Source organism: Phenylobacterium sp. (assembly GCF_037189685.1).
Classification (GTDB): Bacteria; Pseudomonadota; Alphaproteobacteria; order Caulobacterales; family Caulobacteraceae; genus Phenylobacterium.
Genome location: NZ_JBBCIT010000010.1, coordinates 1 through 230686, shown reverse-complemented (window position 1 = coordinate 230686; position 230686 = coordinate 1). Strand labels below are relative to the sequence as shown.

The following is a 230686-nucleotide window of genomic DNA, read 5'->3' as shown; positions in this document are numbered from 1 at the left end:
CCAGCGCGCTTTTGAGGGTCTGATTTCCCTCAAATATTTGGTCTTAAACAGCTTCTCGGAGCGGCCTGTGACACCTTACTGTGCCACAATGGACGACGAAGAGTTGGCGAAACTCCCGATTTTTCCACGCGGGAACGTATGGTGGGTGCGGAAGAAGGTCCCTGTTGATCTGGCCCGCTACCCCGGCGAACAGGTACGAAAGACGCTCGACACCGAGGATCGGCGGGTGGCCGTGAGCCTCTACCCAGCGGTGTTGGCGGAAATCGAGCGTGGGTTCGCACGGACGCGTGCCGAACTTCACGAGCGAGGAAATGTCGCTGGCGCGCTCGCTCTCGGGAAACTCGAACTTCTGAGCCGCGCCGAGATCGAAGGGCTTGTTCGCGATTGGTGGGATGATCGAAAGGCGGCGTCGCTAAGTCGGCTGCCCGATCCGACTGACCGCGTTGCCGTCGAGGATGCATTGCAGTTGCTCGACGAGGACGCTGGCGATCTCGACGCCTTCAACCCCGGTCGCGGCGACGCTGCGCTACACGCCGCCGATCAGCTTCTAGTGAAAGCTGGCATGGCATCGCGGCCACGCCGGTTTGGCAGTCAGAAAACCGAGTTGCTGTTCCCGCGAGTCAACCGCGAGAGCGCGCAGTACGCCTATCTCTGCGAACTCGTCGCGCGCGCGCTGCAAAGTGAAAATGCGCAGGTTCGGGATCGCCTCGCCGGCAGGCAAAGCGCGCAGTTTGACCCGCTCTTTCATCCGGCCGGGGTGCCGCTGCCGGGCGGGGTGGAACAGGCGGATGTGGGGCATCGGGTCAGCGATCTCATTGCACTCTATCGCGCGGAGCGGACGGCCCTTCACGGCGAGGAGAGCACAGAGCGAAAGTATCGCCTTCTCTTCGCGGTGATGGAGGAGGTCATCGGTGCTGACCTCCCGGTGCGCTCGATCAAGCGGCAGCATTGTATAGAGGTCCTGACCTTCCTGAAGGCGTTTCCGCCGAACAAGGTGAAGCGGAAGAAGTTGAGAGACCTCTCGTTGAGAGGGGCCGTGGAATACGCCCAGGCTCATAATCTCCCTGGTCTCGCCCCCAACACTGTTGGCGGCTACATGCAGAACTTCGCCGCCATTTTGAGGTGGGCTGAGCGAGCGGACTTCGGCGTGAAGGCCGTTGTGGTGCAGGGGTTGGTTGAGCGCGGCGACCCGCAGGTTAAACGCAGGGGGTTCGAGGCGGACGAACTGAAGAAGCTGTTCGGTGCGCTCCGTGTGTTCAGAGAGAACGTGCCTTCAAGGTTCTGGGTGCCTGCTCTTTCCGCCTATACGGGGGCGAGGGCCGGAGAAATCTGCCAGTTGCATGCGAGCGATGTCATTGAAGTCAACGGCGTGCCATGTCTCAACCTCAGCGTCTTCGACGCCAAAGGCGTGCGGGCAGCCGACAAGCGTCTCAAGACCTCATCCAGCGAACGCATCGTTCCCCTGCACAAGACGCTGGTGGACGCTGGCTTTCTGCGATTTGCCCAGAAGCAGAAGGACGGGGAGCGGTTGTTTCCCGAGCTAGAGCCAGGGACTAAGGGCAGCTATTCTCATGGGTTCTCCAAGTGGTTTGGGCGCTTCAAGAGGGGTGTGGGCTTCCACGAACGCTCGCTGGTGTTCCATAGCTTCCGGCACGGATTTCGTGACGCATGTCGGCGAGCGGAGATACCGGAAGAAACTGCCCTGGCGCTCGGCGGCTGGGCCGCCATCAATCAGGCCACGCGCTACGGCGACCGTGCGGCAGTGCCGGTGCTTGAGAGGGCTGTTCAGAAGATCGAATACGGCGACTTCGACCTGACTGCCTTCCAATCGGGGGATGACCCTCCAGCAGCACGATGAACCCCGGTTCAACGCGGAGGGGAACAAGCCCAGCCTTTCCCCTAAGTCTTCAAAGCCTTCGCGATCTGCTCCAACGCTTCAGGTAGATGCCGCCGGACGCGAAGCTCGTCCACGACCTCGGCCGAAGGGGACTTGGTTCCGAAAATCCGCACCGAGGGGGCGATCGGCGAATGGATGTCGATCAGGATTTTCTGACCGCCGGTCTCGCGCCGCAAGATCAACGGAGCCTCAGACATGGCTCCTGAGGCGTATGCGCGCTCGATGTCCCATTCGCCTGCAAACACCATCTCAAGCTCGTCGGCGAGGAGGTCGAGCGACCGGGCCGCACGCGCCATCGAGAAATCGGGCAGGCCTCCATCGAGCACGTGCCGTAGGAGTTGAGCACCAACGAAACGGTCGAGCAGGCCGTGATCGAGCTTGTTGCGGAAGGATCGAAGGCAGCGATAGCAGGAGACGTCGCACGCGCCCGGGCACTCCTCCAAAATCTCCAGCGCCTTCTCGAACAGCTCCTTCGCCCGCGGCACCATCTGGGGGGAAAAGCCAGCGCCTCCTGCCAGTGTGTCGTAGAGGAAGACTTCGACGAGCGCCCCCTGTGCGCCCTTTTCGTTTAGGGCTGGCCGATACTCGGCGAGGATTTCACTCCCTTCGATCTGGAGCAGCCGGCATGCCGCTGCTGCCAGCGCCTCGCAGATAGTTCGCATGGCTGTCTGGGTTTCCGAGTTCGCCGGTAGCAGGCGGAACACCGGGTCGAGCTTCAGTGAGAACAGCGCAATGTCTGTTGGGAAGTCGGCTCCGAGAACGATCCCACTGGTGGCGTACTGGCCTGTGCATGGCGGGTCGCCATCGTTGGGGTGCGGAAGTTCGTGCGAAAGCTTGAGCTGCATATCCGGCGCGGTGACAGACTCAATCCGGCCGCACGATGTGCAATAGGTGTAGCCTTCGCTATCTGGGCCCGAGTTGGAGACCAGCAGGTGATCTCGCACCGCCAAGGCCCGGATACGGGGATTCACCTCGTCGCCGGTGTCCTCCGCGCCGGACGGCATGATCAGCTTTGCGCGCGTGGCATACGCAGTCTCATTGGGTTCATCTGGCACTGACGGAGCGGGATCGCGCCACGCGTGGGCGAAGCCCGGTGGACGAAACCAGGGTCGAGCCGGGCCAAACTGGCTCGGCGTATGGCAGGCCTCGCAAGTGAGGATTTCGCCGCGCTTGCTGTCGTCGTATGCCTCGACGGTTTTGGCGTGGCCGCACTTGCTGCATTCATAGTAGAGCCGACGCCGCTTCCAGGCCTTTTGGCGCTCGCCCTTGAACGGCGAATAGACCGCCTTCGAGGTGTACTGCTTGCTCTTGATCCAAATCTGCTTGTTCGGCGCGTACTGCGATAGGGCGACGTTCAAGCCCTGGCTCGGCGAGAACTCGGGGATGTGGCGGTAGCCTGTCGAACGCGGGCTGAACACCGTAAAGGTCGCCACGTCCGTCGGGAACGCGTATCGCGGCAGGACCCCCCAATAGAGCAAGCGATCCAGGAGATTGTCGGTCGAGGGATCAGCGACGCCATCATTCTCCGGCTCGGGATCGGCGTCGGCCTCTTCCTCGCCGTCGGCTGTAGCCTCAGGCGGACTAACCTCGGATGCCGGTTCAGCCTCGACCTCGGGCTCTTCGTCCGCGACTGCCACCTCCTTACCGAGGATTGCGGTGTCGAAGGCCTTGAGCACGTCGGCGACGAAGCTATCCAGCAAGGCTGTGCGGACGCTCCCGCTGAGCTGCTCGGGCAGCCAACTATCGATGGCGACGCGGAGCTCCGCGTCGTTGGTCTTCAGCCAGACCTCGAAGTCGGCGCGACTGAGATCACCACCGCCTTCCTTGAAATCGTGCACGGTGCCCAGAACCGAGAACAGGTTTGAGACGGCATCGTCATCGGGATCGAGGTCCGGAAGCTTATCCTCGTGATAGCGCTGGAGCAGGTAGGCCCGGATGTGGCGCTGAGCGATGTCCGGGTTCTCCAGCGTCAGGCGCGGATCGACCACGGGCCCACGGATCATCGCCTGGGGATCGCTGAAGTAATGTTCGTCGTGACTGTCGGCGCTGCCGAAGGCGACGACGGTCGCGACCGCATTCCCGCGACGGCCGGCGCGACCGGCGCGTTGCTGATAGTTGGCGCGCCCAGGCGGCATGTTGCGAAGGGCGACGCCCGACAACTCGCCGATGTCGATGCCGACTTCCATCGTCGTGGTGCTGCTCAGCACATCGATGCTGGTCGTGCCGTAGCGGTCGATCTCCTTCCAGGCGAGGTCGATGTCTTGGAACTGCATCTCGTGCTGTTCCGCCTGCGAGAAAGCTTGGTCTGGCCCCGCCGATCCAAGTTGGGCTGTGTGCTCTGCGGCAATCAGGGACATGAGGTTCGGCTTGTCCGAGTGGAGCGCCTCGACCACGGGATCCCTGTAGAAGCCCTTTCGCGCCTGGAAGACCGGGTCGGCCTCTGGATCGAAGGCGTGGATGTCGGACGAACCGCACTCGACGCATGCAGACAAGGTGCTGAGCCTGCGATGCACGGAGGTGCACGTGCTGCAGCGTCGCCATTCCCCACCGATCTCAAGGCTGAGCTTGGTGGCATCGAGACGGTGACCTGCAGCCGTGTTCTCCGTGAGGAGCGGCACGAGCCGTGGAATCCAATCCTTCTTAAAGGCCGTCCGTTGCGCGCTCGTCGAGAGGACATGAGCGAGTGCCTTTTTAAACTCGCCTTTGTGGGCGCGGACCTTGCCGCCGGTGCCCCACCAGTGGTTCGGCATGTTGCTGAGCCACACGCCGTTCTTTTTCACCCAGGCGCGAATCCAGAGGCGGGAGAGTGCCACCTTGTCGGCCTCTGTTTCCGCCAAGCCGGCGATGGGCGGAAACTGCTTCACTTTCGCGGTGATGTCGGGGGCCTCAACGACAGAGGCGATGGCAAGCGGCTCCAGGCCGAGGATATTGTGGCGGATCACCTCGTGCAGCGCGCCGAGCAGATTGACGGGCGGCTTCTTAGAGACCAGCGCGAAGAGCTGCGGAAAGTTCGGGAGGTCGCCCGGGGCGACACCGTCCAACCGTGGCATGGTCTCCGACGCGCCCTCAAGTTCTGGGCGCAGGCGAACCCCGAAACGATGGGCCGCCACGACAGCGGCGACCCAGGCGTGATCGAGCCGCAGGTTCTCACCGAGGCGCGACGGATCACTGAGGAGGCTGAACCCTGAGGGCAGGAGCGCGCGCAGGGTGTCTTGCAGCGAGAAGCTTTGAAGTGCGGGGGCGAGGCGCGCTGCGACCTGACGCGAGTCCGAGAAGACCAGCACCTTGCGTCCGCGCAGCGGCGCAAACTCAGTGGCGACCTTCGGGCTCGGCGGCTGCACCCTGATTTGTGAGGCGACCAGCGCCTCGAAGGGTTGATCCCCCTTCGTCACATGGTCTTGGACGCTGCTCTTGCCGCCGCGAACCTTGTTGCCACAGCAGCCGCACGGCACGAAAAGCCCCGGCCCTACGGACGCCGTCGCGTCGTCCTCATCATCCTCATCATCGTCGCCGTCATCGGTGGCCTTTCCCGAACCGCCGCTTGCACCGATCTGCTGGGTCGAGGGCGACAGGTAGACAGATCGCGTGCCCGCGCCGGCGTTCTTACCGATCTGGCCGGTGGCGAGGTCATAGATCGCTTCGAGCCCCTTTTCCTCGACGACCGGAGCTTCGAGCATCACGTCGAGGGGAGCGAACTCTTCGACCATCCCCTGCGAGGTCAGCAGACGATGGCCTGCGTCGGGGAACAGGTAGTCGGGCTTCGAGACATCGCGGGTGTAGGCCCGAGCGTAGGACGTGCCGCAGTAGCGGCAGGTGAAATAGGGCAGCACCGGCGAACCACAGTCGCAACGCTCCTGTGGTTGTCCGAAAAGCTTGCCGATGGGGCCGCCCCGATCTTCCTCGGCAATGGCGGAGCAGTGCGGGTCCATACAAGCCCAGAGACCTGGCAAGCCCCGATAGAAGGCATGGACACGACAGGGCAACAGGCTTGCATCCTCGGCCTTCAGCCGCGCCCGGCTCCCCATCGCGATCAGCGCGTTCACTGCCCGATCGGCCTGAGCCTCATCGGCGCCAGGAAACAGCAAATGGCGCAGTTCATCGAAAGAGCGAGCCGCCTTCATGGTCTCGTTCACGAGCAGCGCGAACGGCCCATAGTCGGAGAGTGCATGGAAGAGATCGGCACTCGGAACAGGGCTGGGCGTAACGCCACGATAGGCCAGGAACTCGCCGGCCGCATCGGCCTGGGTGGCTAGCTCCTCTGCGAAGAACTTGTCCAAATCGAACGCTGACAGGACGTCGAGGTCTGCCGCCGCTCCTACCGCCGCGCCGGGGCGAAACTCGTTCTGACCGGTGACGGGCTCGAAGGTGTCGGCGGGTACACCGCTCAGCTGACTGCCGAACTCGCCGGCCGTCTCCTTGCCCTTCTCGCTGAAGCTCGCGGTGGCGCAGATGACCTGGAAGCGTTCGGGCGGGATGTCGAGGCGATCGCGAAGCCGGCGCAGCAGCAGACCTACTTCAGCGCCCTGCGCGCCCCGATAAAGATGGGCCTCATCGAGGACGATGAGGAACTTCTCGTTGGGACACTCCGCCAGCCATTCCTTGGTTTGCCGGAAGATGGTCCGCTCGATGGGGCGGAGCATCATGTATTCCAGCATGGAGTAGTTGGTGATGAGGAGGTCGGGCGCGGTGCGTTGGACCTCGTCGCGCGTCAGCAGTTCAGCGTCGTCCTCACGGGTGATGGCGCGACGGAAGTTCCCGGCCTTGTCCTTCCATTCGCCTTGGCCGAACCATTCCGCGACGCTTTCCTTTGCTGGCCATTTCCCCCTGTCGTTCAGGACGCCCACGATCTCGTCGGCCCGCTCATCTTCCGCCGGCACAATGGGGCTGCCGCTCTGATGCCGTTCAGCGGCCTTTTCCAGGTCCACGAAGAAGTCGCCGATGGATTTGAGGCGACGGCCGTCCTTCTGCTTGGTGCGCACGCCGGCATAGGGCGTGCGGCTGGTGTAGCGCGCGAACTTGGCGGTGCGCCCCGACCACTCCTGGAACATCGCGCGGACCCGCTCATCACCGAACAGCAGCCGCAGCCTCCCGAGCTGGTCGTTGACCAGTGCGTTCATGGGATACAGGACCATTGCGCGCACGGCGGAGCGGTTCGCGAACTGGTCGGGCTTGTCGCGGGCTTCGATGGCCAGCTTGCCGAGGATCGGTAGGAGGAAGGACTCGGTCTTGCCGGAGCCCGTCCCGGTCATGATCATCAGGTTGCGTTGATCGGTGAGGATGGTCCTGATTGCGTCCGCCTGGTGGCTGTAGGGCGGATCGAACAGGAGCGGCCTGCCGTGCGTGGGCTTGGCCAGCCGTTGGTAGGCTTCCAGCGCCGCAGCCGGGACGTCCGACATTTCCGCGTAGGTCTTGCCGGTCTCGTAGCGCGGCGTGGATTCCAGATAGGGCGACTGGAAGATGCCGCCCGCGGTCTCCAGCAGGCGGCGGCGTTGGTTGACCACCTTGGGGTCGGCGATGTGATAGGTCGCCTCGATGTATCCGAGCAGCGCCGCATGGAGTGAGCGGATCGTCTCTTGGATCGTGAGCGTCATCGCTTCCCCCCGTCGCGAATGGGCTGCATCCACAGGATCGATTGCAGGAAGGCGATCTCCTCCTGAAGCGAGCCCGTTGAACTCGAAAATCGGAACAGGCACTGCGGCGCGCGCGACTTGGTCGCGACGAGCGCGAGTTTGCGCTCGGCGAATGATGGAAGCGGACCGCCGAAGGACAGGTGGGTGCTCGCTGCATCTTCGGTGATCACGACTTGCTGGGGTGTCTCCTGCACGGCGTCGAGAGCCGCTTGCAGCCGCCAGGCCTGATCACACGGGCGAATAAAGACATCACTGGGGTGTAGATCGAGAAGCCGCGTGGGCTGGCCGGCATCTAACTCGACAACGCACCAAAGCTTGCCGCCAAAGACCTGAGGACGTCGGGCGACGAAGAGGCCCGCTTCCGCTTGGCGGGGCGCGCGCCAGCGCCCGGCGTAGAAGGAAGGCGGACACGTCGGGTCGATGACTTCGAGATCGGGCACGGCGCTCGTGTTGGATGGAGCAGCGTTCAGGCGCTTGCGCCAATCAGCGACATGATCGGCGGCGGACGTCACGGGAGGAATACGCAGCCAGGCTTGTTCGCCAAGTTGCGTGAGACCGAACTCGCGGAGGTGCCCGGCGAAGTCTTCGTCATCGGGACAATCGAGGATGCGGACGGGTCCCGCGTAATCGAGGCTAGCCGAAAGTTCGGCGGGCAGCGGGCTCGGGTAGTCGCCACCGACGCCGAGTATGAAGGCCTGGGTTTTCGAGCGCATCACGAACGCCGGGGGCGCGGGCCGCAGCACGACGTTCGGCGTGTCCCAGGGATCTCCATCGATGCGACGCATCTCGAAGATGTCGCCATAGGCAATCAGGTCCTGAAGCTCTGCCTCCGTCTCCTCGCGAAGGTCACCCAAGGGCGAGAGCGGCTCGGCGACAAACCGGATCAGGTCCGATGCTGAGCAGGGCGCGAGCAGATAGGACGCCCGCCGCAGCGCGGGTTTCAAAAGGTCTCGGACATTGCCCCCACGCACACCGAGTGACGCGGCGGTGATGGTCGCGATGTCTGCGGGCTGGATCACACGCATCACGCCGTCTCCTTGAGCGCGATGCTGGGCTGACGTGAGACAGCATGGGCGAGGAACGCGCCGCGCAGCAGGTGACGTCTTCCCATCAGGTCGGCGAGGAACGCCTTCTTGTCGGCGGTCTCATCAAACCGCAGTTGCAAGGGCCGGTAAGCGAGGATAAGGGCGGCCCTGGCGCGCTGCCGGTCGGTCTCGATGCCATAGCGTTCCGCGTAGCCGATGAAGTCGTTGATGGCGTCTTCAAAGTCGGGCGGCCAGGCCGTCGTGCGCATGCGTGAGCCGAAACCCTGCGACCCACCGACTTTCTGCTGCGCTTGCTCAAATCGGGTCGGTCGGGACGACGCCAAGATTTTCAGGAAGTCGGCACCGCAGCAGAGGCCGCACAGCGCGTCGCGCATCCGCTTGATGGTGAGGTCCCTACGCACGAGCGCAAGGTGGCCGACGGGCTTGGCCATACCCCACCGACGCATCCCGTCGATCAGGCGAATAGCGGCAAGGCCCTTGTGGTCTGGCAGGGACAGGGCTTGCTGGACGCCAAGGTCGGCCAGGTCGCGGAGCTTCTTCCCCGCGGGCGCACTGGCAAAGATCGATTGGATCGTGTCCCCGCATCGCACCGAAAATAGACCGCCTTCGCCGTCCGGCTTCACTCCCGTCAGCGCCTGCTCCAACGGGATCGTTTTGCGGTCGAGGGGCGAGGCCAGCGAGTACAGCCGCACGACCGGCGTCTCCGCATGGTCGGTTTCATCGACAAGGCGGACAGTCCCCGCGCCCGCCTCATACCGCCAGCGTAGTGGCTCGACGGCGCGGGGATAGCGATCCGCCTGGCGGCCGAGCTCATCGAGCTTCGCTACGATGTCGAGCTGGAAGGCCTCGTCGATCTCGTCTGAGTAGTTGTCGCACGCGCGCCTGAGCATCGTGGGCATGTTGCCGCCCGTCTCGCCGACGCGGCTGGTCCCGAGGGGATGGTCCCAGGCCGGATGGCCGGCGGCGTCATAGCCGACCAAGCTCCAGTGCACCTGTCGTCCGGAGGGGCCGAACGCCACAAGAGAGGCTTCGCCGCTCACAACCGATTCGAAGTCCGCTGTCGGCGGGGTGCGGATCAGACGGAAGCCTGACTTCCCCTGCATGCTCTCCGCCCACGGCGTTGGGGCGAGGATGTCGAACTCGAACTGCTCCGAAGGCGTGGTCCATCCGCTGCCGGTGGCGGATATTGGGGCAAGCGCGAGGCTGTGGCGACCAACGGAGAGGTGCTCCAACGCGATCAGCGCTTGGGAGTCCTGGCAGGTGATGAAGGACGCATCCGCGCCATCGAGCGATACGACGATGGTCTTGATGTCCGCGTCCGCGGAAGTGGCAAGGATGACAGTTTCGGTGGCGAGCCAGGACGGCAGGTTTCCAGGGCGCGGACCGATGCCAAGGGGCCGGACCGAGACGTCCGTCTTTGTCCCGATCCGAAGTTCCTTCAGCGCGGCTTTGGTCTGATCGCTGATGCGCGCTGGCGTTCTCAGGACGAAAGCCTCTGCGCCGGACGCGTTAAGGTTGGCGCGCTTCAGGCCCACGCGATCGAGCGACGATGCGGGCGGGCTCGCGCGGGTCAGGACGAGATACTCCTGGTCCGAGCGCACAAAGCCACCGACGACCTCGCGATAGCTGCCGTCGAGGTGTCGTCTCAGCACCCAGGCGGGGCGCTCTTCGATCTTCGCTACCTCGGCCAGCAGGCGCGCCAGGTCCACGTTGTCTCCTTCGGCCGCCACGAGCGCCGCGTTCGGTGCGGGGAAGGCATCGATACCTCGGTCCTTGCCGCTGAAGGTCAGGAGGAAGGACGCCGGCTGCCAGCGATCTCCATCGCCGACAACTTGAACCCGCTGGCCCGCGACCACATCCCGACCGACGCCCAGCCGCCGAAAATCTGGAAAGGCGAGACCCAGCCCGAACGTCCCGTCCTGAAGTCGTTTGGCAACCACGCGGAAGCGTTGGCTTTGCGCGGCAACTGCGCCGGTCGGGTCTGCGGGCGCAGATTTGGAGCGAAGGCTCGCCGCGATCTTGACCTTCGTCGTCTCCAAGATGTGGCGAGCATCACGAAGGTAAGTTCGTGCTTCTCGGGTGCGTTCGAGGTCATCGACGATCCGCCGCAGCACGGAGGGCTCGATGCGGGCGACAAGCGGCCTAGTCGCCTCGTCGCGCAGCGCAAGGACGATCTGGGTGGTGAGTCCCGTCTGCTGCAAGAAATCGCGGAAGCGGGAGGTCGTCCCACTGTAGCGCCGCAGGAGGAGCTCGCCGAGACCGTCGCCTTCTTCGAGCACTGCGTGTGGGAGGGCATGGCGGAGGTCGAACAGATGACGCGCGAAGTGAACCTGTAGGTAGCGCGGAAGGATCGCTCCGCTGATGGGCCAGGCGATAATGTTGAAGTGGCCAGCCCAACGCCCCCTGGGCTGCGGCCCGCTGAAGTCAGCAGCGAATCGGCGATAGAAGCTGCGCAACTGCTGCCGGTAGTCGTTGCTCCGCCACTCTCCACGGCGTCGCTCCAATTCGGGCCAGTACTCGTCACCCGAATACCGATAGCCTGCTTCCGCGCCTAGCGCCGTCCACACAAGCCAGTGGGATAGCGAGGGAGCGCTGTAGCGAATGGAGGCGCTGGCGGCCTCCGCGATCTCACCCAGCTCGGCAGCGCTGAGGCCATGCTCCAGCGCGTAGACGGGATAACCCAGCTCGCGGCGCTGTGCCGCGAGCATTTCGTAAGTCGTCTGAAGCCGCTGCTGAATGCCCCCCAGCATACCCGTCAGCCTGTTCGACGCTTCGCCGCCGTTGGAAGCTCGACCTTGCGCTTGATTAGATTGGGGATCTGGTCGCGTGTCCAGGACTGGTAGTCGATCTCTCCGCGTTCGGCCCGCGGCATAATCCAGCGCTCGCGCGCTAGGTCAGAAATCTGCGAGACGCTCAGTAGGTCCGAGAAGTCGGGCTTCGCCTTGCCGTCCTTCAGGACCTCGTAGGCGTTCTCGGCTAGCGTCGAGATGAAGACCTCGCGTTGGATGCCGTGCTTCAGGATGTTCTCATTGACGTTCAGGCCGATGAGTGCGGCTCGGATGGCGCGCAGCCTCCAGTTCGGCCCTTCGCCGAAGACGTGCTTATCGGCGTAGTCGTGATCCCGCTCTCGAAGGAATGCCCGCATCTTCTCGAAGAGGCTGTCGGTGATGTGAAAGTGCCCGAAGCCCTTCGTGAAGCCGAGAGGCTTCAGGTAAGTGACGTCGCCGAGCCTGAGCCGGTTGTAGACCGACGAACGCCCCATGGAAGAGGTGGTCGTGACAGCAAGAAGCTTGGCGTGCTTGGCGGACTTTGAGATCACGCCGACCGACTTCCCGTAGGCGCGATTGAAATCCCTTAGGACATCCTTCGAGCGGATGAGGCACGCCACTGCCTTCCCCCCCAAGAGGAAGCTGTACGGGGGAACCGCGCCTAGAACGTAGGCATCGAGAATGCCGACAAGGCGCTTGGCGCGGTCGTGAACGTCCCAGCCGATCTCGTTGTCCCGGACGGAGAGATTGTAGACGGGATCGCCGAGCGCAATCACGCCCGCTAAGCGGTCGTGGCCGTCATCCCACACAAGGTAGCGCATGCGTCGGCCGAAGCCTGGCGACACGGGGACCGACCAAGTCAGGGTGGCGATGCGGAACAAGTCCGCTTCAGCGGTCCCGCTCTTAACGAGGATCAAGCGGAACTTGACCTTCGCCGGGTCGATCTCAGCACCATTCGCAAAGTGCGGCAGCGCCTTCGGCAGGGCGCGCGTGAGGAGGGACTGAGCGGCGGCCATCTTCTCGCGCCACTGGCTGCGGTGCAGGTTTCGGATAACATCCTTCCCGCCGTCAGGAAGAACCAGGTCGCCCGCCTCGTCCTTCGTGAAGCCGAGGGTCCGCAAGTGATCTCTTAGCGCGCGCTTGAGCGTAGCTTCAGCGCTGAATGGCTGCGCCACTCGCGCATTCTTTGAACTCATTACACCCTCCCGCCCAGGTAGATTCTTGAACCGGCGGCGAAGGTGCCACAAGCCACAATCGCGAAGTTGTCGCCGATCCAGAAAGGAACGGTGGACATCCGCTGCCTCCAACGACACCCGAGTTCCGCGACTGGCGCAAGCTCGCCGATCCCAAGCGAGGCCACCTCGCGGCGCTGGGCAGGATGCGAGACCTCACGCCAGCTCTTGGAAGCGTCATTCTGAGGGGACGCCCACATGCCGGGCGCAGCCCGAGCCCCCCTTCCGAAGGTTCGCTTGACGGAACTGGAGGCGCCCGGCGCTCAGTTGTCGATTTTTAAGATTATCCCAAGTTTTCAGGGTTACAATTACAACAACCTTCCTCTCCACAAATGTAACGTCCGAATGATCGCAGGTTTTGTTGCCTACTATAGGGTGAGCACTGATCGGCAGAGCCGGTCTGGGTTAGGTCTCGAAGCGCAGCGCGAAGCGGTCAGGGCGTACCTCAGTCATCGCAACGCCGGGCTCATTGAGGAGGTGACGGAGGTCGAGAGCGGCAAGCGCGCTGATCGGCCGAAGTTGGCGGAGGCGCTCAGGCTCTGCCGCCTCCACGGTGCAACCCTGATCATCGCCAAGCTGGACCGGCTGGCGCGCAACGTCGCATTCGTCAGCGGGTTGATGGAGAGTGGCGTCGAGTTCGTGGCGGTGGACTTCCCGCAGGCGAACCGGCTCACCGTCCACATCCTCGCAGCCGTGGCCGAGCACGAGGCCGCCATGATCAGCCAGCGGACCCGTGACGCCCTAGCGGCGGCGAGGGCGCGCGGCGTGAAGCTGGGCGGGGATCGCGAGCGGTTCGCGACCGTGCGCCACCTGGGCAATCCGGCGAGCGCGGCCAGCCGTGCGACGCGGGCGAACCGGCGCGCCATCGACATCGCTCCGCTGGCGCGAGACCTGCGCGATACCGGGATGTCGCTCCGTCAGGTCGCCGCCGAACTGGATCGTCGCGCCGTGGGTACTCCGCGCGGGACTGGGGCGTGGTCGGCGACCCAGGTTCAGCGGGTCTTGCAGCGCGCGGAGGTTGCCTGAACGCCGCACTGCTAATGGCCCAGCGATGGAAAGCCGTCGTAGCATTCGGAATGGTCGCCTGTGTGGTTTTCCATCCCCGGCTTGGTCAGGCAGCCTCTCGGAGCGACGTAGCTGTCAATCCTGCGCTCGGGCTCTTCCCGCCAACTCAGATTGAAGGCGGCGCGCGTCGGATAGAACTCCATGCGTGAGTAGGGCAGATGGTCGTGAACCCACCACGCCATGGGCCGCCAGTCGCGGTCACGCTCGTAGCGATCTGCGAACCACGGAATGACGATGCAGGCGGTGGCGCCCATCCGCCCAGCCTCGTCACGCCGGTCCCAAATGTGACTCGCGTAGTTGGCCTCGTTGCTCGCGCAGGCGTAGCCGCGCTCATTTCCAAAGGCGTTCACCGTGGGTGAGCGGTAGGCGGAGCGGATGGCGATCCGCCCAAAGGTCGCGCTCAGCGGTTCGAGGAGTTCCTCGCAGAGCCGGGTTCCCGCAGCAATGGCGAGGTCGGGATCATCTGGGATGTTGGAAAGCCCGTGGAGATTGGCGATCTCACTATAGAGGAAGTCTCGCATGAAGAAGCTGGGCGACAGCCGCACGCGGCCGAGTTCCTCTAGCTTGGCGACCGACTTCGGTGATTTCACGTTGGCACAGCCCCGCTTATCAAGGGCGTCACAGGTAGGACGCTACGTGGCGCGCGACTGGGCGTTCCATGGCGCGCAGGTCGATGCCATTGCCAGAATGAGACCAGATCGCCAACGCGCAAGCCCGATCCTAAACGCAATGAGGGCGATGGATGAGATGCGCGGCCAGCTTCAAGTCGCGGAAGGAATGGCTGGTGCCAGGACGTAATCATAGGTGCTCCGGTGTCCAGCCGACTTGCATCCCACCACAGACGAGCCGCCGATGAACCCCGGTTCATTGCGGATCGGCACATGGAACCTGGACCACGCGCGCCCGCAGCGTCATGACGCTGAGCGTCTGCGGCTCATGCTCCAGGCCGACGCCGACATCTGGGTGCTGACCGAGACGAACGACCGGCTGGCGCTGCCGGGATATGCCGCCACTCACTCTGCGCCTCGGCGCGGCGGGTAGGCCGGTGGGCGATGGGTGACCATCTGGACCCGATTGCCCGTTCGTCATCATGTCGCCGTCGAGGATGATCACCGCACGGTCGCCGCGCTGGTCGAAAGCAGCTTGGGCGACATGCTCGTCTTTGGAACCGTCCTGCCTTGGCAGATGGACTTCGGGGACGCGCCCACGGCGGAGAAGCCGAGAGCCTGGGAGGAGCAGTATCGCGTCACGCCGCTGCAAGGCCGCGAATGGGCGCGGCTCCAGGCCCAGCACCCCGGCGCGGCGCTCTGTGTCGCGGGCGATCTCAATATGAACCTGGGCGGGCCGCACTACTACGGGACGAGCCATGGCCGTGCCCTGCTCACGGGTGCGATGGACGCCGCCGGTCTGGTCTGCGCGACGGCCTATGAATGCGTGCCACCAGGCCTCCTGAGGTATCCCGCCATCGACCACATCCTGTTGCCGGTGGCGTTGGCAGGGCGCGCGAGGCTCATCACCGCATGGGAAGGAACCACGCCGGAAGGGCATCGCCTGACCGATCACAGTGCGCTCGTGGTGCAGGTGGATTGAGCCCCGCTAGAGAGGTTCGGCAGCCATTTTGACCGTAAGATGCGCGATCAGAAGTTGGCGCCGCTTCAATCGTTTGACGCGCAAGGTCACTGGTCAGAGACCCTAGCGTATGGCGAGCGGCTAGGGGCCGATAAATCGTGACCGCAGGCCGCTAACAAACTAAAAATACGGATGAAAACAGCATCCGAAGCCGCCCAATGCTGACGGCATCCTTCTTTACCCACACAGGCGTCGGCCGCATCTCCATTGCCCGCTGGACACCGAAGAACACGCCGCCGGGCTTCAAGGTTTACCGAGCTTTGGCCCCAGGTGACTGGTTCAAGTCTGTCGATTGGGATCGCTACTGCGAACTCTACGCCGAGCAGCTTTCCCGGCTGGACCTGGCGAGGGTCTGGGAAGACCTACACGATCTCGTAGCGCCGCATGAGCCCGTGTTGCTGTGTTGGGAGCGCCTGGACCGGGATGACCAGTGCCACCGGCGTCTCGTGGCGGACTGGTTCGAGCGCGGCCTGGGCGTGGTTGTGCCGGAGATCGGCCATCAACCGTCGCTGTTCACTTCGAGCGGGCCAGGGCTGCGATCTGCGCGGCGGCCACCTCCAAGTCACGGTCGCTGAGGTCGTAGGCGTTGGCGACGATGGTGGCGATGATCGCATCTCGCCCTTCGAGTTTGTACTGCGCGCCGACGAGGAACGCTGTCACCGGCACGTCAAAAGCCTCAGCGAACCGTTCCAGCGTCTCAATGCTAGGGGCCATGACGCCGCGTTCGACAGCCGAGATCGCATCGACGGAGCGATCCGTCATGCCTGCCAACTGCTCCTGCGTGACCTTCCGCGCAGTGCGGATGGCCCGAAGGTGCAACCCGATGCGCGCCTTGAGTGACATGCGCCGAAAGTCCCCTGGCTTGGGCTTGCGGCACACCGACCCATAATCAAAACGCAACGCTTGAAGCCGTATTAAAAATACGGCCACAGGTGTAGCGGCCGGATAGGGAGCGTAGATTTCGATGGGGGAGATAGATTGGTGAAAGGAAAATCGCTCGGAGCCGCGCTCTGCGCCCTTGCGATGGCTGGGTGTCAGCAGCCGTCATTCTCGGACGACGACATCGCAAACCTGAAGTCCGAGATCACCGCGAACGCCTCAGCGCAGGGCTTCACTGTCCAGGAGGTCGGCCTGATCAGGACGGATGACCGGGAACTCAGCGGCTTCGCCAAGCTGGCCAAGGACATCGATGGCTACGGCATAATCAACGTCACTTGGTCGTGCTCGGCGACGATGAGCCGCGACGACGGCCAATACGTGTGGAAATGTGCGCCGTGAGGTCCGCCGCGCTCGTGGTGCTGGCGACGACGCTGGTTGCGGGGTGCGACAGCCCAAATACCGCTCCGCCCGCCAAACAAGCCGCGCCGCCGCCGCCCGTGGTTGAACCGCGTTGGCGGGAGTTGAGGTCCAACGACGAGCGGGCGGTCTATTTCACCCCTGCCGTCGAAACGGTCGGCCCGTACAAGCGCATGTGGATGGCTGAAGTGCTCGCGAAGGCCAAGCCGATGACGGTGGGCGGTGAGCGCATCCTGGTCGAACGACGCTCCGACCTGATCGAGGTCGATTGCGCGCAGAAACGGGTTCGATCTCTACAGGTGAATGTCGCGGGCGAGGGCGGTCGGACGGCGAGCGACACGTTCAAGGAACCGCAGTGGTACTTCGTCAATCCTGACGCGGCGAACTACGCCACCCTGGAGCACGCCTGCGGCGGCCGTCAGATCAGTGAGGGTGCGGGCTTTTCGACGCTGAAAGCCGCTATGGAAGCCTATCGCCGACATCTCGCTTCGAGGGCGGGCGGAACGCCTGGTTAGGTGGGCATTAGAAGCTGGTCGGCTACACCATATCCGGTGGGTGTCGCACAGCTTGGTGAGCGCCGTTGAACCGGGGTTCATTCGTCGTGCGGGCGTCCTCTTACATGGATGACCTATACGAATTCCCATGACCCTACTGCTCCCCCGGTACTCTCCCGCCCTGAGGGTTCAGGCAGTAGATGGAAAGCATGATCGTTTGGTGCTGCGTCTTGGCAGATGGTACGCGCAAGCGGTCAGCCTCGCGGATTTTGTCGATGCGCTGGCAGACGTGCCCTTCGCCGATGGGGCCGGGACCCTGTTCACTCATCCAAGAGGGGGCCCAAGCCAGGGCCGACGGCGGGTGCTGCACTTTCGGAGCGGTGGACGCGGCAGGGGAAGGCCCGCAGGCGCACCCCTCGTCGATGGCCAAGTCCAAGTCCAGCCGTCTCGGGGTGGCGAACACCTGCCCGGTACACATTTGGTGGTCGAGGCTTCGATTTCGGTGAACCCGACGCGCTTTGTCGCGCACCAGCTTTCACGTAGGTTCGTGGGCCGTCGTTTCGAGGAATGGCCACTACTCCAGCCGTTGCTGGCAACGCGGAACGTCTCTCTCGGGACGCCTTCTGAGTTTGTCCTCGACGGGACAGACAACGTACTCCTGACCCCCGCGTCCCAGGCCTTTGGTCGCTCAGAGGCATGGCCTATCCAGGTGGAAAGCTACCTGTCCGCCGTCAGAAACATGCTGTCGAGCACCGTTGCCGAGGCCGCCGTGGGTGCAGGCGGTGTCCTGGGTAGACCTTCCGAATACGTGAACCTGTATGAGGCGGAGACCTACTGGGAGTTCGCAGCGGACGACCCCACGGGTTTAGTCCGAAATCTGGAAGCGCCTCTTTTCGAGTGGGCCCAAAAGCCGCAATCGCGCCGGTTTGCCCAATCCGCCGGAAGTCTGACGACGGACTTCGAGAACAACTCGCGCCAGCTAAGCGTCCAAGTGCAGTCCGGTGTCCGGCTGCGCGTATACGCGAAAACCTCACGGCGAGTACGTTTCGAGATCATCCACGACCTTCGCCAGAACGCCCGTCCCATAGGCCGCCACACGAGCGAAGACTTCGGCGCGCTTTCCCGCTGGCTGGATGCGCTCCGCCAGGATGCTGCCGCCGCGCTCAACTTAGTCTTCGACCACATCGAACAAAGATCGGTCCTGCCCCCTGACGGCTGGAGCACGGCCGCGTTGGTACGGCACGTCTGCGAGGTCTGTGGCCGCGACGCCGAAGCGATCCTCGCGCTGTTGATCGGCAATGGCTGGCTGAGGGTAGGGGTCCATGATCCGGTGCGAGGACATGTGATCGGCTTAGTAGGTGCAGGCGTCTTGGAGCGGACGGGAGCGACCTATACCGTGCGTCCGCCATATCAGCGCGCCTTCGCCGAACTCCGAGGCGTCCGACGCTCGCGCACCGCGACTAGCCGAACACCTACATAGGTCTATCCAAGCCTCCACCAGGGTGGGAAGGCGTCGCGCCCACAGCGGGCTCTCTTGAAGGTCCAACGGCACCACACGGGCTTCCCAGCGCGTTGCAGGCGACGCTTCGCAGGATTGCCCCTCGTGCGCCGTTGGGGTGGGCTCCCAAATGAGTTCGTGTTCGTGTGCGGAAACCACATCACGGGCTTTCCAACTGTGACACCGCGTTGTACCACTTGGCGGCTGTCGAGGCCCCTTAAGTGGCTGTTTTTATTGACCCTGGTGACGGCTTGGACAATCTCCTGCCGGGCCCACCAGCGCGTCCTCAAGGGACTGACTTGCCTTAAGTCTCTGTCTTAAAACAGCTTCTCAGATCGGACTGTGACTCATTGTTGTGCCGGTATGAGTGAGCGTGAGTTGCTGAAGTACCGTGGCTTGGTGCGCTGCGATGGCGGTGTTTGGTACGTGAGGAAGCGAGTTCCGGACGATGTTCGGCACGCACTGGGATCGTCGGACATCCGGCGAAGCCCGAAAACCGCGGACCGCGATCGGCTCCATCGTCACGGTCTCGGAGGGGGCTTGGCGACGCCGGCCCTCAAGACATACGGCTCGATCAGCTTATCGAGTCTCATCGCGTGCGCCATCACCTCCGCCTGAGTTGGCGTCTAGGGCGCGCATGAAGTCAGCCTCGGCCCGACTTGCGATGACATGCGCCTCCCGCATGAGGAACTAGGTTGGCGAGGCGGTCGGGTCAGCCCGGAAGAGGTGCGTAAAGCGAAGGGCCACACGGTGATGCGCCTCACCAGCGCGTTCACTGGCTGACACCCGCATAGCCTGAGCCGCTCGTTTTCTGCCGGTCGCGCGAAGAGCATTCCTTGCGGCCTACGCGAGAGCCGCTTGGGCAAGACTTGGTTCTCGACCCCACAGGTCGAGGGGGTGTCTCAACGTGATCCTCTGTCCGGTGGCTCTTGCCAGATAGCCCGGCTTGGGCGTATTCATATTACGAATAAAAGTTCGTAATCCGAACAAACAAAAGCAGAGGGAAGGATACGCAGATGGGTCGTTCCGGGATCGCAAGGGCGTTGTGGGGGAGCGTCAGCCTGCTTGCGCTGGCGGCGGTGGCGCCGCAGGCCTGGGCCCAAGCGGCGGGCGGGGGCGACGAAGCGGTCGCCGAGGTCGTGGTGACCGGCAGCCGTATCCAGAATCCGGGCATGACATCGCCCACGCCCCTGACCGTGCTGAACGCCGACCAGTTCAAGCAGACGGCGCCGTCGTCCGTGGACGACATCATCGCGCAACTACCTGCCATGCGGATGAACTCGGGCCCGAACCAGGTGCAGCGGAACGCCGGCTCGATCTCCACGGGCCAGAGCGTGACGAACCTGCGCGGCCTGGGCGGGCAGCGCACGCTGATGCTGATCGACGGCCAGCGCCCCGTGCCGACCAACGCGCAGGGCACGACCAGCACCAGCATCATCCCGGTCGAACTGGTCCGCCGCCTGGAAGTGGTGACCGGCGGGGCCTCGGCCGCCTATGGCTCGGACGCCGTGGCGGGCGTCGTGAACTTCATCCTGAAGGACCGGATCGAAGGCCTGCAGGGCTCGGTCTACGCCGGCCGTTCGATGCGGGGCGACAACAACGAGATCGGCTTCAGCCTGGCCACGGGCCTGTCGCTCATGGACGACCGCCTGCGGATCATCGCCGGCGGCGACTACAACGACAACGACGGCGTCGGGAACATCTACAGCCGCGGCTGGTCCGCGGTCGAACCGGGCAACTCGGGAAATCCGCTGTCCTTCGGCGCGAGCCGGCCCGCCGGCACGCCGGCGTTCGGCTGGGCCAACGGCGTCGAATACGCCACCCAGACGCCGGGCGGCGTGATCAACACCGCGCGCACCGCCACGGGCGCCACGGTGACGCTGCTGAACCAGATGGCGTTCGCCGCCGACGGCAGCCTCTATCGCCTGGTCCGGGGGCCGGTGTTCGGCAACCTGATGATCAATTCGTCGAGCAACCCGATCGCCACGCCGATCGCGCAGTGGAACCTGAAGCAGCCGCTCGAGCAACTCTCCACGATGGCGCGCGCCACCTACGACGTGAACGACACCACCACCGCCTGGGCGCAGGCCGGCTACGCCTGGGCCAACGTCTTCACGCTCTCGCAGTACCACCAGACGCCCACCGTCACGATCCTGCAGAGCAACCCCTACCTGCCGAACCAGATCCGCACCCTGATGGCGGACAACAACATCGCCTCGTTCGACATGGGCCGGGTCGACACCGAGTGGCTGGGGACGTCGGGCGACAACACCTACTGGACCTTCCAGGCCTCGGCCGGGCTCAAGGGCAAGGTGTTCGAGAAGTTCAACTGGGACCTCTCGTACAACTACGGCAAGTCGGTCATCGACTCGAAGATCTACGGCACCCGCGAGGCCAATCTGGCGGCCGCCGAGTATGCGGTGCTGGACGCCGCGGGCAACATCGTCTGCGGCCCCATCGCCACCAATCCGAACTTCGCCGCGGCGCGGCTGACCAACACCATCCAGCCGGGGCTCGTGCAGCCGGGCTGTGTCCCGCTGAACCCGTTCGGCGCCGGCAACGTGTCGCCTGCCGCGCGCGACTACGTCTCGGGGATCGAGTACACCCGCAACGACATCATCCGCCACGACGTGGCCCTGAACGTGGGCGGCGCGGTCTTCGAGCTGCCGGCGGGCGCGGTGTCGTTCGCGGCCGGCCTGGAGTACCGGCGTGACAGCCTGAAGCAGGTGGCCGATCCGTTGCAGATCCTGGGGCTCTACTCCTCGGGCAACAACAAGACCTACTCGGGCAAGAACGACGTCAAGGAAGCCTACCTCGAGGTCGAGGTCCCGCTGCTCAAGGACATGCCGGGCTTCGAGGCCCTCGGCGTGAGCGGCGCGGTCCGCCGGACGGACTACAAGACCAGCGGCGCGGTCACGACCTGGAAGGCCGGCGGCACGTGGGAGCCCATCGACGGCGTGCTGTTGCGCATCACCCGGTCGCGCGACATCCGCGCGCCGTCACTGTCGGAGCTGTTCTCCCTGGGCGGCATCTCGGCGACGGGCTCGTTCGTGAACCCCTTCAACGGCCAGTCGGCGCGCCTCCCGGTCCAGACCACCGGCAACCCCGACCTCGTGCCGGAAGTGGCCGACACGCTCTCGTTCGGCGCCACCTGGCGCGCCAGCGGCGGCCCGCTCTCCGGGCTTCGACTGTCGGCCGACTACTACAACATCAAGATCAAGGACGTGATCGCCTCGGTGGGCGCGACCGATATCCTGCAGCGCTGCTTCCAGAACGTGCAGACCTATTGCTCGGCCATCACCTTCGACAACTCGGTCTTCGGGATCGCGAAGGTTTTCACCCAGCCGTTCAACCAATCGATCCTCGAGGCCGAGGGCGTGGACTTCGAGGTGGGCTACCGCACCGACCTGGAGGCCCTGAACCTGCCGGGCTCGGTGGACGTGAATCTCTACGTCACCCACCTGGCCCACCTGAAGACGACCGACCGGCCGGGGCCCCTGGGCATCACCGTCGACAACGCCGGCGTCCAGGCGGGCCAGTCGAAGTGGGTGGGCGCGGCCTACATCAACTATCACCTGGCGCCGTTCACGGTGGGGCTGCAGGCCCGCGCGTTCTCGCCGATCCGCTACTCGGCGCTGTTCTTCGGCCCCGGCGAGGAGGGCTACAACCCGGCGCTGGCGACCAGCATCAACAAGAACGTCTTCCCGTCCCACGTCTATTTCAACCTGAACGGGGCCTACGACTTCGAGCAGTTCGGCAAGACGTTCCAGCTCTACGCCAACGTCGCGAACCTGTTCGACAAGGACCCGCCCGCCTTCGCCATCGCCGCGATCAACCTGGGCGGCAACCCGTACGACTACGTCGGCCGCACCTTCAAGGTCGGCCTGCGCTTCGGCTTCTGATGATGGCGCGCGCCACCTTCCTCCCAGCGCGGGCCGCCATGGCCCTGGGCGCCGCGATCGCCATGATCGCCGGCGTCCAGGCGAAGGCGCAGCTCGTCGACTACGAACCGGCCGCGAAGGCGACGCCGGTGCAGCAGGACGCCGCCTGGCGCCTGGCGTTCCGCCCTGGGATGCAGGTGCTTACCCAGACGGTGGGCCAGCTCCGGTCGGGCGCGCCGCCGGCGGTCCAGGCCCAGGTCGACGCCTTGGTCGCCGAGGCCGCGAAGCAGTCCGAGCCCGAAGCGCGGCGCACCCTGTGGCGCGCCGTCGGCCTGATGGGCGACCAGGCCTGGACGCCCGACAGGGAACTGTTGGGCGCCGTGGCGCTGCGGACGCCCAGCCAGATCTGGACGGGCGCCGGCGACGTCCTCACCGCCGAGACGCTGTACCCCGCCAGGGGCCGCGTCAGCTACGCGCTCGACCTCTACGTCAGCCAGCCCACGACCTCGGCGACGCCGAAGAAGGGCGAGCTGATCCGCCGCATCTCGCAGGGAAGTGTCGAGACCTATCCCGCGCCGATCGCAGCCTCGCTCGCGGGCCTGCCGGACGGCGCCTACCTGCTGCTGGCGAAGGTCTCGGCGGGCGCGGCCACGACCGAAATCGTGCAACCGGTCTATCTGGTCCGCGACCTCGACGCCCGCTACGCGGCGCTGAAGCGCGAACTCGCGACGATCGAAGGCCATGAGGAGGCCAAGGCGCTCGCCGAGTACCCCTACGCCCTGGCCCACGCGATGAGGGCCGGTCAGCGCGAGGTCGTCTCGTACGACTTCCCGGCGGCGACGAAGCGCTCGGCCGACATCGTGGCGGCGCTGAAGGCCGGCCGCGATCCGGTGCGCCAGGCCCGGGGCCTGCAGAACCGCGCCTACCGCTTCGCCGAGACCGGCGAGCTGATCCCGTTCCAGGTCTACGTTCCCAGCACATGGACGCCTGCGAAGCGCTGGCCGCTGATGGTGGCCCTGCACGGCGCGAACCTGGACGAGACCAACATGCTGGGCCGCGATGGCGGCCGCATGCAGAAGCTGGCCGAGCAGCACGGCGTGGTGGTGGTGACCCCGCTCGGCTACCGCCTCAACAGCGCCTACGGCTCCGAGCGCGGGCTGGCCGGCCTGGCGGGCCGGGACATGACCCGCGTGAAGCGCAGCGAGCAGGATGTCCTCCAGGTCACCGCCCTGGTGGAGAAGGAGTACAACATCGATCCCGCCCGCCGGTATCTGACCGGCAACTCCATGGGCGGCGGCGGCACGTGGTGGATCGGCGGCCGGCATGCCCAGATGTGGGCCGCCATCGCCCCCGGCGCCTACGGCGGCGTGATCGCCGAGGACGTGCCCGCGCTCTCGAAACTGCCCATCCGCGTCATCGTGGGGGAGCGCGATGACCTGATGCTGGAGCGCGTGCGCGAGACGATCGCCACGCTCAAGGCCGGCGGCGTCACGCCGGAATATGTGGAGGTTCCCGGCGGCACGCACGCCAGCGCGTTCGAGACCGAGCTGCCGGAAATTTTCAAGTTCTTCGAAAAGCACGCCAAATAGCCCCGACGATGAGCAGCGAGGGGCCCATGAGCGACGAGAAGAACATCGTGAAGTCGGTGGCGAAGGCGTTCGCCGTCCTTCAGGCCTTCGGTCCGGATGCGACCGAGATGGTCCTGGCGGACGTGGCGCGCGCCGCGGGCCTCGACAATGCCGGCGCGTTCCGGCTGCTCAACACCCTGGTGATGCTGGGCTACGTCGAGCGCGTCCCCGACACCCGCCGCTTCCGGCTCACCTTCAAGTGCCTGGAGCTCGGCTTCAACGCCATCGCTCGCTCCGACATCCGCAGTCTGGCCCGGCCGCTCCTGCGGGCCATCGTGGGCGAGCGGATCGAGGCGGCCTCCATCGGCGTGCTCGACGGCCATGAGGTGGTCTACATCGAGCGCATCCAGGCAGGCCTCGAACGCCTGGCGGTCGACATCCGGGTCGGCAACCGGGTGCCCGCGTACTCCTCGGCGATCGGGCGGGCGATCCTGTCGCGCATGCCGCTGGAGGCCCAGCGTTCGATCCTCGAGGCGGCCCCGCCCCGCCGCCTCACCGACCGCACGATCATCGACGTCGACACCATCCTGGCGCAGATCGCCGAGACCGGCCGCCTGGGCTACGCCTTCTCCGACCAGGAGACCGTCACCGGACTGCGCGTGATCGCCGCGCCGATCACCGATGTGGACGGCGTCCCGGTCGCCGCGGTCAGCGCCGCGGCCCCGGCCTTCGGCCGGACCGAGCAGGAGTTCCTGGCCGACGCCCGCGACCTGACCGTCACCGCGGCCACCCGCCTTTCCGAAGCCGTGCGCGCCGCTGGCGGCATGGCGGCCCACCGACACTCACCCTGACTCTGGAGTACCGATCCCGTGCCGCATTCGCTCGACCTCAAGGGACTGATCCCCGCGATCGCCGTCCCGTTCAATGAAGATTTCAGCATCGATGCGGCAGGGCTCACCCGTTTCGCGCGCTGGCTGGCCGGCCAGCGCGGCATCAAGGCGCTGATGACCAACGGCCATACCGGCGAGGTCTTCTCGCTGACCCCGGCCGAGCGCACGGAAGTCACCCGCATCACCGCCCAGGCCGTGGATGGCCGTGTGCCCGTGATCTCCTCGATCGTCTGTGAAGGCATCCTCGACGCCGCCGAGCAGGCCAGGGCCGCCAAGGCGGCCGGCGCCTCGGCGCTCGACATCATGCCGCCGCACCACTGGCTGCGCTTCGGCTTCCGCCCGCAGCACGTGCTCGACTACTTCAACGCCATCGGCGACGCCTGCGGCCTGCCCCTGGTGGTTCACGTCTACCCGGCCTGGACGAAGGCCTCGTTCTCGTCCGAGCTGCTGGCCGACCTGGCCCGCCTCGACCACGTGCACGCCTTCAAGATCGGCACGCGCGAGATGAACAAGTACGCCCGCGACCTGAAGGCCATCCGCGCCGCCGCGCCCGACAAGGCGCTGCTGACCTGCCACGACGAATACCTGCTGGCCTCGATGGTCCAGGGCGTGGACGGGGCGCTGGTGGGCTTCGCCTCGCTGATCCCCGGCCTGATCATGGACCTGCTGGACGCGGTGGCGGCCGGCGACCTGAAGCGCGCGATGCAGATCCAGGGCGTCATCGATCCGCTGAAGCAGTCGGTCTATGGCGACGGGGAGCCGACCGGCGAGGCCCACGCCTGCATGAAGGCCGCCATGGCCGCCGCCGGCATCTTCGACCGCGGCACGGTGCGTCCGCCCACCATCGCCCCGTCGCCCGAGGAACTGGCGCGCATCAAGGCCGCCGTCGAGGGCGCCGGCCTGTCGCAGCGCCCCGCCGCCTGACCATGGCGCCCGCGTCCACCCCACCGACCGTCCTGGTGACGGGCAGCCGCTCGGGCATTGGCGCGGCCATCGCGCGGCGGCTGGCCGCCGCCGGCTGGTCGGTGATCGGCGTGGACCTGGGCGTCGACGATGCCGCGACCCACTTCGCCGGACAGAAGACTGCCGACCTCACCGATCCGGCCGTCGTCGCGGCGCTGCTGGCCGACCTGCCGCCCGTGCAAGGCCTGGTCCATGCGGCGGGGTTCATGCGTACGGGTCGGCTGGACGAGCTGGACCCGGCGGACGGCGAGGCGATGTGGGCCGTCCACGTCCAGGCGTTGACGCGCCTGGGCCAGGCGCTGCTGCCGGCCATGCCGGCGGGCGGCCGCCTTGTCGCCATCGGCAGCCGGACCAGCGGGGGCGCGGCGGGCAAGAGCCAGTACGCCGCCTGCAAGGCCGCCGTCGTCGCGCTGGTCCGCTCGTGGGCCATCGAGCTCGCGCCGCGCGGGATCACCTGCAACGTTGTGGCTCCCGCCGCGACCGCCACGCCCATGCTCACCCGGGGCGACCGCACCGTCGCCCCCGTCACCCCGCCCATCGGGCGGTTCATCGAACCCGACGAGATCGCGGCCTATGTCGCCTTCCTGCTCTCGCCCGACGCCGCGGCGATCACCGGGCAGGAGCTTCTCGTCTGCGGAGGAGCTTCCCTGTGACCGTGATCCTGAAGGCCGGCGTGTCGGTCGACGCGCCGCGCATCGTCGACATCGTCGAGGTGACCAAGCCGATCGCCTCCCCGATCCGCAACGCCTACATCGACTTCTCGAAGATGACCGCCAGCCTGGTGGCGGTGGTGACCAACGTGGTCCGCGATGGCCGCCGCGTCGTCGGCTATGGCTTCAACTCCAACGGCCGCTACGGGCAGGGCGGCCTGATCCGCGAGCGGTTCGCCGACCGGCTGCGTGAGGCCGATCCCGCCTCGTTGCTGGACGAGACGGGCGAGAACCTCGATCCACACCGCGTCTGGCGCGCCCTGATGACCAACGAGAAGCCGGGCGGTCACGGCGAGCGCTCGGTCGCGGTCGGAACGATCGACATGGCCGTCTGGGACGCGGTGGCGAAGATCGCCGGCAAGCCGCTGTTCCGCCTGCTGGCCGAGCGCAGCGGGCGCGAGGCGAACCCACGGGTCTTCGTCTATGCCGCCGGCGGCTACTACTATCCGGGCAAGGACGACGACGCGCTGCGCGCCGAGATGCGCAGCTACATCGACCGCGGCTACAACGTCGTGAAGATGAAGATCGGCGGCGAGAGCCTGGCTGTCGACCGCCGCCGCATCGAGTCGGTGCTGGCCGAGATCGGAGCCGACGCCCGGCTCGCCGTCGACGCCAACGGCCGTTTCGACACGCTCACCGCCATCGCGTACGCCAAGGCGCTGCGGGAGTATCCCCTGTTCTGGTACGAGGAGGCGGGCGACCCGCTGGACTATCAGCTCCAGGCGGCGCTGGCGGAGTTCTACCCGGGCCCGATGGCCACCGGCGAGAACCTGTTCAGCCACCAGGACGCCCGCAACCTGATCCGCTACGGCGGCATGCGCCCCGACCGCGACTTCCTGCAGTTCGACTGCGCGCTGTCGTACGGCCTGGTCGAGTACATGCGGACGCTGGAGGTGCTGGACGCCGCCGGCTGGTCGCCCTCGCGCTGCATCCCGCACGGCGGTCACCAGATGTCGCTGAACATCGCCGCCGGCCTCGGGCTGGGCGGCAACGAGAGCTACCCCGACCTCTTCCAGCCGTACGGCGGGTTCCCCGACGGGGTGAAGGTCGAGGCCAGCCACATCGTCATGCCCGACCTTCCCGGCATCGGGTTCGAGGGCAAGTCCGACCTCATCCGCGTCATGCGCGAGCTGGCGGAATAATCGCAACACGACCCCGGCGCACGGCCGGGGCGAGGAGGAAACATGGGCGGAGAGCTTCTTCGCGAGACAGTGATCGTGGGGGCGGTCGTCGTCTACATCGTGGCGACGAGCATCCTGGCGTTCGTCCTGCGCAGCCGCACCACCGACCAGTTCATGGTTGGCTCGAAGGCCCTGCCGGCGGTGGTCATCGGCGTCCTGCTGATGAGCGAGTTCATTGGCGCCAAGTCGACCGTCGGCACCGCCCAGGAAGCCTTCGAGAAGGGCATGGCGGCCGGATGGTCCGTGCACGCCGCCGCCATCGGCTTCCTGCTCCTGGCCCTGCTGTTCGCGCGCAAGGTCTACACGTCGCAGCAGCACACCATCTCGGGGCTCGTCGAGCAGCGCTACGGGAACGGCGCGCGCATCGTGGTGTCGATCATCATGATCTACGCGCTCCTGCTGGTGAACGTCGGCAACTACATGAGCGGCGCCGCGGCGCTCACCACCGCGATCCACATCCCGATCACGGTCTCGATGTTTGTCATCGCCGCCTTCAGCGCCATCTACTACGTGTTCGGCGGGCTCAAGAGCATCGCCTACGTCACCATCCTCCACAGCGTCGTGAAGCTGGCCGGGATCGCCATCCTGGTCGCCGTGGCCGCCATGCTGACGGGGGGGCTCGAACCGATGCAGGCGAGCCTGCCGCAGTCCTACTTCACGGTCGACGGGGAGGTGGGCGCGAACAGGATCTTCGCCTGGATCGTAGGCACAGTCGGCGCGATCTTCTCGACCCAGTACATCATCCAGGCCATCGCCTCGAACAGGAACGAGGGCGCGGCCCGCACCTCCGTCCTCATCGCCGCGGCGCTCTGCCTGCCGCTGGGCTTCGCGCTGGGCTTCGTGGGCGTCGCGGCCCGCTACCTCTATCCCGACATGGAGAGCCTCTACGCCCTGCCGATCTTCATCGAGAAGATGTCGCCGAGCCTGGCGGCCGTGGTGACGGTGTCGCTGGTGGCCTCGGTGCTGGTGAGCGTGAGCACCGTGGCGCTGGCCACCACGGCGCTGGTCATGCGCGACTTCTACGTCCCCTGGCGCAAGCCGGACGGGGACCAGGAGCTCAAGGCCACGCGCTGGGTGGCGCTGGGCGTGGGGCTCGTGCCGCTGCTCTGCGTGTTCTTCATGCCGCATATCCTGGAACTGTCGTTCTTCACCCGGGCGCTGCGGCTCTCGATCGCCATCGTGGCCTGCCTCGGCGTCTACCTTCCGTGGCTCGGGTCGCCGCGCACAGCTGTCGCCTCACTGATCGCCAGCGGCGTGGCGACCACCGGCTGGTACCTGGCCGGCAACCCCTACGGCATCGACAACATGTACGTGGCCGCCGTCGTCCCGGCGCTGGTGCTGTTCGTCGACCGGCTGATCCCCGGCTCGCGCGGCACCGGCAAGATGCAGGAGGCCGGTCGATGAGCCGCCATCTCGTCCTGACCCTGGGGCTGAGCCTGGCCGTCGCGCCGACCGCCTACGGCGCTCCGGTCCCGGTCACGCCCGACGGGACCACAAGCATCCCGGCGCTGGACATCCCCAGTACGCCGCTGATGAGCCGTGAGGGCAACGAGTCCCGCGTCGAGCACATCCTGACCGAGCGCGGCCTGTCCGGCCGTCCGATCGGCGACTTCAACGCCGCCCTGTTCGGCCCGCGCCTGGAGCGCACCAAGGCGGCCTATCCGGTGAAGATCCGCGACGCGACGATAGGCGGCGTGCCGGTGCGCATCTACGAGCCTCCGGGCGGCGCGCCCAAGGCGCCGGTGCTGATCAATGTGCATGGCGGCGGTTTCGTGGGCTGCTTCACCGAGTGCGGTGGTCTGGAGTCGATCCCGGTCGCCGCGCTCACCGGCCTGCGGGTCATCAGCATCGATTATCGGCTCGCGCCCAAGGCCCAGTTCCCCGAGGCCAGCCAGGATGTCGAGGCGGTCTACCGCGAGGTGCTGAAGACGACGCCGGCGCGGCGCATCGGTCTCTACGGCTGCTCGGCCGGCGGCCTCCTGACGGCGCAGTCGCTGGCCTGGTTCCAGAAGCAGGGGCTGCCCGCGCCGGCGGCGGCCGGCGTGTTCTGCGCCGGCGGTGACGCCTCGATGGGCGGGGACTCGCGCATCCTCGGCATGCTGCTGGGCGACGGCGAGGTTCCCGCCGGCGGTCCGGGCGGCGGCGGGCCACGCCTCGGCTATATGCGCTCTGCGGCGGCTAGCGAGCCGACCGCCTATCCAGCGTCGGACGCCACGACACTCAAAACCTTCCCGCCCACGCTGGTGATCGTAGGGACCCGGGACTTCGCGCTCAGCAGCGCCGTGAACCTGCACAGCAAGCTGGTCGCCCAGGGCGTCGACGCCCGCCTGCACGTCTGGGAGGGCGGCCGCCATGCCTTCTTCTATGACGCGCGCGTGCCGGAGGCGCGCGAGGCCTACGCGGTGATGGCGCAGTTCTTCAACGAGCGCTTGAAATAGGGTCTGCTGAACCCCCGCGGCGCCGGGCGAGGGTGCGTTCGGTGAGTTCGATGTTCTCGACGTGGGCGTCCAGCATCGCCTTCAGCTCGGCGTGGAGCGTGTCGTCGCGGACCTTGGGCAGGAGCGCCTCCAGCTTGCGGACCACCCAGCCCTGGCCGCGGTTGAGGAGGGCGAGCCGGGCCTCCAGCCCATCGATCGCCATGACCTTGCCGTAGAAGTCGCCGACCTTGAGGGACGGCTTCGCGCCCAGGCGGCGCAGGGCCTGGGCCAGCATCCGGCACCAGCGGGCCTCGTCGTCGCGAACCGTGCGCGCCAGGGCCAGGGCGTCCGGGTCGGGCGCCGCCTCCACGAGGCCGACGCCCACCTTCGCGCCGGCGCGCTCGGCCTCCAGCAGCTCGGAGAGCGCCTGCACGAGCTCGTCCCGGTCATGGTAGCCCATGTAGCTGTCGCTCGCCTCGGCCGCGAAGCAGACCGGGGAGCTGGGGGGATTGGGCCTGGTCATGACGCTGACGCCAGCGTCGGCGCCGGATAGCGCCAGCCCGCGGCGCCGGTGGCCGCAGCCTCGAACTGGGCCGCGACGAACGCCCAGTCGATGCAGTGGTCCCACCAGGCCGAGAGGAAGGCGGCCCGGTCGTTGCTGTGGTCCAGGTAGTAGGCGTGCTCCCAGACGTCGCAGACCAGGAGCGGAGTCGCGCCCGCCGCGGTGAGGGGCGTCGCGGCGTCGTGGGTCGAGACGACCGAGAGCGCGCCGCCCTTCGCCAGCAGCCAGACCCACCCCGAGCCGAAGCGCCCGGCGCCCTCGGCGATGAAGGCGTCGCGCAGGCCGGCCAGGCTCCCGAAGGCCTGGTCGATCGCCTCGGCGAGGCCGCCTTCGGGTCGGGAGCCGCCGGGACGCATGCACATCCAGAAGAAGCCGTGGTTCCAGGCCTGGGCGGCGTTGTTGAAGAGTTTCCGATCGTTCGCGCGATCGGCCTCGACCACGATCTCCTCGAGGGTTTCGGGGCGGTCCCCTCGCGCCGCCAGCAGTTCGTTGGCCACCTGGACGTAGCGCGCATGGTGCTTGCCGTGGTGGGTCCTGAGCGTCGCCTCGGAGATGACCGGGCTCAGGGCGGCGTATCCGTAGGGCAGGGGAGGAAGGGTGAGCATGCGGGCCCCTTGCTAGTGGACGTGAAGCTCTGCGCCCGGCCGCGGAACGCCGGCGAGCGCCTGGCCCAGGCCGGCGTCGAGGTCGGCCAGGAGGTCGTCCTCGGCCTCCAGCCCGACGGAGAGGCGCAGGAGGCCGCCGGTGATGCCCGCGGCGGCGCGGGCCGCGGGGCTCATGCCGGCGTGGGTCATGGTCTCGGGATGGGCGATCAGGCTCTCCACCCCGCCCAGCGACTCGGCGAGGGTGAAGACGCGAAGCGCGCCCGCGAAGGCGCGGACCGCCTCCAGGCCGCCGGCGAGCTCGAAGCTCAGCATGGCGCCGAAGCCCCGCTGCTGGCGGGCGGCGAGCTGGTGCTGCGGATGGCCCGGCAGGCCCGGGTAGTGGACCGCCCTGACCGCGGGATGGCCGAGGAGGAACGCCGCCAGGGCGCCGGCGGTCCGCTGCTGGCGCTCGATGCGCGGGAACAGCGTCCGGAGGCCGCGGAGGGTCATATAGGCGTCGAAGGGCGCGCCGCCGACGCCGGTCGTGTTGGCCCAGGCCGCCAGCGCCTCGGCCTCGGCGCGATCGGCCGCGACCACCGCGCCGCCGACCACGTCGGAATGGCCGTTGATGTACTTGGTCGTGGAGTGGACGACGAAATCGGCGCCCAGCGCGATCGGCTGCTGCAGCGCCGGCGAGAGGAAGGTGTTGTCGACCGCCACCTGGACCCCGGCGGCCCTGGCCTGGCCGGCGAGGCTGGCGATGTCGACCACGCGCATCAGGGGATTGCTGGGGGTCTCGATGAACAGGAGGCTGGGCGCATCCTCCAGGGCCAACGCCACCGCGACCTCGTCGGTCTGGTCGATGAAGACCACGCTGAACTGGCGGCGCGCCGCCCGGGCCGCCAGGAGCCGGTAGGTTCCCCAGTAGCAGTCGTGAGGCGCCACGACGAGATCGTCGGGGCCGAGGCGCGCGAGCACGAGGTCGATGGCCGCCATGCCGCTGGACGTCACGACGGCGCCGGCGCCGCCCTCCAGCCTGGCCAGGGTCTCGGCGAGCATGTCGCGGCTGGGATTGGAGCTGCGGGTGTAGGCGTGGGGACCCTCGCGCTCCACGCCTTCGAAGGCGAAGGTGCTGGACAGGTAGAGCGGCGGGGCGACCGCGCCGAACGCCGCATCGGCGGCGACGCCGTTCGCCGCGGCGACGGTTTCGGGGCGCTGGGCGGGCGGCCTGGCCGCGGAGCGGGTCATGACGGCAGCCGCACGACCCGCAGGTAGGGCTTCTGGGTCTCCCAACCTTGCGGGAAGCGGGCCCGCGCGTCCTCGTCCGACAGGCTCGGGACGATGATCACCGGATCGCCCTGGCGCCAGTTGACCGGGGTGGCGACCTTCTCGTTGTCGGTGAGCTGCAGGCTGTCGATGGTCCGCAGGATCTCCGCGAAGTTGCGCCCGGCGCTGGGCGGATAGGTGAGGACCAGGCGGATCTTCCTGTTCGGATCGACGACGTAGACGGCGCGGACCGTCAGGGTCGGATCGCTCTCGGGGTGGATCATGCCGTACAGGGTGGCGACCTTCCGGTCGGCGTCGGCGAGGATCGGATAGTTGACCCTGTGGCCCTGGGTCTCGGCGATGTCGCCGGCCCAGGCGGCGTGGGAGTCGAGCGGGTCGACCGACAGCGCGATCGGCTTGACGCCCCGCCTGTCCCACTCGGGCTTCAGCCGCGCGACCTCACCCAGTTCGGTCGTGCACACGGGCGTGAAGTCCTTCGGATGGCTGAAGAGGACGCCCCAGGACGCGCCCAGCCACTCGTGGAAGCGGATGCGGCCTTCGGTGCTGTCCTGTTCGAAGTCGGGGGCGGTCTGGCCCAGTTGCAGCGACATGTTCGGTCTCCTGTGTCCTTCGGCCCTCAAGCGTCGAGGTCGCGCCCGGCGCGGACGACGAAATCGCCGAAGCGTTCGCCCTCCAGGCGTTCGCGGGCGTAGCGGGCGATGACGGTGTCGAGGCGGGCCAGGATCGCGGCCTCGCCGACGTTCTCCAGGTCCATCCTGTTGAGGCGCTGGCCGTGGAAGCCGCCGCCCAGGTAGAGGTTGTACTTCCCGGGCGCGCGGCCGGTCAGGGCGATCTCGGCGACATAGGGGCGCGAGCAGCCGTTGGGGCAGCCGCTGACGCGCAGGGTGATCGGCTCCTCGATCAGGCCGTGTCTTTCGAGGATGGCTTCGATCTTCGGCGCCAGGCTCGGCAGGTAGCGCTCGGCCTCGGCCATGGCGAGGCCGCAGGTCGGCAGGGCGACGCAGGCGATGGCGTTGCGCCGCAGCCCGCTTCCCGCGTTCAGCTCGCTGAGCCCGAACCCCTCCAGCAGGCCCTCGATCAGCTGGCGGTCGCGCGCGGCGACGTTGGCGATGACGAGGTTCTGGTTGGGCGTCAGGCGGAAGCCGCCCGGGTGGGCGCGGGCGATCTCGCGCAGCCCGTCGAGGAGGGGGCGGCCGGGCCGGTTGTCGATGCGGCCGGCTTCGAGGAAGAGGGTGTGGTGATGGCGGCCGTCCTCGCCCCGGCGCCAGCCGAGGACGTCGCCGTTGGTGGTGAACTCGAACGGCCGGGCGGGCTCGAAGGCGAAGCCCTGCACGGCCTCGATCTCGCGGACGATCCAGTCCAGGCCCTTGTCGTCGATGGTGTACTTGAAGCGCGCGCGGGCGCGGTCGCGCCGGTCGCCGTATTCCCGCTGGACGGCCATCACCGCGTCGCTGGCCGCCAGGACCCTGTCCTTGGGCACGAAGCCGATGACGTCGGCCAGGCGCGGATAGGTGGCCGGGGCCTGGTCGGTGCGGCCCATGCCGCCGCCGATCGCGACGTTGAACCCCTCCAGCCCGTCGGGGCCGGCGACGGCGATGAAGCCGAGGTCCTGGGTGTAGACGTCGATGTCGTTGACCGGCGGGATGACGAAACCGATCTTGAACTTCCGCGGCATGTAGGTGCGGCCGTAGAAGGGCTCCTCCGGGCCGGACGCCGCCACCCGCGTCTCGCCGTACCAGATCTCGTGATAAGCCCGCATGCGGGGGATGGCGTGGTCGCTGGCCTGGCGGGCGATGGCATAGACCTCGGCGTGCAGGGCCGAGAGGTGGGGATCGACCGAGCACATCACCCCGCGCGCGTCGTCGCCGCAGGCCGAGATGGTGTCCAGGAGCACGGTGTGCAGCTTCTGGATCAGCGGGCGGAGGCTGTCCTTCAGCACCCAGTGGAACTGGAAGGTCTGGCGGGTCGTGATCCGCAGGGTCCCGCGGCCGTGCTCCCGGGCCAGGGCGTCGAGGGTGAGCCACTGCTCCGAGGTGCAGACGCCGCCCGGCAGGCGCACCCGCGCCATGAACTGGTAGGCGGGCTCCAGCTTCTGGCGGCGACGCTCGTCGCGCAGGTCGCGGTCGTCCTGCTGATAGACGCCCTGGAACTTCATCAGCTTGGTGTCGCGGTCGCTGACCGCGCCGGTGATGCGGTCGAGCAGGCTGAGCGCGATGGTCCCGCGAAGCTGGTCGCTGTCGGCCTTGAGCGTCTCGTCGGGGCCGAGGGCGTCGAGCGGCTGGGAGAGGTCGCGGCTGCGGTCGGTCGGCGCGTGGGGGGTGAGGGTCGAGCTCATCAGTAGACGTCCCGCTGATAGCGATGCTCGCGGGCGAGGCCGCGAAGCCGCTCCTCGGCGTCCTCGCGGCTCAGGCGGCCCTGCTCGACGAGGATCGTGGCCAGGGCCTCGTGGACGTCGGGCGCCAGGCGCGCCGCATCCCCGCAGACGTAGACGCAGGCGCCGTCCTCGATCCAGGCGTACACCTCGGCGGCGTGCTCCAGGAGCCGGTGCTGGACGTAGAGCTTCCGGTCCCCGTCGCGGGAGAAGGCGACGTCCATGCGCGTCAGCGCCTGGTCCCGCAGCAGCGCCTGCCATTCGGTCTGGTAGAGGAAGTCGGTGCGGAAGTTGCGTTCGCCGAGCACCAGCCACGACCGGCCGGGGGTGCCCTGCGCCTCGCGGTGCTGCATGAAGGCGCGGAAGGGCGCGACGCCCGTTCCGGCGCCGATCATGAGGATCGGCCGCTCGGGCTCGGGAAGCCGGAAGTGGGGGTTCGGCTGGATGTAGGCCGGCAGGGTCGCGTCCTCGCCCAGCCGGTCGGCGATGTGCCCGGACGCCACCCCGGATCGCGGGGTCCCGTGCAGGGCGAAGCGGACCGTGGACACCGTCAGGTGGGCTTCGTCCTCCGCGACGAGAGGGCTGGAGGCGATCGAGTACAGCCGCGGCTGCAAGGGGCGAAGGCCCGCCAGCAGGGTGACGGGCGCGACGCCGGGCGCGGGGAAGGCGCGGACGATGTCGATGACCTGGTGGCCGCGCAGGAAAGCGCTGCGCGCCTCCCGCCCGTCGTCGCCCAGGAGCGCCTTCAGCCCGGCCGCGCCCGTGACCTGGGCCCATTGCTCCAGGAAGCGCGGGGTGGCGGCGGTGACCTCGTAGGCGCTTTCCAGGGCCTCCCCGAGGGGCAGGTCGCCGCCCTTGAGGGACACCGGGGCCTCCGGCGACAGGGCGACGGCGTCGAGCAGCGCGGCGACGACGGCGGGGTCGTTGCGGGCGTGCAGCCCCAGGGCGTCGCCCGGCTCGAACGTCAGGCCCGAGCCTTCCAGCGACAGTTCGAGATGGCGCGTCTCCTTGCTGGATCCGCGCCCCGTCAGCACCAGGTTGTCGATGACCGCCGCCGGGAAGGGCCGCTTCCTGTCGAAGGCCGTGGGCTCGGGGCGGGCGGCGAGGGCGGCCGGCGCCGTGGGCGCGGGCGTCGCCGGGCCGGCGGCGAAATGGGAGAGCACGCGGCCCATCCAGGCCGCGGCGGGCTCCTCGTAGTCGACGTCGCAGTCCGCCCGGGGCTCGAAGCGCCGGGCGCCCAGCTCTTCGAGGCGGCGGTCCAGGCGCCGCCCGGCCTCGCAGAAGCGCTCGTAGGTGGAATCGCCCAGCGCCAGGACGGAGAAGCGCGCCTGTTCGAGGCGAGGCGCCTTCCGGCTCTCCAGGAACTCGAAGAAGTCGGCGGCCGCCTGCGGCGGATCCCCCTCGCCGTGGGTGCTGGAGATCAGCAGGAGGTCCTGCTCGTCCTTCAACTGGCGAACCTTGTAGGCGCCCATGTCGAAGAGGCGGACCGGCAGGCCCTGGTCCTCGGCCCGGCGCGCGAGGGTCGCCGCGAGATCCTGGCTGGCCCCGGTCTCGCTTCCGAACAGGATGGTGAGGGTGCGCGCCGCCGCCTGTGGAGGCGCTGCCGGTTCGGGCGCCTGGGGCGTGGCCGCCGCGACGCGGCCGCGGGTGCCTTCGTCGAAGCCTGCGAAGTACCCGCTCACCCACGAGAGCTGGGAGGACGAGAGGCTGACCGCCAGGCTGCGGATGAGCCGCCACTGCTCCTCGCTCAGGCCGGGGCCGGGGAATTCCGCCAAGGTCATCGTTACGCGTCATGTCCTCGCGCTCGACCCCGTGGCTTCGCGGGCGAGCTTTAAGGCATGCAATCTGCGGCCGGATGACACAGCAAACAAACGAATGGTATTGTCCGTTAAAAGCAAAAGAGTTGCGCTATCTGGCCATGGACATCAGCCTCGCCCGGACGTTCCTGGAGGTCGTCGCCACCGGCAGCTTCGTCGGCGCGGCGGATCGCCTCCACCTGACCCAGACGGCGATCAGCGCACGGATCCGGCTGCTCGAGGAGCAGGTCGGGCGCCGCCTGTTCGTCCGCAACCGCGCCGGCGCGCGCCTCACGCCCGCGGGCGAGCGGTTCCAGCACTACGCCACGACCCTGGTGCAGGTGTGGGAGCGTGCGCGCCAGCAGATCGCGCTGCCGCCCGGCCGGGCCCATCTGGTCGGGCTGGGGGGAGAGTTCAGCCTTTGGAGCCCGCTGCTGGTCGACTGGATGCTGTGGATGCGCGAGCACCAGCCGGACGTCGCGCTCCGGACCGAGGTGGACACCGCGGAGAACCTGCTGCGTCGGGTGCAGGAAGGCTCGCTCGACGTGGCGGTGCTCTACAGCCCGCCGCAGCGGCCCGAGCTGGTGCTGGAACTGCTGGTCGAAGAGAAGCTCGTGCTGGTCACGACGGCCGACGACGGGGAGGTCCGGCCGGAGGACTACATCTTCGTGGACTGGGGCGAGCCGTTCACGACCAGCCACGCGACGGCCTTTCCGCACCTCGTCAACGCCGGGGTGTCGATCTCGCTCGGGCCGCTGGCGCTGAGCTATATGCTGGCGGTCGGCGGCGCCGGCTACTTCCGGTCGTCCGTCGTCCAGCCCTACATCGACGGCGGGCAGCTTCGCCGCGTCGGGCGCGCGCCGGAGTTCGCCTATTCGATCTACGCCGTCTATTCGACCCGCAGCGCCGCCGAGGACATCCAGGCCGTGCGCGAGAGCCTGCGGCTGTGCGCGAAGCGAAGCCATTCCGGCGGTCCGCCCGCGGCACCGGGCGCTCCGACGGGCCTTCGCGCGTAGGCCCGACGCCTGACTCTCTCAGTCGGCGTGGAACGGCTCGCCGATCAGGGCATATCCGTCCTCGCGCAGGGCGCGGGCGACCTCATCGGGATCGAACCCCGACCGCAGCTCGCCGACGAGAAGGTCCAGGACGCGGACGAAGGTCCATTCGTCCTCGGCGCCCAGGGAGTGGCGCGGGATGTTGCCGCCGGTCGGATCGACGGAGAGGGCGCAGAGGCGCCGGCTCGAGGCCCGGAACATGAAGACCCGGGCCGGCCCGGCCTGCGCCGCGCCTGGCTCCTGCGGCACGACCGGCTCCTGCGGCACGTCATGGCGACGGCGGCTTGGGACAGGGGAGGCGTGGCCCATGGCGTTGATCCTCTGCTGGCCGGGGAATATTGAGGGCCTCGATAATCGCACTCCAACGAATGCTATTGCCTTTTGAGATCAAAAATTTGTTTCAAGGGAGGCTCGCGCATGATCCAGGCCACGTTCCACATCAAGCGCGCCTACGACCCGCCGGACCCGGCGGACGGCGTGCGCGTGCTGGTCGATCGACTCTGGCCCCGCGGCCTGCGCAAGGCGGACTCCGCGATCGACCTCTGGCTGCGCGACGTCGCCCCGACCGCCGCGCTGCGGCGCTGGTTCGGGCATCGTCCCGACCGCTGGGCGGAGTTCCGGAAACGCTACGCCGCCGAGCTGGCGGAAAATCCCGCCGTCGGGACGCTGCGCAGCCTCGAGGCGCACGACGTGACCTTGCTCTACGCGGCCAGGGACGAGGTCCACAACCACGCCCGCGTCCTGCTCGAGCATCTGGAGGCCGGAGGTTAGGGCGCGCCTCAGGCCCGCTGCGGAGCCCGGCCGACGGAAAGGGGCGCGCGCCCGCCCTCGCCGAGCAGGGTGTTCAGGATGTCGCGGTTCTCGGTCAGGTCGGCGAGCGTGAACCCGTCCAGCACGTCGAAGAAGGCGTTCGAAGCCTGCTGGAGCGCGCGCTTCAGCTTGCAGGCGGGCGAGATGGCGCAATAGCCGGCGGCCGCGTCGATGCAGGGGGCCACCGCGGTGGTCCGCTCGGTGCGTCGCACGACCTCGCCCAGGACGATGTCCTGCGCCGGGCGCGCCAGCCGGATCCCGCCCTGCTGGCCCCGCACGGTCTCGATGTAGCCGGCCACGCCCAGCTCGTAGACCACCTTCATCACGTGGTTGCGCGAGATGCCGTAGGCGCCGGCGATCTCCCCGATCGTGGAGAGCCGGCCCTGGCGCAGCGCCGCATACATCATCACGCGCAGGGCGTAGTCGGTGTAGACGGTCAGCCGCATTCGTGTCCTGCCCTCGCGAGGCCGGCTCGCCCAGGCCGTCTCCCGGGCAGCCTATCACGGCCGCCGCTCAAGGGCCGCGCCGGTCGTCCGTCACCACCGGCAGCTCGTTGAACTGGTGGAACGGCGGCGGCGAGGGGAGGGTCCATTCCAGCGTCGTCGCGCCCTCGCCCCAGGGGTTGGCCACGCCGCGCCGGCGGCGAACGAAGGCCTCGACCAGCAGCAGCAGGAAGACCCCCATGCTCACCGCCATGACCACGTAGCCGAGGGACGAGACCTTGTTCCAGGTGGCGAAGGCCTCCGGATAGTCGGCGATGCGCCGCGGCATGCCCTGCAGGCCCAGGAAATGCTGCGGGAAGAAGATGATGTTCGTGCCGATGAAGAAGAGCCAGAAATGGGTCGCACCCAGCGCCTCGTTGTACTTCAGGCCCGTGATCTTCTCGAACCAGTAGTAGAAGCCGGCGAAGATGCTGAAGACGGCGCCCAGGGACAGCACGTAGTGGAAGTGGGCCACCACGTAGTAGGTGTCGTGGAAGCTCAGGTCGAGGGCCGCGCTGGCCAGGACCACCCCGGTCACGCCACCCACCACGAAGACGAAGATGAAGCCGATGGCCCACAGCATCGGCGTCCTGAAATCGATCGAGCCACCCCACATGGTGGCGATCCAGGAGAACACCTTGATGCCGGTCGGCACGGCGATGACCATCGAGGCGGCGGAGAAATAGGCGGCGAGGGCCAGCGTCATGCCGACGGTGAACATGTGGTGCGCCCAGACCACCGAGCCCAGGAAGCCGATCGCCGCCATGGCCGCGACCATGCCCAGGTAGCCGAACACCGGCTTGCGCGAGAAGGTCGCCACGACGTGGCTGATGATGCCGAACCCCGGCAGGATCATGATGTAGACCTCGGGGTGGCCGAAGAACCAGAACAGGTGCTGGTACATGACCGGGTCGCCGCCGCCGGCCGCATCGAAGAAGTGCGTGTTGAAGTTGCGGTCGGTGAGCATCATCGTGATCGCCCCCGCCAGCACCGGCAGCGTGAGCAGCAGCAGGAAGGCGGTGATCAGCACCGACCAGGCGAACAGCGGCATGCGGCCCAGCGTCATGCCGGGCGCGCGCATGTTGAAGATGGTGGTGATGAAGTTGATGGCGCCCAGGATCGAGCTGGCCCCCGCAAGGTGGATCGAGAGGATCACCAGGTCCACCGAGGGGCCGGTGTGGCCGCTGGTCGAGAGCGGCGGATAGAGGGTCCAGCCCGTGCCGGCGCCGCGCCCCGGTCCGCCGTCGACGAACATCGACAGGATCAACAGGCTGAAGGCGGCCACCAGCAGCCAGAACGAGATGTTGTTCATCCGCGGGAAGGCCATGTCGGGCGCGCCGATCATCAGCGGCGTGAAGTAGTTGCCGAACGCGCCCATCTGGGCCGGCATCACGGTGAAGAAGACCATGACCAGCGCATGCGCGGTGACGGCCACGTTGAAGCCGTGCTTGCCCTCGAAGAGGCCGAGCTGGGCCAGCCACGAGCCCTCGCCGAACACCTGCAGCCCGGGCTCGTAGAGCTCCCACCGCATCAGGCCGGAAAGCGCGCCGCCGACCAGCCCCGCGACGATGGCGAAGATGAGGTAGAGGACCCCGATGTCCTTGTGGTTGGTCGAGAAGAACCATCGGACGGCGAAGGGCGGGGCTGCGCCGTGATGCGGATCCTGTCCGGCCTGTGTCGTCTGCGTCGTCGTGTCCATCGCTTCAGCCCCTCGGCGTCGGCGGCGGAGCCTATCGGATCGCGAAGACAAACCAGTATGAAAGATATTGTTTTGAAAGCGCAGGAGATTTGCACCTTCTCAATTGCTGGCGGCGTGGCTTGGACGAAACAAGTATGCTAAATACTTCTTCAATCTCCTTCCCAGCGAGGGCTCCGTGGACAGAGTGCAGGCATCCGACTCCCGCATCGGCCCGGGCGTGGCGGCGGGCGTCACCGAAGACATGATCCATGAGGTGGTGCACGGCTTCTACGCCCAGGTGCGAAAGGACCCGGCGCTGGCGCCGGTCTTCAACCGGGTCATCCCCGAGGCGGCGTGGCCGGCCCACCTGGCCAAGATGTGCGACTTCTGGTCGTCGGTGCTGCTGATGACCGGGCGGTTCAAGGGCGCGCCGATGGCGGCCCACGCGCGCATCGCCGACATCCGCCCGACCCACTTCGCGCGCTGGCTGCACCTCTTCCGGCAGACCGTCGAGGCGCTGTGCCCGCCGCCCGCGGCGGCGCTGTTCGTCGCCCGGTCCGAGATGATCGCGCAGAGCCTGCAACTGGGCATCGCGGCCAGCCGGGGCGGGCTTCCGCCGGCCGGCGAGCGCCGTCGCGCCTAGGCGGGGCGGAGATGGAGCTTCCGACGACGGCGCGGCCCTACCGCCGGACGGACGTGTTCACCGAGAGCACGGTCCCGGCGGGCCTGCTCAAGGCCCACACGACCAAGGCGGGGGCCTGGGCGCTCATCCACGTCCTCGAAGGGCGCCTCGCCTACCGGATCGTCGATCCCCGACGGCCGGCGTCGGAAACGACCCTGACGCCCGGGACCCCGCCCGGGGTCGTGGAGCCGACGATCCTGCACGAGGTGGAGCCGCTCGGCCCGGTGCGGTTCTACGTCGAGTTCCACCGGCTGGAGGAACCTGGCTGACCAACGCCTCCGCGCGCTTCGGCGCCATGACGTATGAGCGCCGGCTCAGGCGTTGGACCTGGCCGCGTGGCTTGCGAGCGACGATGCCCGGGCGCGGCGTAGCGGCTGTCTCCCGCCAGCCCCTCGATGATGGCTCTGTCCTGAGCCGTCATCGGCGGTCCATGGGACGGTTCCGTCACGAATTGCGATGGATCACAATCCTGGTCTGACCTGTGTTCCGATCGCGGGCCTCGTCCAAGTCCCCTGTATCGAGCGCAACGCGATGCGCGCCCGAGCGGCGAACGCCCCCCGGGGCCGCCTCGCAGCTCCTACAGAGCTGGATGCTGATCCTCGCGGTTCCCGCAGCGGGCGCCGGATGGGCGCCGGCGTGCTGACGCCAGCTCTCCACCCAGTCGGGCTCGCGGCGGGTCCGCCCGTGGCTCCGAAGCGGCGTCCTTTTCGATGAGTTGCGCTCGACACGCCGTCACGATGCGTAGCGGGTCCGGCCGCCCGCCGAGAGGCCGGCGTCCACGACCAGGTCGTGGCAGTTGACGAAGCGGCCTTCGTCCGAGGCCAGGTAGAGGGCCGCCGAGGCGATGACGTCCGGGAAGCCCGCCCGGAGCAGGGGCGTGCCGGTCTCGATCGAGGCGGCGACGTCCTGCAGCCGTTGCGCCCGCTCGTCCGGCGCCATCGCCTCGGCGCGATCGGCCCCGCCCAGGAAGATCGGGGTGACGATCCCGCCCGGCGAGATGCTGTTGACCGTCACGCCGTAGCGGCCGAGCGCCATCCCGGCGAGGCGGGTGACGTGGGTCACGGCCGCCTTGGTGGCGCTGTAGAGGTAGCCGCCCATGTGGCATCGCAGCGCCGCGATGCTCGAGTTGTTGATGATGGCCCCCGCGCCCTTGGCCTTCAGGATCGGCGCCGCGTGCTTCATGCCGAAGACCACGCTGCCGAACAGCAGGTCCACCGCGTCCCGGTACTGCGCTTCGGTGACCGTCTCGACGTCGCCGCCCGTCGGGCCGCCGGCATTGTTGAACAGCACGTCCAGGGTTCCGAAGGTCGCGACGGTCTCGGCGATGGCCCCGGCGATCGCGGCCTCGTGGCGGACGTCGGCCTGGATGAAGCGGCCCCGATCACCGAAGGACGCGACGATGGCCTCGCCGCGGGCCTGGCTGCGGCCCACCACGGCGACGTTCGCGCCTTCCGCGTGAAAGAGGCGCGCCGTGGCCTCCCCGATGCCGCTCGTCGCGCCGGTGATCAGCGCGGTCCTGCCCTGCAAGCGTCCTGGCATTTCGATCCTCTCGCCCCCGCCTCGCGGCTGCGCCGCGATGGCTGGCGTCCACATGCCCAGGGCGCGGGCGCGGCGCCATGATCCGGGAGGTTAAGCCGCAGGACCCGGCCACTTGACCTCCCGTTTCATGGTCAACCCCGGACCGCTGCCTCAGGAGTGCTCGGTTCGTCCGACGCGAGGCCCCGGCCGGCGCCGGCGACGGACGATCCGGTGTGGAAAGGTTGGGGGTTTCGCGATGCGGTTGTTTGGGCCGGGCCTGCGCACGCGATGGGCGTTCGCCGCCGTGGGACTGGCGGTCGCCGCGGTCCTGGGCTGGGGCGCGCTCGGGCTGTCCGCGCGCCTCGTCCGACCGTCGCCTTCGCCGGCGGCGCCGGCCGGCTGGCCCGCCTATGGCGGAGACCTGGGCGGGATGCGCCATTCGTCGGCCGCCCAGATCGACGCGGACAACGTCCGCTTCCTGCGCAAGGCCTGGAGCTACAGCACCGGGGACATGGCGCGCTTCCCGGAGTCCGTTCGGCAGAGCGGCTTCGAGGCCACGCCGATCCTCGTGGAGTCGAGCCTCGTGTTCTGCACGCCGTTCAACGAGATCGTGGCGCTGGATCCCGCCACCGGCCGGCAGAAATGGCGCTACGATCCCGGCGTGTCGCGCGAGATGCAGCCGGCGACGGCGTTCGTCTGCCGCGGGGTGTCGCATTGGCGGGAGACGGACGCCGCGGCGGCGGCCGGCCCATGCGGATCGCGGATCCTGATGGGGACCCTGGATGGGCGGCTCATCGCGGTCGACGCCCGCGACGGCCGGCCTTGCGCCGCGTTCGGGACCGCCGGCGCCGTGACGCTGGACCCGGGCCAGCCGCTGGAATGGGCGGGGGAGTTCGGAATCACCTCGGCGCCTGCCGTGGCCGGCGACGTCGTCGTGGTCGGCTCGGCCATCAGCGACAACCGGCGCGTCGCAGCGCCGAAGGGAACGGTGCGCGCCTACGACGTCCGCTCGGGACGGCTGCTGTGGACCTATGATCCCGTGCCTCGGGATCCGGACGATCCCGCCGCCGCGAGCTGGCCCGCCGGATCGCCGGGCGCCGGACACGGGAACGTCTGGTCGACCATGTCGGTCGACCCGGCGCGCAACCTGGTGTTCCTGCCCACCTCCTCGCCGGCCGTCGATTTCTATGGCGGCGACCGGGCGGGGGACAACCTCGATACCTCGGCGGTCGTGGCGCTGGACGCGCGGACAGGACGCAAGGTGTGGAGCTTCCAGACCGTGCATCACAACCTCTGGGACTATGACGTGCCCGGGCAGCCGGGGCTCTATGCCATTCGCCAGGGCGGGGCCCGTCGGGACGTGGTCGTCTCGGCGACCAAGATGGGGATGGTCTTCGTCCTCGATCGCGAGACCGGCCAGCCGGTCTTCCCCGTGGTCGAGCGGCCGGCGCCCCAGGACGGGGTCCCGGGGGAGCAGCTGTCGCCGACGCAGCCCTTCACGCCGCGGCCGGGCCTGCTCGCTCGCACGCACCTGCGGCCGCAGGACGCCTTCGGCGTCACCCCCTGGGACCGGGGTGTTTGCCGCAGGAAGATCGCTGCGCTCCGCAACGACGGGCTCTACACGCCGCCGTCGCTGCAGGGCTCGCTGCAGTTCCCCTTCGCGGGCGGCGGGGCGAACTGGGGTTCGACGGCCTACCACCCTGGGGAGAACCTGGTGGTCGTGAACATGAACAACATCGCGGCCAGCCTGACCCTGAGGCGGCGCGAGGACGTGGAGGAACTGCGGGCCGAGATCCCGGAGGGCCAGGAGATCTACGAGATGGCGGGCACCCCCTATGTGGCGACCCGCGCGCTGCTGCTCTCGCCGCTCGGCGTTCCCTGCAACCCGCCGCCCTGGGGGGAGCTGATCGCGATCGACATGGCGAGCGGCGAGGTCCGGTGGCGGACGCGGCTGGGGACCACACGCGACCAGGCGCCGCTGGGCCTGGCCTTCAAGTGGGGCACCGCCACGGTGGGCGGGCCGATCACCACAGCGGGCGGCCTAGTGTTCATCGCGGCCGCCATGGACAACTACCTGCGCGCCTTCGACGTCCGGTCCGGCAAGGAGCTCTGGAAGGGCCGCCTGCCGGCCGGCGGCCAGGCGACGCCCATGACCTATGCCTGGGGCGGCCGGCAGTACGTGGTGGTCGCCGCCGGCGGCAATGCGCGCTCGGGCACCACGCTCGGCGACCAGGTGGTGGCCTTCGCCTTGCCGTGACGGCGAGGGGCGTCCATTCTCCCGACGGCTGCGCGTAAGGTCATGATGAGGACGCTCGAAGCGATCCAGGCGCCCGATCCGGCGGCGGCGGCGAACCCCTTCGGGAAGCTCCTGCGCTTCTGGCGCGGCTGTTTCGGCTTGAGCCAGGAGGATCTGGCCTACGGCGTCGGCGTGTCGGTCCGCCACCTCAGCTATCTGGAGACGGGCAAGGCCCAGCCCAGCCGCATGCTCGTGGAGCGCCTCGTGTCGGAGCTGGGGCTGGGCCGCCGCTACGCGGGCAACCTGCTGCAGGCCGCGGGTTTCCTGCCGCTGCGCGAGGCGGCGGATCTGGACGATCCGGGCAACGAGGAACTGCGGCGCGGCGTCGTGGCGACCCTGCGCTGCTTCGATCCGTTTCCCGCCGCCGCGATCGACCCCTTCGCCAATGTGAAGATGGTCAACCGGGCCTGGGTCCATTCCCATCGCCGCCTGCTGGGCGATGCGGTCATGCGGCCCGACATCAACACGATCCGGCTGCTGGTGGATGAGAGCGGATGGCGCCGCTACATGCCCGATTGGGCGGAGATGGCCTGCCTCTACCTCGTGATCCTGCAGCAGGAGGCGATCCTGCGGGACAGCCCTGAAGCCCAGGCCCTGCTCGACGAGATGCTGGCGAAGGACGGCATCCCGCACGACTGGGCGCGCCGCGGCGCACGCGCGCCCTCGGATGCGCATAGCCATCGCACCGCGCGCGCCCACCAGCCGGCGCGCAGCTTCATCAACGTCCACCACACCGTGGGCTCGACGGCGTTCGTGTCCGAGCCGCGCCTGATCCTGCACGCCATACTGCCGGAGGACGGCGTTCCGGACGTCTCGCTCGAGGACCTCAACGCCCGCACCGACCTGGCCCACCCGCTGCTGCCCTACTAGAAGCGGGCGGCGCCCGTCCCATGCGCGGGACGGGCGCCTTGAGCATCCGCCGAGGGGAGGCGCGGCGGATCAGAAGCTGACGCGCGCCTCCAGCTCGAACGTGCGCGGCAGGCGCGGCGTCACCGAGCGCGCCGCGCCGGAAGCGAAGCCGCCGGAGGTGACATAGCTGTAGGAGGTCGAGTCGAAGACGTTGCTGACGCTCCCGATCAGGCGCAGGCCGCCGTCCGGGCGGGTCCAGATCGCGCGGATCGAGACGTTCTCGTACGCCGGCGCGCGATAACGGTCCGTATTGAAGACCGTGAAGTATTGCGCGCTCACGTAGCTGTACGAGGCGCTGAACGAGAAGTCCCCGCGTGTGAGGACGCCGTTGAGCGTGAGCTTGTGCTTCGGGGACTGGGGAAGGCGGTCGCCTTCGAGATCCTGCGGCGCGGGGTTCGCAGCGGCAGGGTCCACCACGCCGGAGAATTCGTCGAACGCGCCGTCGAGGTAGCCGTAGATCGCCCGCAGCGTCAGGCCCTCGGCGGGCCGCACGCTGAGCTCGGCCTCGGCCCCGAAGACGTGGGACTTCGGCGCATTGTAGAACACCGACTGGATGATCCCCGGCGCCACCTGGAACGACACCGGCACCTGCAGGTCCCGGTAGTCGTAGTAGAAGACCGCCGCGTTGAACTGGGCCGGGCCATAGGTCTGCTTGAGGCCCACCTCGTAGGCCGTGATGGTCTCGCGATCGACCTCGGGATCGGGGATGAGGCCGCCGAGCTTGAACCCGCCCGACTTGTAGCCTCTGCTGATCGAGCCGTAGGCCAGGGTGTCCTCGCCGGGCTCGAAGGTCACGCCGAGATTGCCCGTCACGCCCTGCCAGTCGCCCCGCGCCTCGCGCTGGCGGTTCAGGATGCCGTAGGTGTTCCCCGGGTCGACCGTCACATCGTAGTAGACCTGGAACTGGTGTTCCCGGCCGCGCTTCTCGTCGGAGGTGTAGCGCAGCCCGCCGGTCAGCGACCACCGGGCCGACGGCCGCCAGGTGACCTGGCCGAAGGCGGCCAGCGCCTCGCTGCGCACCCGGCCGCGCTGGAAGTAGTAGGCGCGCAGGGGATTGTCGATCGAAGGCACGCCGGCCAGTTCCACCGGGTCGTCGAACAGGGCCACGTCCGGAACGGTGATCGCATATGGCTGGTCGATGCGCTCGCGGTAGTAGTAGAGCCCGCCGATCCAGTCGATGGCGCCGCCGGGCGGGGATAGGAGGTTCAGCTCGTGGCTGGTCCACCGCTTGTCCTCGCGCACGACCTCCACATAGTTGGTCGAGACGGGAAAGGAAGTGCCGAACGCCGCCCGATTGAAGCTGGTGCGCGCGGTCCTGTCGAAGTCGCGGTCCTGGTAGTAGTCGTACTGGGAGTAGCCGCCGACGTAGCGCGCGATGACCGCGTCGGTCTCCAGGGTGAGATGGCCCACGACCGAGTACTGGTTCGTGAGCCTCTGCCGCCCTCCAAAGTCGTAGCGGACCTCGTAGGGGTCCTCGAGCGCGGGATTCTGCGAAGAGGGATGGCCGAACGTCGGATTAGCGACGAGGCCGCCGTGGTAGGTCGTCGTGTTCCACGGGTCGATCACCGCGTCGGGCCGCGGGCGCTGGTCGTAGCCGGCGTGGCTCGCCTTCAGCCAGAGGGTCAGCGCGGGCGTGACGTCGACCTCGAGCTGTCCTTCGACCAGATAGCGCTCGTCCGTCCACTGGTCGGGCCCGGCGAGGTTGCGCACATAACCCTCGCCCTGCTGCGTGCCGAACGCGGCGATGCGGTAGCGGACGGTCTCCGAGATCGGGCCGCTGACGGACGCGCCCAGGCCGTAGCGCTCGTAGCTGTTGAGCACGGCGCGGCCGTCGAAGCGGAGCTCCGCCCTGGGCCGCTTGGAGATGACGTTGACGGCGCCGCCGATCGAGTTGCGGCCGTAGAGGGTGCCTTGCGGCCCGCGCAGCACCTCGACCCGATCCACGAAGAAGTCGGAGCCGCCGATCACGTCGCCCTCGGACGTGTAGAAGCCGTCCACGTAGTTGGCGACCCCGGGGTCGCTCCCCAGCTCGTTGGTCACCCGGCCGACGCCGCGGATGTTGACCCGCGTCGGGGAGTCGGAGATCGCGAGGCCCGGCGTGAAGTTCGCGATATCCTGCGTCGTCGTGATCCCGCTGACGGTCCGGTCCTCGGCCGTGAACGCCGAGACGGCGGCCGGCACGTCGTTGAGCCTCAGCTCCCGCTTGCTCGCGGTGACGATCACCTCGCCCACGACGGCCGCGGTGGCGTCCGCCTGAGCGAGGGCACTCGAAGGCCACGGGGCCAGGAGGGCGGTCGCGCCCATGGCATAGTGAAGTCGACGGAAACCCCGCATCTCGATCCTCCCCGAGCCGCTTCTGGAGCGGCGTTCGGCGAACCGTAGGGCGGCGCTGTCCCGCCACCATAACCTCCGACGTCAAGGCCGCGGGATCCATCCTCGATGGTCGGGCGCCATGGCGGCTCGCGCCACGCAGGACCGTCCAGCCAGGTTGGGGTCAGCCCGAAGCGGGCCTTCAGAGCGGATTGAGGACGCGGTCGAGAAAGGCGCGTGTGCGGGCCTCGCGCGGGGCGGTGAGCAGTTCGCGCGCCTTCCCGGACTCGACGATCCGGCCGCCGTCCATGAACAGGACACGATCGGCCACGTCGCGGGCGAAACCCATCTCGTGGGTCACGACGACCATGGTCATGCCCTCTTCGGCCAGGTCGCGCATGATCCTCAGGACATAGCCGACGCGCTCCGGGTCGAGCGCCGAGGTGGGCTCGTCGAAGAGGATCGCCTTCGGCCTCATCGCCAGGGCGCGGGCGATGCCGACGCGCTGCTGCTGGCCGCCGGAGAGCGAAGCCGGCATGGCTCCGGCCTTGTCGCTGAGGCCCACCTTCTCGAGCAGCGCGCGCGCCTCGGCGGCGGCCTCGGCCGCCGGCCGTCCCTGTGCGTGCACCGGCCCTTCGACGATGTTCTCGAGCACCGTGCGGTGCGGGAAGAGGTTGAAGCGCTGGAACACCATCGCCAGGCGGCCGCGCACCGCCCGCCGCGTTTCGCGGCTGAGCTCCAGGCCGTCGACGGTCACCGTCCCTGCGTCATGGGCCTCCAGGCCGTTTATGCAGCGCAGGACCGTCGACTTGCCCGACCCGGACGGCCCGATGAGGCAGACCACCTCGCCGGCGGCCACGTCGAAGCTGACGTCGCGCAACACGGGGTTGGCGCCGAAGGCCTTGCGGACGTTGCGGACGCTGATCATCGCTTCATCCGCCGTTCGAGCTGATGGACGGCCAGCGTGAGCGGCAGGCTCATGGCGAGGTAGAGCAGGGCGATGAGCGTGTAGACCGTCATGTTCTGGAAGGTGGACACGGCGAGAAGCTGACCCGCGCGGGTGAGTTCCGCCACCGTGATCGTCGAGGCGATCGAGGAGTCCTTGAGCAGCATGATCGAGGTGTTGCCGAAGGGCGGCAGGGCGGTGCGCACGGCCAGGGGCAGAAGCAGCCGCTGCAGGATCTTCCGCTCGCTGAGGCCCAGGGATTCGGCGGCCTCGACCAGCGCGGGATCCACGGACTCGAAGCCCGCCCGGAAGTTCTCCGCCTGGTAGACCGAATAGGCCACGCCCAGGCCGACGACGCCCGCCGCCAGCGCGTCCAGGCTGAGCCCGAACTCGGGCAGGACGAAGTAGACGTAGAACAGCTGGACGATGATCGGAATCCCGCGGATCACATTGATGACCGTGCGGCTGATCATCCGCACGGGCCCGAGGCGCGAGCGCCCCATCAGCGCCCAGACGAACCCGAGGACGATGCTCAGCAGGAGGGCTCCGACCGTCACCTGGATCGTGACGAGGACGCCTTTCCAGAGCAGGGGCAGGAACTCGATCGATCGCCCGAGGAAGTCTTCCATGTTCAAAGACCCCAGGTTCGCAGGATGGCGGCGATCTCGGTGGCGCGGATCTCGCCGATGGCGGCGTTCACGGCCTGGAGGCGGGGATCGGCCTTGCGCAGCACGAGGCACACCTCCTCGAGTTCGCGGGCCCGGTATCCGTCCACGAGCTTGAGCTTCGCGGATCGCGTCACGCGCAGGTAGTAGCGGATGATCGGCTCGTCGCCATAGGCGGCGTCCAGGCGCCCCAGCCTCAGGTCGCGAAGGACGTCGGCCAGGCTGTCGTAGGTCTTGATCCCGGAAACGCCGGCCTTCTGCAACTGCTCCACGAACCGCGTGCCGACCTGAGCGCCGACCCGCAGGCCCTGAAGGTCGGCGAGCGCCGCGTAGGATCGCGCATCCTCAACCCGGGCGACGATGGCGCCGCCATAGGCGTAGACGGGATCGGTGAAGGCCACGACCTGTTCCCGTTCGGGGGTCCTCAGCATGGCCGCCGCGATCACGTCGATCCGGCGTGCGGTGATCGATGGAATCAGGGCGGAGAAGGGAACCACGGACAGCGTCACGGGAAACCCGGCCTGACGCGCCACGGCCTGCGCGATGTCGATCATCGCGCCGGTCAGGCTGTTGGTCTTCACGTCCAGGAAGCTGAACGGTACGCCGGTGGCGGTGGAGCCGACGACGTAGCCACCGCGGGCGCGCACGTCGTCCCGCGGCGCGCACCCCGCGGCGATCGCGGAGAGGCCCGCGAGCAAGCTGCGCCTCTTCATGACCTCTCTCCGGCGCGGCGCCGGTTCGCGACACGACCGTTCGCAGAGCCCGACATCACCTACTTCTGGAGAGCGTAGATCTGCACGAGGTCATGCAGGAAGTCGCGCCCCTCCATGAGCGAGCGGACGGAGATATGCTCGTTCAGGCCGTGGGCGTTGGGGCCGCCGGGGCTGTGGAAGAACCCCGTCACGCCATAGGTCGGAATGCCAGCGGCGGTGAGGAACCGCCCGTCCGTGGCGCCCGGCGACAGCACGGGGATCACGGGAACGCCCGGCCAGGCCTTGGCGGCGGCCTGCCGCACCGGCCCCATGATCCGCTCCGTGAGCCTCGGCGCGGGCGGGGTGGGGCTCTCGGGCGGCACGACGCTCACCTTGATCCCGGGGTCGGCGATCACCCGTTCCAGTTCGGCGCGGATCTCCTCGACAGGGCGTCCGGGGAACATGCGGCAATTCACGTTGACCGCCGCTCTCTGCGGCAGGGCGTTCGGCGCGTGCCCGCCCTGCACGGTGGTCGCCACGCAGGTGGTCCGCAGCATGCTGTTCCAGGATGGGTTCCTCGCCAGCGTCGCGATCGCGGCCGCGTCGCCGGGATCGTTGACCACCGCGCGCATCGCCGCGCCCGCTTCGCCCCCGACGATGGGCGCCATGCCGGTGAAGTAGCCGCGGTTGGCGTCGTTCAGTTCGACCTTGAAGCCGTGGTCGCGGACGTGGAGCGCCGCGGCGCTCAGGCGATAGATGACGTTGTCGGCGACGGGCAGGGAACTGTGGCCTCCAGGGCCGGAGAGCTCCAGTCGGAAATCCTGGTAGACCTTCTGCCCGGCCTGGACGTTGAGCGCGATGCGGGCGCCTGCCGCATCGGCGAGCCCTCCGGCGCCTTCGTTGAGCGCGAACTCGGCGTCGACCAGTTCCCGGGCGTTCTCCAGCAGCCACTCCACGCCGTTGAAGGTCTCGGGAGTCTCTTCTCCGCAGGTGAGCGCCATCTTGATGTCCCGACGGGGCTTGAAACCCGCCTGGCGGAACCGGATGAAGCTGTCGACCCAGACGGCGGCCTGCGCCTTGTCGTCGCTCGAGCCGCGGCCGTAGAAGACGCCGTTCTCTTCCACGAGGGTGAAGGGATCACGCTCCCAGTCCGCGCGGTTCGCCTCCACCACGTCGATGTGCGCGAGCAGGAGGATGGGCTTCGCCCTGGCGTCGGAGCCGCGGAACACCGCTGTCAGCGATCCCCAGCGCGGATCGACCGGCGAGGGTACGACGCGCACGTCGCCGCGCGGGAGCCCTGCGGCCAGCAGGCGCGTCTCGACCTTTTCCGCCAGTTCGGTGCAGCTTCCCACCGAACGTGTGGTGTTGGTCTCCACCATCTCGCGATAGATCTCGCGGAAGGCGGCCTGGTCGGGACGCAGGCTTTGGGCCTGGGCGCTTCCGCCGCAGGCGAGCACGAGGGCGGCGCCGCCCAGCCAGATGGACTTCCGCATCAGCATCTCTCGTTTCAGAATTTGAGCCGGGTCACCGAGACCGCGTCGCGCTTGATGGTGTCCAGCGACATGTCGATGCGCTTGAATTCGTTGTTCACATGCATCTGCAACTGGTCGCTGAGGTTCGGGTTGCCCTTGCCGGTCGGGTCGATGAACAGGTTCTGGCCGCCGGCCTCGACCACCGAGAAGATCGCGCGGTCCTTGGGGTGCAGCTCCATCATGCCCGCCCAGCCCTCGCCGCCGTGGTGCCTGACCATCGCGGGCGCGAGGCCGAGGACGGAGGCGGTGCGGCGGAACAGGGTCTCGCCGGGCAGGGAGGGCCTGGCCGGGTCCAGCCTGTCGGCGTCGAAGTACTTCCAGTAGACCGGCGCGCGCCACTCGGTCATGGGCTTGCCCGCGTAGGTCGGCCTGAGCTTGTCGATGGTCGCGCGGATCGTCTGGGCGATCACCGCGTCCCGGTCGCGTCCCTGGAAATAGTCGTGCTGGAGCGGCAGGCCGGCGTCCTGGCCCTGCACGGCGCGCAGCAGGAGGCTGGTCCTGTACTGGTGGTAGCGACCCTCGTCGACCTTGCGCCACCAGTCGCCGATCTGCGGGCTGAAGATGACCTCGGGCGCGGTCAGCAGCCACTGACGCCACAGCGTGCCGCCCGGATCGTCGTACGTCCCGTCGGCGTCGAGATCCTCGTACATGCCGTTGAACGCGAGCATCAGCTCGAGGGCCTGCTTCACTTCGGCGTCGGCGGATTTCGCCACCGCGGCCCGGAGATGAGGCGCGAAGAAGTCCGGCGAGGTCTGGCCCCGGTCGCGGGCGCCCTCGGCGTTCCAGATCTTGCGGTTGATCTCGCGCAGGTCGAGCAGGGTCAGGCCCCGGCCGGCGGTCGCCAGCCTGTCGCCCAGCCAGGTGCGGTAGGTCTTGCCGATGCGGGCGTCGTCGCCTTCGGGCAACCACGCGGCGGCCTTGCCGTTCCACGTGTGGATATACCCCTGCCTGGGGTTGATCATCCGGGGCGTTTCCCGGGCGCTGTGGAAGCCCTCCCACTCGTATTCGCCCGTGCCCGGCATGGGCAGCCGGCTGTCGGCGGTCGCGGGACGCTTCGGCAGCTTGCCGGCCTCCCAGAAGGCGATGTTTCCGGCCTCGTCGGCGTAGCAGACCCCCAGGTTCCACGCGACGCGGGCGACGCCCTTGGACTGGAATTCCCGGAGGTTCTTGGCCCGCGCCATCTCGACCGTGCCGACCCAGTTGTCGAGCTCGTAGCCGCGCTCGTTGTTGCGCTGGGTGTAGGCGACGCCGTTCTCGACATCCCACTTGATGACCGGCCCGTGGACGGTCCAGGCGACCTCGTAGGCGACCGGGTCGGCGTCTTTCACCTTGATGATGTCGGTCCGCACCTCCATGCGCCGCCACTCGCCCTTGAACCAGTACTGATGCTTGTCGGCGGGGTTCAGCTTCTCGGCGTAGGTGTCGGTGGTCTCGGCGTGGCCCGACGTCATCAGCCAGCCGTGCTTCAACGACCGGCCCATGATCGGGGGTCCCCAGCCGGTGTGACTGAAGCCCACGGTGTCGAAGCCGCCGCCGTACAGGTGCGACTCCGGGCCGTCGGACGTGGCTTCCATCAGGAGCGGCCGGCCGCTGGCGGACTTCTGCGGCCCGATCACCAGGCAGCGGCTGGCGCCCATTACCGGTTCGGCCCGCTTCGGCGCCTCGCGCAGCGCCGACATCGCCGTCGCCAGGGGGCCGGGAGGATGAGGGGCGGGAGGATAGGGGGCGCCCTGCGGCGCGGGCCGGGCCGGGGCCAGGTCTTCGCCCGGCGGGATGATCAGGGGGGTGTCGGGATCGCTGATCGGCACCACGTCATCGAAGATTTGCCGCCCCACCGTCGGACCGTACCGCTCGACCATGGCGTTCAGGAAGGCCAGGTTCTGAAGTTCGTAGGTGTTGCCGTGCGGCGCGGCGATGTGGCTGAGGTAGTCGGCGAGCGTCCAGCGGGCCGGCATCACGCCCCAGGCCTTGAATTCGTAGGGCAGCTTGTGCTCCGGATCGGCCAGCACCTCGTCGATGGCCCGGTTGAGGCCGTCCACGTAGCCTTGCAGCATCCCCTGGTGCTCGGCTGACAGCGCGGCGTACATCCGCATCAACTCGGCGTCGGAGAGAACCTCGTTGCGCGCTTCCTTGTCGGCCTGCAGGAAGCGGGGGCCGAGGATCTCGGCCCGCATCCCCTTCTTGTTTCGCCGGTTGAGCTCGAGCTGCGCCAGCCGGTCCTGCGCCTGGCTGTAGCCCAGGCCGTACATCACCGCCGCCGAGGTCGCCCCTTCGATGTGGGGCACGCCCCAGGCGTCGCGGTAGATCGTGACCTCGCCGCGAACCGCCGGCTGCGCGGCCCCGGCCTGGGGAAGGAGCGTCGCCAGCATGCTCAGGGCCGCGGCTCCGGCGATGATCCCGTGACGTCGGTCAGCCATGCGTTCCGGAGCCTCCCCTAGAGCTTCGCTTTGACGCCGGCGAAGAACACCGTGCCCATCTGATCGTAGCCCGAGGTCAGGTTGCGTTGGGACGCCGTGTGTTTGGGAAGCTTGTTCCCGAACAGGTTGGTGGCGCCGCCGTAGGTGGTGATGCCGGCGTCCTCGAACGTCCACGATACATAGACGTCCTGGTAGTATTCGCTACGGATGGTCTTGATATCCTGGAAGTTCTGGTTCTGACCGGGGCTGAGGTCGATCAGGCTCTGCGCGTTGAAGTACCGTCCCGAGAGGATGACCTTCAGCGGCCCCCGCGTCATGCTGATCGACGGGTTGATCTTCCAGGTCGGGTTGCCGACGAAGCCGTCCAGCTTGGTGTACTGCGCCGGATTGGACTGGAACGGGTAGTTCCTGCGTTCCAGAAGCCGGTTGCCTGCGATCTGCGCGACCATCTGTGCGCCGAAGGCGTCGAACCGGTAGCTGGCCTGGAAGTCGATCCCGCGGTCCACCAGCTTCGAGGCGTTCACGTAGGTGGCCGTCACCGACTCCAGGAACTTGTAGGTGGGGGACGCCGGGTTTTCGTCGCGCTTGACGAGGCTGCAGAACGCCGGGTCGGGGCCGCCGACGCTGTCGACGCAGGCCGCCGCGATCTGGGTGGCGGTGAACAGCGTGATCGCGTCCTCGATCTTGATCTGGTAGTAGTCCGCCGAGAACGAGAAGCCGGGCAGGAAGCTCGGCGTGGCGACCACGCCGACCGTGTAGGTGTCGGCCTTCTCCGGCGACAGATTCAGGTTTCCCGACGAGATCAGCGGAATGGACGTGGGCCGGCCCGCGAACACGAGGGGAATGCCCAGTGCGGTGCAGTTCGCCCGGCGGGTGGCGCTGGCGGCCGCCAGCACGGTGGTGCAGGGGTCGGGGCCGGGGCCCGTGCTCGTCTGGGATGGCGAATAGGCTTCGGTGATGTTGGGCGCCCGCACGGCCCGCGAGATCGTTCCGCGGAAGCGGAGGTCCCGCACCGGCGCCCACACGGCGTCGGCCTTGTAGCTGGTGACGCCGCCGACCGAGCTGTAGTCGGCGTATCGGATCGCCCCGCCCACACTGAGGAGCTCGGCGAAGGGCAGGCCCGTGAGGATCGGGGCCGAGAGTTCGCCGTAGATCTCCTTGACGTTGAAGGACGCGTCCGAATTGGTCCCCGAGGCGGCGGTGGTGAGCAGGCGGCCGTTGGGGTCGAAGCGGAAGGACGCCGCCTCCTTGCGATACTCCACGCCAGCGGCGAAGCCCACCGGAGCGCCGCCGATCAGATGCAGGAACCTGTCGGTGTCGCCGGCGAACGAGAGACCGGCGACGGTCTGTTCGAGCGACGCGCGGTTCACGATCTGGCGCGAGATGAAGTCCACCGACGCCTGGCTGGGATAGATTCCGAACGGATTGAAGGGGGCGCATGTCGCCGAACCCACGATCGCCGGCCGGACATAGTTGGCCGGCTGCAGCGACGGCACGTTCACCCGGCAGTCGACAGCCCCCGTCGCCGGATTGATGACGGCGTCCAGCGCCGCCGTCAGGTTGGCGCTGAGGACGTTGTTGTCCGACACGTAGCGGATCCGCGACTGGCCGTAGGAGGCGTAGGCGTCGTACTTGAGGTCCGCGAACGGGGTTTCCCACTCACCCTTCACGCCGGCGTTGAACTGCTCGGTCTTGCGCAGGTTGTTCACGAAGCGGTGCCCGACCGGCTCGAACAGCTTCCACAGCGATGCGGTCGTCGTGCCCGCCGCCAGAAGCTGGGTCCGGACCGCGGGGTCCAGGAACGGGTTCTGCGCGACGTTGATCGGGACGCCGTTGACGTTGGCCGGCTGGCCGTCGCCGGACGACTGGCGCCGGGCGTAGCTCGCGTCGGCATAGGCCGTGGCGGTGAAGGGCCCTTCGGTGATCAGGTCGATGTGGCCCCGGATCGAACCGATCCGCTTGTCCACCTTCGGCACCAGGGTGTCATAGTTCTGATAGTTGAAGCACAGGTCGCAGTAGCCGGCGAGCTGGCGATAGATGGCCAGGGTGCCGAAGGCCAGGGCCGTCGGGTAGGTGGTCCGCAGGCCGTTGGCGTCGAAGGGGATGCCGCCCGGCTGCAGGGGCGTTCCATTGTAGTTGAGCACGCCGCCGATCCAGGGCTGCATCGACTGGACGTAGGGCACCAGCAGGGTGTTGGGCTGGCCGTTGCCGGGGGCGTAGGCCGGATTGGCGACCGTGTTGTAGGCGAAGCTGTCCGGCTGGTCGTTGTGGTGGAAGGTTCGCGTCGTGTCGAAGGTCACCGTGGCCATGAGGTTGGCGCGGCCGTCCAGGAACGACCGGCCGGCGGCGGCCGAATAGGTGCGGGTCTCCCCGGGCCGCCCGTACTCGGAGCGCGTGCCCTTGATCTCGAATTCCAGGCCCTCGAAGCGGTCGCGGGTGATGATGTTGACGACGCCGGTCACCGCGTCCGAGCCGTAGACGGCCGAAGCGCCCCCGGTCACGACCTCCACCCGGTGGATCGCCGCCGAACTGATCGAGTTGAGGTCGAAGGCGGTGTTCCCGGGGTCGCTGCCCACCTGCCGCTTGCCGTTCACCAGGGTCAGCGTGCGGTTCGTGCCCAGGCCCCTCAGGTTGACCAGGGAGAGGCCGCCCGTAGTGGCCGAGCCGCTGTTCTGCTGCGCCTGCTGCGTGCCGCCGAAGTTCACGGCGGGCTGCTGCGCCAGGACCTGGCCCACATCGGCGTTGCCGGTCTTCTGGAAGCTCTCGGAGCCCAGCACCTGGACCGGCGTCGGCTGGTCGACTTCGGGGCGGGCGATCCGCGAGCCGGTGACGACCACCTCCCCCACGGCAGGCGGCGCAGATTCGGCGGCCACGCCATCGCTTGCGGCGAGGCATGCCAGGGTCGCGGCGGCGCCGAGCAACATCGCCTTCGAGGATTTCACCGCCGCGGCTCTCATGAATTGATGGTCGGACATGTACCCCCTCAGATCGGTCAGGCGCGCCGCCGAGCTCCCCCACGGGCTCCGACTGCAGACGTCCGTGCAGCGGCCGATCCGGAGCGTGCCTGCCGCTTTCCCCCTGCGGAAGTTGAGAAACATCGCCGAGGCGGTGTCAGTTCGTCACCGGTTCCGATCACCACGTTCCACCCGGAACCGCCACCGGGATGAGGCCCGGGACCGGCCCGGTGACACCCAGCGCCCATGTCTCAGGCAGAAGCGCCCATCCGGGCTCTGGACCGTTGCAAGCCGGCTTCCGGGGTGAGACGACTGAAAGATGACAACGGAGCGCCACCTCACCAGCCCGCTCGCCGATCGCCGGGCTCTGCCCCCGATGACCGCCTTGCGTGCGTTCGAGGTGGTGGGCCGCGTCGGCGGTATCCGGCGGGCCGCGGCGGTGCTGGCCCTAGACCACGCCGCGGTCAGCCGGCATGTGCGAAGCCTGGAGCTCTGGGCCGGAATGCCGCTGATCGAGCGCAGCGGCGGCGGAGGCCGGCTGACCCCCGACGGCGAGAAGTTCCACAGACGCATCTCCGCCGCCCTGTTGGAGATCGCGAGCGCGGCCGCCGACCTGACCCGGCGGCTGGACGACGGCCGGCTCAACATCTTCTGCGTTCCGGGCATCGCTTCTCACTGGCTCATGGCGCGGCTGGCCGACTTCCGGACCCAGAACCCGGAGATCGACATCGAACTCCACCCGTCCGACAACACGCCCGACTTCGGCCGGCACGAAGCCGACGTCGACATCCGGTACAGCATCGATGCCGCGCCCCTGGCCCTCGGCCCGGAGGTGCAGTCCATGGAGATCGCCCGCCCGCCCGTGCTCGCCGTCGCCGCGCCGTCCATGTTCGCGGCCGGTCCGCCCCGGACGCCGGCGGCCCTGCTCAAGGTTCCCCTGCTGCACGAAGGGAACTTCCGCCAGTGGACCGAATGGTTCGAGGGCAACGGGATCGACACCTCGGCCGGCGACATCGCGGGGCCGCGGATGTGGCACGCCAACCTCACCGTCGACGCCGCGCGCCGGGGCGAGGGCGTCGCGCTCACCAACGTCTTCCTGCTGGGCGACGATCTCGAGGCCGGCCGGTTGCTGAACGTCAGCAGCATGGTGGGCGCCCGCGCCACGACCATGGGCGCCTATGTCTTCGTGTCGCGGCGCGATCGCTGGACCGCGCGTCCCATCGCGCTGTTCCGGAACTGGCTGGTTCGCGAGGCGAAGGCCCGGGTCGCCTCGACGAAGCTCGCGCTGGCGGGCTGACCGGTGATCTTTCGTCACCAATCCGCGCGCTGATATCATCTTCGCAATCCTGCCGCGCCGTCGGAATTTCCGACCATTCCAGCGCCGGGGTTCTCCGTGGATATCGATACCCTTCCAATGGGCGAAGACCGCAACGCCGGGCTCCTGGCGCGTCGGCATGCGGCGGTCTCGGGCGGCGTCGCGACGGCGACGGGCCTCTTCGCCGATCGGGCGGAGAACGCTGAGATCTGGGATGTGGCGGGGCGGCGCTATATCGACTTCGCCGGCGGGATCGGGGTGCTCAACGTCGGCCACCGGCACCCCCGGGTCATGGACGCCGTCCAGAGGCAGCTCGCCCGCTACACCCACACCGCCTTTCAGGTCATGGCCTACGAGCCGTATGTCGCGTTGACGGAACGCCTGAACGCGCTGGCGCCCTTCGATGGGCCGGCCAAGTCGATCCTGTTCAGCACCGGCGCCGAGGCCGTCGAGAACGCCGTCAAGATCGCCCGCGCGGCCACGGGACGTCCGGGCGTCATCGCCTTCACCGGGGCCTTCCACGGCCGCACGGCGCTGACCATGGCGCTCACAGGCAAGGTCGCGCCCTATAAACGTGCATTCGGCTCCTCGCCGCCCGACATCTATCACCTGCCGTTTCCAGCCGAACGTTACGGCGTGTCGGTGGACGACAGCCTGAAGGCGCTCTCCTTCCTGTTCGCCGCCGACATCGCGCCCGCCCAGGTCGCGGCCATCGTCCTGGAGCCGGTGCAGGGGGAGGGCGGCTTCCATCCCGCGCCGGCGGCCCTGTTCGCGCGCCTGCGGGAGATCTGCGACCTCCATGGCGTCCTGCTGATCGCCGACGAGGTGCAGAGCGGTTTCGGCCGCACCGGCCGGATGTTCGGTGTCGAGCACTCGGGTGTGCAGCCCGATATGATCACCGTGGCCAAGTCGCTGGCGGGCGGCTTTCCCCTGGCTGGCGTCGTGGGGCGCGCCGCGCTGATGGACGCGGTGGAGCCGGGCGGGCTGGGCGGCACCTATGGCGGTTCGCCGGTGGCCTGCGCCGCCGCCCTGGCGGTCCTGGACGTCTTCGAGGACGAGGAGCTTCTCGCGCGGGCGGACCGGATCGGAGACCGGGTGCGGACGCGCGTGGCCGGGTTCGTCGGCCGCAACGACCTCGCGCCGGTCACTCCACCGCGCGGGCCGGGCGCCATGGTGGCCTTCGACCTGGTCACGTCCCACGGCGGCTCCACGCCCGACGCGGCGATGGCGAAGCGGGTCGCGGCGCGGGCCCTGGAGCGGGGACTGCTGCTGCTCACATGCGGCCTGTTCGGCGAGACCATCCGCTTCCTCGCGCCGCTCACCATCAGCGACTCCGTCCTCGACGAGGGCCTGGACATTCTCGAAGCCAGCCTCAGCCTGGCGGACGCGGCGTGAGTGTCGGTCGCGCCACCGCCGTTCCGCCCGACCTGATGCGGGAAGCGGCATATGTCGACGGCCTGTGGGTCGCGGGCGACCGCACGTTGGAGGTGGTCAACCCGGCCACCGGCCGCCGGCTGGGATGCGTGCCGGACCTGGGCGCCGCCGAGGCTGAGGGGGCGGTGGCCGCGGCCCAACGCGCGCTGCCGGCCTGGCGGGCGAAATCGGCCAAGGAGCGCGCCGGCGTGCTCCGTCGCTGGTTCGACCTGGTGACCGCGCATTCCGACCCCCTGGCCCGGCTGATCACCGCCGAGCAGGGCAAGCCCCTGGCCGAGGCGCGGGGCGAAGCGGCCTATGCGGCGGCATTCCTCGAATGGTTCGCGGAAGAGGCGAAGCGCGCCTACGGCGACGTGATCCCCGGCCATCAGGCCGACAAGCGCCTGATGGTCCTTCGCCAGGCCGTGGGGGTGGTGGCCGCGGTGACGCCGTGGAACTTCCCGGCCGCCATGATCACCCGCAAGGCCGGCCCGGCGCTCGCTGTCGGCTGCACGATGGTGGTCAAGCCATCCGAACTGACGCCGTTCACGGCGCTCGCGCTGGCCGCGCTGGCGCACGAGGCGGGCGTTCCGCCCGGCGTCTTCAACGTGGTCACGGGCCAGGCCGGACCGATCGGCGAGGTGCTCACGACCGATCCCCGCGTGCGGAAGTTCACCTTCACCGGCTCGACGGCGGTGGGCAAGATGCTGGCCGCGCGGTGCATGGGCAGCGTCAAGAGGGTGTCCCTGGAACTGGGGGGCAACGCCCCGTTCATCGTCTTCGACGACGCCGACCTGGACCGCGCCGTCCAGGGCGCGCTGGCGTCGAAGTTCCGCAATACCGGCCAGACCTGCGTCTGCGCCAACCGCCTGCTGGTGCAGTCCGGCGTCCACGACGAATTCGCGCGCAGGCTTTCTCAGGCCGTCGGTGGATTCGTGGCGGGCGATGGCCTGGCTGGGCCGACGGACCAGGGGCCGCTCATCAGTCCGGCCGCTCTCGCCAAGGTGGAACGGCACGTCGAGGACGCCCGCGCCCGGGGCGGGGTGGTGCTGACGGGCGGCGCCCGTCTCCCCGCCGGACCGCTGTTCTACGCGCCCACGGTGATCGTCGGCGTCACGCCCGACATGCTGTTGGCCCGCGAGGAGACCTTCGGGCCTGTGGCGGGCCTGATCCGGTTCGAAACCGAGGCCGAAGCCGTGGCCCTGGCCAACGACACCGCCGCGGGCCTTGCGGCCTACGTCTTCACCCGCGACCAGAGCCGGTCGTGGCGGGTCAGCGAGGCGCTGGAATGCGGAATGGTCGGCCTCAACACCGGTCTCATCTCCACCGAGGCGGGTCCTTTCGGCGGGGTCAAGGAATCAGGATTGGGGCGAGAGGGCTCACGCTATGGGGTCGACGAATACCTGGAATCCAAGCTGGTCTGCATCGACGTCGAGCCCGTGCCCGACCCTGCCGGCCGCCCGCTGATCCTCGCCTGATGAACAGCCCGGCCGAATCCATGTCCATCGTGAAATTTCGGGTCGACGAGGCGCTTGCCGGGCTTCCGCCGGCGACGCCGGTCAAGGCGCCCCTGGGGGATCTGGTGGCGCAGGTGGCCAGCCTCGGCTTTCCGTCCGCTTCCTGTCCGACCTCGAAGTCGGGCGTCTGGCGATGCTCCCCCGGGGTTTGGCGCCGGCAGGTCGTACAGGCCGAGTTCTGCGTCTTCCTTGAGGGCGATTGCGTCTTCACGCCCGACGGCGGGCCGCCGATTGCGATCGGCGCAGGGGAGGCCGTCTATTTTCCGGCCGGCTCAGGGGGTGTCTGGGACATCAGGTCCCAGGCGACCAAGCTGTTCATCGTGTTCGACGAGCGCGCATGAACGCCCCGCATACGATCTCATCGGCGCCCGGTCCGGGCTCGGGCTCGCCCTATGCCGACACCAGCTTCTGGATGCAGACGGCCGACGACGACCTCACCCCGCGCCCGGCGCTGAAGGGTGACCTCGTCGTGGACGTGGCGATCATGGGCGGTGGCTATTCCGGTCTCTGGACGGCCTACTACCTCCTTCTGGACAATCCCGCGCTGGAGGTGGCCGTCATCGAGCGCGACATCTGCGGCTTCGGCGCGTCGGGCCGCAACGGCGGCTGGTGCTCGTCGCGATATCCGCTCTATCCGGAAACCCTGGAACGGCGGTTCGGCCCAGAACTGGCGCGCCGCACGCTCCTGGAGATGTTCGACGCGGTCGAGGAGATCGGTCGGATCTGCGAACGGGAGGGGATCGACGCCCACTATCGCAACACGGGCATCCTCAGCGTCGCGCGCGGCAGGGATCAGCTGCCGGCGATCCAGGCCGCGCACGCGGCCTATGCACGGCTGGGCCTGGACGACCGCAATCTTCTGATCGGCCCCGAGGCGGCGCGCGAGCGGATCAACGTCACGAAGCTCGAAGGCGCCCTCTACACACCCGTCAGCGCCAGCGTGCATCCGGCCCGGCTCGCCCGCGGACTGGCGCGGGCGGTCGAGCGCCGGGGCGGGGTGATCTATGAACAGTCGGCGGTCACCGGCATCACGCGGGGCCCGAGGCCAGCGCTCTCCACGGCGTCCGGACGCGTCCAGGCGCGCAGGGCGGTGGTGACGGCGGGGGAGGCCTATCTTCCCCAGCTGGCGCCCTTCCGCCGCAGTCGCCTGCCGATGTCGTCCATGATCGTGCTCACGGCGCCGCTCACGGCCGCCCAGTGGGACGAGATCGGCTGGGCGCAGGGGGAGAGCCTGGGGTCCCAGGCTCATACCGTCGACTATCTCACCAAGACCCTGGACGGCCGCATCCTCTACGGCAGCCGGGGCGCGCCCTATCACTGGGGCTCCCGCCTCGACGAGACCCGCGACCGCGAGGCGATCGGCTGGATGCAGGAAGCGGTGGTCAACTGGTTCCCGTCGCTGCGGGGCGTCGAGTTCACCCACGCCTGGGGGGGCTATCTGGGGGTGTCCCGCGACTGGTCGCCAGGCGTGACGTTCGACCCGGCGACGCGGCTCGGGAACCTTGGCGGGTATACCGGACGCGGCGTGTCCACCAGCAACCTGTCGGCCCGGCTTCTGGCGGGCCTGATCACGGGCCGAGAGACGGGCCTCGAGACCCTGCCGCTGGCTCAGCACCAGCCTCCGGCCTGGGAGCCGGAACCTTTCCGCTGGCTGGGCGTGCGCTATGTCCAGGACGCTTTCCGGCGGATCGACCAGGCCGCGGAGGACGGGCGTCCTCCGCCGTTCGACACCGCATTCGCCCATCAGCTCAGCGAGCAGTAGGCTACCGGGTCCGAGGCGGGTCGAACCATGAACACACAAGGCCAGGCGGTGCTGCTGCTGGCATGCTTCGGGGTCGACGCCGAACCCTGGGCCCGCGCGTTCGCGACTCTGGCGCCCGATGTCGACCTGCGCGGCGCCGACGCGCCGGGTCCGCCCGACGAGATCGACTATGTCCTGGCCTGGAACGTCCCCGCTGGCGGCTTGCGCGCCTATGCCCGCCTGAAGGCCGTGTTCAGTCTGGGCGCCGGTGTCGACGGGCTGGTCGGCCGCCCGGACCTCGGCGAGACGCCGGTCGTTCGCATGGTCGACGAAAGCCTCGCCCAGGGCATGGTCGAGTACGTCCTGATGTCGGTGCTGCGCCATCACCGGGACGCCGCGCTCTACGCCCGGCAGCAGGCGCGGAAGCTCTGGATCCCGCACCGGCCGCCGCTGGCGCAGGACCGGGTCGTCGGCGTGCTGGGCCTGGGCGAACTGGGCGGACCCTGCGCCTCGGCCCTGGCCGGGATCGGCTTCCAGGTGCGGGGCTGGGCGCGTACGCCCCGCAGCCTGCCCGGCGTCGAGGTGTTCTGGGGCGCGGCGGGCCTGTCGCGGTTGCTGCAGGGGTGCGAGATCCTGGTCTGCCTTCTGCCCCTGACGCCCGACACGGCGGGCCTGCTGGACGCCGATCTCTTCGCGCGGCTGCCCCGGGGCGCCTGCGTGATCAACGTCGGGCGCGGCGCCCATCTCGTGGAGGCCGACCTGCTGGCCGCGCTCGACAGCGGTCAGGTCGCCGGCGCCACGCTCGATGTGTTCGACCGGGAACCCCTGGCCGCCGACCACCCCTTCTGGACGCATCCCTCCGTCGTCGTCACGCCGCACGCCTCGGCCTTCACCCATCCGGAAAGCGCCGCCGCCAAGGTGGTCGCGGACATCCGGCGGATCGAGGCGTCCCGAACTCCAACCCATCTGGTGGACCGCTCACGGGGCTATTGACTTGCCGCACTCCTGGCCGAGGGGGTCATCGGCGACCAGGCGTTCGTGATCCCCACCATGGCCTGACCAAGGCTTGGGCGTTCCTCCCGACGGCGACGCGGTAGGCGCTGAAGGGGCGCCCGGACATCAGGGGCGCCACCGGCGCAGCGCTGAACCCTGAGGCCCGCCTGAGCGCCGCGCCCGGAAGGACGGTCGCTTCGCAGGTCACTCGCACCTGGCCGGGTACACGGGCGTGGCCGCCACGGCGGCCAGGTCAGCGGGGAAATCTGCGTCGGATCCTTCGATCCCGGGGCGCGACCTGTGCCCACGCCCGCGGAACATGGCGGCTTGAGAATCGAAATGATATAACATAACAGTTTGGTTGCGAGTGGATTTGGGGGCGGTGATGAGGGGGCGGATGGGCGCGCGCTTCGCGGCGGTTTTGCTGTGCGGCGCATCCAGCGGCCACGTGCTTGCCGCAGAGGCGGACATCGACATCGAGAGCGTCGTGGTCTCGGGGCGGCGGATCGAGAACTACCGGGCGGTGGACACCCTGACCGGGGTGAAGATGGACGCCGAGCTGCGCGACCTGCCGCTGTCGATCTCGGTGGTGTCGCAGGAGCTGATCCAGGACCGCTCGCTCAATCAGCTGGGGGAGGCCCTCGACAACGTCAGCGGCGCCCAGCGCAAGGCGGGCTACGGCGGCGTTCAGAACTTCGGCGCCTATCTGCGCGGCTTTGACGCGAGCTTTCTGACCCTGCGCAACGGCGTCCGCGACTTCGGCTTCTACACTCTGCGCGACACCGCCAACGTCGAGCGTTTCGAGGTGCTCAAAGGGCCAGGCTCGGTCCTCTACGGGGCGGTGACTCCAGGGGGCATCACGAACACCATCACCAAGAAGCCCACGACCGAGCCGCTGATCCGGGCGCAGGCCGTCGTCGGCAGCTTCGACCGCTATCGCGGCGAGCTCGATGCCGGCGGACCGATCGCAGGAACCCTCTATGGCCGGCTGAACGTGGCTGCCGACGACGCCGGGAGCTTCCGCGACAAGACCGGTGTCGACGGCTACTTCATCGCCCCTGTCCTGACCTGGAAGGCGACGGAGAGCCTCGACTGGACGGTGGAGCTCGAGCACCGCAGGAGCGACTACACCTGGGACCTGGGCCTCCCGCGCCACCCCAACAGTTTCAAGGTCCCGATCAGCCGCTTCCTGGGCGAGCCGGATGGCGTGAACAGGGTGGAATCCACCTTCGTCGCCTCGACGATCGAATGGCGCCTGAACGAGGATTGGCGGCTGCGCCAGACAACCGGCTACGCCTGGACGGACGGGGACTACGCCCTCCGCTCGTTCTCCGGTGTCCAGGCCGACGGGCGCACCGTGAACCGCGTCGCCTACGACAACTGGGAGAAGTCCCATAGCTTCGTGGTCCAGAATGAGCTGGTGGGGGCGTTCCAGACCGGCGGGCTGGGGCACAGGTTCGCGGCCGGGGTCGAGGCCTACGAGACCCAGCAGGCCTATTCGTTCTTCTTCTCGGGGCTCGCGCCCATCGATCTCTTCGCGCCGGTGTACGGCGCCAAGCCTCAGCCGGGCGGGTTCGTGCTGTTCGCCGACGAGGTGACCAACCGCGCCCTGGGGGTCTATGCCCAGGACCTGATTTCGCTGGGCGAACGGTGGAAGCTGCTGGTGGGGGCGCGCTACGACCGGGTGCGCAACAAGAGCGTCAACCTGATGACCGGAGCCCTGGCGCGCAAGAGCGTCGACGAGGGTTTCAGCCCCCAGGTCGGCCTCGTCTACCAGCCCGACACCGCCACCAGCCTCTACGCCAGCTACGGCGAATCCTTCATGTCCGTCACCAGCGGCCGGACGGCGTCGGGGGACGATCTCGACCCGGAGGAGGGCCGCCAGCTGGAAGCGGGGATCAAGCGGACCTGGCTGGGCGGGCGGCTGTCCACGACCTTGGCGGCCTACCACATCACCAAGAAGAACGTCTCCACGCCCGATCCGGACAATCCGGTCTTCCGGGTGCAGACCGGCGAGCAGGAGAGCAAGGGTGTCGAATTCGACGTCGCAGGCTCGCCGCTGCCGGGCTGGGACATGATCTTCGGCCTGTCTTACATCGATGCCCGGGTCAGCCGCGACAACACCTTCCGGGTCGGATCGCAGCTTCCCGGCGCGCCGATGCACAGCGCCAGCCTCTGGAACAAGTACACGGTGCAGGAGGGAATGCTCGAGGGGCTCGAGCTCGGCCTGGGCGTGTACTACGTCGACGATCGCGCCATCGCCCTGCCCAACCCCGCCTTCCGTCTGCCCAACTACGTGCGGGTGGACGCCATGGCCGCCTATGGCCGCGGGCCCTGGCGGGTGCAGGTCAATCTGAAGAACCTCGGTGACGAGACGATCTACGACCTCTCCAGCACCAACATCTTCCCGCAGGAGCCCCGGTCGGTGACCGTCCGGCTCATGTACGGGTTCTGAGGCCAAGGCGATGATCGGAGCGATCGCCCGCCGCGAGCTGGCGCTGCAGATGCGGGATGGCCGCCTGGTGATGACCGGGGTCGTCCTGCTGCTCGCGGTGCTCGCCGCCACCACCGCCGGCTGGTTCCAGTTCGAGCGGGCGCGGGGCGAACGAGAGCACTTCATCGCCGAGGCGCGCCAGCAGTGGCTGGACCAGGGCGAGCGCCACCCCCACCGCGCGGCGCACTTCGGCGCCTATGTGGCCATGCCCGAGCTCAGCCTGGCGATGTTCGAGCCCGGGCTGCGGCCCTTCGCGGGCCAGACGCTCTGGCTGGAGGCGCATGACCGGCCGGCGTTTGCCAACATCCCGTCGGAGGACGACCTCACCCTGCAGACGGGCCTGGGGGTCGCCAGCGGCTCGGCGATCCTGCAGATGCTGGGGGGCCTCCTGGCGCTCACCCTGGGCGCGCTCGCCATCGTTCGCGACCGTGAGAGCGGGATGCTGCGGCTGGCGCTGGCGCAAGGCGTGAGTCCGTTCGCCTGGACGGGCGGAAAACTTCTGGGCCTGGCGACGGCGCTGGCCTTGCCCCTCGCGCCGGCGGCGCTCCTGGCGGTGGGCGTGGCGGCCTGGGCCGCGCCGGGCGGCACGGCGCTCGACATCGTCGTCCGCGGCCTCGTCCTCCTGGGCGCCGACGCTCTGCTGCTGCTGGGGCTGCTGGCCGCTGGGGTGGCGATCTCGGCCGTGGCCAGGTCCTCGCGCGGCGCGCTGACCGCCGCGCTCGGCCTTTGGGTGGGGATCTTCGTCCTCGCGCCGCGGGCGGCGACGACCCTGGTGGAGCGCGTCTCGCCGGCCCCGAGCCTGGAGGCCTACCAGAAGGCGGCGCGGACCGCTTTCGACGAGGGATACAGCGACCGGCCCGGCTACGCGGCGCAGTTGAAGGCGCTCGAGACCAGGACGCTGGCTGAGCACAAGGTCCAGCGTCTCGAGGACCTGCCCGTAGGCTTCTCCGGCATCCGCATGCGCCACATGGACGCCTGGTCCACCGAGGTGGACGATCGGGAGTACGCCCGGCTCGTGCGGACCTACGACGACCAGTCGCGGATCCGCATGGCGGTGTCGCTGGCCTCGCCGTTCGTCGCCGCGCGCAGCGTCGCTCAGGGCATGGCCGGGATGGACTGGCCGCACCACCGCGATTTCCTGGAAGCGGCCGAAACGTATCGGCGGGGTTTCGGGCTGCAGATGAACAGCCTGATCGAGGCGCGGGTGCGCGGCGCCGGTTGGGAGATGGACGGCGATGGACGCGACTGGTCCGCGGTGGCGCCGTTCCACTACGCCTCGCCCTCGGCCGGCTGGGCGATCGCGCGGCAGGCGGCGTTCCTCGGCCTGCTCGCCGCCTGGACGATGGCGGCCCTCGTCGGTCTTGTCCTGGCGTCCCGGAGGCTGCGGCCATGAACGGCTTGTGGCGCCGGGAGGCGCGGCTCTTCTTGCGGGCGCCGGGCGTGGCCGCACTGCTGCTGGTGCTCCTGGCCTTGTGCGGGCTCGGCGCCTGGAACGGCGCCCAACGGCTTGAGGCGGACCGGTCCAGGGTCGCAGCGGCGCAGTCCGAGGATCAGGCCGCCTTCGCCAGGAAGCGGGCCATGCTCGTGGAGCTCGAGGCCGGGCGGATGCAGGAAGGCCAGTTTGGCAGCGCCCGCAAGGCGCACCAGGCGGTGTTGAGCGCCGGGCGCGCCCTCGCGCCGCCGGACGCGGAGCTGGGCGTGCTGTCCGCCGCCGAAGCGCGGCCCGCGCCGGACCTGCTGAAAGTGAGCTTTCTGACCCGTCACCGCGACCAGCAGCCGACGCTGGACGATCCCTCCAATCGACTCGACGGACCCTTCGACCTGTCTTTCGTCGCCACCTGGCTTGCGCCGCTCTTCCTGCTGTTCCTGACCTACGATGTGCTCGCGCGCGACCGGGAGCAGGGTAGTGCGGCCTTGCTGGCCAGCCAGGGCGTCAGCCTGGCGCGGATCGTCGTGGCGCGCCTCGGGGTCCGATACCTCGCGGTCTTCGCCATAGTGGGGGGCGTGGCGCTCGCCGCGGCCCTGTTCACGGAGAAAGGGCGGCCCTCGGCGCCCGCGCTTCTCGCCTGGCTGGGCGGGCTGGCCCTGATGCTGGGCGTCTGGTGCGCGCTGTCGGCTGCCATCAACGCGCGGGCCCGCAACTCGGCGGCGGCCGCCCTCGCGCTGCTCTCGATCTGGATCGCCTCGGCCCTACTGGCGCCGGCGGTGATCAGCGTGGTGGTGAGCGCCGTCGCGCCGCCGCCGGACCGCCTCTCGGGCGTCCTCGCCATGCGCGAGATCGAAAGCGACCTCAACCGGCGCCGCGCCGAGGTGACGGCGGCCTACTACGCCGCCAAGCCGCAGAATCGGCCGGTGCGCCAGGGTGACGAGTACGAGCACTACTTCGTCACCGAAATGACGCCGCGGACGCTCGCTTTCGACGCCCGCTTCGCGCCGGTGGCGGCGAGGATGGACGCCGCCCGCGTCCGGCAGGCCGAGGCCCTGCGGTGGGCCTCGCCCGCCAGCCCCTCTCTGGCGCTCAAGCTGCTGACCGAGGATCTGGCCGGCGGTGCGCCGGAACGCCGGGTCCGCTTCCTGGCCGACGTTGACGCCTGGCAGGCGCGCTGGCGGGCGCACTTCGAGCCCAAGCTGGCGTCGATGCGGCCGCTGACGCTGGCGGACTACGACGACAAGCCCGACTTCATGCCCCGCCCGGAGGCGGCCGGCGCGCGGTGGGGCCGGATCGCCGGCCTGCTGGCGGCGCTCTCCATCCCGTTCCTTCTCGCCCTGGCCTGGGCCTGGCGCGCCTTGCGTTCGGCCGGCCCCCTCTGAGGTTTCTGATGCTGGCCGCCGAACGCCTCCACAAACGCTATGGGTCGCACACGGCCCTGCACAGCTTCGACCTGACCGTGCGCCCGGGCGAGGTCTACGCGCTGCTGGGGCCGAACGGCGCCGGCAAGACAACCACCATCAACTGCTTCCTGGGGTTCGTGCGACCGGATGGCGGCAGGGTTCTGGTGGACGGGTGCGACCCGGCCCAGGACCCGCTCGGCGCCCGCGCCGCCCTGGCCTATATCCCCGAGCAGGTGAACCTGTACGGCTGGTTCTCCGGCCTCGAGAACCTCGCCTACTTTGCGGAGTTGGGCGGCCATAGCTATGGAGCAGACGAGTTGGTCGGGTTCCTCCGGGAGGCGGGCCTGGAGGCGGACGCTCTCAGCCGGCCGGTCAGCGGTTACTCAAAGGGCATGCGCCAGAAGGTCGGCATCGCGATCGCGCTCGCCAAGGACGCCAAGGGCCTGTTGCTCGACGAGCCGACCAGCGGCCTCGATCCGCGCGCCTCGCATGAGTTCAGCGAGCTGCTCCGTAAGCTCTCCAGTCGCGGCGTCTCGATTCTGATGGCGACCCACGACATCTTCCGGGCTCTGGATGTGGCGCACCGGATCGGCATCATGGTCAGCGGGCGGCTGCTCGAGGAGATGGACGCGAAGTCGGTGACCGGCGCCGAGCTGGAGAACCGCTATCTCGAAGCGACCCGCGCAACCGCAATCAGCGCCAGCTCCTAGGTGTATGGTCCTCAGGGTGGTCGACATGCCGGAGGTTTGCCAGGGGCGGCGCGCCACCGATGAAGCCGGCCACCGCGATGACGGCCGTTCGCCCTTCGCTGTCGCGGCTTAGATCCTCAGCTATCGAGCACCTCGCGGATGCGTGAAGCGAGTTGCTCGAAGGTGAAGGGCTTCGGAAGCAATTCCACGCCCTCGTCGAGGCGTCCCTGATGGACGATGGCGTTGCGGGAGTACCCGGTCGTGAAGAGCACCTTCAGAGCCGGGCGCAGCGTCCAGGCTTCGTCAGCCAATGCACGACCTGTCTTCCCCGGCAGCACCACGTCGGTGAAGAGCAGATCGACCCGCTGTGCGCTGGCGAGAACAGCCAGGGCCCCCTCGGCATCCACCGCTTCGAGCACCTGATAGCCGAGTTCGGTCAGGCTCATGACACTGTAGGCGCGTACGTCGGGATTGTCCTCGACGACGAGTACGACCTCGTCCCCCTCTGCGGTCGGGCGGCCTGGATCGGACGATGCGGGATCGGCTTCATCCGCGCCGCGATATCGAGGCAGATAGAGCTTGACGCAGGTGCCTTGGCCGATCTCGCTGTAGATCGTGACATGGCCGCCCGACTGCTTGACGAAGCCGTAGACCATGCTGAGGCCCAGGCCCGTGCCTCGCCCCAGCTCCTTCGTCGTGAAAAAGGGCTCGAAGACCTTCGAGAGGATGTCGGCCGGAATGCCCGAGCCGCTGTCCGTCACGGAGATCATCACGTACTGGCCCGGCACGACCTCGGCGTCCTGGGCCGCATAGCCGGCATCGAGGTAGGTGTTGGCGGTCTCGAGTGTGAGCTTGCCGCCGCCCGGCATGGCGTCGCGTGCATTGACGGCGAGGTTGAGGATCGCGCTCTCCAGCTGGTTCTGGTCGACTTCGACCCGCCATAGGCGCGACGACAGCACGCCTTCCAGCTCCACCTGCTCACCCAGGCTGCGGTGGAGCAGTTCCGTCATGTCGCGGACCAGCGCATTGAGATCGGTCGGCGTGGGTTGAAGCGCCTGTTTGCGCGAGAACGCGAGAAGGCCGGCGGTGAGGCTCGCCGCTCGCTCGGCCGCATGGCGCGCCATCTCCAGCGCCCTCTGGGTGCGCGACGCGTCGCCCGCCTTCCGGGAGATCGTGTCGAGACCGCCCATGATGACCGTGAGGAGGTTGTTGAAGTCGTGGGCGACCCCGCCGGTGAGCTGGCCGACCGCCTCCATCTTCTGGGATTGAAAGAGCGCCCGGCGCGTCTCTTCCAGAGCCTGTTCGGCTTCCCGACGTTCCGTGATGTCGCGCGTGATCTTTGCGAATCCGACGAGGTCTCCGTCGTCGCTGCGGATCGCGTCGATGATCACATGCGCCCAGAAGCGGCTGCCGTCCTTCCGCACGCGCCAACCTTCGGTCTCCCAGCGGCCCTCGTGTTCCGCGGTCCGCAATCCTGCGGCCGGTACGCCGTCGCGCTGCTCGTCCTCGGCGTAGAAGCGCGAGAAATGCTCGCCGACGATCTCGTCGCGTGTGTAGCCCTTGATGCGCTGGGCGCCCGAGTTCCAGCTGCTCACCCGACCTTCGACGTCGAGCATGTAGAGGGCGTAGTCGGTCACCCCCTGGACGAGGAGGCGGAACTGTTCCTCGGTGCGCCGCAGAGTCTCCTGGACAACGCTTCGCTGGGTCAGATCGCGGGTCACCTGCGCGAAACCGATCAGGGTTCCGGCCGGGTCCCGGATAGGGTCAATGATCACGTGCGCCCAGAATTTTTCGCCATCCTTGCGAACACGCCAGCCCTCCGCCTCGAAACCGCCTTCCGCGGCGGCGGCCTTCAGCGCCGTGTCGGGGTGGCCGGCCGCACGATCCTCCTCGGTGTAGAACCGTGAGAAGTGCTGGCCGACGATCTCTCGGGCCGAATAGCCCTTCAGGCGCTCGGCCCGGGGGTTCCAGCTCGACACCAAGCCCGCAGGGCTGAGCATGCAGACCGCATAGTCGGCGACCGCGCCGAGCAGACGTTCCGAGCGCCCTGCGTCCGACTGCGAGCTCAATACTTCGTTGTCCGGCAAACGCATCTCCCCGGTCGCCCGGCGGCAGGTGAGCGGTCCTATCCTGTGGCGTGAGATGCAAGTCCGGTCAATTGCGTCCGCGCCGGCGATAGGTCCGATCACGGTAGACGTGCGGACGCCGCGGGAGTTCCTCCAAGGCCTCGCGACGCCGCCCCGGACAACGATCTGCAGAAACATGGCGTCCGTGCGCGTCCAAAACCGCATCCGCGCGTTGAGCGCCTGCACACCATTCACACCCGCTGCGGGGACCGAGCATGGCGACTTCCAAGACCCACGGGAACAAGGCGACGGGGAACAAGGCGACGGCTGCGGGCGGCGAGACCCACCAGACCGCGGCGTCAGCGGACATGCGGCTGACGACCAACCACGGCGCGCCGCTCGGCGACAACCAGAACGCGCTGAAGGCGGGCGCCCGTGGTCCCTCGCTGCTGGAGGACTTCATCCTCCGCGAGAAGATCCAGCACTTCGACCACGAGCGCATCCCGGAGCGGATCGTGCATGCCCGCGGAACGGCCGCGCACGGCTACTTCGAGCTGACCGAATCCCTGGCCGACTACACCCGCGCCAGGATCCTCACCGAGGTAGGCGAGCGGACCGAAGTGTTCGTCCGCTTCTCGACGGTCGCCGGCGGCGCGGGCTCGGTGGACACGCCCCGCGACGTCCGGGGCTTCGCCACGAAATTCTACACCAGGGAGGGCAACTGGGACCTGGTCGGCAACAACATCCCGGTGTTCTTCATCCAGGACGCCATCAAGTTCCCGGACCTGGTCCATGCGGTGAAGATGGAGGCCGATCGCGGATACCCCCAGGCGGCGTCCGCGCACGACACCTTCTGGGACTTCGTCGGCCTGATGCCGGAGGCGACCCACATGGTCATGTGGGCGATGTCGGACCGCGCCCTCCCGCGATCCCTGCGGATGATGGAGGGCTTCGGGGTCAATACCTTCCGTCTCGTCAACGACAAGGACGAGGCGACCTTCGTCAAGTTCCACTGGCGGCCGAAGCTCGGCGCCCAGTCCACGTGCTGGGACGAGGCGGTGAAGATCGCCGGCGCCGACCCCGACTATCACCGCCGCGACCTGTTCGAGGCCATCGACCGTGGCGCCTTCCCGGAATGGGAATTCGGGGTGCAGCTGCTGAGCCAGGAGGAGGCCGACGCTCTGCCGTTCGACATCCTCGACGCCACCAAGCTGATCCCGGAAGAGGCGCACCCGATAAGGGTGGTCGGCCGCATGGTGCTGGACCGCAACGTGGACAACTTCTTCGCCGAGACCGAGCAGGTCGCCTTCCTGCCGACCAACATCGTGCCCGGGATCGACTTCTCGGAGGACCCGCTGCTTCAGGGCCGGTTGTTCTCCTACCAGGACACCCAGCTCTCGCGCCTGGGGACGGTCAACTTCCACCAACTGCCGATCAACCGCCCCAAGGCCTGTCCCTTCCAGAACCTGCAGCGGGACGGTCAGATGCAGACCCAGGTCTTCAAGGGTCGCGCCAACTACGAGCCGAACAGCCTGGCCGAGGCCGGGGAGGACGGCGGTCCGCGCGAGGATCCGGTCGGCGGCTTCCGCAGCTTCGCGGCGCCGACAGAGGGCGCGAAAGTGCGTCTGCGCGCCGAGAGCTTCGCCGACCACTATAGTCAGGCCCGGCTCTTCTACGCCTCGCAGACCGAGATCGAGCAGGCCCACATCGCCAGCGCGCTGGTCTTCGAGTTGTCGAAGTGCGAGCTGGAACATGTCCGCAACCGCATCCTCGGCAATCTCCGGAACGTCGACGCCGGGCTGGCCCGGCGGGTGGCGGAGGGGCTGGGCATGCCGCTGCCGGCCCGGTCGAAGGCCGTGGTCGAGCCGCAGGAGATGGCGCCGTCGCCGGCCTTGCGCATCGTCGGCAGATATCCTCCCACCCTGGAGGGCCGCAGCGTCGGCGTCCTGGTCACGGACGGGGCCGACGGCGCCGTGGTCCAGGCGGTCAGGAAAGTCGCCGAGGCCGCCGGCGCGTCGGTGAAGATCGTCGCCCCGAAGGTGGGTGGCGTCAGCCTGAAGGGCGGCGGGGTCCTGAAGGGCGACGGACAGCTGGCCGGCTCGCCGTCGGTCATCTTCGACGCCGTGGCGCTGGTCATGTCCGAGGCGGGGTGCGCGGCGCTCCTGAACGACGGGGCGGCGGTCGATTTCGTCATGAACGCCTTCGGGCATCTCAAGGCGATCGGCTTCACCGCCGAGGCGCAGCCGTTGCTCGATAAGGCCGGCGTGGTCCCCGACGACGGCCTTGTCGACCTCGCGGGCGGCGCGGAGGCGTTCGTCGGGCCGGCGAGCACGCGGCAGTGGGATCGCGAACCCAAGGTGAGGACACTCGCCTGACCCGGAGGATCGCGAGGGGCGGGAAAGGATCGGCGACGGTCAGGCGCAAGCTGCGGACCGGCGAGCCGCTCTGGATGAACAGCCGCGGGAGCCATGTGCCGCATTCGCCCCTGGCTGGTCCGCTCGACGTCGACGTGGTCATCGTGGGGGCGGGCGTCAGCGGCGCCTTCATGGCGCATGAACTGGCCAGGGACCACAGCGTAGCGGTGCTGGATCGGCGAGGCCCCGTACAGGGAAGCACGCTGGCCTCGACGGCGATGCTGCAGTGGGAGATCGACCTGCCGCTGATCGCCCTCGCCGACAAGATCGGCGCCGCCGAGGCGGCCAGGGTCTACCGGCGGTCCTACGCCGCCGTCGGCGACCTGCTGCGGATCGTGGATGAAGCCCGGATCCGATGCGCGATCCAGCGCAAGACGTCGATCTACCTGGCCGGGGACGCCTATGGTTCGCGCGCCCTGAGGCGGGAAGTCGCGGCGCGTACGGCCATCGGGCTGCCGTCGGCCTATCTGACCGGGCGCGACCTGCGCATGCGCTTCGGGATGGCGCGGACGGGTGCGATCCTGTCCGAAGGCTCCGCCAGCGCCGATCCCGCCTGCCTGGCGGCGGGCCTTCTGCGTCGCGCGATCCGCGCCGGCGCGAAGGTCTATGCGCCGGTCGAGGTGACCGAGGTGCTCCGGGGCCACGGCCGCCTGGGTCTCGTGACCGACAGCGGCTTCGAAGTGCGCGCCACCCACCTCGTGTTCTGCTGCGGCTACGAGTTCCCCAAAGGCGTGCCCACCCCCGGCGCGGAGGTCGTGTCGACCTGGGCCCTGGCGACGTCGCCGGAGGTCGAGGCGCCCTCCTGGCTGGCCGATCATCTCGTCTGGGAGGCTTCGGAGCCCTATCTCTACTTCCGCGCCACCAAGGATGGCCGTCTCGTCGTCGGTGGGGAGGACGAGGCTTCGGCCAGCCGCCATGGTGATCCCCGCCTGCTTCGCCCCAAGGCGCAGGCGATCCTCCGGAAGCTCAAACGCCTCACCCCCGAACTGGAGGTGTCCGCCGACCATGTCTGGGCGGGCGCGTTCGGCGCCAGCGCGACGGGGTTGCCCCTCATCGCCCCCACGCCCGGCCTCCCCGGGGCGTATGCGGTCATGGGCTTCGGCGGCAACGGCATCACCTACTCGGTGATCGCCAGCCAGATCGTGAGCGCCGCGATCCGGGGAACTCCGGACCCGGACGCGGCGCTCTTCGCCCCCAGGCCGTGACCCGTGGGTCCTGACCGGGGGCGGGCGGGGCCGACGGCTCGCGCGCTACAGCCGCACCTTCGCATTGTCGCCCATCTGCGGCGCCGATCCCGTCACCGCCGCGACCGCCATCTTGACCAGGGCGACGGCCTTGCCCGGGCTGTCCCAGAGTTCCCCGGCTTCGGGTGTCAGGGTCAGCAGCCGGATGGTCGGGTCGGTGGCGTCGTCCCACCAGGCCTTGTCGAAATCGGTCCACAACGCCGCGATCTTCTCGCGATCATTGGTCAGGCGCGCCTCGCCCGACATCAGGACGTACTTGTAGTCGCCGTTGTCCGCCCAGGCGCAGGACACGGCGGGGAAACGCTCGATCTCCGCGTTCTTCCCGCCGCCGGCGTCGACGAGGAAGTGGACCGCGTGCTCGTCGCGGCGGACGCGGGCCGAGAGCGGGCGGCTGCGCTGCTGCTCGCCGTCCCAGGTCGTGAACATGCAGATGTCGATCTTTTCCGCGAGTTCCCAGATCCGATCCTGGATCTCCTGGGGCGACCTGGGATTGTCGTTGGGGCGTTCCTTGGCCATGTGGGTCTCCTCCTGGGCAAGCCCTCCAAACGCGCGCCCGCCCCGCCCGTTGCAAGCGCTCCGCAGCCCAGGGGGAGGTCGCCGGGATCGGTCTGCCCCTCGCCGACGGTGGAGAGGCGGTGGTGGCCGCCGTTGTGCTCAGGGGCGGGATTCCTGACGACGACCTGAAGCGGATCGTGCGCGGGTCCCGGCCACAAAGGCGTCCAGGCGGATCGTGGCCCGGGAGGCCCGAGGGCATGCCGGCGGCCCGCGCCCTGATCCGCGAACTCACCCCGGAGCACAAGCGACCGTTGGCGCGCGCGATCCGTTCCGCGGGGAGCCCAGCGCTTCTGCCTGTCGCCGGACCATCCCAAGGTCGGTCCGAACGTTAGATCGGAAGCTTGAACGGCGTTCCGCAGACGTCCTGGTCACGGGGCGGCCGTGACGGCCAGCGCGGATCCTGCATGTCCTTGGCCCAGCGATCGAAGGCGGCCTCGAGTTCGCGAAGCTTGTCCGGACGGCTCGCGGCGAGGTTCGTCGTCTCGTTCAGGTCGTCCTTCAGATTGAAGAGAAGGGTGTATTGCCCGTCCAGGCTCTTCCACAGCTTCCAGTCGCCGATCCGGATGGACGCCAGCGGCCGGCGGCGCCAGGCCAGCAGGTCGTGCGGGGGACCGGCCTTTTCGCCCGTGAGATAGGGTGTGAGGTCGACGCCGTCGTAGACGCGGTCCTTCGGCAGGGTTCCGCCCGCCGCGGCCAGGGCGGTCGGGAAGATGTCGAGGCTCGAGACGACCTCGCGGTTGACCTGGCCGGGCTTCAGCTTCGCCGGCCAGCGAACCATCATCGGCGCCCGGACGCCGCCTTCATAGTGGCTGAGCTTGCCGCCCCGCAGAGGTTCGCACGAGCAGAGCCCGGGAATGTACGAGGCGCAGCCGTTGTCGGTGAGGAAGACGACGATGGTGTCGTCGGCCTCCCCGGACGCGTCGACGGCTTTCAGGACCTCGCCGACCATGTCGTCCAGGGCGGAGATCATCGCGGCGTAGACCCGTGCGCGCTCGTCGGCGATCTGCGGAAAGCGTTCATAGTACTTGCGGGTGACCATCAGGGGCGTGTGCGGCGCGTTGGGGGTCAGCATGAGGAAGTAGGGCCGGTCGCTGCGCGCGGCCTGCGTCACGTACTCGGCCGCGCGACGGCCGAAGTAGTCGGTGAGGTACTCGTCCTCGTTGTGGACCACGGTCCGCCCCGGCCCTTCGATGATCTGGCTCTGCGGCGTCCGGCGCGGCAGCGCCACGTCGGCGGTCGGCGCATAGCGCAGATCGGGGTGGTCCAGGCGCATGTACGCGGTGTCGCCGGTGAGGAAGCCGACGAACGCCTGATAGCCCCGGTTGGTCGGGTAGTAGGCGTCGTTGCTGCCGAGGTGCCATTTGCCGATGAGGGCGGTCTGGTAGCCCTGTCGTCCCAGCGCTTCGCCCATGGTCAGTTCGTCGGGCGGAAGGCCGAGGTTCTCCTCCACGTCGCGCTGCGGCGGACCGTTGTTGTACTCGTAGCCGAAACGGCCCTGGTAGCGGCCGGTCTGGATCCCGGCGCGGGACGGGCCGCAGACCGGGGCGGAGACGTAGGCGTCGGTGAAGCGGACGCCTTCCAGCCCGATCCGGTCGATGTTCGGCGTGCTGATACGCGTGGCGCCATAGGCGCTGATGTCGGCGTATCCCAGGTCGTCGGCCACGATGACGATGACGTTGGGCGTCTTGCCCGCCTTCGCCGCGCGCGGCGTCTTGGCGACGGCCGATGGGTGAGGCGCGGAAAAGGTCGTGAAGCCCAGGGTGAGGGCGGTGACCAGGGCTATGACACGTTTCATGAAGCCTCCTGAACGCGGGCGGTGTGGGCCGTGCGGCCTGGAATGGGGGCGGGGATGGGCGTGAACAGGCGTCCCGCCCGCGCCGGCGGGCGGTCGCCGCCGGACGCGCAACGGAACCCCACATGCATCAGCGAGGTGTCGGGCGTGGCATGGCCCCGGGCCGTGACCCTGAAGCCCTGGCAGAAGGAGGGATCGCAGAGGAAGGAGCCGCCGCGCTGGACGCGCTCGACGCCTCTGGCGTTGCGCGCGCCGTAGGGGACGTACCAGGACGCCGTCCATTCCCAGACGTTGCCGGCCAGATCGGTCAGGCCGGAGGGCGCGGCCCCGAAGGCCCCGACCGGCGAGGCGCCCCGATAGCCGTCATCCCCCTCGTCGAGGAGGGGAAAGAGCCCCTGCCAGACGTTGGCCCGCCAGCGCCCGTCCAGGCTCATGGGGTCACCCGCCCGGAAGACGTGTCCGTCCGGCGTCTGGCCGAGGCGCGCGGCGCGCTCCCACTCGAACTCCGTGGGAAGCCGCAGGCCGTAGGCCGCGCAGAACGCCTCGGCGTCGCGCCAGCTGACCTGGGTGACGGGATGGTCGTCGGCGGCCTTCGGGCCGGATCGCCCATAGGGGCGGCGCCAGTCGGCGCCGGGGTCCTGGGTCCAGCCGCCGGCAGTCTTGTCGAGCACGGCGCCGCCCCCGAGGCGCTCGGCGTCGGTCACATAACCGCTCGCGGTCACGAACGCCCGGAACTGGGCGACGGTCACCGGCGTGCGGTCGAGGAGGAACGCCGCGATCCGGCGGGTCGTCTGGGGACGCTCGTCGGGCGGCGCCTGGTCGTCCCCGATCTGCACGGTGGCCGCCGCGATCCGGACCATCGCCGCATCCCGCGCAGGCGCGGCGCCCTGGCGATCGGGCAGGGGCGCGCAGGCGGCGGCCACTGCGGCGGCGAGAAGGAGGCCCGCCGGGAAAGACCGGCCGCAAGCCGGCCGGCGCAGGGAGGGCTCTGGAGGTGTCGGACCGGGCATTCGGGCGTCCTTCGATCGATCGAGGGCTAGCGGTATTCGGGCTCCCGCCACTCGGGCCAGAGGTCGGGCAGGCCGGCTGACACGCGGTCGGGGAAGTCTGGAGCCCGCTTGTCCAGGAAGGACGCGATCCCCTCCTTGGCGTCATCCGAGGCCCCGCGAAGCCGCATGGAGCGGCTCTCGGCGCGGTGCGCGTCCATGGGATGATCCGCGACCATGCCGCGCCAGATCAGCTGCCGGGTCACCGCCATCGACACCGGCGCGGCGTTCTGCACGAACTCGGCCGCGAGCGAACGGGCCGCGGGCAGCAGGTCTTCGGGCGCGTGCAGGGCCTGGACCAGTCCGCGGCGATGGGCCTCCTCGGCGCCGAAGATCCGGCCGGAATAGCACCACTCCAACGCGGCCGGCGGCCCCACGAGGCGGGGCAGGAACCACGATGAACACGCCTCGAGCGCGATGCCGCGCCGGCTGAAGACGAAGCCGAACTTCGCCTCGCGTGAGGCCAGGCGGATGTCCATCGGCAACTGCATGGTGGCGCCCACGCCCACGGCCGCGCCGTTGACCGCGGCGATCACCGGCTTGAGGCTCTGGAAGATGCGCAGGGTCAGGCGGCCGCCGCCGTCGCGCGTGACGTCGCCTGTATCGCCGGCGGCCCGGCGCTCGGCTTCGCGCGAGCCTTCCCCGAAGGTCGCCCCGCCCGATCCCAGGTCTGCGCCGGCGCAGAAACCGCGCCCGGCGCCGGTGACGATCACCGCCTTCACGGCGTCGTCGGCGTCGGTCGCGTCGAACGCCGCGATCATGTCCAGCATCATCTTGGGCGTGAAGGCGTTGAGCCGGTCGGGGCGGTTCAGGGTGATCGTGGCGATGCCGTCCGCCACATCGTAGAGCAGGGTTTCGAATACGGGCTGGGCCATGGGCGCGTCTCCTTTTGGTCGGGGCGCTGACGATCAGGGCGCTGAGATTTCGAACCAGAGGTCGAAGCGGTCGAGCAGCGCGACGAGGCGGGCGAGCGCCGTGGCGCCATCGCCCGCAAGTCCGAGGTCGGCGACGGTCCTGGCGCCGGTGACCAGGTCCACGAGATCTGTTCGCGGAAGCGACACGCCGGGACCGCCATCGCCGCGCCGGTGGTGCAGGACGGCGTTCTCGATCCGCACGGCGAACTGCTCGCCGGTGTCGGTGAAGGCGATGGTCAAGCTCAGCGTCTCGACCCCGGCGGCCTCGCCGTTCAGGCGGACCGACAGGGCGTCGAGCAGGCTGTCGCCCGGAAGCGTCCGCAACTGATTGGCCGAGGCCTGGCGCGGGCTGTCGGATTTCGGCCGCGGCCGGCGAAGCTCCTGCGCGCCGGTGAGGTAGAAGTCCCGCCAGGGTCCGGACTCGGCCTGGTATCCCATCTGCTCCAGCGCATCGGCCTGCAGCGCCCGCGCCTCGGCGTGGGTGGGGTCCGCGAACACGAGGTGGCCGACGATCTCCGCCGTCCATCGGTAGTCGCCGGCGTCATAGGCGCGCCGGCCCTCGGCGAGGACACCCTCCGCGCCGCCCAGGGCCTCCACGTAGCGGCGGCCGGCGGCCTCGGGCGGATGCCGGTTCAGGTTGGCCGGGTTGCCGTCGAACCAGCCCAGGTACTTCTGGTAGACCGCCTTGGCGTTGTGGCTGAGCGTCCCGTAGTAGCTGCGGGTATGCCACTCCGCCTCGAGGCTGGGCGGCAGCCTCAGGACCTCGGCGATCTCGGCGCCGGTCATCCCGTGGTTCGCCATCCGCAGCGTCTGGTCGTGGATGAACTTGTAGAGGTCGCGCTGCTTGGCGAGGAAGCCGCGGATCGCCGCCTCGTCCCAGCGGGGCCAGTGGTGGCTGGCGAACATCACGTCCGTGGCGCCGGCGAACAGGTCGAGCGCCTCGTCGATATGGAACGCCCAGGCCTTGGCGTCCCGCACTTGAGCGCCCCTCGGCGTGTACAGGTTGTGCAGGTGGCAGGTGCAGTTCTCGGCCATGCACAGCGCGCGGAACTTCGGGAAATGGAAGTTCATCTCGGCCGGGGCCTCGGTGTCGGGCGTGACCTGGAAGACGATCTCCACCCCGTCGAGGTTCAGGCGCTGCCCCGTATGGTCGATCGAGATGTTGGGCGGCGTCAGCGCCACCCGGCCGGTCGAGGTGCCCTTGCCCAGGCCCGAGTCCACATGGCCGCGCGGGTCCTTCGGCAGCAGGCCCCCGTACATGTAGGTCGCGCGCCGGCTCATCACGTTGCCGGCCAGCACGTTCTCGGCGACGGCCGCTTCCAGGAACCCCTTCGGGGCGACGATCGGAACGCCCCGCGCGACGTCGTCGGCGGACAGGACGCCCATCACCCCGCCGTAGTGGTCGACGTGACTGTGCGTGTAGATGACCGCCGAGACGGGCCGGTCCCGGACCTGCCGCCGCACCAGATCGAGCGCGGCGGCGGCCGGCTGGGCCGAGGTCAGCGGATCGATGACGATCCAGCCCTCGCGCCCCTCCACGAACGTGACGTTCGAGATGTCGAAGCCGCGGACCTGATAGACGCCGGGCGTCACCTCGAAGAGTCCGTGCAGGGCATTCAGGCGGGCCTGGCGCCAGAGACTGGGATTGACGGTGTCCGGCCGCTCGCCGTCGAGGAAGGCGAATGGCGCCTGGCTCCAGGCGCCGGGAACCTCGGCGTCCGGAATGGTCCCGAGGAAGCCCCGGCGCGCGAGCGCGAAGTCGGCGCCGTCGTCCGGCGGGAGGCGGCCGGCGGTGTCGGCGTGAGCCGTCCGCGTCGCCTCCGTGGCGTCCTTGCGAAGATCGCCGCTCACGCGCGTCACCCCGCCTTCGGGGGCGAGATCTGGTCGCGCAGCCTGACCATGCCGCGGATCCACCGGTCGTAGTCGCCGACCTTGCGCTGCATGTAGGTCAGCACCTGCGGATGGGGGAGGATCAGGAAGGCCTCCTGCGCCAGGCCATCCACCACGCAACCCGCCACCTCCTCGGGCGACATGACGCCGTCGACCGCCTGCGATCCGCGGGCGCCGCGGATCATCGGGGTGTCGACCGCCTGGGGACAGAGGATGGAGACCCCGATGTTGTCGCGTTTGTGGGTGATCGCCAGCGCTTCGGCGAAGCCGACCGCCGCATGCTTGGTGGTGGCGTACGCCGGGCTTCCGGGCTGGCTGAGGAGTCCCGCGGCCGAAACGGTGTGGAGGAAGTGGCCGCCGCCCCGGGCGATCATGCCGGGGAGGGCGGCGCGGGCGGCGTAGACATGCGCCATGACATTGACCGCCCAGCCCAGCATCCAGGTCTCGTTGGACGCCGAGGTCGCATTGTCGAAATCCGGGTCGCGGACGGACACGCCGGCGTTGGAGCACATCAGGTCGATGCGCCCGAACCGGTCCTCGGCCAGCGCCACCATCTGCCGGACCTCGGTTTCGTCGGCGACGTCCGCCTGGACGCTGACGCCACCGACGGCCTTGGCCACCGCTTCGGCGGCGTCGCCGTCGCGGTCGGCGATCAGCAATCCGGCCGCACCCTCTTTGCGGAACCGCTCGGCCATCGCCTTGCCGATGCCGCCGCCGCCCCCCGTGATCACCGCGACCTTGCCGTCCAGTTTCATCTCGGTTCGTTCTCCCTGTTCTTGTTCACCGACCGGTGCGCGGCCGGTCTCGATGCCGCCGACCCCGATCGTCGGGGCGCCATCGGGGCGCGGCTCACCGGGCCACCAGGTCGGACTTCAGTGTACGGGCGGTCATCAGGAACAGCACGCCGCTCAGCGCATATATCGAGGCGGTGACCAGCATGGCGCGTTGGAGGCTCTGGGGATGGGCGACGGCGCAGACCTGTGTCATGGCCGCATCCAGCCCGCTTCGGGCCGCCCCCTCGCACGCCGCGCGGGTCAGGGACGCGGCGCCCATGTCCGAGACCTGCCAGGCGAAGATCACGTCGCTGAGCCCACCGATGAACAGCGGACCCAGGCCGTAGCCGATCAGGTTGATGACGAACATCATGACCGCCGTCGCGAGCGCCCGCGTCTGGGCGGAGACCACGCCCTGGCTGATCGTGTACTGCGCGGCCACGTAGCCGTACTTCACCGCGCCGCCCACCACGAGGCCGGCCAGGCAGATCCCGATATGATCGGTCGAGAACGCCACGATGTAGAACGGCACGCAGATGAGCAGGCCCAACCCCGGCAGCCAGGCGATGGCCGTCACGCTGCGTCGCCGAAGCTTCTCCGCCAGCCAACCCGTGGCGAAGGTGCCTGCCGCTGCGGCGAGGGCGACCGGCACGTTGATCGCCAGCGCCGCCTCGCCCGCGGTCATCCCGAAGCTGCGGCTCACGAACAGGGACTGGAACGTCGACAGGCCGTAGCCGCAGAACGCGGCGACGGTCGCGGCGGCCGTCATGGTGTAGAAGGACCGCCTGGAGGCGATCTCGCGCAGGCCGTCGGCCATGCGGACCCTTTCGCGCCGCGGCGTGCCCGGAGGATCGGTATAGCCGCGTGGCGGCTCCCGGACCGTGAGCTTGAGGCCCACGGCGACCAGTACGCCGGGCAGGCCCAGGATGAGGAACGCCCATCGCCAGCCGAAGGCGTCCGTGATCGGGCCGCCGATGACGTTCGCCAGCATCGTGCCCAGCGTGACACCCATCCCGAAGAAGCCGAGCGCGGTCGATCGGGCGTGGGGGGGAAAGTAGTCGGCGATGATCGAGTTGGACTGGGGAACGCAGCCCGCCTCGCCGACGCCCACGCCGACCCGGCAGGCCAACAGGATCCAGAAGGCGCCGATGGTGATGGAGCCGATCGTGACGTCCGCCGCCAGGCCGCACAGCGCGGTCATCAGCGACCAGATCGCCAGGCATATGCTCATGATCCACACGCGGTGACGCGTCTCGGCCAGTTGAGCGAGCGGAATGCCGACGACGGTGAACAGCAGGGCGAAGCCGAAGCCGGTGAGAAGGCCGAAGGCGGTGTCCGAGATGCCGAGCTCGGGCTTCATCTGCGGCGCGACGACCGACAGCAGGGTCCGGTCGACGAAGTTCAGGATGAAGATGAAGAGCAGCACGCCCAGCACCCACGACCGATAGCGGCGCGAGCCGTAGCCGTGGATGTGGCCTTCGTCGTCGCGGGTGGTGTCCGTCGCCGTCATGGCGCGCCTAGGACCGGAACACCGACGCCAGCGACGGATCCGTCGGCGTCTCGCGGTACTGCTGCAGCTCGTTGCGGCCCACGACCATGTGGTGGACCTCGTCCGGCCCGTCGGCGATGCGTAGGGTCCGGGTCTTGGCCCAGAGGTCGGCCAGAGGCGTATGCTGCGAGACGCCCAGCGCGCCGTGCATCTGGATCGCCTGGTCGATGATATCGCAGACCCGCTCGGGGACCATCGCCTTCACCATGTGGATCCAGATGCGGGCCTCGCGGTTGCCCAGCACGTCCATCGCCTTGGCCGCCTTGAGCACCATCAGGCGCATCGCCTCCAGTTCGATGCGCGCGCGGCTGACGATCTCGAGGTTGCCGCCGAGCTGGATGATCGGCTTGCCGAACGCCACGCGGGTCAGGCCGCGGGCGACCATCAGGTCCAGCGCCTTCTCGCCGCGGCCGATGGCGCGCATGCAGTGGTGGATGCGGCCGGGGCCCAGGCGAAGCTGGCTGATCTCGAAGCCGCGGCCTTCGCCCAGCAGCATGTTCGAGGCCGGCACGCGGGCGTTGTCGAACCGGATGTGCATGTGGCCGTGCGGCGCGTCGTAGTCGCCGAATACCTGCTGGCCGCCGACGATCTCCACGCCCTCGGTCGGCAGGGGCACCAGGATCTGTGAAAGCTGAAGGTGCGGCGGGGCGTGCTCCTCGCCCGTCCTGACCATGCAGATCATGACCTTGCAGCGCGGGTCGCCGGCGCCCGAGATGTAGTGCTTCTCCCCGCTGATGACGTACTCGTCGCCGACGCGGACGGCGCGGGTGTCGATGTTCTTGGCGTCCGAACTGGCGGTGTTCAGCTCGGTCATGCAGTAAGCCGACCGGATCTCGCCTTCCAGGAGCGGCTCCAGCCACTGCTTCTTCTGCTCGGGCGTGCCGACGCGCTCCAGGACCTCCATGTTGCCGGTATCGGGCGCCGAGCAGTTCATCGCCGGCGAGGCCAGGTGGTTCTTCCCGAGCTCGAAGGCGATGTAGGCGTAGTCGAGGTTGGACAGGCCCTCGCCGGTCTCGGCGTTCGGCAGGAAGAAGTTCCACAGGCCCGCGGCCTTGGCCTTGTCCTTGGCGGCTTCCAGAACCTCGAGCTGGCCCGGAGCATGCCGCCAGATGTCCGGCCGGCCCTCGCCCAGGCGATGGAATTCCACGGACATCGGATCGACGACGTCGCGGATGAAGGCCTTGACCTGATCGTAGAGCGGCACGGCCCGATCCGACATCCGCAGGTCGTTCAGAGCGTCCTGCGGGCGCAGGCCGAAGCCCGACGTCGCGCGATCTTGTAGGCCGGGCCCCATGTGCGTCCTGTTCCCCAATGGCGTATCCGGCTCTGGTGGCGGGCCCCGCCCGCGGCGGCCGTCATCCGCACTGCGTCCCGAGGCTAGCGCCGGCCATCGACGGCGGGGATAGAAGAAGGTTGGGGGCAGTCATGCATCCGGAACATGGTCCCGCTCACCAGCGTACTGCGGGCGGCGCCCCTGCCTGGGAGCTATGACCCCGGCCAAATGCTTTCGCTACGGGGTATGGCCTGCGATCCGTACACTCCCTTCCAATGAATAATCGTCGGGAGGAAGTGATGATCAAGCTACGGGCTCGCCTTGCCGCCAGCACGGCGCTGGTGTTCGCGTCGTCGTTCTTCGGCATGGCGCAGGCTCAGGAGAGCGCCGCCGTCGAGGAGGTCGTCGTCACCGCGCAGAAGCGGGCCGAGAACGTTCAGGATGTCCCGATCTCGGTGACGGCCTTCAGCGGCGAGACGCTGGAAGCCGCCGGCGTGCAGGATGTCCGCGACCTTCGCCGGATCACGCCGAGCCTCTACCTGGCGACCTCGTCCAACACCAGCAACACCCGGATCATGATGCGCGGCGTCGGCACGAGCGGGAACACCGCGGTCGAGCCGAGCGTCGCCACCTTCGTCGACGGGGTCTATGTCCCGCGCATCGGATCCCTGCTCGCGGGGCTCAACGACATCGGCTCGGTGGAAGTGCTCCGCGGTCCGCAGGGCACCCTGTTCGGACGCAACGCGTCGATGGGCGCCGTGCTGATCCGCACCCAGGCCCCGGGCGACGTGATTTCGGGGGAGGCGTCCGCTACGGTCGGAACCTATGGCGTGCGCCGGTTCGCGGCGGCCGGCGACCTGCCGATCTCCGACACGCTGAAGACCCGCGTCTCGTTGCTGGGCTACAAGGGCGACGGGTTCGGCCGAAACGATCTCACCGGCAAACGCATGGGCCGCAACGACGGCTTCTCCGCCCGCGCGGCGGTGGAATGGAACATCACGCCCGAAGTGACCTGGAATCTGCGGGGCGACTACCAGAACCTCAGCGGGGACGGGTACAACACCATCACGGTGGTCGCCGACACCGTGACCCCGCAGACGCTGGCGAATTGGCAGACGCGGCTGGATCCGGACGGCGCGGGGCCCCTGGTCGGGGTGCTTCCCTATACCTCCGACACCTATTCGCGACGGGTGCGCCAGTCCACCGAGGGCGACCTCAAGGACTATCAGACGGGGGTCGCTAGCGACCTGACCTGGGACATGGCGGGCGGGTATCAGCTCAAGCTGATCAGCGGCTATCGCGACTGGAAGAACATCCAGTACCAGGTCTCGAACGGGAACATACCGCTGGAGCTTCAGCGCCGCACCACCTTCGCCGACAGCCAGAACCATTCGCAGGAGTTGCAACTGCTGTCGCCGGACACGCTGTTCGGCGGGCGGTTCAATTTCGTCGCCGGCCTCTTCTATTACGAGGAGGCCTACGACATCGGCCAGAACATCGACCTCACGCGGGACTTCTGTGAGGTCTTCCTCCGCAACACGGCGACCGCGGCGCGCCTCAACCAGTGCCGGACCAATCCCCTTGAGGGGGCGTCGTTCTATGTGTTCACCCAGGACACGGAGTCGGTCGCGGCCTACGTCCAGGGTGCGTTCAAGCTCAGCGAGCAGTTCAGCGTCACCGGAGGGCTCCGCTACTCGGAGGATGAGAAGATCGCGACCTTCCGGGCGTTGACGCGAAATCCCGCGGCCGCGCAGGCGGCGGAATCGACCGACATGTCGCTGAAGGAGGACAAGGTCACATGGCGGGTCAGCGGCGCGTATCGGCCGAGCGACGACGTGATGATCTTCGCCAGCTACTCGACGGGCTTCAAATCCGGGGGATTCGACTCCGCGCCGGCGACAGGAACTCCCTCTACCGCCTTCGCCCGGACCTTCCAGGCGGAGACGGTCGAGAATTGGGAGCTGGGGGTGAAGTCGCAGCTCTTCGACCGCCGGCTGGTCGCCAATGCGACGCTGTTCCGGACCGAGATCGATGACCTGCAGTTCCGGAGCTATGACGGACTGCAGTTCCGGACCCGCAACAACGGCAAGGCCCGCCAGCAGGGGATCGAGTTCGAGACGGTGGCGCGACCGATTCCGCCGCTGACCCTGACCCTGGCGGGGACGTTGCTCGACTCCGAATACCTCGACTTCCGGGGCGCGCCCGGGTTGCCGGGGCTCGGCGGGGACCAGGACCTGACCGGGCAGCGGCTGCCCTACTCGCCGAAATGGCAGGGCGCGGCGTCGGCGCAGTACATCGGCGACCTCTCCAACGGCATGTCGTGGCTCGTCCGTGCGGACCTGAGCTTCACCAGCCGCGCCAATCTCGCCACGGCAGGCGACAACAATCCGGACGCCGACCAGAGCGGCTACGCCGTCCTCGGCGGGCGGATCGCGCTGCGTGGCCCCATGCAGACGTGGGAGCTCGCCATGATCGGCCAGAACCTCACCAACAAGGCGTTCTGCACGGGGATCTTCAACCAGCCCAACAACGCCGCCTTCGGCCTCAACAACGCCGTGACCGGCGCCACGGCCCTGCGATGCACGCTCAACGATCCGCGGCAGGCGGCGGTCGAGGCGCGGGTGCGCTTCTAAGGGGCCCCGCCGCACGGTGGGGTGATCTCCCCCGCTCGCCGTGTGTCGTCGCGCGCGGACGGCCTCGGCGCGAGGCCGTCCGCCATGTCTTCAGGACCGGAAAGGGGCCGCCCTTGAACCAGCCGGACAGGGGGTCGAGCCTTGTGGCTCGCTCTTGCAACGCTTACCCAAACCGAATGGATGTCCGACATGCTCGGCAGATACTCGAGATCTGGAGGCGAAAGAGTCTCGGCGGGGCCGCGCGCGCGCTGAAGATCTCCCAGCCGACGCTGAGCCGCAGCCTGGCCCGCGTCGAGGATCAACTGGGGGTCACGCTCTTCGAGCGCGGTCCCAACGGCGCGACGCCGACCACCTACGCCGAGTACATCGTCTCGCGCATCGCGCCCGCGTTGGAACGCATGGACGCCCTGGCGATGGAGGTCCAGCAGATGGCGCGCGGCGAAGCCGGGCGCCTGCGCATCGGGGCCGCGCCTCTCGCCCGCGCCACGATCCTGGAGGACGTCTGTCTCGAGGTGTCCCGGCGCTTTCCGAACCTGCGCGTGCAGGTCTCGCTCGATCCCGCCGAAGCGCTCGCCCAGAAGCTGGTGGGTCGTCAGCTCGACATCGCCTTCTCGTCCTCCGAAATCCTGACCTCCGAGGCCCTCCGCCATGACCCGGAGGCCCGGGCGTTTTCGCTGTTCGCATACGACACTCGCTTCCACGCCCATCATGAACACCCGATCGTGGCTCTGGAGGGCGAACTCACGGCCGACGATGTGCTGGCCTATCCGATCGCCTCGCTCTCGATCTCGCGCACGCTGCGCGAGTCGTTTCCGGTTTCCCTGACCGACGCCCAGAACGGACATCTGCGCGCGCTGCAGACCGGCGACTACGGCCTGCTGCGCCGGGTGGTGGCGGAAGGGCGGGCGATCGGCTTTGGCCCGGCGCCGCTGTTCGAGCGCGATGTCCGGGAAGGGCGGATCGTCTCGCTGCGGTTCGGCGCCGTGCGGGAGCGCCGCGGCATTGCGCTCCTGATGCCGGAATACCTGCAGTCGCCCCTGGCGCGGCAGATCATCGACATCGCCATCCAGGCGGCGCGCCGCATGGATGGGGTTCGCGATCCCGGCTGATCGCCCCATGCATCCGGAACATGGCGCCGGACAAACTTTCGCAGCAGCGCGGGGCAGCGTCCGGGCGCAAGCTGCGCCGAAGAGATCGAAGGATTCCGGGGGAAAAGGGGGGGACATGACGCGCGACGAGGCCCTCGCCCGCCTGACCGGGCCCGGCGAAGCCTACGAACTCATCGAACGCGAGGTGCTCGGTCGGCGCTGCCGCGTGTTCCGGAACGCGCCGGAATCGCTTCGGGAGCTGTTCGAGGCCACCGCGTCCGATGCGCCGTTCCTGGCCTTCGAGGACGAACGCTTCACCTTCTTGCAGACCTGGACGCGGGCGCGGAGCCTGGCGACCTGGCTCGCCCGGGACGCCGGCGTCGGCCGCGGCGATCGCGTCGCCATCGCCATGCGCAACTATCCGGAATGGATGATCGCATTCCAGGCGATCACCGCGATCGGGGCGGTGGCCGTGGCCCTCAACGCCCTGTGGACGCCGCAGGAACTGGCGTTCGGGGTCGCCGATTCCGGCGCCCGGGTGTTGATCGCGGACCCCGAACGCATCCGGCGCTGGCGGGAGGCCGGCGGCGGAGCGGAGGTTCGGGTCGTCGGAGTCCGGCTGTCCGAGCCGCAGCCGGACGTCACGCCCTGGCCGACGACCGCGAGCGGTCGCGACCTGCCGCCCGACCTGCCGGCCGCGCCCTGTGCCGATGACGATGCGACCATCCTCTACACCTCCGGGAGCACGGGCCGGCCCAAGGGTGTGGTCTCCACGCACCGCAACATCCTCAGCGCGCTGCTCTCGTGGGAGCTGGACGTCAAGGTGGCGGAGCTGCGCGGCGGCGGGGCGCCCGTCGCGCCTGTCGCACGGCCGGCGGCCCTGCTGGCCATCCCGCTCTTCCATGTGACCGGCCTGCACTCGGTCTTCCTGAGCTCGTTCAGGGCCCAGCGGCGGGTGGTGTCGATGTATCGGTGGGATCCCGCCGTCGCCGCAGACCTGATCGCCCGCGAGGAGATCTCCCAGATCAATGCGCCGGCCGCCGTGACCGGGGACCTGCTGGAGCACCTTCGTCGCACCGGCCGTGACCTGCCGTCGCTTCGTCTCGTGGGCGGTGGCGGCGCGGCCCGTGCGCCCGAGCAGGTGCGTGCGATCCCCGAGGTGTTGCCCGCCGCCTTGCCGGTTACCGGATGGGGGATGACGGAAACCAACGCCATCGGCGCGGGGATCCGCGGCCGGGACTACCTTGATCATCCGGGCAGCGTCGGCCAGGCGGCGGCCGTTCTCGACCTCCGCGTGAAGAACGAGGCGGGCGACCCTGGCGCGCCGGGCGAACTGCAGGTCCGCGGCGCCTCGGTCATGCGGGGATACTGGGGACGCCCGGACGCGGACGCCGAGGTCTTCGACGGAGAGTGGCTGCGCACCGGCGACGTCGCCCGGATCGACCCGGACGGCTACGTCTGGATCGTCGACCGCATCAAGGACCTGATCATCCGGGGCGGCGAGAACATCGCCTGCGCGACGGTGGAGGCGGCGCTTCTCGAGCATCCGATGATCCTCGAAGCGGCGGTCTTCGCGGCGCCGGACGCGCGACTGGGCGAGGTCGTGGGCGCCGCGATCTTCACGCGCGCCGCGGTCTCCGCCGGCGAACTCGGGCGCTTTCTGGAGGGGCGGCTGGCGCATTTCGAGATGCCGGCGCACCTCTGGGTCCATGCCGGCCCGCTCCCGCGCACGGCTTCGGGCAAGCTCTTCAAGCACGACATCCGCGACGCGATCCTGAACGGCGCGCCGGCCTATCGGCGACTGCCCCATGCGTGAGCCGTTCGAGACCCTCGCTCAGATATCCGCCCAGCCTGCCGCCCGGTCTCCCCGCCGCGGAGCCGCAGCGTCCGGACCTTTCCAAAGGAGCAAGACCATGTCGCCGAAGCGTCCGCGCCAGCGCCTCTCGTGGATGGCCGCCGCGTGCGGGCTGGCCATCGCTGTCGCGACGGGCGCAGATCCTGCCGTCGCGAGATCGGCGAAAGGCCCCAACATCATCGTCATCGTGGCGGATGATCTCGGCTATGGCGACCTGTCGAGCTACGGGGCGCCGTACAGCACACCGAACATCGACCGTCTCGCGAGCGACGGCGTGCGTTTCACCCAGGGCTATGCGACGGCCGCGCTCTGCAGCCCGTCGCGGGCGGCGCTGATGACCGGGCGCTACCAGCAGAGGTTCGGCCACGAATACCAGCTCTACGACAACGTGCGCGACGGGGTCGATGCGGCGCAGCCGACGCTGGCCCGCAGCCTGCGTGCGGCCGGCTACCGGACGGCGCTCTACGGCAAGTGGCACCTGGGGATGGCGCCCGAGCGGCAGCCGCAGCAGATGGGCTTCGACGAGTTCTTCGGAATCCTGGGGGGACAGGCGCCCTACGCCTCCCAGACGCGGCCCGACGTGGTGTCCAGTCCCCCGCCCGTTGTCCAGCCGAGGACCTATGCCGTCACGCCCACGAGCAGGTACCAGGAGAACGGCCGGCCGGTGGACATGCCGGACTACGCGACGAACGCCTTCACCGATCACGCCCTGCGCTTCATCGACCGGAACAAGGACGGGCCGTTCTTCCTGATGCTGACCTACACGGCGCCGCACACGCCGTTGCAGGCGACGCAGGCTCAACTGGCGAAGATGGCTGAGATCCGGGATCCGGAGATGCGGCTGTACCGCGCCGTGATCAACGAGCTCGACGCCGGTGTCGGGCAGATCCGCGAGCGGCTCGCCGCACACGGTCTGACGAACGACACGATGATCGTCTTCGTCAGCGACAACGGCTGTCCCGACTACGTCCGCGAGGTCTGCTCGAACGAGCCGCTGAACGCCTGGAAACGCTACCTGACCGAAGGCGGCGTTCGCGTGCCGTACCTGATGGCCTGGCCGGGAAGGATCCCGGGCGGTCAGACCTACGCGAACGTCGTCAGCACGCTGGACATATTTCCGACGGCCGTCGCGGCGGCGGGCGCGGCGGGCGATCCCGAAAGGCCCACGGACGGCCGCAATCTGCTGCCGTTCGTCCAGGGCCTCGACAAGGGCCGTCCGCACGAGCGGCTCTACTGGCGGTCGCTCCCCTCCTACGCGATCCGTGACGGCGATTGGAAGCTGCTGGTCAACGCCAACCCGAAAGGCGAGACGGTGACGATGCTCTTCAATCTCGCGGACGACCAATCCGAGGCGAAGGACCTCTCGGCCCGGCGCCCGGAGGTCGTCGCGCGCCTGAACCAGGCGTGGAAGGCCTGGAGCGACGGCCTGGGCGCGCCGCGCTGGCCGACGGCCAAGGCGTTCGACGTGGAAATCAACGGCGTCCCGGTGCGGACCACCAACTGACGGCGCCGGCGGTCACGCGACCGCCTTTCCGTGGGCGAAGCGACGCTTCAACCGCAGGCGGCCGGGCCGGCGCCTCGAGCGAATTCCCGGTTCAGGGGCGGTAGCGCGCGAGGTTGCGGCGGATGCGATCCAGCACCGGTTCGCCCGTCGCCGGCGCCTGAAACGTCTGGCCCGTGATCGTCTCGAACGCTTCGACATAGACTTTCGAGGCGCCGTCGATGAGTTCGGCCGGGATCGCGGGAATGGGATCGACGTAGGGGTCGCATCGGGCCGCGACCCAACTGCGCACGTAGTCCTTGTCGAACGAGTCCGGGCGTTCGCCGGCCGCGAACTTCGCCGGATAGGTTTCGCCGATCCAATAGCGACTGGAGTCCGGGGTGTGGATCTCGTCGGCCAGGACGATCCGGCCTTCCGCGTCGAGCCCGAACTCGTACTTCGTGTCGACCAGGATCAACCCCCGCTCCGCGGCGAGGCGCCGGCCGCGATCGAACAGCGCCAGGGCGTAGGCCGAGACGGTCTCCCACTGCCTGGCCGTCAGCAGCCCGCGGGCCAGGATCTCGTCCGGCGTCAGCGGCTCGTCGTGCCCGCCGTCGAACGCCTTGCTGGTGGGGGTGATGATGGGTTGCGGCAGGCGCACATTGTCGCGCAGGCCGTCCGGCAAGGTGTGGCCGTACAGGCTGCGCCGGCCTTGCTTGTAGAGGCTCAGGATCGAGGTGCCGGTCGTTCCGGCCAGATAGTCCCGCACCACGATCTCGACCGGCAGGATGGTGAGCCGCCGTCCTACGACCACATTGGGATCGGGATAGTCCAGGACGTGGTTCGGGCAGATGTCCGCCGTCTTCTCGAACCAGTACCGGGCCGTCTGGGTCAGCACCTGACCCTTGTAGGGTATGGCCGCCAGGATGCGGTCGAAGGCGCTGAGCCGATCCGAAGCGATGAGGATGAGCCGCCCATCGGCCAGGTCGTAGGTGTCCCTCACCTTGCCCCGATAGGGGTTCGGGAACTCGGGAAGGATGGCCTCGGCAAGGACGGGCGGCGCGGCGGAGTGCATAGGCCGGGTATTGCAGCGCAGTCGAGCGCGTCAAGGCGGAGTCGGTTGTCTGCCCTTCGGTGATCACGCCAAGCGTGAACGCTTCTTCGGAAGAATTCCGAAGAACGGGAGACGTCCCAGCAGGCGATGAAGTTTGCTGTCGGTTCCGTCTGGACGCGCACCGACGGGTGGCCGCACGAGGCTTGCGGCCGAAATGATAACACGTTACCAATCTTGGCGCGGCGTTCCTCCCCGCTGCGAAACTCGAGGGACGCGGGACGACGTCTCCGTCTCTGGGCGGCTCTTTCCCTGAGAGCCGCCCGATTTCGGCGATCTGGGGAAGGTGGCGCTTTGACAGGTTCCGCTTGACCGGACACCTCCGGGTCGGCGTTACTGGTAACAAATTACCAACAATATCCGGCCGGGACGGGGACGATCATGGCAAGCGCGGTGGAGGCGGCGGGCGACCGAAAGCCGGCGAATCTTGCGAAGGGCGACGGGCGCCTGCCGCTCGCCACCAAGCTCAGCTACGGTCTGGGCGAAGCGGCCGAGGGGGTGAAGACCGCCACCCTCGAGACGTTCCTGTTCTTCTTCTACGTGCAGGTCGTGGGCCTGTCGGGCTCGCTCACGGGCCTAGCCCTGCTGATCGCCCTGGTGTTCGACGGGATCACCGATCCGATCATCGGCAACATCTCGGACAACTTCCGCTCGCGCCTGGGCCGGCGTCACCCGTTCCTCTACCTGGCGCCTGTCCCGCTCGCGATCTGCCTGTTCCTGCTCTTCAGTCCGCCGGACACGCTGAGCCAGTGGGGGCTGTTCGCCTGGCTGCTGGGATTCACCGCGGTGGGGCGGCTGATGCAGTCGTTCTACTTCGTGCCCCACATGGCCCTGGGCGCGGAGCTGAGCAGCGACTTCAAGGAGCGGGTTTCGGTCAGCGGCTACCGGGCGATGTTCGCCTACATCGGGCGGCTGACGGTCCTCGGGCTGGCCTTCAGCCTCTTCTTCCGCCCTACCGAGGCGTTCCCGAACGGACAGCTCAATCCCGACGCCTACCAGCCCCTGGCGCTGATCTGCGGCGCCATCGTGATCGTGGTGATCTTCGCCTCGGCCCTGGGCACCCAGCGCCGCGCCCAGGAAGGATATGCGCGCGGTACGGCGAACGGCAGCCTGGCCACGGGGAGCGGCGGCCTGATCCGCAACCTGCTCACGGCGTTCCGGCTGAAGGCGTTCACGATCTACTTCGTGGCGATCCTGATCTCGTACGTGCTGGGCGGCGTGCAGGCGGCGCTCAACATCCACCTGAACACCTATTTCTGGAGGTTGCCGCCGACGGGCGTCCAGGCGGTTCTGGTGGCCAACGTCTTCGGCTTCATGGCCGGGGCCTTCATCGCCCGGGCGCTGGCGCACCGGTTCGACAAGAAGCCGGTCTATGTGGCCTGCGTGGTCTTCTCGGTCATTGTTCCGGCGGCCACGATCGGCCTGGGGCTGGCGGGCGTCATACCGCTGGACGACAAAGGCCTGCTGACCGTCATCCTGGCGACCAGCACCTTCGTGTCGGGCTTCATCGGCGGCCCGGCCGTCGTGGTGGCGGGGGCCATGCTGGCCGATGTGGCCGACGCCTACCACCATCGGTTCCGCGGGCGATCCGAGGGCTTCCTGTTCGGCGCGAGTGCGTTCACGCGCAAGGCTTCGCTGGGCGTGGGCGGCGCGATTGCGGGTGTGGCGCTGGATGTGATCCGGTTTCCCCGCGGCGTTCCGGTCGACGCCGTGCCGCACGAAGCGACGGTGCAACTGGCCGTCCTCTACGGCCCCGCCATGCTGATCTTCACCTGCATCTCGATGAGCATCATGTGGGCCTATCCGCTCAGCCGGCAGCGGCACGCCGAGATCCTGGCCGACCTGGAGCGCGAGGAACGCGCCGCGACGCAAGGGCAGTAGGATTTCATGCGCAAGCTTCTGATCGCCAACCGTGGCGAGATCGCCATCCGCATCGCGCGTACGGCCGCGCGGCTGGGCATTCCGACGGTCGCCGTGCATTCCGAGGACGACGCCCGCGCCCTGCACGTACGCCGGGCGGACGAGACCATCGCGCTGAACGGCGTCGGCCCGGCCGCATATCTGGATGCGGCGGGCCTCCTGGCGGCCGCCGCGGCCGCCGGCGCCGACGCCATCCATCCCGGCTACGGCTTCCTGAGCGAGTCGGCGGCGTTCGCCCGCGCCTGCGTCGACGCCGGCCTGACCTGCGTGGGTCCCGATCCCGAGACCTTGGACGCCTTCGGCGACAAGGCCGCCGCCCGCGAGATCGCCCGTCGCTGTGGCGTCGCCACCCTGGACGGCACGCAGGGGCCCACCAGCCTGGCCGAGGCGGCGGCGTTCCTGCGCGACCTGGGGCCTGGCGGCGCCGTGATGGTCAAGGCGGTGGCGGGCGGCGGCGGGCGAGGCATGCGGCCGGTCGAGCGGCCCGAGGATCTGGCCGCGGCCTATGAACGCTGCGCGTCCGAGGCGCTGTCCGCCTTTGGCGTGGCGGACCTGTATGTCGAGCGGCTGATGCCCTGCGCCCGTCATATCGAGGTGCAGATTCTGGGCGACGGATCGGGACGCGTCGTCCACCTGTGGGATCGCGACTGCAGCGTCCAGCGCCAGCGCCAGAAGATCGTCGAACTGGCGCCCGCCCGAGGACTGGAGCCCGCGGTGCGCCTGCGGCTGCTGGAGGCGGCGGTCGAACTGGGTCGGGCGGTGCGCTATCGCGGGGTCGGCACGATCGAGTTCCTGGTGGAGCCGGGCGGCGGGCACGCCTTCATTGAAGCCAACGCCCGGCTCCAGGTGGAGCATACCGTCACCGAAGCGGTCACGGGCCTGGATCTCGTCGACCTCCAGCTCGCCGTGGCCGGCGGGCGCAGCCTGGCCGACCTGGGTCTCGCCGATGGCCCGCCCCCTGTGCGCGGCGTTGCGGTCCAGGCCCGGGTGAACCTGGAGCGGATGGCCGACGACGGCACGGCGCGTCCGGCCGGCGGCGTCCTGGCCGCCTACGAGCCGCCGTCGGGCGCCGGCGTCCGCGTGGATGGCTTCGGCTACGCCGGATATGCGACCAGCGTCCGGTTCGATTCCCTGCTGGCCAAGGTGATCGTCCACGACGCGGCCGGCGACGCGGCCGCGCTCTATCGCGCCGCCGACCGGGCGCTGGCCGAGTTCCGGATCGAAGGCGCGCCGACCAACATTCCGTTCCTGCGGGCCATCCTGCGCGATCCGGTCTTCGTGGCGGGGGACTGGACCACCGCGCTCATGGAGACGCGGGCCGGAGAACTGGCCGCGGCGGCCGAACGTCCGGCGCCCGCGGTGAACTTCGAGCTGGACGCCCCGAGCGCCGCTGGCGCCCGGGCGATCGACGTGGTGGGGCCGCCCGGAACGCAGGCGGTCGCGGCGCCCCTTCAGGGAACGGTGGTCAGCCTCGCCGTCGCGGCCGGGGCGGAGGTCCGGGCGAACGAGCCTGTCGCGGTGCTGGAGGCCATGAAGATGGAGCACCTCGTCGCCGCCGGCGTCGACGGGGTCGTGCGCCTCCACGCGGTGGCGGTGGGCGACACCGTGGCGGAAGGCCAGAGCCTGGTGTTCGTCGAGCCGGCCGACCTCGGCGAGGCGGCGGCCGACGACGGTGACGCCATCGACCTCGACCATATCCGCCCCGACCTGCGCGAGGTCCTGGACCGGCACGACCTCCTGCTCGACGCCGCCCGCCCCGAGGCGGTGGCCAAGCGGCGCAAGCTGGGCTTCCGCACCGCGCGGGAGAACGTGGACGATCTGTGCGACCCCGGCTCGTTCGTGGAGTACGGCGGGCTGGTCATCGCCGGGCGCCGGCTGCGCAATCCGGTCGAGGAGCTCATCCGCACGACGCCGGCCGACGGCATGGTGACCGGGATCGGGCGGGTGAACGGCGACATCTTCGGCCCCGAAGCGTCGCGCTGCGTGGTCATGTCATACGACTACATGGTGCTGGCCGGCACCCAGGGCATGAAGAACCACGAGAAGACCGACCGGCTGTTCGAACTGGCCGAAACGTGGCGGCTGCCGGTCATCTACTTCTCGGAGAGCGGCGGCGGGCGGCCGGGCGACACGGACCGCGTCTCGGGCGGCGGCATCTTCAACGTCAAGGCGTTCATGCTGCAGGGCCGGCTCAGCGCGCTGGTGCCGCAGATCGGGATCACCAACGGCCGCTGCTTCGCCGGCGCGGCGGTGCTGCTGGGCTGTTGCGACGTCATCATCGCCACCGAGGGCTCCACGATCGGGGTCGGCGGCCCCGCGGTGATCGAGGGTGGCGGGCTCGGCGTCTATACGCCCGACGAGGTGGGGCCGCTCTCGGTGCAGGTTCCCGGCGGGGTGGTGGATATCGTGGTCCGCGACGAGGCCGAGGCGGTGGAGGCGGCCAAGCGCTACCTCTCCTACTTCCAGGGGCGGCTCCCGACCTGGTCGTGCGCCGACCAGCGGCGGCTGCGCCATCTGATCCCCGAGAACCGGGTGCGGGTCTACGACATCCGCGAGGTGATCGGGACCCTGGCCGACGAGGGCACGGTGCTGGAACTGCGCAAGGGTTTCGGACTGGGCATGGTCACCGCCCTCGCGCGCATCGAGGGCCGGCCGGTCGGGATCATCGCCAACAATCCGGCGCACCTGGGCGGCGCCGTGGATTCGGAAGCCGCCGACAAGGCCGCGCGCTTCATGCAGCTCTGCGACGCCTTCGATATTCCCCTGGTGGTGCTGGCCGATACGCCCGGCAACATGGTGGGTCCCGAGGCCGAGAAGACCGGGCTGATCCGCCATTGCTGCCGCATGTTCGTGACGGGTCCCAACCTGACCGTTCCCGTCTTCACCGTCGTGCTGCGCAAGGGCTACGGCCTGGGCATCCTGGCGATGGCCGGCGGCTGCTCGCACGCTTCGTTCTTCACGGTCGCCTGGCCGACCGGCGAGTTCGGCGGGATGAACCTGGAGGGCTCGGTGAAGCTGGGCTACCGCAAGGAGCTGGAAGCCATCGCCGACGTCGAGGAACGCGAGGCCGCCTTCCAGAAGATGGTGGCCAGCGCCTACGAGCAGGGCAAGGCGCTGAACGTGGCCATGGGTTTCGATTTCGACGACGTGATCGATCCGGCCGAGACGCGCGCGTGGATCGTCGCTGGCCTCGAAAGCACGCCCATGCCCAGGCGCGAAGGCAAGAAGCGGCCCTTCATCGACACCTGGTGAGCAAGCCACGGCCGGGGCGGCGAGGCGGGGCGGCCCGCCGCGCGCCCGGACCGCCTTCAGCGGGGGACTTCGATTCCGGCCGCCTCGCGATCCCAGACGTCGGGACCGAGACCTGCCTCGCGCAGCACCTTCTTCCGCACCTTCTGGGTGGGCGTGAGGGGCAGGGCGTCCATGAAGGCGACGTAGCGAGGCACCATGAAGCGCGGCATGCGCGGGATCAGCCAGCGGATCAGGTCCTCCGCCGAGAGCGGATGGCCGGCGACTCGCTGGACCACGATCTTGATCTCCTCGTCGGCGCCTGCGCGATCGGCCTTCCTGACGGCTACGGCGGCCGAGAGCGCCACCGAGGGGTGGGCGTTGACGTAGGCCTCGACCTCGAAGCTCGAGATGTTCTCGCCGCGGCGGCGGATCGCGTCCTTGATCCGGTCCAGGAAGAAGTAGTTGCCGTCGGTGTCGCGGTACATGGCGTCGCCCGTGTGGAACCAGCCGTTGCGCCACGCCTCGGCGGTGGCCTCGGGATTGTTGAGGTAGCCCGCGTTCATCACCCAGGGACGGTCGGCGCGGAGGATCAGTTCGCCGGGCTGGCCGTCGGGCAGCGGCTGATCGTTGTCGTCGACGATACGGGCGTCGTAGCCCTCGCGCAGCACGCCGCAGCTCATCCGCCCCGCCTCGTCGTGGACGACGGCGTCCCAGTCACGGAACTGGATGGGCGAGCTGACCTCGGTCATGTTGAACACCCCGAAGCGCCGGCAGCCGAACCGGCGCGCGAACGACTCCGCCGCAGGATCGCGATAGGGGGTGAGCAGGAACTTCAGGGGCTGTCGTGCGTCGTCCGGACGCTCGGGTTCGGCCAGCCAGTCATGTACGACGCCGCCGACGGTGACGCCGAACTCGCGGTATTCGGAGGCCACGGCGCTGCGGCTTATGAAGGGACGCATCAGGTGGCGGCCGCCGCAGAGGGCCGCAAGGTAGGGGAACACCTTCGCGCCCACGTGATAGGTCGGGCCGGCGTTGTAGACGACCTCGTCAGGCCCGAAGTCCTCCACCCGGAACGACCCCGTCACCATCGCGTGCATCTGGGCCCAGGGCAGGCGCACGGCCTTGGACGGCCCCGTGGTGCCCGAGGTGAAGAGCACGTTCATGATGTCCCACGGCGCGGGGATTTCCAGGTCGGCCGGCGCCTCGGCGCCGGCGAGGAAGGCTTCGCCTCCCGTCACCTCGAACCTTGCGCACGGCCGGGCCGGGCCATCGATCACCACGACGGCGCGGAGATGCTCGAGCCGGTCGGCCACCTCGGCGATCCGGTCGAGGAACCGGTCCAGGACCAGCGCGACCGGCGCCTGGGTGAGGTTGAGGGCGTGGGCCAGGAGGTCGCTGCGATAGTCGGTGTTGACCGGCGCCTCGACGGCGCCCAGCCAGGCCAGCCCCAGCCATCCCAGGAGGGACTCGATGGTGTTGTACTGCATGGTCACGACGTGGTCGCCCGCGGTCACCCCCGCCCGCCGCCAGGCGCCCGCCCACCTCTGCGCCGTGGAGACGGTCTCGGCATAGGTGAGGGTGCGCTTCTCGATGTCGATCACATAGGTCCTGTCCGGCGTGGACCCGGCCCGCTCCACCAGGGTGCGGATGAGACTCACGTCGGGGGTCCGCGCCATCTCCATCGTGCTGTCTGAGCGCATGCTTCCTCCTGCGGGGGCGTTCGGACGGGCTGTTTTCAACGCCTTGCCTGCCCGGGAATAACGCGTTACCTTCGGGCAATAAAACACGTTACCACCCATTGAGCCAGAACCCAGACAGGCGTTCCGGAGGCTCGGGCGGGGATAAACAGAGGGGGAATTCATGATCACCAGAAAGTTCGCGCTCCAATGCGGTTCGGCCATCGGCGCTCTCGTCGCCAGCCTTGCGGGACCGTCCGCGTTCGCCGAGGTCGTGGCTGACACGCCGTCGGCGACGTCGCTCGATGAGGTCATCGTCACCGCCCGCCGGCGCGAGGAGAATCTCCAGGACGTGCCGGCCGCCGTGACCGCGGTCAGCGGGCAGGGGCTGCAGGACCGCCAGATCTACAACGCCAGCGACCTTCAGGTCGTGATCCCCTCGCTGTCGGTCGGCGGGGCGAACTCGGTGTTCAGCCGCAACTCGGCAAACTATTCGATCCGCGGCATCGGCCAGGGCCTGTTCGGCGGTGGGTCGGTCACCTCGTACTTCGCCGAAGCGCCTTTCGGCCCGACGGGGCCATCGATGCCGTTCTTCGACATCGGCTCGGTGCAGGTGCTGAAGGGGCCGCAGGGCACCCTGTTCGGTCGCGCGACGGCCGGCGGCGCCGTTCTGATCGGTCCCAATGCGCCGACCGCCGACGACTTCTACGGCTCGGTCAACGGCAAGTTCGGGAACCTCGACCGCAGCGACCTGAACCTGGTGCTGAACGTGCCGATCATCGAGGACGCGCTCGCGTTCCGCCTGGCGCTGAACCGCACTCACCGCAAGGGCTATGTCGAAAACACCATCACGGGCCAGCACATGGACGGCGACGACAGCCGCTCGCTGCGCGCAAGCCTGCTGTTCAAACCGGCCGACTGGTTCAGGAACACCCTCTTCTACAACCACTACGACTTCGACTCGACGACCGCCGCCCGGGTCACGATCGGCGCCAACCTGGGTCTCGCGAACCTGAACCGCAATGCCGCCGCCTTCGCCGCGGTCTGTGGCCAGGCGGTGCAGTTCGGCTTCTCGGCCGACGTGGCGACCTGCCAGGCGCAGCGGGTGCAGATCCTCGCCGACATCCGCGCGGCCCTGGTGACCGAGGTCGAGAACAGCCGCCAGGGCGGAGACAACCTGCGCCGGATGACCACGGGCACGGCCTATCCGAACCGCGAGTACATCAATCGCCACGACCTGGTGAACACGACCGAGATCACCCTGCCGTCGGTGGGGGCCTTCGAGTTCGGCGTGAAGAACATCTTCAGCTTCCAGCAGGCCCGCAACCTCGTGGCCGGCAACTACTCGGCCACGCCGTTCGACCTCAACGCCTCGGCGTTCGGCACCTCCAGCCAGTCGCAGTGGATCAACGGCCGGCTGGTGGGCGACACCGGCAAGTTCAACAAGACCTTCACCAACGAATTCCAGCTCAACGGCTCGGTCTACGACAACGCCCTGATCTGGATCGCGGGCTACTACTATCAGAACCAGCCCGTGTCCGAGGGGCTGCGCGGCAGCACCAACCTCAACCGCACGTTCGGGGGGGTGGGCACGCCCAACCTGGGGCCCATCTCGGCGACGCCGATGGCGCTGGCCGGCCACAACCGCGAGACCGCCTACTTCGGACAGTTCACCGCCGACCTGGGCCGGGTGGGCCTGGACGGGCTGAAGTTCACCGCGGGGTACCGCAAGACCCATACCGAGGTGACGAACATCAGCGCCGCGGCGGTGGTTTCCTATCCGTCCGGCCTGGTGACGCCGGGCGCCGTCAGCCGCTCGGTCACCAAGGGGAGCGGCCCAGGCTACACCTTCGCGCTGGATTGGAAGGTCAACGACGACCTGCTCGTCTACGCGACGCGCCGGCGGGGCTACAAGCCGGGCGGCCTCAACACGATCCAGGGCGCGGCCGCCGTTCCCGGTTTCGTGCCGCAGTACGAGCCGGAATCGGTGATCGACACCGAGATCGGCGCCAAGCTGGACTTCTTCCTGGGCGCCGCCCGCGGCCGCCTGAACGTCGCCGCCTACAAGGACGACTACTCGAATATCCAGCGGGGCGTGAACGCGATCACCCCGGCCGGCCAGAACATCGCGTTCACGGCCAATGTGGCGGCGGCGACGATCAAGGGCTTCGAGGCCGAAGGCTTCCTGATGCTCGACCGGCTGAGCCTCATCGGCACCTACAGCTACACCGACGCCGAATACACGAAGTGGACGGGTTCGGATCCCCTGGGCGCCGCGCCGGCCGGAACCAACATCGACCTGTCGAACAACCCGTTCGCCAACACGCCGAAGCACAAGCTCAGCCTCACGGCGCAATACGACGTGCCGATGCAGGAGGAGTACGGAGCGCTGAAGGGCTCGGTGACGGCCTCATGGCAGTCGCGGTCGTGGCTGAGCGACCAGGCCCAGCGCTACATCGAGGTGTATTCCAACAACCCGACCGTCATCCTGGCCGAAGGCTCGATGAAGGATACGGTGTCGGAACCGGGCTTCCTCGTGATGAGCGCGCGGCTCGACTGGACCGGCGTCTTCGGGCGCGAGGACATCGACGCCGGGCTGTTCGTCAAGAACCTCACGGACAAGACCTACGCCTTCGCCGGCGCGCTCGCCCTGCAGAGCCTGGGGGTCGCCCAGAAGCTGTACGCCGAGCCGCGGACGTTCGGGGTGGAACTCACCTATCGCTTCGGCGCCCGCTAGCGGGCCGGGGAAGGGGAACCGACCATGAGAATCTCGGATTGCGGGGCGTCGCCTCACGCCGACGCCATCATGCGTGAGATCGCGCTCTACGACCTGTTCGAGCATGTGGTGGAGCTCGAGGCCTATGGGTTCACCGTCGTGCCGCCGGAAAAGATCCGGTCGGCCGACGGTTTCGCGGGACGGCTCCGCGACGCCATGCTGCGGACCTGCGAGAAGCGGAACGGGATCCCGATCGGCGATCCGCTGACGGCCTCGCCGTCGAAGGCGGCGATCGACCCCAACAAGTGGGACGTGCTCGAGGAGGACGAGGTCTTCGTCGAGGCCGCGACGAACCCGGTGATGCTGGCGCTCGTCCGCTGGCTGCTGGGCGAGAGCGCCATCCTCTCGGGGCAGACCTGGATCATCAAGGGGCGCGAAGGGCGCACCCACGCGCTGCACAGCGACTCCCACGGCATCCCGCCCGGCGGCGGCAGTATCGCCCACATGTGCAATGCGTCCTGGCTCTGCACCGACTATGCGAGCGAGGAGGATGGCCCCACCATCTTCGCACCGGGCAGTCACAAGTACGGACGGGCCACCCTGCCGTACGAGGCCGACATGGAGACCTCGCCGATCCGCACCGTGCCGCTGATCGCCAGGGCCGGTTCTCTGGCCATCTGGAACGGCGCCACCTGGCACGGTTCGCTGCCGCGCAACAAGGACGGCCTCAGGATCACCCTGGTCCAGAACTACATGCGGACCTACATGCGCCCGCAGGCCCTCTACGACCGCACGGTCTCGTCCCAGCTCCGGCAGAAGTATCCCGAACTGGACCGGCTCGTGGGCCGGCCCCTGTATCCCTATGTCGACCCGCAGAACGTGGACGGAGAGCGCGTGGCGCCCTTCATCCACACGGGAACAGACCCCTACGCCTGACGCGCGTCCGCAGACCCGGGGCCCCTCAGGGGCGCCCGGGAAGGGGCGCCCGGGATCTCCGTCCCTTCTCCCGCATCTCCGCACGTCGCGGGAAACAATGCGAGGCGTCGGGGGACCTCCAGGAAGAGACCTACGCCTCCAGCGCTTCCCGAGCTCCCTGGGCGATGTCGAGGGCGCTCAGGACCTGCTTCGTATGCTCGCCCAGAAGGGGCGCCGGCGCCCTTAGCGCGGGCCGCACGCCATCGATGCGATAGGGCGGCGCCAGCATCATGTGACATCCGACGTGCGTGCGGGTCATGCAGCCCCAGGTGGCGTTCGCCTTTGCCTGCGGGTCGCGGGCGAGATCGTGCGGCGCGAGCACCGGAGCGGCGCAGGCGCCGGCGGCCTGCAGCGCCGTCGCGGCGGCCCGGGGGTCGCGCCCGGCCGTCCAGGCGGCGAGGGCGGTTTCGATCTCGGCGGCCCGCTCGTTGCGCCCCCGGGGCGTGGCCAGGCCTGGGTCCGACAACCAGTCGGCGCGACCGATGGCATGGGCGAGGGCCCGCCACGACGCGTCGTCCGGGCAGGCGATGGCCACCCAGGAGTCGTCGCCCGCCGCCGGCGCCACGCAGCGCGGCGCCATGTCGGGATTTCGGCTGCCCATGCGGGCCCTCGGTCCTTCGGCTTGCATGCGGATGAGGGCTTCGGCGCCGAGTTGGAACAGGCATTCCACCTGCGACAGGTCGATGTCGGCCCCGCCCAGGCTCTCGCGCCCGAACAGCGCCGCCAGGGTCATCGCGGCGGCGTAGATACCCGCGACGGGGTCGCCGTAGGCCAGATGCTGGAGGCTGGGGGGCCAGTCCTCCTCTCCGTTGAAGAAAGGCAGGCCGCTGGCGTGCTCGACCGTCGAGCCGTAGGCCCGGAACGAACGCCAGGGACCGGCGGCCCCGAACGCCGCCATCGAGATGAACACGAGGCCCGGCCGGACGGCGCGCAGCGCCTCCTTCGAAAGCCCGAGCTTGTCCATCACGCCGGGGCCGAAGTTCTCGATCACCATGTCGGCGCCCGCCACCAGCGCCTTGGCCCGCGCGCAGCCTTCGGGAGTCGCGAGATCGAGGGCGATGCCGCGCTTGTTGCGGTTCATCAGGTTGAAGGCCGACGCGATTTCGTGGGCCGGCGGGTCGGAGCCAGGAACGGGCGCCCAACCCCGCGCCCAGTCGAAATGGTCCTCGGTCTCGATCTTGATGACGTCGACGCCCAGGTCGGCCAGGTGGCGGGTGGCGAGGGGGCCGGCCCAGCCCATCGAGAAGTCGATCACACGCAGGCCCGACAGCGGTCCCGGCCCGCGCCCGGACCGGGGAGGCTGGGTGTGGCCATCGAAAGCCACCCGCATGGGCAGGCCAGGCGCCTGGACTCCCTCGGCTCCCTGGAGCGGGCTGAAACTGCCGCGTTCGCGCCAGTGGTCGGTGGCGATCAGAGCATCGGGATCGGGCACGGGCGCCAGCGGAACGCGGAGCCGCTGCCCGGTCTCCAGCCAGTGGGCCGTCGCGCCGGTGGCGAAGATCGGGCGAAGCTCCAGGTCGAGGGCGGCGGCGTTCGCGACGCGATCGGACCCGGTGGCGAAACGCGGGTCGTCAGGCAGGTCGGGGCGGCCGACGAGTTGGCAGAGCGAGCGCCACTGGGCCGGCGTGTGGGCCGTCACGCCGATCCAGCCGTCCGAGGACGGATAGGCCACGGTGGGATAGCCGGCGCCGTACCGGTTGAGTCCCTTGCGGGTAGAGGGCTCGCCCGACACGGCGATGGCCGGCGGTCCGTGTTCCGTGAAGCAGAGGCAGGCTTCGAGGACGTCCACGTCCACGCGGCCATGCGTCCGGCCCGTGCGCCGTCCCCACAGCGCCGCGAGCCCCGACAGGAACAGCGTGGCCCCGCCCAGCATCTGGGGCGCGCGCCCCTGCGCCAGCAGCGGGGGGCCCTCCACGGGACCGAAGCCGTGGGCCGTCCCGGTGAGCGCCAGGATCACGGCGTCGTCCCCCCGCCAGTCGGCATAGGGGCCGTTGCGGCCGAACCAGGTGAGGTTGAGGCGAAGGACATCGGCCTTGAGCGCCCGCAGATCGGCGTCGGCCCGGGCGACCTGGAGGTGATCCTGTCCTGCTATCGCCACCTCCGCGCGGACTTCGCGGGCTGTCAGGGCGGCGAGCGCCTCGTCGGTCGTTTCCGCGAAGGTCTTGCCCTCGTCCAGCCAGAGGTCGAACGCCGAGGGGCGGCCGCCTGCCGCGCCCACCCTCACCACGGTGGCGCCCAGAACCGAAAAGAGCCGGCCACAATAGCGGATACCGGCGTCGACGCCGAACTCCACAACGCCGATGCCCGCAAGGGGACGCCCGCCTGTCGTCGTCACAGGACCCTCCCGATCTGTGGGCAGCCGTTGCTTGACGCCGCCCTTGCGTGGGATGATAACGTGTTACCAGTTCAATGCAACGGACGGATTCCGGGGACCCTCAAATGCCGCTCGACACCGCCGCCTCCTACGACGTTCCCGAGTTCCTGGCGCCGAGGATCGATGCGCTGGGCCTGCGGGAAAACGTCCGCGAACTGGTCGATCAGGGCTACACGATCATCCAGGACCCGGTGGCGCACGCCCTGACCGACCGTGTCCGCGAGGCGATCGTGCGCCTGGCCGAGGAGACGGGGCCGCCCCGTACCGGCCAGAGCGCCGCTCTTCTGCTGGGGCGCGATCCGGTGTTCTCGGAAGCGGTCCTGGTGCCACGGCTGCTGGCGTTGGTGGAGTTCCTGGTGGGACGCGGCGCCATCCTCAGCCAGCTCACCAGTTCGATCCGCGGCGAGGGCGCCGCGCCGCTGGTGCTGCACGCCGACAACAGCTGGTTCCCGGCGCCGTTTCCGAACTGGGAGATCATGGCTACGGCCTGCTGGGTCACGGACGAGTTCACCAGGGAAGGGGGCTGCACCTCCATCATCCCGGGAACCCATGTCCTCAAGCGCCATCCCAGCGAGGAGGAGTGCCGCATCCAGGAAGGGCTGGTGCCCATCGTGGCGCCCAAGGGGTCGCTCTGCCTCTGGGACGGCTCGGTCTGGCACGGCAACTACCCGCGCGAGATTCCGGGCCAGCGCGTCGTGATGCACATGACCTATACCCGCGTCGGGTTCGCGCCGGTCGAGGACTACAGCCATCTCGACGACGCGTGGGTGGCGAACCAGCCCGAGGGGATCGCCGATCTGCTCGGCCGGAAACTGTTCCTCGGCGCGACGACGGTAGAGAGCGGCGGCGCCGATCCGGTGAAGCTGCGCTATACTCAGCGCATCGCCCGCAGCGACAAGCCGTAGGAGGGTCAGGCGGGCCTGCCGCCGGGCGGTGTCACGCGCGCCCGGCGGCAGGTCGCTTCAGGCGGTGATGACCGCCAGTCGGTTGTGGAGTTCCGTCAGCCAGCGCGGCGCCCGCGACCAGTCCCCCTGCTGGCTGGGAAGCTCGCCCCGCTCGCGCTTGGCCCGGCGCTCGGCGATGATCTCTGGCGTGTAGACCAAGCGCGCGACGGGCAGGGTGGCGGCGTAGTCGGCCGTCACGGTCGCATCGGCGTCGCCGATCTCGCCGGCGCCGACCTCGACGGTCCGGCCATCCAGGCGGAACCACCATGCGGCGAGGCCCGAGGGCGACACGTCGGTGGGCGCATCGGTGAATCGTTCGCAGAGGCTGAAGCGCTGGCCAGCTTCGCCGTGCTTCGCTGCGAGGTCCTTGAGGATGCGTCCGGCCGCGGCGATCCACTCCGGTCCGGCGAAGGCGAGTTTCGTGTCTGCGATGTCGGTCAATGCGTTTCCTTCCGCCGCGCGGAATCCTTCAGCCCCTGTACGTTCGGATGATAACTCGTTACCAACCCTGGTCAACGTAGCTTCCCGGGCCCTTGCAGGTCATGGTTGCGTTGCGCTGGGATACTGGGGGGTGGCGGGCTTTCCGTCGCGGCCTCGGAGGACAAGAAGTAAAAGGCTTCATGGGAGCATCAGGTAAATCGACCGAGGATCGGTCGGCGCGCATCCTTCGGGTGGCGCGCGAGATCATCCGGGAAAGTGGTGGCTTCGAGCTGTCGATGCGCGAGCTTGCGGCGCGGGGGCAGGTGAGCCTGCGCACGCCCTATGAACTGTTCGGCTCGAAGGTCGGCATCATCCGGGCGCTGCTCAAGGAGGAGCAGGCGATCTTCCAGACGCGTCTCTGGCCGATCGGCGACACCGACGTGTTCGACTTCTTCTTCGCGACATTGACCGTCGGGGTGGCCTTCTACGCTGAGAACCAGCCCTTCTATCGTGCGCTGTTCCGCGCCACCCACGCCTACTCCGGCGGCTCCGAGACGGAACCGGGCCGCGAGAATCCCGAGCGGTTCGAGGCCGCCATGCGCCGGGCATACCGGGCCGGGATGCTGGACGACGACATAGACACCCGGGTGCTGTCCGAGACGCTGATGGACATCTTCGCGGCCAATGTCCGCACCTGGGCCAGCAGCACCTACGACATCAGCTATGTGGAGCCGCGCATCGGCTTCGGCTGGGCGGTCATCCTGGCCGGCGTCGCGGCGGAGCCCCACGCCATGCGGCTGCGCGACCGCGCGAAGCGCTATCAGGACCAGCTCCTGGATTTCCAGGCGCCGGCGCGCGAGGTTCTGAGCGGCAGCGACGCCTGACGGTTCAGGTCCGGAATTCCGGGCCGTGAACCTGCTGGTAGGTCTCCTTCAGAAGCTCCCGATCATTCTGCTTCCAGCCGTGACGGCGGCCGAGGAAGTTGTGGCGGCCCAGCAGGGTGGGCAGCGCCGGGTCCTTGCCGGCGAACCAGGCCTCGTCGAGATGATCGTAGGTCTCGATCGGCTGCATGCCGATGCGCGTGTAGGTCATGTGCAGGACGACGCGCTCGCCGGGAAGCTGGCGCGGATAGTTGCCGTGCCAGACCGAGCCGTTCCAGAGGCAGATGGAGCCCTTGGGCGCCACGATGGGAACGGCGCCCTCCAGGCTTTCACGGCGTTCCCTGGGCGGGTGGTCCTTCAGCTTGTGGGTGCCCGGGATCACCAGCGTGGCACCCGATTCCTCGGTGAATTCGTCGGTGACGAAACAGCCGGTCGCCATGATCTCCCAATCGGGGAACGGCGCGGGGAACCAGCTGTTGTCCGCATGCAGTCCCAACGACTGAGGTCCCGGCCGGCGGCGTGAACCCGAGAGCTGCGAGAACAGGGCCCCGCGACCCAACAGATATTCCACCAGCGCCAGCAGTTTCGGGGTGGTGATCGCTTCGGCGAACACAGGGTCCTGGTCGAGCAGCGTGAAGCGGGTGGGCGCTTTCGCCTCGGGGGCGGCGGGCACGCAACGGATGATCGCTTCCCGCACCCGGTCCGCAAGGGCGATGGCCTCGGGGTCTCGGATGACCGTGTAGCCCTGGTCCACCAGGTCCACGATGTTCTGGCGCAGGTCCAGCGCGTCGATGCGGGCCGCCAGGTCGTCCGGAACGGCATAAGGGTCTCGATCGACGTCCAGTGACATGGGCCTGCTCCTCCGCGATTGTCTTGGTAACACATTACCAGTAAGTCGGGGGGTGTAAAGCGCGCAACCGTTCTGGGAGGAAGGGCCGTGATGGATCGCCTGCTCGAGGGGCTCGTCGTCGTCGAAGCGTCGCGCGGGGTCGCCGTGCGCTACTGCGGCCGGCTGTTCGCCCGCTTGGGGGCCACGGTGGTGCGGGCGTCGGGCGGCGACGATGCGGCCATCGGCTACGCCGGCGACGCGGGTCGGGCCTACGGTCGCTGGCTCGACCAGGGAAAGCTCGCCGACAGGCCGGCGTCCGCCGATCTCGTCATCGGGGGCCAGGATCCGGCCGACCTCGCGGAGGCCGCCGACCTGGCCGGCGGGCTGGGCGCCGTCCTGCTCGAACTGACCTGGTTCCACGCCGAAGGTCCGTGGGCGGGGTGGCGGGGAACCGACGAACTCATCCAGGCGCTGACCGGCGTCACCTATCCGTTCGGTCCGAAGGACGGGCCGCCGATCCTGTCGCAGGGGCACGGCCCGCAGATCACCGCCGGCGTCACCGCCTTCAATGCGGCGCTGGGCGCTCTCCTGGCCCGCCCTCGTCCGAGCCGCGTGTCGGTGAATGTCTTCGAGGCCTTCATGTGCCTCACCGAGACGGGGGCCGTTTCGGCGCTCATGGAAGGCGGCGGGTCGGTGCGCCTCGGCGTAAACCGGTTCGTCCCCACCTATCCCTGCACCAGCTACCGGACCGCCGACGGCTGGCTCGGGGTCTCGACGCTGACCCCCGCCCAGTGGAAGGGCCTCTGCGGGATGCTGGGCCGGGCGGAACTGGCCGAGGAGCCGCGCTTCGCGACGACGGTCGAGCGCCTGCTGGCCGCCGACGAGATCGACGCCCTGCTGGCGCCCTTGTTCCTCTCTCGCCCCACAGCCGAATGGGTCGCGCTCTCGGATGCGGCGCGGATTCCGGCCACGCCGATGCCCGACCTCTCCGAACTGCCGAAGGTGGACCACTGGCGTGCGCGCGGCGCCTTCGGCCCCTTCGGCGAAGGCGGGATCGTCGCGCCGAACCTGCCCTGGCGGATGACGTTCGCGGGTGAGGCGCCGGCGTTGGAATCCGGCCCTCCGCAGGCGCCCCTGCGAGGGCTGCGGGTGGTCGACTTCTCCATGGGCTGGGCAGGGCCGCTCTGTGCGCGCACCCTCGGCGACCTGGGGGCCGATGTCGTGAAGATCGAATCCGAGAGTCATCCGGACTGGTGGCGCGGATGGGAAACGGACGAGACGGGCGATCCACCCCCGCGCGAGACGAAGTTCAGTTTCATCTCCATGAACCGCAACAAGCGGGGCGTGACCCTGGACCTGTTGACGCCCGACGGTTTCTCGAAAGCCAGCGCCCTGGTGGCGGGCGCCGACGTCGTGGTCGAGAATTTCGCGGCCGGCGTCATGGACAAGCTCGGTCTCGGCGCGGCCGTCCGGCGAGAGCTGAACCCAGGACTGGTGGCGGTCTCCATGCCCGCCTTCGGCGCGGGAGGACCGTTGTCCGGCATCCGGGCCTACGGTTCGACGGTGGAACAGGCGTCGGGTCTGCCGTTCGCCAACGGCTGCGACGGCTGGGCGCCCTGCCTGCAGCACGTGGCCTTTGGAGACCCGATCGCGGGGCTTTTCGCCGCGGCGGCCGTGCTGTCGGCCCTCTACGCCCGGGAACGCACGGGCGGTGCCGAGATCGACCTTGCCCAGGTCGCGTGCCTGTTCCAGTTCGCCGCGGACGCCGTCGTGGCCCAGCAGTTCACGGAGGGGCCGTTGCCCCGGACCGGCAGCCGACGGCCGCGTGCGGCGCCGACGGCGGTCGTCGCCGCGGCCGGGGAGGATTCCTGGCTGGCCGTGGCGGTGGACGGGGCTCGCGCCTGGCGCGCCCTCTGCGGCGTCGTCGGCCGCAACGACTGGGCCGAGGACCCGGCGCTGTCGCGGGTCGAGGGACGAGCGGCGCACGCCGACGCGATCGAGGCCGCGCTGGCGTCCTGGGTCGCGCCGCAGGACGCCGAGGCCGCCGCCGAACGGCTTCAGGCGGCCGGCGTCCCGGCCGCACCCGTGCTTCGGGGGGATGTCCTGGCGTATCTGCCGCAACTTGCCGAGGCCGGCTTCTGGCCCGAGATGGAGCGGCGCTACGTGGGCCGCCATGTCATACCGGCCGCGCCCTTCGCCTACGACGGTGTCCGCCCGGCGCTGCTCCGGCCGGCGCCCATTCTCGGCGAGCATACGGAGGAGATCCTGGCGGAGCTCGGGACGGCCGTGCGAAGGCGCGGCCAGCCTGCGCCGTCATGACCATCGGCGTCGTTCCCGCGGGGGGCGGTCACAGGCGGCAGGTCGAGGTGGGGCGTCGCATCCCGCGCCGGTTTGCCGCGCATGCCCGGCTCTCCGAGCCGTGGGCCGGGCGCATCGACACGGTGTCGATGACCGAAGCGGCGTTTCCATCCCCGATCTGGCGAATGAAGCCCAGCGGCGCTCTGCCGACGGGGACGTGGCGGCGCCGCGTTATCCTCCCGGATCATCGGATCAGCCGCCGCAGGCGCCCGACGGTCAGGTAGATCAGCGGCGTGGTGTAGAGCGTCAGGAACTGGCTGACGAACAGGCCGCCGACGATGCAGACGCCGAGAGGCCGGCGCATCTCGGAGCCCTCGCCCAGACCGAGCACCAGGGGCAGAGCGCCCAGGATCGCCGCGGCGTTGGTCATGAGGATCGGGCGCAGGCGGAGCAGGGCCGCCTGCCGGATGGCGGCTTCCGGCGGGAGGCCGTCGCGCCGCTCTCCCCTCAGGGCGAAGTCCACCATGAGGATCGCGTTCTTCATGACCATCCCCACCAGCAGGAAAAGCCCGAGGAGCGCGATGAGGGAGAACTCGTGGCCCGACGCCCACAGGGCCAGCAGCGCCCCCAGTCCGGCGGACGGAACGGTCGACAGGATCGTCAGGGGGTGGGTCAGGCTCTCGTAGAGGATGCCGAGCACGAGGTAGACCGCCAGGATCACCCCGGCCACGAGCAGGGGCTGGTTGCGCAGGCTCTCGCCGGCGAGGTCCAGTTCGCCGGCCACCCTGGCCTGGACATGGCTGGGCAGCATGACCCGGGCGACCGCGTCGTCGATCGCCGTCTTCGCCTGGTCCAGGGAAACGCCGGGCGCGAGCGCGAACTCGACCCGCCGGGCCGCGAACTGGTCGCGATGCGGGATCCAGTCGTCCGCCAGGCTGTGACTGCGCGTGACGATGGCCGACAGCGGCACGCGTCGCCCATCGGCGGCGATCACCTGTACGAGGTCCAGGGTCTGCGGGTCCTGGGCGTATTGCGGCGCCAGCTCCAGGATCACCCGGTACTGGTTCAGGCTGTCGTAGATGGTTGCGACCTGACGCTGGCTGAAGCTGTTGTTGAGCACGCCGGTGAGGGTCCGGACGTCCACCCCCAGCCGAGCGGCGGCGTCGCGGTCGATCTGCAGGTCGATCTGCAGGTTGCCGCCGCCGAGGTTGTCGTCGACGGCGGTGAGCTGCGGCAGTTCCTCGAGCGCCGCGGCCACCTTGGCCAGCCATTCCTTCAGCCCCTCCAGTTCGGAGGACAGCAGGCGGAGGTCGTACTCCTGGGCGCCGCCGCCCGAGGGCGGAGAGAGGCGGATGTCCTGGTCGACGCGCAGCCAGAGCGCACCTCCAGGCACCTTCGGCGTCCCTGCCCGCAGGCGATCGACCACGGCCGAGGCGGGTTCACGCCGTTCCGACATCGGCTTGAGGCGGATGAGCATCTGGGCGTTGTTGATGCCCGTGTCGCCGCCCGCCTGTCCCACGACGTCGGCCACCGCCGGGTCGGCCAGGAGGTAGCGGCGGTAGGTTTCGATCTTCGGCTGCATGAGCTGGAACGACATGCCGTCGTCGCCTCGCGCGAAGCCGGTCAGCTGGCCGGTGTCCTGTTCCGGCAGGAAGCCCTTGGGAACGGCGAGATAGAGGGCGACGTTGGCGCCCAGGACCGCCCCGAAGACCGCCAGCGCCACGGGCCGGTGGCGCAGCACCCAGTCGAGCGATCCGCCGTAGATGCGGGTGAGACGATCGAAGACCTCGGGCGCGGCGCGCTTCGGCGCCGGTTTCAGCAGGCGGGCGCAGAGCGTGGGGGTCAGGGTGAGCGAGACCACGAGCGAGACGAGCATCGCGCCCGCGAGCGTCAGCGAGAACTCCCGGAACAGCAGCTCGATCACGCCGCCCATGAACAGGATCGCCACGAACACCACGATCAGCGCGATGTTCATGGCCAGGAGGGTGAAGCCGACCTCGCGGACCCCGCGGATCGCCGCCCGCCGCGGCGAGAGTCCGGCCTCCATGTGGCGGGAGATGTTTTCCAGCACGACGATGGCGTCGTCGACCACGAGGCCGGCGGCGACGATCAGGGCCATGAGCGACAGGTTGTTCAGCGAGAACCCCATCGCCCACATGGCGGCGAAGGCGCCGGCGAGGACCACGGGGATCACCGTCGAGGGAATGAGCGCGGCCCGCCACCGCCGGAGCGCCGCGCCGACCACCAGGATGACCAGTCCGACCGAGAGGGCGAGGGCCGTCTGCGCCTCGCGCAGGGTCGCCCGGATTCCCGGGGAGCGGTCCAGCACGACCTCGAGCTGCATCTCGGCCGGCAGCAGCGTCCGGAGGGCGGGCAGCGACGACCGGATGGCCTCGGTGGTCGCCAGGATGTTGGCGCCGGGTTGACGGCGTATCGTGAGCACGACGGCCGGCCGGTCGTTGTGGAAGCCCATGCTGTAGCGGTTCTGTTCGCCCTCGGTGACCGTGGCGACATCCGAGAGCCTCACCAGGCCTTCGGGCCGGCGGGCGACGACCAGGGCGCCGTAGTCCTTGGCCGCCGACAACTGGGCGTTGGCGCCGATCTGCCAACTGCGCGCCCCGGCCTCTGTCAGGCCCAGGGGCCGTAGGGCGTTGGCCTTGTCGATGGCGTCCCGCACCTCGTCCAGCGACACCCCGGCGTGCGAGAGGCCGTGCGGATTAAGCTGTACGCGCACCGCCGGGAGGGAAGCGCCGCCGACCGACACCTCTCCCACGCCGTGGACCTGGGAGAGCTTCTGGGCCAGCACCGTCGCGGCCTGGTCATAGATCTGGCCGGGCGAGAGGCTGGGCGACGACAGGGCCAGGGCCATGATCGGGGCCTGGGAGGGGTTGAGCTTCCGATAGGATGGTTCGGACGGCATGCCGGACGGCAGTTGGCCGCGCGCCGCGTTGATCGCCGCCTGGACGTCCCGCGCCGCGCTGTTGAGGTCCCGGCCCAGTTCGAAGATCAGTTCGATCTCGACGCTGCCCTGGCCGCTGGTGGACTCCATCTGGCGCAGGCCCGGGATCGCCCCGAGCGATCGTTGCAGCGGCACGGCCACCGCCGCGGCCATGGTCCGCGGGTTGCCTCCGGGCAGGCTGGCTTCGACGGCGATGGCCGGGAAATCCACCTCGGGCAGCGGCGCGGACGGCAGGAGCCGATAGCAGAGCGTGCCCGCCATCAGCAGGGCCAGCGCCAGGAGCGTCCCCGCGACCGGGCGGTCGATGAACAACCGCCAGATCACACCGGGCTCGGCTCGGGCATGCTCCGCCGCGTGCGCTTCGCGAGGCGATCGAAGAAGAGATAGACGACGGGGGTGGTGAACAGGGTCAGCATCTGGCTGACCAGGAGACCTCCGACCATGACGAGGCCCAGCGGCTGGCGCAGTTCGGCCCCGGGGCCGTGAGCGAACATCAGGGGCAGGGCGCCGACCAGGGCCGCCAGGGTCGTCATCAGGATCGGCCTGAGCCGCTGCAGCGCCGCCTGGCGTATGGCGGCCTGCGGCGAGAGGCCCTCGTTGCGCTCCGCCTCGAGGGCGAAGTCCACCATCATGATGCCGTTCTTCTTCACCAGGCCGATGAGAAGGATGATCCCGATCACCGCGATCAGGTCCAGCGGTCGACCGAGAAGGAGGAGCGCCGCCAGGGCCCCCACCGCGGCCGACGGAAGCGTCGAGAGGATCGTCACCGGGTGGATGAAGCTCTCGTAGAGCACGCCCAGGACGATATACATGACCACCACGGCGGCCAGGATCAGCATGAGGCTGCTGGACAGCGAGGACTTGAACGCCGCGGCCGCGCCCTGGAAGCGCATCTCCACCGTGGGCGGCGCGTCCAGTTCCGCCCAGGCGCGCTCGATCTCGCGTGTCGCTGCGCTCAGCGATACGCCGTCCGCCAGGTTGAACGAGATGGCCACGGCCGGGAACTGACCGATGCGCCCCAGGGAGAGGGGCGTGGGCCGGACCTCGACCTTGGCGACGCCGCTGAGCGGGGTCAGGCCGCCGTCGGCGGTCTTGACGTGGATCGCGTCGAGATCCCGCGGCCCCTGCTGCCGACGCGGATCGGCTTCGAGGACGACCCGATACTGGTTGGCCTGTGTGAACAGCGTCGTGATCTGCCGCTGGGCGAAGGCGTTCTGCAGGGCCAGGTTGATGTCGGCGGCGTGAACGCCGAGCCGGCTGGCGGCGACCCGGTCGATCTCGACGAAGGCCTGGAGCCCATCGGCCTGAAGATCACTGGCGACGGCGGAAAGCGCCGGGGCCCGTTCGAGGCGCTCGACAAGGCGCGTGGCCCAGGTCCGCAGCGAGGCCTCGTCCGGCGAGGAGACGCTGAGCTGGTACTGGGCGCCGCTCACGCGGTCGTCCAGATTCAGCTCCTGGATCGGCTGCATATAGAGTTCCAGGCCGCCCGAGGATGTGACGCCGGCCTGAAGCCGGTCGATCACCGCCTGGATCGGCTCGCGTTCGCCGTGGGGCTTCAGATTGACCAGCATGCGGCCGCTGTTGAGCGTGGCGTTGAAGGCGTCCACCCCGATGAACGACGACAGGCTGCGGACGGCCGGGTCCGCCAGGATCCGTTCCGCCGCCGCCTGCTGGCGGCGCGCCATGTCCTCGAACGACACCTCGCCGGGCGCTTCGGTGACCACCTGGATCACGCCGGCGTCCTGAACCGGAAAGAACCCCTTGGGTGCGGCGACGTACAGGATCGCGGTCAGCGCCAGGGTCGCCAGGGTCAGCCCCAGCATCAGGCCCTGTCGCGCGAGCGCCCAGTCGAGCCCGGTCTCGTAGCGGGCGACGACACGGCTCATGACGCCGCCTTCGCCGGCGTGCGGCTTCAGCAGGCGCGCGCACATCATCGGCGTCAGGGTCAGCGAGACGGCCAGCGAGATCCCGATCGCCACCGCCAGGGTGACGGCGAACTCGCGGAACAGCCGGCCCACCACGTCGCCCATGAAGAGCAGGGGGATCAGCACCGCCACCAGCGAGACCGTCAGCGAGACGAGAGTGAAACCGATCTGGCCCGCGCCCTTGAGCGCCGCCTGCAGCGGCGGTTCGCCCGTCTCCAGATGTCGGGCGATGTTCTCGAGCATGACGATGGCGTCATCGACGACGAAGCCCGCCGCGATGATGAGCGCCATGAGCGTCAGGTTGTTCAGGCTGAAGTCCAGAAGCTGCATGGCCCCGAAGGCGCCGATCAGGGACAGCGGCACGGCGATCCCGGCGATCACCGTGGCGGCGAGATTGCGCAGGAAGGCGAAGGTGACGAGCACGACGAGCGTGACGGCGAACAGGAGCTCGACCTGCACCGAGCGGATCGACGCCCGGATGGTTTCCGTACGGTCGGCCAGCACGTCCACGCGCACCGAAGCCGGCAGGGTCTCGGTGAGCTGGGGCAGCAGCCCCTTCACCCGGTCCGCCACCTGGATGACGTTGGCCCCCGGCTGACGCTGGATGTTGACGAGAATCGCGGGTCGTCCGTCGGCCCATGCGGCGAGTCTTTCGTCCTCGGCGCCGTTCTCGACCCGGGCCACGTCGCCGAGCCTGAGCGGCGCCCCACCCGGCCAGGCGATGACCAGCGATCGGTACTCCTCCACCGAGGAGAGCTGGTCGTTCGCATCCATCATGATCGAGCGGGCGGCGCTGTCGAAACTGCCCTTCGGCTGGTTGACGCTGGCGCCCGCGATGGCCGCGCGGATGTCCTCCATCTCGAGCCCCCGGGCCGCCAGGACGCCGGGATCGACCTGAATGCGGACGGCCGGACGCTGGCCGCCCGCGAGGCTGACCATGCCGACGCCCGAGGTCTGGGAGAGTTTCTGGGCGACGCGGGTGTCCACAAGGTCGTGGACCTCGGGCAGCGACAGCGAATCCGAGCTGACCGCCAGGGTCAGGATCGGCGCGTCGGCGGGGTTGATCTTCCGGTAGACCGGCGGCGCCGGCAGATCACCCGGCAGGACCGCGCCCGCAGCCACGATGGCGGCCTGCACCTCCTGTTCGGCCACGCTCATGGGCAGGTCGAGGCTGAACTGCAGGGTGATCACCGAAGCGCCCATGGCGCTGGACGACGACATCTGCCGCAGGCCCGGAATCTGGCCCAGCCGACGCTCCAGCGGGGCGGTCACCGCCCGGGAGGACACCTCCGGGCTCGCGCCGGGGTAGGCGGTGAACACCTGGATCACCGGATACTCGACCTGGGGAAGGGCGGCGACGGGCAGCAGCCGATAGGCGATCAGGCCCATCACCAGCAGCGCGGCCATCAGGAGGGTCGTCGCGACCGGCCGCTCGATGAACAGGCGCGAGACGTTCATCCCGCGGCTGCGGTCGATCCGCCGATGATCTCGACCGGCCCGCCATCCTTCACGCGGTCGAACCCTTCCAGCACGACCCGCTCGCCGGCGGTCAGCCCGTGCAGGACCGAGACGCGTTCTCCGTCCCCCGGCCCCAGCCGAAGCTCGCGCCTGCGGGCAAGATTGTCGGCCCCCACCACATAGACGTATGGCCCCGTGGCGCCCCGCTGGACGGCCGAATCCGGGATCAGCAGCGCGTCCGCCAGGGTGCGCACCTTGAGCCGGACGTTCACGAACTGGTTGGGGAACAAGGCCTCGTCGGCGTTCGCGAAATGCGCGCGCAGCTTCACGGTGCCCGACGCCCGGTCGATCTGGTTGTCCAGCATGGTGACCACGCCGGTCGCCAGGCGCTTCTGCTCTCCGCGATCCCAAGCTTCCGCTGACAGCGCGCCCGCGGACAGGGCTTCCCGCACATCCTGGAGCTGGACCTCGGGCACCGTGAAGACGACCGACACCGGGGCCGTCTGCACGATCGTCGCCAGAACCGAGCCGTCGCCGGATCGCACGATATTGCCGCGATCGAGCCCGCGCATGCCGATCCGACCGGCGATCGGCGCGCGTATGTCGGTGAAGTCAAGGCTGAGCCGCGCGTCCGCGATGCGTCCCTCATGACCCCGCAGCGCGCCGCGGTGCTGGTCGACGATCGCCTGCTGCTGGTCGGAACGGACCTTCGGGGAAATGCCCTTCTCCGCGAGCGTCCGGTAGATTTCGAGTTCGTTCTCGGCCTGCCTCAGCTGCGCCTGGCTCTGGGCGCGTTCTCCCTCGGCGGCGATCAGGGCGGCGCGGTAGGCGCGGGGATCGACGCGCGCGAGGAGTTGGCCGCGGGCCACCGTCTGGCCTTCCTCGAAGTGGATGCTGTGGAGTTCGCCGTCCACGCGGCTGCGGACCGAAACGGTGTTCAGCGGGGTCACGGCGCCCAGCGCCTTCAGCTCGACGTCGAAGGGCAGCTTCAGCACCTGGGTGACCCGCACCGGCGCCGACGCCGAGGCCGCCGGCGCGGCGGCGGGTTGCGTTCCGGGTCGCAGGACATAGGCGCAGGCGGCGAGGGCGACGACCGCCATGCCGGCGAGCACCTGGTTGCGCCGGCGGGAGAACCCCCCGGCCGCCGAGGCATCGAACTTGAGTCTTTTCAACGCGGAACGCCCTTACCTGCGAACCATTCGCAATATTCTGGCTTGATGCACAGCACAAGGCGGGTCGCGCCGATCACGTCGGCGGCCGGAGCGGAATTCGACCGTTCTGGTCGACTTCGACGACCGCCGACCCGAACGGGGGATCCCGTAGCGATCCACAAACGAGTCGAAGCCGTTGAGGGGAGCTCTGGGGAGCCGTGCCTACAGTCCCAGGCAGACGTACTTCTCGACCATGTAGTCGGCGAGCCCGGAGCGCGCGCCTTCCCGGCCCATGCCGGATTCCTTCACGCCGCCGAAGGGGGCGACTTCCGTGGTCACCAGACCTTCGTTGACGGCGACGATGCCGTATTCGAGCTGCTCGGCGACCCGGAAGGCGCGGCCGAGGTCGCGGGTGTAGAAGTAGCAGGCGAGCCCGAACTCGGTGTCGTTGGCCATCCGCACCGCCTCGTCGTCGTCGCGGAAGCGGAACACGGGCGCGAGCGGGCCGAAAGTCTCTTCGCGGCTGACCTGGGCGTCAGGCGGCACGTCGACGATGACGGTCGGCTGGAAGAACGTCCGGCCCAGCGGGTGGCGTGCGCCGCCCGAGATGACGCGCGCGCCGCGGGCCACGGCGTCGGCGACGTGTTCCTCCACCTTCCGTACGGCGGCCTCGTCGATCAGCGGCCCCTGCTGCACGCCCGGTTCGGTTCCCGGCCCCACCTTCAGCGCGGAGACGGCGTCCGCCAGGCGTTCGGTGAAGGCGTCATATACCGCGTCATGCACCAGCAGCCGGTTGGCGCAGACGCAGGTCTGGCCGCTGTTGCGGAACTTGGAGTCGATGGCGCCGCCGACGGCCCTGTCCAGATCGGCGTCGGCGAAGACGATGAAGGGCGCGTTGCCGCCCAGCTCCATCGAGATCTTCTTCATGGTCGAGGACGACTGGGCCATCAGCGCCTTGCCGACGGACGTGGAGCCCGTGAACGTGACCTTCCGGACGGCGGGATGGCTGGTGAGCTCGGCGCCGATTTCCGAGGCCGATCCGGTGACGCAGTTGAAGATGCCGTCGGGGACTCCGGCCCGCTGGCAGAGTTCGCCCCAGACCAGCGCCGACAGCGGCGTCTGGGAGGCGGGTTTCACCACCAGCGTGCACCCCGCGGCCAGCGCCGCCCCCAGCTTGCGGGCGATCATCGAGGAGGGGAAGTTCCAAGGGGTGATGGCCGCGACGACGCCGACCGGTTCGCGTGTGGTCAGCACCCTGCGATCGGCCCAGGGCGAGGGAATGACATCGCCATAGGCGCGCCGGCCTTCCTCCGCGAACCACTGGACATAGGCGGCGGCGCCGCGGATCTCCCCCCGGGCTTCGGCGAGGGACTTGCCCTGCTCGGAAGACAGGATCAGCGCCAGGTCTTCGACGTGTTCGACCAGGAGAGCGCTCAGGCGGCGCAGAATCGCCGCGCGTTCCCCCGCGGGCAGGGCCCTCCAGCCGGGGAAGGCCGCGGCGGCCGCCTCGATGGCCTGGCGTGTCTCGGCGGCGCCGAAGCGCGGGACGCGCCCGATCTCCTCGCCGGTGGCCGGATTCACGACCGCGATCGAGGCCGCGCCGGCAGGCGCCCAGCGACCGCCGATGCGGTTCTCGAACCGCAGGAGGCCGGAGTCGTTCAGCGTGAAGGTCATGGGGGATCTTCCGGGACGAGGGCGGGGCTACGCCCGGCCGCTCTCGATGATGATCTTGATGTCGGAGTCGGGCTTGGACAGGGCGTCGAACGCACCCGCCACGCCCGAGCGCCCGACCACGCCGCTGATCGCCGGCGTCACGTCGATGCGACCCTCGGCGATGTCGGCGAGGATGGCTGCGAACTCCGCCGGCGTGTACGCCGCGACGAAGCGCATCTGGAGCTGCTTGTTGATCGCCATGGAGGGCTCGAAGCGATCTTCCTCCATGCAGACGCCGGCGACGACGATCTGTGCGCCGGGCGCCACGCCCTGGATGATGCCCTGCAGTACGCCAGGGACGCCCACGCACTCGAACACGACCGGCTTGCGCACCCGCTGGCCGAGCTCGCGGGCGGCCTCCCTTTCCAGCAGGGACAGGTGGACGCCCAGCGGGCCCCACTGGCTGTGCGGCGACTGCTGGCCCGGATCGATCGTGACATCGGCGCCCAGCCGCTCGGCGATGGCGCGCCGTCCTGGGGAGTAGTCGACGGCGACGATCGGGCCGAAGCCGCGGGCCTTGAGGGAAGCGACCACCGCTAGGCCCACGGGACCGCAGCCGATCACCATGGCCACCGAATCCGCGTCCAGCGTCGCCTCCGCCACGGCGTGGGCGCCGACCGCGAAGGGCTCCACCATCGCCGCCTGGTGGTCGCTGACGTGGTCGGGCACCGGCATCAGCATGCCGGCGTCGACACAGATCAGCTCGCCGTAGCCTCCGGGGAACCGGTTGGAGAAGCCCACGGTCTCACGGCCGTTCGGGCCCGTGGCGTAGGGGAGGGCGACTACGCGGGCGCCAGGCTCGAACCGGCGTTCAGCGCCGGGGCCGTAGTCCAGCACCTGGCCGCAGAACTCGTGACCGAAGATCATGTCCCGCGCCGGATCCGTGACGACGGGGCGACCCGCCTTGGCATGGGTCCGCGCGCGACGCTCCATGTGGACGTGCGCGTGCAGGTCCGAGCCGCAGATGCCGCACGCCAGCGTGCGCAGAAGCACCTGCCCCTGACCCGGCGCAGGATCGGGAACCTCGGCGCAGATCAGCGCTCCCGCGCGTCGAACGACAGCGTGCATCTCAGGTCCCCTCGAAAATGCGGCGCACGATGGCGCCGCCCAGTTCACGGGTCGTGGCGCTGCCACCGAGGTCGGGGGTCAGGGGCGCGTCGGGGGCCGTCAGGGTGGCCTCGATCGCCTCGAGGATGGCCTGGCCGGCTTCGGGCTGGCCCAGGTGGTCCAGCATCATGGCCGCGGACCAGATCTGGCCGATCGGATTGGCGATCCCCCGGCCCGCGATGTCGGGCGCCGAGCCATGAACCGGCTCGAACATGGAAGGATAAGTCCGCTCGGGATTGATGTTGGCCGAAGGCGCCACCGCGATGGTGCCGGTGACGCCCGGGCCCAGGTCGGACAGGATGTCCCCGAACAGGTTCGAGCCGACAACCACCTGGAACCGCTGCGGCCGCATCACGAAGCGCGCGGCCAGGATGTCGACGTGGTGCAGTTCGGTGGCGATGTCGGGATAGCCGGCGGCGACCGCCGCGAACCGCTCATCCCAGAACGGCATGGCGTGATAGATGCCGTTCGACTTGGTCGCGGAGTCGACGCGGGTGCGCCCCAGCCTGCGCGCTAGTTCGAAGGCGTAGGTGATGATCCGGTCGCAGCCGTGGCGCGTGAAGACGGCGGTCTGGAGCGCCAGTTCCTGGGGCGTGCCTTCGAACTGTCGTCCGCCGAGTTGGGAATACTCCCCCTCGCTGTTCTCGCGCACGATCCAGAAGTCGATGTCGCCGGGCTCCACGTCGCGCAGCGGCGAGCGCACGCCCCGCAGCAACCGGACGGGCCGCAGGTTCACGTACTGGTCGAAATGCCGGCGGATCGGGATGAGCAGGCCCCAGAGCGAGATGTGGTCCGGCACGCCCGGAAAGCCCACGGCCCCCAGGAAGATGGCGTCATGATCCCGGAGGCGTTCGATCCCGTCGGGGGGCATCATCGCGCCCGTCGCCTTGTAGAGTTCGCAGCTCCAGTCGAATTCGCGGAACGCCGCCTCGAAGCCGAACCGGGCCGCGGCGGCCCTCACCGCGGCGACCCCCTCGACCATGACTTCCCGGCCGATCCCGTCGCCGGGGATCACGGCGATGTCGTAACGCTGCATGACGGCCCCCTAGCGCCAGTAGTCCGAGCCCATGCGGTCCAGCTTCCTGAGCAGGGCGGGCCATAGGTATCGGTCCGCCACGGGTTGAGGATCGTTCGATCCCTGCTCGTGGGTGATCTGCTGCACGGCCTGGTTGGGAACGATCACCGGCCGGGCGCCGGACAGCGCGGCGATCTGCATCTCGCAGGCGCGCTCCAGCCGATACATGCGCTGGAAGGCCGTGGCGATGCTTGCGCCGCAGGTCAGCGTCCCGTGGCTGCGCAGGAGCATGAAGTTCTTGTCGCCCAGATCCGCCACGAGGCGGGGCCGTTCGTCATGGTCCAGGGCGACGCCCTCGTAGTCGTGATAGGCGAGCTGGCCGCGGATCAGCATGGCTTCCTGATGCAGGGGCATCAGCCCTTCCTCCTGGCACGCCACGCCGGTGCCGGCGACCGTGTGCAGGTGCATGACGCACTGGGCGTCTTCGCGCGCCGCATGGACCGCCGAATGGATCGTGAACCCGGCGGTGTTGATCGGATGCGGGGACGGTTCGACGATGTTGCCGTCGAGATCGACCTTGACCAGCGACGAGGCCGTGACCTCTTCGAACAGCAGCCCGAAGGGATTGAGCAGGAAGTGGTGTTCCGGGCCTGGCACACGAACCGAGAGGTGGGTGTAGAGCAGGTCGTCCCATCCCATCATCGCCACCAGCCGATAGCAGGCGGCGAGATCGCGGCGGAGGGCGGCTTCGGCGGATGAGGCTTCGGACATGATCGACGCTCCCTGAACGTCCCACGGTCTGGACGATCGGACAGCGGTTGTAAATAGTGTAATAAATGCTATCTATGGGCCGCCGGCTGGAGTGATCGGCCGGGCGAGGGGAAACGAAGATGGGCGTAGAACTGAAGACCGTGAACCTGCCGCGCGACGTCACCTCCCGGCCCTACGACGAACACGGCTTGCCGCTGATCGTCGAGCCGGCGACCGGGAGCCTGGCCAACGACCCCGAGGCGGTCCAGTCGTGGTTCGAGGAACACCACCGGACGCTGGAGGATCTTCTGCCCGCCTATGGCGGCGTCGTCCTGCGGGGCTTCGCGATCCCCGATACGGCCGCGTTCAACGCCATGATCGAGCGTTATGATACGGACCCGATGGGCTATGCCGGCGGTCTCACGCCCCGCAGCAACATCTCGGGCAAGGTCTTCGAGGCCAGCCGCGTGCCGCCCGAGCAGAAGATCATCCTGCATCAGGAAATGGGCTACCTGCCCAACTATCCGAAGGCGGTGGCGTTCTACTGCCTGATCCCCTCGGAGACGGGCGGCTGTACGACCATCGGCGACGCGCGCCGTTACCAGAAGCAGATTCCGGCGCGCCTGATGGACTCGGTGCGCGAGCGCGGCGTCCTCTACCGTCGAAACTATCGGAAGCCGGGCCCGGAAGCCGATCCGCTGAAGGCGCTGTTCCGTCGCGAGTGGACCGACGTGCTCCAGGTCGAGACCGTCGAGCAGGCCGAAGCTGCGTGTGAGGCGGTCGGCTGCGCGGCGGTATGGGAAGACGACGGCTCTCTCTCCATGCACTACCGCTCTTCAGGCTTCGTGAACCACTCGGCGACGGGAGAAGAGATCTGGTTCGCCCAGGTGCAGGGCATGCATTTCAACCGCGCGCGGCTGGACAGGAACTACGACAAGCTCAACGCGGCTTTCCCGGCCGGCCGGCCGCGGCCGATCGAAATCCTCTACGGCGACGGCGGGGACATCCCCGACGATCTGGTGACGCCGCTCTACGACGTCCTCGACGCCCTGGCCGTCAACCTGCCGTATGAACACGGCGACTTCATGCTGCTCGACAACATCTACACGATGCACGGCCGCCAGCCCTACACCGGCAAGCGGGACGTGCAGGTCGGCCTGGTCTTCTAGGCCGTCCCACGTCAGGCCGGGCCTGCCCCCTCCGCGGAGGAACGGGCCGGCGAGTCCGGGGGCGTCCGCCTGTCCCGTTCGCGGGTCGATCCGCTTCGCGAAACCTGCCCGGCCAAGGGCGTAGGTCGCGGCGCTTGATCGGCCCCGGATACACAGGGTTCGGACTGTCAGGCGACACCTGGAGGCCAGTCTCGTTCCACGGCCGTGCGCGCCGAAAATGAATTCAACAATTATACCATTTTGAAGCGAAACTACGAAGGGAAGGGCGATTCCAGGCGTTGAAACGTCGCGTAGCAGCTTGTAATGGTCTAAATAGTATACTACTTAGTTTGGTGACGCAGAGGAAAGCCGGCGGCCATAGCCGGGTCTTGCGTCTTGGGGGAACGTCCATGAGATACAATCGCGCGATGCTCTTCGCGGCCGCCTGCGCCGCCTGCCTTTCGCCTGCTCCGGCTTTCGCCGACGACTCGACGGTGGCGGAGGTCACGGTCACCGCCCAGAAACGCGCCGAGAACATCCAGGACGTGCCGATCTCGATCGTCGCGATCTCGGGTGAAGCGCTGGAGCGGTCAGGCCTCCGGGATTTCCAGAATCTGACCCAGTTCGCGCCGGGCCTCGTCACCGACGCCAACAGCGATCCGCGCGCCGCGCGTATCGGCCTGCGCGGCGTCACGACGGCCCAGGACAACGGCAAGCAGTCGTCGGTCGGTGTGTTCATCGACGGGGTTTTCATGTCGCGCGTGGGCATGGCCTTCAACGAGCTGGCCGACATCGACCACATCGAGGTGCTGCGCGGGCCGCAGGGCACGCTGTTCGGGATGAACACCTCGGCCGGCCTCATCCACATCATCACCGCCAAGCCGAGTCTCAACGAGACCCGGGGCTTCATCGAGGGCGTCGTCGGCAACTATGATCGCCGCGAGGCGCGCGTCTCGGTCAGCGGCCCCCTGATCCCCGGCGTCCTGGGGGCCAGCTTCTCGGCCTATGGCACGGAGCGCGGGGGCACGGTCTACAATGTGACGCGACGCGAGGACGTGAACGACCAGCGGCGCTGGGGCGTGCGCGGCAAGCTGGGTTATGAGCGCGACAATCTCGAAGTCCAGGTCATCGCCGACTACACCCGCGAAAACTCCAACTGCTGCGGCAACGTCCTGCTCTTCCTCAAGCCGGGCGCCGTCACGGTGGGCCAGCCCGCCGCGCCGCTGGCCGTCGCCGCCGGGAACTATCCTTACAGCCGGCTCAAGCTGACGGGGCTGGAGGATTTCATCAAGCCGCAGGGCGCCGGCCTTTCGGCCGAGGTCAATTACGACCTGGGCTTCGCCACCCTGACCTCGCTCAGCGCCTGGCGGGAATGGAACATCCGCGCCCAGAACGACGCCGGCGCCTTCGCCTTGCCGGTCATCGAGACCTATGGCGCCCAGCAGCACGATCAGTACAGCCAGGAGTTCCGGCTGGCGTCGAACGGTGAAGACAAGCTCCAGTGGGTGGGCGGCCTCTTCTACTTCCACCGCAACTCGGCGGCGCAGGGCGTGACGCGCTTCGTGCCCCTGACGCTGCGTGCGCCGACCCAGGACGGCACGACCCGCAGCCGGTTCAAGATTCGCGACGTCTCGTACGCGGCCTTCGGTCAGGTGAGCTACCAGTTCACCGACGCCTTCAAGTTGGCGGTCGGCGCCCGGTACTCGCAGGAGAACCAGGACGCGCACGACATCCAGGTCGCGCAGAACTTCGTTTCGCCGACCTACGACCGGAAGGCGTCCCGGAACGAGGGGCAGTTCACCTACACGATCACGGGAACCTACGACGTCTCGTCGGACGTCATGGTGTATGCCTCGGTGGCGCGGGGCTTCAAGCCGGGGGGCTTCGACCTGGGCCGGCCGCTGGTCTTCACCGAGTTCGAGTTCGAGGAGGAGACCAACCTCAACACCGAGATCGGCATCCGTTCCACACTGATGGATCGCCGCCTGCTGCTGAACGCCACGATTTTCAACACGGTCTACAAGAACTTCCAGACGGTCCAGTACGACGGCATCCGGTTCCTGTCGGGCAATGCGCCGAAGTTCACGACGCGGGGGCTGGAGCTGGAGGTCATCGCCCGGCCGGTGACCGGCCTGTCGATCTCGGGCCAGGCCGCCTTCATCGAGGCCAAGTACAACGACTTCAAGCTGGGCGCCTGCCCGCAGGGTGTGGCCGGCGCCTGCGATCTGACCGGCCGCACGCTGCCCCAGGCGCCGAGGACCACGTTCAACCTCTCGGCCGCCTACGACCATCCTCTGGGGGATTCGGACTGGACCGGCTTCTTCCAGGCCGACTACGCCTATCGCAGCAAGGCATTCTTCAACCAGGCGCTGGATCCCAACCTGGTCCAGAAGGGCTATGGCATCGCCAACCTGCGGGTCGGCGTCCGCAACGCGGACGGCCTGAAGATCGAGGGCTTCGCCACCAATCTCTTCAAGAAGGACTACATGGCCTTCGCCTTCAACGGGCCGCTGCTGACGGGCGGGTATGAGGGCTTCCTGGGCGACCCCAGGATGTACGGTCTCCGCGTCCGGAAGGAGTTCTAGGGTGCGGCGTCCGCGGCGGCTGATGTTGGCCGCGGCGGCGAGTCTGGTCCTGGTCGGCGCGGCCTCGGCGGCGCCGATCCCGGCGCCTCGGCCGCTGCCGACCGCGAGCCCGGAATCTGTCGGCTTCTCGGCCGAGCGCCTGAAGCGTCTGGACGCGGCGATGCAATCGTTCGTCGACGGCGGCCGCGTCGCGGGCATGAACACCGTCCTGATGCGGCACGGGAAGGTGGTGGCGTTCAACAGCTACGGGAAGGCCAGCCTGAGCCGACCCGAGCCCCTCGGCCGGGATGCGATCTTCCGGATCTACTCGATGACCAAGCCGATCACCTCGGTCGGGCTGATGATCCTGTTCGAGGAGGGCAAGTGGCGCCTCGACGACCCCGTCAGCAAGTATCTGCCCGAGTTCTCGCAGATGAAGGTGGTGGCCGGAACGGACGCGCGCGGCCAGCCGATCATCGAGGACGCCAGGCGGCCGCCGACGATGCGCGAGCTGATGAGTCATACGGCGGGCCTGGGCTACGGCCAGATGGACGGCCGGGAAGTGAACCGCCTGTTCCGCGAGCGCGCGGTGATGCAGTCGGACAGCCTCCAGGCCATGACCGAGAAGGTGGCCGGCATTCCACTCCTCTCCCAGCCGGGGACGGCCTGGTCCTACTCGATCTCGATGGATGTCGAAGGCCGCATCATCGAGAAGCTGTCGGGACAGACGCTCGGGGCCTTCCTGCAACAACGCATCTTCGGCCCTCTGGGTATGAGGGACACCGCCTTCATGGCGCCGCCGGAGAAGCTGGGGCGTCTCGTCGATCTCTACGCCTTCGATCCCAGGTCGGGCGGGCTGGTCGCGCCGCCTCCGGGTCCGTTCGTCAATGACTACAGCAAGCCGCCCCGACTGGAATCGGGCGGCGGCGGTCTCGTCTCGACGGCGACCGACTATGCGCGTTTCGCTCAGATGCTGGCCAACGGCGGCCGACTGGACGGGACGAGGATCCTGTCGCCGGCCACGGTCAGGCTGATGGGGACGAACGCCATTCCGAAGGCGGCTTGGGACCTGCCGAACGGGAATGGAATCAACTTCGGAGAGGCCATCGGCTACGGCCTGGGCGTCATGGTGGTCGACGACCCCGTCCGCGCCGGATCGCTCGAAGGCAGGGGGACGATGAGCTGGGACGGCGCGGCCAGCACCTGGTTCTGGGTGGATCCGACCTACGACGTGGTCTTCGTCGGGATGATCCAGGTGATGGGTGGCCCCGTGCGGCTGGACCTCCAGGCGATGTCCCGGACCCTGGTCTACCAGGCGCTGGTCGAGCCGGCGAAGTAGGCGGAGCTCCGCGCAGAGGCGGATCGGCCATCCGGCGCGCCCGACCCTGAAGTCCCTCTACGGAATCCCTGTCGATCGTCGTGTCTTTTCCCGGCGAAGGCCGCTTGCGCCTCGGCACAAGCAGAGTCTATATAGGATAATAATTAGAATTATTGGAGACATTGGGGTGCGAGCTGTCTTTACCGAGGAACAGGAGATGCTGCGGAGCACGGCCTCCCGCATCGCCGACTCGGTGTCGGTGACGACGCCGGCCGATCTGGGTCGTCTCGATCGCGTGAAGGCCTGGGGGGCGCTCGCCGAGGCGGGCCTGCTGGGCATGCGGACGCGCGACGAGGACGGGACGCCGCTCGCATCCGGGGTCGAGGTCATGCTGGTGGCCCAGAGCCTGTCCGGAACCTTGGCGCCTATGCCGTTCGTGGGCTCGGTGCTGGCGGCCGACCTCCTCGGCCGCGCCGGCGCGGCCGAGGCCTGGATCTCGGATATCGCCGAGGGGCGCGCCCGCTACACGGTCCTGCTGACCCCGGAACTCGACCGGCTGGCCGACGCCGAGGCGCCGCACGGCGCGATCTGCATCGACGCCGAGGGGGCGGCCTATGGCCTGGCCATCGGCGCCGACCGGCGCGTGGCGCGGGTCGGCCTCGGCGGCATGGGGGCGCTGGCGGGCGTGGACATGACGCGGCCCCTGGGCGTGCTCGCGGACGGGAGCGCCGTGGAGCCCATTGGCCGGCCGTTGTCGGATGACGACCTCGCGAGATGGACGTCGCTCGCACTGGCCCTGGCCTGCGCCGACATGGTCGGCGTGCTCTCCGATGGCCTGCGGCGTGTGGTCGAGTACGCCAAGGCCCGCATCCAGTACGGCGTGCCGATCGGCTCGTTCCAGGCCGTGCAGCACATGTGCGCCGAAATGCTGGTCGAGACCGAGGCCGCGGCCAGCGTCACCAGCTATGCCGCCTGGGCCGTCGATGCGCTGGACGCCGAGAGCGGACTGCTCGCGGCCCGCAGCGCCAAGGCCTATTGCGCGCCGGTCGCGCAGAAGGTGGGCGAGATGCTGATGCAGGCCTACGGCGGCATCGGCCAGACCTGGGAGCACGAGGCGCACATTCGGACGCGCCGCGCGATGTTCGACCGCAAGATCTTCGGCGACGAGGCCTGCCAGCTGCTGGCCATCGCCGACCTGCGCATGGGCCGGAACTGATGGATTACCGAGAGAACGAGGAAGAGACCGCTTTCCGCCTTCGCGTGCGCGAATGGCTCGGTCGGAACGCGATTCCGAACTGGCGCGATCATGCGCGGACCGAGGCCGAGCACGGCGCCCTGCTGCGGCGCTGGCAGAGGACCCTGTACGAGGGCGGGTTCGTCGGCCTGTCCTGGCCCAAGGAGTACGGCGGCCACGGCCTCTCGGCGACCTACGAGGCGATCCTGAACGATGAACTGGGCCGGGCGGATACGCCGCGCATCTCGTTCCACGCCTATCTGGGGCGGGCCATCTTCACCTACGGCACCGAGGCGCAGAAGCAGCAGTTCCTGCCGCCCATGCTGCGGGGCGACATCCAGTGGTGCCAGGGTTTCAGCGAACCCGGGGCGGGCTCGGACCTGGCCGGCCTTCGCACCTACGCCGAACTCAAGGGCGACAAGTGGGTGGTCAACGGCCAGAAACTCTGGACCAGCGGCGCACAGCACGCGGACTGGTGCGTCATGCTGGTGCGGACCGACAGGGACGCGGCCAAGCACAAGGGGATCAGTTGCCTGCTGACCTCGGCCAAGGCGCCGGGGATCACCATCCGCCCGATCAAGATCTCGGACGGCGCGCCCGAGACCTGCGAGATGTTCTTCGACAATGTCGAGATCCCCGCGGACCAGATGATCGGGAAGCCGGGCGAGGGATGGCGGATCGCCATGACCGTGCTCGCCTTCGAGCGTGGCCCGGCGGACATCGGGCTGATCGCGACATTCCAGACCGCGCTGCGGCGCATCGAGGGCGTCGCGGCCGAGCGCGGCCTGCTGAACGATCCCGAGACCCGCAAGGCGATCGCCCGCATCTATGTGATCGGAGAGGCGCTGCGGCTCAATGTGATGCAGCAGCTCTCCCAGCGGGTCGCGGGCAAGCCGCCGGGGCCGGATGGCTCGGTGGCGCGGCTGCTGCTGACCCGCGCCGAGCAGGCGATCCGCAGCCTCGAGCTGGAGATCAACGGGGCGGCGGCGTTCACCGACGCCGATAACACCAGCTTCGCCAGCTACCTGCGCTCCCGGACCATCAGCATCTTCGGAGGCACCTCCGAGATCCAGAAGAACATTCTCGCGAACCAGGTCCTGGGGATGCCTCGCTGAGAGGCGCTTGCAGGGGAGGACAAGATGGACTTTGAGTGGGCCCCCGAAGAGGCCGAGTTCCGCCACGATCTGAAGACGTTCCTCGAGGCCGAGCTGCCCGCGGACTTCGACGCCTTCGCCATGGAGCCCGAGGAGCAGAAGGCGTTCTCGAAGGCGTTCGCCGTGAAGCTGGCCGAAAAGCGCTGGCTGACGCCGGCGTGGCCCCGGGAGTACGGCGGACTGGCGCAGTCACCCTGGCAGCAACTGATCCTCAGCGAGGAGATGGTGGCCCACGGCGAGCCCCGCACGGCCCAGTACATGTGCGTGAACTGGGTGGGGCCGGCGCTGATCCTGGCGGGGACCGAGGAGCAGAAGGCGTATCATCTCAGCCGCATCAGCCGCGGCGACGTCGTCTGGTGCCAGGGCTTTTCCGAGCCGGGCGCCGGTTCGGACCTGGCCAATCTGCGCACCAAGGCCACCTGGACCGGCGAAGACTACCTGATCGAGGGCGAAAAGGTGTGGACGTCCTACGCCGACACCGCCGACTTCTGCTTCCTGCTGGCCCGGACCGATCCCGATGCGCGCAAGCATCACGGCATCTCGATCTTCCTGGTGCCGACCGACGCGCCGGGCGTGACGATCAGCGAGATCCCGTCGATCTTCTCGGGCGGCACGTTCAACCAGTGCGTCTTCGACGGCGTGCGTGCGCCCGAGGCGTGGCGGCTGGGCCCCGAGAACGGCGGCTGGCCGATCATCCGGCAACTGCTGGTGAACGAGCGCGTCGGCGTGGCGCGCTTCCGGCGGGCCGCGGTCCTGCTCGACCGCGCGGCGGCGGCCGGGCGCGAGGCCGGCCTGCTCGACGACCCGGTGATCTCTCAGGCGGTGGCCACGGCGCGGGCGGCCTGCGAGGCGGCGCGCGTCCTGATCTATCGCGTGGTCGACCAGCGCGCGAAGGGCGAGGCGCCCGAGGAGACCGCCTACGTCTACCGCGTCGCGACCATCCGCGCCGAGCGGGCGGTCTATGACGCGGTCGTCCAGATCGAAGGGAGCGGCGCCCTGCTGAAGGGCAGTTTCGGCGCCAAGCAGTTCGGCCACGCCCTGTCGTCCGGCGTGGCCACCGGCACCCTGGAAATGCAGCTCAACATGATCGCGCGCGAGCTGATCGGCGCCGGCAGGAAGTAGCCCCATGGACATGCAACTGAACGAACTGCAGCAGCAGATCGCGGACGCCTGCGGCAAGCTGCTCGAGCGCCGCGCCGGCCCTGCCCGCGCCCGCGCGTTGCGGGCGGCCGAGGATTTCGACCGGCTGCTGCTCGCCGAGATGTCCGAGGCGGGCTTCCTCGACCTGTTCGGCGAGCCCGAGGCCGGAGCGCTGGTCGCCGCCCTCGTCACCCAGTGGAGCGCGCAGGCCGCCGCCCTGGCGCCGATCGGCGCCCGCAGCATCGTCGCGCCGTCGATCATCCACGGCGACCTGCCCGAGGTCATCGCCGTGGCCGAGCAGGGCGCCATGAACGCCGTCCGCTACGGCGCCGAGGCCGACATGCTCATCGTGCTGGACGGCGACGACGCCCGCCTGGCCCGTCGCGGCGAGTTCAGGGCCGAACCGGTCAAGTCGAAGTTCGGCTATCCGATGGCCAGGATCACCGAGGCGAAGGGCGAGGCCCTGGCGCCGGGCGCGGGCGCCGTCGCGCGCCGCTGGTGGCGGATCGCGATCGCCGCCGAGATCAGCGGCTCGGCGCGCGGCGCCGTGGACCTCACGGTCCGCTACATGGGCGATCGGGTGCAGTTCGACCGGCCGCTGGCGACCTATCAGGCCCTGCAACATCGCATCGTCGAGTGTCACGTCTCGACCGACGCGGCGACCTGGGCGACCCGCGAGGCGGCCTTCCGCGGTGCTCCGGCCGAGCAGGCGGCCACGGCGGCCATCATCGCGTCGGAGACGGCCCAGCGCGTCTTCTACGAGACCCACCAACTCACCGGCGCGATGGGCTTCACCACCGAATACGACCTGCACCTCTACACCCTGCGCCTGCAGACCCTTCGCCTCGAAATGCAAGGCCTGCGCGCCCACGCCCGCGACCTGGTCGAGGCGCGCTGGCCGGCGGCCAACTGAGCGAACGGAGAGCCTCGAATGTCCGGCTACGAATCCTTCACCACCGTGCTGGCCCGCCGGGAAGGCCATGTCCTGGTCGTCTCGCTGAACCGGCCCGAGCGCCGCAACGCGATCAACGGCGACGTGCATGCCGCCCTGCGCGGCATCCTTGAACAGGCGGCGGACGATCCGGACGTGCGGGCGATCGTGCTTCGCGGGGAGGGCAAAGCCTTCTGTGCGGGCGGAGACGTCAACACCATGGAGGGCGGAGGCGACGAGGGGGCGGAAAGCCCGGCGCTCGCGGTCCGCGACACCCTCAGCGCCGCGCGGATGATCGACATGCTGCTCGCCGTGCCGCAGCCGACGGTCTGCGCGCTCCAGGGTTTCGCCATGGGCCTGGGCGCGACGATCGCCCTGCTCTGCGACACGGTCGTGATGGCCGAGGACGCGGTGATCGCCGACACCCACGTGAACATCGGGCTGGTGGCCGGGGACGGCGGCGCCGTGCTGTGGCCGCTGCTGGCCTCGATGGGGGCCGTGAAGTGGTACCTCATGACCGGCGAGCGCATCTCGGGCGTGGAGGCCGCCCGCCTGGGCCTGGTGCTGAAGGCGGTGCCGGCCGCCGACCTGGACGCCGAGGCGCTGCGCCTGGCGACCAAGCTCGCGAGCATCGCGCCGCTGGCGGCGCGCGGCACCAAGGAGACGCTGAACCGCGTCATCCGCGACCGCATCCACCTACTGCTCGAGACCGGCCTGCTGCTGGAGGGCGCGACGATGGTCAGCGAGGATCACAAGGAAGCGGCCAGCGCGTTCCTCGCCAAGCGCACGCCCGTCTTCAAGGGCCGTTGAGCATGAACGCCGTCCCTCTTCGGGCCGAGGCCCAGTCGCGCCCGCTCGGCGCCCTGCTCAAGCCGCGGTCCATCGCCATCGTCGGCGCGTCGAACCGGCTGCCGGGCATCGGCGGCTATGTGACCGCCAATGTCGCGCGGGCCTTCGACGGCCCCATCTATCCGGTCAATCCGCGTGAATCCGAGGTTCAAGGCCTGAAGGCCTACGCCAGCGTCGCCGACCTGCCGCGGGACATCGACCTGGCGATCGTCGTCGTTCCGGCCGATGGCGTGGCCGCCGTGCTCGAGGCGTGCGCCGCGCAGGGCGTGGGCGGTGTCGTGATCATCACCTCAGGCTTCGCGGAGGTGGGCGGCGCGGGACCCGGCCTGCAGGCGCAGGTGGCGGAGATCCTGGCCCGTACCGGCCTTCGGGCCATGGGCCCCAACTGCATCGGGTTCATGAACCTGACGGACGGGGTGATGGCCAACTTCGTGTTGGACCCCACCGATCCGCTGCCCGCAGGCGGCCCCGTGGCGCTGGTTTCGCAGAGCGGCGGCCTGGGCGGCTATATGGTGCGCAAGGCCCTGACCGCGGGGCTGAACCTGGGCTGGTTCGTCAGCACCGGCAACGAAGTGGACGCCAGCGTCTCGGCGGTGCTGCGCGAGCTGGTGGAGCGCGACGACGTCCGCGTCCTGCTGGGCGCCTTCGAGGCGCTGCGCGACCCCGATCTGTTCATCGAGACCGCCCTCAGGGCGCAGGCCCTCGACAAGCCCTTCATCGTGCTCAAGGCCGGCCGGTCCGAAGCGGCCGCGGCGGCCGCGCAGGCGCACACGGGCTCGATGGTCGGTTCGGCCCAGGCCTTCGACGCCGTCTGCCGGCAGTACGGCGTCTTCTCGGTCGCCAGCCTGGAGGAGATGCTCGACCTGGGCGTGATCTTCCAGGGCGGCCGCCGCGCCCGCGGCCGTCGCGTCGGCATCATCACCGGATCTGGCGGAGCCGGCGTCATCCTCGCCGACGCCTGCCTGCTCGAGGGCCTCGAAGCGCCGACGCTGCCGGCGGACGCCCAGGCGATGCTGATGGAGCTGATGCCCAAGCCCTTCATGGGCTCGGTCGCCAACCCCGTGGACGTGACCGCCCAGGCGCTCAGCTCGCCGGGCACGTTCGAGGCGGTCCTGACCAAGGTGCCGGCTACCGACGCCGTGGACATGCTGGCGCCCGTCATCATCGGCAACCCGCTGCATCCCGAGATGTACATCCGTTCGCACGGCTCGACGGAAAAACCGGTGGCGTTCGTCTCCACGCTGCTGCCCACCACGCTGCTGAACGTGGGCGTGCCCGCCTACACCGACCCGCGGCGGGCGGCTCATGCCCTGGCGGCGATGGCCGAATTCTCCCTGGCCCCGAAACGGACGGCGCGCCCGAAGATGTCGCCCTCCGATCCCGGGCGTGTGGCGGCGGCGCGGGCGATCCTGTCGGCGCGCGGCGGGGACACGCTGATGGAAGTGGAGTCGAAGGCCTTGCTGGCGCTGTACGGCGCGCCGGTCACGCGCGAGGCGATGTGCCGCTCGGCCGACGACGCCGTCGCCGCGGCGGCGGCCCTCGGGGGCAAGGTCGCGCTCAAGGTCATGTCCTACGCCCTGCCGCACAAGTCGGACGTGGGCGGCGTACGCCTCGGCCTCTCGGGAGACGACGAGGTTCGCGCCGGCCATTCGGGCCTCCTCGCCGAGGTGGCCCGCAACGCGCCGGACGCGAAGATCGAAGGCGTGCTGGTCCAGGAGATGGCGCCGGCGCGGCTGGAGATCCTGTGCGGCATGACGCGCGACCCGGTCTTCGGTCCCATCGTCGCGGTCGGGCTGGGCGGCGTGATGGTCGAGATCATGGGCGAGGCGGCGCTCCTGCCGGCGCCCTTCGACGCCTCGGACGTCGAGCGGGCCCTGGGCGGTCTGCTCGGGGGCCGCCTGGTCACCTCCGGGCGGGGCCTGGACCCGGCCGAACTGGGGGCCGTCGCGCGCCTCGCCGTGGCTCTGGGGCAGGCCGCCCTCGAGTTGCCGGAGATCGTCGAGATCGACGTGAATCCGGTGCGTGTGGCGAATGGCGCGGCCATCGCCGCCGACGCCCTTGTCGTTGTTTCCGGAGTCGCCCAATGACCGCCGTCGCAGACTTCCTCGGTTTCCCGAAGGGGAGCGTCGCCGTCGTCAGCGGCGTCGCCAGCGGGATCGGCAAGGAACTGGCGCCGCTGCTTCTGGCGCAGAATGTCAGGGTCGTCGGCCTCGACATCAATCAGGCGGGCCTGGACAGCCTCGATTTCGGAGAGGGGTTCTCCCGGCGCCGGCTCGACACCGCCGATCGCGAGGCGGTCAATGCGCTGTTCGCGGAGCTGCACGCCGAGTTCGGCCCGATCGGCTATCTGGCGAACAACGCCGGCCCGCCGAGCTCCGCGCCGCTCAGCATCGAGGCGGGGCTGGCCCAGACCGCGGGCAGCGTCCAGATCATGACCCAGGCATGGTCGAAGGCCATTCCCGCCCAGGGCGCGGCGGTGGTGAACGTGGCCTCGGTCGCGGGGGCCTTCTCGGGCGGGCCGCCGCCCGCTGTGGTCGCCGACCGGATCGCCGCGGCCGGCGGCATCGGCAATGGGTGGTATGGCGCGGGCAAGGCGGCGATCGCGGGCCTGACGCGATACCAGGCCGTCATGGCCGCCGGGCGGTATCGGGCCTGCGCGGTGGCGCCGGGCGTGATCGAGACGCCGCGCATCGGCGACCTGACCGAGGGCGCCTACGGCAAGCTGATGATCGAGCGTTCCCCGCTCGGCCGGCTGGGGCAGCCGCAGGAGGTCGCCCACGCGATCGCGTTCCTGCTCAGCCCCGCGGCGTCCTTCGTCAACGGGGTGACCCTGGTGATCGACGGGGGCGGCACGCTCGTCTACTGACGCCGGCCGCCGGAGGGGCTCCCGTTCGGTGGGGCGCCCGCCCTCAGTAGACCGAGATCAGGGCGTCCTCGCCGAGTTCCGCGAGGATCACGCGGCGGGAACGCTGCATGTGATAGCGCCAGATCGCCTCCGCGGCCTCGCCGTCCTTGGCGGCGATGGTCTCGACGAGCTGGCTGTGGGTGGTGAAGGACGCCTTGTTGAGGCGCGCCTGGTCGGGCCGGTCCCGGGCGATGAAGCGGTTGAGCTGGCGCAGGTAGAGTTCGTCGAGCATGCCCACGAAGAGCGCCAGCGTCGTGTTGCCGGCCTGACGCACCAGAATCCGGTGGAATTCGGTGGCGGCGATACCGAAGGCCCGGAAGTCGTTCATGTGGGCGTGTTCGTACGCGAGATGCTGCTGCAACTCCTCCAGGTGCGCCTCGGTCCGCGTGAGCGCGAGCTGGTTGATCAGCGGCGGCTCGATGATCAGCCGCGCGTCGAACAGCTCCTTGAGGGGCGCGCCGCGGATCTGGAGGAGAATGCCGATCGACTTGGCGGCGGTGTCGTCGCGGGGCAGGCGAATGCGTGCGCCGCCGCGGGCGCCCCGCTTGACCTCGATCAGCGATTCCGCCTCGAGGATGCGGAACGCCTCCCGCAGCGAGGCTCGCGAGACGTGAAACTCGACCATCAGGTCGGGTTCGGAGGGCAGGGCGTCCCCCTCCTTCAGTTCGCCCTGCACGACACGCTGGCGGATGGTTTCGGCGATCAGCTCCGCGGCCTTCGGAATGCGAATCGATCGCTCGTTCGCCGCAAGGTCATCTGCGGCTCGTGCGTTGGCTTTCCTGCTCAATTCCGTGTCCCCAGCCTTCTGCCCTGCAAAAGCAGCTTCCCAACGCGCGAACCCTGGCAATCGCAGATTCCTTAATCCGGTGAACGCCTCCCCGGCAACGGCGGGGCGCCTTCCGGACCCGGGATGATGTCGCGTTGTGCAGGCCAGTGGATCGCGCGCGACTAAATACAGTGCAATCATTCAATTATAAATAGCGCCAGCGGGAAGGCTCCGCAGAATCCGCACGCGCAGCGCGTCACGCCTGTGGGCGACGAGGCGGGGTTTCAGGCCGCCACTGGCGCCTTCGACGTCGAGCGGCGCAAATCGCGCTAGATATAGGGTAATATTTACATTAATTAGGCGCGTGCATCTCGGGAACCAACGAGAGGACCGCTGGAAGGCCGGCGCGTCCCGACGGCCGGGCTGCGAGGAGGGATATTCCGTGGAAAAGTCCGGTCCCGTGGTCGGCCCCGGCCGAGCCTGGTACGCCGTGCTGCTGCTGGGCACGCTCTACATCGTCGCCTTCGTGGACCGCGCGATCCTCGGCCTGCTGGTGGAACCGATCAAGGCGGACCTCGGGCTCACCGACAACCAGATGAGCCTGCTGATCGGCGCGACGTTCGCGGTCTTCTACTCGCTGGTCGGCGTGCCCATGGGACGCCTTGCCGACCGGGTGAGCCGTCGCCGCATCATCATCTGCACGGCGGTGCTCTGGGGGGCCTGCACCTTCGCCTCGGGCTTCGCCGCCAGCTTCGTCTTCCTCTGCCTGATGCGGATCGGGGTGGCGGTGGGGGAGGCGGCGCTGACGCCCAGCGTGACATCCCTCATCTCGGACATGTTCCCGCGGGAGCGGCGGGCCCGCGCGATGGGCGTCTACGTGGCCATGGGAAACCTGGGGGCCAAGCTGGCCTATGTCATCGGCGGGTTGGTGCTGGCCGCGATCGGGACGCGCCTGCTGATCGAACTGCCGCTCCTGGGCGGCGTCAAGCCGTGGCAACTGGTGTTCATGATCGTGGGCGCGCCGGCTCTGCTGATCGCCGTCCTGATCTTCCTCACCCTGCCCGAGCCGCCGCGCCCCGCGACCGCCGAAGCCGCGCCGACGCGGGGAAAGGGACTCGCCGCCTTCGACGCCCGATGGCGCCCGCTGATCCTCATGTTCCTCGGTGGGGCGCTTGGCCAGGCCATTGCGGTGGGGATGAGCGCCTGGGCGCCCAGCTATCTCCTGCGTGAGTTCGGGTGGAAGATCTCGGACGCGGGCATCTATCTGGGCTCCGTCAGTACGGTCGGGGGCGTGGCGGGTGTCCTGATCTTCACGAATCTCGTCGAGTGGCTGGTGCGTCGCGGCCATCTGATCGCCCTTCCGATGATCCTGGTCTGCGGGCTGTCGGCGGGCTCGGCCTTCATGGTCGCGTCGGGTTTCGCGCCGGCGCCGCATCTCTTCCTCGCCTTCTATGCGCTGGGGCTCTTCGCGCTTTCGGGCACGGGGGTGATGTGCATGGTCGCCGTTCAGTGGACCGCGCCCACGACGCTCCGCGGGGAGCTGATGAGCGTCTACCTGCTCATCAATTCCCTGCTGTCGATGGGGCTGGGGCCCAGTGCGATCACGGTCGTTTCCGGCCTGTTCGGCGGCCCCCAGCATCTCTCCGCCGGCTTCATCGTCATCGGGCTGGTCTGCGGGCCGCTCGGCGCATCCCTCGTCCTGGCGGCGTGTCGTCCGCTCGTCGCGCTTCATCGGGAGGCGATCGCCCGGGACGCCTAAGAGGCTTCACGTTGCAACGGGAAGGCCGCTTTATGTTTCTATAAGATAACATAATACGAAAATAGGTCGATCCATGTCGTAGGTGCGCCCAACAAATCCCGAAAAGGTAAGGACAATTTCGAACTTCCCTTGTCGACTCCGGAGGAGGCGTGCAACTTTGTGAGTAGTAGAAATCTTTCTGATCAAAGAATGGTTGGCTCCGGAGGGCGCGGGGTCTCCAAGACGTTCTGAATTTCAGTTTCCTCCCTGGAACTGCGCGTGGCCGTGACGGCCACGCGCGACTTTTCCGGGGGCGAAGGTTCCAGCGGAGGGCTACGTATGGACTTCAAGTGGTCTGACGAGGATGCGCAGTTCCGGAGCGACCTGCGGGGGTTTCTCGAGGCGACCCTGCCGGAAGACTTCGACGCCTTCGACATGGGCGCGCGCGAGCGCGACGACTTCTCCCGCGCCTTCGCCAAGAAGCTGTCCACGCGCGGCTGGCTGACGCCGGCCTGGCCCAGGCAGTACGGCGGGCTGGAGCAGTCGGCCTGGCAGCAGCTCATCCTCAGCGAGGAAATGGTCGGTCACGGCGAACCCCGCACGGGCCAGTACATGTGCGTCAACTGGGTCGGGCCGGCGATCATCCTGGCGGGCACCGACGAGCAGAAGGACTATCATCTCGGCCGGATCAGCCGGGGCGACGTCACCTGGTGCCAGGGCTTTTCGGAGCCCGACGCCGGGTCCGACCTGGCCGCCCTGCGCACCACCGCGACCCGGGAGGGCGACGCCTACGTCATCCGCGGTGAAAAGATCTGGACGTCGTACGCCGGCGTCGCCGACTTCTGCTTCCTGCTTGCGCGGACGGATCCCGAAGGCCACCGGCATCGCGGCATCAGCATCTTCCTGGTGCCGACGGACGCGCCGGGGCTGACGATCCGCGAGATTCCCTCGGTGTTCCGCGAAGGGACCTTCAATTCCTGCGTCTTCGACGAGGTTCGCGCGCCCGAGGCCTGGCGGTTGGGGCCGGAGAACGGCGGGTGGCCGATCATCCGCAAGCTCCTCGCCAACGAAAGGGTCGGCGTGGCGCGCTACCACCGGGCCGAGACCTTCCTGCTGAAGGCCGTCAAGGCGGCCCGGGCCGCCGGGGTGATCGGCGACCCGGTCATCGGCGAGGCGCTGGCCAGAGCCAAGGCGGCCTGCGACGCGGCGCGGGTGCTGGTCTACCAGGTGGTGGACGAACGCGCGAAGGGCCGGCAGCCCGACCTCAGCGCCTATGTCTACCGCGTCGCCGCGATCCGCTGCGAGAAGCTGGTGTACGAGGCGGCGCTGCGCGTTCAGGGCGCCGACAGCGTGGCGCCCGGCAGCGTGGCCGCCGGCCAGTTCCAGCACGCGGTCACCGCCGGGGTGGCGACCGGCACGCTGGAAATGCAGCTCAACCTCATCGCCCGCGACATCATCGGCGGAACAGGGGCCTGACATCATGGACATGGCGTTCGACGACACCCAGACGGCGATCAAGGAGTCCTGCGATCGCCTCTTCGGCCGGCTGGCGGGGCCCGGCCGCGCCCGCGAACTCGGCCGCTCGGGCGGCGCCGACCTGGCGCTGGCGACGGCTCTGGAAGAGGCGGGATTCCTCGATCTCTTCGCCGAGGAGGACGCCGGTCCCCTGGCCGCGGCCCTGATCACGGAATGGGCCGCAAAGGCCGCCGCGCTGCTTCCGCTGGGCGCGCGCACGCTGATCGCGCCCAACCTGATCGCCGACCGCCTGCCGGCCGTCATCGCGATCTGCGACGCCGCGCACGCCGGGCCGGTGCGATACGCCGCCCAGGCCGACGTGCTCATCCGGATCGACGGCGACGCCGCGATCGTCGCGGAATCGGGTGAGTTCCGGACCGAGCCGGTCGCTTCCATCTTCGGCTACCCCATGGCGCGGGTCTCCGATGTGTCGGGCGTACGCCTGGGCGCCGGATCGGGCGAGGTGGCGCGCCGGTGGTGGCAGGTGGCCCTGGCGGCCGAGGTGGCGGGCGCGGCGCGGGCGGCGCTGGACCAGACGATCGCCTACCTGACCCAGCGCGTGCAGTTCGATCGTCCGATCGCGTCGTTCCAGGCGGTCCAGCATCGGCTCGTGGAATGCCACGTCTCGGTGGAATCCACGGCCTGGGCGGCGCGGGAAGCCGCGGCCCGCGGCGCTCCGGCGGCGCTGGCCGCAGGCGCGGCGATCACGGCCGTCGAATGTGCGCAGCGGGTCTTCGACGAGACGCACCAGCTCTCGGGCGCGATCGGCTTCACGACCGAGTACGACCTTCACCTGTGGTCGATGCGGCTCCAGACCCTACGCCAGGAATGTGGGGGCGTGGGCGCCCACGCCCGGTCGCTCGTGGCGAACGCCTGGTCCTGACGCCTGGTCCTGACGCTGCTTGGGGCCTGACGCGGGGTCCGGCTCGCAGGCCTGGGCGTCCGGGTCCTCAGTCGAGGTCCTTCGGCGCGGGCTCGGCCTCGAAGACCAGCCGCAACGCCGCGCTCAGCAACATGCTCCTGAGTGCGGCCCGGCTGAGGGGCGTCTTGTACCAGACCACCGAGTTCAGCATGCCGCTGACCGCGTGGCTGAGCACCTGCGCCTCCTGTTCGTCCAGGTCGGGCCGGGCGTCGCAGATGACGGTGACGATCTCGGCGTAGACCACCCGCCAGCGACGATCCAGGGTGCGCCGGACGTCCTCGGGCAGGGTGACCCGCTCGAGGTGGGCGAGGGCCGTGAGGTCCGCGTGCTCGAGATGCCGGTCGACCACGCCGGTGGTCCATCGGCGGAGCGCCTCCTCCGGGCTTCCGCCGGCCACGTGGACGTCGCGCAACAACTGCTCGGAGTATCCCACCAGGGTTTCCAGGAGCGCCACATAGAGGTCGAGCTTGCTGCGGAAGTGGCGGTAGAGCGCCGTGCTGCTCATGCCCACCGTGAGGCCGATGTCCTCGATGCCGACCCCGTGAAAGCCCCGCTGGCGGAACAGTCGCGCTGCTTCCTGGAGGATGCGTTCGCGCGTCCGGCGGCCGCGGACGTTGCTGCGTCCGCTGAGCCCGGTCGCCGGCGCGCTGTCCGTCTGGCTCACTCGATCTCACTCCCGATGCGAACGTCGCGTCGCCATGCCTCGGCGAACACTCGTAAGCCCATCCTGTGATCGCCTCCAGAGGCCGCGGGATCGAGGGGCGGGTCATCCCGGCGCGGCCGTGGCGTGGCGGCGGCTTCCGGGCGGGCGACGGCGCAGCGCGGCCTGACGTGGCGACCGCCTTGCGGTTCCGGCGCGAAGGGGATGGGATGGGGGCTCCCCGTCCTCAGAGGCGTCCGCCATGCCCGACTCCGCCCAACCCGCCCCCACCGCGGCATCGACCGATCCTGCGGCGCTCGCCGTGATGCGGGGCTTCCCGCCGCCGGCCGGGAAGACCGTGCGGGCCGTCGACACCACCAGCTGGCGTTTCCCCAACACGCGCTGGAGCTTCAGCCACCAGCGCGAGCTGGGACCGTCCGCCGCGATCCGGCGCGGGCCGGCGGCCGCCACGGCCCTTCCGCTGAGCCTTCGCGCCGATCTGGACGCCGTGCCGTTCGTCACCCTGGACGGCCGCCCGACGACCTGGGGCGAGAGTGTCGAGGAGATGTTCACCGACGGGCTCGTGATCCTGCACCGCGGGGCGGTGGTCTACGAGACCTACCGCGGCGCGCTCCAGCCGCACATCCCGCACCTGGCCATGTCGGTGACCAAGTCGTTCGCCGGCCTGCTCGCCGCTGTCCTCGCGCACGAGGGGGCGATCGACCCCGGCGCGCCGGTGACCGAATATGTCCCCGAGCTCGCCGGAAGCGCCTTCGGCGATGCGACCGTGCGCCACGTCATGGATATGACGACGGGCGTCCGTTACCGCGAGGACTACGTCGATCCCGACGCCGAGGTGCGTTTCTACGGCGTCGCCGCGGGCTGGTCGCCGCCGCCCAAGGGCTATGCGGGCCCCACCACCATCTTCGATTTCCTGAGGACCCTGAAGAAGCAGGGCGAGCACGGCGAGGCCTTCGCCTACAAGACCTGCAACACCGAAGTGCTGGGCTGGATCGTCCAGCGCGCGGCGGACAAGCCGTTCGCCGAACTGGTGTCGGAACGCATCTGGCAGAAACTGGGGGCGGAGGAGGACGGCTACGTCATGGTCGACTCCACGGGCTTCGCGCTGTGCGGCGCCGGGCTGAACGTCACCACGCGCGATCTCGCACGCTTCGGTGAGATGATGCGGCTGGGCGGCGCCGTGGCCGGGCGGCAGGTGGTTCCCCGCGCGGTCGTGGACGACATCGCCGGCGGCGCCCGCAAGGAGGACTTCGCCAAGGCCGGCTACGTCACCCTGCCGGGCTGGAGCTACCGGAACCAGTGGTGGGTGAGCCACAACCGGTTCGGCGCCTATTCGGCCCGGGGCATCCACGGCCAGGTCTGCTACGTGGCGCCGGGCGCGGAGATGGTGATCGCCCGCTTCGCCTCCCACCCGACCGCCGCCAACGGGAATGGCCCGCTCGATCGGGTGTCCCTGCCGGCCTACGAGGCGATCGCGGCCCACCTCGGCGCCTGACCCATCCGCCCGTCGCGCGCGGATGAGGTGTTCAGGCCTTCAACCATGCCAGGATGTCACGGTTGATCGTCTCGGCGTGGGTGGAGGCCATGCCGTGGTCAAAGCCAGGATAGACCTTGAGCGTGGCCTTGGGGAGGAGCTTGGCGGCCTTGAGAGCGGAGGCCTTGATGGGGACGATCTGGTCGTCGTCGCCGTGCATGACGAGCACCGGGATGTCGATCTTCCTGAGGTCCTCGGTGAAGTCGGTTTCGGAGAAGGCCTTGATGCAGTCGTAGTGGGCCTTGACCCCGCCCATCATGCCTTGCAGCCACCACTTGTCGATGAGGCCCTGGCTCACCTTCGCGCCCGGGCGGTTGAAGCCGTAGAAGGGGCCGGCCGGCACGTCCCTGAACATCTGGGCTCGATCCGCCATCAGTGCGGCGCGGAAGCCGTCGAACACCTCGATGGGCAGGCCCTCGGGGTTGCTGTCCTTCCGCACCATCACCGGCGGCACCGCGCCGATCAGCACCGCCCGGGCGGCGCGGTCGGTCCCGTGGCGGCCGAGATAGCGGGCGACTTCGCCGCCGCCCGTCGAATGGCCGACGTGGATCGCATCCTTGAGCTCCAGGGCCAGCACCAGCGCGCGCAGGTCGTCGGCGTAGGTGTCCATCTCGTTGCCCTCCCAGGTCTGGGTCGAGCGGCCATGCCCTCGGCGGTCGTGGGCGATCACCCGGTAGCCGTTGTTCGCGAAGAACATCATCTGGGCGTCCCAGTCGTCGGAGGTCAGCGGCCAGCCGTGGCTGAACACGATCGGCTGGCCGGCCCCCCAGTCCTTGTAGAAGATATCGGCGCCATCCCGGGTCTTCACCCGGTCGTTCACCTGGCGCGGCTTCGCCCCGCTGCGGGATTGAGCGGCCGCCGAGGTTGCAACGGTTCCGGCCGCGGCGGCGGCCACGCCCGCCGCGAACAGGCCGCGGCGCGAGGCTTGGGGCGCGGGCATCATCATCGTCGGGTCCTCCGGGGCGGGATCTTCGGCTCCGTGGGAGGCTATGCGGCCATCCGGCCCGGTCTTGAACGTTCCGAAGGGCGCTTGCATGTCCTTGTCGCGCCGGCTCCCCGGATCTGGCTGGCGGTCTCTTCAGCCGAGCGCTCGCGTCACCGGGCCGCGACTCGCGAAGCAGCTGCTCAGGGACCGGCTGCGGTTGCGGTGGAACCCGTGGTGTGGATCCGCCGCCAAGCGTGGGGTGATACGCCGATTTCGCGGCGGAAGGCCCGCGAGAGATGGGCCTGATCGGCGAACCCGCAATCCAGCGAGATGCGGGCCAGCGGCTCGGCGGTGGCCAGCATGAGGCGCTGGGCGCGTCGGATGCGGCTGCGGACGACGAACGCGTGCGGCGCCTCCCCGAAGCTGGCCTTGAAGGCGCGCGAGAAGTAGCCGGCGCTCAGCCCGGTGACCTCCGCGAGTTCCGACAGGAGTAGGCGGCGGGCCAGCCCGCGCTCGATATGGTCGCGCACCCGCCGCGCCTGCCAGGGTGTCAGCGCGCCCGGGAGCGTCCGGAGAGCTGGGGCCTGGGGCTCCAGAAGGGCCAGCGCGCGCTGTAGAGCGGCGCGGGCCGCGTCCAGGTCCTGCTCCAGAAGTCGGGCGGCCTCGGCGAGCAGGGCGGCGAGGCCGGAGGACCCCGCGCCCGGCATGGCGTCTTCAGCGACTATCGGACCCCCGCGCATCAATGTCTCTCCCGTGCGGCAGGACGCCGCCACCGCAGGTTGACCACATCTGCGGGCCCTGTCTCGTAAAGTTCTGCCGGGAACCGTGAGCCGCGGGCGAACGACGGACGCACAGGTTCTGGTCCCCGCGCGCCGGCGCAGGCCCGAGGCGCCGTGGGGCGTGGAACCTTCCGCCGCCCGCCGCGTAGCCCTCCCGTTCGGACCGGCCTCGCCGGATCCGACCTGGCCTGGAAGCGAGGACGCAAATGACCGCTCAGACGATGACCCGCCCGCAGAAGTCCGATGAAGCCCCATCCGGCGCGCCTGATCGGGCGCGGCTGGCCAAGAGTGCGGCGGTCGCGAAGGCGAAGGCCCTGGCGCCGGACGTGCCCGTGCGCCTCGGCAGCACGCCGAAGACGAAGTTCCGGGGCGACCCCGACGTCTTCGGCCGCCTCGTCGAGGACCACGACCGGCATCGCGCGCTGCTCGCCATGATCGAGGAGACCCACGGAAACTCCGACACGCGCCAGCGGCTGTTCCTCGAGCTGGTCCGCGAGCTCAAGGCCCACGCCGCCGCCGAGGAACAGGCTCTTTGGTCCACGGTGCTGCGCGATCCCGCGACGACCGACTTCGCGCGCCACGCCGTGGCCGAGCACAAGGAGATCGACGACATGCTGGCGGACCTCGCCGCCCGCGACATGGCTTCGCCCGGATGGCTGCGGCGCTTCGCGGGGCTGAAGGCGGAGTATCTGCACCACATCGGCGAGGAGGAGCAGGAACAGTTCGTCGCGGCCGAGAGGCGGCTTGGCGACGCCGACCTCCGCCACATGCGGCGGGTCTTCGAACAACGGAAGAAGGCCGAGAAGGCGGATGCGGTGATCGAGAAGAAGATCAGCCTCAAGGACTGACGTCCGGACGGCGGCCCACCGCACGAGCGCGCCCGTCGTAATGGCCGGAACCCGAGTGCTCCACGCCTGTTCTAAGGTGCAGCCACAGGCATCGAGGGAGGCGTGCGATGAATCCCCTTCACGGGTGGGGCCCGCGCACGATCGGCGAGTGGCTGGCGGCGGCGTTCGCCGCGCTACTGGCCCTGATCGGCGTGGTGCTCCTGGCGGGGGGCGCCTGGCTCGTCCTGATCGGTGGAACGCCCTACTACATCCTGGCCGGCGCGGGTCTGATCCTGTCGGCCGGCCTCCTGGCCTTCGGTCGGGTGCTGGGCGCCTGGGTCTACGCCGCCGTGTTCGTCGCGACCCTGATCTGGGCGGTCTGGGAGGCGGGGTTCGACGGCTGGGCCCTGGTCCCGCGCGTGGTCGGGCCGGCGGTCCTGTTCCTCATCGCCATGGCGCTGGTTCCGGCGCTCTCCCGTTCGGGGCTGGCGCGCCGCGTCGCGCTGGGCTGGGTCGCGGCCCTGGCCGTGGCCGTCGTGGTTGGCGGAATCGGGATCTGGGCGTCAGGGCGCTCGGCGCCGGGGCCGCTGCCGGCCGCCGGGCGCGTCATGGGCGATCCGTCGCCGGCTCAGGCGGGCCGCGACTGGCCGGCCTACGGCGGTTCGTACGCCGGCCGCCGCTATTCTCCCCTCACCCAGATCACGCCGCAGAACGTGCGCCGGCTGGAGCGGGTCTGGCTGGCGCACACGCGCGACCTGCCCAGTGAGCGTGCGCGGAACAAGTACGGCGCCGAGACCACGCCGCTGAAGGTGGACGACACCCTCTACCTCTGCTCGGCCAAGAACATCCTGATCGCGCTCGACCCGGCCACCGGCGCCGAGCGCTGGCGCTACGACCCCAAGGTCTCGGACGACTGGATTCCCTACACCGCCGCCTGTCGCGGGGTGACCTACTTCCGCGTTCCCGCGGCCGATCCGGCCCAGGCCTGCGCGGCCCGGATCGTCGAGGGCACGCTGGACGGCCGGTTGATCGCTGTGGACGCCCGCACGGGCGCGCCCTGCGCCGACTTCGGGCGCGAGGGACAGGTCGACATCAAGCAGGGGATGGGCACCGTCGAACCGGGGATGGTCTCCATCACCTCGCCGCCGGTGATCGTCCGCGGCGTGATCGTCACCGGTCACCAGGTGCTGGACGGTCAGCAGAACGACGCGCCGTCGGGCGTGATCCAGGGGTTCGACGCCGTGACCGGCGCCCAGCGCTGGGCGTGGGACCTGGGGCGTCCGGACCAGACCGCGCCGGCGGCGCCGGACGTGACCTACACCCGTGGCACGCCCAACATGTGGACCACCGCCACCGGCGACGAGGCCCTGGGCCTGGTCTACCTGCCGATGGGCAATTCGGCCGTCGACTACTGGAGCGGCGACCGCTCGCCCCAGGAGAACGCCTTCTCCACGTCGCTGGTGGCGCTGGACGTGGAGACCGGCGCCCCGGCGTGGCGCTTCCAGGCCGTGCGCAAGGACGTCTGGGACTACGACCTGGGCAGCCAGGCGACGCTGGTAGACTTCCCGACCGCCGCCGGCGCGATCCCCGCGCTGGTCCTGCCCAGCAAGCAGGGGGACATCTACATCCTCGACCGCCGCACAGGCCGCCCGCTCACGCGGGTGGATGAGCGCAGGGTCCCGCAGGGCGGCGTCGAGCCGGCGCAGCGGGCGGCGACCCAGCCCTTCTCGGCCTACCATACGCTGGCCCGGCCCCGGCTGAGCGAACGCGACATGTGGGGGATGTCGCCGATCGACCAGATGATCTGCCGCATCCAGTTCCGCCGCGCGGCGTACGAGGGCATGTATACGCCGCCGACCGCGGACCGCCGCTGGATCCAGTATCCCGGCTACAACGGCGGCTCGGACTGGGGTGGCGTGGCCGTCGATCCCCGGCGCGGCGTGATCGTCGCCAACTACAACGACATGCCCAACTACAACCGCCTGGTTCCCCGCGCGACAGTGGACCGGAAGGGCTGGACGCCGCGCAGCCAGGCCCGTGGCGGCGACCTGGGCGGGGCCGAGGGCGCGGGCGACCCGCAGGTGGGAACCCCCTACGGCGTGGACGTGAACGCCGGCTGGCGGCTGCCGGTCACCGGCCTGCTCTGCAAGCGCCCGCCGTATGGCGGCGTGCGCGCCATCGACCTGCGGACCGGCCGCACGCTCTGGGACCGGCCGCTCGGCGAGGCGCGCCGCAACGGCCCGTTCGGCATCCCCTCCATGCTGCCCGTCGAGATCGGCACGCCCAACAACGGCGGGGCGGTGGTGACCGCCGGCGGCGTGGTGTTCGTCGCGGCCGCGACCGACAACCTGATCCGGGCGATCGACCTGCGGACCGGCCGCACCCTGTGGCGCGACGTCCTGCCGGCCGGCGGACAGGCCACGCCGATGACCTACGAATGGGGCGGTCGGCAGTACGTCGTGATCATGACAGGGGGCCACCACTTCATGGAGACGCCCGTGGGCGATCAGGTCATCGCCTATGCCCTGCCGGCCCCTCGCTGAGGGCGTCACACCCGCGCTGGGAGGCGCGGCCGGGATCGGGGTCAGGGTTCGGCGTTCTTGCGCTCGTCCTCGGCCCGGTCGCGGAACAGGGCGGCGCGCGCCAGCAGGATCAGGGTGACGGGCGTGGTCACGGTCAGGAACGCGCCGATCAGCAGTTCGCGCGGCAGGAACCGCTGTTCGACCAGCCCGAAGAACAGGGCCGAGGCCGAAAGGACCAGGACCGTGCCCAGGGTGGCGCCCAGGGTGGGGGCGTGAACCCGGTCGTAGAACGACGTCAGCCGCACCAGGCCCGTCGCCCCGAGCAGCGAGATCGCCGAGCCGGCGACCGCCAGGACGACCACCAGCACCACCGCCCAGGCGGGAAGGTCGGCCGGAATCATTCGATCACCTCGCCGCGCATGAGGAACTTGGCCAGGGCCACCGTGGCCGCGAAGCCCAGCATGCCGATGATCAGAGCCGCCTCGAAATAGAGCGGGCTGCCGGTGCGGACGCCGAAGACCACGATCAGCAGCATGCCGTTCAGGTAGAGGGTGTCCATCCCGAGGATGCGGTCCTGCGCCCGCGGGCCGACGACGATCCGCCACACCGCCACGCCCATGGCCGCCACGAGCATCAGTTGCGCCAGGGCGAGGCCCCAGATGAAGAGCATCGTCATTCGAAGATCTCCTTCAGCAGCCGCTCGTAACGGTCCTTGATCAGCCGGACCCAGGTCTCCTCGTCCACGAGGTCGAGCACATGGAGCAGGAGGCGGCCGTTGGCCCGCTCGTACTCCACCCACAGGGTCCCGGGCGTGCTGGTGACGATGATGGCCAGCACCGCCAGGGCGTGACGGTCCTTCAGATCCAGGGGGACGTGGATGAATCCCGAGACGCGCTCCTGCTGCCGTCCGGCCAGGAGGATCTGTCCGACCGCCCAGTTGGAGCGGACGATGTCCGTCAGGACGATGGCCGTGAGCTGGACGAGCGCGCGGGGCGAGCGCATCCGGACCGGCTCGATCCGGAAGGGCCGCATGAGCTGGGGCGCCACGACGGCGGCGACGGCGGCCAGCGCCAGGGCGGGCGGGCCGGTCGAGGCGCTCATCAGGATCGAGGCGACGAAGACTCCCAGCGAGAGCAGGGGGTGGGGCAGCAGGCGTCTCATCGGCCGCCCCCGGCCAGCACGGCGTTGGCGTAGGCCTCCGGCCGCGTCAGCCAATCGGCCGTATGCTGGGCGTACAGCACCCCGGCGTTGCCGAAGATCGCGAGCAGGACGCACGCTGCGAGCAGGACGCCGAGGCCGGCGAACTCGGCCGCGCCGACCACGAAGGGCGGCCGGTCGCCCTCGGTGGCCCAGATGGCGCGGATGCCCAGCCGGACCAGTCCGATCAGCGCGCCCAGGCTGGAGAGGGAAAGCAGGGCGATGATCCACCACGCGGCGGCGTCGCCGGCCTGCATCAGGGCGTCCATCATGGCCAGCTTGCCGACGAAGCCGGCGAGCGGCGGCAGGCCCGCCACCATCAGGGTGCAGACGAGGAAGGCGCCGGCCACGGCGGCGACGGCGGCGGGGATGACCAGGCCCGGCTCATTGCGCTCCTCGTCGTCGAACGGGTCATGGTATTCGTCGTCGAAGACCGCGCGGCCCGTGTCGGCGCCGGCCTCCTGGCCGCGCTGGAGGATCTCGCCCACGAGGAACAACGCCCCGCAGGCCAGGGTCGACCCGACCATGTAGAAGATGGCGCCGGCCAGGGCGTCGGGATGGCCCGAGCCCAGGATCGCCAGCACGGTCCCGGACGACACCATGACGGCGTAGGCGGCCGCCCGGGAAAGGTCGCGCGCGGCCAGCAGGCCCGCCGTGCCGAAGGCGATGGTGGCCAGGCCGCCCACCAGCAGCCACGCCCCGCCGAACCCGGTCGAGGCCCCGGCGCCCACGCCGAACAGCAGCAGGCCCAGGCGCATGACCACGTAGACCCCCACCTTCGACAGGATCGCGAACACCGCCGCGGCGGGCGCGCTGGCGGCCGCATAGGTCGGGGGCAGCCAGAGACCGAGCGGCCACATGGCGCACTTGACCAGGAACGCCACGCCCAGGATGGCCGCGCCGGCGTGGAAGAGGCCGCGGTCGGCGTCGGGGATGGCGGGGATGCGGGCGACCAGGTCGGCCATGTTCAACGTGCCGGTCACCCCGTAGATCAGGCTGACGCCGATCAGGAAGAGCAGCGAGGCCGTGAGGTTGACGGCGATGTAGCCCAGGCCCGCCTTGATCCGCGCCTCGCCCGACCCATGCAGCACCAGGCCGTAAGAGGCCGCCAGCATGATCTCGAAGAAGACGAACAGGTTGAACAGGTCGCCGGTGAGGAACGCGCCGTTCACCCCCATCACCAGCAGGAGGAAGATCGCGTGGAAACGCGGCCCGGCCCGGTCCCAGCGGGCGAGGGCGAACACCAGGGCGCAGCCGCCCAGCACGCTGGTCAGCGCCACCATCAGGGTCGAGAGCCGGTCGGCCACCAGCACGATGCCGTAGGGCGCGGCCCAGTCGCCCAGGCGGTAGACGCGCGCCGTCTCGCCGCTGGCGCTCTCGTCGAGCAGGATCAGCGCCATCGCCAGGATGGCGGTCATCGCCACCAGGCTCATCACGCCCTTGAGGACGCGCCGGCGCTCGTCGAACAGCAGCATGGCGGCCGCCATCGCCATGGGCAGGACGATGGGGCCGATGACGATGTGGTCGTGCCAATCCGTCATTCCTGCGGCTCCCGGCCATCCACATGGTCGCTTCCGGTCACGCCGCGGGACGCCAGCAGGACCACCAGGAACAGGGCCGTGAGCGCGAAGCTGATGACGATGGCGGTGAGCACCAGGGCCTGCGGCGTCGGGTCCGCATAGGCGGCGACGTCCTCGGGGCCGGTTCCGGTGACCGGCGGCGCCGCGGTCTTCAGCCGGCCCATCGAGAAGATGAAGATGTTCACCGCATAGGACAGCAGCGACAGCCCCATGATCACCTGGAAGGTGCGGGGCCGCAGCAGAAGCCAGGTTCCGGAGGCCGACAGGACGCCGATCGCCAGGGCCAGCACGATCTCCTTCACGCCGCGCCCTCCGGTTCCGCCTCGTCGTCCTTGCGGGCCTTGCGGAGCGACTGGTGCGCGAGCGCGACCAGGACGAGGACCGTCGCGCCGACGACCAGGACCACCACGCCCAGGTCGAAGATCACCGCGCTGGCCAGCGGCACGCGCCCCAGCAGCGGCAGGTCGGCGTACTGGAAGGCGGAGGTCAGGAAGGGGGCGCCGAACAGCCAGGCCCCGGCGCCGCTGGCCGCGGCGATCAGCAGGCCGATGCCGATCCATGCGATGGGCCGGATGGTGAGCCGATCCTCCACCCACTGGGCGCCCGAGGCCATGTACTGGAGCACGAAGGCGATCGCCACGACGACGCCGGCCGCGAAGCCGCCGCCGGGCAGGTCGTGCCCGCGCAGGAACAGGTGGGCCGCCAGCAGGATGACGAACGGGAACATCCAGCGCATCACCACCTGTGGGATCAGCATGGTCTCCTTGAGGGTGTCGCCCGCGCTACGGCCCTCGCGCCGACGGTCGGCCGCGTCCTGGAGGCGCATCTGCGGCGGCCGCGGCAGGCTGTCGCTGGCCGGCCGGAAGCGGCGCAGCACGGCGAACACCGTCAGCCCGACCACGCCCAGGACCGTGATCTCGCCGAAGGTGTCGAACGCCCGGAAGTCCACCAGGATCACGTTCACGACGTTGCGCCCGCCGGCGTCCTTGTAGGCGTGCTCGACGAAGTAGCGCGACAGCCCCTCGACCGGGGGGCGGGTCATGACCGCGTAGGATATGGCCGCCAGGCCCGTCCCGACGGCCGCGGCGATCACCAGGTCGACGCGCCGGCGCCGCTTCGAGCGCCGCTCCTCGTTCGGCGCGGCGCGGATGGCTTCGTTCCGCTTCGGCAGCCAGCGCAGGCCGAGCAGGAGCAGGACGGTGGTCACCACCTCGACCACGAGCTGGGTGGTCGCCAGGTCGGGCGCCGACAGCCAGATGAAGGAGATGCAGCTCGCCAGCCCCGCCCCCCCCATCAGCACCACCGCGGCCAGCCGGTGGTACTTGGCCTGCCACGCGGCGGCGAAGGCGCAGACGCCGCCGATGATCCAGAGGCCGGCGAAGGCGAAATCCCCTATGCGCGGCGTCAGCGCCGGCGGGCGCAGCCCGAAGCCCGCGGCGGCGACGGCCACGAAGCCGGCCGCCAGCGCCGTCAGGACGATGACGCGGATCTGGGGTTGGAGCCGCTGTGTGCCGGCCACCTTCTCGACCACCATCGCACCCGCATTGAGCTGGGTCATCGCACGCTCGAACAGATAGCCGCCGTTGAAGCGGCGCAGCCCGAGGGCGCCGCCCGGGTTGGCGTTGATCGTCTTCCCGAAGGCGAGGTAGAGCCCCACGCCCGTGGCCAGCGCGGTCACGCTGAGCAGCAGCGGCAGGTTGAATCCGTGCCAGATCGCCAGGCTGTAGTACGGCGGGTCGAGGCCGACGACCGAGACGACCGCGCTGCGCAGGAACGGCCCGACGGTGATGGCCGGCAGCACGCCCACCAGGAGGCAGAGCGCGACCAGCACCTCCACCGGGCGCCGCATCCACGTGGGCGGTTCGTGCGGCGTCTTCTCCAGTTCGGTCGGCGCCGGCCCGAAGAAGGTCTGGTGGATGAAGCGCAGCGAGTAGAGCACGCTGAAGGCGCTGGCCACCGTGGCCAGGACCGGCAGCACGGCGAACAGGGCGTGCCGCTCGGCGCCCGCCAGGGCCTCGGCCAGGAACATCTCCTTCGAGAGGAAGCCGTTGAGCAGGGGTACGCCCGCCATCGCGGCGGCGGCGATGATCGCCAGCGCGCCGGTGAAGGGCATGTAGCGCAGCAGGCCGCTCAGCTTGCGCATGTCGCGCGTGCCGGTCTCGTGGTCGATGATCCCCGCCGCCATGAACAGCGAGGCCTTGAAGGTGGCGTGGTTCACCGTGTGGAAGATGGCCGCCACGGCCCCCAGCTCGCTGCCCAGGCCCAGCAGGAGGACGATCAGGCCCAGGTGGCTGATCGTAGAGTAGGCCAGCAGGCCCTTCAGATCGTGCTGGTAGATGGCGCACCAGGCGCCGAAGAGCAGGGTGAGCAGCCCCGCGCCGCCGACCACGATCTCCCACATCTGGGTGTCGGCGAAGATCGGCCAGATGCGCATCAGCAGGAAGACGCCCGCCTTCACCATCGTGGCCGAGTGCAGATAGGCGCTGACCGGCGTGGGCGCGGCCATGGCGCGCGGCAGCCAGAAGTGGAACGGGAACTGGGCGCTCTTGGTCAGCGCCCCGAGGAGGAGGAGCCCCAGCGCCAGGGGATGCAGCGGGTCCGCCAGGATCGTCTCGCGGGCCGCCAGCACCGCGTCCAGGTCGTAGCTTCCCGCCATGCGGCCGAGCAGGACCGCGCCGACCAGCATGGCCAGCCCTCCGGTCGCGGTGACGGTGAGCGCCATCCGCGCGCCTTCCCGCGCCGAGGCGTTCTGGTGCCAGTAGCCGATCAGCAGGAACGAGAAGAGGCTGGTCAGCTCCCAGAAGACGACGAGCTGGATCAGGTTGCCGGACAGGACCAGCCCCTGCATCGCCCCCATGAACGCCAGCAGGAACGAGAAGAACCGCGGCACCGGGTCCTTGGGCGACATGTAGTAGCGGGCGTAGAGGACGACGAGCGCGCCGATCCCCAGGATCAGGGCGCTGAACAGCCACGACAGCCCGTCCAGACGCAGGACCAGCGACACGCCCAGCGCTGGCAGCCAGTCGATCTCCTGCCGGATGACCTCGCCGTCCTGGAACGCCGGCCAGAGCGCGGCCAGGCAGATGACGTTGGCCAGGGCGACGCCCCACGAGAGGATGGCCGCGGTCGTCCGGGCGTTACGAGGCAGGCCGGCGGCGATCACGCTGCCGATGAACGGCAACGTCAGCACGACGATCAGGAGCAGGCCAACGGACATCAAGGCGCGGAACGACCCCTCGCGGTGAAACCATGATGGGACGTGTCATAGTCCGGGTCGTCCTGTCCAGAATTCGGCAGGTGTTTCCGAAGGCCCATTCCCAGGGACCTGTCGGGCGAACCGGCGGGTTCGCACAATAAAAGAAACGTGAGGAGGGCGGGGCGGATTCGTCGACCCGCGTTCGTCGCGCAGGGCGTTGGACGCGGGGCGCTCAGGCCTCGGGCGTCTTGGGCCCGTCCGCCCGCGTCGACGTCGCCCAGATCCTCATCGGCAGCAGCCACATCTGGCCCACGACGGCCGCCCAGTCGCGGAGGACGTCGGCGCCCAGCGTGGCCTCGGCCTGCGCCGCCTCGACAGGGTCGCCCGCCGTGGCCATGCGGCTCCAGAACCGCGCATAGTCACGCATCAGGTGGTCGCCCAGCCAGACGGCCGCGAACGGCCAAGGCATCGCCGAGGTGGGGGTCGTCGAAGGCGAAGGCGTTGAGGCGTCGGTCATGGCGGTCTCCGGCTTCCAGACCTTCATTGTGGCGCCGGCGCCGGCGCCGTGACTTGAGCGAGGTCAAGCCGCCGCCATCTTTCGTGCGTTACCCCTCCCGTGTCCGCGTCCGCCGGCAAGGAAATCTTTGAATGGAGTGAAGCGTGGGTGAGAGCATGTCCGAGCCGACCTGGAGGCAGGGGCCTCCCAGAAAGATCCTCCTCGCGACGGATCTGAGCAGCCGGTGCGACCGGGCCCTGGACCGCGTCGCCCAACTGGCCGGGATGTGGGGATGCCCTGTCGTGGCGCTCCACGTCCTCGACACCGCGCCGGATGTCCTGACCGAACGGCGCCTGGAGGATCTGCCGTCCTGGCGTCGTCCGCCCGACCGGGGGTTGGCGATCGCGGCCCAGATCCGCCGCGATCTGGGCGCCGATCTGCCGGCGCTCGAGGTGCGCGTGGAGGATGGCCCCGTCGCCGAGGCCATCGATGCGGTCGCGTCCGAGACCGGTGCGGATCTGATCGTCACCGGCGTGGCGCGCAACGAGACGTTCGGCCGGTTCTTCCTGGGCGCCACCGTGGAGCGGCTCGTCCGCCGCACGCGGGTCCCGGTCCTGGTGGTCCAGAACCGGGTGCGGCCCTATGGCGAGATCCTGGTGGCCACCGATTTCTCGGACTCCTCGCGGCACGCGCTGGACGCGGCGTCAGCATTCTTCCCGCAGTCGCCCCTGACCCTTCTCCACGCCTATGAGACGCCCTTCGCCCTCCACCTCGACAGCGACGATTTCGGCAACCAGATCCGCGGCATGGAGCAGAAGGCGAGCGACGCGTTCGTCGCCGGCTCGTCCCTCTCGCCGGAACAACGCCGGCGGCTCCGGGTCTTGGTGGAGCATGGGCGCCCCGAGGCCCTGATCGGCGCCTACATGCGCGACCGCCCGGTCGATCTCGTCGTGCTGGGCAGTCACGGTCGCAGCGCCGTGTTCGAGGCGCTGATCGGCAGTACGGCGAAGCGTATCCTCGAGGTCGCGCCGGGCGACGTCCTGCTGGTCCGCGATCCCCGCTCGGTGCGGTGAACGTCGCATTTCCCTCTCCCTGTCGATCCTGGAGGACGCCCGTCGATGGCCGCTCCCGAGTCTGCGTCCTGGCACCAGCTTCCCATCGAGGACGTCCTCGCGGCGCTGGACGGACATCCCGACGGCCTGGGCGGCGAGGAAGCGGCGCGGCGCCTCCAGGTCCAGGGGCCCAACGAGCTGCCGAAGGCCAGGGGCCGTTCGGCGCTGCGGCGCTTCCTGGCCCAGTTCAACAACGTCCTGATCTACTTCCTGCTGACGGCGGCGCTGGCGGCGGCGGTCCTGGGCCACGCGGTCGATGCGGCGGTGATCGCGGCCGTCGTGATCGTCAACGCCATCGTCGGGTTCATCCAGGAAGGGCGGGCCGAGCGGGCCCTGGACGCCATCGGCGACCTGATCGCGCCTGAGGCCGCCGTCGTGCGCGGAGGGCGGCGGCTGCAACTGCCCGTCCGCGAACTGGTGCGCGGCGACATCGTGCTGCTGGAGGCCGGCGACCGGGTGCCTGCGGACCTGCGGCTGATCCGCGCCCGCCGCCTGCTGATCGACGAGGCGCTGCTGACGGGGGAATCCCTCGCGGCCGAAAAGCACGAGGCGCCGGTTGCGCCGGCCGCGCCCCTCGCCGAGCGGAGCAGCATGGCCTACTCGGGCTGCCTCGTGGCGGCCGGCCAGGGCGCGGGCGTGGTGGTCGAGACAGGGGTCGCCACCCAGATCGGGCGCATCAGTTCGATGCTGCAGGGGGTGACGTCGCTCAGCACGCCGCTGCTGCGCCAGATCGACGCCTTCGCCCGGCGGTTCACGGGCTTCGTCTTCCTGGGCGGGGTGGTGCTGTTCGCCTTCGCCGTGCTGGCGCGCGGCTACGACTGGGTCGAGGCGCTGATCGCCGTGGTCGCCCTGGCCGTGGGCGTCGTGCCGGAAGGCCTTCCCGCGGTCATCACCATCACCCTGGCGATCGGCGTGCGGCGGATGGCGGCGCGCAACGCGGTCATCCGCAAGCTGCCGGCCGTGGAGACCCTGGGCGCCACCTCGGTCATCTGCACCGACAAGACCGGAACGCTCACCCGCAACGAGATGACCGCCCGTCGGGTCATGACGCCGGCGCACGCGGTCCTGGCGGAAGGGGCGGGGTATGCGCCGCAGGGCGCCCTGCGGTCCGCCTCGGGCGCCGACGACGTCGCCGCGGTCGCAGCCTGCGCCGGCGTGCTCCGCTGCGGCCTCCTGTGTAACGACGCCGACCTGCTCCAGGCCGAGGCGGGCTGGCAGGTCATGGGCGATCCGATGGAAGGCGCGCTGGTCGCGCTCGCGCTCAAGGCCGGGCTGGATCCAGGCCACGTGCGCTCGGAATGGCCGCGAATCGACGCCATCCCCTTCGATGCGGCCTACCGGTTCATGGCCACCCTGCACCGCAGCCCGGAGGGCGAGTCGGTGGTGTTCGTGAAGGGCGCCGCAGAGGCGCTGCTCGCGCGCGCCAGGCCGTCGGCCGCCACCCCGGACTGGAACGCCCGCATCGACGAGGCGGCGGCCCAGGGCGAGCGCGTCCTGGCGTTCGGCACGAAGGTCCTGCCGCCGGGAACCGAGGCGCTGGACTTCGCCGACCTCGAGGCGGGCGTGGAGTTGCTGGGCCTGGTCGGCTTCATCGATCCGCCGCGGGCCGAGGCCAAGGCCGCCATCGCCGAGTGCCGGGCCGCCCGCGTGGCGGTGAAGATGATCACCGGCGACCACGCCGGCACGGCGGCGGCCATCGCCCGCCAGCTCGACATCGCCGACGATCCGAAGGTGGCGACGGGCGTCGAGGTCGACGCGCTGTCCGACGACGAACTGCGCACGACCGTCGAGGAGGTGTCGGTGTTCGCCCGCGCCAGCCCCGAGAACAAGCTCAGGATCGTGCGCGCGCTCCAGGCCAACGGCCGCATCGTGGCCATGACGGGCGACGGGGTGAACGACGCCCCGTCCCTCAAGCAGGCGGACGTCGGCGCCGCCATGGGGATCAAGGGCGCCGAGACGTCGAAGCAGGCGGCCGAGATGGTCCTGCTGGACGACAACTTCGCCTCGATCGTCGCCGCCGTCCGCGAGGGCCGCACCGTCCACGACAACATCCGCAAGGTGATCTCGTGGACGATCCCGACCAACGGGGGCGAGACGGTCGCCGTGGTTCTGGCGATCCTGGCGGGCTTCGCCCTGCCGATGTCGGCCACGCAGATCCTCTGGGTGAACCTGGTCCTCGGCGCGACCCTGGGGCTGGTGCTGGCCTTCGAGCCCCCGGAGTCCGGCGTCATGCAGCGGCCGCCCCGCGCGCCCGACGCGCCCTTGCTGTCGCCGTTCCTGCTGTGGCGGGTGGTCCTGGTCTCGGCGCTGCTCGCCGCCGCGGCCCTGGGGATCTTCTTCCATGCGCTGGGCCGGGGCGACAGTCTGGAGACGGCGCGGACGATGGTCGTGAACATGTTCGTTGTCGGCGAGATCTTCTACCTGTTCAACGTGCGCTACCTGCGCTCGGGCTCGCTGAGCTGGCGCGGCGCGCTGGGGACCCCGGCGGTCAACCTCGCCATCGTCGTCCTGGTCGCGGCGCAGCTCCTGTTCACCTATGCTCCCTTCATGCAGGCCATATTCGACACCCGCCCCCTGAGCCTCGCGGACGGGGCCCTCATCATCGCCGTGGGCGTCGGGCTCATGCTCCTGCTGGAGGTCGAGAAGGCCGCGATGCGGCGTCTCCGGTGGTTCGAGGAACTGACGTGAGCGGCGCGCCTGTGGCCGGAGCCGTTCCCCGGGCGACCGAGCCCGATTCCCAGCTCGAACGCCTGCTGGCGCTGGGCCGGGCCCGTACGGCCGCGCCGACCGCGGTCGTCCATCCCTGCGACCCCGTCTCGCTCTCCGGCGCGCTGGAGGCGGCGCGGCTGGGCCTCATCTCGCCGGTCCTCGTGGGGCCCAAGGCCAGGATCCTGGCCGCCGCCGACGAAGCCGGAGAGGACGTGGGCGACGCCCGGATCGTGGACGTGGAGCACAGCCACGCCGCCGCCGCCGAGGCCTGCCGCCTGGCGCGCGCCGGCGAGGTGGCGGCCCTGATGAAGGGCAGCCTCCACACAGACGAACTGCTGGAGGCCGCGGTCCACCCCCAGAACGGCCTGAGGACCGACCGCCGGATGAGTCACGTCTTCATCCTGGACGTGCCCACCTATCCGCGCCCGCTGTTCGTCAGCGACGCGGCCATCAACATTGCCCCCGACCTCGCCATCAAGAAGGACATCGTCCAGAACGCCATCGATTGTGCGTTGGCCCTGGGCGTCGAGCAGCCGCGCGTGGCGGTGCTGGCCGCGGTCGAGACGGTGCATCCCGGCATGCCGGCGACCATCGACGCCGCGGCCCTCGCCAAGATGGCCGGCCGGGGCCAGATCGTGGGCGGGCTCGTGGACGGCCCGCTGGCCTTCGACAACGCCATCTCGGAGGAGGCGGCGCGGACCAAGGGCATCGTCTCGGAGGTCGCCGGGCGGGCCGACATCCTCATCGCGCCCGACCTCGAGGCGGGCAACATGATGGCCAAGCAACTCGCCTACCTCGCCAACGCCCAGTCGGCCGGGCTGGTGATGGGCGCCCGCGTGCCGATCATGCTCACCAGCCGCGCCGACGGCCGCCTGTCGCGCCTGGCGTCGTGCGCGGCCGCCATGCTGGTGGCGCAGCGCCAGCGGTCGAAGCCCGCCCGGTGAGCGGTGTCCTGGTCCTGAACGCCGGCTCGTCCAGCCTCAAGTTCGCGTTGTACGGCGCCGGGCCTGGCGCCCCGCTCCGGCTGAAAGGCGCGGCCGCCCGCCTGGGCGGCTCCGAGGCGCGGCTCCGCATCCGGGTCGGCGAGGCGGTCCAGGCCGACCGCGCGCTACCCGGACCCCTACCGGCGACAGCCGCCGCAGAGATCGTGTTCGACGCCCTGGACGAAGGCGGCCATCTGGCCGGCCTGGCGGCCGTCGGCCACCGGATCGTCCACGGGGGCCGGACATATGACAGCGCCTGCCGGCTGGACGGCGAGGTGCTGGCCGATCTCCGCCGCCTCACGCCGCTCGCCCCCCTGCACCAGCCCTACAATCTCGACATCGTCGAGGCGGCGGCGCGACGCCTTCCCGACGTGCTCCAGGTGGGATGCTTCGACACCGCCTTCCATGCCGGCCGCCCCAGGCTGGAGCGCCTCTACGGCCTGCCGCGCGCCCTGGCCGACGATGGCGTCCTGGCCTACGGCTTCCACGGGCTGTCCTACGAATACGTCGCCGGAGTGCTCCGCGACCGCGATCCGGCGACGGCCGGCGGCCGGGCGATCGTCGCCCACCTGGGCAGCGGCGCCAGCCTCTGCGCCATGCGGGAAGGCCAGAGCGTCGCCACCACCATGGGCTTCTCGGCCCTGGAGGGTCTGGTCATGAGCACCCGCAGCGGCTCGCTGGACCCGGGCGTCATCCTCCACCTGATCCAGGATCGCGGGATGTCGGCGGATCAGGTGACCAGGATGCTCTACCAGGAGTCCGGGCTCCTGGGTGTCTCGGGCCTGTCCGGCGACATGCTGACGCTCTCGGCTTCGCCGGCCCCCGAGGCGGCCGAGGCGATCGACCTCTTCATCTACAGGGTGTCGCGCCAGATCGGTTCGCTGGCCGCCGCGCTGGGCGGACTCGACACGCTCGTGTTCACCGCTGGTATCGGCGAGAACGCGCCCGACATCCGGGCCCGGATCTGTGCGGCGGCCGGCTGGCTCGGTGCGGCCATCGATCCCGCGCGCAACGCCGAGGGCGCGGGGGCGATCGGGGCGGCGACGTCGAAGGTCGAGGTCCTGGTCATCCCCACGGACGAGGAGCGGGCCGTGGCCCAGGCGACGATGCGGCTGCTGGACGGGCGTTCGAACGAAGAGTGCAACCAGTGATCTAGTTCAACCTCTTCTCTGCATCTGCAGGATGTGAAATGCTCGGGGTCCCGCGGGTGTTTCGCGCTGGGGAGGGGAGGCTGGTCGAAGTGACCTCGGTCATGCGTGTGTTCCGCTGGCTCCCCCGGGAGGTGGTCGCCACCGTCCTGGGTGTCTTGATCATCTCGCTCCGCCTGGCGTTCACGGGCGTGCCGGACGGCGAGATGCCGTTCGCCCTCGTCTGGCTGGGCGTGCTCGTCGCGGCCTGGATCGGCGGCTTCGGGCCTGCGACCGTCGCCAGCGCTGTCGGCCTCGCCATCGGGCAGTACATTCTGGTGTCGGGCGGCAAGTCCGGCATCGGCTTCACCGGCCTGGCCTTCTATGCGCTCTTCTCGCTGATCCTCATCGTCCCGGCCGAGATCTACCACCGCATGAAACGCCGCCGGCAGGCCGACCAGCGGCTGCTCGCCGACATGACTGAGCGCCTGAACCGGACGGGGCGGTTGAACGCCATGGGCGAACTGGCCGGCGCCCTGGCGCATGAACTCAACCAGCCTCTGACCGCGATCTCGAACTACGCCGGGGCGGCTCAGTATCTGGCCCGCAACAATCCCACGGCGGCCGAGGATATCGCCGGGCTGCTCGACAAGATCGTCGGGCAGACCGAGCGGTCGCGGGGAATCATCAGCGGCATCCGCCGCCGCCTCGCGGGGCAGGACCTGCAAATGGCGCCGGAGTCCTTGAGCGCCATGTTCGAGGAGGCCGCCGAAATCGCCTTGCCCTCTTCGGCGCGCGAGCCCATCGCCGTGCGCTATGCGTTCCATCGCGAGGCCGACCGGGTCATGGCCGACCGCATCCAGATCCAGCAGGTGATGGTCAACCTCGTCCGGAACGCCGCCGAGGCGATGGCCGGCTCGCCGCATCGCGAACTGCGTATCGGCAGCAAGCTGGCTGCGGACGGGCTGGTCGAATGCTACGTCGCGGACCGGGGACCCGGCGTCTCGCCCGCCATGCACGAGAAGCTGTTCCAGCCCTTCGCCACGGACAAGGCCGAGGGCATGGGCGTCGGCCTGGCGATGTCGCGCACCATCGTCGAAGCGCACGGCGGCCGGATCTCGGCCGATCCCAACCCCGTCGGCGGGGCGATCTTCCGCTTTGGCCTCCGACCGGCCGAGACGTCCGCCGGCGGGTCCTGAGCGTCGCTAGGCGTCCCGCGCGCGGGAGAGGGCCGCGACGATCTGTTCCAGGCTGAACGGCTTCTCGACGAAGATCGCCCCCAGGCGCGCGGCGGCCTCCGCGATATGGGGTGCGCCACGTCCGGTGATGACCACGGCGGGCCAGGTCACGCCGGCGTCCAGCAGGGCCTGCAACATCTCCAGGCCGTCCATGTCGGGCATCTGGACATCGGTCACGATGCAGCCGAGCTCGAGATCGGCCGCGGTCTGCGCGAAGGTGCGTGACGAGGCGTGCGTGGCCACGCGATAGCCGTGCGTGCGCAGAAGGATGGCCAGCGAATCCCGGACCGCCTCGTCGTCATCGACGATATGGACCAGTTCTTGATCGGCGGAAGTCATGTGGTGTGCGGGGCGTCCGGGCCTTCACGGGGCCGATGCAAGGGCGTGGGAACCTGCCGCGAACCTCGGTGGATTTCACCCTCGGGCGAATACGGTAGCGTCGTCGCCGCTCCGTCTCGTTTGGCAATTCGAGGGCGCAACGGGCTTTTCTACAGCCATTGGATGTGAAACTCTCGCGCTTGTCCGAACTGGGATCCGCCGGATCGGGGAGAGTGCCGTGTACCAGCGTCCCGAGGGCCTTCGTGGGCCTCATGTAAGCGTTGCGTCGTCCGCCGCCCGAGCGGGCCGGCGATGACCCCCGTCGTCCACGTGATCGATGACGACGACGGCGTGCGCGACTCGCTCGCGATGTCGCTCGGCGTGCGCGGCGTGGCGGTCCGCACCTTCGCGTCGGCCCTGTCCTTCCTCGAGCAGGTCGGCGATGGCGCGCAGGCTTGCGTGGTGACCGACGTCAACATGCCCGAGATGACCGGCCTGGAGTTGCTCGAGCGGATGGCGGGCCGGTTGGACGCCTGTCCTGTCATCGTGCTCACCGGGCAGGCCGACGTGCCGATGGCGGTCGAGGCGCTGAAGCGCGGCGCCTCGGATTTCCTCGAGAAGCCCGTGAGCAGCGATGCGTTGTTCGCCGCCGTCACCGCGGCTCTGGGGCGCGTCTCCAAGCGCGCCGAGGAGACGGCGCGGCGGGCCGAGGGCCGGCGGCGGCTGGAGGCGCTGACCCCGCGCGAGCGCAATGTCTTCGATGGCGTCGTGGCCGGCCAGTCGAACAAGGAGATCGCCCGCGCGCTGGGGATCAGCCCCCGGACCGTCGAGGCTTATCGCGCCAGCCTGATGGTCAAGATGCAGGCCGACAGCCTGTCGGACCTGGTCCGCATGAGCCTGGCCGCCGACGAGGCCGGGTAGGCGGCGGCAGCCCGGCGGTGCGGCGCGGCGCCGCGCGGAGAGCCCCGTAGGTACATCTACGATGGTAGGCGCCCGGAATTTCGCGCGCCCCTTCCGGACGGCATTCTCCTGTCCGACGGAGCCGGGACGACGGGCGCTCGCCCTCTCACCCCGGATGAACTCGAAACAGGGAGCCGCCGGCCGCCGGCGGTTAAGCGCATGGCCAACGTGTACAAGAGACCCGCCGAGGTCATCGCCGAGCAGCAGGACCTGATCGCCGACCTGGATCGGATGATCGAACTCCTGAAGGGCGCCCTGGCTGCGGCCGGGATCGAACGTCCGCCGGCGTACCGCCCCTGGATGAAGGGCCTCACGCCGCAGGAACGGGGACTCCTGGGGGCGCTCTACAGCCACTATCCGAACCCGGTCGACAAACATGCGCTGCTGGAGCACATGCCCGGACAGGACCATGTGGAAGATCGCCAGGTCCAGCTCGTCGCCCTGAAGGTGCATCATCTCCGCGGCAAGCTGGGTCACGACGCCATCGAGAGCATCCGTGGCCTCGGATATCGCCTCAGCACCGCCGAGTATCAGGCGATGCGCGAAGCCGAAGGGGCGGCCGTCGTTCCGTTCAAGGTGGCGGCGTGAGCCCCCCGGCCTCGATCGCGGCGGGAGAGGCCGCCGGCTTCGCCCCGGACGCCGCACCTGCCCGCGGGCGAGCACTTCCCGTCGGAGTCGGTCTCCTCGCCGGGGCCGGTGTTTCGGTCGCGCTCTGGGCCGGCCTGATCGGCGGAGTCATGGCCCTGCTGGGCTGAGGGGCCCCACAGCCTTCCACGATATGGGACCCGACGTCGGCGTGGGTCCGGCATCCTCCAAACCCCCTGCGGGACGATCACCGTCTCGCAGGGGGTTTTCGTCTTTCCGGGCCTCCAGCCCGACGCCCGGTTCTGCGAATGCTGCAACTTGAAGTCGCGACCGGTCTCGCTGGCTTGGTTCGGCGTTGTCTTGTGCAGCGCGTCTCGGCCAGTCGCTGCGGTTCATCGGGAAGAAGTATAACTTCATTCCGGCGAGGCTTATTCGTCCAATCGAATTCAATTTACCGGTCATTAATTCTCTTGGAATCCCCCAGAAGAATTCAAAATAGTATTGTCCTTCGGGATGAATGGGTTCGCATCGCCTGCGACAAGCCGCCACAAGCGGATTTCCTACCGTGAATTCCCGTAGGGGTTGCTTCGGAATATTAACTGCCGAGAAGCCGTGCCATTTTCGATCGTGACGAGGGAGACGGTCATGTCCGCGATCGATTGTGACAACCTTTGGGCGATCCGGCCCGCCTGGGCCGAGCCCGCGACGCGCGGGGGCTCGGCCGCCCGGCGCGGCTTCGACTCCTCGCGGCGCGGCCGGGCGGGGTCTTCGCGACGCCCCGCGCCGCCGGCCGTCACGCCGCCCGTCGCCATGCCGGCGTCCGCCGCGACGCTGCGGATGCTGTCCGAGCTCCAGGCCGAGCGCCAGCGGGCCGAGCGCATGTGCGACGCGCTCTCGAAGTATGTGCCGCCGCAACTGGTCGACCGCCTGATGGCCAGCCCTGACGGACTGAGCCTGGGCCACGAGACCCGCGACGTGACCATCCTGTTCGCCGACATCCGGGGCTTCACGGGGATCGCCGAGGCGATGAAGGGCCGGCCCGACCAACTGGCCGACGTGGTCAATGCCGTGCTCGAGCCGCTGGCCGACATCGTGCTGGCCCACGGCGGCGTGCTCGACAAGTACATGGGCGATTGCATCATGGCGTTCTGGGGCGCGCCCGACTCCGACCCGGACCACGCGCGCCGCGCGTTTGACGCTGCGCGCGGCATGATCGAGCGGATGCCGGCCATCGACGCCGAAGCCCGCGCCGTCGCCGGGCGCGACGTCCACCTGCCGCGGATCGACATCGGCGTGGGCCTGAACTCCGGCGACTGTGTCGTCGGCAACGTCGGCAGCCGCCGCCGCTGGGACTACTCGGTGCTGGGCGATCCCGTGAACGTCGCCTCCCGCCTGCAACAGCTCTGCAAGACCTACGGCCGTTCGCTCCTGGCCGGCGAGGCGACCGCCCGCCATCTGGCCGGCGTGGTGGACCTCGTCGAGATCGACCGGACCACGGTGCGTGGCCGCTGCGAACCTCAGGGGGTCTACGCCCTGGATCAGGCCCCCGCCGGACGGCGCGCGTGCTGATGCCCCCGGTCCAGTCCCGTAGCCTCGCCATGTTCGCCCGCCGGCCGCGTTCCCGCGCTGCGCGCCTGCCCCGCGGGATCGGACTTCTCTGCGCCGGCTGTCTCTCGCTCGGCCTCTGGGCGGGGCTGATCCAGCTCGCCTGGCGGATCGTCGCCTGATCGCCGTGTCAGGTCGCGCCATCCGATCGAGGGTTCCATGAGGCCGGTCCCGCGCATTCCGGCGCTCGCCCTGGCGCTTCTGACTGCACTTGGGGGGCTTGCGGCCGCCCGACAGGCGGTCCTTCCCGACGCCGTCGAGGGGCCCGGCTTCGCACCGGTGGAGCCATCCGTGGCCGACCGTCAGCCTGTCCCCGTCATCCTCGCCACGGGCGGCGCGACACTCGTCCTGCCGATGATCAGGTAGGTCGGGCCTTCGGCAGTGAGAAGCAGAACACGCCGCCGTCGCCGTCCTCCGTCCAGATGCGGCCGCCGTGAGCTTCCATGATGCCGCGCGAGATCGAGAGCCCGATGCCCAGGCCTTCCGCTTTCGTGGTGGTGAAGGGCTCGAACAGCTTCTCCCGCACCTCGGGCGCGAGGCCGGGTCCGGTGTCGGCGACCCGGACGACCACGTCGTTCGCCGAGGCGCTCACCGTGATGTCGACACGTCGCTCAGGACTGTCCTCCACGGCCTCGAGCGCATTGCGGACGAGGTTCAGCGCGACCTGCAGGATCTGGGTGCGGTCGACCCGCACCGTCGCCGGCGCGTCGTCCGCCTCGGCCAGCCGCAGCTCGGTTTCCCGATGGCGCGGGTCGAGGCGCGCCAGTTCCAGCACCTCGCCCAGCATCGCGCCCATATCCTCCAGCCGTGGCTCTGTGTCGCCCCGCGCCGCCACGCCCCGTATGCGTCGCAGGATCTGCCCGGCGCGCTCCACCTGCGCCTTGGCTCTCCCGGTGAGATCGAGGATGTCGTCCGGCGAAACGTCCGGGCGCTGGGCCTGGAGCGCCGCGGCCGTGAGGTAGTTGCCGGCGGCCGTCAGCGGTTGCCCCAGTTCGTGGGCGATCGCCGCGCTCATGCGGCCCAGCTCGCTGAGCCGGCCGGCATGCCGGAGCGAGGCCTGGAGCTCGTCGATGCGGTCGCGGGCTCGCCTGGCCTCCGTGACGTCGGAAACCACGCCTGCGATGCGCGTCACCCGGTCCTCGGCATCACGGATCGCCGCGCCGCGCAACTCGATCCACCGGACGTCGGCGCCCCGAACGTCCGGACCCTGGACGGCGGCGCGGACTTCGACCTGGAACGGCGCCCGCCCCGCGCGCGCCTCATTGAAGAGCCGCTGGCTGCGCAGCAGGTCGTCGGGGTGGATGGCGCGGAGGAGGTCGCCCTGGTCGAGGGCGGCGTCGCCCGGCCATCCCAGGATCTCGCGGCACCGCGTCGAGGCGTCGAGCGCCAGGGTGGACAGGTCCAGTTCCCAGGCGCCCAGCCGGCCGGCGTCGAGCGCGAGCCGCAGCCGGGCCTCGTTCCGCCGCGTCTGGGTGCGGGCCAGGACGGCCTCGACGGCGGCGGTGGTGGCTCTCGCCAGACCCTCGACCAGGGCCAGGTCGGCGGGCGTGAACGCGCGTTCCGTGGCCCAGTACGAGCCGATGGCGCCCAGCGGCGCCGCGGGGCGAACCGGCGCCATGATGAGGCTTTTCACAAATGTGGGGCGATAGGCGTCGTGCGGGATGCGGGGGTCGACGTAGATGTCCGGAATGACCGCCGGCTCGCGGTTCAGCATGCACCATCCCGAGATGCAGTCGGTAAGGGGGAAGCGCCGCCCCTTCCAGAGCGGCCCGATGGCGTTCTCCTCCACGTAGTGGCACTGGTCGCCATCGCGCAGGACGAAGGTGACTCCGTCGGCGCCCGAGACCTGGCGGGCCGCGTCCCGGACGATGCCGATGATCGACTGCAGGTCCTCGGCCGCGGAGAGCTGCTCGACCACCGACACCAGGGCGAGCCACTTCTTGCTGGGACCGTCATGCCCGGCCCGCTTCGCCTCCATCGCCGCCCGTCCCTGTACGCCGCTCGAACTCGTTCACTCGGAGCGGATGTATACAATCACCGGATCATGACTTGTACAAACCAACTTCGAGTTGAATCGGGGCGGAGTCGCGGGCGCGATGAAGGCGGTAGGCGCCGTTAAGATGTGCGGTCTAAGTTGCCGGCCATGATCGCACGTGGCGTCCTCGTCCTCGGCGCGGCCCTTGTGGCCGGCGGCTTCCTGGCTCCCGGCGCCGCCGAGGCCCGTACGTTCTATGTCGTCCAGTCGGCCGCCGACGCGTGGACGGTGATGGACCCCGAGGGCATCGAGCGGGTGGGCGACAGCGCGGTGCGGCGCGCCTGGTCGGTGCGCGTTCAGCGAAACATCCTGACCGGCGATCCGCCGACTCCGGGATATGTGCGTACGCTCAGCGAGTACGACTGCGCCGTGGGCCGCACCCGCTGGCGCGAGTTCTCGGCCTTCTCGCGCGCGGGTTCGCTGCTGGTCAGCAAGGTGAACCCCAACCCGGAGTGGGGGCCTGCGGACGAAGCCAGCGACCTCTACGCGGCGTATCGCGTGGTCTGCGAGGGCGGGGGCGGCGGCTCGGTCGTCTCGGCCGAGTCGGTGGCCAAGGTGGTGATCAGCCTGATGGGCGCCTGGGACCCTCCGCCCCAGCCCGCCGCGCCGCTCATGCCAGCGCCCAAGGCGCCGCTTCCCAAGGCGCCGGCTCCGAAGGCCCCGCCCGCCAAGGCGGCGCGCTGAGGCCCTCCGGCTCCCCGAAACCCTCCTATTTCGAGAGCTGGCCCCGGATCGCTCCGCCGGGATGCTCGGCGTTGTGCACGTTGACATAGTAGCCGCCGGGGTTCGCCAGGATATCGGCCACCACCGGCTGGCCCGCCGTGGCGCAGCCGCTGGCCTTGCCCGCGGCGTCGGGCGTCGCGAGCGGCACGACCACCGGGCCCGAGGCGCCCGCCGCGCCCTTGTGGATATGGGCCATTGTCGCCGGCGCGATCTTCTCGACCGACAGATCGTAGCAGATTTCGTTCTTGGCGCTGTCGATCCGGAACCCGGCGTGGCCCGCGCCATCCGTGTCGGGCGATCCGGCGCCGCCCAGATGGGCCGACAGGCGGGTCTCGGCGGCCAGCCCGGGGCCGGCCGCGGCGAGGCTGGCTGAAGCGAGGCTGGCCGAAGCGACGATGAAGGTGAGTGTCTTCAGCATTGGCGTCTCCTTCCCATCCCGACTTGAGGCCGGGAGGGAAGCGCGGTCGGACCTGCGGGTCAACGCCTGTCGGCGCCTCAGTTGCGGGTCGGCAGAACCACCGGCAGGTCCTCGTAGCCCTTCACGAACGAGGAGAGGACGCGCCGGGGCTGGCCCACCACCTCGATCCGCGGGAACCGCTTGAGGATCTCCTCCCAGATGATCTTGAGCTGGAGCTCGGCCAGGCGGTTGCCGACGCAGCGGTGGATGCCGAAGCCGAACGACAGGTGCTGGCGCACGCGCGGGCGCTCGATCCAGTAGTCGTTCGGGCGGTCGATGACCTCTTCGTCGCGGTTGCCCGAGACGTACCACATGGCGAGCTTGTCGCCCTTCCGGATGGTCTTGCCGCCCAGCTCGTAGTCCTGGAGCGCGGTGCGGCGCATGTAGGCCAGCGGCGTCTGCCAGCGGATCGTCTCCGACACCATGGCCGGGATCAGGGCCGGGTTGTCGCGCAGGATGCGGTTCTGGTCGGGGTTCTGGTGCAGGGCCAGCACCGAGCCGGTGATGGTGTTGCGCGTGGTGTCGTTGCCGCCCACGATCAGGAGGATCAGGTTCCCGAGGTACTCCATCCGGTCCATGTTCCGCGTGGCCTCGCCATGGGCCAGCATCGAGATCAGGTCGGGCTGCGGCGGGGCGTTCACCCGCTCGTTCCAGAGGTTCATGAAGTAGTCGACGCACTCGAACAGCTCCTGGCGCCGCTCCTGCTCGGCGATCTCGGGATCGGTCGAGCTGAACAGGCCGGAGTCGGGCGAGGCGGTGGCCACGTCCGACCAGCGCGTCAGCTTGCGCCGGTCCTCCCAGGGGAAGTCGAACAGCGTCGCCAGCGTCATGGTGGTCAATTCGATCGACACCTTGTCGACCCAGTTGAACGTCTCGCCGATGGGCAGGTCGTCCAGGATCGCGCCTGCGCGCTCGCGGATGATCGGCTCCAGGTACGACAGGTGGTGCGGCGCCACGATGGGCTGCACCGTCTTGCGCTGCACGTCGTGCTTCGGCGGGTCCATGGCGATGAACATCGGAAGCGTGAAGTCTTCCTTGGGGTCGGGCAGCACGATGGTGGGCTCGGACGAGAACACCTCGTGATTCGTGTCCACCGCCATGATGTCGTTGTACTTGGTCACCGACCAGTAGCCGCCCACGTCGTCGAATCCGGACTCGGCCCAGTGGACCGGGTCCTCCTTCCGCAGCCGCTCGAAGTAGGGCCACATGGTGTCGGTGCGGAACAGCTCGGGGTCGGCCGGGTTGATCTCGCTGAGCGGCATCGAATAGGCCGCGTCGCGGGCCGCGCGGTGCAGGTCGATCGAAGCGTCGTCCATGAGATCCTCCGTAGGGGCCTTGAACGGCCCGCTCTGCGTCAGTTCGAACGATGGTCCCTGAGGCTCGGCAAGTCAACGAAAGATGACGACCCCGTCAACTTTTCCGCGCCGCAACATACGCAGGCAAGGCGGGTCTTCTCCCAGTGGGTCTCAGATCAGCGCTGCGATCTCGCGGGCATGGGTGTCCTGGATGAACCGCCCGCCCGTCTCCAGTCTGACATGGCGCAGTCCGGGCAGGCGCCGCCAGGGATCCTCGCCGTCGGCCCGCGCCCAGAGGGGGTCCAGGCCGCCCGTCACGACCGTCCAGGGCGCCGGGCCGGGCAGCGACGGCGGCGACCAGGCGGGATAGGCGGTCTGTTCGGCGCCCAGGCCGTCCGCGGTTCGGGCGCCACAGGTCAGTAGCTCGGCCACCGCGGCATGCCGCCACGCGGGGTCGGCGATGAGCGCCGCGTCCGCCGGATGGCCCGAGAACAGCCGTGTCATCAGCAGCTCGGTCAGGCGCACGCCGGCGCGCCGCCTCAGCAGGCCGTGCACGGCGACGATCGCGCCGGGGCGCTCTGTTCCCATCCGGACCCAGTCGCGGACGAGCTTCGGCCCGGCGGGAACGGCGCGGGGTGGCCGGGGCGAGATCAGCAGGCCCGAAAGGACGCGCTGCGGATAGAGCGCGGCGAAGGCCAGCGCGGCGGGCGCGCCGCCATCCCGCGACAGCACCCGCACGCGTTCGAGCCCCATGTCGTCGAGCACGCGCGCCATGTCGCGGGCCGCCGCCTCGAAGGGATCGCCGCGCCCGGCGAAGACGTCGGTCAGGCCGAAGCCGGGGCGATCCAGGCCGATCGGCCTCAGGCCGCGCTGCTGCAACGCGTCGCGGAGCCGCCACGCCACCCGCCGCGATCCCATGCCGCCGTGAACGAACAGCACCGGTTCGCCGTGCGGCGGGCCGAAGTCGGCGGCCGCCACCTGGCGGCCGGCGTGCTGGAGGATGCGGGTGACGCCCAGCAGGCCCTCCCGATCCGAATGGCCGGTCTCGTCCGCCTCGGCGAAGGCGACGAGCGCCCGCGCTTCGGCCAGGTGCCGGGGAAGGTCGGCAACGCGCAACAGGCCGGTTCGCGCCAGCAGCGACCGGGCCTGGTCGCGCACGGTGTGGGGACTCAAGCCGAGCCGGGACGCGGCCTGCGGCAGGGTGCAGCCTTCGGCCAGGACGTGGGCCAGGCGCATCTCGGCCGTCGAAAGGCCGAGGGCGCGCCGCAGTCCGACGTTGCGCGCCCAGTCGCAGACGCTCTCGTCCGCCACCAGCCGCGTCAGCCGCGCCAGCAGGGCGCCGCGGCGCGGGGCGCCCGTTCGACGCAGCAGGGCGCGCACCCGCTTGCGGGCGGCCGGCTCGGACAGGCCCAGGCGCGCGGCGGCGGTGTCCAGGTCGTGAGACGCGACGAGCTGGGCCAGCAGGTCGTGCTCAGCGGCGCTCAGGCCGTGGGCCCGGGCGGCGAAATCCGCGAATCCGGCCATTCGGGTCGGCGCGAAGGCCATCGCCAGCACCACCCCGGCTCCCGATCCGCCGCCCGCGTCGCGCCAGGCCTGCGCCACCGGCCACGCCGCCGCGACCGTCTGGTGGGCGAAGGCGCACAGGACGGGCTGGCCCTGCCGGTCGGAAAGCGACGCATAGGCGATCGAGGCCCTGGGTGGCCGCAGCGCGGTGCGCGGCAGGTCCGGGTCCGCCTCGCCGAACAGGTCGCGCCAGGCCTGGCCGGTCCAGATCGGCCGTTCACCCTGGAAGGCCGCCACGGCCAGGCCCCATCCGGGCGCCAGCGTCCGGCAGGCGAGGGGCGCTTCGTCCATCCGGCGCAGCGCCTCGAGCGCCGTTCCCGCCTCGGGCCCCGCATCGCCACCTGGCCCGGCGCCGCTTTCGAGGCGGTCCCACAGTTCGAAGAAATGCTCAGGCTCCAGTGCGCTGCTGGAAGCCCGCTCATCGGGACGCTGCACGAGGACGACCTTCCGCGACTTGCCGGGCGACGAGCTTAGCCTTCTCACGGGGCCCGCGACCACATCCGCCGCCGCCGTCGCGCGCCATAGTCCGGCGCGTCGGGACGCCCCATGGTCGCCCGCATGTCGAGGCGGGGCCGGAAAGCGCGGGTACGGATCGCCGGCGGGTCTCGCAGGAGGTCGTCTCCCTTCGTCGCGTCGGTCAGGATCGGGGACGGCGGCGCCGGGGCGCATCCCCCTTTCGGATATCCGGCCCCGCTCGGATATCCCGCCCCTTTCGGACGTCCCCAGCCTCGTCCTCGGCGGTTCTCGTCCTCGGCGGTTCAGGTATCCAATCCGGGGATGCGCCGGCCGGGCGGTCCGCCGCACCTTGCCATCCTGGGTGTTTGCAGGAGCAGGTCATGAAGTGGGTCTTGGGCGTCGCCGGGATGTGGGCGTGCATGGCGGGCGTTGCGGTGGCCCAGCCGCTGCCTGCGTCGCTTGCGGCGCCCATCGTGCTGCCGTCCCAGCCGCCGGCGAAGTTCACGCGCAACATCCTGGCGGGCGACAAGGTTCGGACCCGCGTGTTCGTGCCCTCCTACCGGGTGTCGTTCATGGTCAGCGCCGGCGCCCAGGCCCGGACGGCGGATACGACCGCGAGCGCCGATACGGTCCTCAGCGGCGCCGAGCCCGCGCTCATCCAGGCGATCACCGACCGGGCCTACGCCGACTTCCTGGAGCGCCTCGCCGCCGCCGGCTTCTCCGTGGTCCCGCCCGAGGAATGGCGGGCGGCCTCGGGCGCCGACCAGCTCAAGGCGGGCGCCGGCGACATCGAGGTCCAGACGATGGGGAACCTGGGCGCCCGCCAGGCCTACGCCCTGGTCCATCCGACCGGGCTGGGCTCGTGGCCCGAGAGCGCGATGCCGGTCAACCTCGGGCCCGTCCGCACCATGACGCGCGTGCTCGACGCGACGATGGTGGCGCCGCGCTTCACGGTGAACTACGCCCACGTCAAGGCGTCCGGCGGCGGACCGATGGCCATCGTCTCCCGCGGCGCCCAGGCTTCGTTCCAGCCCGGCATACACGGCGGCCCGGTGATCGGCGGATTCTCGATGGAGCCCTGGCGCGTGCGGGTCGGCCAGCACGGCGGCTTCCTGGAATACAAGGTCGATGGTTCGCTGGAGGCGCCCGGCGCGTTCGGCTCGGTCGGTTCGGGCCGCGGTCCCGCCGTGTCGACCGCGGCCGGCGCCCGCGCGGTCGACACCTGGAGCGGCCGGCTCGGCTATGTCTCGCACGCGTCGGCGACCGGGCGCTTCGAGGTGGACCCCGAGGCGTATGCGCGCCTCGCGCTCCAGGCCCTGGCCCTTCAGAACCAGGTCGCGGTCAACGAGCTGGCCAAGGCTCGCCGCTGAGCGCCGGCGGCGTCCCCGATGTCACGGCCTGCGACGGCGGGTCGGGCGGCCGCCTTCAGCCTCGAAGGAAGGCCGCTTCGCCCTGCACGGTGACCTGGCAGGCGCGGCCCGCATCGAACAGGCTCCGGGCTCTTCGCAGGGCGCCGGCCCGGGCGATTTCCTTGTCGAGGGAGTAGGCGAAACGCTCGCCCTCGAATTCTGCGGCCCAGCCACCTTCGTGCCGGAGAACGTGGATGATGACGCGGCCTGGTTCTAACCTCATGGCCCCCAATAGCAGGGGGTAGCCCCTATTGGAAAAGTATTATTCCGGGCGAGACTTGCAAAATTCGGCTTATGGGCCCATATTCGAGAAGTCAAATATCGCTTAGGCTCACTTGGCGTTGTGCCTGGATTTCAAGTTGGCGCGCCGCATCACAGATCGACCCTCACCGAAAATTTGATCTTCCCGCCCGATTTCGGGTGCGAGAACTCATGTCCGGAAAGGGACGATTATGCAAACTGGCACTGTAAAGTGGTTCAACGGCCAAAAAGGCTTTGGCTTCATCCAACCGGAAGACGGCTCCAATGACGTCTTCGTCCATATCTCCGCCGTCGAGCGGGCCGGGATGGTGTCTCTCCACGAGGGGCAGAAGCTCGCCTTTGAACTCCAGCGCGACAATCGCAGCGGCAAGTTCGCGGCAGAGAACCTTCAGGCCGCCTGACGGCCACAACAGGCGTTCGCCGACGGTGTCGTTGGCGAACGCTTCGTCTTCACATGTCCTGGGAGGTGGCGTTGTCAGAATTCCCGAAGCGGTCCGCCGAGTACCGGGCCTATGCCGCAGAAGCCGCCAGGGCTGCGGAAGCAACGCCCCTGGCCCAGCTTCGCGCGAAGCATGAAAGCGCGGCCGGGGCCTGGACCAAACTCGCCACCGAGGAAGAAACCCGCGAGGCCACCCGGGAGCGCCGGGCGCAGATGGACGCGGCGCGCCAGGCCGAACGCGACACGTCCCAGGCGCCGCCGGCCGGTCCCGCAGTTGATCCTTCAGCCGAGCGTTCGGTCGATCAAGGCTCGGAATGAACGAGTCTGGCGCGCCACCCCCTGAGGACCGGCTGCGCCGTTGGGACGGCGAGGACCGGCTGCGCCGTTGGGGCGGCGCCCTCATGGCCGGGATCAGCGCCAGCAGCGTGATCCTGCTGGCCGACATCGTCGCCTCACGCTTCTACCGGCTCGACCTGGGCGATCATTGGCTACTGACGTTGACGGCCATGGCGGGCGCCTTCGTCTTCGCGCTCGTAGCCCGCCGCCGGAAGCGCGGCTGACGGGTTGCAGCGGCCGTTCAGCCCTCGCCGCCGCATCTCCGCGATTTCCGTCCCCAGGAGCCTCCAACAGGAGCCTCCAAGCGGCGCGGGGCCTCGAAGCGGCGCCAGGAAATCTGTCTGGCCCGGCGATGCGGCTCGGATAAACATCTGTTTGAACACATGCGGGGAGCGCAAATGGCCGCCGACGTCCTCTTCACCCCCTTCGCGATGAAGGGCCTGAACCTGCCCAACCGGATCGTCATGGCCCCCATGACCCGGTCCTTCTCGCCGGACGGCGTCGCCACCGCTGACGTGGCCGCCTACTACCGCCGCCGGGCCGAGAACGGAGTCGGCCTGATCATCACCGAGGGCACGGGCGTCGATCGCCCCGCCTCGCTGAACGACCCGAACATCCCGCGCTTCCACGGCGACGCCGAGCTTTCCGCCTGGAAGCGGGTGGTGGACGAGGTCCATGCCGCCGGCGGCAGGATCGCGCCCCAGCTCTGGCACGTGGGCGCCGTGAAGACGCGCAGCGAGACCTGGACTCCGCCCGGCCCCTACGACAGCCCCTCGGGCCTGTCGCGTCCCGACAAGAGGTTCGGCGAGCCCATGACCGAGTCCGAGGTGGCCGACGCCATCCGGGCCTTCGCCGACGCCGCCGCGGCCGCCAAGGCGCTGGGCTTCGACGCCATCGAGCTGCACGGCGCCCACGGCTACCTGATCGACCAGTTCTTCTGGGACGGCACCAACGTGCGCGAGGACGCCTACGGCGCGAAGGACCTGCCCGGCCGCGCCCGCTTCGCCGCCGACATCCTGCGCGCGGTCCGCAAGGCCGTGGGCCCCGACTATCCCGTCGTCATCCGTGTCAGCCAGTGGAAGCAGCAGGACTACGCCGTGAAGATGGCCGCCACGCCTCAGGCGCTGGAGGCCTGGCTGGGCGCCCTGGTCGACGCCGGGGCCGACGTCATCCATTGCTCCCAGCGCCGTTTCTGGGAGCCGGAGTTCGAGGGCAGCGACCTCAACTTCGCCGGCTGGGCGAAGAAGGTCACCGGCGTCCCGACCATCACCGTCGGCTCGGTGGGCCTGTCCGGCGAGTTCATCGCGTCGTGGGGCGGCGAGAAATCCGAGCCGGCGTCGCTGGAGCGCCTGGAGGCCATGCTGGAGCGCGGCGACTTCGACCTCGTCGCGGTCGGCCGCGCGCTCCTCCAGGACCCCGAGTGGGTGCTGAAGATCCGCGACGGCCGTCAGTCGGAACTCAGGGCCTACGACCGCACGGCCCTCGCAACGCTCTACTGATCCCTCCCTCCCCATGACGGGGAGGGGCTACGCGTTGAAGTTGAGCTTGAGCCCCGGCCGCGGCCAGCGGGCCCTGTAGAGCTTGCCCGTGGCCGACGCGGTGATCCAGGCGGTGCGCATGTCGTCGCCGCCGAAGCAGATGTTGGTCGTGATCAGGTCCGGCACGGGATAGTGCTCGACCGAGCCGTCCGGATCGAAGGCCGTGACGCCGCCGTTGATGATGGTGGCGACGCACACCTTGCCCGAGGCCTCCACCGCCAGGCTGTCCAGAAGCTGATAGCCGGGCAGGTTGCAGATCACCCGCCCGGGCGCGAAGCCGGGGTTGGGCGCCAGCTCGCCCGGCGCGGCCACGTCGAAGGCCCACAGGCGGCCGAGCTGGGTGTCGGCCACATAGACCACCGACTCGTCCGGCGAGAGGCCGATGCCGTTGGGCGAGATCATGTGGCCGCGATGCTGGCGGATGTGGCCGCCGTCGGTGCGGGCGTAGAAGACCCCGCCGTTCTTGCGGCCGTCGGGGGTGGAGCAGCCGTGGTCGGTGAACCAGAAGCCGCCCGCCTTGTCGAAGACCAGGTCGTTGGGGCCGACCAGTCGCTTGCCGTCGCAGGAGTCGTAGACCGTCTCCAGCTTGCCGGTCTTGAAGTCGTAGCGTTGGATCATGCCGCCCGTGTGCGTCGGGGGCGTGGGGCCGGGAATGGTCAGGCCGCCGTTGTCCAGCCACACGAACGATCCGCCGTTGTTGGTGATCCAGAGCGCGCCGTCGGGGCCGAGGGCGGCGCCGTTCGGCCCGCCGCCGGTCTCGACCACCGTTTCACGCCGCCCGTCCGGCGTGACGCGCGAGATCCGCTGCGCCTTGATCTCGGTCAGGATCACCGACCCGTCCGCCATGGCGACCGGACCCTCCGGAAACGCCAGCCCTTCGCAAACCAGTTCGAGTTCCATCACGTCGTCCCTCCCGCGTCGTTGGCGAGAGCTTATCGCGGCGTCTGGCGCAGCGCAGCCGTGACCTGAGGTCAGCGACGCTCCAGCACGCGGACGGTGAACGGGTGTTCGTCGACGTCCGAGGCGGGATGCGCCTCGCGCCGCACTTCGTCCCAGCGGCTCTCGTCGATGGGCGGAAGCACGACGTCGCCCTCCACCTCGGCGTCGACCTCGGTCAGGTAGAGCCGGCGCGCGCGGGGCAGCGCCAGCTCGAACAGCGACGCCCCGCCGATCACGCAGACCTCGGCCGCGCCGTCGTCCTCGGCCTGCTCGCGGGCGATGCCCACCGCCTCGGTGAAGTCTTCGCACACGATCGCGCCCTGGGGCTCGAACGAGCCGTCGCGCGACAGGACGATGTTGGTCCGGCCCACCAGCGGCCTCTTCGGCAGGCTCTCCCAGGTCTTGCGACCCATGATCACCGGCTTGCCCATGGTGACGGCGCGGAAGATGGCCAGGTCGGTCTTCAGTCGCCACGGCAGCGTCCCGTCGCGCCCGATGACGCCGTTTCGCGCGCGCGCGATGGGGCCGGCGGAGAGGATGACCTGTGACATGGTGCGCTAAGTAGCGTGAACCTTCGCAGCCGTCATGGCCCGGCCCAGAAAGACGGGCGGGAGCGCTTAGCCGATCTCCACGCCATGCGCCTCGCGGTGAGGCGAGGGCGGCTCCTCCAGCCATTGCAGCCACTTGCGCCGCACGGCCGCGTCGGGGTCGATGCCGAAGCGGCGGCAGTAGAGCAGAAGCTGGCACAGGACGTCCGCGGCCTCGTCGGCCCGGTCGTGCTCGCAGGCCTCGCCCCGCCCCCGGCTGGAGAGGCGCAGATGCGCCTGGGAAAGTTCGCCAAGCTCCTCCTGGAGCTTCAGCAGGTACCAGTCGTCGTCGCGGGCGATCCCGTACTTGCCGGCGTAGATGTCCGAGATGCGCGCCGCCGATTCCGAGACTTCCGAAAGGGTCAGCGGCGTCTTCATGGTCAGACCGCGATGGGGGCCGGGATGGAGGGATGGGCCGAATATCCCGTCAGGCGGAAGTCCTCGAACTGGAAGGCGAACAGGTCGTCCCGGTCGGCCACGTGCAGGGTGGGCAGGGGCAGGGGCTCGCGCGAGAGCTGGAGCCGCGCCTGCTCCAGGTGGTTCAGGTAGAGGTGCGCATCGCCCAGGGTATGGACGAACTCGCCCGGCTCGAGTCCCGTCACCTTGGCCATCATCAGGGTGAGCAGGGCGTAGCTGGCGATGTTGAACGGCACGCCCAGGAACACGTCGGCCGAGCGCTGGTAGAGCTGGCAGCTCAACCGGCCGCTCCCCTTTTCATCCGGCGCCACGAAGAACTGGAACAGGCAGTGGCAGGGCGGCAGGGCCATGTCCTCGACCTCGGCGGGATTCCAGGCCGAGACGATGTGGCGGCGGCTGTCGGGATTGGCCTTCAGGCTCTTCACCACGCCGGCGATCTGGTCGATCACCCGGCCGTCGGGCGCCGCCCACGACCGCCATTGCTTGCCGTAGACCGGACCCAGCTCGCCGGAGGGATCGGCCCACTCGTCCCAGATGGAGACCCCGCGCTCCTGCAGCCACCGGACGTTGGTGTCGCCCCTGAGGAACCACAAGAGCTCCAGGATGATGGACTTGCGGTGCAGCTTCTTGGTGGTCAGCAGCGGGAAGCCCTGCGACAGGTCGAACCGCATCTGCCGCCCGAAGACGCCCAGGGTGCCCACACCCGTGCGGTCGCCGCGGCGCACCCCGTTCTCCAGGATATCGGCGAGCAGGCCGAGATACTGCCGCTCGGGATGGTCCGGGGCGGCCTCGTACGGCGCGGCGATGGCGGCATGAGCGTTCATCGAGGCTGAGCGTCGGTGATTCGCGTGACGCCGGATAGCGCCTCGGCGCCTGCGATCCACAGCGCAGAGCCTGGCGTCCACATGAGCTGGCGTCCACATGAGCCGGAGGGTTCAGCCCGCGAAGCCGCCTTCGTCCAGGAACGCCTGCTCCTCCGGGGTCGTCGCGCGGCCGAACGCCGGGTTGCGGTGCGGGAAGCGGCCGAAGCGGGCGATGATGTCGCGGTGGATCTCGTGCCACTTCACGGTGTCGGCGTCGCCCAGGTCGCGCGCCAGCTCCAGGCCATATTCCTGGTCGGCCAACGTCTCGGAGTGCTGGAACGGCAACAGGAAGAACGGCCGCAGACCGGCCTCCACGTCGCGGTGCCAGCCGCGTTCGGTGGCGGCGCGGGCGATGGTCCGCGCCTTGGAGTCCGTGGCGAAGGCGTGAGCCGAGTTCCGGTAGAGGTTGCGCGGGAACTGGTCGAGCAGGATCAGCAGGGCCAGCGCGCCGTCCGGGCTCTCGGCCCAGCGGTCGTATTCGCCCCGCGCCGCGATGTGGTGGACGGGCTCGAACTTCAGCCGGATCGCGGCGTCGAAGCGCGCGTCCCGGGCGAACCACTTCTGCGGCCCGGCTGAACGCCAGAAAGTGAGGACATCGTTGGGCGTCGCGGCCAAGGGGGAAATCCTTTCTTCAACGCCTGAGGTGGCGCGATCCGTCGCGCCGTTCAAGCACGGTTCACCCAGACCCTGCGCATCGTCCTTGCTGAAGGGACTTCGGGCCGCCGTCAGGTGTCCCAAGACGGACGATGAAGACCATGAAGACGACCATGACGGCCCTGGCCGTCGTTCTGGCCGCCGCCACGGCCGTTCCGGCCTTCGGCCAGGAACGCGGAGAACGGGGCGATCGCGGCGGTCGCAGCGAGCGCATGGAACAGCGCGGCGGCCCAGGCCGCGACAGCGGGTTCCGGGCGCAGTCCGGGCGTGAAGGGCCCCGTCGCGACGTCGGCGGCGTCGATCGGCCGGGCCGATCCGGTGGCGAGTGGCGAGGCGGAGATCGGGGACCAGGCCGGGGCGCCAGTGGGGGCGTCAGTCGGGGCGAGGCGCCGCGCGCGACGCCCGCGCCGCAGGCTCCGGCCGCGCCCCGCGCCGCCGAGCCGCGCGGTCGCGACGACGCCCGGCGCGCAGACCGCCCGAGGGGCGAATGGAGTGGCGACCGCCAGGGCGGCGAACGGCGTGACTGGACCGGGCGCGGCGGGCGTCCAGGTGAAGGGCGTCCAGGTGAAGCGCGCCAGGGCGAAGGGCGCCGGGACAATGACCGCGGCGGTCGGGATTGGGATCGGAGCGATCGTGGAGGGCGCGACTGGAACGGGCGTGCCGATGGTCGTGACCGGCGCGACTGGGATCGCCGCGACGACCGCCGTGATCGGGACCGCCGTGATTGGGATCGCCGGCAGGGCGAGCGGCGCCATTGGGAGCGTGGCCGCTATCCCTCGGTCTATTTCTCGTCGAACCGCTACCGCTACGACTGGCGGCCGCCGAGCGGCTTCTATGTGCGGACCTGGAGCTTCGGCGACTTCTATCCGCGCGCGTGGTTCGGGCCGGGCTACTGGATCCTCGACCCGTGGCTCTACGATCTGCCTCTGCCGCCGCCCGGCTTCGACTGGGTGCGTTCGGGGCCGGACGCCCTGCTGATCGACCAGTACACGGGCCGTATCGTCCAGGTGGTGCGCAACGTCTTCTGGTGGTGATCAGCCGGCCTGGCAGGCGGCGCAGAGGCCGCGGGCTTCCAGGGTGACCGCGCGCACCGCATAGCCCGTGGCCTTGGCCGCCGACATCGAGGGGCCGAGATCCGGCTGGAACTCGGCCGCCTCGCCACAGCAGTCGCAGATCAGGAAGGCCGCGACGTGTCCGCCCTCGATGCGGCAGGGGACGTAGGCGTTCAGGCTCTCGATACGGTGCGCGAACCCCAGGCGTTCCAGGAATTCGAGAGCGCGATAAACCGTCGGCGGCTTGGCCGGTTCGCCGCCGGCGCCGAAGGCGGCGATCAGATCGTAGGCCTTCATCGGCGCGTCAGACCCCAGCAGCAGCTCCAGCACGCGGCGGCGCGGCGTGGTGAGGCGCTCGCGCCCCTCCGCACAGCGCGCTTCGGCGTCGCCCAACGCCCGGCCGAGCGCCGCCCCGGACAGCCCGTGGTGCACATGATGCTCGTGATGCTGGCAATCGCTCGCCATGTCTCTCCGCTATCGCCGATCCGCCTGCGCCGCAACGACTTGACGAGTCGTTATGTTATTTCATAACAGATTTATCTCCTTGCAAGTCCTCTCCCAGGTCCACGATGTCGCGTGTCCAATTCTTCTCCGCCGCCGCCCTCACGGCGCTCCTCGCCGGCCCGGCGTTCGCGCAATCCGCCTCGACCTCGGGCGGCGATCCCCCGCGCGAGCTGGGCGAGGTGGTGGTCACCGCGGCGCCCTACGCCGTGACCCTGGACTCGGCGACCACGAGCGTCGACATCCTGAAACGCGACGATATCGACCAGGCGCCGGCGGGCGGCATCGGAGACGCCCTGGCCGGAGTGGCCGGCGTGCGGTCCAGCGCCTTTGGCCCCGGCGCCAGCCGGCCCGTGATCCGCGGCCTCTCGGGTCCGCGCGTCCTGGTGCTGTCGAACGGTCTGGGCCAGGTGGACGCCAGCGCGCTCTCTCCCGACCACGCCGTGGCGTCGGATCCCCAGGAGGCCGAGCGCATCGAGGTTCTGCGCGGCCCCTCCGCCCTGGCCTATGGCGGCTCAGCCATCGGTGGCGTGGTCAACATCATCGACGACCGGATTCCGACCCGGCCGGTCGAGGGGCTGTCGGGCCGCGTCCTGGCGTCGGGTTCCAGTGTCGACGACGGCTGGAGCCTGGGTGGCGCGCTCAAGGCCGGCGTGGGCCCCTGGGTCTTCACCGCGGACGGCCTGCGCCGGGAGACGAAGGACTACAAGGTCCCGACCTTCCCGGAGTCGCGTCGCCAGTTCGCCGCCGAGGGCGAGGCCGACGAGTGGCCGGGCAAGGTGGACTCGAAGGTCGAGAACACCTTCTCCAACCTCAGCGCCTACGGGGCGGGCCTCTCGTACGTGGGCGAGCGCGGCTACGTCGGCGTCTCGGTGAAGCGCACGCGGTCGGACTACGGCGTCCCGGGCCATGCCCACGCCCACGGTGGTCACGATCATGACGACCACGACCACGATCATGACCACGACGACCATGACCATGATCACGATGACCATGCCGAGGGCGAGGAGGAGGCGGTCAGCATCAAGCTGAGGCAGACGCGCTACGACCTGCGGGGAGAGACGCGGCTCGGGGCCGGACCGTTCGAAACCCTGAGGTTCTCGGTGGGCTACGCCGACTACACCCACGTCGAACTCGAGGACGGGACGCCGGCCACCCGCTTCACGTCGGATGGATGGGAGAGCCGGATCGAACTCGTCCAGCCGGATCGTGGAGGCTGGCAGGGCGCCTTGGGCCTCCAGGCCCTGGGGCGGGACTTCGCCGCCGTGGGCGACGAAGCCTATGTGCCGGCCACCCGGACCAAGGAGTGGGGCGCCTTCACCCTGCAACGGCTCGACCGCGACGCCTGGGGCGTCGAAGGCGGGCTACGCCTCGAGCGCAAGGAGATCGACAGTCTCGTGGCCGACCGCGGGTTCACCGGCGTCTCGGCGTCGGCAGGCGCGTTCCTGCGGCCGGCGGAGGGTCTCTTCGTTTCGCTGAGCGCCTCCCGGACCGAGCGGGCGCCGGCGCAGGAGGAATTGTTCGCCCAGGGCGCACACCCCGCCACGCGGTCGTTCGAGATCGGTGATCCGACTCTGAGTAGCGAGGTGTCGTACTCCGTCGACCTGACGGGACATCTGGAGCGCGGCCGCTTCGAGGTGGACGCCCACCTGTTCGCTGTCCGCTACGACGGCTTCATCGACCTGCGCCGCACCGGCGGGGAGGACGACGACAGCGGCCTTCCGATCTTCGCCTACCGCCAGACCGACGCGACCTTCTACGGCGGCGAGATCGACGGCGCGTTCCGCGCCTGGGAGAGCGGCGGGCGCAGCTTCACCCTGGAGGGAACGGCCGACTACGTCCGCGGCCGTACCGACCTGGGCCCGCCCGCCCGCATCCCGCCCTGGTCGGTGGCCGGGCGAGGAATCTACGAGGCCGGCTGGTGGCGCGGCATGATCGAGGTGCGCCGGGTGGGCGGCCAGGATCGGGTCGCCGCGTCGGAACTGCCCACCAGCGGCTATACGCTGGTGAACGCCTCGCTGACGGTCCGGCCGTTGCGCGACCGGGGATTCAAGATCTTCCTGGAGGGCCGCAACCTGGGCGATGTCGAGGCCCGCGAGCACGCCTCTTTCCTGAAGGACATCGCGCCCCTGCCGGGCCGCAACTTCAGGCTGGGCGTGGGCTACCGCTTCTGAGGGCGCCCGGCGCCGGCTTCCCGGCGACTGCCCCCCGGTGGTCAGGCGTCTTCGCTCTCGCTGGCCGGCGGCGCGCCTTCGCCGGCGTCGAAGCTGCGCGGCGCGCGGCGGCGACGGGGACGGGCGGGCTTCTCCTCGGGGGCGGCTTCCGGCGCGACGGCAGGCGCGCGGCTCGCGCGGAGGAAGTCGGGCAGGTCGCTGGACCCCCCGTCGGAGTCGCGCAGGACAGGGCCGCGCGGCTCGGGATTGCGGGGTTCAGGGTTGCGCGACTCGACCGGAGCCTCGGCCTGCGGATTGATCACAGCCAGCGGGTCGCGGGGCTCACGCTCGGCGCGCTCGCTGCGTTCGGGCCGCTCTGAGCGCTCGGGCCGCTCGCGGCGTTCGCCGTCCTCGCTGCGCGGGCGGTCGTCCCGGCGGTCCCGATCGCGGTTGCGGTCGCGCCAGCGGTCACGGTCGCGGCCGTCACGATCCCGGTCGCGATTCTGGTCCCGGTCGCGGTTCTGCTCCCGATCCCGATTCGGGTCGCGGTTCTGGTCCCGGTCGCGACGGGGTTCGCCCTCCCGGGGCTGCCATTCGCCCCGGTCACGTTCCCGACTGCGCTCCCCGCCATCCGGGCGGGCCTCGGGGCCGTCCTGCGCGCCCTCGTCGGCGGCTTCGGCCTGGGCCTGGGCGTTCTCGTCCTCGAAGTCGATGTCGTAGCCCGACGCGAACTGGTCGCGGCCGATGATCTCGCTGGCGGGACGATTGGGCTGGATGGCCCGGATCAGGCGGAAATAGTGCTCGGCGTGCTGGAGGTAGTTCTCGGCCAGGACCCGGTCGCCGGCCGAGGACGCATCGCGCGCCAGCTGCTGGTACTTCTCGAAGACGTGCTGGGCGTTGCCGCGCACCTTCACGCCGTCGGGGCCGTTCGAATCGAACGCGCGGTTGGCGTTCTGCTGGGGCTTGCCGCCACCGCCGCCGCCACCCCGGTTTCGACCGCGTTGGCGCTTCATACCCTTGAAATCTCTCATATTTTAAGAAACCGTCCGGTTCTTCCCTAGCGCCTCTTCGGCGGCTTGGCTTTCCGCGTGGACGGGCCTCGGCCCGGTCAGTCCCCAAGAAAGCGAAAGTGTTCCCCGTCTTCCGCCCGGAAGCTCGCCAGCGAGAGGCCCCTGATGGTGAAGGCGCCGCGCTTGTCAGGGCGGGCGGGCGTCCTTCATGGGGACGCATCTACCAGCAACACCGACGGATTTGGGTGGAGACGAGACCTGATGTAGCGAGTCAGGTCGTCGTTTCCAAGGTCTTTTTCTCGCCGACCACCACACGGTCGCGATCGGCCAGGTCCCGGATCGTCTCGATGAAGACTCCGCCCGCCTCGCGGAAGAGCGTTTCGACCGCGCTCTTCTGGTCGTAGCCGATCTCCACGGCGAAGCGCCCGCCCGGCTTCAGCACCCGCAGGATCTCGGGCGCCAGGATGCGGTAGTGGTCCAGCCCGTCGGCGCCGCCGGCCAGCGCCAGGCGCGGCTCATGGTCGCGCACCTCGGGGTCGAGGGTCTGGATCACCTCTTCGGCGATGTAGGGCGGATTGGCCACCACGAGGTCGAAGCCCTCGCTCTCGATCCCCGCCGTCCAGTCGCCGCGCAGGAACGCCGCCCGGCCGGCGAGGCCCAGGGAGGCGGCGTTGTCGCGGGCCACGGCCAGCGCCTCCTCCGACACGTCGATCCCGAGCCCCCGGGCCGCCGGGCGCTCGGCGAGCAACGCCAGGAGGATCGCGCCCGATCCCACGCCCAGGTCCAGGATGCGCCGCGGCGCATGCTCGGGGAAATCGCGCAGCGCGTACTCCACCACCGTCTCGGTATCGGGCCGGGGCGTCAGCACGTCGGGGGTCACCCGCAGCATGATCTTCCAGAATCCCTTGCGGCCCAGGATGTGGCTCACCGGCTCGCGCTTCTCCCGGCGTGAAACATAGTCTTCAAGCCGGGCGGCCTGCTCGGGCGTCAGCGTCCGATAGGGGTCGCTCACGATGTCCACGCGGGTGGCGTCGGCCGCCGCCTCGACCAGCAGCCGGGCGTCGATGACGGGGCCGGGCACGCCGGCGGCCTCGAGGCGCGCCTTCGCGCCCTGCCAGGCCTGGAGCAGGTTCATGGGCGCGCCTCGGCGACATCCTGCGGCGCCGTCGCCGCATCCCCGAGGGCCACACGGCCGGCGGCGGTCACATGGACGTAGACGCCGCAGAGCATATGGCCGTAGTGGTCGAAGAGGGCCTTCACCACCTCCTGGTCGCGCACCCCCGTGGCCGGGTCCACCTCGGTGGCGGCGCAACGGACGATAGGCTTGTAGACCTTGGCCCTGGCCCAGCCGGCCATCAGTTCGCGGCCTTCCCAGGCGTTCTCGACCCAGGCTGGCCACCCCTCGACGTAGAGGTTCCCGCGGAAGCGCAGCGGGTCGAGCTCCACGCCCATCTTCGCCGACAGGTCGCGCACGGAGGCGAGGTTGATGATCGAGACCTGACCCAGGGGATGGTCGGTGAAGCGGAACCCGCCGCGGGCGTCCATCACCTTCAGGGGGCCGCGGATCTCTTCGGACGGCAGCAAGCCCGTCAGCCAGCCGGCGAAGGTCTCGCGGTCGGCGGCGGCGTCCAGCCGGCCCGACCAGGCGCGGGCGTCCGGCGCCTCGGCGGTCATGACCCCGGACGCGTCGTCCAGCCGCGTGCGGACCCGCGCCACCTCGGGGATCGTGGCCAGCACGGTGAACTTCTGCTTCGTCGTCCAGGCCGGCGCGTCGGGATCGAAGCCCGAGGGGCCGTTCTCCACCGCCCAGACCCGGTCGTGCGGAAATCCCTCTCCGGGGGCCAGGTCCACATGGTCCAGGGGCTCGGGCGTGAAGCCCTTGATGGGATGGCGGAAGATCGCCGCGATATGGCCGCTCATGAAGGGTTTCTCGCCGAAAGCCGCCCCGGGCTCAAGGCGTGGGTCGCGGGCCGGGCTGCGCGAGCCGGCGCGCCGCCCCATAGGCGCCCTCCAGGCGGCCGTCCCGGGCGAAGTCCAGGACCGCGCGATAGTAGCCGTCGGCGTAGCGCGTCATGCGGCGCCCGCCCTCTGCGGCCTCGAACTCCATGATGCCGTGATCGGTGTCGGGAAACTCGATCACGGTGACGGGGCGCCCCGCCTCGGCCAGCGCGACCAGACGCCGCCGCGTCTCGTCCGGGGGAGCCTCGCGATCCGCGCCGGCCAGCACCCAGAGCACGGGCGTCGGCAAGGTCGACAGCACCCGCATGGGGTCGTAGGTCCAACTCGTGCCCTTGTCCATGTGCGGGCCGACCAGGCGCACGAGAGGCCCCGGGGCGTGGACGATCTGGCCGGTGAATTCGCCCTCCAGATCCTTCCACCACGGCTCCCGCCCATACTGCTTCCGCAACGCCGCCAGCGTGTCGAAGCCCTCCTTGAATCCGCTCGACATGATCTCGCCCGTGGCGTCGGCGACGCGGCCCGCCTTTTCCAGGACGTCGGGACCGTACCCCTTCTCGGCAAGGCCCAGCAGCACCTCGCCCTTGTCCTCCGCCAGAGGGCCGTCGGCCAGGCCGTAGCGGGCGATCACGAAGTCCACCGGCGTCTTGGAGGCCGCGAGCGGTGCGACCCAGCCGCCCTGGCTCGATCCGTCCAGGCCCACGCGGCCCGTCCGCGCGCCCGCCAGCCGCCGCGCCTCGCCAACCGCCGCCGCCGCGTCGTCGGACAGGATATCGAAGTCTTGGGTGTAGCGGCCGTTCGACCCGCCCGTCCCGCGCTTGTCGTAGACGAAGACGGCCACCCCCTGCGCCGGCCACAGGCGCTGCTCGATGCGGAAGTCGCGCGCCGAGGTGTCCTCCGAGCCATGCACCATCACGGCCACCGGCGCGGGACCGGCCCCCGGCGGCAGGACCAGCCGGCCGGCCAGCTCCACGCCGCCATGGCCCGCGAAGCGGGTTTCCAGGGTCTGGAACGAGAGCCTCTGGCCGGCCTGGCCCGCAAACCCGATCCGGTTCTCCGCGCAGGTCCCGAACGTCACGGCCACGCCGTCCGGCCGTCCCGTCCAGCCGAGCTTGCTGGTCCAGCCGCCGTCGGACCCGGCGGCCAGCAGGCCGGTCCGCCCGTCCATGAGGCGCCAGCGCAGGCCGCCGGGCGCCGGCGCCACGTCCACGAGGGCGCCGTCCGCCAGCCGGTAGACGCCGATATGGCAGTTGTCCACCAGCGCCTTGGGCTCGCCGCAGCCCGCCGCCGCCAGCGCCAGGGCCGCCGCCAGGATCGCCCGCCGCATGAAAGCCTCCATGTCCGTCTCGATCGGATGTCCCACCCGCGGGGCGCGGCGTCGAGTTAGGGATCGGTAAGGCGCCCGGGAACGGCGTGGCCGTCCAGCGGTTCTCTGGAGTGGGCAGGGAGGGCCGCGTGAGGTCAGGCGCTTCAGAGAACCCGTCCGCCGGCGATGCGGTAGCGCGGTCGAGCCTTGGCGGCCAGCCGCCCGCCGAAGCCGTCGACTTCGACGAGCAGGAGCCGGGACGCGGGCGGGCGGCCGCGCATCCGCTCCACATCCCCTGGCGTGGCTGGCGCGACATTGTGTGGCGGGTCTCGCGCGAGTTCGGCGAGGACAAGCTGACCGTGGTGGCGGGCGGCGTGACCTACTTCACACTGCTGGCGATTTTCCCGGCCCTGGGCGTCTTCGTCTCGCTCTACGGGCTGATCGCCGACGTGGGTGCGGTCCAGGCCCAGCTCGCCCAGCTCTCCGTGATCTTCCCGCCCGAGGCGGTGAGCCTGCTGGGCGATCAGATGATGCGACTGGCCAGCGGCCAGGCCGCCAGCCTTTCGCTGGCCTTCCTGGTCAGCCTGCTGCTGTCGCTCTGGAGCGCGGGCGCCGGAATCCGTGCGCTGGTCGACGGCCTGAACGTCGCCTACGACGAGGCCGAGCGCCGGCCCTACCTGCTGCGGACGGCGGTGACCTACGCCTTCACCCTGGTCCTGCTGGTCTTCCTGGCCGCGATCAGCGTCATCCTGGTGGCCGCGCCCATAGTGCTGGCCTGGTTCGGGATACGGGAAGGCCTGCTGGTCGCCGCGCGCTGGCCGCTGGTGTTCGTGGTGGCGGCGGGCTGCTTCGCCGTCGCCTATCGCTATGGCCCCAGCCGCAAGCCCGCCCGCTGGCGCTGGATCGCACCGGGGGCGTTCGCAGCGGCCGCCCTCTGGATTGCGGGATCGGCAGGATTCTCCTGGTATCTCAACCATGTCGCGCGCCTGGACGCGACCTACGGCTCGCTGGGCGCGGCGATCGCCTTCATGCTCTGGGTGTGGGTCTCGGTGCTGATCGTCCTCCTGGGCGCCGAGCTCAACGCCGAGATCGAGCACCAGACCGCCCAGGACTCGACCGTGGGACCGCCCAAGCCGATGGGCCAGCGCGGCGCGGCGGTGGCCGACGAGGTCGGCGGCGGCTTCATGGGGCTGCGCGCGGGCGCCGACCACGTGCGCGACCTCGCCCGGCGCTTCAGGCCAACTCGTCTTCGAGGGCGGCCAGCCGCGCCGCCTGGTCCTCGGCGATGAGCGGGCCGATGACGTCGTCCAGCGCTTCCCCTTCGATGACCTTCGCCAGATTGTAGAGCGTCAGGTTGATCCGGTGGTCGGTCACCCGGCCCTGCGGGAAATTGTAGGTGCGGATGCGCTCCGACCGGTCGCCCGACCCGACCTGACTTTTGCGGGCCTCGGAGCGGGCCGAGTCGATGGCCTCGCGCTGCATGTCGTACAGCTTGACCTTCAGCGCCTTCATTGCCCGCGCGCGGTTCTGATGCTGCGACTTCTCGGAACTGGTCACCACGATGCCGGTGGGCAGGTGCGTGATGCGTACGGCGGAGTCGGTTTTGTTGACGTGCTGGCCGCCGGCGCCGGACGAGCGGTAGGTGTCGATCCGCAGGTCCTGGTCGCGGATCTCGATCTCCACCTCCTCGGGCTCGGGCAGGACGGCGACCGTGGCGGCCGAGGTGTGGATGCGCCCCTGCGCCTCGGTGGCCGGTACGCGCTGCACCCTGTGGACGCCGCTCTCGAACTTCAGCCGCCCGAACACGCCGTCGCCGGTGATCGAGGCCACGATCTCCTTGTAGCCGCCCACCTCGCCCTCGGAGATGGAGTCGATCTCGACCCGCCAGCCGCGGCCCTGGGCGTAGCGCTGGTACATGCGGAAGAGGTCGCCGGCGAACAGGGCCGCCTCGTCGCCCCCCGTGCCGGCCCGGACCTCCAGGATGGCCGAGGCGTTCTCGTCCCGGTCCTTGGGCGCGAGCAGCAGGGCCACGTCGCGCTCCAGCACCGGCAGCCGTTCCTTCAGCGCTTCAAGTTCGTCGCGGGCCATCTGGGCCATCTCGGCGTCGCCCGAGGCGGCCATCTCCTCCAGTTCGGGCGCCTCGGCCCGGGCCTTCTCCAGCGTGGTGACCGCGTCGGCCACGGGCTTGAGCTCGGCGTGCTCCTTCGACAGCCGGACGATCTCGGCGCCGTCCGACGCCGCGCCCATGCGCGCCTCGATCTCGCGGAAGCGGTCGAGCACCTGGTCGAGCCTGGCCTGGGGGAGTCGCAACGTCGTCGGGTCCTTCGGAGGGCGCTGTCTCTACCCGAGCCGCCGCGCCACGACAAATCCGGTCTATGGTGGCGGCGGGAGGACACGTCATGTTCCACGAGGGCAACCGGGCGCTACAGGACGCCTTCGGCAGCCGCCCGCTGGCCGACCGGCTGGTGGAGAAGCTGCGCCACGACCGTTTCACTGAGGCGGAGTCGGCCTTCATCCAGGCCCAGCCCTTGTTCTTCCTCGCGACAGCCGACGCCGAAGGCCGGCCCGACTGCTCGTTCAAGGGGGGCGCCCCCGGCTTTGCGCGCGTGGTCGCGCCGGACCTGCTGGTGTTCCCCGACTACGACGGCAACGGCATGTTCAAGAGCCTGGGCAACATCGTCGCCAATCCGCACGTGGGCCTGCTGTTCATCGCCATGGGTGAAAAGCCGGGCCGCCTTCGCGTCAACGGCCGCGCCGAGGTGGTCCGGGACGACCCCCTGATGGAGGACATGCCGGGCGCCCAGCTTCTGGTGCGGGTGACGCCGGTCGACATCTTCCCCAACTGCCCCCGCTACATTCCCGACCTGGCCCGCGGCGAGGCCTCGCCCTACACGCCCCGGGCGGAGGCTTCCCCGGTGGAGCCGGCCTGGAAGGCCTGGCCCGACTTCGCCGATGTGGTCCCGCCGCGCCGGGCCTGAGGCCGGAGGTCTCCTGCAAGAGAAAGGCCCCCTCCGTCGCCGGAGGGGGCCTTCGCATCTCTGCGTCGCCGCTGGACTCAGGCGCGCTCGCCGGTCAGCGACGCGTTGCCGAACATGCCGAGCTTGCAGTTGCCGGTCATCTTGTCGCCGTCGACCTTGGCGGTGAACTCGAGCTTCATCGGCATCGGGTTGGTGATGTCGGTGCTCCAGGTCAGGGTGTCGCCGTCGACCTTGCCCGTCACTTCCTGCGCGCCCATCTCGCTGTCGACCTTGCCGGTGAAGGTGTCGCCGCTGGTGGCGATGCTCACCGCCATGGTGCGTGCGCCCATCGGCGTGTTGATCGTGACTTTCCAGTTGCCGTCCGCGGACATTCGTTCCTCCCTGGGAAATGGAGCGCCACCTAAACGCGTCTGGTCTCGCCGCGCAAGAGTGACGCGGGCGTCATTTTTGTGTCCGATTTGTCATTCGGCGGCGGTGGGGACCGCGTTCCGTTCGGCCTCGATCTCGGCGGCGCGGGCTTCCACCAGCTCGACGATGTGCTCGACCATGCGGTCGTTGTCCATCTTGTGGTCCGGCCGGCCGGCCACATAGACCATGCCCGAACCCTTGCCGCCGCCGGTGAAGCCCAGGTCGGTCATCAGCGCCTCGCCAGGCCCGTTCACCACGCAGCCGATGATCGACAGGCTCATGGGCGTGGCGACGTGAGCGAGCCGTTGCTCCAGCGCCTCCACCGTCTGGATCACGTTGAAGCCCTGCCGCGCGCACGAGGGACAGGCGATGATGTTCACGCCGCGGTGGCGCAGGCCCAGGCTCTTGAGGATGTCGAAGCCGACCTTCACCTCCTCGACCGGATCGGCGGCGAGGCTGACGCGGATGGTGTCCCCGATGCCGGCCCACAGCAGCGAGCCGATGCCGATCGAGGATTTCACCGTGCCGGTCCGCGTGGCGCCGGCCTCGGTCACGCCCAGGTGCAGCGGGCAGTCGATGGCCTCGGCGAGCTGCTGGTAGGCGGCGACGGTCATGAAGGGATCGGAGGCCTTCACGCTGATCTTGAACGCGTGGAAGTCGTGGTCCTGAAGGATGCGGGCGTGGTTCAGCGCGCTCTCGACCATCGCGTCGGGGCAGGGCTCGCCGTACTTCTCCAGCAGGTCGCGCTCCAGCGAGCCGGCGTTGACGCCGATGCGCATGGAGCAGCCGTGGTCGCGGGCGGCCTGCACCACGTCGCGCACGCGGGCGGGCGAACCGATGTTGCCGGGGTTGATGCGCAGGCAGGCCGCGCCGGCCTGCGCCGCCTCGATCCCGCGGCGGTAGTGGAAGTGGATGTCGGCCACCAGCGGGACCTTGGCCGCCCGGACGATCTCTCGGAACGCGGCGGTGGACTCCTCGTCGGGGCAGGAGACGCGGACGATGTCGGCGCCCGCCTCCTCGAGCTGCCGTATCTGTTCGATGGTGGCCGCGGCGTCGGCGGTCACCGTGTTGGTCATGGACTGGACCGTGATGGGCGCATCGCCGCCGACCTCCACCGACCCCACGCGGATCTTTCGGCTCTTGCGGCGGTCGATCGAACGCCAGGGGCGCACGGCGGTGTGGGCTTCGACGGTCATGACGCGTGGAAAATAGGCGCATCCGCGGCCCGAAGCGAGGGCCGGCCTCGCAATCCGCAAGGCCTCTGGGGGGCGGGCCTCAGGGGCGCGGCGTCGGAGCGGGCGAGGGCGCCGCCGCGACAGGTGCGGATGCGGCGGCGCTCCCGGCCGCCGGTGCGGGTCTGGCGGGGGGCGGGGTCGCGGCGACCGCCAGTTTCGACGCCAGGACCTGGGTCGAGGGCAGCACACCGCGGGACTGGCCGTTCACGAAGACCTGGAAATCCTGCGGGGCCGACACGTCGAGCGTCAGGCCGGCGAGCTGGGGCACCCGATAGGCCTCGCCCTTGGCGAGCTGGCGCGCGAAATAGACCGAGCCGTCGGCCCCGCGCACGATCAGCGCGCCGCCCTTCAGCGCCTGGACGGTGACCACCGACAGAATGCGGGTGTCGCCGGGGCCATAGATCGCGCCCTGGGGCGTGAAGACCGGCTTCAGGCTGGCCAGATCCACGGGCGGCGGTTCGCCCACGCGGGTGGGAGTCGGGATCTCGCCCGGCGGCCGGCCGTCGAGGCCCAGGGCGGCGGCCAGTCCGGGCGTCTCGTAGGCCGGCGGGGTGGTGGATTCCACGGGCGCGGGCAGGGGCTCGCCCAGCGCCACGGGACCCGACTTCATGTCCTCCAGCAGCTTCTCGGCCTTGGCCTCGGGAGCCAGCGGCGGCGGGGGCGCGGCCGCCATCATCGCCCGCTGGGCGACGTTCCACAGGACGATGGCGGCGATGATGAGCAGCGCGCCCACCACGAAGGTCGCGACGCGTGGGTCCCGCTCGTCCGCCACGCCCACCGGCGCGCGCAGAGGCTCGTCGAGCACCGGCTCGTCGCTCTTGAACCTTTCGATGGCGAGCTCGGGATCGGCGCCCAGGGCCGTGGCGTAGGCGCGGATGTAGCCGATGGTGAAGGGGCGCGAGGGCAGGGCCTCCAGCCGCATCTCCTCCAGCGCCTCCAGATAGGCCCGCCGCACCCGCGTGCTCTCGGCCACCTGCGCGAGCTCCAGCCCCCGCTCCAGGCGGATGGCGCGCAGGGCCGCGCCGATGCTTTCGTGCGCATGGAGGGGATCGCGCGGCGCGTCCGGTTCGGCCGGGCCGGCGTCGGCGGCGGGTTCCGGATTGGACGCCGCGAGGTTCAGCATCGCCCGCATCCGCTCGCGCCCGGAGGCGGCGGCCTGCTTCTTCGAGGGGCGTTTCTTCAGCAAGCGGATTTCGGGGCTCCTCGCCCCGCAGAGTGTCTACGGATTCGGGCGAGTCTCAGACCGCGAGGTAGAGTTTGCGCGCGAGCGTTTCAATCTCGTTCCGCACCGAGCCGGCGCCCGACTTGAGCAGGGCCGAGACGCCTCGCCGCGCCGCCTCGCGATCGCAGGACAGCACCATCTGCTTGACCGGCCCGACGCCGGTGGCGGGCATGGACAGCCGCTCGAAGCCCAGGGCCACCAGGGCGAACGCCTCCAGCGGCCGGCCCGCCATCTCGCCGCAGATGCTGACGGGCGTGCCCGTCTCGGCGCAGGCCCGCTGGATCTGCTCCATGGCCCGGAGCGCCGGGGGCGAGAGGAAGTCGTAGCGGTCGGCCACCCGCGGGTTCCCCCGGTCGGCGGCGAACAGGTACTGCATCAGATCGTTGGTGCCGACGCTGACGAAGTCGGTCATCGGCAGGAGCGCGTCCAGGTGCCAGACCAGCGACGGCGCCTCGATCATGGCTCCGACGTCGAGCCGCGAAGGCGCCGGGCGCCCGCGCCGCTGCGCCCAGGCCACCTCCTGGTCCACCCAGCCGCGCGCCGCGCGGAACTCGTCCACGTTGGCGATGAGGGGGAACATGATCCGCAGCGGCCGGCCCCGCGCCGCGGCGATCAGCGCCCGCAGTTGCAGCCTGAGCAGCGCCGGCCGGTCCAGGCCCATGCGCACGGCGCGCCAGCCCAGGGCGGGGTTCTCCTCGCGCTCGGCCTCCATGTAGGGCAGCACCTTGTCGCCGCCGAGGTCCAGGGTGCGGAAGGTGACGGGCAGGTCGCCGGCCGCGTCCATGACCCTGGCGTACAGCGCGGTCTGGGCGTTGAAGCGCGGCATCTCCTCCGAGACCATGAACTGGAACTCGGTGCGGAACAGGCCGATGCCCTCGGCGCCCGTGTCGGCCAGGCTCTCCAGGTCCACGTCCAGGCCGGCGTTCATCAGTAGGGTGATCTTCACCCCGTCGCGGGTGAAGGCCGGCGTGTCCTTCAGCTTGGCGAACTCGGCCTGCCGCTGGCGGCGCACGTCGACGCGGGCCTGGATGGCCTTCACCACGTCGGGGCGGGGCCGCAGGAACGCCTCGCCCGTCTCGGCGTCGACGATCACCGGGTCGCCTTCCGAGACCTTGTCGCGCAGGCCGCTGAGCCGCCCGACGCAGGGGATATCCAGCGCCCGCGCCACGATCGCGGCGTGGCTGGCGGACGACCCTTCCTCCAGCAGGAGGCCGCGAAGTCGGGTCCGATCGTATTCGAGGAGGTCGGCGGGGCCGAGATTCCGGGCGATCAGGATCGCGTCGTCCGGCAGTTCGCGCGCCACGCTGCCGTTGCCCGAGAGGTGCCGCAGCAGCCGGTCGTTCAGGTCTTCCAGGTCGTGCAGGCGTTCGCGCAGGTAGGGGTCCCGGGCCTGGCCCAGCCGGGCGCGATGCTCGGAGCGCACCCGTTCCACCGCGGCCTCGGCCGTCAGGCCGTTGCGCACCGCGTCTTCGAGGCTGCGGTTCCAGCCGCGGTCGTGGGCGAACATGCGGTAGGTCTCGAGCACCTCGTACGAGGCGTCGACCAGGCCGTGCTGGCCCTCGAGCATCTGGTCGATCTGGCTCTTCAGCCCTTCCAGCGCCGCCGCGAGGCGCGCCTCCTCGGCCGCCACGTCGTCCGACAGCAGTTGCGACGAGGCGACCGGCGGCTCGTGCAGCACCGCCACGCCGTAGGCCAGGCCGTCGGCGAATTTCGACCCTTTCAGCCGCTCGGGCCGGCGGGGGGCCAGCTCGACGCCTTCCAGCTCGCCGACGCTGATCAATTCGCCCGAGGCGACCATCTCGGCCACCACCATGGCGACGATCTGGATGTCCTCGACCTCGTCCTCGGAATAGACCCGCTCGGTGCGGTTCTGGACCACCAGCACGCCGATGGCCCGCCCGCCGCGCAGCAGCGGCACGCCGAGGAAGGCGTGATAGGGGTCTTCGCCCGTCTCCGGCCGGTACGAGAACGCCGGATGCCCGGGCGCGTCGACCAGATTGAGCGGGCGGCCCAGCCGCATGATCTCGCCGACCAGGCCTTCGCCCGGCTTCATCCGGGTGACGTGGACGGCGTCGGGGTCCAGGCCCTCGGTGGCGAACAGCTCCATTTCGCCGTTGGCGCGCCGCAGGTAGATCGAGCACACCTCGGCCACCATGGAGAGCGCGATGATGCGCACCACCATGTTCAGGCGCTGCTGCGCGGGGCCGCCCCCGGCAAGCGCCTCCCGGATCTGCCGCAGCAGGCTCCGCTGACCTCGAATGGCGACCGTCGCAGCCATCCCTGGCGAAACTCCTCCCTGGGTTTTGCGGGTCCGTCCTTTCGCGGGGACCTAGCAGGAATGTCTTTCAAATCCGAGACTCAAAGGCCTGTCGCGATCCAAAAGCGATGTTTGCCCCGACAGGAGGCATGGCGATGGGCGTGCGGCTTCGCTACCTTCCGGGCGTGTCTTCCGTCGATGCGACCGCTCCCCGGCTGATCCCGCCCGGCGTGACGCCGCCGGACCGGTCGCTGCCCTACTTCCACGCGCTGTGGAAGCTGATCGACAACCCGATCGAGGCCTGGCCCCGCGCCGTCTACGAAGACCCCTTCTATCAGCGGAGGGATGAGCGCCAGACGTTCCTCTACGCCTGCGACCCGGCGATGCTGAAGGACATCCTGCTGGACAAGGCCGAGGCCTTTCCCAAGGACTGGATGTTCGAGCGGGTCACCAGGCCGGCGCTGGGCGACGGCCTCCTCACCGCCCACGGCGAAGCCTGGCGCTGGCAGCGCCGCGCCGCCGCGCCGGGGTTCCGCCCCGACAACGTGGCGGCGATGACGCCGGTGATCAGCGCCGCCGCCGACGCCGCCCTGGCCCGCTGGCGGGACCTGGGCGAGGGCGCGCGCCTCGATGTCTCCACCGAGATGACGGCCATCACCTTCCAGGTGATCCTCGACACCATGCTGTCGGGCGGGGACGGGATCGACGTCCCCTCCGCGGCCCGGCGGATCACGGACTATCTGGAGACCCTGGGCGGCATCACCGTCGCCGACCTGCTGCGCTGGCCCACCTGGACAAGGGTGGCGCTGGCGCCGCGGGGCCACCGCGCCCTGGTCGCGCTGAAGGCCACGGTCGGCGCCATGGTGGCGCGCCGCCGCCGCGAACCGCCGCGCGGGGATCTCGTCGATCTCCTCATGCAGGCCCAGGACCCGGAGACGGGACGGCGGATGGACGACGTGCTCCTGCGCGACAACCTGCTCACCTTCATCGGCGCGGGTCACGAGACGACGGCGCTGGCCCTGACCTGGTCGCTCTTCCTGCTGGGCCTGGATCCGGCGACGGCCGAACGCGTGCGCGACGAGGTGACCGAGGTCGCCGGCGACGCCAGCCTGACTCACGCGCACGTCGAACGCCTCGTGTTCACCCGGCAGGTGGTGCAGGAGGCGATGCGCCTCTACCCCTCGCTGCCCCTGATGAGCCGGATGTGCGCCGAGGATGTGGAGGCGGGCGGCCTCCGGGTGGCCAAGGGGACCTTCGTGTTCATCCCGATCTATGCGATCCACCGCCACAGGCGCCTCTGGCGCGATCCCGACGCCTTCGATCCCGCGCGTTTTGGCCCCGAGGAGAGCGTCGGCCGTCACCGCTTCGCCTACCTGCCCTTCGGTGGCGGCCCCCGCGTGTGCATCGGTCAGGCCTTCGCGCTCATCGAGGCCGTGGCGATCCTGGCCACCCTGGTCCGGGGCGCGTGGCTGGAGCCGGACCCGGGCCATCGCATCCGCCCCGTCATGCGCGTCTCCATGCGGCCCCAGGGCGGCCTGCCGATGACGCTGCGGCTCCGGTAGGCCGGATCAGGCCGCGTCGGCGAAGATCCTCAGGAAATTCCCGGCGTAGAACTTGTCCCGCACCGCTTCCGACCGCTCGCCCAGCGCGGCCTCGAACCGCCCGATCGGGTTCCGGCCGCCCTCGATGTGCGGATAGTCGCTGGAGAACAGGTAGAGGTCGGGGTTCGACTGGTCGATGAAGGCGCCCACTTCCTCGAACACGAAGGGCGTGAAGGCGAGCTGCTCGGTGATCTGCTGGCTGGGCGTGCGGCGCAGCCGTTGCAGGTTCTCGTCGTTGCGGCTCCAGTGCTTCACCACCCAGTCCAGGCGGCGCAGCAGCTCGGGAACCCAGCCGGCGCCCAGCTCCACCGCCGCGCCGCGCAGGGCCGGATGGCGCTCCAGCACGCCGTCCAGCACCATCATGGTCAGGAACTGCTCCGGCCCCTCGTGCAGCAGGGCGATGTCCTTGGTGCGCAGGTTCTCGCCGCCGCCCAGCCAGTCCTTGGTCGGCGGCCGGCCGTTGTTCATCCAGGCCTTGGCCAGTTGCAGCGGCGCGCCGCCCACATGCAGCAGGAACGGCGTGCCCGTCTCGGCCAGCCGCGCCCAGAAGGGATCCAGGTCCACGTGGCCCGGCGAGCGCTCCCCGCAGGGCCGGTGCGGAACCCAGGCGGCCCTCAGGCCTTGGGACAGCGCGAATTCCAGTTCGGCCAGCGCCAGCTCGGGTTCGTCCAGCGGGATGACGGCGACGCCCATCAGCCGGCGGTCGGCGCGGCAGAAGTCGGCCATGTGGCGGTTGTGCGCCCGGGCCGCGCCATAGCGCAGCCGCGGTTCCAGCTTCGAGCTGGGCGAAAAGGGCATCGCCACGCTGTGGGTGGCGAACACGAGCTGCCTGCGGAAACCGAGCAGGTCCATGGCCACGCTGCGATCCGAGGGATTGAAGGCGCCCAGCGCCTGGATCTCCTTGGATTTGACGATCAGGTCGTCGCCCAGCGCGATCTGAGCGGCCACATGCTCGGCGCTGTGCCGGTTGCCCTGGCCCACGATCACCGCCACCTCTTCGTCGGTGACGATCGAGGCCGAATAGCTGACCTCCGGAATCTCGTCGCGAAGGTCCGGATCGGCGTAGGCCTTCAGGAAATCCGGAAGCTCCATGATGTGGCTGTCGGCGTCGTAGTAAGGCCGGTGGGCCGGGGCGTAGGGCATCGGTCGTCCTCCCGCGCCGGCGATCCTCTGATGGGGCGGCTCGGCGCGTCCACACTATGACGCGGGCGCGGCGGGCTGTCAGGTCCGTCGATCGGCCGCTTGTGGCGGGGCTTGAGCTTTCCGGCCCCCGGGATCATCGTTCGCCCAAACGCAGGGGTGGGGGGAACGCGATGCGGAAGTGGCTGGCCTTCGGCCTGGCCTGGGCGCTGATCCTGGGCGGCGGGTTCCTGGCGAACCGGGTGCAGACCGGCGGCGGCCGGGTGACGGTGTCCGAGGTGCGTATCCCGGCCGGAGACGGGCTGGCCGTCTCGGGTCTGCTCTACCGGCCCATCGCGGCGACCAGCCAGGCGCGGGCGCCGGCGGTGCTGGTCAGCCACGGCTACATCAACACCCGCGAGATGCAGAGCCCGTTCGCCATCGAGCTCAGCCGCCGGGGCTTCGTAGTGCTGGCGATGGACATGACAGGTCACGGCTGGTCGGGCGGGATCGTGGGCACGGCCGACTTCGGCGGTCCCGCCGCCCTCCGATGGCTGCGCGGCCTGCCGTACGTCGATCCCGACAACATCGGGATGGAGGGTCACTCGATGGGCGGCAATCCCATCCTGGCCGCCGCGGTCGAAATCCCCGACGGCTATCGCGCCATCGTCCTGGAGGGCGCGACCCTGGGTCTCCTGGGCGCCAAGGCCCCCGAGGCGCCGCGCAACCTGGCCGTGGTGTTCGGCGCCTACGACGAGTTCGCGGGCCTGATGTGGCAGGTCCCCAAGGGCTCCGAGATCGGCCGGTCGGCGAAGCTTCGGGCCCTCTTCGGCGTCTCGGGGCCGGTGGAGCCGGAACGCGTCTACGGTTCGATCTCCGACGGAACGGCGCGGCGGCTGTCCGTGCCGCCGGTGACTCATCCCTGGGAGCATTTCTCGAACGCCGCGGTGGGTGCGGCGGTCGACTGGTTCCAGCGCACGCTGCGCACGCCCGATGCGAAGCCGGCGTACGATCAGGTCTGGATCTGGAAGGAAGTCGGCACGCTGGTCAGCTTCGCCGGCCTGGTCTGGCTGATCCTGGCCACCTTCGACCTGTTGCTCGCCTGGCGGCCGTTCGCGAGCCTGAAGCACCCGGCCGAGCCCGTCGCCGCGCGGCGCGACGGGCGGTGGTGGCTGGCGCTGGCGGCGACGGCCGCGATCCCCGCCGTCACCTACCTCCCGCTGATGAAGGCCGGGCAGGTGTTCTTCCCCAACCCGGCCTTCCCGCAGTGGGTGCAGAACCAGCTCGTCGTCTGGGCGCTCGGGACGGCCCTGATCGGCTGGGTGATCGGCCTGCTCCTGCGGCGCCGCGCGGTCTTCGCCAACCGCTGGGGCGCCTCGATCCTGATGGCGCTGGCCGTGATGGCCGTGGCTTACGCCGCCATGCTGGCGCTCCACGCTCTGTTCAAGACCGATGCGCGGTTCTGGGTGGTCGGGATGAAGACCCTCGACGCCACCCGGGCGATGCAGCTTCCGGGTTATCTGATCCTCTGGAGCATCTTCTTCCTCGTCACCTTCCGCGGCCTCTGCGCCCTGGCGGTGAAGGGCGAGGGGTTCGTGGCGCGGATCGGGTGGTTCAAGGCGGCCATGAGCCTGGGCTTCCTGGCCTTCGTGGCATGGCAGTATGCAACGCTGTTCTCCACCGGCCTCCTCGCCACCCCGAGCGAGCCGCTGAATGTGGTGATCGCCATCCAGTTCGTGCCGCTCCTGGCCATCGTCGGCGCCATCGCCGCGTGGACCTACAGCCGCACCAACGCCTACGTCCCCGGCGCACTGATCTGCGCCCTCTTCATAAGCTGGTACATCACCTCGGGGACCGCCAATCACTGGCAACCGGGCTACGAGCCGCAGCTTCCGGGGTCCGCGGCGAGGAAATGACGATCAGGCCCGGAGGGGCGTGATCCGATACGCGCAGCGGCGCGCCCCGGCCAGGATGTGGTCGGTGCGCTCGACCACGACGCCCGGCCCCAGCACGTCGCGGAAGACCTGCAGCTCGGCGCGGCAGAATCCCTGGCAGGCGGCCGCCGCCGCGCAGATCGGGCAGTGGTTCTCCACGAGGCGGAAGCCGCCGCCAGGGTCGGGCGACCAGTCGGCCATGTAGCCTTCCGCCGTCCGAATCTCGGCCAGGCGCGCGACACGCGCCTCCAGGGTGTCGACGCCCGCCATCGCCTTTGCATAGTCGTGCGCCGTAGCCTGTTCGCGGCGCAGGATGAGCCGTTCCAGGCCGTTCTCGCCGAACTCGGCCCGGAGGGCTTCCAGCATCTCCAGCGTCAGTTGCGCATGGGTGTCGGGGAACCGCGCCTGGGCGTTCTCGGTGAGGGACCAGATGCGGCGCGGGCGGCCCACCCCGCGCCGCTCGTCGACGTGGGTCACAAGCCCGCCCGCGACCAGGCGTTCCAGGTGCTGAAGCGTCGCCTGCCGGCTGATCCCGAACGCTTCGGACAGCGCCAGGGTTTCGGTCGGACCCCGGGTCTTCAGGTGCGTGAGGATACGGTCGGCGGGTGCGTGCATTTGACAATCATAGACTTGCAAAAATGCCCGGGCAGGTCTAGCCGAATTTGACATTGCCGAGATTGTCGAATGTCGAACGCGCCCCCGCCCGCTCAACCTGCCGCCACCTGGTCGGATCTGCTTGCCGACGGCCGTCTGCCGCGTTTCGCGCTCATCATGCTGGGCGTGTGGCTGAACGCGGCCGACAGTCTGGTCACCGCGACCATCCTGCCCAGCGTCGGCGCCGACCTGGGCGGCTTCGCCTATTTCTCGTGGGCGACGGCGGGCTTCTTCGTGGGCGCCATCCTGGCGGGGGCCAGCGCAGGGCGGCTGTCCGAGATGTTCGGCCTGCGCTCGGCCACGGCGGTCGCCGGCGTGATCATGGCCATCGGCTGCGTGATGAGCGCCGCGGCCCCCGACATCGGCTGGTTCCTGGCCGGCCGCCTGGTCCAGGGCCTGGGGTCGGGCTGGATCTCCGGGTTCGCCATGGTGGCCATCGCCTTCCTGTTCCCCGAGCGGCACCTGGCCCGCGTCTTCGCCGCCGTCACCTTCGTCTGGGGGATCGCGACCGTGCTGGGGCCGCTGTTCGGGGGCGTGGTGGTGGAGCATGGCCACTGGCGCGACGTCTTCTGGCTGTTCGCCATCCAGGCGGCGGTGTTCACGGTCGCCACGCCGTTCCTGCTGGGCGGCGCGGCGCGGGGCGACGGCGGTCCGGGCATCCCCTGGACCCAACTCGGCGTGCTGGGCCTGGGCGTCACCGCCATCGCCGTCGCCGACCTGGCCGGCGCCCCGGCGCTCTCCATCGGCCTGGTGGCCGCCGGCCTCGCGCTCCTGGTCCTGGTGGTGCGGATCGACGGCCGGGCGCGGGTGCGGCTGCTGCCGCACAGGTCGGGCGACCTGCGCACCGTCTGCGGCTCGGGCTACCTCGCCATGTTCGCCCTCACCGCCGCCTCGATGGGCTTCGCGATCTACGGCCCGCCGATCCTGCAACAGCTCCGGGGCTTCTCGCCGCTCTGGGCCGGCTATGTGGTGGGCGCGGAATCCATGGCCTGGACGCTCGCCGCCATCGCCGTAGCCGGCGCGACGGGCGCGTGGGACCGGCGCTGGGTCCGGTCCGGCGCGCTCTGCCTGGTCGCCAGCCTGGTGATCCTGGCCTGGTCCATGGGCGAGGGGCCGCTCGCGGCGGTGCTGCTGGGCGGGGGGCTGATGGGCGCGGCCTTCGGCCTCTCCTGGGCCTTCATGAGCCGCCGCGTCCTGGCCGCGCTGTCGGACGAGGACCGCGCCATCGGCTCGTCCGCCGTCACCGCCGTGCGCCAGACGGGGGCCGCGGCCGGGGCGGCGATCTCGGGCGTCGCGGCCAACCTGGTCGGCTTCTCGCACGGGCTGACCGACGCCAGCGCGCGGGCCGCCTCGGTCTGGGTGTTCGTCGCCGTGATCCCGCTGGCGCTGGTCGGCCTCTGGGCGGCCTGGCGGATGACGGCCCTCCCTACAGCCGCTTCGCCATGAGGATGTCGGGCTTGCCAGGCCCGTTCGCGTCGGGGATCAGGCCCACGATCTCGTAGCCCAGCCTGCGGTAGAAGGCGAAGGGGTGGCCGCGGGCCGTCGCCCTGACGCCCGCGATCTTGCCCGCCACGTCCGGATAGAGCGCGGCGCCGAAGAGGTTCGTGCCGCCGTACTCGTCGTCGGTTCCCAGGTAGAGGGTCAGCACGCCCGCCGCCTTCGCCCGCGCCTCCAACTCGCGCGTCAGCGCCGCCCCGATCCCGCGCCGCTGGAAGGCCGGGTCGACGGCCAGGGGGTGCAGCTCCCAGGCGTGGTCGTAGGTCGCCACGCGCCCGATCCAGCCGACGACCCGCCCGCCCTCGACCGCCGCGAAGGCCGCCCGATCCTCGTCCTCGAGGAAGCTCTCCACCTCCGCGTCGGCCTCGTCCTCGAACGTGCCGGGCCGGTCGGCGAAGGCCTCGCGCAGCACGCGCACGGCCTCGGCCCGCTGTTCGGGCGAGAGATCCGGGAAATCCACGAAGCGGGGCGTCATGCGCCCCAGTCTAGCTCAGAGCTGGTCCAGCCCGTAGGCGGCGTGCAGGGCGCGCACGGCCAGCTCGGTATAGGCCGCGTCGATCAGCACGCTGATCTTGATCTCCGACGTCGAGATCACCTGGATGTTCACGCCCTTCTCCGCCAGGGCCGAGAACATCGACTTGGCGACGCCGGCGTGGCTGCGCATGCCGACGCCGATGACCGACACCTTGGCCACATCCTCGTTCACCTGGACGTCGTCGAAGCCGACCTCTTTCTGGACGGTCCTCACGATCTCCACCGCACGCGCCGCGTCGCGCTTGCCGACGGTGAATTCCATGTTGGCCGTGTCCGCAGTGCGCGCGTGGCTCTGGACGATCATGTCCACGTTCACGTTCGCATCGGCCAGGGCGCCGAAGATGGAGGACGACACGCCCGGATGGTCGGGCAGGCCGAAGAGGCTGATCTTCGCCTCGTCGCGGCTGTAGGCCACGCCGCTCACGATCCGCTTCTCCACGATCTCCTCCTCGTCGCACACGATGGTGCCCTGGCCCGGCGCTTCGCCCGGCTCCACAAAACTCGACAGCACGCGCACCGGCACGTGATAGGCCATGGCCAGCTCGACCGAGCGCGTCTGGAGCACCTTGGCGCCCAGCGACGCCATCTCCAGCATCTCCTCGTACGAGACCTTGGCCAGCTTCCTCGCCTTGGACTCGATCCGCGGGTCGGTGGTGTAGACGCCGTCCACGTCGGTGTAGATGTCGCACGCCCCGCCCACGGCGGCGGCGATCGCCACGGCGCTGGTGTCCGAGCCGCCGCGGCCCAGGGTGGCGATGCGGCCGTCGCGGGTCACGCCCTGGAAGCCCGCGATCACCGCGATCTCGCCGGCGTCCATCGCCGCCGCCAGCCTTTCGGGCGGGATGTCGTCGATGCGCGCCCGGCCGTGGGCGTCGTCGGCGACGATCGGAATCTGCCAGCCCATCCAGGAACGGGCGTTCAGGCCCATGTTGCGGAGCGTCATGGCCAGGAGTCCGGCGGTCACCTGTTCGCCCGAGGCCACCACCACGTCGTACTCGTCGTCCGACGGCGTCAGCCCCGCGCCGGCCGGTCCCGCGCCGTCGGTCCAGGCCACCAGTTCGTTGGTCTTGCCGGCCATCGCCGAAACCACGACGGCCACGTCGTGGCCCGCGGCCTTCTCGGCCGCCACGAGGCGGGCTACGCGCCGGATGCGCTCCAGGTCGGCCACCGACGTGCCGCCGAACTTCATCACCAGGCGAGACATCGTGGCCCGATCAACCCCCATTGTGCGCCGCGAAAGGCGCAGCCTTCTAACGACGCGCGGACGTGTCCGCAACGCCCGGAATCTTTCGCTTTGCGGCCGAGAGGGACTAGATAGGCGGATGAGTTCGTCCGCCGCCCGCTCCAGCATCGATCCGGCCGAGGTCGAGACCTTCTCGAAGATCGCGGCGGAATGGTGGGACCCGCGCGGCAAGTTCGCGCCCCTTCACAAGTTCAATCCCGTCCGCCTGGCGTTCATATGGGATCAGGCCCTCTACCGGTTCGGTCGCGATCCCGCCCTGAGGCGGCCGTTCGAGGGCCTGCGGCTGCTGGATATCGGCTGCGGGGGCGGCCTGCTCTCCGAGCCCATGACCCGGCTGGGGTTCCAGGTGACGGGGGTGGACGCCTCGGACCGCAACATCGCCACGGCCTCGACGCACGCGGCGGAGCAGGGGCTCTCCATCGACTACCGGGCCTCCACCGCCGAGGCGCTGCTGGCGGCCGGCGAGCCGCCCTTCGATGTCGTCCTGAACATGGAGGTGATCGAGCACGTCGCCGACCCCGCCGCCTACCTCCGGGACTGCGCCGACCTGCTGAAGCCTGGCGGGCTGATGGTCGTGGCCACCCTGAACCGCACGCTGAAGGCGCTGGCGCTCGCCAAGATCGGGGCTGAATATGTCCTGCGCTGGCTCCCGGTGGGCGCGCACGACTGGAACAAGTTCCTGAAACCCGACGAGATCCGCAGCTTCCTCGCCCATAAGCCGGTCATTGTGGACGGGCCCTTCGGAGTCGTATTCAACCCGCTCACGGGCCGGTGGACGGAATCGACGGACACCGACGTGAACTACATGATGACGGTGGTCCGCGACGCCGCGTGAGGCGCGTCCACCGGGGGACAAGGGGCGCGTTTAAGGAGACCCGATGCCTTCGCTACGCGTGCTGGGTCACGCTTTCCGCGCCTGGCGTCGCAACCGCCGCTGGGCCAAGCACGAACCCGAGACACCCTATCTCGCCGACCTGCTGTCGGGCGCGCCGGTCTGCCTGCATGTCGGCGCAAGCGACGGCCGGCATTCCTACGTCATGACCCAGGTGGCGCCCAAGGCGAAGATCTGGGCGTTCGAGCCCTCGGCCTTCGCCTTCGAGGTGCTGAAGGTGGCCATCGCCTGGCATGGGCTGCGCGATCAGGTGACGCCCGTTCATGCGGCGGCCGGAGACCAGCCGGGTGAACTGCTGCTCGTCACGCCGCGAAAGACTTCGGGCCGCATGGGCCGCGCCTATGCCTACGTCGCCGAGACCCGGCCCAACGGACCCGCGCGGCCCGATCTCGAGGATACGGGCATGGACATCCAGCCCACCCCGGTGATCACGCTCGACGCCTACTGCGCCGAACAGGGTATCGACCGGGTCGACTTCATCCGCATGGACATCGAGGGCGCCGAACTGAAGGCGCTCAAGGGGGCGCTCGCCATCCTGGATCGGGACTGCCCGCACGTGCTGCTCGAAATCCATCCCGCGATGCTCCAGGCCCGTTTCGGCGCGTCGGGGGATGCGGTGCTCGATCTGTTCCGGGATCGCGGATATCGCATGTTCGCCCTGAACGGCGACCGGCTGGAGGAGCGCACGACCCTGGTCGAGGGGTTGCCCTGGAAGGACTATTTCTTCATCCACCCCAGCCGCGCCGCCCGCCTTCCCGACGGCGTCTTCAAGGCCCGGATGGCCGCGTAGACTCCGGCATTGGCCAGGATCGTCCCAGCCCGCCTATGATGGCGTCCATGGACTCCACCAGCGAGACGCCGGAGCGCCGGGGACGGGGCCGGCCGCGCGATACGCGCCTGCAGGAAAAGATCGAGACGGCGGCGCTGTCGGTCCTGGCCCGGCACGGCTTCTCGGGGCTGACCCTGGAACGCATCTGTGTCGAGTCGGGGGCGCCCAAGGCGACCTTCTATCGCCGCTGGCCCACGCCGACGGCGTGTGTGATGGATGCCTACGGCCGCGTCTGGAGCGAGGCTGAATACAAGGATACCGGCGACCCCCAGCAGGATCTCGAAGCCTTCGCGCACAAGCTGATGCAGCTCTACGGCCATCCCCTTCTGGGGCCGTGCTCGCTGGTGATCCAGAGCGAGAGCCGGGTCAATCCCGAGGTCAACGCGCGCGTGCAGAGCCGGGCGCTCCAGCGCCGGACCCGAAACACCGCGACGCTCCAGGCCGCGCTGGACCGCCTGTCCCGGCCGCCGGCCCTTTCGGCGGCGCTGATCCTGAACGCCCTCAACGGCGTGGCGCGCAATGTCGAGACGCTCCGCTGGCCGGTGAGCGATGACGAGCTGCGCCTTCTGATCCGCAGCCTGCTCAGCGCGCCCTCGTGAATTACGATACTCAAAAGTTGACATATTTAGAGAGCGGCGCGAAACCACGCTGACGTCCATCGGCAGGCAGGGCCACACCTCATGATCCACCGCCGCGAGCTGCTCCTGTCCCTCCTGGGGACTTCGGCGCTGGGAACGTCGGCGATGGCGGGCCCCGCACCATCCCGGACGACCGGTTCCAGGCCCAACATCGTCGCGATCGTGCTCGACGACCTGGGCTTCTCCGACCTGGGGTGTTTCGGCGGCGAGATCCGCACGCCCAACATCGACCGGCTGGCCGGACGCGGGCTGCGCTACAACCGCTTCGACACCAAGGCCGTCTGTTCGCCCACGCGCGCGTCGCTGATGACCGGCCGAAACGCCCATACGGTCCGGATGCCCGACGTCCCCGACGTTCTCTCGGTTCCGGGGGGCGGGCCCTATCCCGAGGGGGCGTTCCACATCCCGGCCGAGGCGCAGAACATGGCCCAGGCTCTGAAAGGCGCGGGCTACGCCAACTGGCTCGTCGGCAAGTGGCACCTCGTCCCGATGGACCAGCTCGACGATCCCGCCAAGGGCGACGCCTGGCCGCTCCAGCGCGGCTTCGACCGGTTCTACGGCTTTGCGCGCGGCTGGACCGACCAGTACCGCCCGGCCCTGGTCGAGGACAGCCGCTACATCAGCCCGGAGCTGCCCGCCGACTACCATCTGTCGGCCGATCTGGTGTCGCGTTCGGCCGACATGATCCGGGATCATCGCGCGTCCCGGCCGGAACAGCCGTTCTTCCTCTACCTGGGCCTGGGTGTCGCCCATTCGCCGATCCAGGTCCCGGCCCGCTACGCCGACGCCTATGCGGGGGTCTACGAGAAGGGATGGGACGCCATCCGCGCCGAACGGTTCGAGCGCATGAAGCGGATGGGGGTGATTCCCGCCGACACGTCCCTGCCGCCCCGCGAGGCCAGCGACCGGGCCTGGACCGACCTGAGCGACGACGAGCGCGTCGTCTTCGCCCGCCACATGGCGCTCTATGCGGGCTTCGTACAGCATGCCGACGAGCAGATCGGCCGGCTGCTGGAGGCGCTGGAGGCCACGGGGCAGGCCGGGAACACGATCGTCGTTCTGCTGTCCGACAACGGGGCGGCGTCCGAGGCGGGGCAGGCGGGCGTCTTCGACGGCCTCTACCGTCCCAACACGCTGCCGCCGTCCGAACAGCGGGCGCGGCTGGCCGAACTGGGCGGCCCCGGCAACCAGTCCCAGTATCCGCGTCCCTGGGCCTTCGCCGGATCGACGCCGTTCCAGCGCTACAAGCTGTGGCCGCATCTGGGCGGAGTCCGGGCGCCGCTGATCGTCTCGTGGCCGGCCGTGATCCGCGACGGCGGCGCGATCCGCAGCCAGAACCTCGACGTGGTCGATGTGGCGCCGACGCTGCTGCAGGCCGCGGGCGCGGCGTTCGCCGAAACGGTGGGCGGGCGGCCACAGCTTCCCGTCGCCGGCCGCTCGTTCGGCGCAAGCCTCACCGATCCCCGGGCGCCGGACCCGCGCGACACCCAGTACTTCGAGCTGCGCGGCAGCCGGGCCATCCGCTCCGGCCGCTGGCGGGCGGTGGCCATGCATCCGTGCGGCGAGCCCTTCGAGGACGACCGCTGGGCGCTGTATGACCTGGAGGCCGACTTCAGCGAGAGTCGCGACGTGGCCGAGCGGCATCCCCAGGTGCTGGCGCGGCTGAAGCGCCTGTGGGCGCAGGAGTGGTCGCGTCATTCGCCCCATCCCCTGACCCAGCCGCCGCCGCGCATCTGCGAGAGCCTCGCCCGCTACGACAGCCATTGACGGCGGCGCCCGCCGGTCGACCCACGAGAAAAAGGGCGGCGCATGGGCGCCGCCCTTCATGTTTTCGCAGACCGTGTCCGTGGGCGGCGGGTCAGAAGTTGACCCGCGCCTCCACGCCCACGCGGCGGAACGCGTCCGGCGTCAGCGTCTGGGTGTAGCCGGCGCCGGTAGCGTTGTTGTCGAGGAAGCCTGTGCCGATCCCCGACACGAACTGCTTGTCCAGCAGGTTGCGGGCGAAGGCGATCACCTCGTAGCGGCCATCCTGGCTGGCCAGTCCGAGGTTCGCGTTCAGCAGGCCGTAGCCCGGCTGGCGCGCGTTCGGGTCGCGATAGGTGAAGAACACCGACGAGCGGTAGCTGTATGAGGCGTCCGCGATCAGGTCGAACGGTGCGTTCTCCAGCGCATGCCGGTAGCGCGCCGCCAGGGTGTACGACCACTTGGGCGCGTTGGTCAGGTCGCTGCCGGTCACTTCCTGCCGGCCGCCGGCGCAGCCCAGCGCCGCGGTCTGGCCGGGGTAGCAGGCCGGGGCGAAGGCCTCGACCCGGGTGTCGGCATAGGCGACGTTGGCCGAGAGCTGGAACGCGCGGATGGGGCTGTACTGGGTTTCCAGTTCCACGCCGCGCGACCGCAGCTTGCCCGCGTTCGACAGCGCGAAGCTGGTCGTGGCGGCGTCGAAAGTCTGGGCCTGGAAGTTGCGGAACTCGGTGTGGAAGGCCGTCAGGTTGAAGGTCACCCGTCGGTCGAAGGGGGTCGAGCGCAGGCCCATCTCGTAGTTGTGGACCTTCTCGGGCCGGAGCACGTGGCTGCCGGAGTTCACCACTGCGGCGCTCAGGTTGTTGAGCAGGTTGATGGCCTGGCCTTTGTAGCCTCGTGAGTAGGTCGCGTAGACCATCAGGTCGTCGTCGACCTTGTACTGCGCGCCGGCCTTGTACGAGACGTCGTCGTCCTTGGCGGTCAGGTTCGGTGCGTTGAAGGCCGGTCCGCCCAGGCCGGGCACGGCGCCCAGGCCGCCGGCCGGGATCGTCCGGAGGAAGCGCGCCTTCAGCTTCTCGTTGGTGTAGCGGAGGCCGCCGATCAGCCGGAACTGGTCGGTCACGTTCAGGGTCGCCTGGCCGAAGACCGCGTAGTTCTTCGTCCGGATCGCCCGGTCGATGAAGTTGTGGAAGTAGCCGTTGCCCGGCAGCACCTGGCCGAAGTTGCCGCGGACCTCGGTGGTCGTGGCGACGTCCTGGTCGAAGTAGAACAGCCCCGCCACGTACTCCAGCCGCTGGCCGGCAGGCGAGCTGATCCGGATCTCCTGGGTGAACTGCTCCTGGTCCTGGTCGGCGCCGTTGATGTTCAGCAGGTTCAGGGGGCTGTTGTCGGAGTCGTTGTTGTCGACCACGTTGAACTCGCGATAGGCGGTGATCGAGGTCAGGATCACCGCGCCCAGGTCCTTGCTGGCCTCGATCGAGGCGCCCCAGGTCTTCTGGTCGTTGAACGCCAGTCCGTCGAAGTTGGCCTCGCGGCTGAACGGTCCCACGTCCACGCCCGCGAATAGCGACGCCCGGGTCGGGCCGGTTGGCCCGAGATAGCGGGTGGTGGGCAGGATCGAGCGCGAGGTGGTCACGCAGCAGTCCTGATCGGCGCGTGTGTAGTCGAGGGTCGCGTAGAGGTCGAAGGTCTCGTCCGGGCTCCACGCGACCTTGCCGCGCACGCCCCACGAATTCAGGCCGTTCATGTCGCGGCCGTCGAACACGTTGGTGATGAAGCCGTCCGAACGATTGTAGAAGCCCGACAGGCTGGCCGCGGCTTCCCCCGCCTTCAGCGGAACCGACACCGAGCCCTTGGCCCGCACCTCGTCGAATGTGCCGTAGCTCAGCGAGGCGCGGCCGGTCGTCTCGTTCAGGTTCGGCCGCGCGGTGACGATGTTGATCACGCCCGCGGCTGCGTTCTTGCCGAACAGCATGCCCTGCGGGCCGCGGAGCACTTCGATCCGTTCGACGTCGTTGAAGTCGAAGAACGACGCGGCGCTGCGCCCGATCACGACGCCGTCGACCACCACCGAGACCGACGGCTCGACGCCGTCCGAGAAGTTCAGGGTGCCGATCCCGCGCACCGACAGGCCCTGGCCGCGGGTGTTGGCCGAGGGCGTGAAACTGAGCGACGGCGAAAGCTGCTGAAGCTGCTGGAGGCCGGTGATGTGGCTGTTCTGGAGGGTCTCGGCCGAGACCACGTTCACCGAGACCGGGACATCCTGAAGGCGCTCCGAACGCTTCTGGGCGGTGACCACCAGTTCGCCCAGCGTGGCGGCGCCGTCATCCGCGCCCTGCGCCAGGGCCGGAGCTCCCAGGATCGCCGCCAGGGCAGCGCCCAGCAGCAGCGACGCGCGCCGGACCGCAGCCGGCGCCATGATTCCATGACGCATGTGACCTCCCCTTTGCGTGGAGCCGCCGGTTCATCCGATGGCCGGCTCCCTGGTTATGGCGCCGGTTTCGGTGGGAGGCGTAAATATGTCAACGCAAAAGTATCGAAAATAGGAACGGGAGGGCGCTCCGTCGGCGAGGTGTCGTCGAAAGGTCACGCCTTTGACCGTCGGATGGGGCCTGTCGCGCTGGGTCAGGCGGGTTGGAAATCCGCTTTCCGGACAGGGAAGGCTTCATCCCGGCGGCGTCGGCCTCTAGCGTGACGGCGCAAAGAAGAGGGAAGAAACGGACATGCGCGCATTGATGATGGACCGGCCGCTGACGCTGCCTTCGATCCTGGAGCATGCGGCGCTCTATCACGGCGACCGCGAGGTGGTGACGCGCACGGTCGAGGGGCCGATCCACCGCTACAGCTATCGCGACGCCCTGGCGCGGGCGAAGCAGATGGCGAGGGCGCTGTTGCGGCTGGGCGTGAAACCGGGCGACCGGGTGGCCACCCTGGCCTGGAGCACCCACCGCCATTTCGAACTCTATTTCGCCGTCACGGGGATCGGGGCGGTGCTCCACACCATCAATCCCCGCCTGCACGAGGATCAGATCGTGTGGGTGGCCAACCACGCCGAGGACGCGGTCCTCTTCTTCGACATCACCTTTGCCGACGAGGTGGCCCGGCTCGCGCCGCGCATGCCGACGGTGAAGACGGTGGTGGCCATGACCGACGCGGCCCATGCTCCGACCGGTGTCCTGGTCTACGAGGACCTGATCGCCGCCGAGACGGCCGACTTCGACTGGCCCGAGCTGGACGAGCGGCAGGCGTCGGGCCTCTGCTACACGTCAGGCACCACCGGAAACCCCAAGGGCGTGCTCTACGGCCACCGCTCCACGGTGATCCATGCGCTGGCGCTGGCGCTGCCCGACGCCTTCGATCTGTCCGCTCGCGACACCGTCCTGCCCTGCGCCCAGATGTACCACGCCAACGCCTGGTGCACGCCGTATGCGGCGCCGCTGGTGGGGGCCAAGCTGGTGCTGCCCGGCCGCCAGCTCGACGGGCCCTCGATCTGCGAACTGGCGACCGGGGAGGGGGCGACCTTCCTCCTGGGCGTTCCCACCATCTGGGTCGGCGTGCTGGACCACCTGGACCAGACGGGCGGCCGTCTCTCCACGGTGCGCAACGTGGCCATCGGCGGCTCGGCGCCCACCGCGGCCCTGATCGACCGGGTGGAGGAGAAGCTGGGCGCCACGGTGCGCCAGATCTGGGGCATGACCGAGATGAGCCCGCTGGGGGTCATCAACACCGCCCTGCCCAGGCACGCCGGCGAGGACCGGGCCGCCGCCACCCGGCGCAAGCTGAAGCAGGGCCGAGGCCTCTGGGGCGTCGACCTCCGGATCGTGGACGAGGCCGGCGTGGAGCAGCCCCGCGACGGCCAGAGCCCCGGCGCGTTGCAGGTGCGAGGTCCCTGGACCGCCTCGGCCTATTTCAAGCAGGACGGCGCGACCGCCTTCACCGAGGACGGCTGGTTCGACACCGGCGACATCGCCACGATCGACGCCGAGGGCTACCTGCGCCTCACCGACCGGGCCAAGGACGTGATCAAGTCGGGCGGGGAGTGGATCTCGACCCTCGATCTGGAGGACGCCGTCTGTTCGCACCCGGCCGTGGCCATGGCGGCGGCGGTCGGTATGCCGCATCCCAAGTGGGACGAGCGGCCCCTGTTGCTTGTGGTGTTGCGGCCGGGCCATTCGGCCGAGCCCGAGGCGCTGAAGGGCCATGTCGCCGAACGCGTGGCGAAGTGGTGGACGCCGGACGAGGTGCGGATCGTGGACGCCCTGCCCATCGGGCCGACCGGAAAGGTCCTGAAACGCGAATTGCGTGAGCAACTGGCGATCGCGCCGGCTTCGTGAGGGCGGCGCCATAGAACCGCCGCCTCCACCGTGCGTTAGCGTCTTCAGGTGACACTGTAGAGCCGGTCGGAGGTGGGTGCGTGGCGCGGAAGCGACCGAAAGGAGTCCTGGCGATGGGCTGGGCGGCGATCGAGGCCGCGGCCCGCGGGCGCACGGAGCATGCGCCGACGTCGCTCGACTATCCCGACACGGTGGTGCGCCGGACCAGCTTCACGGCCGGCGGCGGCCACGGCTGGCGCATCTCGGCGCTCGAGACGCCGCGCGAGAGGCCGACCGCCTGGAAGATCGTGGTGATCACCGGGGCGCCATCATGGGCCGAGTACTGGGCCGAGACCCTGGCCGAGCTCCCGCGGGACCGCGAGATGATCGTGGTGGACCGCCCGGGCTATGCGGGGTCCGAGCCTCTGCATCCCGTCACCGACATCCGTGTCCAGGCCGAGGCGCTGGCGCCCGTACTGCGGGCCGCGCGGGGCCAGAAAGTGCTGCTGGTGGGCCAGAGCTACGGCGCCGCCATCGCCTCGATCATGGCCGACCAGAACCCGGGCCGAGTGGCGGGCCTGGTCCTTCTCTCCGGCTTCTTCGGCGAGGCGGGCCCTACGGCCCGGTGGCTGCTCGACATGGGCGGTCGGACCCTGAAGGTGATCCCCAAGGACCTGCGCCACGCCGTCATCGAGGTGACGGGCCAGAAGCCGCAGCTCCGCCACGCGCAGCGGGCGCTGGGCCGGCTGGGCGTCCCGATCCACATGATCCACGGCGACAAGGACGACTTCGCCCCGCTGGAGGTCGCCGAGAAGCTGGCGGCCGAGACGGTGACCCGCCGCCCGATCCGCGTGATCCGCACCGAGGGCGCCAACCACTTCCTGAACGACGGCCCCGCCGAGATCCTGATCGAGGCGCTGGAGTCATGCCTGCCCCCGCGCAAGGCCGCCTGGGCCTTCCCCTGGCCCGACCTCGCCGGCTGGTGGCCCTTCAAGCCGGCGCCGAAGACCGCGACGGCGGGGTAGCGACCCGTCAGCCCAGCAGCAGCCCCGTCGCGACGGCGAAGCCGATGACCACCAGCCAGGGCGGCAGCTTGGCCACCTGGAGGAACACGAAGGCCGCCGCCAGCAGGGCCCAGTCGGCGGGCCGCCGGATCGTCTCCATCGTCACGGGGTCCCAGAGCGTGGCGGCGAGCACGCCGACCACCGTCGCGCCGACGCCGGCCATGAAGCCGCGCGCCCAGCCCTCGCGCTTCAGCCGGTCCCAGAAGGGCAGGGCGCCGGTGACCAGCAGCAGGCTGGGCAGGAAGATGGCGAAGAGGGCGATCAGGCCGCCCACGACCCCGCGCGGCCCATAGCTCTGTGCAGCGCCGACGAAGCCCGCGAAGCTGAACAGCGGTCCGGGCAGGGCCTGCATCACGCCATAGCCGGCCAGGAAGGTGTCACGGTCGACCCACCGGCTCGCGACCACCTCGCGTTCCAGCAGCGGAAGCACCACGTGGCCGCCCCCGAACACGAGCGAGCCGGTTCGGTAGAACACGCTAGCGAGGCCCAGCCCGGGATTCTGGAGCGCCACCGCGAGCACGGGCAGGCCGATCAGCAGCAGCACGAACAGCCCCAGCGCCATCAGTGCGCTGCCCGTGTCCACGACCGGCCCGTCCAGGTTGGGCGCGGGCGCGGCGGGTTCGCCGCGCAGCATGAGGACGCCGAACAGGCCGCCGGCCAGGATCACGGCGATCTGGGCCGCCGCGCCCTGCGCCATGAACAGGCCCAGCCCGGCGCCGATGGCCAGCCCGGCGCGGATCGGCCCTACCGCCAGCGTGCGCGCCATCTGGACCACGGCCTGCAGCACCACCGCCGCGGCGGCCAGCTTCAGCCCGTGCAGCCAGCCGTCGCCGAACTGCCGGATCAGGTCTTTCGACGAAAGGCCCAGCAGGATCATGGCCGTCGCCGCGGGGAGGGTGAAGCCCGCGAAGGCGGCGAGCGCACCGGCCAGCCCTGCCTGCCGCAGCCCGATCGCCATGCCGATCTGGCTGGACGCCGGCCCCGGCAGGAAGTTCGACAGGGCGATCAGGTCTGCGAACGCCGCCTCCGAGACCCAGCCCCGCCGCTCCACGAACTCGCGGCGGAAGTACGCGATGTGGGCCACGGGGCCGCCGAACGCCGTCAGCCCCTGTTTCAGGAACGCCAGGAAGACGTCGACGGCGGTCACGGCCCGGGTGGATGGCGCAGCGTCCATGATCCGCTAGATGGAAGGCCCGGCGGGGCCTGTCGACCCTTTTGCCCGAAGGGGCTTCCCACCGCCGTCTGAACAGCGATAAGTCTTCGGTCAAACACCAGTTCGAGATTTTGAGAGAGGGGAACGCCATGAAGGCCGCCGTTCTGCGCGAAGTGGGCAAGCCGCTTCAGATCGAGGATGTGAAGATCTCCAAGCCGGGCCCGCGCGAGGTGCTGATCCGCACGGCCGCGGCCGGCGTCTGCCACTCGGACCTGCATTTCATCGAGGGCAAGTATCCTCACCCGATGCCGGCGGTCCTGGGCCATGAGAGCGCGGGCGTCGTCGAGGCGGTGGGTTCGGAAGTCCGCAGCGTGAAGCCGGGCGACCACGTCATCACCTGCCTCTCGGCCTTCTGTGGCCATTGCGACCACTGTGTGACCGGCCATATGGCCCGCTGCGTCTCGCCCGAGACCAAGCGCCGCGAGGACGACGAGCCGCGCCTGACCACCGACCATGGCCCGATGCTCCAGTACCTGAACCTGTCGTCGTTCGCCGAGCAGATGCTGATCCACGAGAACGCCTGCGTGGCGATCCGCAAGGACATGCCGCTGGACCGCGCCGCCCTGATCGGCTGCGGCGTGATGACCGGCGTCGGCGCCGTGATCCACACCTCGAACGTCCGTCCGGGCGACACGGTGGCCGTGATCGGGTGCGGCGGCGTGGGGCTGGCGGCCGTCAACGGCGCGGCGCTGGCCGGCGCGGGCCGGATCATCGCCATCGACATGGCGCCGGGCAAGGAGAACCTGGCCAAGTCGATGGGGGCCACCGACTTCGTCCTCGGCGGTCCGGATGCCGTGAAGACCGTGCTGGAGATGACCCGCGGCGGTGTGCAGCACAGCTTCGAGGCCATCGGCCTGGCCGCCACCGCCGAGCAGGCGTTCAACATGCTGGCCCGCGGCGGCACCGCCAACGTCATCGGCATGATCCCGGTGGGCCAGACCATCAGCCTGATGGGCGCCGCCTTCCTGGGCGAGAAGCGCATCCAGGGCTCGCTGATGGGTTCGAACCGCTTCCCGGTCGACATGCCGCGCCTGGTCGACGCCTACATGGCCGGCAAGCTGCACCTGGACGACATGATCAGCCGCCGCATCCGGCTCGACCAGGTGAACGAGGCCTTCGAGGAAATGAAGACCGGCGCCGTCGCCCGCTCGGTCATCGTCTTCGACGCCTGATCCGTGGAGGCGTCCGGGGCGCGCCCGCGCGCCCCGGTGAGCCCCCTCGGCGCCGTCGCCCGTCGCCTGTCGTCCGTCGCCCGCGTTCAGTAGCGCGCCCGGAGCGTCACCCGGTAGCTGCGGGGTTCGCCATAGTAGTTGCCGTTCCGCGTGTAGCGGATGCGCGTGTAATACACCTTGTCGAACAGGTTGTTGATCGACGCCTGGAGCCGCAGGCCGGGACGGAGTTCACGTCCCGCCTGGACGCCCGCGATCGCGTAGCCCGGCTGGACAACATTGTCGCCGACCGACTTCGTGAAGATGCTGAACGATCCGCCGACGTCCCAGCCGCGCATCGCTCCGTCCACGAACCTGTAGTTCGTCCAGAGTTTCAGGCTGTGCTTGGGGCTGATGGCCGTGAACGGCCGGCCCGCGTTCGTCACGTCCTTGGTGTACTTGTTGGTGTTGTAGGCGTAGCCGCCGGCGACCATCCAGTCGGGGGTGATCCGGCCCGCCACCTCGATCTCCGCACCCGTGCTGCGCACCTCCCCACTGGCGACGTAGAACCCCGAGCCATCGGGATAGTCCGGGTCGGGCTGGGCGCGGTTGGCCTGGGTGATCCGGTAGGCGGCCAGGGACAGCAGCATCCGGCCGTCGAAGATCGCCCCCTTCAGGCCGGCCTCGATCTGGCCCCCGGTGATCGGGTCGATCGGGTCGCCCTCGTCCGTGCGCTGCGACTGCGGGGTGAAGGTGTCGGCATAGCTGAGGTAGGCCGTCCAGACGGGATCGATCGTATAGACCACGCCGGCGTACGGCGTGAACTGCCCGTCCACCTCGTAGCCGGTCGTCGGGCTCACTCGCCAGGGCGACTGGGCGTTGGTCCGACTGGACGAGGTGGAGCGGGTCTTCCAGTGGCTGAGCCGGCCGCCCAGCACCACGGTGAGCCGGTCGGCGGGGCGTAGCCGCGCCTGGCCGTAGGCGCCGTACTGTTCCGTCAGGCCCTCGCTCCGGCTGGTGTAGGGCAGGTTCGGGCGCGGGATGGCGGGCGTGGGATTGTAGACGTCCACCACGAAGAAGCTGCCCACCCGTCCCAGGAGGCTCTCGGACGTCTGCTTCTGGTAGTCGGCGCCCACCAGCAGGTTGTGTTCACGACCGAAGAGGCGGACCGATCCCGTGAGGTTGAGGTCGGCGGATGTCTGCTCGGTCTCGCCGTCGCTCTGCTGTGCGCCCAGGGTGTTGAGCCCGCTGGTCGGCGTGACCGACGGATTGCCGAGGTAGGCGAAGGGACGGAAGGCGTCCTGGCGGGCCTGTTGCACCGTCCCGCGCAACTCCCATCCGCCGGGAAGAGCCTGCGTGACGTCGGCGAAGATCACGTGGCTCTCCTCGCGGATGACGTTCCAGGGCGCGCCGATGTAGGTCGAGCGGGGCAGCGGGATGAGCCCGCCGTCCACGTAGCCGGGCAGGCCGGTCTGCACGGGGGTGGACAGCGTCTGGTAGTGCCCCCCGACCGCCAGCGTCGTCGTCGGCGTGACGTCGGCCTCGACCACGCCATAGGCGATCCCGCGCTGGCTCTGGGCCACATCGAAGAAGTAGTTCTGCTCCTGGGCCGCGCCGGAGACGCGGGCGCGGATCGCGCCGCCCGGGCTGAGGGGGAGCGAGACGTCCAGGTCGCCACGATAGTTCTGCCACGAACCGATGCTGAGCCCGAGCGAGGCGCTGGCGGTCCGCGAAGGCCGTTTGCGCACGAGGTTGATGCTGCCGGCGGGGCTGCCGGCGCCGCTGAACAGGCCGGCCGGGCCGCGGAGGATCTCCACCCGCTCATAGATGGCCAGGTCGGGCGTCGTGCCTGGGAAGCTGATCCCCGCCACTCCGTCGATCAGGTAGTTCGAGATGTTGAACCCGCGCGAGATGAGCGACGGGTTCTCGGGGTTGGAGCCGGTGACGGTGATCCCCGGCGTCAGCAGCATCAGGTCCTCCAGCGTGGCGATGTCGCGGAGATCCATCTGCTCGCGGGTCGTCACGGTTATGCTGTTCGGGACTTCCTGGAGCGGCGTGGCCGTCTTGGCGCCGGCCGCCAGGATCTTGCTGCCGGTGACGACGATCTCCGACACCGTCGCGCCGGACGCCGCCGCGGCCTCGCCGGCCTCCGCGGCTGTGGCGGCGAGGGCGGCGCAGAGGGCGGCGCTGGCGAACAGGCGATGGGGCAGGGCTGGGTTGGGCATCGGGCGCGATCCATCATGGCGCGGCGGCTCGGCCGCTGCGGCGGTTGGGAAGGAGTGACGGGGTCGGTCGGGCCGCGGCGGCGGCGGCGGCCCGGCCGGGTCAGCCGCTGGCGGCGAGCCGCAGGGCCGGCGTCAGCGAGGCGGCAAGCATCTGGCCGTGGTTGAGGCCGGGGAACTCCTGGTACGTGATGTCCACGCCGCCCTTCGCCAGCCGGTCCGTGATCGCGCGCAGGAGGCCCGGCGGCGCCGTGCGGCCGGTCGTGGTGTCCGCCAGCCGGTTGGCCGCTGGAGCGGGGGGCGCGGCGGGCGCCGGGGGCGGGGCCGCCGCCGCCGGAGCGGGCGTGGCCGCCGGGGCGCGGGCTGTCCGGCCCACGCCAGACATGATCCGCACGACCCGCCCGGCGCCGCGTTCGGGAGGGAAGGCCGCGAGCCTGTCAGCCAGCACCCCGTCATGGAACCACAGTGAGGGGTCGCCCGCGGCGTAGCGTTGATAGAGGCCGGTGTGGTTCGCGAAGGTGTGGAGCGTGAAGAGGCCGCCGTACGAATGGCCCCAGAGGGTCTGGCGGCTGGTGTCGATCCGGGCGGCCTGCGCCACCCGCGGCTTGATCTCCCGTTCGATGAAACCGGCGAAGATGTCCGCTCCCCCGCCTAAACGACCCCGGACCACGGGTGTGATCGGCAGGCCGTCGCGGATCACGGGCGGCGTGTAGTCATAGGCGCGCGCCAGCACGTCGTTCCGCGCACGCGTGTCATATCCGATCGCCACCAGGACCGGCGGCGACAGTCGGTCGATCTCGATGAGGGCCTGCTCGGTGAGGTCGGCCATCGCCGCGTTCCCGTCGAGCATGTAGATGACCGGATATCCGGCTGCCGGCGGCGCCCGCCTCGGAATGCCGACCTGGACCCAGTAGCGGCGCAGGCCATCGGTCGAAGAGATCAGGAACGACGAGAACGTGTAGAGCGGCGTCCCGCGGTCCGCCACCGTCGGGGCGGCGACGCGGTCGCGGATCGAAGGCTGCGCCATGCTCGCCCCAGGCGCCATCCAGCAGCCGGCGGCGACTGCCGCCCCGAACATCAGATATCTACGATTCATGACAACCCCCTGCGATACTGCAGGGCTATAATTGCTATTGAGAGTCATTCGCAATAGCAGCGTGGAAACATTCCGACGTTCTCCGCGCGTGGGAGGTTGCAGAACGGGCGATGGAGTCAGGTCGTCTTGGGGCGCATCACCAGCCACGGCGTCTGCCGCTGGCGCCATTCCCAGACCGCGAGGAGCTGGTCCAACTGGGGCATGTCCATGAGCCAGGGAGGGCCGGTGACCGTCTTGGCTTGAAGATCCTCCCGGACGATGTCGTGGCTGGGTGAGAACCGCGCCATCATCGTCGCCAGGGCGTTGCGGCGATAGAGGTCATGAGTCTCGACGATGATGCTCATGCCCCTCAGCGCGGGGCTGAGGTCGGGCTGGAGGATGTCGACCTCGGCGCCCTCGGCGTCCACCATCACCAGCACGCGCCGTCCTGCGAAGGCCTCGAAGCCGTCTGGGCTGAACTCCCCGCCGATCCGCACGCGATCCGCCACGCCGTTGCGCTGCGCCAGCTCGGCGCAGGCGGTGCGCGCCTTGGGATCGATGTCGAAGGCGTGGACCTCCACCTGCGGCATCATCCGCGCCAGGCCCACGGCGTAGTAGCCCTCCGCGCAGCCCACATCGATCACGCACTCCAGGCCTTCGGCCGCGAAGGCCTCAAGGTGGGGATGCAACTCGGATTCGTAGGTGCCGAGCAGCCGGGGAATCAGCGCGCCCTCGGTCGCGTTGCGCACGTAGTCCATGCCTGCAAAGGGGCCGCCCCAGATCCGCGGGCCTTCACGCTGGACGTAGGTGTTCGCCAGCATCTTCGAGCGCCAGAGAGCCAGCAGCCGGAGGTGACCGTTCAGGGTCTCCTGATCGGCGTCCGCGGTCCAGCCAGCGACCTGCTCGCGGACCAGGCGGATGGCGTTCGTCGTCAGGCCCATCGGCGCTCCAGCGGTCAGCTCAGAACACCTGTTATTCGCCCTGGCCTCATCGGCGCAAGGCCGACGCCCTCAGCGACCGGAAGCGCTTTCCAGGTTGGCCACCGTCCGCGCCGGAATGGGCCCTTCCGCCAGGAGGCGCTCGACACGCGTTTTTTCGGCCTTGAAGCGCGCCAGCTCACGGCCGGCGAGCACCGTGCCCTGCGGCACCTTGGCGCCCACGGGATTCACCCGCCGCCCGCCCTGCCAGACCTCGTAGTGGAGGTGGGGACCTGTGGACATGCCGGTGGACCCCACATAGGCCACGACCTGGCCCTGGCGCACCTTGACGCCGGGCCGCACGCCCTTGGCGTATCGCGAGAGGTGAGCGTAGCCAGTGTCCCAGCCGCCCGAATGCCGGATCTGTAGCCAGTTGCCGTAGCCGCCCCAGCGCTGGGCCTTCACCACCACCCCATCGCCGGCGGCCAGGATCGGGGTTCCGTGGCCGGCGCCGAAGTCGACCCCCTGGTGCGCCCGCGCGTAGCCCAGGATCGGGTGCCGGCGCTGCCCGAAGCCCGAGGTGAGGCGCGCGCCATCGATCGGCGTGCGCAGGAGGAAGCCGCGGACGTTCTTGCCGTGCTCGTCGAAGTAGTCGACCTGGCCGTCATCACGCTCGAAGCGGAAGAACTTCACGCCGTGCAGTTCGGCGTAGGTCAGGTCACCCGTCTCGATGGTGCGGCCGCTCTCGGTCACCTTGCGGTCGAACACCAGGCGGAAGTCGTCGCCCGGCTGGATGTCGCGCTGGAAGTCCAGCTTGTGGGCGAACAGCTTGGCCACCTGCGCGGTGATCGCGGGCGTCGCCCCCAGGCGCTGGGCGCTCTGGTAGAGCGAACCCTGGATTTCGCCGTGGGCGACGGTGGTCTGCTCGGTGACCTTCTCCTCCAAGGCTCTGAGGCGGAGGGCGCCGTCGAACGTCCGCGAGACGGTCACCGCCGTCGCCGGCCCGGTGCGCATGGACAAGCCGACCAGCCTGGCCTCGCCGTCGCCGGCCCTGGGCTGCGCCACCGCCGCGTCGAACGTGAGTCCCGCCTTGATCCGCACGGTGTCCATAGCCCGGCTCAGGGTTCCAACCATGAGCTGGGCGTCTTCGGCGCTCACGCCCGCGCGCTGGACGGCGCGCTCGAGGGTCTCGCCGGGGCGCACCGAGACCGAGACGTTCTCCGCGCGGCCATAGCCGGGCTGCGCTTCGGCGCGGGTGAAGGCCGCGTGCTGGAGGGCGGTGGCCTGGGCCGGAGCCAGGGCGGGGCCCGGGCCGCCGCCCAGCCGCAACGCCGTCTGCCATCCCACCAGGCCGGCCACCGTGGCCACGGCCAGGCCTATGGCGACGCGCGGCGCGTGGCGGGTCGAGAATTTACGCGGGTCGAACTCCTGCATCGCCACCCCTGCTTAGCGACAGACACTCAACTCCGGGTGAATGGAGCCGCCGTTGCGCCCCCGGGATTCCCCGGCGCGCCTTCGGTAGGCGCAACTCGCTTGAAATCACGGCAATTACGCGGCCTTACGTCCGGCTTCGGTCCCGGGCTGTTCGTCCCAGGCTGTTTGTGTCGGGCTGTTTGTCCCAGGCTGTCGTGTCGGGCTTCCTGTCTCAGGCGGTCAGATCAAACCGAGCACCAGTTCGGCGGGACGGCACAGCGCCGCACCCTTCGAGGTTGCGACGATAGGCCGATTCACCAGGATCGGGTCGATGATCATGGCGGCGATGATCGCATCGTCCGAGACGGAAGGGTCGGTGAGCCCCAGCTCGTCGGCCTTCGTGCCCCGCACGCGCAGGATGTCCCGCACGCTTCCGCCCATTCGCGTCACGAGGTCTTCGATCTGGCCCTTGGTCCACCCCGCCTTCAGGTACTCCACCACCTGGGGTTCGATCCCCTTCTCGCGCAGCAGGGCGAGCGTGTTGCGCGAGGTGCCGCACGAGGGGTTGTGATAGATGACGACGTTGCTCATGCCGTTCCCGATAGCGCGGTGGCCGAAGCCCGTCACCTCACGAAGCCGGCTACCAGGTGAAAGCCCGTGAGCCGGAGACGAAGGTTGAATCCGAAGTATCCCAGGCCATCACGTCGGCCGGCCGCGAGGGGAGGGGGGCGACCCCTGCCGGCCAGCGGTCGAAGCCCGCGGTATAGCGGACGTCGAGCCGCCCGGGACCGCCGGGCCGGATCACGAGGTCCAGGCCGTCGCCGGGCGCCTGCCACATCACCCTCACCCACTGGCCGGCGGGCAGGGCCAGCCCGGCCGCGACGCCTTCCACGCTGGTGACCTGGGCGGCCGTGGTGGCGCGGAGCTGAAGGGCCAGGGTGCGCGCACCGGGCGGCGTGACCGCGCGGAGCTCCAGCCGCCCGTCGGGCGCCTGGGTCGCGCTGATCTCGGGGGAAGGTTCCGCCGTCGGAGCGGTGGGCGCTGCCAGCATCGGCCGCCGCCACGCCCAGTGCCGGGTGAGCTGCGGCTCGCTCCCCTCGGCCCACAGGACCTTGCGGGTCCAGTCGGTCCGGTCGAACTCCGGGCTGTAGCGCCAGGCCCGGCCGGTATCCTGGTCCAGCTGGTAGGCGACGTAGCTCGCCTGGGGATACCGTGGCGACCAGGGCGACTCGGCGCGGATGAACAGCGTCAGCGCCAGGCCGCCGAACAGCAGCAGGCCGCCGATCACCAGCCCCTTCTGTGCGCCGGCGTCAGGCTGGGCCAGGGGCCAGACCACCAGACCTGCGGTCAGCATCTGGATGGCGAACAGAGGCATCAGGTCCATCGCCTCGAACGCGAAGTGCGAAAGGCCGCCCTGCCACCCCAGGGCGCCGGCCGCGAGCACGACGAGGATGATCGTGGGGATCAGGCCGCGCTTGGCGCTCAGGGCGGTCGCCATCGCGCCCACCGCCCCCACCAGCAGCGGCCAGACCACGACGTAGGAGGCCGCCGGTGCAAGCGCCTGGAGAACCACCGCGATGACGAATCCCAGGCCCAGCACCCCCGCCCACGCGCCCTTGCGTCCCGCGCGCCCGGAATAGACGAAAACGCCGATGACGCCGGCGACGACGCCCGCCACGGCGCCGATGACGTCGAACTCGCCGAACATCGAGCAGGCCAGGCCCAGGACCGCCGGGATCGCCGCCATCCAGCGCCGGCCGCGGGCGAGGTCGCCGGCCGAAAGCATCAGGAAGCCCAGCGACATGAGCATGATCGCCCATTCCCAAGGCGTCGCCTGGGCCAGGAGGAACCGCTGGTCGATGAAGCCGAAGCCGGCTCCCGTCAGCCGGCGGGCGAACTGGAGGACAGCCACCGTGCCGATGGCGCCGAAAGCCAGGGCCCCCGCGCCGCGAAGGATGTCGGCGGCCGGGAACTCGCCTGAGTGCCGCGCCCACCGCACCGAGAAGGCCAGCATCACGGCGATCGCCAGCAGGATCACCCAACCGAACCAGACCGGGTAGGCGATGACGGTGTCGCCGAACAGGTTGGCGTAGATGGGCGAGGGCGCCTTGCCCGGCAGTTCCGGCGCGAAGGCCGCCTCGGCGACGACGGCCAGCGCCTGGGCCCCCATGTCCTGCAGCGAGCCGCGCTCCAGGTTCCGCGGGGTGGAGGTGGCGCTGTGATAGTCGAACAGCCGGCCGATGATCGCATAGTTCAGGCCGGGTATGCCGGCTTCCAGCGTCTCGGTCAGGTCGGTGTCGTTCGGCATCCGCTCGTAGAGCATGACCGACAGCGAGGACGAGGCGGGCTTCACCGCCGTCTTCCGGAAGAGGTCGATCAGCTCGCCGTTCTGCGGGCTGGTCTGGAACATGTTGGCCCGCCCCGTCGAGCCCCGAGCCTCGAGGTTGACCACCAGGCCGATCCGCTTCGCCAACGGGTCGCGGCGGAAGAAATGGTTGGCGCCCAGGAGGCCCGCTTCCTCGCCGTCGGTGACGATCAGGATCACGTCGCGCGCGGGCGCCCCGCGGGCCTTGATGGCCCGGACGGCCTCCAGCGAGGCGGCCACGCCCATGATGTCGTCGGCGGCGCCGGGAGATCCGGCCACGCTGTCGTAGTGCGACATGATCGCCACCGCCGGCTTGCTCCGGTCCCGGCCGGGCAGGACGCCCACGACGTTCTCCACCGGCCCGGCGATGAGCAGGTCGGACGCGCGCCGAGGCTGGACGACGCCTACCCCGGGGCGGACTTCGGGCGACAGGCCCAGTTCGGCCATCCGGCCGACCAGCAGGTCGCGCACCCTGGCGTTGGCCGGCGAGCCCATCGGATGCGGCTCCTGAGCCAGAAGCGTGACGTCGGCGAAGGCGCGCTCGGCCGAGAACTCCACAGCCGGTGCGCCGACGGGCGCGGATTCCGGCAGAAGCTGGTCGCTGAACGCGATCCACGAGCCCAGCATCAGCGCCACGAGCAGCGCGAAATAGCGACGCACGCCCCGACCCTCCCCGTTTGAGTCCTTGAGGAAGGCTAGACCGCGTCGCGCCAAAACGAAAACGCCCGGCCGCTGGGCCCGGCGTTCGCGATGCCGGACAGGCGGCCTCAGGCGGCGACGGTGATCGCGCCTTCCTGCGGGTCGCGCAGCACATAGCCACGTCCCCAGACCGTCTCGATATGGTGCTTGCCGTCGGCGGCGGCGGCCAGCTTCTTGCGAAGCTTGCAGATGAAGACGTCGATGATCTTCAGCTCGGGTTCGTCCATGCCGCCGTAGAGGTGGTTCAGGAACATCTCCTTGGTGAGCGTCGTGCCCTTCCGGAGGGAGAGCAACTCCAGCATCTGATATTCCTTGCCCGTCAGGTGGACGCGGATGCCGTTCACTTCGACGGTCTTGGCGTCGAGGTTCACCACGATGTCGCCGGTCTTGATGACCGATTGCGCATGGCCCTTGGAGCGGCGGACCACGGCGTGGATGCGGGCGACCAGCTCATCCTTGTGGAAGGGCTTGGTCATGTAGTCGTCGGCGCCGCCGGAGAAGGTCTTCACCTTCGTTTCGATCTCGGCCGTGCCCGAGAGGATCATGATCGGAGTATTGATCTTGCCCACGCGAAGCGTCCGGAGGACGTCCATGCCGGACATGTCAGGCAGGTTCAGGTCGAGGAGGATCAGATCGTAGTCGTAGATCTTGCCGAGATCGACACCTTCCTCACCAAGATCGGTGGTATAGACGTTGAATCCTTCCGACTTCAGCATCAGCTCGATGCTTTGCGCCGTCGCGCTGTCGTCCTCGATCAACAATACGCGCATTAGGCTCTCCTGCCGCGTCGCCGCATTCCGCACGAATTCTGGTGAACTCGCCCCATGGATCGTCGTTAACCTGCCCTACCGTCCTTTAAGACCGGTTAATGAGGCTGGCTCCCCGTCGAGAATCGTTAATCTGATTTGAGAATCCGACTCAAGCTGGGCCTCGCCCCCGACGAGTCGTCGGCGTGTTGAATCTTTCGTGATTGGACAGGGGTGTCGAAGCGTGGGGCGGGAACGCCTTGTGCGGACAGGGGTTTTGTCCGGAACAGTCCTGTTCGGAGACCTCCATGGTAGACCTGCCCAAGACCCTCGAATCCTATCGCATGCCGTGGCGGCGCGACCCGTTGAAGCAGGGGGCGGCTCTCGCTCCCGTCATGCGCTACGCCGCGCGTCATCCGGCCCTCCTGGTCGGCGCCGCCGTGGTCGGTCTGGCCGGGGTCCTGGCCTGGCGCAACCGCGAGAAGATCGGCGCGGCCGCGCAACCTGTTCTCGACGATGCGCGCCACAAGGGCCAGGCGCTGCTGGACGACGCGAAGGCCAAGGGCGAAGCCATCGTGGAGCAGGCCCGGACGGCGGGTGAGAAGGTCGCGGCCAGGGCCCGGACGCGGCGAACCGCCGCGCCGGCGCCCACCGTTCCCGACTTGCACTGAGGCCGGGTCTTCACACCCCCTTAAGCACGGCGGGCGAATAGTCCCGCCACAGCTTGAGGGGTGGGCGTTGCAGAGCCTCGTGGCCGCGGTCGAGCGGCTGGATCCACTGACAGTTTCGGGTCGCGTCGCGGCCGTGAACGGCCTCCTGATCGAGGCGCGCGGCGGCCTGTCGCGGTTGGCCGTCGGCGCTCGCGCCGAGATCACCCGCTTCGCGGAGAAGCCGGTCGCGGCCGAGGTGGTCGGCTTCCGAGAGAACCGCGCCCTCCTGATGCCCTTCGGCCCGGTCGAGGGCGTGGCCCCCGGCGCCGAGATCCGCATCCAGCCCCTGGGCTCGGCGGTGCGCCCCAGCAAGGCCTGGCTCGGCCGCATCGTCGACGCCTTCGGCGAGCCGATCGATGGAAAGGGGCCGCTGCCGCAGGGGATCGCCGCCTATCCGCTGCGCGCCTCGCCGCCCTCGGCTCACGCCCGCGCCCGCGTGGGCGAGCGTCTGGACCTGGGGGTCCGGGCCATGAACGTCTTCACGACCTGCTGCCGCGGTCAGCGCCTGGGCGTCTTCGCCGGGTCGGGGGTGGGCAAGTCGGTGCTGCTCTCGATGCTGGCCAAGAACGCCGAGTGCGACGCGGTCGTGGTCGGCCTGATCGGCGAGCGGGGCCGCGAGGTCCGCGAATTCATCGAGGAGACCCTGGGCGAGGAGGGGCTGCGACGCGCGATCGTGGTGGTCGCCACGTCGGACGAGCCGGCGCTGAAGCGCCGGCAGGCCGCTTACATGACCCTGGCGCTCGCCGAATTCCTGCGGGACCAGGACATGGAAGTCCTCTGCCTGATGGACTCCGTCACCCGCTTCGCCATGGCCCAGCGCGAGATCGGCCTGGCCGCGGGCGAGCCGCCGACCACCAAGGGCTACACGCCCACCGTCTTCACCGAGCTGCCCAAGCTCCTGGAACGCGCCGGTCCCGGGCCGATCCGCCCCGACGGCACCAAGGCCGGCCCGATCACGGGCCTCTTCACCGTGCTGGTGGACGGCGACGACCACAACGAGCCGATCGCCGACGCCGTGCGCGGCATCCTGGACGGCCACATCGTCATGGAGCGCGGCATCGCCGAGCGCGGCCGCTTCCCCGCCATCAACGTGCTGAAGTCGATCAGCCGGACCATGCCCGGCTGCCAGTCGATGGAGGAGCGCGAAGTGGTGCGCCAGGCGCGCGAGAGCCTGTCGGCCTACGCGAACATGGAAGAGCTGATCCGCATCGGCGCCTATCGCGCCGGCGCCGACCCGCTGATCGACCGGGCCATCGCGCTCAATCCCGCGGTCGAGCGGTTCCTCTCGCAGAACCCGAACGACGCCACCAGCCTGGAAGCCAGCTTCTCGGGCCTCTCTGACATCCTGAGCGGAGCCTCCGAGTGAGCTGGGCCGAATCCCTGATCAAGTTGTCGACCTATGAGGCCGAGGTGCTGCAGAAGCGCCTCGCCGAGATCGTCGACCGGCGCGTGGCGGGGGAACTGCGCCTGGCCATGCTGGACGCCGAGGGCGAGGCGGAGATGGCCTTCTCGGCCCAGGACGCCGCCGCGGGCATCTATCGCGCCGGCTTCTTCGAGGGACTTAAGATTCGCAAGGCGAGGGTCCAGGCCGAGATCGACGTCATCCTCGTGGAGGAACAGGGCGCGCGGGACGCGCTGGCCGAGGCGTTCGAGGCCCAGAAGAAGTACGAGCACATCGCCGAGAACATCCGGCTGGAAGCGCGCAAGGAGGCTGGCCGCCGCGAGGCCGCCGCGATGGACGAGATGGGCCTGCGTAAGCGCGCGGCGGTCTGATCCCGAGCCTTGTCGGCGCCGCCTCGGCGAGGCCTCAGAAAAGCATCCAGGCCTGCCAGGCCGCCAGCGAGACGACCAGAAGGCCGACGATCCAGGTGAGCGCGCGGGTGGGCAGCACCTTCGTCATCCATCCGGCGAGCGGGGCCGCGATGACGCCGCCCACGATCAGCCCGGCCAGCGACCACAACAGGCCGTCCAGGCCTTCGGTTTCCCAATGGCCGGTCAGCAAACTCACCAGGAAGGCGCCCGCCGTGGCGGCTGCGACGAAGACCTCGGCCGTGTTGGTCGTGCCGATCGCCTTGCGCGGGTCTGCGCCGGCGCCCATCAGCGAGCTGGTCACGACGGGACCCCAGCCGCCGCCGCCGATGGCGTCGAAGAAGCCGCCGACGAGACCGAGCGGAAACGGGGACTTCCAGGAGAACACCTTGGGCCGCGCCTGGCGCCAGGCGCGATAGAGGATGATGAGGCCCATCAGGAAGAGCCAGGCGACCACGTAGGGTTTCACAGCTTCCCCTGGAACCGAGGTCAGCACATAGGTTCCGCCGACGCCGCCCACGACGCCGCCGCCGGAGAGCAGCGCCAGCAGCTTCCAGTCCACGTTGCGGTAGAGGATGTGCGACAGCCCCGAGGCCGCGCCGGTGAAGACCTTGGCCGCGTGCACGCTGGCCGAAGCGTTGGCCGGAGTGACGCCGAAGCTCAGCAGCACCGAGGTCGAGATGACGCCATACGCCATGCCCAGCGCGCCATCGACGAGCTGGGCGGCGAACCCTACGGCCAGGAAGAGCCAGAAATCGGGATCCACGGGCGCGTCAGCCCACGTCCTGCGCCGAAGCGGCGTCGGTCAACATGCCCCCCTCGCGCCGCTAGATGCCAGGATCGAACGCGCCTTCCAGCCACTGGAAGATCCGCTGGGCGGCGTCTTCTGGGGGAAGGGTGGTGGTGTCGATGTGGATCTCGGGGTGTTCGGGGGGTTCGTAGGGGGAGTCGATGCCGGTGAAGTTCTTGAGCTGTCCGGATCGGGCCTTGGCG

At 69.6% G+C, this 230686-nt stretch carries 186 protein-coding genes, 1 tRNA gene and 1 pseudogene (1 of these 188 cut by a window edge); 96 read left to right on the top strand and 92 right to left on the bottom strand.

Going from position 1 to position 230686, the window contains the following annotated elements:
* Positions 1–3, top strand: a tRNA-Ile gene (locus WG212_RS07150) (it extends 73 nt beyond the left edge of the window).
* Between the two features lie 85 nt (positions 4–88).
* Positions 89–1858 (top strand): site-specific integrase, encoded by a 1770-nt coding sequence (locus WG212_RS07145; RefSeq protein ID WP_337186391.1) that lies wholly within the window; start codon positions 89–91, stop codon positions 1856–1858.
* A gap of 41 nt (positions 1859–1899) precedes the next feature.
* On the opposite strand, the gene WG212_RS07140 is transcribed toward WG212_RS07145, so the two are convergent.
* The 4 genes from WG212_RS07140 to WG212_RS07125 are packed head-to-tail and all read right to left on the bottom strand — an operon-like array spanning position 1900 to position 12516.
* Positions 1900–7488, bottom strand: coding sequence for a DEAD/DEAH box helicase (locus tag WG212_RS07140; protein WP_337186390.1), 5589 nt, complete (start codon positions 7486–7488; stop codon positions 1900–1902).
* Positions 7485–8552 (bottom strand): hypothetical protein, encoded by a 1068-nt coding sequence (locus WG212_RS07135; RefSeq protein ID WP_337186389.1) that lies wholly within the window; start codon positions 8550–8552, stop codon positions 7485–7487. Before WG212_RS07135 ends, WG212_RS07140 begins: the two co-directional genes overlap by 4 nt.
* Positions 8552–11323: a hypothetical protein gene (locus WG212_RS07130; protein ID WP_337186388.1), complete on the bottom strand. Its 2772-nt coding sequence runs from the start codon at positions 11321–11323 to the stop codon at positions 8552–8554. The genes WG212_RS07135 and WG212_RS07130 overlap by 1 nt, the downstream gene beginning before the upstream one ends.
* Positions 11324–11328: 5 nt before the next feature.
* The gene (locus WG212_RS07125; protein ID WP_337186387.1) at positions 11329–12516 is read right to left on the bottom strand and encodes a Druantia anti-phage system protein DruA; all 1188 of its coding nucleotides are present in this window, start codon (positions 12514–12516) and stop codon (positions 11329–11331) included.
* 294 nt (positions 12517–12810) lie between these two features.
* Here WG212_RS07125 and WG212_RS07120 point away from each other — a divergent pair, with 294 nt between their 5' ends.
* Positions 12811–13599 (top strand): recombinase family protein, encoded by a 789-nt coding sequence (locus tag WG212_RS07120; RefSeq protein ID WP_337186386.1) that lies wholly within the window; start codon positions 12811–12813, stop codon positions 13597–13599.
* Positions 13600–13610: 11 nt separating this feature from the next.
* Here WG212_RS07120 and WG212_RS07115 read toward each other — a convergent pair whose 3' ends face one another.
* Positions 13611–14228, bottom strand: a complete 618-nt coding sequence (locus WG212_RS07115) for a hypothetical protein (RefSeq protein WP_337186385.1) — start codon at positions 14226–14228, stop codon at positions 13611–13613.
* A gap of 262 nt (positions 14229–14490) precedes the next feature.
* On the opposite strand from WG212_RS07115, the gene WG212_RS07110 reads away from it, so the two are divergent.
* Together WG212_RS07110 and WG212_RS07105 are read left to right on the top strand one after the other, a co-directional pair.
* Entirely contained in the window at positions 14491–14679 is a 189-nt protein-coding gene (locus tag WG212_RS07110; RefSeq protein ID WP_337186384.1) for a hypothetical protein, read from the top strand.
* Between the two features lie 15 nt (positions 14680–14694).
* A complete protein-coding gene (locus WG212_RS07105) occupies positions 14695–15228 on the top strand; it encodes a hypothetical protein (RefSeq protein ID WP_337186383.1) in 534 nt (177 codons plus the stop codon).
* A gap of 552 nt (positions 15229–15780) precedes the next feature.
* Here WG212_RS07105 and WG212_RS07100 read toward each other — a convergent pair.
* Entirely contained in the window at positions 15781–16110 is a 330-nt protein-coding gene (locus WG212_RS07100) for a helix-turn-helix transcriptional regulator (RefSeq protein ID WP_337186382.1), read from the bottom strand.
* A gap of 138 nt (positions 16111–16248) precedes the next feature.
* Here WG212_RS07100 and WG212_RS07095 point away from each other — a divergent pair, with 138 nt between their 5' ends.
* The 11 genes from WG212_RS07095 to WG212_RS07045 all read left to right on the top strand — a co-directional run bounded on the left by WG212_RS07095 (position 16249) and on the right by WG212_RS07045 (position 30186).
* Positions 16249–16545: a hypothetical protein gene (locus WG212_RS07095; RefSeq protein ID WP_337186381.1), complete on the top strand. Its 297-nt coding sequence runs from the start codon at positions 16249–16251 to the stop codon at positions 16543–16545.
* Positions 16542–17078, top strand: coding sequence for a surface-adhesin E family protein (locus WG212_RS07090; protein WP_337186380.1), 537 nt, complete (start codon positions 16542–16544; stop codon positions 17076–17078). Before WG212_RS07095 ends, WG212_RS07090 begins: the two co-directional genes overlap by 4 nt.
* 688 nt (positions 17079–17766) lie before the next feature.
* Positions 17767–18537, top strand: a complete 771-nt coding sequence (locus WG212_RS07085; protein WP_337186379.1) for a hypothetical protein — start codon at positions 17767–17769, stop codon at positions 18535–18537.
* Positions 18538–19571: 1034 nt separating this feature from the next.
* On the top strand, positions 19572–22457 hold the full coding sequence (locus WG212_RS07080; protein ID WP_337186378.1) for a TonB-dependent receptor: 2886 nt from the start codon (positions 19572–19574) through the stop codon (positions 22455–22457).
* Between the two features lie 38 nt (positions 22458–22495).
* Positions 22496–24025 (top strand): PHB depolymerase family esterase, encoded by a 1530-nt coding sequence (locus WG212_RS07075; RefSeq protein WP_337186377.1) that lies wholly within the window; start codon positions 22496–22498, stop codon positions 24023–24025.
* 26 nt (positions 24026–24051) lie between these two features.
* Positions 24052–24855, top strand: a complete 804-nt coding sequence (locus tag WG212_RS07070) for an IclR family transcriptional regulator C-terminal domain-containing protein (protein ID WP_337186376.1) — start codon at positions 24052–24054, stop codon at positions 24853–24855.
* An 18-nt stretch (positions 24856–24873) separates the two neighbouring features.
* Entirely contained in the window at positions 24874–25818 is a 945-nt protein-coding gene (locus WG212_RS07065; protein ID WP_337186375.1) for a dihydrodipicolinate synthase family protein, read from the top strand.
* Between the two features lie 2 nt (positions 25819–25820).
* Positions 25821–26510: an SDR family oxidoreductase gene (locus WG212_RS07060; RefSeq protein ID WP_337186374.1), complete on the top strand. Its 690-nt coding sequence runs from the start codon at positions 25821–25823 to the stop codon at positions 26508–26510.
* Complete coding sequence (locus tag WG212_RS07055) at positions 26507–27709, top strand: mandelate racemase/muconate lactonizing enzyme family protein (RefSeq protein ID WP_337186373.1); 1203 nt, start codon at positions 26507–26509, stop codon at positions 27707–27709. The genes WG212_RS07060 and WG212_RS07055 overlap by 4 nt, the downstream gene beginning before the upstream one ends.
* A 42-nt stretch (positions 27710–27751) precedes the next feature.
* On the top strand, positions 27752–29152 hold the full coding sequence (locus WG212_RS07050; protein WP_337186372.1) for a sodium:solute symporter family protein: 1401 nt from the start codon (positions 27752–27754) through the stop codon (positions 29150–29152).
* Positions 29149–30186, top strand: a complete 1038-nt coding sequence (locus WG212_RS07045; protein WP_337186371.1) for an alpha/beta hydrolase — start codon at positions 29149–29151, stop codon at positions 30184–30186. The genes WG212_RS07050 and WG212_RS07045 overlap by 4 nt, the downstream gene beginning before the upstream one ends.
* Here the strand turns inward: WG212_RS07045 and WG212_RS07040 are convergent.
* From WG212_RS07040 to WG212_RS07015, 6 genes are read right to left on the bottom strand one after another with little or no spacing between them, the layout of a single operon-like run.
* Complete coding sequence (locus tag WG212_RS07040) at positions 30167–30688, bottom strand: DUF6306 domain-containing protein (RefSeq protein WP_337186370.1); 522 nt, start codon at positions 30686–30688, stop codon at positions 30167–30169. The genes WG212_RS07045 and WG212_RS07040 overlap by 20 nt on opposite strands.
* Positions 30685–31332 (bottom strand): superoxide dismutase, encoded by a 648-nt coding sequence (locus tag WG212_RS07035; protein WP_337186369.1) that lies wholly within the window; start codon positions 31330–31332, stop codon positions 30685–30687. Before WG212_RS07035 ends, WG212_RS07040 begins: the two co-directional genes overlap by 4 nt.
* A gap of 12 nt (positions 31333–31344) precedes the next feature.
* Positions 31345–32559: a cystathionine gamma-synthase gene (gene metB, locus WG212_RS07030; RefSeq protein ID WP_337186368.1), complete on the bottom strand. Its 1215-nt coding sequence runs from the start codon at positions 32557–32559 to the stop codon at positions 31345–31347.
* On the bottom strand, positions 32556–33188 hold the full coding sequence (locus tag WG212_RS07025) for a peroxiredoxin (protein WP_337186367.1): 633 nt from the start codon (positions 33186–33188) through the stop codon (positions 32556–32558). Before WG212_RS07025 ends, metB begins: the two co-directional genes overlap by 4 nt.
* A 26-nt stretch (positions 33189–33214) precedes the next feature.
* A complete protein-coding gene (gene cysI, locus WG212_RS07020) occupies positions 33215–34933 on the bottom strand; it encodes an assimilatory sulfite reductase (NADPH) hemoprotein subunit (RefSeq protein WP_337186366.1) in 1719 nt (572 codons plus the stop codon).
* Complete coding sequence (locus WG212_RS07015) at positions 34933–36750, bottom strand: assimilatory sulfite reductase (NADPH) flavoprotein subunit (protein WP_337186365.1); 1818 nt, start codon at positions 36748–36750, stop codon at positions 34933–34935. The genes cysI and WG212_RS07015 overlap by 1 nt, the downstream gene beginning before the upstream one ends.
* A 137-nt stretch (positions 36751–36887) precedes the next feature.
* On the opposite strand from WG212_RS07015, the gene WG212_RS07010 reads away from it, so the two are divergent.
* Complete coding sequence (locus tag WG212_RS07010; RefSeq protein WP_337186364.1) at positions 36888–37781, top strand: LysR family transcriptional regulator; 894 nt, start codon at positions 36888–36890, stop codon at positions 37779–37781.
* A gap of 18 nt (positions 37782–37799) precedes the next feature.
* Here the strand turns inward: WG212_RS07010 and WG212_RS07005 are convergent, their stop codons facing one another.
* Complete coding sequence (locus WG212_RS07005) at positions 37800–38069, bottom strand: hypothetical protein (protein WP_337186363.1); 270 nt, start codon at positions 38067–38069, stop codon at positions 37800–37802.
* A 168-nt stretch (positions 38070–38237) separates the two neighbouring features.
* Between WG212_RS07005 and WG212_RS07000 the strand changes: the two genes are divergently transcribed.
* A complete protein-coding gene (locus WG212_RS07000; protein ID WP_337186362.1) occupies positions 38238–38591 on the top strand; it encodes a DUF488 family protein in 354 nt (117 codons plus the stop codon).
* Positions 38592–38599: 8 nt separating this feature from the next.
* On the opposite strand, the gene WG212_RS06995 is transcribed toward WG212_RS07000, so the two are convergent.
* A complete protein-coding gene (locus WG212_RS06995) occupies positions 38600–39076 on the bottom strand; it encodes an Rrf2 family transcriptional regulator (RefSeq protein ID WP_337186361.1) in 477 nt (158 codons plus the stop codon).
* A 67-nt stretch (positions 39077–39143) separates the two neighbouring features.
* The gene (ctaD, locus tag WG212_RS06990) at positions 39144–40811 is read right to left on the bottom strand and encodes a cytochrome c oxidase subunit I (protein ID WP_337186360.1); all 1668 of its coding nucleotides are present in this window, start codon (positions 40809–40811) and stop codon (positions 39144–39146) included.
* A gap of 175 nt (positions 40812–40986) precedes the next feature.
* Here ctaD and WG212_RS06985 point away from each other — a divergent pair, with 175 nt between their 5' ends.
* From WG212_RS06985 to WG212_RS06975, 3 genes and pseudogenes are all read left to right on the top strand, one after another.
* On the top strand, positions 40987–41433 hold the full coding sequence (locus WG212_RS06985) for a group III truncated hemoglobin (RefSeq protein ID WP_337186359.1): 447 nt from the start codon (positions 40987–40989) through the stop codon (positions 41431–41433).
* An 11-nt stretch (positions 41434–41444) separates the two neighbouring features.
* Entirely contained in the window at positions 41445–41741 is a 297-nt protein-coding gene (locus tag WG212_RS06980) for a DUF1971 domain-containing protein (protein WP_337186358.1), read from the top strand.
* A 175-nt stretch (positions 41742–41916) separates the two neighbouring features.
* Positions 41917–42033 (top strand): annotated as a pseudogene (locus tag WG212_RS06975) (L-serine ammonia-lyase, iron-sulfur-dependent, subunit alpha); the annotation flags it as partial.
* A gap of 171 nt (positions 42034–42204) precedes the next feature.
* Here WG212_RS06975 and WG212_RS06970 read toward each other — a convergent pair.
* Positions 42205–43011, bottom strand: a complete 807-nt coding sequence (locus WG212_RS06970) for an SDR family oxidoreductase (protein WP_337186357.1) — start codon at positions 43009–43011, stop codon at positions 42205–42207.
* Positions 43012–43246: 235 nt separating this feature from the next.
* Between WG212_RS06970 and WG212_RS06965 the strand changes: the two genes are divergently transcribed.
* Both WG212_RS06965 and WG212_RS06960 read left to right on the top strand, forming a co-directional pair.
* On the top strand, positions 43247–45247 hold the full coding sequence (locus WG212_RS06965) for a pyrroloquinoline quinone-dependent dehydrogenase (RefSeq protein ID WP_337186356.1): 2001 nt from the start codon (positions 43247–43249) through the stop codon (positions 45245–45247).
* A gap of 42 nt (positions 45248–45289) precedes the next feature.
* Complete coding sequence (locus WG212_RS06960) at positions 45290–46156, top strand: helix-turn-helix domain-containing protein (protein ID WP_337186355.1); 867 nt, start codon at positions 45290–45292, stop codon at positions 46154–46156.
* 69 nt (positions 46157–46225) lie between these two features.
* Here the strand turns inward: WG212_RS06960 and WG212_RS06955 are convergent, their stop codons facing one another.
* The 7 genes from WG212_RS06955 to WG212_RS06925 all read right to left on the bottom strand — a co-directional run bounded on the left by WG212_RS06955 (position 46226) and on the right by WG212_RS06925 (position 57732).
* Positions 46226–48529, bottom strand: coding sequence for a TonB-dependent receptor (locus WG212_RS06955; RefSeq protein ID WP_337186354.1), 2304 nt, complete (start codon positions 48527–48529; stop codon positions 46226–46228).
* A 178-nt stretch (positions 48530–48707) separates the two neighbouring features.
* Complete coding sequence (locus tag WG212_RS06950; protein ID WP_337186353.1) at positions 48708–49433, bottom strand: amino acid ABC transporter ATP-binding protein; 726 nt, start codon at positions 49431–49433, stop codon at positions 48708–48710.
* Positions 49430–50080 carry an amino acid ABC transporter permease gene (locus WG212_RS06945; RefSeq protein WP_337186352.1) on the bottom strand — a complete coding sequence of 217 codons (651 nt, stop codon included), beginning with the start codon at positions 50078–50080 and terminating at the stop codon, positions 49430–49432. Before WG212_RS06945 ends, WG212_RS06950 begins: the two co-directional genes overlap by 4 nt.
* A 2-nt stretch (positions 50081–50082) precedes the next feature.
* Positions 50083–50829 carry an ABC transporter substrate-binding protein gene (locus WG212_RS06940; protein ID WP_337186351.1) on the bottom strand — a complete coding sequence of 249 codons (747 nt, stop codon included), beginning with the start codon at positions 50827–50829 and terminating at the stop codon, positions 50083–50085.
* A 59-nt stretch (positions 50830–50888) separates the two neighbouring features.
* Complete coding sequence (locus WG212_RS06935) at positions 50889–52301, bottom strand: M20/M25/M40 family metallo-hydrolase (RefSeq protein WP_337186350.1); 1413 nt, start codon at positions 52299–52301, stop codon at positions 50889–50891.
* Between the two features lie 14 nt (positions 52302–52315).
* Entirely contained in the window at positions 52316–54757 is a 2442-nt protein-coding gene (locus WG212_RS06930) for a penicillin acylase family protein (RefSeq protein WP_337186349.1), read from the bottom strand.
* Between the two features lie 17 nt (positions 54758–54774).
* Entirely contained in the window at positions 54775–57732 is a 2958-nt protein-coding gene (locus WG212_RS06925; RefSeq protein WP_337186348.1) for a TonB-dependent receptor, read from the bottom strand.
* A 298-nt stretch (positions 57733–58030) separates the two neighbouring features.
* Here WG212_RS06925 and WG212_RS06920 point away from each other — a divergent pair, with 298 nt between their 5' ends.
* From WG212_RS06920 to WG212_RS06875, 10 genes are all read left to right on the top strand, one after another.
* Positions 58031–59008 (top strand): LysR substrate-binding domain-containing protein, encoded by a 978-nt coding sequence (locus WG212_RS06920; RefSeq protein ID WP_337186347.1) that lies wholly within the window; start codon positions 58031–58033, stop codon positions 59006–59008.
* Positions 59009–59104: 96 nt separating this feature from the next.
* Complete coding sequence (gene gabT, locus WG212_RS06915) at positions 59105–60421, top strand: 4-aminobutyrate--2-oxoglutarate transaminase (RefSeq protein WP_337186346.1); 1317 nt, start codon at positions 59105–59107, stop codon at positions 60419–60421.
* A 35-nt stretch (positions 60422–60456) separates the two neighbouring features.
* Complete coding sequence (locus tag WG212_RS06910) at positions 60457–61917, top strand: NAD-dependent succinate-semialdehyde dehydrogenase (protein ID WP_337186449.1); 1461 nt, start codon at positions 60457–60459, stop codon at positions 61915–61917.
* Positions 61917–62297 (top strand): cupin domain-containing protein, encoded by a 381-nt coding sequence (locus WG212_RS06905; protein ID WP_337186345.1) that lies wholly within the window; start codon positions 61917–61919, stop codon positions 62295–62297. Before WG212_RS06910 ends, WG212_RS06905 begins: the two co-directional genes overlap by 1 nt.
* Positions 62294–63718: an FAD-dependent oxidoreductase gene (locus tag WG212_RS06900; RefSeq protein ID WP_337186344.1), complete on the top strand. Its 1425-nt coding sequence runs from the start codon at positions 62294–62296 to the stop codon at positions 63716–63718. The genes WG212_RS06905 and WG212_RS06900 overlap by 4 nt, the downstream gene beginning before the upstream one ends.
* Before the next feature lie 27 nt (positions 63719–63745).
* The gene (locus tag WG212_RS06895; RefSeq protein ID WP_337186343.1) at positions 63746–64690 is read left to right on the top strand and encodes a glyoxylate/hydroxypyruvate reductase A; all 945 of its coding nucleotides are present in this window, start codon (positions 63746–63748) and stop codon (positions 64688–64690) included.
* 397 nt (positions 64691–65087) lie between these two features.
* Positions 65088–67145 (top strand): TonB-dependent siderophore receptor, encoded by a 2058-nt coding sequence (locus WG212_RS06890; RefSeq protein WP_337186342.1) that lies wholly within the window; start codon positions 65088–65090, stop codon positions 67143–67145.
* A gap of 10 nt (positions 67146–67155) precedes the next feature.
* Positions 67156–68577, top strand: coding sequence for a DUF3526 domain-containing protein (locus WG212_RS06885; protein ID WP_337186341.1), 1422 nt, complete (start codon positions 67156–67158; stop codon positions 68575–68577).
* Positions 68574–69995 (top strand): DUF3526 domain-containing protein, encoded by a 1422-nt coding sequence (locus tag WG212_RS06880; protein ID WP_337186340.1) that lies wholly within the window; start codon positions 68574–68576, stop codon positions 69993–69995. Before WG212_RS06885 ends, WG212_RS06880 begins: the two co-directional genes overlap by 4 nt.
* An 8-nt stretch (positions 69996–70003) precedes the next feature.
* Entirely contained in the window at positions 70004–70726 is a 723-nt protein-coding gene (locus WG212_RS06875; RefSeq protein WP_337186339.1) for an ABC transporter ATP-binding protein, read from the top strand.
* Between the two features lie 116 nt (positions 70727–70842).
* Here the strand turns inward: WG212_RS06875 and WG212_RS06870 are convergent, their stop codons facing one another.
* Positions 70843–72792 carry a PAS domain S-box protein gene (locus WG212_RS06870; RefSeq protein ID WP_337186338.1) on the bottom strand — a complete coding sequence of 650 codons (1950 nt, stop codon included), beginning with the start codon at positions 72790–72792 and terminating at the stop codon, positions 70843–70845.
* 254 nt (positions 72793–73046) lie between these two features.
* Here WG212_RS06870 and WG212_RS06865 point away from each other — a divergent pair, with 254 nt between their 5' ends.
* Both WG212_RS06865 and WG212_RS06860 read left to right on the top strand, forming a co-directional pair.
* Positions 73047–75146, top strand: a complete 2100-nt coding sequence (locus WG212_RS06865) for a catalase (RefSeq protein ID WP_337186337.1) — start codon at positions 73047–73049, stop codon at positions 75144–75146.
* Between the two features lie 74 nt (positions 75147–75220).
* Positions 75221–76390: an FAD-binding oxidoreductase gene (locus WG212_RS06860; RefSeq protein WP_337186336.1), complete on the top strand. Its 1170-nt coding sequence runs from the start codon at positions 75221–75223 to the stop codon at positions 76388–76390.
* 45 nt (positions 76391–76435) lie between these two features.
* Here the strand turns inward: WG212_RS06860 and WG212_RS06855 are convergent, their stop codons facing one another.
* The 8 genes from WG212_RS06855 to WG212_RS06820 form a co-directional block, all read right to left on the bottom strand.
* Positions 76436–76945: a pyridoxamine 5'-phosphate oxidase family protein gene (locus WG212_RS06855; protein WP_337186335.1), complete on the bottom strand. Its 510-nt coding sequence runs from the start codon at positions 76943–76945 to the stop codon at positions 76436–76438.
* Positions 76946–77312: 367 nt separating this feature from the next.
* Positions 77313–78779 carry a sulfatase-like hydrolase/transferase gene (locus tag WG212_RS06850; RefSeq protein WP_337186334.1) on the bottom strand — a complete coding sequence of 489 codons (1467 nt, stop codon included), beginning with the start codon at positions 78777–78779 and terminating at the stop codon, positions 77313–77315.
* Positions 78776–79636, bottom strand: a complete 861-nt coding sequence (locus WG212_RS06845) for an SUMF1/EgtB/PvdO family nonheme iron enzyme (RefSeq protein WP_337186333.1) — start codon at positions 79634–79636, stop codon at positions 78776–78778. The genes WG212_RS06850 and WG212_RS06845 overlap by 4 nt, the downstream gene beginning before the upstream one ends.
* A gap of 176 nt (positions 79637–79812) precedes the next feature.
* The gene (locus tag WG212_RS06840) at positions 79813–80697 is read right to left on the bottom strand and encodes a crotonase/enoyl-CoA hydratase family protein (protein ID WP_337186332.1); all 885 of its coding nucleotides are present in this window, start codon (positions 80695–80697) and stop codon (positions 79813–79815) included.
* Positions 80698–80730: 33 nt separating this feature from the next.
* On the bottom strand, positions 80731–82587 hold the full coding sequence (locus WG212_RS06835) for an alkyl sulfatase dimerization domain-containing protein (RefSeq protein ID WP_337186331.1): 1857 nt from the start codon (positions 82585–82587) through the stop codon (positions 80731–80733).
* Between the two features lie 5 nt (positions 82588–82592).
* Positions 82593–83381 (bottom strand): SDR family oxidoreductase, encoded by a 789-nt coding sequence (locus WG212_RS06830; RefSeq protein ID WP_337186330.1) that lies wholly within the window; start codon positions 83379–83381, stop codon positions 82593–82595.
* A gap of 94 nt (positions 83382–83475) precedes the next feature.
* Entirely contained in the window at positions 83476–84909 is a 1434-nt protein-coding gene (locus tag WG212_RS06825; RefSeq protein ID WP_337186329.1) for an MFS transporter, read from the bottom strand.
* A gap of 7 nt (positions 84910–84916) precedes the next feature.
* Entirely contained in the window at positions 84917–86242 is a 1326-nt protein-coding gene (locus WG212_RS06820; RefSeq protein WP_337186328.1) for an acyl-CoA dehydrogenase family protein, read from the bottom strand.
* Between the two features lie 278 nt (positions 86243–86520).
* Here WG212_RS06820 and WG212_RS06815 point away from each other — a divergent pair, with 278 nt between their 5' ends.
* The 4 genes from WG212_RS06815 to WG212_RS06800 all read left to right on the top strand — a co-directional run bounded on the left by WG212_RS06815 (position 86521) and on the right by WG212_RS06800 (position 93301).
* Entirely contained in the window at positions 86521–88854 is a 2334-nt protein-coding gene (locus WG212_RS06815) for a TonB-dependent receptor (protein WP_337186327.1), read from the top strand.
* Positions 88855–88967: 113 nt separating this feature from the next.
* Positions 88968–89963 carry a LysR family transcriptional regulator gene (locus WG212_RS06810; RefSeq protein WP_337186326.1) on the top strand — a complete coding sequence of 332 codons (996 nt, stop codon included), beginning with the start codon at positions 88968–88970 and terminating at the stop codon, positions 89961–89963.
* A 115-nt stretch (positions 89964–90078) separates the two neighbouring features.
* On the top strand, positions 90079–91758 hold the full coding sequence (locus tag WG212_RS06805) for a class I adenylate-forming enzyme family protein (RefSeq protein ID WP_337186325.1): 1680 nt from the start codon (positions 90079–90081) through the stop codon (positions 91756–91758).
* 97 nt (positions 91759–91855) lie between these two features.
* Positions 91856–93301 carry a sulfatase-like hydrolase/transferase gene (locus tag WG212_RS06800; RefSeq protein WP_337186324.1) on the top strand — a complete coding sequence of 482 codons (1446 nt, stop codon included), beginning with the start codon at positions 91856–91858 and terminating at the stop codon, positions 93299–93301.
* 91 nt (positions 93302–93392) lie between these two features.
* On the opposite strand, the gene WG212_RS06795 is transcribed toward WG212_RS06800, so the two are convergent.
* Complete coding sequence (locus tag WG212_RS06795; RefSeq protein WP_337186323.1) at positions 93393–94352, bottom strand: phosphoribosylaminoimidazolesuccinocarboxamide synthase; 960 nt, start codon at positions 94350–94352, stop codon at positions 93393–93395.
* A gap of 417 nt (positions 94353–94769) precedes the next feature.
* Here WG212_RS06795 and WG212_RS06790 point away from each other — a divergent pair, with 417 nt between their 5' ends.
* Both WG212_RS06790 and WG212_RS06785 read left to right on the top strand, forming a co-directional pair.
* Positions 94770–96269, top strand: coding sequence for an MFS transporter (locus tag WG212_RS06790; RefSeq protein WP_337186322.1), 1500 nt, complete (start codon positions 94770–94772; stop codon positions 96267–96269).
* Positions 96270–96275: 6 nt separating this feature from the next.
* Positions 96276–99560 (top strand): carboxyl transferase domain-containing protein, encoded by a 3285-nt coding sequence (locus WG212_RS06785; protein WP_337186321.1) that lies wholly within the window; start codon positions 96276–96278, stop codon positions 99558–99560.
* 56 nt (positions 99561–99616) lie between these two features.
* Here WG212_RS06785 and WG212_RS06780 read toward each other — a convergent pair whose 3' ends face one another.
* Positions 99617–101239: an AMP-binding protein gene (locus tag WG212_RS06780; RefSeq protein ID WP_337186320.1), complete on the bottom strand. Its 1623-nt coding sequence runs from the start codon at positions 101237–101239 to the stop codon at positions 99617–99619.
* Between the two features lie 160 nt (positions 101240–101399).
* Between WG212_RS06780 and WG212_RS06775 the strand changes: the two genes are divergently transcribed.
* Positions 101400–103952: a TonB-dependent receptor gene (locus WG212_RS06775; protein ID WP_337186319.1), complete on the top strand. Its 2553-nt coding sequence runs from the start codon at positions 101400–101402 to the stop codon at positions 103950–103952.
* 24 nt (positions 103953–103976) lie between these two features.
* Positions 103977–104867 carry a phytanoyl-CoA dioxygenase family protein gene (locus WG212_RS06770; protein ID WP_337186318.1) on the top strand — a complete coding sequence of 297 codons (891 nt, stop codon included), beginning with the start codon at positions 103977–103979 and terminating at the stop codon, positions 104865–104867.
* A 130-nt stretch (positions 104868–104997) separates the two neighbouring features.
* On the opposite strand, the gene WG212_RS06765 is transcribed toward WG212_RS06770, so the two are convergent.
* On the bottom strand, positions 104998–107241 hold the full coding sequence (locus tag WG212_RS06765) for a CoA transferase (protein ID WP_337186317.1): 2244 nt from the start codon (positions 107239–107241) through the stop codon (positions 104998–105000).
* A gap of 104 nt (positions 107242–107345) precedes the next feature.
* Between WG212_RS06765 and WG212_RS06760 the strand changes: the two genes are divergently transcribed.
* Positions 107346–108185, top strand: a complete 840-nt coding sequence (locus tag WG212_RS06760) for a phytanoyl-CoA dioxygenase family protein (protein ID WP_337186316.1) — start codon at positions 107346–107348, stop codon at positions 108183–108185.
* Between the two features lie 57 nt (positions 108186–108242).
* On the opposite strand, the gene WG212_RS06755 is transcribed toward WG212_RS06760, so the two are convergent.
* Positions 108243–108665: a hypothetical protein gene (locus WG212_RS06755; protein WP_337186315.1), complete on the bottom strand. Its 423-nt coding sequence runs from the start codon at positions 108663–108665 to the stop codon at positions 108243–108245.
* Between the two features lie 179 nt (positions 108666–108844).
* Between WG212_RS06755 and WG212_RS06750 the strand changes: the two genes are divergently transcribed.
* Positions 108845–109528, top strand: coding sequence for a TetR/AcrR family transcriptional regulator (locus WG212_RS06750; protein ID WP_337186314.1), 684 nt, complete (start codon positions 108845–108847; stop codon positions 109526–109528).
* A gap of 4 nt (positions 109529–109532) precedes the next feature.
* Here WG212_RS06750 and WG212_RS06745 read toward each other — a convergent pair whose 3' ends face one another.
* Positions 109533–110375 (bottom strand): phytanoyl-CoA dioxygenase family protein, encoded by an 843-nt coding sequence (locus tag WG212_RS06745; RefSeq protein WP_337186313.1) that lies wholly within the window; start codon positions 110373–110375, stop codon positions 109533–109535.
* 90 nt (positions 110376–110465) lie between these two features.
* On the opposite strand from WG212_RS06745, the gene WG212_RS06740 reads away from it, so the two are divergent.
* Positions 110466–112673, top strand: coding sequence for a CoA transferase (locus WG212_RS06740; protein WP_337186312.1), 2208 nt, complete (start codon positions 110466–110468; stop codon positions 112671–112673).
* Between the two features lie 223 nt (positions 112674–112896).
* Here the strand turns inward: WG212_RS06740 and WG212_RS06735 are convergent, their stop codons facing one another.
* The 7 genes from WG212_RS06735 to WG212_RS06705 all read right to left on the bottom strand — a co-directional run bounded on the left by WG212_RS06735 (position 112897) and on the right by WG212_RS06705 (position 124751).
* Positions 112897–115935 (bottom strand): efflux RND transporter permease subunit, encoded by a 3039-nt coding sequence (locus WG212_RS06735; protein WP_337186311.1) that lies wholly within the window; start codon positions 115933–115935, stop codon positions 112897–112899.
* Positions 115932–118994 carry an efflux RND transporter permease subunit gene (locus WG212_RS06730; protein ID WP_337186310.1) on the bottom strand — a complete coding sequence of 1021 codons (3063 nt, stop codon included), beginning with the start codon at positions 118992–118994 and terminating at the stop codon, positions 115932–115934. The genes WG212_RS06735 and WG212_RS06730 overlap by 4 nt, the downstream gene beginning before the upstream one ends.
* Positions 118991–120166 carry an efflux RND transporter periplasmic adaptor subunit gene (locus WG212_RS06725; RefSeq protein WP_337186309.1) on the bottom strand — a complete coding sequence of 392 codons (1176 nt, stop codon included), beginning with the start codon at positions 120164–120166 and terminating at the stop codon, positions 118991–118993. Before WG212_RS06725 ends, WG212_RS06730 begins: the two co-directional genes overlap by 4 nt.
* A gap of 201 nt (positions 120167–120367) precedes the next feature.
* Positions 120368–121819: an NAD-dependent succinate-semialdehyde dehydrogenase gene (locus WG212_RS06720; RefSeq protein WP_337186308.1), complete on the bottom strand. Its 1452-nt coding sequence runs from the start codon at positions 121817–121819 to the stop codon at positions 120368–120370.
* Positions 121820–121846: 27 nt separating this feature from the next.
* On the bottom strand, positions 121847–122926 hold the full coding sequence (locus tag WG212_RS06715; protein ID WP_337186307.1) for a zinc-binding dehydrogenase: 1080 nt from the start codon (positions 122924–122926) through the stop codon (positions 121847–121849).
* 1 nt (position 122927) lies between these two features.
* Positions 122928–124001, bottom strand: a complete 1074-nt coding sequence (locus WG212_RS06710; RefSeq protein ID WP_337186306.1) for a tartrate dehydrogenase — start codon at positions 123999–124001, stop codon at positions 122928–122930.
* A 9-nt stretch (positions 124002–124010) separates the two neighbouring features.
* Positions 124011–124751 (bottom strand): class II aldolase/adducin family protein, encoded by a 741-nt coding sequence (locus WG212_RS06705; RefSeq protein ID WP_337186305.1) that lies wholly within the window; start codon positions 124749–124751, stop codon positions 124011–124013.
* Positions 124752–124870: 119 nt separating this feature from the next.
* Here WG212_RS06705 and WG212_RS06700 point away from each other — a divergent pair, with 119 nt between their 5' ends.
* From WG212_RS06700 to WG212_RS06655, 10 genes are all read left to right on the top strand, one after another.
* Positions 124871–125899, top strand: coding sequence for a TauD/TfdA family dioxygenase (locus WG212_RS06700; protein WP_337186304.1), 1029 nt, complete (start codon positions 124871–124873; stop codon positions 125897–125899).
* 389 nt (positions 125900–126288) lie between these two features.
* The gene (locus WG212_RS06695) at positions 126289–128463 is read left to right on the top strand and encodes a TonB-dependent receptor (protein WP_337186303.1); all 2175 of its coding nucleotides are present in this window, start codon (positions 126289–126291) and stop codon (positions 128461–128463) included.
* Position 128464: 1 nt separating this feature from the next.
* Complete coding sequence (locus WG212_RS06690) at positions 128465–129781, top strand: serine hydrolase domain-containing protein (protein WP_337186302.1); 1317 nt, start codon at positions 128465–128467, stop codon at positions 129779–129781.
* On the top strand, positions 129705–130976 hold the full coding sequence (locus WG212_RS06685) for an acyl-CoA dehydrogenase (RefSeq protein WP_337186301.1): 1272 nt from the start codon (positions 129705–129707) through the stop codon (positions 130974–130976). Before WG212_RS06690 ends, WG212_RS06685 begins: the two co-directional genes overlap by 77 nt.
* Entirely contained in the window at positions 130976–132109 is a 1134-nt protein-coding gene (locus WG212_RS06680; RefSeq protein WP_337186300.1) for an acyl-CoA dehydrogenase family protein, read from the top strand. The genes WG212_RS06685 and WG212_RS06680 overlap by 1 nt, the downstream gene beginning before the upstream one ends.
* A 24-nt stretch (positions 132110–132133) precedes the next feature.
* The gene (locus WG212_RS06675) at positions 132134–133270 is read left to right on the top strand and encodes an acyl-CoA dehydrogenase family protein (protein ID WP_337186299.1); all 1137 of its coding nucleotides are present in this window, start codon (positions 132134–132136) and stop codon (positions 133268–133270) included.
* Positions 133271–133274: 4 nt separating this feature from the next.
* Positions 133275–134201: an acyl-CoA dehydrogenase family protein gene (locus tag WG212_RS06670; protein ID WP_337186298.1), complete on the top strand. Its 927-nt coding sequence runs from the start codon at positions 133275–133277 to the stop codon at positions 134199–134201.
* Between the two features lie 18 nt (positions 134202–134219).
* Positions 134220–135029 carry an enoyl-CoA hydratase/isomerase family protein gene (locus WG212_RS06665; RefSeq protein ID WP_337186297.1) on the top strand — a complete coding sequence of 270 codons (810 nt, stop codon included), beginning with the start codon at positions 134220–134222 and terminating at the stop codon, positions 135027–135029.
* Between the two features lie 2 nt (positions 135030–135031).
* Positions 135032–137155, top strand: coding sequence for an acetate--CoA ligase family protein (locus WG212_RS06660; protein ID WP_337186296.1), 2124 nt, complete (start codon positions 135032–135034; stop codon positions 137153–137155).
* Complete coding sequence (locus tag WG212_RS06655; protein ID WP_337186295.1) at positions 137152–137934, top strand: SDR family oxidoreductase; 783 nt, start codon at positions 137152–137154, stop codon at positions 137932–137934. Before WG212_RS06660 ends, WG212_RS06655 begins: the two co-directional genes overlap by 4 nt.
* 43 nt (positions 137935–137977) lie before the next feature.
* Here the strand turns inward: WG212_RS06655 and WG212_RS06650 are convergent, their stop codons facing one another.
* Positions 137978–138760, bottom strand: a complete 783-nt coding sequence (locus WG212_RS06650; protein ID WP_337186294.1) for an FCD domain-containing protein — start codon at positions 138758–138760, stop codon at positions 137978–137980.
* Positions 138761–139181: 421 nt separating this feature from the next.
* Between WG212_RS06650 and WG212_RS06645 the strand changes: the two genes are divergently transcribed.
* The 3 genes from WG212_RS06645 (at position 139182) to WG212_RS06635 (ending at position 142875) form a co-directional block, all read left to right on the top strand.
* Complete coding sequence (locus WG212_RS06645) at positions 139182–140498, top strand: MFS transporter (RefSeq protein ID WP_337186293.1); 1317 nt, start codon at positions 139182–139184, stop codon at positions 140496–140498.
* Positions 140499–140816: 318 nt separating this feature from the next.
* Positions 140817–141953, top strand: a complete 1137-nt coding sequence (locus WG212_RS06640; protein WP_337186292.1) for an acyl-CoA dehydrogenase family protein — start codon at positions 140817–140819, stop codon at positions 141951–141953.
* A 4-nt stretch (positions 141954–141957) separates the two neighbouring features.
* The gene (locus WG212_RS06635; RefSeq protein WP_337186291.1) at positions 141958–142875 is read left to right on the top strand and encodes an acyl-CoA dehydrogenase family protein; all 918 of its coding nucleotides are present in this window, start codon (positions 141958–141960) and stop codon (positions 142873–142875) included.
* Between the two features lie 67 nt (positions 142876–142942).
* Here the strand turns inward: WG212_RS06635 and WG212_RS06630 are convergent, their stop codons facing one another.
* Positions 142943–143578 carry a TetR/AcrR family transcriptional regulator gene (locus tag WG212_RS06630; protein ID WP_337186290.1) on the bottom strand — a complete coding sequence of 212 codons (636 nt, stop codon included), beginning with the start codon at positions 143576–143578 and terminating at the stop codon, positions 142943–142945.
* A 238-nt stretch (positions 143579–143816) separates the two neighbouring features.
* On the opposite strand from WG212_RS06630, the gene WG212_RS06625 reads away from it, so the two are divergent.
* Complete coding sequence (locus WG212_RS06625) at positions 143817–145070, top strand: serine hydrolase (RefSeq protein ID WP_337186289.1); 1254 nt, start codon at positions 143817–143819, stop codon at positions 145068–145070.
* A 31-nt stretch (positions 145071–145101) separates the two neighbouring features.
* Here WG212_RS06625 and WG212_RS06620 read toward each other — a convergent pair whose 3' ends face one another.
* Both WG212_RS06620 and WG212_RS06615 read right to left on the bottom strand, forming a co-directional pair.
* Positions 145102–146052 carry an alpha/beta hydrolase gene (locus WG212_RS06620; protein WP_337186448.1) on the bottom strand — a complete coding sequence of 317 codons (951 nt, stop codon included), beginning with the start codon at positions 146050–146052 and terminating at the stop codon, positions 145102–145104.
* Positions 146053–146234: 182 nt separating this feature from the next.
* Entirely contained in the window at positions 146235–146774 is a 540-nt protein-coding gene (locus WG212_RS06615; protein ID WP_337186288.1) for an AraC family transcriptional regulator, read from the bottom strand.
* A 245-nt stretch (positions 146775–147019) separates the two neighbouring features.
* Between WG212_RS06615 and WG212_RS06610 the strand changes: the two genes are divergently transcribed.
* The gene (locus WG212_RS06610; RefSeq protein WP_337186287.1) at positions 147020–147661 is read left to right on the top strand and encodes a hemerythrin domain-containing protein; all 642 of its coding nucleotides are present in this window, start codon (positions 147020–147022) and stop codon (positions 147659–147661) included.
* A gap of 107 nt (positions 147662–147768) precedes the next feature.
* Entirely contained in the window at positions 147769–150183 is a 2415-nt protein-coding gene (locus WG212_RS06605; RefSeq protein WP_337186286.1) for a membrane-bound PQQ-dependent dehydrogenase, glucose/quinate/shikimate family, read from the top strand.
* Between the two features lie 41 nt (positions 150184–150224).
* On the opposite strand, the gene mnhG is transcribed toward WG212_RS06605, so the two are convergent.
* The 7 genes from mnhG to WG212_RS06570 form a co-directional block, all read right to left on the bottom strand.
* The gene (gene mnhG, locus WG212_RS06600) at positions 150225–150563 is read right to left on the bottom strand and encodes a monovalent cation/H(+) antiporter subunit G (protein WP_337186285.1); all 339 of its coding nucleotides are present in this window, start codon (positions 150561–150563) and stop codon (positions 150225–150227) included.
* Positions 150560–150838, bottom strand: a complete 279-nt coding sequence (locus WG212_RS06595; protein WP_337186284.1) for a K+/H+ antiporter subunit F — start codon at positions 150836–150838, stop codon at positions 150560–150562. The genes mnhG and WG212_RS06595 overlap by 4 nt, the downstream gene beginning before the upstream one ends.
* Complete coding sequence (locus tag WG212_RS06590; RefSeq protein ID WP_337186283.1) at positions 150835–151323, bottom strand: Na+/H+ antiporter subunit E; 489 nt, start codon at positions 151321–151323, stop codon at positions 150835–150837. Before WG212_RS06590 ends, WG212_RS06595 begins: the two co-directional genes overlap by 4 nt.
* Positions 151320–152900: a monovalent cation/H+ antiporter subunit D gene (locus WG212_RS06585; protein ID WP_337186282.1), complete on the bottom strand. Its 1581-nt coding sequence runs from the start codon at positions 152898–152900 to the stop codon at positions 151320–151322. The genes WG212_RS06590 and WG212_RS06585 overlap by 4 nt, the downstream gene beginning before the upstream one ends.
* A complete protein-coding gene (locus tag WG212_RS06580) occupies positions 152897–153241 on the bottom strand; it encodes a Na+/H+ antiporter subunit C (RefSeq protein ID WP_337186281.1) in 345 nt (114 codons plus the stop codon). The genes WG212_RS06585 and WG212_RS06580 overlap by 4 nt, the downstream gene beginning before the upstream one ends.
* The gene (locus WG212_RS06575; protein WP_337186280.1) at positions 153238–156156 is read right to left on the bottom strand and encodes a monovalent cation/H+ antiporter subunit A; all 2919 of its coding nucleotides are present in this window, start codon (positions 156154–156156) and stop codon (positions 153238–153240) included. Before WG212_RS06575 ends, WG212_RS06580 begins: the two co-directional genes overlap by 4 nt.
* A 211-nt stretch (positions 156157–156367) precedes the next feature.
* Positions 156368–156652 (bottom strand): hypothetical protein, encoded by a 285-nt coding sequence (locus tag WG212_RS06570; protein ID WP_337186279.1) that lies wholly within the window; start codon positions 156650–156652, stop codon positions 156368–156370.
* A gap of 155 nt (positions 156653–156807) precedes the next feature.
* Here WG212_RS06570 and WG212_RS06565 point away from each other — a divergent pair, with 155 nt between their 5' ends.
* From WG212_RS06565 to WG212_RS06545, 5 genes are all read left to right on the top strand, one after another.
* A complete protein-coding gene (locus WG212_RS06565; RefSeq protein WP_337186278.1) occupies positions 156808–157704 on the top strand; it encodes a universal stress protein in 897 nt (298 codons plus the stop codon).
* Between the two features lie 45 nt (positions 157705–157749).
* Complete coding sequence (locus WG212_RS06560; RefSeq protein ID WP_337186277.1) at positions 157750–160431, top strand: HAD-IC family P-type ATPase; 2682 nt, start codon at positions 157750–157752, stop codon at positions 160429–160431.
* Positions 160428–161396 carry a bifunctional enoyl-CoA hydratase/phosphate acetyltransferase gene (locus tag WG212_RS06555; RefSeq protein ID WP_337186276.1) on the top strand — a complete coding sequence of 323 codons (969 nt, stop codon included), beginning with the start codon at positions 160428–160430 and terminating at the stop codon, positions 161394–161396. Before WG212_RS06560 ends, WG212_RS06555 begins: the two co-directional genes overlap by 4 nt.
* Positions 161393–162586, top strand: coding sequence for an acetate/propionate family kinase (locus WG212_RS06550; RefSeq protein ID WP_337186275.1), 1194 nt, complete (start codon positions 161393–161395; stop codon positions 162584–162586). Before WG212_RS06555 ends, WG212_RS06550 begins: the two co-directional genes overlap by 4 nt.
* An 89-nt stretch (positions 162587–162675) precedes the next feature.
* Complete coding sequence (locus tag WG212_RS06545) at positions 162676–163761, top strand: ATP-binding protein (RefSeq protein ID WP_337186274.1); 1086 nt, start codon at positions 162676–162678, stop codon at positions 163759–163761.
* Between the two features lie 6 nt (positions 163762–163767).
* Here WG212_RS06545 and WG212_RS06540 read toward each other — a convergent pair whose 3' ends face one another.
* Positions 163768–164139 (bottom strand): response regulator, encoded by a 372-nt coding sequence (locus tag WG212_RS06540; RefSeq protein WP_337186273.1) that lies wholly within the window; start codon positions 164137–164139, stop codon positions 163768–163770.
* Between the two features lie 291 nt (positions 164140–164430).
* Between WG212_RS06540 and WG212_RS06535 the strand changes: the two genes are divergently transcribed.
* The 6 genes from WG212_RS06535 (at position 164431) to WG212_RS06510 (ending at position 167634) form a co-directional block, all read left to right on the top strand.
* Positions 164431–165039, top strand: a complete 609-nt coding sequence (locus tag WG212_RS06535; RefSeq protein ID WP_337186272.1) for a response regulator — start codon at positions 164431–164433, stop codon at positions 165037–165039.
* Between the two features lie 207 nt (positions 165040–165246).
* Positions 165247–165666 (top strand): winged helix-turn-helix domain-containing protein, encoded by a 420-nt coding sequence (locus WG212_RS06530; RefSeq protein WP_337186271.1) that lies wholly within the window; start codon positions 165247–165249, stop codon positions 165664–165666.
* Entirely contained in the window at positions 165663–165833 is a 171-nt protein-coding gene (locus WG212_RS06525) for a hypothetical protein (protein ID WP_337186270.1), read from the top strand. The genes WG212_RS06530 and WG212_RS06525 overlap by 4 nt, the downstream gene beginning before the upstream one ends.
* 475 nt (positions 165834–166308) lie before the next feature.
* Positions 166309–167232: an adenylate/guanylate cyclase domain-containing protein gene (locus WG212_RS06520; protein ID WP_337186269.1), complete on the top strand. Its 924-nt coding sequence runs from the start codon at positions 166309–166311 to the stop codon at positions 167230–167232.
* Complete coding sequence (locus tag WG212_RS06515) at positions 167226–167390, top strand: hypothetical protein (RefSeq protein ID WP_337186268.1); 165 nt, start codon at positions 167226–167228, stop codon at positions 167388–167390. Before WG212_RS06520 ends, WG212_RS06515 begins: the two co-directional genes overlap by 7 nt.
* A gap of 37 nt (positions 167391–167427) precedes the next feature.
* Positions 167428–167634: a hypothetical protein gene (locus WG212_RS06510; protein ID WP_337186267.1), complete on the top strand. Its 207-nt coding sequence runs from the start codon at positions 167428–167430 to the stop codon at positions 167632–167634.
* On the opposite strand, the gene WG212_RS06505 is transcribed toward WG212_RS06510, so the two are convergent.
* Positions 167627–169246: an ATP-binding protein gene (locus tag WG212_RS06505; RefSeq protein WP_337186266.1), complete on the bottom strand. Its 1620-nt coding sequence runs from the start codon at positions 169244–169246 to the stop codon at positions 167627–167629. The genes WG212_RS06510 and WG212_RS06505 overlap by 8 nt on opposite strands.
* A gap of 165 nt (positions 169247–169411) precedes the next feature.
* Here WG212_RS06505 and WG212_RS06500 point away from each other — a divergent pair, with 165 nt between their 5' ends.
* Complete coding sequence (locus tag WG212_RS06500; RefSeq protein WP_337186265.1) at positions 169412–169987, top strand: surface-adhesin E family protein; 576 nt, start codon at positions 169412–169414, stop codon at positions 169985–169987.
* Positions 169988–170012: 25 nt separating this feature from the next.
* Here WG212_RS06500 and WG212_RS06495 read toward each other — a convergent pair whose 3' ends face one another.
* The 3 genes from WG212_RS06495 to WG212_RS06485 form a co-directional block, all read right to left on the bottom strand.
* The gene (locus WG212_RS06495; RefSeq protein WP_337186264.1) at positions 170013–170444 is read right to left on the bottom strand and encodes a CHRD domain-containing protein; all 432 of its coding nucleotides are present in this window, start codon (positions 170442–170444) and stop codon (positions 170013–170015) included.
* Positions 170445–170521: 77 nt separating this feature from the next.
* Positions 170522–171799: a cytochrome P450 gene (locus WG212_RS06490; RefSeq protein WP_337186263.1), complete on the bottom strand. Its 1278-nt coding sequence runs from the start codon at positions 171797–171799 to the stop codon at positions 170522–170524.
* 150 nt (positions 171800–171949) lie between these two features.
* Entirely contained in the window at positions 171950–173776 is a 1827-nt protein-coding gene (locus WG212_RS06485) for an alpha/beta fold hydrolase (protein WP_337186262.1), read from the bottom strand.
* Positions 173777–174177: 401 nt separating this feature from the next.
* Between WG212_RS06485 and WG212_RS06480 the strand changes: the two genes are divergently transcribed.
* A complete protein-coding gene (locus WG212_RS06480; protein ID WP_337186261.1) occupies positions 174178–175167 on the top strand; it encodes a hypothetical protein in 990 nt (329 codons plus the stop codon).
* 55 nt (positions 175168–175222) lie between these two features.
* Here the strand turns inward: WG212_RS06480 and WG212_RS06475 are convergent, their stop codons facing one another.
* Complete coding sequence (locus WG212_RS06475; protein WP_337186260.1) at positions 175223–175429, bottom strand: hypothetical protein; 207 nt, start codon at positions 175427–175429, stop codon at positions 175223–175225.
* 229 nt (positions 175430–175658) lie between these two features.
* Between WG212_RS06475 and WG212_RS06470 the strand changes: the two genes are divergently transcribed.
* From WG212_RS06470 to WG212_RS06455, 4 genes are all read left to right on the top strand, one after another.
* The gene (locus tag WG212_RS06470; protein ID WP_337186259.1) at positions 175659–175868 is read left to right on the top strand and encodes a cold-shock protein; all 210 of its coding nucleotides are present in this window, start codon (positions 175659–175661) and stop codon (positions 175866–175868) included.
* A gap of 71 nt (positions 175869–175939) precedes the next feature.
* The gene (locus WG212_RS06465; RefSeq protein WP_337186258.1) at positions 175940–176224 is read left to right on the top strand and encodes a hypothetical protein; all 285 of its coding nucleotides are present in this window, start codon (positions 175940–175942) and stop codon (positions 176222–176224) included.
* On the top strand, positions 176221–176466 hold the full coding sequence (locus WG212_RS06460) for a hypothetical protein (protein ID WP_337186257.1): 246 nt from the start codon (positions 176221–176223) through the stop codon (positions 176464–176466). Before WG212_RS06465 ends, WG212_RS06460 begins: the two co-directional genes overlap by 4 nt.
* A gap of 174 nt (positions 176467–176640) precedes the next feature.
* The gene (locus WG212_RS06455) at positions 176641–177741 is read left to right on the top strand and encodes an NADH:flavin oxidoreductase (RefSeq protein ID WP_337186256.1); all 1101 of its coding nucleotides are present in this window, start codon (positions 176641–176643) and stop codon (positions 177739–177741) included.
* Positions 177742–177768: 27 nt separating this feature from the next.
* Here WG212_RS06455 and WG212_RS06450 read toward each other — a convergent pair whose 3' ends face one another.
* The 6 genes from WG212_RS06450 to WG212_RS06425 all read right to left on the bottom strand — a co-directional run bounded on the left by WG212_RS06450 (position 177769) and on the right by WG212_RS06425 (position 181995).
* The gene (locus tag WG212_RS06450) at positions 177769–178680 is read right to left on the bottom strand and encodes an SMP-30/gluconolactonase/LRE family protein (protein WP_337186447.1); all 912 of its coding nucleotides are present in this window, start codon (positions 178678–178680) and stop codon (positions 177769–177771) included.
* A gap of 71 nt (positions 178681–178751) precedes the next feature.
* Positions 178752–179270, bottom strand: a complete 519-nt coding sequence (locus WG212_RS06445) for a dihydrofolate reductase (RefSeq protein ID WP_337186255.1) — start codon at positions 179268–179270, stop codon at positions 178752–178754.
* Between the two features lie 66 nt (positions 179271–179336).
* Entirely contained in the window at positions 179337–179684 is a 348-nt protein-coding gene (locus WG212_RS06440; RefSeq protein ID WP_337186254.1) for a phosphoribosyl-ATP pyrophosphohydrolase, read from the bottom strand.
* A gap of 2 nt (positions 179685–179686) precedes the next feature.
* Entirely contained in the window at positions 179687–180547 is an 861-nt protein-coding gene (locus tag WG212_RS06435) for a thymidylate synthase (RefSeq protein WP_337186253.1), read from the bottom strand.
* Positions 180548–180658: 111 nt separating this feature from the next.
* Positions 180659–181201 (bottom strand): DUF924 family protein, encoded by a 543-nt coding sequence (locus WG212_RS06430; protein ID WP_337186252.1) that lies wholly within the window; start codon positions 181199–181201, stop codon positions 180659–180661.
* 110 nt (positions 181202–181311) lie between these two features.
* Positions 181312–181995, bottom strand: coding sequence for a hypothetical protein (locus WG212_RS06425; protein WP_337186251.1), 684 nt, complete (start codon positions 181993–181995; stop codon positions 181312–181314).
* 81 nt (positions 181996–182076) lie between these two features.
* On the opposite strand from WG212_RS06425, the gene WG212_RS06420 reads away from it, so the two are divergent.
* Entirely contained in the window at positions 182077–182274 is a 198-nt protein-coding gene (locus WG212_RS06420) for an RcnB family protein (RefSeq protein WP_337186250.1), read from the top strand.
* On the opposite strand, the gene WG212_RS06415 is transcribed toward WG212_RS06420, so the two are convergent.
* Positions 182275–182757 (bottom strand): Fur family transcriptional regulator, encoded by a 483-nt coding sequence (locus tag WG212_RS06415; protein ID WP_337186249.1) that lies wholly within the window; start codon positions 182755–182757, stop codon positions 182275–182277. It lies immediately after the preceding gene.
* Between the two features lie 104 nt (positions 182758–182861).
* On the opposite strand from WG212_RS06415, the gene WG212_RS06410 reads away from it, so the two are divergent.
* A complete protein-coding gene (locus tag WG212_RS06410) occupies positions 182862–184967 on the top strand; it encodes a TonB-dependent receptor (protein WP_337186248.1) in 2106 nt (701 codons plus the stop codon).
* 41 nt (positions 184968–185008) lie between these two features.
* On the opposite strand, the gene WG212_RS06405 is transcribed toward WG212_RS06410, so the two are convergent.
* The 4 genes from WG212_RS06405 to WG212_RS06390 all read right to left on the bottom strand — a co-directional run bounded on the left by WG212_RS06405 (position 185009) and on the right by WG212_RS06390 (position 189239).
* Positions 185009–185977 (bottom strand): DUF4167 domain-containing protein, encoded by a 969-nt coding sequence (locus tag WG212_RS06405; protein WP_337186247.1) that lies wholly within the window; start codon positions 185975–185977, stop codon positions 185009–185011.
* A gap of 250 nt (positions 185978–186227) precedes the next feature.
* The gene (gene prmC / locus WG212_RS06400) at positions 186228–187091 is read right to left on the bottom strand and encodes a peptide chain release factor N(5)-glutamine methyltransferase (RefSeq protein ID WP_337186246.1); all 864 of its coding nucleotides are present in this window, start codon (positions 187089–187091) and stop codon (positions 186228–186230) included.
* Entirely contained in the window at positions 187088–187876 is a 789-nt protein-coding gene (locus WG212_RS06395; RefSeq protein WP_337186245.1) for an MOSC N-terminal beta barrel domain-containing protein, read from the bottom strand. Before WG212_RS06395 ends, prmC begins: the two co-directional genes overlap by 4 nt.
* A 31-nt stretch (positions 187877–187907) precedes the next feature.
* The gene (locus tag WG212_RS06390; protein ID WP_337186244.1) at positions 187908–189239 is read right to left on the bottom strand and encodes an alpha/beta hydrolase; all 1332 of its coding nucleotides are present in this window, start codon (positions 189237–189239) and stop codon (positions 187908–187910) included.
* 128 nt (positions 189240–189367) lie between these two features.
* On the opposite strand from WG212_RS06390, the gene WG212_RS06385 reads away from it, so the two are divergent.
* Positions 189368–190507, top strand: a complete 1140-nt coding sequence (locus WG212_RS06385) for a YihY/virulence factor BrkB family protein (protein WP_337186243.1) — start codon at positions 189368–189370, stop codon at positions 190505–190507.
* On the opposite strand, the gene prfA is transcribed toward WG212_RS06385, so the two are convergent.
* Complete coding sequence (prfA, locus tag WG212_RS06380; protein WP_337186242.1) at positions 190452–191528, bottom strand: peptide chain release factor 1; 1077 nt, start codon at positions 191526–191528, stop codon at positions 190452–190454. The genes WG212_RS06385 and prfA overlap by 56 nt on opposite strands.
* 89 nt (positions 191529–191617) lie before the next feature.
* Here prfA and WG212_RS06375 point away from each other — a divergent pair, with 89 nt between their 5' ends.
* Positions 191618–192196, top strand: coding sequence for a pyridoxamine 5'-phosphate oxidase family protein (locus WG212_RS06375; RefSeq protein WP_337186241.1), 579 nt, complete (start codon positions 191618–191620; stop codon positions 192194–192196).
* A 77-nt stretch (positions 192197–192273) separates the two neighbouring features.
* Here the strand turns inward: WG212_RS06375 and WG212_RS06370 are convergent, their stop codons facing one another.
* From WG212_RS06370 to ptsP, 4 genes are all read right to left on the bottom strand, one after another.
* On the bottom strand, positions 192274–192567 hold the full coding sequence (locus tag WG212_RS06370; RefSeq protein ID WP_337186240.1) for a hypothetical protein: 294 nt from the start codon (positions 192565–192567) through the stop codon (positions 192274–192276).
* A gap of 90 nt (positions 192568–192657) precedes the next feature.
* Positions 192658–193800, bottom strand: a complete 1143-nt coding sequence (gene ispG, locus WG212_RS06365; RefSeq protein WP_337186239.1) for a flavodoxin-dependent (E)-4-hydroxy-3-methylbut-2-enyl-diphosphate synthase — start codon at positions 193798–193800, stop codon at positions 192658–192660.
* A gap of 79 nt (positions 193801–193879) precedes the next feature.
* Complete coding sequence (locus WG212_RS06360; protein ID WP_337186238.1) at positions 193880–195025, bottom strand: RodZ domain-containing protein; 1146 nt, start codon at positions 195023–195025, stop codon at positions 193880–193882.
* A 52-nt stretch (positions 195026–195077) separates the two neighbouring features.
* The gene (gene ptsP, locus WG212_RS06355) at positions 195078–197339 is read right to left on the bottom strand and encodes a phosphoenolpyruvate--protein phosphotransferase (protein ID WP_337186237.1); all 2262 of its coding nucleotides are present in this window, start codon (positions 197337–197339) and stop codon (positions 195078–195080) included.
* 128 nt (positions 197340–197467) lie between these two features.
* Between ptsP and WG212_RS06350 the strand changes: the two genes are divergently transcribed.
* Entirely contained in the window at positions 197468–198880 is a 1413-nt protein-coding gene (locus tag WG212_RS06350) for a cytochrome P450 (protein ID WP_337186236.1), read from the top strand.
* A gap of 6 nt (positions 198881–198886) precedes the next feature.
* On the opposite strand, the gene WG212_RS06345 is transcribed toward WG212_RS06350, so the two are convergent.
* Positions 198887–200062 carry an amidohydrolase family protein gene (locus tag WG212_RS06345; RefSeq protein ID WP_337186235.1) on the bottom strand — a complete coding sequence of 392 codons (1176 nt, stop codon included), beginning with the start codon at positions 200060–200062 and terminating at the stop codon, positions 198887–198889.
* A 170-nt stretch (positions 200063–200232) separates the two neighbouring features.
* Here WG212_RS06345 and WG212_RS06340 point away from each other — a divergent pair, with 170 nt between their 5' ends.
* Positions 200233–201954, top strand: coding sequence for an alpha/beta fold hydrolase (locus tag WG212_RS06340; RefSeq protein WP_337186234.1), 1722 nt, complete (start codon positions 200233–200235; stop codon positions 201952–201954).
* A 3-nt stretch (positions 201955–201957) separates the two neighbouring features.
* On the opposite strand, the gene WG212_RS06335 is transcribed toward WG212_RS06340, so the two are convergent.
* Entirely contained in the window at positions 201958–202587 is a 630-nt protein-coding gene (locus WG212_RS06335; RefSeq protein WP_337186233.1) for a metalloregulator ArsR/SmtB family transcription factor, read from the bottom strand.
* A gap of 69 nt (positions 202588–202656) precedes the next feature.
* Here WG212_RS06335 and WG212_RS06330 point away from each other — a divergent pair, with 69 nt between their 5' ends.
* A complete protein-coding gene (locus tag WG212_RS06330) occupies positions 202657–204072 on the top strand; it encodes an MFS transporter (protein ID WP_337186232.1) in 1416 nt (471 codons plus the stop codon).
* Here WG212_RS06330 and WG212_RS06325 read toward each other — a convergent pair.
* Positions 204053–204598, bottom strand: a complete 546-nt coding sequence (locus WG212_RS06325; protein ID WP_337186231.1) for a GNAT family N-acetyltransferase — start codon at positions 204596–204598, stop codon at positions 204053–204055. The genes WG212_RS06330 and WG212_RS06325 overlap by 20 nt on opposite strands.
* Before the next feature lie 15 nt (positions 204599–204613).
* Positions 204614–205861, bottom strand: a complete 1248-nt coding sequence (locus WG212_RS06320) for an aspartate kinase (protein WP_337186230.1) — start codon at positions 205859–205861, stop codon at positions 204614–204616.
* A gap of 118 nt (positions 205862–205979) precedes the next feature.
* On the opposite strand from WG212_RS06320, the gene ubiG reads away from it, so the two are divergent.
* The 4 genes from ubiG to WG212_RS06300 all read left to right on the top strand — a co-directional run bounded on the left by ubiG (position 205980) and on the right by WG212_RS06300 (position 210026).
* Entirely contained in the window at positions 205980–206735 is a 756-nt protein-coding gene (gene ubiG / locus WG212_RS06315) for a bifunctional 2-polyprenyl-6-hydroxyphenol methylase/3-demethylubiquinol 3-O-methyltransferase UbiG (protein ID WP_337186229.1), read from the top strand.
* A 43-nt stretch (positions 206736–206778) separates the two neighbouring features.
* Positions 206779–207582, top strand: coding sequence for an FkbM family methyltransferase (locus WG212_RS06310; protein WP_337186228.1), 804 nt, complete (start codon positions 206779–206781; stop codon positions 207580–207582).
* A gap of 47 nt (positions 207583–207629) precedes the next feature.
* Positions 207630–208220 carry a TetR/AcrR family transcriptional regulator gene (locus tag WG212_RS06305; RefSeq protein ID WP_337186227.1) on the top strand — a complete coding sequence of 197 codons (591 nt, stop codon included), beginning with the start codon at positions 207630–207632 and terminating at the stop codon, positions 208218–208220.
* Positions 208221–208301: 81 nt separating this feature from the next.
* A complete protein-coding gene (locus tag WG212_RS06300; RefSeq protein ID WP_337186226.1) occupies positions 208302–210026 on the top strand; it encodes an arylsulfatase in 1725 nt (574 codons plus the stop codon).
* A 91-nt stretch (positions 210027–210117) separates the two neighbouring features.
* On the opposite strand, the gene WG212_RS06295 is transcribed toward WG212_RS06300, so the two are convergent.
* Complete coding sequence (locus WG212_RS06295) at positions 210118–212433, bottom strand: TonB-dependent receptor (RefSeq protein WP_337186225.1); 2316 nt, start codon at positions 212431–212433, stop codon at positions 210118–210120.
* 289 nt (positions 212434–212722) lie between these two features.
* Here WG212_RS06295 and WG212_RS06290 point away from each other — a divergent pair, with 289 nt between their 5' ends.
* The gene (locus WG212_RS06290; RefSeq protein ID WP_337186224.1) at positions 212723–214333 is read left to right on the top strand and encodes a long-chain-fatty-acid--CoA ligase; all 1611 of its coding nucleotides are present in this window, start codon (positions 212723–212725) and stop codon (positions 214331–214333) included.
* Positions 214334–214413: 80 nt separating this feature from the next.
* The gene (locus tag WG212_RS06285; protein ID WP_337186223.1) at positions 214414–215337 is read left to right on the top strand and encodes an alpha/beta hydrolase; all 924 of its coding nucleotides are present in this window, start codon (positions 214414–214416) and stop codon (positions 215335–215337) included.
* Positions 215338–215344: 7 nt separating this feature from the next.
* Here WG212_RS06285 and chrA read toward each other — a convergent pair whose 3' ends face one another.
* Positions 215345–216550, bottom strand: a complete 1206-nt coding sequence (gene chrA, locus WG212_RS06280) for a chromate efflux transporter (protein WP_337186222.1) — start codon at positions 216548–216550, stop codon at positions 215345–215347.
* A 128-nt stretch (positions 216551–216678) separates the two neighbouring features.
* Between chrA and WG212_RS06275 the strand changes: the two genes are divergently transcribed.
* Positions 216679–217761 carry a Zn-dependent alcohol dehydrogenase gene (locus WG212_RS06275; RefSeq protein ID WP_337186221.1) on the top strand — a complete coding sequence of 361 codons (1083 nt, stop codon included), beginning with the start codon at positions 216679–216681 and terminating at the stop codon, positions 217759–217761.
* A gap of 86 nt (positions 217762–217847) precedes the next feature.
* On the opposite strand, the gene WG212_RS06270 is transcribed toward WG212_RS06275, so the two are convergent.
* The 7 genes from WG212_RS06270 to ctrA all read right to left on the bottom strand — a co-directional run bounded on the left by WG212_RS06270 (position 217848) and on the right by ctrA (position 227198).
* Positions 217848–219962: a TonB-dependent siderophore receptor gene (locus tag WG212_RS06270; RefSeq protein ID WP_337186220.1), complete on the bottom strand. Its 2115-nt coding sequence runs from the start codon at positions 219960–219962 to the stop codon at positions 217848–217850.
* A 100-nt stretch (positions 219963–220062) separates the two neighbouring features.
* On the bottom strand, positions 220063–221055 hold the full coding sequence (locus tag WG212_RS06265; RefSeq protein WP_337186219.1) for an alpha/beta hydrolase-fold protein: 993 nt from the start codon (positions 221053–221055) through the stop codon (positions 220063–220065).
* A 116-nt stretch (positions 221056–221171) separates the two neighbouring features.
* The gene (locus WG212_RS06260; RefSeq protein WP_337186218.1) at positions 221172–221975 is read right to left on the bottom strand and encodes a methyltransferase domain-containing protein; all 804 of its coding nucleotides are present in this window, start codon (positions 221973–221975) and stop codon (positions 221172–221174) included.
* A gap of 69 nt (positions 221976–222044) precedes the next feature.
* Positions 222045–223385: a M23 family metallopeptidase gene (locus WG212_RS06255; RefSeq protein WP_337186217.1), complete on the bottom strand. Its 1341-nt coding sequence runs from the start codon at positions 223383–223385 to the stop codon at positions 222045–222047.
* A 219-nt stretch (positions 223386–223604) separates the two neighbouring features.
* Positions 223605–223955, bottom strand: a complete 351-nt coding sequence (gene arsC / locus WG212_RS06250) for an arsenate reductase (glutaredoxin) (protein WP_337186216.1) — start codon at positions 223953–223955, stop codon at positions 223605–223607.
* A gap of 49 nt (positions 223956–224004) precedes the next feature.
* Entirely contained in the window at positions 224005–226389 is a 2385-nt protein-coding gene (locus tag WG212_RS06245) for a M20/M25/M40 family metallo-hydrolase (RefSeq protein ID WP_337186215.1), read from the bottom strand.
* A gap of 107 nt (positions 226390–226496) precedes the next feature.
* On the bottom strand, positions 226497–227198 hold the full coding sequence (gene ctrA / locus WG212_RS06240) for a cell cycle two-component system response regulator CtrA (RefSeq protein WP_293377969.1): 702 nt from the start codon (positions 227196–227198) through the stop codon (positions 226497–226499).
* Between the two features lie 284 nt (positions 227199–227482).
* On the opposite strand from ctrA, the gene WG212_RS06235 reads away from it, so the two are divergent.
* The 3 genes from WG212_RS06235 to WG212_RS06225 all read left to right on the top strand — a co-directional run bounded on the left by WG212_RS06235 (position 227483) and on the right by WG212_RS06225 (position 229657).
* Positions 227483–227845: a hypothetical protein gene (locus WG212_RS06235; protein ID WP_337186214.1), complete on the top strand. Its 363-nt coding sequence runs from the start codon at positions 227483–227485 to the stop codon at positions 227843–227845.
* A 67-nt stretch (positions 227846–227912) separates the two neighbouring features.
* Positions 227913–229250, top strand: coding sequence for a flagellar protein export ATPase FliI (fliI, locus tag WG212_RS06230; RefSeq protein WP_337186213.1), 1338 nt, complete (start codon positions 227913–227915; stop codon positions 229248–229250).
* Positions 229247–229657 carry a flagellar export protein FliJ gene (locus tag WG212_RS06225; RefSeq protein ID WP_337186212.1) on the top strand — a complete coding sequence of 137 codons (411 nt, stop codon included), beginning with the start codon at positions 229247–229249 and terminating at the stop codon, positions 229655–229657. The genes fliI and WG212_RS06225 overlap by 4 nt, the downstream gene beginning before the upstream one ends.
* A 34-nt stretch (positions 229658–229691) precedes the next feature.
* Here WG212_RS06225 and WG212_RS06220 read toward each other — a convergent pair whose 3' ends face one another.
* Positions 229692–230459 (bottom strand): sulfite exporter TauE/SafE family protein, encoded by a 768-nt coding sequence (locus WG212_RS06220; protein ID WP_337186211.1) that lies wholly within the window; start codon positions 230457–230459, stop codon positions 229692–229694.
* Positions 230460–230520: 61 nt separating this feature from the next.
* A partial coding sequence (locus WG212_RS06215) for an adenylyl-sulfate kinase (RefSeq protein ID WP_337186446.1) occupies positions 230521–230686 on the bottom strand: 166 nt, incomplete at its 5' end.

What these genes read in the sequence shown, in the direction of transcription:
- WG212_RS07145 (WP_337186391.1), top strand. Translation starts at nt 89, where the DNA reads ATGGACGACGAAGAGTTGGCGAAACTCCCGATTTTTCCACGCGGGAAC.
- WG212_RS07140 (WP_337186390.1), bottom strand. Translation starts at nt 7,488, where the DNA reads ATGACGCTCACGATCCAAGAGACGATCCGCTCACTCCATGCGGCGCTG.
- WG212_RS07135 (WP_337186389.1), bottom strand. Translation starts at nt 8,552, where the DNA reads ATGCGTGTGATCCAGCCCGCAGACATCGCGACCATCACCGCCGCGTCA.
- WG212_RS07130 (WP_337186388.1), bottom strand. Translation starts at nt 11,323, where the DNA reads ATGCTGGGGGGCATTCAGCAGCGGCTTCAGACGACTTACGAAATGCTC.
- WG212_RS07110 (WP_337186384.1), top strand. Translation starts at nt 14,491, where the DNA reads ATGAACCCCGGTTCATTGCGGATCGGCACATGGAACCTGGACCACGCG.
- WG212_RS07100 (WP_337186382.1), bottom strand. Translation starts at nt 16,110, where the DNA reads ATGTCACTCAAGGCGCGCATCGGGTTGCACCTTCGGGCCATCCGCACT.
- WG212_RS07080 (WP_337186378.1), top strand. Translation starts at nt 19,572, where the DNA reads ATGGGTCGTTCCGGGATCGCAAGGGCGTTGTGGGGGAGCGTCAGCCTG.
- WG212_RS07075 (WP_337186377.1), top strand. Translation starts at nt 22,496, where the DNA reads ATGGCCCTGGGCGCCGCGATCGCCATGATCGCCGGCGTCCAGGCGAAG.
- WG212_RS07070 (WP_337186376.1), top strand. Translation starts at nt 24,052, where the DNA reads ATGAGCGACGAGAAGAACATCGTGAAGTCGGTGGCGAAGGCGTTCGCC.
- WG212_RS07060 (WP_337186374.1), top strand. Translation starts at nt 25,821, where the DNA reads ATGGCGCCCGCGTCCACCCCACCGACCGTCCTGGTGACGGGCAGCCGC.
- WG212_RS07050 (WP_337186372.1), top strand. Translation starts at nt 27,752, where the DNA reads ATGGGCGGAGAGCTTCTTCGCGAGACAGTGATCGTGGGGGCGGTCGTC.
- WG212_RS07045 (WP_337186371.1), top strand. Translation starts at nt 29,149, where the DNA reads ATGAGCCGCCATCTCGTCCTGACCCTGGGGCTGAGCCTGGCCGTCGCG.
- WG212_RS07040 (WP_337186370.1), bottom strand. Translation starts at nt 30,688, where the DNA reads ATGACCAGGCCCAATCCCCCCAGCTCCCCGGTCTGCTTCGCGGCCGAG.
- WG212_RS07035 (WP_337186369.1), bottom strand. Translation starts at nt 31,332, where the DNA reads ATGCTCACCCTTCCTCCCCTGCCCTACGGATACGCCGCCCTGAGCCCG.
- metB (WP_337186368.1), bottom strand. Translation starts at nt 32,559, where the DNA reads ATGACCCGCTCCGCGGCCAGGCCGCCCGCCCAGCGCCCCGAAACCGTC.
- WG212_RS07025 (WP_337186367.1), bottom strand. Translation starts at nt 33,188, where the DNA reads ATGTCGCTGCAACTGGGCCAGACCGCCCCCGACTTCGAACAGGACAGC.
- cysI (WP_337186366.1), bottom strand. Translation starts at nt 34,933, where the DNA reads ATGAGCTCGACCCTCACCCCCCACGCGCCGACCGACCGCAGCCGCGAC.
- WG212_RS07015 (WP_337186365.1), bottom strand. Translation starts at nt 36,750, where the DNA reads ATGACCTTGGCGGAATTCCCCGGCCCCGGCCTGAGCGAGGAGCAGTGG.
- WG212_RS07010 (WP_337186364.1), top strand. Translation starts at nt 36,888, where the DNA reads ATGGACATCAGCCTCGCCCGGACGTTCCTGGAGGTCGTCGCCACCGGC.
- WG212_RS07000 (WP_337186362.1), top strand. Translation starts at nt 38,238, where the DNA reads ATGATCCAGGCCACGTTCCACATCAAGCGCGCCTACGACCCGCCGGAC.
- WG212_RS06995 (WP_337186361.1), bottom strand. Translation starts at nt 39,076, where the DNA reads ATGCGGCTGACCGTCTACACCGACTACGCCCTGCGCGTGATGATGTAT.
- ctaD (WP_337186360.1), bottom strand. Translation starts at nt 40,811, where the DNA reads ATGGACACGACGACGCAGACGACACAGGCCGGACAGGATCCGCATCAC.
- WG212_RS06980 (WP_337186358.1), top strand. Translation starts at nt 41,445, where the DNA reads ATGGAGCTTCCGACGACGGCGCGGCCCTACCGCCGGACGGACGTGTTC.
- WG212_RS06970 (WP_337186357.1), bottom strand. Translation starts at nt 43,011, where the DNA reads ATGCCAGGACGCTTGCAGGGCAGGACCGCGCTGATCACCGGCGCGACG.
- WG212_RS06965 (WP_337186356.1), top strand. Translation starts at nt 43,247, where the DNA reads ATGCGGTTGTTTGGGCCGGGCCTGCGCACGCGATGGGCGTTCGCCGCC.
- WG212_RS06960 (WP_337186355.1), top strand. Translation starts at nt 45,290, where the DNA reads ATGATGAGGACGCTCGAAGCGATCCAGGCGCCCGATCCGGCGGCGGCG.
- WG212_RS06955 (WP_337186354.1), bottom strand. Translation starts at nt 48,529, where the DNA reads ATGCGGGGTTTCCGTCGACTTCACTATGCCATGGGCGCGACCGCCCTC.
- WG212_RS06950 (WP_337186353.1), bottom strand. Translation starts at nt 49,433, where the DNA reads ATGATCAGCGTCCGCAACGTCCGCAAGGCCTTCGGCGCCAACCCCGTG.
- WG212_RS06945 (WP_337186352.1), bottom strand. Translation starts at nt 50,080, where the DNA reads ATGGAAGACTTCCTCGGGCGATCGATCGAGTTCCTGCCCCTGCTCTGG.
- WG212_RS06940 (WP_337186351.1), bottom strand. Translation starts at nt 50,829, where the DNA reads ATGAAGAGGCGCAGCTTGCTCGCGGGCCTCTCCGCGATCGCCGCGGGG.
- WG212_RS06935 (WP_337186350.1), bottom strand. Translation starts at nt 52,301, where the DNA reads ATGCGGAAGTCCATCTGGCTGGGCGGCGCCGCCCTCGTGCTCGCCTGC.
- WG212_RS06930 (WP_337186349.1), bottom strand. Translation starts at nt 54,757, where the DNA reads ATGGCTGACCGACGTCACGGGATCATCGCCGGAGCCGCGGCCCTGAGC.
- WG212_RS06925 (WP_337186348.1), bottom strand. Translation starts at nt 57,732, where the DNA reads ATGTCCGACCATCAATTCATGAGAGCCGCGGCGGTGAAATCCTCGAAG.
- WG212_RS06920 (WP_337186347.1), top strand. Translation starts at nt 58,031, where the DNA reads ATGACAACGGAGCGCCACCTCACCAGCCCGCTCGCCGATCGCCGGGCT.
- WG212_RS06910 (WP_337186449.1), top strand. Translation starts at nt 60,457, where the DNA reads ATGCGGGAAGCGGCATATGTCGACGGCCTGTGGGTCGCGGGCGACCGC.
- WG212_RS06905 (WP_337186345.1), top strand. Translation starts at nt 61,917, where the DNA reads ATGAACAGCCCGGCCGAATCCATGTCCATCGTGAAATTTCGGGTCGAC.
- WG212_RS06900 (WP_337186344.1), top strand. Translation starts at nt 62,294, where the DNA reads ATGAACGCCCCGCATACGATCTCATCGGCGCCCGGTCCGGGCTCGGGC.
- WG212_RS06895 (WP_337186343.1), top strand. Translation starts at nt 63,746, where the DNA reads ATGAACACACAAGGCCAGGCGGTGCTGCTGCTGGCATGCTTCGGGGTC.
- WG212_RS06890 (WP_337186342.1), top strand. Translation starts at nt 65,088, where the DNA reads ATGGGCGCGCGCTTCGCGGCGGTTTTGCTGTGCGGCGCATCCAGCGGC.
- WG212_RS06885 (WP_337186341.1), top strand. Translation starts at nt 67,156, where the DNA reads ATGATCGGAGCGATCGCCCGCCGCGAGCTGGCGCTGCAGATGCGGGAT.
- WG212_RS06880 (WP_337186340.1), top strand. Translation starts at nt 68,574, where the DNA reads ATGAACGGCTTGTGGCGCCGGGAGGCGCGGCTCTTCTTGCGGGCGCCG.
- WG212_RS06875 (WP_337186339.1), top strand. Translation starts at nt 70,004, where the DNA reads ATGCTGGCCGCCGAACGCCTCCACAAACGCTATGGGTCGCACACGGCC.
- WG212_RS06865 (WP_337186337.1), top strand. Translation starts at nt 73,047, where the DNA reads ATGGCGACTTCCAAGACCCACGGGAACAAGGCGACGGGGAACAAGGCG.
- WG212_RS06860 (WP_337186336.1), top strand. Translation starts at nt 75,221, where the DNA reads ATGAACAGCCGCGGGAGCCATGTGCCGCATTCGCCCCTGGCTGGTCCG.
- WG212_RS06855 (WP_337186335.1), bottom strand. Translation starts at nt 76,945, where the DNA reads ATGGCCAAGGAACGCCCCAACGACAATCCCAGGTCGCCCCAGGAGATC.
- WG212_RS06850 (WP_337186334.1), bottom strand. Translation starts at nt 78,779, where the DNA reads ATGAAACGTGTCATAGCCCTGGTCACCGCCCTCACCCTGGGCTTCACG.
- WG212_RS06845 (WP_337186333.1), bottom strand. Translation starts at nt 79,636, where the DNA reads ATGGTCCGGATCGCGGCGGCCACCGTGCAGATCGGGGACGACCAGGCG.
- WG212_RS06840 (WP_337186332.1), bottom strand. Translation starts at nt 80,697, where the DNA reads ATGGCCCAGCCCGTATTCGAAACCCTGCTCTACGATGTGGCGGACGGC.
- WG212_RS06830 (WP_337186330.1), bottom strand. Translation starts at nt 83,381, where the DNA reads ATGAAACTGGACGGCAAGGTCGCGGTGATCACGGGGGGCGGCGGCGGC.
- WG212_RS06825 (WP_337186329.1), bottom strand. Translation starts at nt 84,909, where the DNA reads ATGACGGCGACGGACACCACCCGCGACGACGAAGGCCACATCCACGGC.
- WG212_RS06820 (WP_337186328.1), bottom strand. Translation starts at nt 86,242, where the DNA reads ATGGGGCCCGGCCTACAAGATCGCGCGACGTCGGGCTTCGGCCTGCGC.
- WG212_RS06815 (WP_337186327.1), top strand. Translation starts at nt 86,521, where the DNA reads ATGATCAAGCTACGGGCTCGCCTTGCCGCCAGCACGGCGCTGGTGTTC.
- WG212_RS06805 (WP_337186325.1), top strand. Translation starts at nt 90,079, where the DNA reads ATGACGCGCGACGAGGCCCTCGCCCGCCTGACCGGGCCCGGCGAAGCC.
- WG212_RS06800 (WP_337186324.1), top strand. Translation starts at nt 91,856, where the DNA reads ATGTCGCCGAAGCGTCCGCGCCAGCGCCTCTCGTGGATGGCCGCCGCG.
- WG212_RS06795 (WP_337186323.1), bottom strand. Translation starts at nt 94,352, where the DNA reads ATGCACTCCGCCGCGCCGCCCGTCCTTGCCGAGGCCATCCTTCCCGAG.
- WG212_RS06790 (WP_337186322.1), top strand. Translation starts at nt 94,770, where the DNA reads ATGGCAAGCGCGGTGGAGGCGGCGGGCGACCGAAAGCCGGCGAATCTT.
- WG212_RS06785 (WP_337186321.1), top strand. Translation starts at nt 96,276, where the DNA reads ATGCGCAAGCTTCTGATCGCCAACCGTGGCGAGATCGCCATCCGCATC.
- WG212_RS06780 (WP_337186320.1), bottom strand. Translation starts at nt 101,239, where the DNA reads ATGCGCTCAGACAGCACGATGGAGATGGCGCGGACCCCCGACGTGAGT.
- WG212_RS06775 (WP_337186319.1), top strand. Translation starts at nt 101,400, where the DNA reads ATGATCACCAGAAAGTTCGCGCTCCAATGCGGTTCGGCCATCGGCGCT.
- WG212_RS06770 (WP_337186318.1), top strand. Translation starts at nt 103,977, where the DNA reads ATGAGAATCTCGGATTGCGGGGCGTCGCCTCACGCCGACGCCATCATG.
- WG212_RS06760 (WP_337186316.1), top strand. Translation starts at nt 107,346, where the DNA reads ATGCCGCTCGACACCGCCGCCTCCTACGACGTTCCCGAGTTCCTGGCG.
- WG212_RS06750 (WP_337186314.1), top strand. Translation starts at nt 108,845, where the DNA reads ATGGGAGCATCAGGTAAATCGACCGAGGATCGGTCGGCGCGCATCCTT.
- WG212_RS06745 (WP_337186313.1), bottom strand. Translation starts at nt 110,375, where the DNA reads ATGTCACTGGACGTCGATCGAGACCCTTATGCCGTTCCGGACGACCTG.
- WG212_RS06740 (WP_337186312.1), top strand. Translation starts at nt 110,466, where the DNA reads ATGGATCGCCTGCTCGAGGGGCTCGTCGTCGTCGAAGCGTCGCGCGGG.
- WG212_RS06730 (WP_337186310.1), bottom strand. Translation starts at nt 118,994, where the DNA reads ATGAACGTCTCGCGCCTGTTCATCGAGCGGCCGGTCGCGACGACCCTC.
- WG212_RS06720 (WP_337186308.1), bottom strand. Translation starts at nt 121,819, where the DNA reads ATGACCTTCACGCTGAACGACTCCGGCCTCCTGCGGTTCGAGAACCGC.
- WG212_RS06715 (WP_337186307.1), bottom strand. Translation starts at nt 122,926, where the DNA reads ATGCACGCTGTCGTTCGACGCGCGGGAGCGCTGATCTGCGCCGAGGTT.
- WG212_RS06710 (WP_337186306.1), bottom strand. Translation starts at nt 124,001, where the DNA reads ATGCAGCGTTACGACATCGCCGTGATCCCCGGCGACGGGATCGGCCGG.
- WG212_RS06705 (WP_337186305.1), bottom strand. Translation starts at nt 124,751, where the DNA reads ATGTCCGAAGCCTCATCCGCCGAAGCCGCCCTCCGCCGCGATCTCGCC.
- WG212_RS06700 (WP_337186304.1), top strand. Translation starts at nt 124,871, where the DNA reads ATGGGCGTAGAACTGAAGACCGTGAACCTGCCGCGCGACGTCACCTCC.
- WG212_RS06695 (WP_337186303.1), top strand. Translation starts at nt 126,289, where the DNA reads ATGAGATACAATCGCGCGATGCTCTTCGCGGCCGCCTGCGCCGCCTGC.
- WG212_RS06680 (WP_337186300.1), top strand. Translation starts at nt 130,976, where the DNA reads ATGGATTACCGAGAGAACGAGGAAGAGACCGCTTTCCGCCTTCGCGTG.
- WG212_RS06675 (WP_337186299.1), top strand. Translation starts at nt 132,134, where the DNA reads ATGGACTTTGAGTGGGCCCCCGAAGAGGCCGAGTTCCGCCACGATCTG.
- WG212_RS06670 (WP_337186298.1), top strand. Translation starts at nt 133,275, where the DNA reads ATGGACATGCAACTGAACGAACTGCAGCAGCAGATCGCGGACGCCTGC.
- WG212_RS06665 (WP_337186297.1), top strand. Translation starts at nt 134,220, where the DNA reads ATGTCCGGCTACGAATCCTTCACCACCGTGCTGGCCCGCCGGGAAGGC.
- WG212_RS06660 (WP_337186296.1), top strand. Translation starts at nt 135,032, where the DNA reads ATGAACGCCGTCCCTCTTCGGGCCGAGGCCCAGTCGCGCCCGCTCGGC.
- WG212_RS06655 (WP_337186295.1), top strand. Translation starts at nt 137,152, where the DNA reads ATGACCGCCGTCGCAGACTTCCTCGGTTTCCCGAAGGGGAGCGTCGCC.
- WG212_RS06640 (WP_337186292.1), top strand. Translation starts at nt 140,817, where the DNA reads ATGGACTTCAAGTGGTCTGACGAGGATGCGCAGTTCCGGAGCGACCTG.
- WG212_RS06635 (WP_337186291.1), top strand. Translation starts at nt 141,958, where the DNA reads ATGGACATGGCGTTCGACGACACCCAGACGGCGATCAAGGAGTCCTGC.
- WG212_RS06625 (WP_337186289.1), top strand. Translation starts at nt 143,817, where the DNA reads ATGCCCGACTCCGCCCAACCCGCCCCCACCGCGGCATCGACCGATCCT.
- WG212_RS06620 (WP_337186448.1), bottom strand. Translation starts at nt 146,052, where the DNA reads ATGATGCCCGCGCCCCAAGCCTCGCGCCGCGGCCTGTTCGCGGCGGGC.
- WG212_RS06615 (WP_337186288.1), bottom strand. Translation starts at nt 146,774, where the DNA reads ATGCGCGGGGGTCCGATAGTCGCTGAAGACGCCATGCCGGGCGCGGGG.
- WG212_RS06610 (WP_337186287.1), top strand. Translation starts at nt 147,020, where the DNA reads ATGACCGCTCAGACGATGACCCGCCCGCAGAAGTCCGATGAAGCCCCA.
- WG212_RS06605 (WP_337186286.1), top strand. Translation starts at nt 147,769, where the DNA reads ATGAATCCCCTTCACGGGTGGGGCCCGCGCACGATCGGCGAGTGGCTG.
- mnhG (WP_337186285.1), bottom strand. Translation starts at nt 150,563, where the DNA reads ATGATTCCGGCCGACCTTCCCGCCTGGGCGGTGGTGCTGGTGGTCGTC.
- WG212_RS06595 (WP_337186284.1), bottom strand. Translation starts at nt 150,838, where the DNA reads ATGACGATGCTCTTCATCTGGGGCCTCGCCCTGGCGCAACTGATGCTC.
- WG212_RS06590 (WP_337186283.1), bottom strand. Translation starts at nt 151,323, where the DNA reads ATGAGACGCCTGCTGCCCCACCCCCTGCTCTCGCTGGGAGTCTTCGTC.
- WG212_RS06585 (WP_337186282.1), bottom strand. Translation starts at nt 152,900, where the DNA reads ATGACGGATTGGCACGACCACATCGTCATCGGCCCCATCGTCCTGCCC.
- WG212_RS06575 (WP_337186280.1), bottom strand. Translation starts at nt 156,156, where the DNA reads ATGTCCGTTGGCCTGCTCCTGATCGTCGTGCTGACGTTGCCGTTCATC.
- WG212_RS06570 (WP_337186279.1), bottom strand. Translation starts at nt 156,652, where the DNA reads ATGACCGACGCCTCAACGCCTTCGCCTTCGACGACCCCCACCTCGGCG.
- WG212_RS06565 (WP_337186278.1), top strand. Translation starts at nt 156,808, where the DNA reads ATGTCCGAGCCGACCTGGAGGCAGGGGCCTCCCAGAAAGATCCTCCTC.
- WG212_RS06560 (WP_337186277.1), top strand. Translation starts at nt 157,750, where the DNA reads ATGGCCGCTCCCGAGTCTGCGTCCTGGCACCAGCTTCCCATCGAGGAC.
- WG212_RS06540 (WP_337186273.1), bottom strand. Translation starts at nt 164,139, where the DNA reads ATGACTTCCGCCGATCAAGAACTGGTCCATATCGTCGATGACGACGAG.
- WG212_RS06535 (WP_337186272.1), top strand. Translation starts at nt 164,431, where the DNA reads ATGACCCCCGTCGTCCACGTGATCGATGACGACGACGGCGTGCGCGAC.
- WG212_RS06520 (WP_337186269.1), top strand. Translation starts at nt 166,309, where the DNA reads ATGTCCGCGATCGATTGTGACAACCTTTGGGCGATCCGGCCCGCCTGG.
- WG212_RS06510 (WP_337186267.1), top strand. Translation starts at nt 167,428, where the DNA reads ATGAGGCCGGTCCCGCGCATTCCGGCGCTCGCCCTGGCGCTTCTGACT.
- WG212_RS06505 (WP_337186266.1), bottom strand. Translation starts at nt 169,246, where the DNA reads ATGGAGGCGAAGCGGGCCGGGCATGACGGTCCCAGCAAGAAGTGGCTC.
- WG212_RS06500 (WP_337186265.1), top strand. Translation starts at nt 169,412, where the DNA reads ATGATCGCACGTGGCGTCCTCGTCCTCGGCGCGGCCCTTGTGGCCGGC.
- WG212_RS06495 (WP_337186264.1), bottom strand. Translation starts at nt 170,444, where the DNA reads ATGCTGAAGACACTCACCTTCATCGTCGCTTCGGCCAGCCTCGCTTCA.
- WG212_RS06490 (WP_337186263.1), bottom strand. Translation starts at nt 171,799, where the DNA reads ATGGACGACGCTTCGATCGACCTGCACCGCGCGGCCCGCGACGCGGCC.
- WG212_RS06480 (WP_337186261.1), top strand. Translation starts at nt 174,178, where the DNA reads ATGAAGTGGGTCTTGGGCGTCGCCGGGATGTGGGCGTGCATGGCGGGC.
- WG212_RS06475 (WP_337186260.1), bottom strand. Translation starts at nt 175,429, where the DNA reads ATGAGGTTAGAACCAGGCCGCGTCATCATCCACGTTCTCCGGCACGAA.
- WG212_RS06470 (WP_337186259.1), top strand. Translation starts at nt 175,659, where the DNA reads ATGCAAACTGGCACTGTAAAGTGGTTCAACGGCCAAAAAGGCTTTGGC.
- WG212_RS06460 (WP_337186257.1), top strand. Translation starts at nt 176,221, where the DNA reads ATGAACGAGTCTGGCGCGCCACCCCCTGAGGACCGGCTGCGCCGTTGG.
- WG212_RS06455 (WP_337186256.1), top strand. Translation starts at nt 176,641, where the DNA reads ATGGCCGCCGACGTCCTCTTCACCCCCTTCGCGATGAAGGGCCTGAAC.
- WG212_RS06450 (WP_337186447.1), bottom strand. Translation starts at nt 178,680, where the DNA reads ATGGAACTCGAACTGGTTTGCGAAGGGCTGGCGTTTCCGGAGGGTCCG.
- WG212_RS06445 (WP_337186255.1), bottom strand. Translation starts at nt 179,270, where the DNA reads ATGTCACAGGTCATCCTCTCCGCCGGCCCCATCGCGCGCGCGCGAAAC.
- WG212_RS06440 (WP_337186254.1), bottom strand. Translation starts at nt 179,684, where the DNA reads ATGAAGACGCCGCTGACCCTTTCGGAAGTCTCGGAATCGGCGGCGCGC.
- WG212_RS06435 (WP_337186253.1), bottom strand. Translation starts at nt 180,547, where the DNA reads ATGAACGCTCATGCCGCCATCGCCGCGCCGTACGAGGCCGCCCCGGAC.
- WG212_RS06425 (WP_337186251.1), bottom strand. Translation starts at nt 181,995, where the DNA reads ATGGCGCCGCTCGCCCTGCCGGCGATCCCAATCACGGCGGTCCCGATC.
- WG212_RS06415 (WP_337186249.1), bottom strand. Translation starts at nt 182,757, where the DNA reads ATGGCGAGCGATTGCCAGCATCACGAGCATCATGTGCACCACGGGCTG.
- WG212_RS06410 (WP_337186248.1), top strand. Translation starts at nt 182,862, where the DNA reads ATGTCGCGTGTCCAATTCTTCTCCGCCGCCGCCCTCACGGCGCTCCTC.
- WG212_RS06405 (WP_337186247.1), bottom strand. Translation starts at nt 185,977, where the DNA reads ATGAGAGATTTCAAGGGTATGAAGCGCCAACGCGGTCGAAACCGGGGT.
- prmC (WP_337186246.1), bottom strand. Translation starts at nt 187,091, where the DNA reads ATGAACCTGCTCCAGGCCTGGCAGGGCGCGAAGGCGCGCCTCGAGGCC.
- WG212_RS06395 (WP_337186245.1), bottom strand. Translation starts at nt 187,876, where the DNA reads ATGAGCGGCCATATCGCGGCGATCTTCCGCCATCCCATCAAGGGCTTC.
- WG212_RS06390 (WP_337186244.1), bottom strand. Translation starts at nt 189,239, where the DNA reads ATGCGGCGGGCGATCCTGGCGGCGGCCCTGGCGCTGGCGGCGGCGGGC.
- WG212_RS06375 (WP_337186241.1), top strand. Translation starts at nt 191,618, where the DNA reads ATGTTCCACGAGGGCAACCGGGCGCTACAGGACGCCTTCGGCAGCCGC.
- WG212_RS06370 (WP_337186240.1), bottom strand. Translation starts at nt 192,567, where the DNA reads ATGTCCGCGGACGGCAACTGGAAAGTCACGATCAACACGCCGATGGGC.
- ispG (WP_337186239.1), bottom strand. Translation starts at nt 193,800, where the DNA reads ATGACCGTCGAAGCCCACACCGCCGTGCGCCCCTGGCGTTCGATCGAC.
- ptsP (WP_337186237.1), bottom strand. Translation starts at nt 197,339, where the DNA reads ATGGCTGCGACGGTCGCCATTCGAGGTCAGCGGAGCCTGCTGCGGCAG.
- WG212_RS06350 (WP_337186236.1), top strand. Translation starts at nt 197,468, where the DNA reads ATGGCGATGGGCGTGCGGCTTCGCTACCTTCCGGGCGTGTCTTCCGTC.
- WG212_RS06345 (WP_337186235.1), bottom strand. Translation starts at nt 200,062, where the DNA reads ATGCCCTACGCCCCGGCCCACCGGCCTTACTACGACGCCGACAGCCAC.
- WG212_RS06340 (WP_337186234.1), top strand. Translation starts at nt 200,233, where the DNA reads ATGCGGAAGTGGCTGGCCTTCGGCCTGGCCTGGGCGCTGATCCTGGGC.
- WG212_RS06335 (WP_337186233.1), bottom strand. Translation starts at nt 202,587, where the DNA reads ATGCACGCACCCGCCGACCGTATCCTCACGCACCTGAAGACCCGGGGT.
- WG212_RS06330 (WP_337186232.1), top strand. Translation starts at nt 202,657, where the DNA reads ATGTCGAACGCGCCCCCGCCCGCTCAACCTGCCGCCACCTGGTCGGAT.
- WG212_RS06325 (WP_337186231.1), bottom strand. Translation starts at nt 204,598, where the DNA reads ATGACGCCCCGCTTCGTGGATTTCCCGGATCTCTCGCCCGAACAGCGG.
- WG212_RS06320 (WP_337186230.1), bottom strand. Translation starts at nt 205,861, where the DNA reads ATGTCTCGCCTGGTGATGAAGTTCGGCGGCACGTCGGTGGCCGACCTG.
- ubiG (WP_337186229.1), top strand. Translation starts at nt 205,980, where the DNA reads ATGAGTTCGTCCGCCGCCCGCTCCAGCATCGATCCGGCCGAGGTCGAG.
- WG212_RS06310 (WP_337186228.1), top strand. Translation starts at nt 206,779, where the DNA reads ATGCCTTCGCTACGCGTGCTGGGTCACGCTTTCCGCGCCTGGCGTCGC.
- WG212_RS06305 (WP_337186227.1), top strand. Translation starts at nt 207,630, where the DNA reads ATGGACTCCACCAGCGAGACGCCGGAGCGCCGGGGACGGGGCCGGCCG.
- WG212_RS06300 (WP_337186226.1), top strand. Translation starts at nt 208,302, where the DNA reads ATGATCCACCGCCGCGAGCTGCTCCTGTCCCTCCTGGGGACTTCGGCG.
- WG212_RS06295 (WP_337186225.1), bottom strand. Translation starts at nt 212,433, where the DNA reads ATGCGTCATGGAATCATGGCGCCGGCTGCGGTCCGGCGCGCGTCGCTG.
- WG212_RS06290 (WP_337186224.1), top strand. Translation starts at nt 212,723, where the DNA reads ATGCGCGCATTGATGATGGACCGGCCGCTGACGCTGCCTTCGATCCTG.
- chrA (WP_337186222.1), bottom strand. Translation starts at nt 216,550, where the DNA reads ATGGACGCTGCGCCATCCACCCGGGCCGTGACCGCCGTCGACGTCTTC.
- WG212_RS06275 (WP_337186221.1), top strand. Translation starts at nt 216,679, where the DNA reads ATGAAGGCCGCCGTTCTGCGCGAAGTGGGCAAGCCGCTTCAGATCGAG.
- WG212_RS06270 (WP_337186220.1), bottom strand. Translation starts at nt 219,962, where the DNA reads ATGCCCAACCCAGCCCTGCCCCATCGCCTGTTCGCCAGCGCCGCCCTC.
- WG212_RS06265 (WP_337186219.1), bottom strand. Translation starts at nt 221,055, where the DNA reads ATGAATCGTAGATATCTGATGTTCGGGGCGGCAGTCGCCGCCGGCTGC.
- WG212_RS06260 (WP_337186218.1), bottom strand. Translation starts at nt 221,975, where the DNA reads ATGGGCCTGACGACGAACGCCATCCGCCTGGTCCGCGAGCAGGTCGCT.
- WG212_RS06255 (WP_337186217.1), bottom strand. Translation starts at nt 223,385, where the DNA reads ATGCAGGAGTTCGACCCGCGTAAATTCTCGACCCGCCACGCGCCGCGC.
- arsC (WP_337186216.1), bottom strand. Translation starts at nt 223,955, where the DNA reads ATGAGCAACGTCGTCATCTATCACAACCCCTCGTGCGGCACCTCGCGC.
- ctrA (WP_293377969.1), bottom strand. Translation starts at nt 227,198, where the DNA reads ATGCGCGTATTGTTGATCGAGGACGACAGCGCGACGGCGCAAAGCATC.
- WG212_RS06235 (WP_337186214.1), top strand. Translation starts at nt 227,483, where the DNA reads ATGGTAGACCTGCCCAAGACCCTCGAATCCTATCGCATGCCGTGGCGG.